The organism is Flavobacterium ranwuense, from assembly GCF_004349315.1.
GTDB lineage: Bacteria > Bacteroidota > Bacteroidia > Flavobacteriales > Flavobacteriaceae > Flavobacterium > Flavobacterium ranwuense.
The window spans coordinates 1-194,392 of record NZ_SMLH01000006.1 but is presented as its reverse complement, the minus strand read 5'-3'; the positions used below and the strand labels follow the sequence as shown (position 1 = coordinate 194,392).

Here is a 194,392-nt window from a genome sequence, read left to right as displayed (position 1 = left end):
GACTTAAAAATAGTCAACTTATATTAAATAATTATAAACCTTGGGAGTTTCACTTTCGAGGTTTACATCTATTCAGGTTGCAATACAGCAATAGTTTTAAAAGCAGCTAAAACATTTTGTCCGTTTTTGATACAGCTATATGTTACTAAACGAATGACAGCATAGAATTGCGCCTCGTTTTCGGTTTTGAATTGTTCGGATACTTTTGTTTCACTTTCACATTTCGAATTACTCTTTCAGAAGCAGTGTTGTCTGGGGAACTTGGTCATGGAATAAAAAAGTGAAAACATATTCCTTGTATTTATCTATCCGCTTATGGAACGTACAAAGATCCTTCCTGTTTTTTGGAACAGAAGTTAGCAGCAAAACGGACAATCGTTCAATGATTTTGTCTCTTTGTAGTATTGGATTGAGATATTGAATTGGGGTCAAATTCCGTTTAAGTTCTATTGCTTCGTATAGTAATTCCTTGAAGTTTATTGCCCATTGAGATTCATAACGATCTTCGAAAAAAACAAGTTCCCAAAGTAAATGAAGAATGCATATTTGATGAGTTTTGTATTTTATTTGAAAATAACTCCGCCAACAATCTTGAACGAGTAAGGAGTTTACAAAGCCGTTTTGGAAATTCCCATCTATATTAGCAGTCCTCTATTGTTTGAAAATGTAATATAAGTAGCAACTTGGCTTTGAAAAGTCCAGAACCATTCCTTTTTTCCATTGAGTTTAACGCCTGTTTCATCACCTCCAACCATTTTTTTATGTTCTACCTTTTGAGCAATCAACTCGTAGGCTAGTTGGGCTTTTTGGGCAAAATATTTCAGTAAGGTACAAAGAGAGCCTCGTGAGATATTTAAATTACAAACATCACTGAAAAACTCGCTCATTCTCTCAAAAGGCAAGTATTGTCTAGTATACATATAAGCAATTATAGCTTGAATATTAGCTCCGTAACTGATAGACGAATTAACTCCGGTGGGGAATAAAGCTTTGGTGTGATGACCACAAGCGTAAATTTTTTGAAATATACGGTGCTCAGTAAATTCAAAAATAATAGGCTGTATATCAACAGCTTGTCTGCGCAGAATAAATGTTGTTGGTTCATCAGACAAATCATGACCACAATGGTTGCAAAATTCTGGTTTATGTTCAATGATGATATCTGGGTTTGCAATCATTTCCAAGGTACTGCCTTCGTGTCCTGGTTGCCCACCTACTTTATTACCTTGATTGGCACTAAGACTTTTGGTTTTTAAAGGCCTATTTTCGTCTTCTGATGAAAAAAATGAACTATTTCGGCTGTTTTTGCGATGCGTTAAGCCATCGATTTTATCAAGTAATTTTTCAATTAATCATTCTAATCGGATAACTTTGGTCTCTAATTCAGCAACACGTTCTTTGTCGGAGTTCAATTTCTATTTATTTGACACCAAGGAACAAGTGTTTACAATAAAGCTATTTTTCTAAAAACAGAAAGCCAAAATTGTTCATAACTATGTTTTTTTAGAACAGGCTGAATAGTTACAATTAATTTTATAATTATTTGTAGTTAAATAATAAATAAAATTGGATGGTACTACTAAGGACTTTGCATAAAACACATACTCTTCTTGACCTATTAAATAAAATAGTGGCGAAGCAAGCTGAAAATAAAGTAACAGTGAAGGTGTGTTAGCTTTCATTTAGCAATTTCATAAAATCATCCTCGGAAATTATCGAAATGTTGAGTTTATTGGCTTTATCTAATTTAGCGGGCCCCATATTGTCTCCTGCAACAACATAATCTGTCTTTGCTGAAATTGAACTTCCCACTTTTCCACCATTATCTTCAATTGCTTTTTTCAAATCGTCTCTGGAAAATTGCTCAAATACTCCTGAAACTACAAAAATTTTCCCAGCAAGTTTATCTGTAGCATTTGGATTTATTTTTTCAATAATTTCAAATTGTAGTCCATACTTTTTAAGTCTTTCGATGCTAACTTTATTTTCCTCGTTTGCAAAAAAATCAAGTACACTTTGTGCTATTCTATCACCAATTTCGTCTACTAAAATCAAATCTACCAAAGTCGCCTGACTCAAGGCATCGATACTTTTATAATGTTTAGCCAACTTCTTAGCCACTGTTTCTCCTACAAAGCGGATTCCAAGTGCAAACAAAACACGCTCGAAAGGAATATTTTTTGAATTAGCTACGCCATTTACCAAATTCTCCGCTGATTTTTGTGCCATTCGTTCCAAGGGTAAAATCTGCGTTACAGTCAATTCATATAAATCGGCATAATTATGAACTAATCCATTATTGAAAAGTAAAGCTACTGTTTCTCCGCCAAGACCTTCAATATCCATGGCTTTTCTGGAAATAAAATGCTGAATTCTTCCAATAATCTGAGGTGGACAACCGTAAAAATTAGGACAATAATGATTGGCTTCGCCTTCGCTTCTCACTAATTCTGTATTACACTCAGGGCAATGGGTAATGTATTTTGTGGGCTCCGAGTTATCTGGTCGTTTCGTCAAATCAACCGCAATTATTTTGGGAATAATCTCACCCCCTTTTTCAACAAAAACAGTATCTCCCACACGAATATCCAGCTTTTCTATTTGATCCGCATTGTGCAAAGAAGCCCTTTTCACTATGGTTCCTGCTAATTGCACTGGCTCTAAATTAGCCACTGGTGTTATAGAACCTGTTCGTCCTACCTGATACGAAATAGAGTTTAATTGTGTTGCAGCTTGTTCTGATTTGAATTTGTAAGCGATAGCCCAACGAGGTGATTTAGCGGTAAAGCCCAATTCATCTTGATAATGAAAAGAATTTACTTTAACCACTACACCGTCCGTTTCATAAGGAAGGTTGTGTCTGTGACTATCCCAATAATCAATAAATTCGAAAACCTCAGTTAAATTACTGGCTAATTTTGCTTCTTTAGGAACTTTAAAACCCCAGTTTCTCGCAGATTCTAATCCTTCAAACTGCGATTTGAAAGGAAGATTATTTCCAATTAAAAAATACAACAAACAATCCAAAGGACGTTTTGCTACTTCAGCACTATCTTGCAATTTTAGACTTCCTGAAGCGGTATTTCTAGGGTTAGAATAGGGCGTTTCTCCAATTTCAATTAATTCCTGATTCATTTTCTCGAATCCCGTAAAAGGCAAAATAATCTCACCGCGAACATCAAATGTAGCAGGAAAATCACCTTTCAGTTTTAAGGGAATCGATCTTATCGTTTTGATATTATTAGTCACATCATCTCCCTGAAAACCATCACCTCGGGTTACGGCTCGTTTCAGTTCTCCATTTTCATAGGTAATACTAATTGATGCCCCGTCATATTTCAACTCACAAGTATACTCTAATGGAACATCCCCTAAAACTTTCTGAACGCGTTTTTCCCAATCGATTAATTCTTCTTTGGAATAGGAATTATCCAAAGAGTACATTCTATATTCATGAGGAACGGTTTGGAAGTTTTTCGTTATTGTTCCTCCTACGCGTTGCGAAGGAGAATTCTCGTCAAAGTATTCCGGATGCTGACTTTCAAGATCTTGCAGTTTTTTTAATTTCAAATCAAATTCATAATCAGAAACTATAGGTTTATCTAACACATAATAATTGTAATTGTGCTGATTTAATTCCTCCCTTAATTTTTGAATCGCATTTTGAATGTCCATAGAAAATAAAAATTGGCTATTTTAGTTTTGAAAAAGTGTACTAAAATAACCAATTAAAAATAAATAGCAATACAATTACGACGCTATAATAGTATTTATTTGCTGGTATAAAAGACCATCACTCAAAAACGAACCTTGTTGTATTAATTCAAAAATCGAAGTATTACGTTCTTCTGTAAACTCTTTTTTCCCTACTTTCATTTCAATAGTATCCGTAAACATGTTGTCACTAAGCCATTGCAATCCTTGTTTGGTCAAGAAATCAGTTTCTGGAACTAAAGATTTCAAGACTATTGACTGTACATGAGTATCAAAACAATGAAAAAGGAAAATATGATTTTTAGAAAAATGTTCTAAGTAGGTTGCTTTTGAAAGTACTCCTTCCCAAACCAAATCAGAAAACACATCTAATTCCTGTTCTGCAACTTCTGGTTTTTCTGCTTTTATTTTATCCCACTCGGCTTTATCGATAGTCTGGGTTGCTAAAAAAGTACTGAATTCCTGATTCAATTCCTCAAATTGTTCTTTTGTTAATCTTGAGTATTTCATTATTGCGTTTTAATATTTAACTATTGCTTTTAACTATTTTTTGAATTTTAAAACAAAAAAAAGCCCTCTCAAACGAGAGGGCAAATTTAATATATATTTTTTATCTTTTTTTAGAAAATATATCTAATTCCAAACTGCGCCTGCCATCTTGATAATAAACTTGCATCATAGTTGAAGGTTTTGGTTTGAGTACCGTTAAAAGTATAGGTTGGTATTTTTGTAGTTTGATCAACAGATACTCCAATTGGCTGTACACTTGTTGGCACTTGAACCAATCCCCAATCAGAATTAATCAAATTACCTAAGTTCAATACATCTATACTAAATTGAATTGTATTCGTTTTATTAGAAGCTGATGAAATTTTAAAGTTATAATCTTGCATTATTTTAAAATCCCATTTTCCTCTCCATGGAGATAACGCTCCATAACGCGCTGCGTACTGACCTCTTCTATCACTTAAATAGTTATCTTGCTTGATAAAGGCATCAAATGCTACACCTTGACTAACCCCACCAGTAAATACCATCGTGCTAATTTCGGCTGTAGTTGGTATATAAATTAAATCATTCCCAGTTGCCCCATCATTGTTAATATCACCACCATAAGTATAATTAAAACGACCTCCTTGTGCGTACTCAAAGAAAGTAGACACTGTAGTAGCCCATTTGTCATTACCGTATTTCCATTTTTTTGAAGCTACGCCTATAAAACGGTGCGTATCGCCATACTTAGAATCAGATAAAACTGCATCATTCACATTCCCCAAAGCCGGATTAAAAGCAAAAGCATCACCCGTAATTTCTGCTTCTATAGAATTAACATCCTGTGACTTTAAATAGTTGTAGGCTAAACTTGCGAACAATCCATTGTCAAAAGTCTTTTGCACTTTGATAGAAGAGTTGAATGCACTTCCTTTATTTGTGTTAGTTAATACATACCCATTAGTCCTTGCTGGAAAACCATAGTCTGTCCAAGTACCATAATCAGAACTACCGTATATGGCTCTGTTATCAGCACCTGCCAACTGACTTGTTGGCCTTTTCAATCCCCAATTTTGGATATGAACCCCATTTAAATCTTTATTATAAGACATGTCTATGGTTACAATATAATCATTTTCAAATTTGTGATCAAATCCTAAACTCGTTCTCCAAACCTGTGGAAATTTAAAATCCTCGTCTACTACTTGATAGAAAAATGGATCTATACCGCCTACTTGATTTCCAATCCATACAAAAGGAAGTTTACCGGTAAAAATTCCAGTACCTCCACGCAATTGTTGTTTTTTATCTCCATTAATATCCCAATTGAAGCCAACTCTTGGCGACCAAAGTAAATTGTTATTGGGTAATTTAGTTGAATCAAAATTCTTTACACTTCCATCAGCTGGGTTATAATAGTCAATATTTGGCAAATACCCTTCTGAATTATCTGTGTCAATAAATTTTTGAGCTAATTCAGATGTATTGAAATACAATGGCTTATCAGCTCTTAATCCATAAATTAATTTAAAATCATCACTAATATTCCATTCATCCTGAACATAGAAAGCTAATTGTCCTACTGTCGTTTCAGCTAAGTTCCAACCTCCATCAACACCATCTTTCAATGCATTTTTTGTATCAAAAATTGTTTGTGCATTTTTTATTGCAGTACTGTAATAACCATTTGCAATATTCGTATTAAAACCAGCCATATCTGTACTTCCAAAAACATCAAAACCATATCCTTTAAGGTTAAATGAATTTTTGAAAATAAACTTTTCAAAAGAGAAACCTACTGTATAAGTGTGATTTCCTCTGACAATATTCAAATTATCTGTAATTTGAATTACTTTTTGATCTAATTTATTATTAATAGAGAAAGGTTCATGACCGGCAATAATGTAAGGAGAACCATCTTTAGTAATTGTAATTACTGGCGCTGGAGTAGAAAAAGGATTTCTAAAATCATTAAAATGAGTATAACCCGCTTGTAATTTATTAGAAACAGTTTCACTAAATTTAGAATTTAATTCTACTAAGAAAGAACTAATTTGATTGTTGATTTGGTATCCTGAATTTTCAAATTGCAACGTATTTGCATCAATTCCTCTACGAATAATAGCTGTAGGATGCGCAGGCTTATCCTTCGAAGCATCTAAAAAATTATAAATAACAGCTAATTTATGATTGTCATTAATGTTCCAATCCAACTTTACAATTCCTTTACTTGAATTAGAATTGTGTGTAAATCCTTGATAAGCACCTGTATTATAGCCTAACTTTCCTAACTCAGTAGAAACATGCATTAAATCGGTTTCTAGTACTCTGGATTCATTCACTCCAGTTGTTCCATTTCCATCATTAGCAACAAAATTTGATCCTAAATCGCTTCTTTTATCAATTTCAAAATTGGTGAAGAAAAATAATTTATTTTTAACAATTGGACCACCAAGACTAAAACCGGTTTGTGTTTGCTCTAATGAAGGAACAAATATTTTTTCTCCTTTAATTTTACTACCTGTCATATCCTGATTTCTATAGAAACTATAAGCAGTACCATGAAATTCGTTTGACCCTGATTTTGTAACTGCATTTACAGAAGCTCCAGTAAAACCTGATAATGTTACATCATAAGGAGCAGTTGCAACTTGAATTTGCTCGATTGCATCCAATGAAATAGGCTGAGAGCCAGTTTGTCCACCTGGAGTTGCAGCATCTAATCCAAATGGATTGTTAAAAACTGCACCATTAAGTGAATAACTATTGTATTGATCGTTTCTACCTCCAAACGACCCTCCACTTGCTGTCGGCTCTAAACGGGTAAAATCATCAGCTGATCTTGAAATAGATGGCAACGCTGATAATTCTCTTCGACCAATAGTGGTTTCTGCGCCCGTTCTTCCACTTTGAAAAACTCTGTTTTTAGAACCAACTACTTTTACTTCCTCTAGTTTCTGACTTTCATCTTTTAAGACAACATCTAAACTGAATACTTTACCTAAATCAAGATAAACATCATTGTACTCTTCACTTCTATATCCTACATAGGTTACGACAATTTTGTAAGGACCTCCAATTCTCATATTCAACATACTGATTCTTCCATCCGCATTCGATAACGCTGAATACTTAGACCCTGTTGGAATATGTATTGCCTGAACCGTTGCTCCAGGAAGTGTCTCATTGTCAGAACCTCGCACAATCCCTTTTATACTTGAAGTGGTAGTTTGCCCAATGACAGCACTAAAACTACATACAATTAATAATAAAGTAATAATTTTTTTCATTTGTATAAATGTTTTATTTTGGTTGCAAAAATAACCAAAAAAAAAATCACTCCTAAGAGTGATTTTAATAATTTGTTAACAATATGTTAACTAATTTATGCTTTTTCAGCAACAATTTCATAATCCAATTCAACAATTACATCTCTGTGTAAACGAACGTTGGCATTATATTTACCCGTACGTTTAACAATTCCGCTTGTGATGAATTTTCTATCAATTTGTTGTCCACCTTTAGCTAAAGCTTCAGCGATATCAATATTCGTGATTGAACCGAATAATTTTTCACCACCTGCTTTTGCAAAGATTTTAATTTCGATAGCTTTCAAAGCTTCAGCCAATGTTTTTGCATCATTAACTACTTTAGCTTCTTTGTGTGCTCTTTGTTTTAGGTTTTCAGCTAATACTTTCTTTGCAGAAGAAGTTGCTAAATGTGCTTGACCAGTTGGGATCAAAAAGTTACGACCGTAACCATTTTTCACTGTAACTACATCATCTTTAAATCCTAAATTTTGAACGTCTTGTCTTAAAATAAGTTCCATGTTGTTGTCCTTTTTTATAGAAGTTAGGTTTCATGTTTCAGAAAACCAACAACTGTTAATTTTTATTATTTTAGTAAATCAGCCACATAAGGCATTAAAGCTAAGTGACGTGCTCTTTTCACAGCTACAGACACTTTTCTTTGGTATTTTAATGAAGTTCCAGTTAAACGACGAGGAAGAATTTTTCCTTGCTCATTAACGAATTTCAATAAGAAATCAGCATCTTTATAATCAATATATTTGATTCCTGATTTTTTGAAACGACAATACTTTTTAGTTTTGTTAGTTTCTATATTCAAAGGCGTAAGATATCTGATATCTCCGTCTTTTTTTCCTGAAGCCGATTGTTGTAATGTTGCCATGATAATTAAGCTTTTGTAGATTTTAATTTAGTTCTTCTTCTTTCAGCCCAAGAAATAGCATGTTTATCAAGACTTACAGTCAAGAAACGCATTACTCTTTCGTCACGTCTAAATTCAGTTTCAAAAGCAATAAGAACTTCTCCAGCTACTTTGAATTCGAATAAATGGTAAAAACCACTTTTTTTGTTTTGAATTTCGTAAGCCATTTTTTTAAGGCCCCAGTCTTCTTTCGACACCATTTCTGCTCCTCTACTAGTAAGAAAATCTTCAAATTTGCTTACTGTTTCCTTTACCTGAACTTCAGATAAAACGGGATTTAAAATGAAAACAGTTTCATAATGATTCATAAATATATATTTATTTGTTATTTTGGGTGCAAAAGTAATCAATAAATCTGATTAAACAAGTCATATTTCATTTTATTCGACGTATGGTAAAAAAATCGGCTCAATTAGTTTTTTTTAAAATAAAAAAGTAATATATTTACTCTGCCAAATCTAAAATACTAAATTATGAAACTAAACTGTGTCGTAGTAGATGATAGTTCTATTCAAAGAATGATTATCGCAAAGTTAGTTAATAATCATCAAAATTTACACTTAATAGGTGATTTTTCTAATGCAATCGAAGCTAGAAGTTGTATGTCTATACACAATGTAGATCTTATCTTTTTAGATATTGAAATGCCGGTAATTAGTGGCTTTGATTTTTTGGATGGTTTAAAAGTAAAACCTCAAATTATTTTCATAACCTCAAAAGCTGAGTATGCTATGAAAGCGTTTGATTATGATGCTACGGACTACCTTCAAAAACCAATTGCAATCGACAGATTCAACTCTTCGGTTAAAAGAGCCATTGACTTACATCTGCTTAAAAAAGAAAACAAAGAAGAAGAAGGGGAACATATTTTCATTAAAAGCAATTTGAAAAAATTGAAAATTTTCACTTCTAAAATAAAATGGATTGAAGCTTTTGGTGATTACGTTAGAGTAGTTACTGAAGAAGATAGCAATCTGGTGCTTTCTACCATGAAATCTTTTGAAAATGACCTGTCAAAAGAAAAATTTGTACGTGTACACAAATCCTATATTATCAACATTGATAAAGTAGAACGTTTCAATAGTAAATTTGCTGAAATTGGAGTTACAAAAATTCCTTTGAGCAGACACAAAAAAGAAGATTTAGTAAGAGCACTTGCCTTTTCATAGCCTACTAATTTTAATAAAAATCAACGTTTGACGTAACTTTTATAGCTCTGTATTGGGCTACAGCTTCAAAACTATTCAATATTTTCTGGATAGTTTTTTTTGTGCTTACAATTGATACATTCTGAGGGATTTTAATTATAATCGTACGAATGTATTCGTTTCTAATTCTGCTTATTGCAGGCTCTTCAGGTCCAAGTACCGGCATATTAAGGTTCTGACCCATCACTTGATACAACCACATCGAGCCTTCTTTTAATTTATCAAAATCACGCTGTTTCAAAGTAAGCTTTATAATCCTGAAATACGGCGGGTATTTATATATTTGGCGGTCATACAACTGTTCCTTGTACATGCCCAAATAATCATTATTAGTGACTTGCTGTATTGTATTATGATTGGGATTATACGTCTGTATAACCACTTTTCCTTGTTTTTCTGACCGTCCTGCCCTTCCTGCAACTTGAGTCATCATTTGAAAACTTCTCTCGAAAGCCCTAAAATCAGGATGATACAACATATTATCCGCATTCATGATTCCCACCAAACTCACGTTATCAAAATCCAATCCCTTGGCCAGCATTTGCGTTCCAACTAAAATATCCATTTCTCTATTCTTGAAGCTATCGATAATTTTTTCGAATCCAAATTTCCCTCTGGTGGTATCCTGATCCATTCTTCCAATTTTTGAATTTGGAAAAATAGACACTAACTCTTGTTCGATTTGTTCGGTTCCAAAGCCTTTTGTAGTCAAATCAACGCTGGAACAGGAATGACAATGTGTAGGTTTTGCCATTGTATATCCACAATAATGGCAACGCAACTGGTTTTTATGCTTATGATAGGTTAAACTCACATCACACTGCTGACATTGTGGTACATGACCGCAAGTCATACATTCTATTACAGGAGAATATCCGCGTCTGTTTTGAAACAAAATGACTTGTTCGCCCAATGACAAAGCAATATTGATTTCCTCAATTAAAACATCACTAAAATGTCCTGTCATTTTTTTACGAAAGTATTTATCTTTCAAGTCCACCAATTCAATATTCGGCATCATGACATTTCCATATCGCTCCGAAATTTCGACCAGACCAAATTTATCCGATTTGGCATTAAAATACGTTTCAATACTTGGCGTAGCCGAACCCAAAAGCACTTTTGCTTTATGCGAATGAGCCAAAACTATAGCCGCATCGCGAGCATGATAACGCGGCGCTGGATCTACTTGCTTAAAAGTCTGTTCGTGTTCTTCGTCTACAATTATGAATCCCAGATTATAGAATGGCAAAAACAAGGACGACCTCGCTCCTATCACCACTTGTGCTTTCTCAGAATTTACCAAAACTTGATTCCAAACTTCGATGCGTTCGTTATTATTATATTTCGAATGAAAAACAGCTACTTTATTACCAAAATAAGTTCGCAGCCTGCCAACCAATTGTGTCGTCAAAGCAATCTCCGGTAATAAATACAAGATTTGTTTTCCGGTTTCCAAATATTCTTCGATGAGCTTAATGTAGATTTCTGTTTTCCCGCTCGAAGTGACACCATGCAACAAACACACTTCTTTTTGAGTGAAACTTTCTTTGATTTCCTCAAAGGCTTTTTGCTGAGCCAAACTCAACTGCAATTGATCTTCGCGTATTTTTCCTGTGAAATTTACTCGGTCTTCCTGAAGAAAATAATCTTCAAATATTTTTTTTTCCATTAATGCCTTAACAATTGCCGAAGAAGAATTGGCCGCTTCAACCAGTTTTTTTACGGTAATCGGCTTCTTCTCTACAGCGCTCAATTGAAAATAGTTTAATACAATTTCCTTTTGCTTATTGGCACTTTTAAGTGTTTCGAGTAATTCGCTCAACCCATCGTTTGATTCATATTTAGGATGCAAACGAACATAACGCACCAACTTAGGTTTGTAGGTTTCCTGTATTTCTTCCTGAAGTACTAATATGTTTTTGTCTATCAATTTTTGAATAACAGGAAAGATATTCTTCTTGTTTAAAATAGATATAATGTCCTGCACTTTCAGAGAACTCTGCTGTTGCAGAGCTTCGTAAACCAAAAATTCATCATCCGAAAGCAGGCTTGCATCTATATCCAAATCTGTTTTTTGAGAAATTACAGTTTCACTTTCCAGCAAAAGTGCACTCGGCATGGCACCACGATACACATCACCAATGGCGCACATATAATAGGAAGCAATCCATTGCCAGTGTGCAATTTGGATTTCGGTTACAATGGGTTTCTCATCCAGAATTTGATGAATTTCCTTGGCTTCGTATAAACTGGGTTTGTTTTGATGAATTTCAATTACTAATGCCGTATAAATTTTACTTTTACCAAAAGGAACCGCCAGCCGCATTCCAATTTTTATATAATGGAACTCTGCTTCAGAGATGCTATAAGTAAAGGTTTTGGCTAAAGAAAGTGGTAAAATTACTTCGACGAAATGCATTTTTATTTAATTATGAGTTATGAATTTTGAGTTATGCTGGTTCTTTTTTTGAACTCATAACTCACAATTTATAATTATTTCACTCTGTTCCAGGTTTGTGTTCTTCCAAATAATGCTACGCCGACATATCCACGCACTTTTAATTTGTCATTTCCTTCGAGAGCCAAAAAGCATTTGTATAATTTCCCTGATGTTGGATCAAGAATTTTTCCTGCATTGTATTCATTACCATCTTTTGTAAGCCCTTTAATAATTACAAGACCTAAAACCGGTTTGTTTTTTTCGTCACCAGGACAATTTACGCACAAGTTTTTTTTCTTTTCAACATCAAATATGTCGATGATTTTTCCATAAATTTTTCCAGAACGCTCGTAGATTTCCACGATTGATTTGGCTTTTCCTGTTTGATCATCAATCGTCTTCCATTTTCCGATAACACCTTGACCTTGCACACATAAAGTCGTCATAAAAAATAACATCAGACCTAACACATTACTTTTATTTATCATTTTCATTATATTAAATTATATTCTCTAAATAATATCTCCTACCAAATTTTCACTCAAACAAATGAATGACAATAATTAATCTTTTACTCTATACCAGTATTGGGTTCGTCCAAACAATGAAATTCCGACAAAACCGCGAACTTTCAGTTTGCCATTACCATCTAGTGTAATAAAACATTGGTAGAGTTTTCCGTTTTTGGGATCGAGGATTTTACCTTTTTTATATTCCTTTCCTACTTTTGAAAGTCCTTTTATGACAACCATGCCTAGAATCGGTTTGTTTTTATCCTCTCCCGAACAATTTTCGCAAATCCTATTTTTATTTTCTTCCTCCAGAATCTCAACTACTTTACCATAGATTTTTCCGGATTTTTCATAGACTTCCACGATTGATTTGGCTTGTCCAGTTTCATCATCAATAGTCTTCCATTTCCCGACAACAGTATGTTTTTGACTATAGAATGTCATCGAAATAAATAATGCGAGTATTGTTATGCTTTTTTTCATTGTTGCACTTTTTTAGCCCTGATAGAAGTGGAAATCCTGTCATTGCGAGGAACGAAGCAATCAAATCGTAAGATTGCTTCGTTCCTCGCAAATGACAGATTGGAACGAATAGCAGGAAATAGCTCCTAATTTTGAAACTATTTTAATTTAATACTTTACTCTTTTTTTGCTTTTAATTTATTTACTGTGGCATTCAATTCGAAACCTAACAGCAATATCATACAGTTAATCCAAATGTAAAACATCAAGATCAATAATGTTCCTATCGATCCATATAATTCATTGTATTTAGAAAACTTTATTACCCATATACCAAAAACATACGAATCCAAAAGAATCAATATGGTAGTAAACACGGAACCTATCGATATAAATGCTCTGTTTTTATCGTGTTTTGTACCGAACTTGAAAAGTATAGACGTTATGCCTAAAATCATTAAAATTACAAATGCATATCTTCCTAAAACAATTAACGCAACTTGATCACTCAGTATTGTTTTTTGAATAAAAACTTCAAAAACCACTATTGTTGCCACAGTCACAATCAACAAAAAGGATAACAATAAGGACATTCCCAAAGCAACTACATATTGCCTTATAAACCCTCTTTTTATGAGAACATGGCGGGAAGATTCAAATCCGCCAAGGATTCCATTTAAACCGTTTGCCATCAACAAAATAGATAATAAAAATCCATAAGACACTAATCCTGAGTGACTGTTATTAAGAATATCATTGATGATTTTATAAATAGCATCGTACGTATTGGGCGGCACTCCATCCCTAACAAATTGAAGAAAATCATCCTGAAAACCTTCAATAGGAATGTATGGAATAAGATTTAAGATGAACAGCGCAAAAGGAAATAATGCCATAAAAAAACTAAATGCAATCGCACTGGCATGATATGTTAGCGCGCTTTCGACAATTCCTAACCCGTAAAGTTCCAATAAATCATACAACGACAATCCTTGCAGCCAAGGAAGCTCTATCTTTTTTAGCACATTAACCAGATTCCGTACTATTGGAATTCTTTGTAATTTAACTTCTATTTCTTTACTCATATCGCTTTTAAGCTCAAATCCATGTTATAAATAGAATGAGTCAAGGCTCCAGACGAAATATAATTTACGCCACATTCTGCATAATACCGAATGGTGTTTTCGTTAATATTTCCCGAGGATTCTGTTTGACATTTATCCCCAATCAAAGCTACTGCTTTTTTAGTATCATCATAATTGAAATTATCAATTAAAATTCTAAAAACGCCTTCACTCTCCAATATCTCTTTGATCTCATCCAGATTTCTGGCTTCAACAATGATTTTTAAATCTAGATTATTTTCTTTTAAAAAAGCTTTGGTTTTGGCTATAGCCAAAGTAATTCCACCGGCAAAATCGTTGTGATTGTCTTTGAGCATAATCATATCATACAAAGCAAAACGATGGTTTTCGCCTCCGCCAATTTTCACCGCCCATTTCTCACAAGCTCTGAATCCCGGTGTCGTTTTACGCGTATCGAGAATTTTAGTTTTGGTTCCTTCTAATAAACGAACGTATTCTTTGGTTTTAGTAGCAATGGCTGACATTCTTTGCATTGAATTCAAAACTACACGTTCCGATTTCAAAATAGATTGCGAACTTCCCGAAACATGAAAAACAACATCTCCTTTTTTTACCGGAGTTCCATCCTTGATAAAAGTTTCTATTTGCAAATTAGGGTCTACATACTCAAAAATCATTTTGGCGAAAGCCACACCCGCAATAATTCCGTCTTCTTTTACAAGCAACTTCGCTTTTCCTGTTGCTGTAGCTGGAATACAAGCCAAAGAACTATAGTCGCCCGGGCCAATATCTTCCCGAATGGCATTTTGTATCAGTATGTCTAACTCGCTTTTAAACTGTATGTCGCTAATCATTTTATAGGAAATTTATGGAATGCTAAAGTAAGATTTATTTTGTGGATTTGAAAATATGTACGCTGGGTTCTTTAAAAAAAAGAGGTAAATGAATGTGTTTTAACAAAGATCACACCCTTAATTAAGATAAAAATATCATTGTCATTAATTTAGCAACCATCATGTAATCTGTCATTTTCATCTAATAAAATCAATTATTTTATATAGTACTGTATTATTTAAAATCTTATATTTGAACTAGTAACTAAAACACTGATTATGAAATCTTTTTTAAGCCTTCTTTTTGTATCCTCAATACTATTGACTTCTTGCAAAAAAGAAATTGAACCACAAAATAACGCAACTCCAACAAATGTAGTTCCCTTTACTGAAGTGGGCAAACAAATGAAGAGCGGAGCGGCAACAACAACTCAGATTCAACAAACTACACCCACAAATACAGTAAATCCAAATAATACTGTGGCAACTTCCAGTCCTGTAGCAGCCGGAATGAATCCAGCACACGGTCAGCCATCGCATCGTTGTGATATTCCCGTAGGCGCTCCATTGAATTCTCCACCCGCTGCAAGTACAAATAAACCAGCAGTTCAGCAACAGAATCAACCTGTTCCTGCTACCACTACTCAAACGCCAGTTGCTACGACACCTACACCAGAAGGAATGAACCCGCCACACGGTCAAACCAATCACCGATGTGATATTGCAGTAGGAGCACCATTACCTAAATCATAATATGAACCACTCAAATATCCATTAAAAACTGGCATGAATTCGTTTGAAAATCACTATTATGACTACAGAAACAAAATATTATGCAAAAGCTGAAATGCTAATTAGAAAACCCATCGAAGACGTTTTTCAGGCATTTATAAATCCAGAAATCACAACTAAATTTTGGTTTACGAAAAGCTCCGGAAAACTTGAAGAAGGAAAAGAAACAGAATGGACTTGGGAAATGTACAATCACTCTACTTTGGTTAGACCTAAAACGATTGAACTGAATAAAAAAATCACAATCGAATGGGGTAATTCTGATGAAATTACAACTGTGGAATGGACGTTTAAAAATTTAGGTAAAGTCGGAACTTTTGTAAGCATCGTTAATAGTGTATTTCATGACGAAACCGAAAAACTTATCTCACAAATAAGGGATTCAACAGAAGGATTTACATTAGTTTTAGCGGGTTTGAAAGCCTACTTGGAACACAACATTGAGCTTAATTTAGTTTCAGACAGATTTCCAAAGGAACTTAATGAGTAAATAATAAACTCTACAAAGGACTATTACTGCTGATAAATTTTAGCAAAATACCTACAAAACGCCTCAACCATTTTAAAAAAAACGGCTTTTGTGTCTACTTGTGAACGCAAAAATCAGGAAGAATCCATAAACAAGAATTTCACTAATTAATCTGAAGTATTTCCTAACGCATTTTTCCGTTTGCAAATACTGAACTCTATTTTCTTATGCGGCAAAAAAAGTACCTTAATTCTGTTTGCTTCTATTAAAAAAAAATTAGGCCTGCCCTATTTTTTGATCTCATTCTCTCAGTTTTAAACTTTAAAGCTAATACTTTTTTCTATTTCTAAAATCTACACAAACTGGTAGGCAATGTCCTGTTATCCAAGAAAAATATTCTAATTTCGATTTTTCATATTTTGTCTTAAATCATAACAAAACTAAATTCAGTAGTATCAAACTGAAAATAAAAAACTATACCTTGACAAAACATAAAAACTCTAAATTAACCATTTTACAAATGAAATTACTTTTTCACAATGCTCTTTTGATTTTAACCTTTCAACTGCTTTCAATACAAACCCACGCAACCGAACAGAAAGGTTTTCCCGATGATACGAATGCCATAAAAACCATAGAATCAAAAACTATTAAAGTCACACTGGATTCATCGTTCCCAAGAATAATTCAATACAACTGGATTGCAAACGGAACTATTCTTTACGGGCAAGAAGATCAATTATCACAAGTGCTAATTAACGGGAAATTATATAGCCCGAAAACCACATTTTCAATAGCAAAAAACACAGCAAACTACGTATTAGACATTCCTGAAATCAAAGTTTCGGTAAAAATTCAAATCAAAGTGGTTGCCAATATTGTTGAATTCAATGTAACTCAAATTACTGAAAACGGCACTTTCAAGGTAAGTACCTTTGAAATACCCAACCATAATTTAGTTTCCGTAAGAAGCTCACAAACTGAAGCTTCTTTTGCTGGTGCAAAAATGTTTACTGCAGTAAAAGGAACCGGAGACGAATTCCTGCCGCTTAAAGCAACAATGGCAAAAGACAGCATCTTAAAAAATTATTTGTATGGTATTGTCAATACAGCGCAATTAGCGGCAAGCATATGGAGTAATTCCGTTACGGAAAAAAATGACGATAGCAGAGTTCAAAAACAGACAGTTGTGACAAAAAATTATGCTCGCACAGGAATATGGAGTGGTTCATGGATTTACCGAGCCAAAGGAATGAAAGCAACTGATCCGCTTCCTGTAGCCAAAATTGTCATTACCAATGATGCAAACGGAGATAATAAAGTGGACTGGCAGGATGGTGCAATAGCTTTTAGAAGTATCATGAACAACCCGATGGGCAGTGATAAAATCAAAGATTTAGTGGTACAACGTATCCCAATGAATTTTGCCAGTCAGGCAACAAATCCGTTTACAAAAACGCTGGACGAAACCAAAAGAATTTTCCTTAATACAGATGGTTTGGGCCAATATGTAATCCTAAAAGGCTACGGATCTGAGGGTCATGATTCTAAACATCCCGACTACGGAGATATAGGAAAAAGACAAGGCGGGGCCAAAGACATGGAAATGCTTTGCAAGCAAGCGATTAAATACAATGCTTTTATGGGTGTACATATCAATGGAACAGAATCTTATCCTGAAGCCACGGCTTTTGACGATTCATTAGTTGACAAAACCAAAAAAGGCTGGGATTGGCTTGACCCTTCTTACTATATCAATAAGCGTTATGATGCCAGTAGTAACAACAGAATGTTTCGCCTTAAATCACTAAAGGATCAAGTCCCTTCATTGGCTTTTATCTATTGTGATGTTTGGTATGCCAAAGGAAGTTGGGACAGCCGAAAATTAGGTAGCGAAATTCATTCTTTGGGATTAACATTGACAACTGAATTCCCTAATGACCATGAATATGATGCAATTTGGAATCACTGGGCTGTTGATTACAATTATGGAGGAAAAGACATCAAAGGATTCAACAGTCAAATTGTTAGATTCATTCGCAACCACCAAAAAGACACTTGGATTGCCAGACATCCTCTATTAGGCGGAACTGAAATGGATGACTTTGAAGGTTGGCAAGGGAGAAACAATATCGATAAAACCATCGAAATGACTTTCGGGACTGGATTATCAACAAAATATTTGCAACATTTCCCAATTCTTAAATGGGAGGAAAACGTTATTTCTCTAGAAAAAAATGTAACTGTAAGTTTAGTTTCCGGCAAAAGAACCATTACCAAAGACGGCAAAATAGTATTAAATGGAGATAGCTACTTATTACCTTGGAATCCTTATACGGAAGAAAAATTATATCATTGGAATCAAACCGGAGGAACTACTACTTGGGAATTGCCAAAAAGTTGGGGGAATTTGAAAACAGTTCAACAGTATAAATTAACCGATCAAGGAAGAGAATTTGTGCAACAAATTGAAATAAAAAATGGCCAGCTTACCATACTAGCTGATTCGAAAACGCCTTATGTTTTAGACAAAAATAAAAATGTTTCCAATACTTTGTCCAGTTTTGGAGAAGGAACTTTTATAAAAGATCCTGGTTTCAACAGCGGAAACTTAAAGAACTGGAAAGTGGATGGCAACGGAGTTGCTGTAGTTCGTAATAAAATTGGACAATATGAACTTGAAGTTAGCGGAACAACTCCGGTAACAGTAAGTCAAACCATTACCGGATTAACTTCTGGAACGTATTACGCTTCCGTTTATGTAGCAACAAGTTCCGATAGAAGAGCCTATCTAGGCGTCAATAACTACGGAGGACAAGAAGTAAGCTCCTATGCTAACAACTCATTGTGGAAAAACTATATTTCTGCTGATTCGAAACACGATAGCAACATGCAACGTATGTATGTGTTTTTTAAAGTTTCAGAAGGGCAAACCACGGCAAATTTATTCCTTCGCACAGAAGCAGGTACTTCACAAGTTTTGTTTGATGATCTGCGTGTGGCAGCAATAAAACAAACGGCAAAACCTGCGAATATATTTTTTGCAGAAAACTTTGAATATATTCCTGACGGACTGTATCCTTTCATTAAAGGACCTTCTGGAGGAGTAAATGACCCTAGAACGCATTTGGCTGAATTGCATGCTCCTTATACTCAAAAAGGATGGAATGAAAAACCAATAGATGATGTAATCAATGGAAACTGGTCACTAAAAGCCCATGGTGAAGAACCGGGACTATTGCTTCAAACAATCCCACAAACCGTTCGATTCAAAGCGGGTAAAACCTATACTGTAACCTTTAATTACGAAGCATCTGGAGCTGATTATGCTTTAGTAATGGGGGATGGAACCAGTACCAAAATAGCTATTGCTATCAATCCAGCTAACACTCCAACCCAAACTTCCTTTACCTTCTTGGGATCTGAGAGTGGAAATTCATGGTTCGGAATCGAAAAACTGAATGGTAAAGATTCTGATTTAATAGTTGATGATTTAGTTATCATAGAGAATTAATCAACAGTATAAAAATAACGGTCTGTTTCAAATAGAACATAATCTTATTAGAAAATATCTATAAGTTATTCGAAATGAAACAGGCCGTTTTATTGAATAAAAACAAGGTTAAAAATACTAATTTTCTATATTTGCATTTTTGAAACACTTGAAAAATGAACATCAAACTGATTGCTATTGGTAAAACCGATAACAAAGCCTTACAAACATTAATAGATGATTACACCAAACGCTTGTCATTTTATATCAAGTTTGATTTGGATATTATTCCTGATATCAAAAACGTAAAAAACTTATCCGAAAGTCAGCAAAAAGAAAAAGAAGGCGAACTGATTTTATCTAAAATCGCACCAACAGACCAACTTATTTTATTGGACGAAAACGGGAAAAACTTTTCGAGCGTCGGTTTTTCAGAGGAATTACAGAAAAAAATGAACTCTGGAGTAAAAACTTTGGTTTTCGTAATTGGTGGTCCTTATGGTTTTTCGGATACCGTTTATGCCAAAGCACAAGGAAAAATATCGTTGTCTTTAATGACTTTCTCCCATCAAATGGTACGCTTGTTTTTTATTGAACAATTGTATCGCGGATTTACGATTTTAAGAAACGAACCGTATCATCATCAGTAAAAAGTGTTCAGTTTTCAGTCGCAGAATTTCGCTCAATAAATAAATTCCAAATTATTTTTCAACATTCAAAAAATCAGTTTTAATTTGTGAAAATTGAATCTGATTATCTATATCAAAAGCACTAAAATTCAAGAAAAGAATTAAACGCAAAAACTTCTTTTACTGTCGTCAAAAGTAATATCATACCAAATTCTAAATTTTCATCATTTTTTTTACGATGTGCATAAAAAAAAACTAACTTTACCTATCACTATATCAGCATATTAACCGAAAAACATTGTGTAATTCAACACGGTATAATATACAAATAACAAAACTTTCTAACAGTAATAATAGTCAATCCTTTTTAACTTTTAAAAATTTTTATTATGAAACACTTATTTAGATTTTTAGCAATTCCATTTTTTTTATTGGGTATCGCATCTTGCGATAATAACAATGACAATCCGGGTCCAAGCTTAACAACTTTTAATGCTACATTAAATGGTACAAGTGAAGTGCCTTCCAATGCTTCAACGGCAACAGGAACGGCAACACTTACATTCAATAATACTACAAAAACATTTACAATTACAGTAACCTACTCTGGTGTAACAGCTACGGGTGGTCATATACACAAGGGTGCTGTAGGAGTGAGCGGAGATATTGTGTTTCCGTTTACTAGTTTAACCTCACCTATAACTTACACAAGCGTTGCATTAACTGCAGCTCAAGAAGCTGACCTTAAAGCCAATCTTCATTATGTAAACATACACAGTGCCGCATATCCAGGAGGAGAAATAAGGGGACAACTTATTAAAGGGACTACCTCTGGAGGTGGTGGTGGCGGTTATTAAACTGCAATTTTTTACCTATAAGACTAAAGGCTTTCTTTTTACAAAAGAAAGCCTTTGTCATTTTTAAATATTGCATTATCAAGGAAAGCGCAAGGTAAAATCTCACTTTCTCTCATGACCTTTTCGCATCAAATGGTACGGTTGTTTTTTATCGAGCAATTGTATCGTGGATTTACGATTTTGAGAAACGAACCGTATCATCATCAATAGAAATGCTTAAGAGGTTAGTCATTTAATCGATGTATTCTTCAGGAACTTCTTTATTAAAAGTATCCAATTCTCTTGTCAAAATCTTAATTTGTAAATATTCTTCAAAACTCATATTTTTATCAAAAACCAATTCTATTCTAGGATTAATAGCAAAATTAAAACTATACACATAATTTAAAACTTCACTTTTTTTTATTTGAATATTGTTAATTAAAACTAGATCCGAATCCTTTTTGAAATAAAATATAAAGCCTCCACTTAAAGGCTTATCGATTCTGTAATACACATTTGTAAAAGGAATAAAAGCTACGTTTTTACCAATCGTATCAGCATAAGAATAATAATTTTCGGCCTTTTCATTCTTGTGTGCCTTTTCCTCGCGCTTTCTTTGTTGCAACTTCATGATTTCCGGAATGGCAAGTCGTAACGGCAAACGTTTGTCTACATTTAGAATCCAATTAGTCGAAATAATACTGTTTTTCCTATTTACTTCTACCAGCGTATCATTGCCTTTTGTTCTAAAAAAAATATAGATTGGAGAAAGATCATCTACATTTTTGACAATTGTAATATTGGCTTTTGGCAACAAAATATCTTCTTTGTTTCCACAAGAGAACAAAGTAAAAAGAGCAATCAGAGTAAAATATCTCATCTTTATTAGTTGATTTTATTGAATAATGTAACGCTTTCCATAGCTTCTTTTACATCGTGAACACGAAGGATCTTAGCACCTTTGGTCAACGCCAAAGTATTCAAAACCGTAGTTCCGTTTAACGCATTTTCTACTGTAGTGCCTAGCGTTTTGTAAATCATTGATTTTCTGGAAATTCCAACAAAAAGTGGCAGTTCCAACATATTAAACAATTCCATTTTTTGAAAAACCTCGTAATTTTGATCTATTGTTTTGGCAAAGCCAAAGCCTGGATCGATAATTAAATCATTGATTCCAAAACTTCTGGCCATAGCCACTTTCTCGGAAAAATAGAACAACATTTCTTTTACAATATCATCGTAATCCGTGAGTGTTTGCATGGTTTGCGGATTGCCCCGCATGTGCATCATAATATAAGGAACATTGTATTTTGCAATTATCTCAAACATTTTATCATCCAGATTTCCTGCTGCAATATCGTTGATGATAGCCGCACCGCTTTCAATAGAAGCTTTTGCCACCTCACTCCTAAAAGTATCAATAGAGATTATCGTTTCTGGAAAATGTTTTAGAATCAAATCTACAACAGGTACAATTCTAGAAATTTCTTCTTGTTCCGAGACAAATTCTGCATTTGGTTTACTGGAATATGCGCCAATATCTATAAAAGTCGCGCCATCCATTAGCATTTTTTCGACTTGAGAAAGGATTTCGGTTTCATTTTTATACTTTCCACCATCAAAAAATGAGTTGGTCGTCACATTCAAAATCCCCATTACTTTGGGAGTTGATAAGTCAACAAGTATTCCTTTACAGTTAATAGTCATTCGTTTACAGTTTTAAAGACTTCAAAATTCTACATTCAAAAAAATTATCTTATTTTTGAAAAAATTTGAATACAAATATACACCAATAATGAAGAATACTTCAAAGGAATATGATACTGTAATTGCGACTTGTCGCGCGCTGTTTATCAACAAAATGAAAGATTACGGATGTGCTTGGCGAATTTTAAGATTGCCTTCATTGACGGACCAAATCTACATTAAAGCACAAAGAATTAGAAGTCTACAAGAAAACGAAGTTCGCAAAATTGATGAAGATGAAACAGGCGAATTCATCGGGATTATTAATTATTCAATTATGGCCTTGATTCAATTGGAATTAGGCGTTGTAGATCAACCCGATTTAGGCGTTGCTAAAGCAACCGAATTATACGATGCCAAAGTCAAACTGACCAAGGAATTAATGGAAGATAAAAATCATGATTATGGTGAAGCTTGGCGTGATATGCGTGTGAGTTCACTGACAGATTTGATTTTGCAAAAACTACTTCGTGTCAAACAAATTGAAGATAACAAAGGAAAAACATTAGTTTCTGAAGGAATCGACGCTAATTATCAGGACATGATCAATTATTCAATTTTTGCCTTGATTTTAATGGGTTTTGGAAATAAATAATAAAAAGCAATAACTGAACATGAAATCGTCAGGATTCCAAAATCACAAACTGGAATCAAGAATGGCGATACCATATTCCATTAAAAAAACAAATATTATCTTCATATGAAAAATATAATTACTCAATTTTCTAGAATTTTCGTTGGAATCCTATTTATTATCTCCGGATTAATCAAACTGAATGACCCTATTGGGTTTTCATACAAACTGGCTGAATATTTCAGTGAACCTGTTTTCAACATACCCTTTTTTGTTCCATTTGCATTGGGAATCGCTTTGTTCTTAGTAATTCTTGAAGTAGTTCTGGGTATTATGTTGCTCATTGGTTACAAAACCAAATTCACAATTTGGAGTTTACTAATCCTGATTGTACTGTTTACTTTCTTGACTTTTTATTCTGCTTATTTTAATGTGGTAAAAGATTGTGGTTGTTTTGGAGACGCCTTAAAACTAACACCTTGGCAATCGTTTACTAAGGATATCGTTTTACTTTTCTTTATTCTAATATTATTTTTTAATAAAAAACTAGTTAAACCATTGTTTAGCAACAATATACAAAACATAGTTATCTACGCCAGTATCGTTTTATCTTCACTTATGGGAGTTTGGGTTTTAAACCATTTACCATTAATCGATTTCAGACCTTATAAAGTAGGGAACAATATTCAAAAAGGAATGAGAATTCCTGACGGAGCAGAAAAATCAGTGGTAGAAATGGTCTTTATTTACAAAGTTGGTGGTGTCGATAAAGAATTTACCGAAAAGGATTTGATGTCAATTCCTGAAGGCGCCGTATTTGTAGATAGAAAAGACAAAGTCATTACAGAAGGTTACGTTCCTCCTATACATGATTTCACCATGGAAAAAGACGGTTCAGATTACAAAGACGAGTTTTTAGAAGAACCAAAATTGATGTTGATTACAGCATACGATTTGGTTAAAGCGGATCACAGTGGAATGGCAAAAATGGAAAAACTGAATCAGGAAGCTAAAGCAAAAGGCTATAAAGTAGTTGCTATGACGGCTTCTTTACCGGAAGAAATAGCTGCTGCAAAAAAACAATTCGGATTGACATTTGACTTCTATTTTTGTGATGCTATTACTGTAAAAACTATCGAAAGAGCCAATCCAAGTATTGTATTACTTGAAAAAGGAACGATAAAACAAAAGGTACATCATAATGATATTTCAGATTTACAATTCTAAATAACTTCTACCGTTTAAAGTCGTAAAGTCCGAATAGAAAACTTTACGACTTTAGACATAAAAAGAATGACAACTGCTTTCTAAATAAACCAGTGAATCAAAATCATTCGATTATTTATAAACTATAACGATATTGCTTTGTCATTTTCGAATAATGCTTTCAAAATTTCTTATTCTGTATAACGCATTCAAATTGTTTGTTTAACTTTGTTAAAAAACATTACTATAATGAAAAGAATAATAGCATTACTAATTGCGTTAGCAACATTCTCTTGCACATCAAATGCGCAAAAAACTAAATTCTCCAAAGAAGCTTTATCCGAAACCCTTTTAGCCACTGATGGAAGTCAAGTTGCTTTTAAGGATATTCTAAAAAAACACAAAGGAAAAACCTTGGTAATTGAAGTGTGGGCTTCCTGGTGTGGCGATTGTGTTAAAGCAATGCCTAAATTTAAAGAACTACAAGCTAACAATCCTGATGTTGGGTACTTATTTATTTCGATGGATAAAACTGCCGATAAATGGAAACTAGGAATCGAAAAGCACGAATTGAAAGGGGACCATTTCATGGCAAATGACCAAATGAAAGGGGTATTTGCTAAAGCTGTTGATGTCGATTGGATCCCAAGATACATTGTTATAGACAAAAATGGAAAGATCGTTTTATACCGTGCTATAGAAACTGATTTTGATAAAATCAATGAGACTCTCAAAAATTTAAAATAACACTTTGTAATAATCAATTACAATATTGGAAAACTAAAACCAAAAACTAAATATAATACAACTAAAATGAGAAAGAAGATTGTTGCCGGAAACTGGAAAATGCATAAAAATGCAGAGCAAACTGAAGATTTATTGAATGAATTAATAGCAAAAATACCTACAGATACAAAAGCACAAGTAATTGTAGCTCCAACGTTTGTAAACTTGGCTTCAACTGTAGATCATTTAGAGTTCACTAATATTGATGTTGCTGCACAAAACGTACATCAAGCAGAAAGCGGTGCATTTACAGGTGAAATTTCAGCTGATATGTTAAAAAGTGTTGGTGTAGATATTGTAATTCTGGGACACTCAGAACGCAGAGCTATTTTTCATGAAACGGATGCTTTGATTGCTAATAAAGTAAATACGGCTTTGGAACATGATATGATGGTTATTTTTTGCTTCGGCGAAGAATTAAAAGACCGTCAATCAAAAAATCATTTTAATGTGGTAGAAAACCAATTGCGTGATGGTTTATTCCATATTGAATCCAAAGACTGGGAAAGTATTGTTTTGGCCTATGAGCCAGTTTGGGCAATAGGAACTGGAGAAACAGCTTCTCCGGAACAAGCGCAAGAAATGCATGAATTCATCAGAGAAACAGTTCGTAAAGCTTTTGGAAGTGAAATCGCTGAAAACGTATCCATCCTTTATGGTGGAAGTGTAAAACCTGAAAATGCTAAAGAAATATTCTCAAAACCAGATGTAGACGGTGGTCTTATTGGTGGTGCTGCCCTAAAAGCAGATGATTTTGTAGCAATTGTAAATGCTATATAAATTTCATTTTTTAACAATATAAAAAGCGGTGAAATTAATCATCGCTTTTTTTATAGTTTAAATTATTCATGAGAATAAAGAGAAATAGTACCTTTGCAAAAAAAAGAAGCATGTCAAACATTTATATCGGGTATCATTTTACTATTGAACCTAAAGAATTAGGGTCTGAAATATTAATTGCAGAATTAGGAGAAAAAGCATTCGAGAGTTTTACGGAAACTGAAAGCGGTATTTCAGCTTTTGTACAAAAGGATTTGTGGGATGAAACCATTTTAGAAGATATTCATATTTTACAATCGGAGGAATTTACAATCGATTATACATTTGAAGAAATCGAACAAGTAAACTGGAATGAAGAATGGGAAAAGAATTTTGAAGCGATTGATGTCGATGGAAATTGTCATGTACGTGCGCCTTTTCACCCAAAAACGGATGCCGAATTTGATATTATAATCGAACCAAAGATGAGTTTTGGAACAGGTCACCATGAGACTACACACATGATGATTCAGCATTTATTAGAAATAGATGTTACTGGAATGAAAACGCTGGATATGGGATGTGGAACTGCCATTTTAGCAATACTTGCCGAGATGAAAGGAGCGCAACCAATTGACGCCATTGATATTGATAATTGGTGTTACTTGAATTCTATAGAAAATGCACAACGCAATAATTGTAAGCACATTACAGTTTATGAAGGTGAGGCCGCTTTATTAGAAGGTAAAAAATACGATTTGATTATTGCTAACATCAACAGGAATATTTTGTTGAACGATATGCAAAGTTATGTAGACAGTTTAAATCCTAATGGGACACTACTTTTAAGTGGTTTCTATCACGAAGATATACCATTTATAGATGCTTCTTGTACTGAAAAAGGGCTAACATATGTTAAAAAATTTGAAAGAAACAATTGGGTATCTTTAAAATATGTAAATTAGTGGTACTATTTTTTTATTAATTACGAAAGTACAAAAACCTACAAAATGAGTACTAAAGAAAAAGTAAGAGAAAGAGTTAGTGTTAAGGAAGCTATAAGTCTGGACAATGAAATAGTCGTTTACAACGATGATGTAAATACTTTTGACCATGTTATTGAAACTTTGATTCGCGTTTGTGATCACACTCCGGAACAAGCAGAACAATGTTCATTAATTGTACATTATAATGGGAAGTGTACCGTAAAAACGGGTCCTTACGAAAAATTAAAACCACAATGCACCCAATTATTAGAAGCAGGATTAAATGCAGAGATAATTTAAGACTAATAAAACTTCCCTTTAAGAAATAAATTACTGTGAATAATTCAAAAAACATTCTCTTTTATTCTATATTTGAATGAAAATAATGCTTTTTTATGGAACAATATGGTAAAATTTTAGTTTTTGTAATGCCCGTTTTTTTGATATTAATTATCATCGAAAAAATATACGGGCATTATAAAGGGGAAGATACGGCACCAAACATGGATTCTGTTTCGAGCGTAAGTTCTGGAATGATTAACTCTCTAAAAGATGTTTTGGGACTCAGCATAACGCTGGTTTCCTACGATTGGATTGTCTCCAAAATAGCTTTATTCGATCTTGAAGCAACCGTTTTAACTTATCTCATTGGATTTATCGCTATTGATTTTTATGGCTATTGGAGTCATCGTTTGTCTCATCAAATTAATTTTTTATGGAACAAACATGCGATTCATCACAGTAGTGAAGAATTCAATCTGGCATGTGCCTTGCGTCAACCCGTTTCCAGTTTTGTGAATCTTTTCACTTTTTTATTGATTCCAGCCGCTCTTTTGGGAGTTCCCTCCAAAGTGATTGCGATAACCTTACCGATTCATTTATTCCTGCAATTCTGGTATCACACCAAGCACATTAAGAAAATTGGTTTTCTGGAAAACATACTGGTTTCGCCATCGCACCATAGGGTTCATCATGCCATCAACCCTGAATACATGGACAAGAATCATTCACAAATATTTATTATTTGGGATAAGTTATTTGGTACTTTTCAAGCAGAATTAGAAACCGTCCCACCCGTTTTTGGAATCACAAGACCAGCGAGAACCTGGAATCCTATTCGGATTAATTTTCAGCATTTATGGTTATTAATTACGGATGCTTGGCGTGCCGAAAACTGGAAAGACAAGTTTACCATTTGGTTTAAACCAACGGGCTGGCGTCCAGAAAATTTTGAAGAAAAATATCCCGTAACCAAAATCACCAATGTCTATGATTTTGAAAAATATGGAGTCCAACATTCTAAAAAACTGATGTACTGGTCCTTATTTCAAGCTATTATTACATTGTTACTTATTAGTTATATGTATAATTCCATAGCAATAATAGGTTTGCCAAATGTATTTATTTACGGTGCCTTTATTTTCCTGACCGTTTACAGTTATACTGAATTAATGGATACCCGGAAAATTTCTGTATTCTGGGAAAGTATTCGTTTTGCATTCGGAATTGGGCTAATTTTCTACTTTGGCGATTGGTTTGGAATGGATCAACTCTTTCCTTTTGCGAGTTATGTTGTTGCAGGCTATCTTATCTTGTCATTGATAGTGACCATTTATTTTGTCAGCAGTAACTTTGAAAAAGAAACAATGATTATAGCTCAATCTTAAAAATAACGTATGAAAAGCAACATAATATTAAATAGTTTTATTGGGTTTAGTCTTGTTTATCTTTCATTTCTATTTTTTGGAAATGAAGATACGGCTTGGTATTTCAAACCATTTTTATTGCCGTTTCTAATTCTGGCAGTTTTTTTACATGAAAGGTTCACTACCAAAAAAATTCTTTTAACAGCTTTGACTTTGTCATGGATAGGTGATATTATTTTGATGTTTGCTGACAAAGGAAAATTATATTTTATAGCAGGATTGATTGCCTTTCTTCTTTCGCATATTTCCTATATTATATTGTTCAGCAAACAATTAAAGATTTATTTAAAGAAAAGTAAAATCATTTTCTGGGTAGGAGTTACAGCAATTGCCTTTTATTTAATAGTAATGATGTTGATTTTATTACCCAGTCTAGGTGACTTAAAAATTCCTGTTTTTGTTTATGCCCTGACAATTTCCATTATGCTTTTATTTGCGCTCAAAGGCTTTTTAAACTGGCAAAAACCCGCCAGTATCTATATATTAATCGGTGCTGTTATTTTTGTTGCTTCAGATACTATTCTGGCATTTGATAAGTTTTATGCGCCACTGCAATACAGCTCATTTCTGATTATGGCAACCTACTTAATTGCACAATACTTAATTGTTGCCGGTATTTTGAAATTAAACAAAAAAAAGTAGCATTTTCATACGAGAATGCTACTTTAATATCAGATGTGTTTCGATTAATGAGGTAATTTATTTTTCAATAATCCATATAAATAGGTGCCTAGTAAAGCGCCAAAAAGCACTATCAGAACAGTCCAAAAACCGGCTCCCAATAAGATAAATATAGGACCTGGACAAGAACCTACCAATGCCCAACCCAATCCGAAAAACAATCCTCCAATCCAATATCGTGCGGAGCCTTTTTCTTTATCCGGAATTCCTATGGATTCTCCTTTGATGTCTTTTATATTGTTTCTTTTTATGATTTGAATGCCAATCACTCCCGTCAAAATAGCTACAGCAATAATTCCGTACATGTGAAACGACTGAAATTGGAACATTTCGTAAATACGATACCAAGAAACGGCTTCGGATTTAGTCAATACAATTCCAAAAACAAACCCAACTAATAAATATTTTACTGTATTTTTCATGCTTTTTATTTTAATATTAAGGTCATTATGATTGCTTAGTAATTCTTATTTTAAAATTAATGGCAATAAAAAATGTGCCATTATTAATCCACCAATGAAAAACCCAATAACAGCTTTCAAAGAAGGAAGTTGTAAATTGCTTAAGCCTGAAATGGCATGTCCAGAAGTACAACCACCAGCATAACGAGAGCCAAAACCAATCAAAACGCCACCGATAATCAGTATGAAAATACTTTTTGGAGATTCTAAAATAGCGGTTCCAAAAAGAGCATCCGGCATTAATTTCCCGTTTGGAGCTTCAATACCCAGTTGTGCTAATTGCGCAATTGTTTTAGGATTAATATCCACATTTGAAGCATCACCCATAAAATGCACGGCAACAAAACCACCTAACATAGCTCCAAGAACGACTACTAAATTCCAGCGTTGTGCTTTCCAATCAAAATCAAAAAAGGCTACTCGTTTTCCTAAACCAGCCATTGAACACAGCGAACGCAAATTAGAAGACATTCCGAAAGACTTTCCGAAATAAATCAAAGAAAGCATAATCATACCAATCAAAAACCCAGAAATGTACCAGGACCATGTTTGAAAAATAACATTCATATTGTTTTTTTTGTGTAAAGATAAGAAGCATTTTCCGAGATTTTGAAAGAAATGCTACATTCGATTAAGAAGTGTATCCCCAAATTATTACGGGAACTCGTACGAAGGTCTAAAGTTCTGTTTATATTTGTATAGTTTAAATTACGTGGTATTGTAATTGCTATTTAAATTTTACCTGATAAATTTACCCTAAACATGAAAAAATCAATCCTTTTTATTGCTTTCCTAATTGGCATGGCTTCTTGCTCAAGTACACAATCTACTTTGAAAAACACAGATGATAATGCGCCCAATCTTACCCTTTCAAAAGACAATACTTTTGTGATTATTGAATATAGTAAAGATAAAAAATATGGCTATGATAAAGATTATCCAATCAATATTTTCTTTAATAACACTAAAAACGAAACAATCAATCAAGATCGGTTTTTGAATGCTTTAGCGGGACCCAATGGCGAAAAAATTATGTTTACCAAACTAGAAAACTGTTGCCCGTTCCCAACAAAAAGAAGTGAATTAGGTGCCGGATTTTTGGATGTTTATGAATTAAAATGGAAAGGACAGAAAAAACCTATTACGCTTTACCTGAATATCTATGAAAAAGGAATATTGATGGTTCCAGTGGGACTTTCATTGAAAAAATAATAGACTTCGAATTCCAAAACATCCTTATATACCAAACTCCTAGCCCTGATGGCAGTGGAAATCCTCCAGTTTTTTCGGGAGATTGCAACGTACAGCAGGAAAAAGCTCCTAATAAAAAGTTAATCCAAGAAATTATTTGCAAATCATAAATTGTAAATCGTAAATCATAACTACCTTTGCACTTTCTAAATAATTCATATTATGAACCTACAACATATTCCACAAATCAAATATACTGACAGTGGTAATTTCTTTCTACTAGCCGGTCCTTGTGCCATTGAAGGGGAAGAAATGGCAATGCGAATTGCTGAAAAATTAGTTGGTATTACTGATAATTTACAAATCCCTTTTGTTTTTAAGGGTTCTTTCAGGAAAGCAAACCGTTCCAGAATTGACAGTTTTTCAGGAATTGGTGATGAAAAAGCATTAAAAATCCTTAGAAAAGTTTCGGAAACATTTGGAGTTCCTACTGTTACTGACATTCACACGAATGAAGATGCAGATATGGCAGCTCAATATGTTGATGTATTGCAAATTCCAGCTTTTTTAGTGCGTCAAACCGATTTAGTAGTGGCTGCTGCCAATACCGGAAAAGTGGTCAACTTGAAAAAAGGGCAATTCATGAGCCCCGAAAGTATGAAACATGCGGTTCAAAAAGTATTGGATTGTGACAATGAAAACGTGATGGTTACGGATAGAGGGACCATGTTTGGCTACCAAGACATGATTGTTGATTTTAGAGGAATTCCTACTATGCAACAATACGCCACTACTGTTCTTGATGTTACACACTCACTGCAACAACCCAACCAAACGGCTGGTGTAACTGGCGGAAGACCAGATATGATTGAAACCATTGCTAAAGCAGGTATTGCTGTAGGTGTGGATGGAATTTTTATTGAAACCCATTTTGATCCTGCCAATGCAAAAAGTGACGGTGCCAATATGTTGCATTTGGATTATTTCGAATCCTTAATGACCAAATTAGTAGCTATCAGAAAAACAATAAATACATTTTAAATTTAGGCCCCAAATTCATTGAAACATTTTTTTTTTTATTCCGCATTCCTAATTATACTATTCACTAATACTACAATTGCACAGGAAAAAACAATAATACAAGATCGATATACCACTCATAACAAAGGGAAATTTTTTGTCTCATGGGGCGGAAACAGAGACAGTTATTCTAAATCTGATATAACTTTTCGTGGTAAAGATTACAACTTTACTTTAGAAAATGTACAAGCACATGACAAACCAAAAGGATGGCATGTAGACTATATAAATCCATCCAGAATGACCATTCCTCAAACTAATTTTAAATTAGGGTATTTTATAAATGATCATTACAGCGTTGCTATAGGTGTCGATCATATGAAATATGTGATGACGCAAGATAAAGCCGTAAATATTGATGGCTATTATCCTAATCCAGGATCGTATGACGAGTTATTGCCCAACAATCAGGTGCTTTTGACTGAAGAGTTTCTAATGTATGAACACACCGACGGTTTAAATTATGTTAACACCGAATTTTCAAGACATGATGATATTTCCTCTATTTTTAAAATTGAAAATACAGACAAAATTCAAGTTAATTTAACTGAAGGAGTTGGTTTTGGTCTATTGTATCCAAAAACTAATACAACATTATTGGGAAAGGAACGCCATGATGATTTTCATGTTTCTGGTTACGGAACTTCTTTAAAAGCGGGATTAAACATTACTTTTTTCAAGCATTTTTACATACAAGGAGAACTTAAAGGAGGTTACATCAATATGCAAAATATTAGAACTACACAAAGCACTGAAGATAGTGCCTCACAAGATTTTTTCTTTTTTCAGAGAATCATTGCGGTGGGAGGAATATTCAAAATATAAATAGTGTGTAAATAATAAAAAAAACGAGGCTGTCTGTATAATGACAGCCTCGTTTTTTTTAACTATTCCTTATATTTTAATGAAGGTGATACGTTAATTTAAATAACAAATTTGTTTATACCATTGCTTTATTATAAGTAATTATTAGCTAAATTTGAAATTATGTTATTCATCTAAAATAATAAAATTAAACAATTCATAAAATTTGTATTTGTCCAAAATCCGAATAAAAAATAACTTTTAAACTCAATGACTGTAAAAAAAAGTAATCCTGATTCAGAAGGGATCTATCACTTTGATAATTTTTTTAATATCTCAGCTGATTTTATTTGTATTGCAGGATTTGATGGGTATTTTAAGAGAATAAATCCCGCTGTTTCAAAATTATTGGAGTTTTCTGATGAGGAATTATATGCTAGACCTATCAGTAGTTTTGTGTACGCACCAGACCTTAAACTTACTATCGAAACTAGAGAACAAGTATATAAGAACAAGCCCCTTTTAAATTTTGAAAACCGGTATTTAACTAAAAGCGGAGCCATTGTTTGGCTATCATGGACATCAATGCCTATCGAGTCCGAAAAATTAGTTTATGCTATTGCCAAGAACATCACTCACAAGAAAAAAGTAGAAGAAGAACGAAATTTACTCCTTACAAATCTTACACAAATCAATAAGGAACTTACCGTTTTATCTCACAAAACATCCCATGATTTAAAGTCTCCTATTAATAACATGCTTTCTGTTTTTAGTCTTATTGATGTTTCTAAAATCAATGATCCGGAAACATTGGAATTGATTAACATCCTTAAATTAACCAGCGAAAATTTAAAACAAACTTTAAACGATTCGATTGACGAATTAGTTGAAAATGAGAACATAAATACTCAAATTGAAGAAATAAATTTAAATGAATCACTTGCTGAAGTCCTTGTATCCATCAATTCCTTGGTACGCGATTCAAAAGCAATTATTCATGTTGATTTTTCAGCATTTGAAAATGTTGCTTTTAACAAGGCATACATTAAAAGTATTTTTCTGAATTTATTAACTAATTCGATTAAGTACTCAAAACCCCATATTTCGCCTGTTATTAACATTAAATCACAGAAAATAAATGGAATCAACCAATTAATTTTTTCTGATAATGGACTTGGTTTTGATATGGATAAAGTGAAAGATAAGATTTTTGGTTTATATGAAAAATTTCACAATAACATTGACAGTAACGGTATAGGATTGTATCTAGTCTACAATCACATCACTAGTTTAGGGGGTCGAATTGTGGTTGAAAGTAAAATAAATGAAGGTGCTACATTCACTATTTCTTTTAGATATTGAATGTAGTATCTTTACTTATACCCAAAGGCAATTATAAAAACATCATTAACTAAATTTGTAAAGGCTATGAAAAACTTTGATTGGACAACATTTACCAGACAAATTGCGGTAAAATCAACTCTTCCTGAAATGTATGCTGCTTGGACAAAAGCTGCGGAAATAGAAAAGTGGTTTTTAAGCAATGCTAAGTATTTCGATGCAAACAAAAACCTTGTTGATAAAAACACACCTATTGAAAAAGGTTTTACCTATGAATGGCATTGGTATTTATATGATGGAGTTGAAAAAGGAAAAATAACGAACACAAATGGCGAAGATTTTATTCAATTTTCATTTGCTGGAGACTGTTTAGTCGACATTAAATTTTCAACTCAAGACGATTATATAATAGTTGAATTAACTCAGAAAAATATTCCGACAGATGACAGCTCAAAGGAAAACATCCGGCTTGGATGTGATTCAGGTTGGTCATTTTTTCTACTAAACCTAAAATCTGTTTATGAAGGAGGATTGGATCTAAGAAATAAAAATCCTAATCTGAAAGGAATGATTAATAGTTAGGATAAAATAAAGTGTGCATGTCATCGCATAACTCCACCCAATGAACATAAAAAAACTACAAGCTTATAACTTGTAGTTTTTTTGCCTTTATTAAAAGATTGATAATACAAATATTGAAAAATTTATTGAGCTTTAACAGTATTTACAATACCATTCTGATCTATCAGATACAGCAATGAAGCCATTGTTGCCGCCCCTAATTCTAATTCTCTTTTATTGATGGCATCAAAAGTATCATTTGCAGCATGATGATAATCAAAATAGCGTTGTGAATCTGGTTTTAATCCTGCTTTCACAATGGTTTTAGACGTTAATGGACCAATATCTGAACCACTGTGCCCTTTAGTAAAACTATGAATTAAATAAGGTTCAAATAGGTTTTTCCAACTTTGAATTTTATTAAAATTAGCATCGTCTGCTTCAAGAGAAAATCCTCTTGGACTGAATCCACCTGAATCACTTTCTAAAGCAAAAATGTGGTTTTCTTTGTTGGCTTGAGCTAATTCTTCATATTTCAATCCTCCTCTTAGTCCATTTTCTTCATTCATAAAAAGTACCACACGCAGGGTATTTTTTGGTTTATAGCCTAAATTTTTAAAGATATTCACCACCTCCATACTTTGCACCACGCCTGCTCCATCATCATGGGAACCATCGGCTAAATCCCAAGAATCAAGATGCCCGCCCACGACCATAATATTTTCAGGATGTTCGCTTCCTTTTATTTCGCCAATGACATTATAGGATAAAACATCGTCAAATTGCTTACAGGATTGCTTGAAATAGAATTTTAAATTCGGGTTGCTTTTTAAAGTTTTGCTCAACAATTCTGCTCCATTGGTACTAATAGCTGCCGCAGGAATGTATTGTGATTTTGGTATATCTCCATAACTTTGTGCTCCGGTATGCGGAAGATCATCCAAACGCAAATTCAAAGAACGTACTATTGTTCCCACGGCACCAAATTTTGATGCTTCTTTAGCGCCAGCATATCTTTGATCACCAGCTCCGCCATAAGCATTAAAAGATTCGATCTGCGCATCCTCCATCGGTCGGTTGAAGAAAACTATTTTTCCTTTTATTTTTGCTACTCCTAAATCTGTTAATTCTTTGATGCTGCGTACTTCAATTACTTCGGCAGTAAGTCCATTTTTTGAAGTTGCTACAGAGCCTCCCAAAGCGCAAATAGGAACGTTTATTTTAGTTCTATTATCTACTATATAAGCGGTTTCTTTTTCGCCTCTAACCCATTTTGGCACCATCACTTCCTGAAGATAGACTCTGTCTAATCCTAGTGTTTCTAATTGCGCTTTGGTATAAAGCACCGCCTTTTCTGCCCCGATTGAACCCGATAATCGAGAGCCAATTTTATTGGATAAATGGTCCAGCCAGGGATAACATTTGGCATTGGTCAAGGATGATTTGTAAATTTCCTTCAAGGTTTGTTCCTCATTGGTTTGTGCAAAAAGAATAATTCCGTTAAGGAATAGTGCAACACATAAAATTGATTTTCTCATAATTTAATACGGTGATGGTTTGAATTTTTTGGTTTCAATAGGAACGGCAATTTCGTGATTCTTAATGAATATTTAACGCCACATTCAAAAAAAATTATGCTTGTTGTTTTTCAATCTATAAAAGTAAATAAAAGCCGTTGATCATCGTGTCGCTTTTAGAAAATACGCTTTTTATAAAAAAACCCTCCGATATAAATACCGAAGGGCTGATCATAAATAAACTAACCAAAATCTACTTAATCAACGCAAAATCAACTTTATTGTCAGTGCTGGAATCCGTACCTACAAAAGCTTGAAAAGCGCCCGGTTCAGCAATAAATTGTAAATCAGAATTATAGAATTTTAGTTCTTCAACAGAAATTTCGAAAGTTACCGTTTGTTTTTCTCCTTTTTTAATGGCTACTTTTTGGAATCCTTTCAATTCTTTTAAAGGTCTTGTAACTGAACCAACTAAATCCCTTATATACAATTGAACTACTTCTTTACCATCAAAATTTCCAGTATTTGTAACGTCAACAGTAACCATTAATTTTTCGTTGAAATTCATTTTATCTGATGAAATTTTCAAATTTGAATATCCAAAAGTGGTATAGCTCAATCCAAAACCAAAAGGATATAAAGGCTCATTTCTTTCGTCAATATAATTAGACCTGAATTTTTCAAACTTTCCTTCTTTGTTAGCAAGTGGTCTTCCTGTATTTTTTTGATTGTAATAAATAGGCACCTGCCCTACACTTCTAGGAAAAGTAGCCGTTAATTTACCGGAAGGATTTTCATTTCCAAACAAAACGTCAGCAATAGCACTTCCTGCTTCGCTTCCTGCAAACCATGTATTTAATATTGCTGGAACAGTTTCATTTTCCTGAACTAAAACCAATGGACGACCCGTAAATAAAACCAACACAACCGGTTTTCCCGTTTTCAATAATGCTTGTAATAAGTCTTTTTGCGCTTGAGGAATCTCTAAATTAGTTCGGCTGCTGCTTTCTCCTGACATTTCGGCTGATTCACCTAAAGCCGCAACAATTACATCCGATTGATTGGCGATTTTCAAGGCTTCTGCCAATAATTCTGCTGAAGTTCTATTATCACGGTGCAGTGTTTTTCCAAACATGGTTGCTTTTTCTTCGAAAGCTGTATCATAATCTAAATTACTCCCTTTGGCGTAAAGCACATTTGTAGCATCACCGGCAACTTCTTTGATCCCTGCTATTAATGAAATGGATTTATCCATATTGGTAGCCACGCTCCAAGTACCCGCCATATTTTCTTTGGCATCAGCCAATGGTCCAATAACGGCAACTGTTCCAGATTTTTTCAAAGGAAGCAACTGATTTTTATTCTTTAGCAAAACCAAAGACTGTGCAGCAATAGCTCTTGCTTCAGCTCTGTGGCTTTTTGTGAAAATTTCCGTTTTAGCTCTTTTTTCATCACAATATTTATATGGGTCATGGAACAATCCCAAATCATATTTGGCATTCAAAATAAGACGAGCTGCATTATCAATTTGCTCGATGCTTACCTTTTTCTCATCCAATGATTTCTTTAAAGTGCTAAGGAAGCCTTCGCCCACCATATCCATTTCGACTCCGGCATTTAGAGCCAAAGCAGATACCGTTTGCAAATCACCCATTCCGTGTGCTATCATTTCAGGAATTCCTGTAAAATCAGTAACCACAAAACCTTTAAAGCCCCATTGCTTTCTCAATACATCAGTCATTAACCATTTATTTCCGGTTGCAGGAATTCCATCAATTTCATTGAAAGATGCCATAACCGAACCAACACCAGCATCAACAGCCGCTTTGTATGGAGGAAAATAATCATTGTACATTCTTATTCGGCTCATATCAACAGTATTGTAATCGCGTCCCGCTTCCGGTGCACCATACAAGGCAAAATGTTTCACACAGGATAAAATGGTGTTATTCTTTGACAAATCATCTTGCTGGTATCCATGTACCATTGCTTTTGCAATTTGGCTTCCCAAAAATGGATCTTCACCGGAACCTTCAGAAACTCTGCCCCAACGCGGATCACGCGAAATATCAACCATTGGGGAAAAAGTCCAGTTAATCCCATCGGCACTGGCTTCCTGAGCTGCAATTTGAGCACTGCGTTCAATCAATTTCATGTCCCAAGTACAAGATAATCCAAGCGGAATAGGGAATGTTGTTTCATACCCGTGAATGACGTCCATTCCAAAAAGCAACGGAATTTTCAACCGGCTTTTTTCGACAGCTATCTTCTGTACTTCTTTTATTTTCTGAACTGATTTGATGTTGAATAAACCACCAACTTTACCTTCTTCGATATTTTTAGCTACATTAGAGCTACTGGCAGCACCAGTTGTAATATCACCCGAAGTGGGCAAGTTTAATTGACCTATTTTCTCTTCCAAAGTCATTTTCGAAAGTAACTCTGCTACGAATTCCGTTTTAGGTTTAATTGTAACTGTCTTTTTAGTTGTCTTTTTTTGGCTGTAGCCAAAAAGTGAAAAGCCAATAAGGAGTATAATAAGTTTAATTTTCATTTTATCTGTTTTTTGTTTGTTTAAACATCCAATCATAAATTTCTTGGTTGTCATATACTCTTGTCCAACTATCGTGATTTGCATCATCAAAAATCGTTAGCGTAACATTAGTATTACAGGTTTTTAATTTTTTATACATCACAATCGAATACTCTACATCTACCACATCATCCAGTAAACCGTGAAAAATTCGAGTTGGAATGGCTGCGATTTTACAGTTTTCTATCATCGGAACTCTATCCACAAATCCTGCAATAGGTACTAAAGTCGCAAAGGTTTCAGGATGTGCAAAAGCTAAATTCCAAGCGCCCCATGCTCCCATACTAAGACCTGTGAGATAAATTCTACTGCTATCAATGTTGTTCTCTTTTTGAATTTTTAAAATCAAACGATACAATACTTCTTCATCCCAATATTCATTCTCCGGACATTGTGGCGCAAGAACATACGCATCTAATTCATGACTTTTCAAATACTTGAATGGTCCATGCACTTTTACTTTTTCGATATCAGTTCCTTTTTCACCAGAACCGTGTAGAAAAATAATCAGAGGCTTTTTTTCTTTAGTATTCTTTGGAATGTGTAAAGCAAAAGCTAATTCGCGTTTTTGTACGATTTCGGTTTTTATTGTACCAATTACATCTCTTTGTGCAAGAGAAGCTATGGAAAACAATAACATTACTATTGTTAATTTGCCTTTCATCAAAGAATTCATTTTAAAATCCATATTGAGTGGACGAAAAACCTAATGTTTTTAGCCCCACTTTTACCTCTGGTGCTTGCATAAATAATTTCCAAATCAATCCGGTACGATGATTTTCAATCATGGGAACAATTGTTCCTTGGTCAATAGCTAAATATCGTGGTGTTACCCAATTATAATGCGGAGAAAAAGCATCATAAGGTCCCGCAATTCCAACTAAAGTACTCTTTTTTTCATCGTATAGATAATGTAAAAACTTCATGCTTTCTACAGGTGTAAATGGGAAAGAAGACAAAGCCGCTGTAGGCGTAATTACTCCTGTATCATTCAGCGGTTGATGAGCTGTATATCCAGTAGTACCATCAGGATTCCTGGTATAACTTGCTGTAAGTCCCCAACATTTATCGGAATAACCTGTCCATTGTTTTGGATTGGCTATGCAATATTGGTTAATGATTTTAGAATGATTTTGTGCCACTGTCCAATAATTTGCATACGCATCCGTTAATCCTCTTGGATCTATTCCCAAATACGAATATTGTGCCCAAAATAAAGGCCCTACGTTTCCTGTTGCACCGTTATAATTGAAAACAACCGGTATACCATATTGAGAACTTCCATTTTTAATTGCACCATTACGAGCCCAAGCTTGATGATATGCTGTTGCAGGAATTGGATGTGTTGGAGAAGCTGCACCCATAATATAGGTAATCAAACATTCGTTATAACCTTCCAGTTTAAAATTCATTTCCCAACCATAGTTAGGAGACCAGTGCCAATACATGGCATTTTCTCCTTTTGTGTACCAATCCCACTCTACGCCTTTCCATAAATTATCTGCTTTGGCAGCCAATGCTTTTTCTGCCGTGTTTCCGTTTTTAAAATATTCTCTAACGGTTAACAATCCTTGGCATAAAAAAGAAGTTTCAACAATATCTCCACCATTATCTTTTGTCCCAAAAGGAATTACTTTTCCTGTTGTTCCATTTATCCAATGAGGCCATGCACCATGAAAACGTTCTGCATTTTCCAAAAAAGTCATTGCCGTTGTAAGACGAGAAACGGCTTCGACTCTTGGTACAAAACCTCGTTCCACACCTACAATAAGTGTCATTAAACCAAATCCGGAACCTCCAGTTGTAATAATACTAGCTTCAAAACTAGGATCTTCAGTAAGGTAACGTTCCCGTGCCAATTTCGAATTGGTTTCGGCATATTCCCAAAAATATTTGATAGCATCTTTTTGGACTTGATCCATCGCTTCGGTATCCGTTAAAGGAACTGTTGGCACTGTCGGACTCGTTGGTAAGGGAGTACCTCCACCTTTTCCTTCAGGAGATGAAGATGAACAAGAAATAAAAAGATTCAAAAAAATTAGTCCGTATAAGTACTTTTTCATTTTTATAAAATAAAAGTATTAATAATTGAAAAAACACCTAGTTTTTTTTCAGAAAACTAGGTGTATAAAAAGCTGTTATCTGTTGTCTTTTTCTAATTTATATAAAGCGACAACTTCATTATCAGAAAGTGCAGCATTATATATTCTGAACTCATCCATCATACCTGTATAATTCAACATCCAACCATCAGGAGCGCCCCATGGAGCACCTAAATGCTGTTGAAATCCTCCAATAATGAATTTTGAAACATTCGAATTGGCAAGATCACCATAACCAACACCTCCAGCAAGAGGGTCACTTGCATATCTCTTAGCAATTGAAGCAGGTAAATCAAGTTTTTTTCCATCAATGTACATGCTGTATGTAGAACTAGCTCCACTATAGGTCCATACAACATGTGTCCATTTTCCAAACATATTCGTTAAAACGTTAGTACCAGCATGCTCAATAAACTGACCAGACCATGCAATACTCGGCATTACATCTTTTTGAACGTGATTTTTTACTAACATCGTTGTTGCTGGACCTGTACCTTCAACCAATGAGAAAATATTCCCCCAAAAATCTGTTGTTTTTGGCAACATAAATAATGATTGTGCTCCTCCTGTGTGTGGATTTGTATTGATCCACATAGAAACGGTAATGCTTTTTACATCGACCAAAGAACTTGCTACTGCACTGTAAGCAATAAAAGAACTTGACGACCCTTTATAAGCCATTCCTTTGATTCCCTTTCCATAAGTTACATTTGTCCCTACTCCACCAGTTATTCCACTTTTTGAATCTGCAATACTGTTTTCAAAACTAAATTTAGTAACTAAATTAGCGGCAGCAATATCCTCTGAACTTTCATACCCGCCAATTGCTTCATAAGCAATTGGGGCATTAACTTTATCTATACTATCCTCGTTACAGCTCACAAAAAATTGTGAAGCCAAAACAGAAGCAAATAAGAAAATATATTTATTTTTTTTCATTTTACTATTTTTTTTAATTATAAAGAGGATTTTGAATTGACAATCCGCCTGCTTGTGTAATGAAAGCTTGTGGCAATGGAAACAATTCATGTTTACCAGCAACAAATGTTTTTCCATGAATAGCAAATGCAGCTACTGCTTGTCCTGTACGCACTAAATCAAAAAATCTATCGTGCTCGAATGCCATTTCTACTCTTCTTTCTTTCCAAATTGCAATTCTCACATCTGCTTGAGAAACAGCAGTTGTGTTGCCTAATCCGGCTCTTGTTCTGATTTGATTCAACAAAGGAATCGCCGCTGGAGTTTGATTCAATTCGTTTAGTGCTTCGGCTTTCATTAATAACACCTCAGCATATCTCAAATATTTGATATTCACATCGGTTTCCCAACCATCTGTAAAAGCAGAAGAATACGCTTTATAATTGTATCTCGGATTTTCAACAGTTAATGGTACAACTCTGCCGTCATACAATGTAGTTCCTGCAAAAATGATAGTGGCATTTTTTCTGACATCACCTGTTTCATAAGCATTTACTAAACTTTGAGATGGTGTATTGAAACCCCAACCCCAACCACCGGCACCTCGAGCACCTTGTGTATTAGAATATCCAGAAATTCCTTTGGCTGGCACAGAACCTGTACCTTGGATTTCAAAAATAGATTCAGCATCATTCTCTCCTGCTAATTTATACATAGAAGCATAATCTGAAACAATAGTATATCCTGTAACCAAATTACAGTTGTCTACAACTTTCTGCCAGTTTTTTTGGTATAAATTTATTTTTGCCAATAAAGCGTAAGCAGCTCCTTTTGAAGCTCGTCCTTTTTCAGCAGCAGCATATTCTGATTTGCTTGGCAATGCCGCAATAGCATCATTCAAATCACTTTCGATATAAGCATATACTTCTGCGCTTGATTTACGCGTTAATTGCATAATTCTGTCTTCTTCGGATGAAGGATTTGGTAAATGATCAATAATTGGAACACCACCATAGGTTTTTACCAAAGTGAAATACATGAAAGCTCTCAAAAACTTAGCTTCTCCCAATAATCTTGCTCGTAAAGCAGGATCTGCTTTGTCTAATTGTGGGATAATACTTAATGCTTGATTGCATCTGTTAATTCCTTCGTAATTAGCGGCAAAAATCTCACTAGTTGACGGCGTTGAAGCATTATACGTTAAGGCGTCCATTAAATCTTTATCTGAACCTGTATCTCCTGGAGACGATCCTTTGTCAGCATCATCAGAAGCAATACTTGACAACCCAATCCAAGAAAATGAAGTCATGTTCCAATCTAAAAACTTACTGTAGATTGCTGTTACAAAAGTGGCTGCTCCTGCATCATTATTGAATAATTCAATGTCTTTTGTAGAAATAGATTCTGTTTGATCTACATCTAAATAGTCATTTGAACATCCAGAGAAAAAGTATGCGGATAGCGCAAAAATTGATATATATATCTTTTTCATTGTATTAAAATTTTAAATTAGCACCAATAACAACTGATCTTAATGTTGGGTATGCATCCAACTCAATACCTTGTGTTCCATAAGGATCTCCGTTACCATTTAATTCTGGAGAGAAACCTGAGAATTTTTGAGTAATAAATGGATTTATTGCATTCACATATATTCTGCAAGAATTTAAAAATTCTCCTTTTAAAGGAATTTTGTATCCTAAAGTAATATTGTTGATTCTAAAGAAATCACCCGATTCTAAATAATAAGTAGACGCTACCGGAACTTGATTAAAAGGACCAGGATTTGAAGCAGTTGTATTATTTACTGTCCAGAAATCTGTTGCCAGTGAATCTTCGATATTTTCTCCGCTAAAGCGTTGTGCTTTTTTACCATTGTATACTTTTGCTCCAGAAGTACCGTATCCGTCCACTGAGAAATCAAAGTTTTTATAGTTCATCCCTAAAGTAACACCATACGTAGAATTAGGTAAAATAGACCCTACATATTTTTTATCAGCATTAGCATCTAAAGCATCTTGAGTCACTTGGGTACCTGTTGCGGTATTATATAACATTTTACCATTTGTAGCATCAAAACCTGCATATTCATACATATAAAAACTACCTAATGGTTTCCCTACAGAAGTATTATCTAAGAGTTTTGTCCATTGTCCATTTCCTAAATCTCCACCTGTAATTGGCGCAAGCGTAGCATCTTTTAAACCTGTCAATTCATTTTTGTTGTTAGAAAAATTTCCTCCAACCCAGTAACTCAAATTATCCGTTAGTTTATCGTCCCAACGCAAAGCAATCTCATATCCTTTATTAGACACTTCTCCAACATGTGCCGGTGAAGAATTACTAATACCTGATGTCATGTACGGTCTTGTGTTTAAAATAACATTTGTTGTTGTTTTATCATATACATCAAATGATCCTTTCAATCTGTTATTTAATAATTCAAAATCTAAACCTGCAGAAGTTTCTTCGGTAATTTCCCATGATAAACTTGGATCTACTTGAGAATTGATTGTAGTTCCTTCATTCAATATAGAACCTCCTAAATAAGAACTAAGTCCTGAAGTATAAGCTTGATTATTAAGCGGAACATTTTGGTTTCCTAATTTACCCCAACCTCCTCTTAATTTCAATAAGTCAATTCCTTTTACATTAGCCATAAATTTCTCTTTAGTAACAACCCAACCTAAACCAAAGGCAGGAAAAGTTCCCCAACGATACTCTTTACCAAAATTTGATGAACCATCACGTCTAATTGTACCTGTAAATAAGTATCTGTCCATTAATTTGTATTGGAAACGACCAAAATAAGAGGCTATTTTATTTTCGTTGAAAACTTCGTCTTTATAATTAACAACTGTCCCTACATAATCAACACCTGCCAATGACCAGTAATTAGAATTTGCATTTACATTTTTTCTGGCAACAGTCAATTGTTCTCTTGCACCTCTAACTGAAGTCTCGATACCCGCTGTTAGTTCGATATCATGAATCTCTGCAAAAACTTTATTGTATGTCAGATAATTAGATAGATTCCAATTGAAATATTGATTTCTACCTTTAGTCAATAAATTAATATTTTTATCAGCTGGATAAATAATACTGCTTAACTGACCTGGATTATTGTTGGATTGCCAAATTGTTTTTGTGTCTTCAAAATTGTAATTTTTCCAGGAGTAATATTCACCGTTAAATTGTGACGTGAATTTTAATGATTTCAAAATATCATAATCTAATTTTAAACCACCTTGTAATGTTATGCTTCTTTGCTCTTCATCAAAATAATCCAATTGTGCTACAGGATTTCCAACATTGTTAAAAGAAGAACCAGCTGTACCTGCAAAACCGTCAGCACCAACATAAGAAACGCCATATTGTCCATTTGAAAAACGAACCGGAACAATTGGAGATTGTTTGTAAGCGTTAGTAAAAGCGCTTAATGGTTTTGGAGTTGAATTTGCTGAACCAAAACTGAAATTTTGATTTAAAGTCAGTTTTTTAGAAATTTTAAATTCGTTATTGTTTCTAAAAGTGGTACGACTGTAATCCAGTCCGTTAAGAATTGCTTTCTCTTGATAATTTCCTAAACTGAAAAAGTATTTAATATTCTCCGTTGCACCAGAAACCGAAACGTTATTTTGAACATATGATCCAGTTCTCGTAATGGCATCAAACCAATCTGTATTAACGGGTTGATCCTGTGAAAAAGTTGTGGTTTGCAAGGCCGAATTCGAATAATGGGAGTACTTATTACTTCCTGCCATTTTTACTTTTTTCAAAGGCTCTCTAAAACCGGCAAAACTCTCTACTTCAACAGTCACTCTATCGCCTTTACCTTTTTTGGTTGTAATAATGATTACACCATTTGCAGCTCTGGTTCCATAAATAGCTAATGCAGAAGCGTCTTTTAAAATTTCGTACGAAGTAATATCATTCGTATTAATGTTATTGATATTCTCCGTAGGCATCCCATCTACAATGTATAAAGGAGTTCGTCCACCTAAAGCAGTACCCAAACCTCTAATAATTACCGAAGGAGTACTTCCCGGCAAGTCTGAAGAAATTACTTGAACACCTGCTGCTTTACCTTGTATGGCTTGCGAAGCGTTCAAAACTTTGGTTCTAGATATTTCCTCTGCTTTTAATGAAGTAATTGCCGTAGTGTTATCAATCTTTTTTCTGGTTCCGTAACCAATGATGACCACTTCTTTTAATTCCGTGTCTTTGGATTCTTGTAATTTTATGTTCATCGGTGCTGCTGTTGCAGAAACTGATAAAGCATCAAAACCTACCATACTAATTTTTAATACCTCACCTACTTTGGCATTGATATTAAAATTACCGTCAAAATCGGCATCCGTTGAAGTTTTAGAATCAGCGGCAACTATCATGGCCCCCGGAATTCCAATTCCATCCTTATCTAATACTTTTCCCTTAATTACTTGTCCAGACATGTATGCCGGTAGTAAAATGAGTGCTAAAAAGCTAAAAATAATATTTCTCATATATTAATAATTTGTTAAAGTTAGTGGAGCCAAAGTAAATAATTACAACGTTATAGTAATCAAAACAGAGATACTACACGAATACATCAAAATAGTAAAAAATGGTCATAAACCAACGTATTACTGCTGATAAGAGTGGTTATGAGATATTACACTACATCTACATGATGTAGTAATGATGTGTTGTAATTCCGTAATAAATAGACTGGAATAATATATTATCTATAAAAAATAAATACTATTTATACAGTTAATAAAAATTTAGACAGATTTTCGTCCTGAACAAGGTTTAATTTCTTTCTCAAACGATAGCGATGCAGTTCTACGCCTCTAAAAGAAATATTCATCATGGGTGCAATTTCTTTGGACGAAAGATTCATTTTTAAGTAAATACAAAGCTTAATGTCCTTTGACGTTAGGTTGGGATATTTTTTAGTTAGGTTAATTATAAATTCATTGTGAATTTGATTTAGATTTGTTTCAAAGGTTTCCCATTCATGCTTGTTAACTGCATTTATTTTTATGGCCTTTTTAATTTCACTTTTTAATTTATTGAAGTCAGTTTCTGTATCTAGAATTCCTTGAATATTTTCAATCATTTCACTTTGCTTCGCAATAGAAAGAGATTTACCTGCAACTTCCGAAGATTTAGATTGTAATTCCAATTCAAGGATGTGTTTTTCATATTCTTGAATATTCAATTCATTCTCCGCTTTTAATTCCATCTCCAGAATTTTCTTTTGATGTTTCAATTCTTCTTCTCTCAATTCCAGTTTCTGTATGTATCGCATTTTATTCCATTTGTAATACAGATATAATATAACTCCTATTACAATTAGATATAATAAAATCATCCAAAAAGAAAAATACCATGGCTTAGCCACAATAAATTGAAAGTTGGAAATTGTATCATAATTTAGTCCATCGTGAAGATAAATAGTAATCTCATTGGAACCGCTATTCAAATTATTCAAAACAATCAACCCTTCATTTACAGGAATAAATTCTTTGGTCCCATTTATTTTATAAAATAAATTAGGTCTTGTTGCTCCAAAAACACCTGATATTACATATATGCGAAGCTCAGAATTGTATGGAATCTTTGATTTATTTTCAACCAAACCATCATTAACAAAGGCTTCAACACTTATATTCGATTCTTTCTTGTTTAAATATTTTAATTGTAATGAAATAAAACCATCATCCAAATTTAACAGATAATTGTCTTTGTTTTTGAACACTTTTAAATTGTCATTAATGATTTTTCCCTTGTAATATTTCTCTTGAATAATAGTGCGGATAAATTTATTATCATGCGCATAAATATGGTACAAAAGTCCTTCTTGCAGTATCAGAAAGTGATTTTCATCAATGGATACAATGTTTGATACATTTTTAAAATTAGTATTAAACAATTCATTTGCTTCTAATTGATTAGTGATTGAATTGTAAGTATACCAAGATTTATTGATCAAAAAAAGGATTTCATTTCTGAACTCAAATATTTTCACGCCAAAATCATTACCTATTTTACTATGTTGGGTGACATTTTTGATGTCAGTTGTTTCGTATGCATCATTATACAAAATTCGATACAAGCCTCTATTATTATCAGCAGCCCATATTTCATTTTTTCTGTTTTGCGCAACATATTTAATAGGTTTCAATATTCCTTTTATAACTATTTTTTGATTCAAATCATTATTGTCATTATAAATTATTACACCGCTGTATGTTGCTTGCAAATAGGAATTATTAATGCTGCTTCTGGCTAAATTCCAGCCTCCATTTATAGTACTTAATTTATAGAACAATCCATTCTCATATACAAAAGTGCCTTCGTTATGACCTATGAGGTATTTGTTATTTATCTTACTGATATTCCAAGCCTGACCTTGAGTATTGGGAATTAACGAAAGCAACTTGTCCTCATATTTAAAAACACCATGATTCGAAGCCATCAAATAGCCTTTTGCAGTACTCGCCACTGAATAAACGGAACCTAAAATTCCTGAGTTATCATAAAAAATAGAAATAGGGGAATTAACCTCAATATGAGCAATTCCGTTGTCTAAACCCAACCATAAATCATTCTCTTTGTCTTGACCAATACTCAAAATTGAATTGTTCATCAATACGTTATCTCGATTGATGTTTTTATACGAACCAGAATTCAAATCAAAAATATAAACACCTTTATTAGCTGTTCCTATGATTAATTTCTTGTTTCTAATGAATTTGGCAACATTGATATTAGCCGCTTTCAAAATGGCATTTAACGGGCTGTTCCAAGCGCTCAGATTACCATTTTCTTCAACATAAACCCCGTTTTTTTTAGTAAAAAAATACGTTTTATTTTGGTATTTCTCAATAGCATGAATGACGTTATTCTCTAAAACGGACCATTCCTCTATCTTTTCAAACTTGGAATTCTTCATTTTATAGATTCCTTTTTCTACCGAAGCAACAAACAACTCATTGTCAACCGGAAAGCAATAGGAAACTAGAAAATCAAACTTGTTTTCTTTAATTACTTTCCCATCATATAGAAAAAGCCCATTAAAAGACTGAAAGTAGATTTTACTATTGAATTTAAATATTTTCCAGATTTCTTCGTTGTTATTTTCATCAAAAACCTTCTTGTTTTTGGAAATCGAAACATAATGCATCTTTCCTTGTTTTCGGAACCAATAGCCAAATTCTTTATAAGAACCTGTATAAATACGGTCACCGTCAACCATTACAGAACGAATAATAGTTTTGTTTGGCAAGCTGTATTTCTCCCATTTTACGCCATCATAGCGTAAAAAATAATAATTATTAGCAAAATACATGGCATTATCATTTCCTTGTGCAACACTCCAAATCTGATTATCCCCTTGATAATTTGATTTGCTGTAATTCTCTACAAAAGGAAGTAATTCTTGCGAATAAAGTTGGAATGAAAAAAAATATAATAGGATTATTAATATGCTTCTTGCTTTCAAAATGTGGCGTTTTATCTCCAAATATAAACAGATTTATTAAATAAAAAGCATAAAAAAAGCTTCTCTGCAGAGAAGCTTTTTTAGAAAATGACATTTTCTAATTGGTAAGTAATTCAAATACCTGATTGGCAATTTCGATTTCTTCATTAGTTGGAATAACCAATATTTTAGTTTTAGAATTGGGTGTATTAATTTCTCGAATTTCTTTCGAACGAATTTCATTTTTGGATGCATCCAATTCTATCCCGAAATAATCCATATCTGTACATACTAATTTTCGAATGTAGGAAGAATTTTCTCCAATACCTGCTGTAAAAATAATAGCATCAAGTCCGTTTAAAACCGATGTATACGAACCAATATATTTTTTAATCCGATAGGCATTCATAGCTAAAGCCAACTGACAATCCGCATTTCCATTCTCCGCATTCGCTTCAATATCTCTCAAATCGCTGTAACCGGTAAGTCCCAGCATTCCACTTTGCTTTTGCAACATTGTGTTTACCGCTTCAAGCGAATATCCTAAAGAATTTACCAGATAAAAAATTACGGATTGATCCACATCGCCGCTTCGGGTTCCCATAATCAATCCGTTCATTGGGCCAAAACCCAACGTATGATCGATACTTTTTCCGTCTTTTATAGCAGTCATACTACAACCGTTTCCCAAATGTATTGTAATAATTTTAGAGCCCTTATCCATAGAATTTTGCTTCAAATAATGAATCGCATTTTCCGAAACATATTTGTGACTCGTTCCGTGAAAACCGTAAACGCGTATTTTATTTTCCGTCAAAAGGTAATTTGGCACCGCATATTTATGTGCCACAACAGGAATCGTTTGATGAAAAGCAGTATCAAAAACAGCCACTTGTTTAGCTGAATTAAAAATTTCTTCGGCAACATTTATTCCTTCCAAGTTAGCAGGATTATGCAAAGGCGCTAAATCAAAAAGTTGTCTGATTTTATCTTTTACTTCAATGGTAATGATTACCGTATTCGAAAAAGCGCTTCCGCCATGCACCACACGATGCCCGACAGCTTCAATCTCATCCGTACTTTTGATTACCCCCACTTTTTCATCCATCAGTAATTTGGCAATTTTTTCCAAACCAATTTTATGGTTCGCAATAGGCAACGTCTCTTCTAATTTAGTAGTATTGGTTACATAAGTTAGATTTGAAGTTTCCAATCCTATTCTGTCAATCATACCCGAACAAATAACTTCATTAGCCGGCATGTAGATTAATTGGTATTTTATCGATGAACTACCCGAGTTTATAATTACTATTTTCATTTTTTTTTAAGTTGCTAAGGCACTAATTATCTGATTTACTGAGTCTTTTCACTAAAGGCTCAAAGAATCAAAACTCATAATTAATAATTCACAATTCATAATTGATTTATAATCCTTGTGCTTGAATCGCTGTAATCACGACTGTATTTATAATATCATCTACCGTGCAACCACGGCTTAAATCATTTACAGGTTTGTTCAACCCTTGTAACATAGGTCCAATTGCTAATGCACCTGTTTCCCTTTGAACCGCTTTATAAGTATTATTTCCTGTATTTAAATCTGGAAAAATTAGAACACTCGCTTGTCCTGCCACTTCTGAATTTGGCATCTTACTTTTCCCGACAGCCATATCAACTGCAGCATCGTATTGTATCGGTCCTTCAATTTTTAAATCGGGACGTTTTCTTCTCACTATTTCAGTTGCAGCTCTTACTTTATCTACTTCATCTCCTTTTCCTGATGAACCAGATGAATACGAAAGCATGGCGATTTTTGGTTCAATACCAAAAGCCAAACTGGAATCGGCAGAGGAAATTGCAATTTCTGCCAATTGTTCCGCAGTAGGATTTGGATTAATGGCACAATCTCCAAAAACAGATACTCTGTCCTCTAAACACATGAAAAATATCGAGGAAACCACGGAGGAATTGGGTTTCGTTTTAATGAATTGCAAAGCCGGCAAAATGGTATGTTGCGTGGTATGTGCCGCTCCGGAAACCATTCCGTCTGCATGACCTTTATAGACCATCATTGTTCCAAAATATGAAACATCTTCCATTAAATCCTTAGCCATTCCTATGGTTACATTTTTTGCTTTTCGCAACTCATAATAGGTGTTTACATAATCATCATAATGCTCGGATTCTATCGGATTAATGATTTTTATTATAGAAAAATCGAAAGGAAGCCCCAACTCAGCAACTTTACTTTCAATTTGTTTTTTGTTGCCAATAATCGAAATATCAACCACATCCATCGTCAATAATTGTGAGGCTGCAATAATGATTCTTTCATCATTTCCTTCTGGTAAAACAATGTGTTTCCTGTGTTGTCTGGCTCTTTTTACTAAATTATATTGGAACATTTTTGGAGTCATTCCCTCCGCTTCAAAAGTGATTAGCTTTTCAGCCAAGTTGTCTAAGTCAACATGTTTTTCGAAAGTATTGATAGAAATTTCAATCTTTTGCTTGTTGTTCGCGTAAATTTTAGATTTAATGGAACCTATTTTATTGGTAATGTAATACGTTCCTTCTTCCACCGCAATAATTGGAACAATGGTCGAAAGTCCTTCTATCAATTTCAAAATACTAATCTCAGGCAAGATATTACCTGTAAGTACAATTCCGGAAATGGTAGGGTAATTTACGGACTCATTGGCCTGCAATGCGCCCAAAATAATATCGGCTCTATCTCCGGGCGTAATCACCAGACTATTTTCTTTCAAATGCAACAAATAATTACACAATTGCATTGCTCCCACACTAAAATTTCCAGTTTGATTGTTCAAATGTGCCGCACCAAATAAAACTTTAGCATCTAACTCATTTACAATTTCCTGTACCGTTGGATTATTCAATTTATGAATCAAAGGAATTGAATTGACCAATATACCTTCCGGTAAGCTTTTCTTTAGACCGTTGGTTACTAATTCAATATTCTCCCGTTGGACTTTATTGGCGATTACAGCCAAAACCTCGACATCTTTGACTTTAAATGAATCGTATGCCAAGTAAAGACTATCTATCAATTCCTCTAATGTTTTACCCACTCCCGAGCCCACAATAATAGTTGGAATACCAAGATTTTTGGCAATCAGAACATTCATATCTAATTCGATAACAGTTCCTTCTCCTGTAAAACTGGTTCCTTCAACCAAAACAAAATCGAAACGCTCTTCTAATTTCTTGTATTTTTCAATAATCAAATCGAGAACCTCGCCTATTTTCCCCTTGTTCTTCTTTTTGATTAATTTACTTTTTGTAATGGCATACGCATCTTCAAATTCAATATCCATCCCAAAATGTCCAATCACGGTTTCAATATGATTATCAAATCCCCCTTCTTCAAAATCTTCAACAATAGGTCTAAAATAACCTACTTTAGCCATTTTACCAATAAGCATGCTCATCAATCCCAACGTAATAATCGACTTCCCACTATTTTGTTCGCTTGTTGCAATGTATATGGCCTTGTTCATTTTTTTATTTTTAAATTTAATTCCAGATTAATTGGATGCATTCCTTTTTAATTTCTAAAACCAACGGCGTTTTTTAAAATAAATAATCATTCCTATAACTATAAAAAACATGGCACCCATAACGGTATGATACCCATAATGGTATTTTAGTTCCGGTAAATTTTCAAAATTCATTCCGTAAACCCCCACAATAAAAGTAAGTGGGATAAATATCGCAGATACGATGGTCAGGGTTTTCATTATCTCATTCATCTTATGCGTCTGTGCCGAGAAAAAGAAATTAGACGCACTTTCCAAAGATCCCATATCGGATTCTATTTGTTCTAAAAGTTCTAAACTCTTTTGATGCAATCGCGCAAAAAAGCTAAAACTATCTGCTTCCATCGCATTAAATATGTTATCGTCTTTTATACTTTTTATATCATACAAAGAATCACGTAGCGGAATAATGGAACGTTTTAGAAAATTCAGATTATCCCTGTGTTTCTCTATTTTTTCTAAAATTATTGGATCAACACTTTCCTTGGTAAGATTGATTAATTCCTCTATTTTGTCCTCCTCGTTTTCTAAAGTGATGTAGAAATTTCCCATGATAGCATCCAGAAGAATGTACAACAAATAATCGGCTTTCTTGGTTCTGACAATTCCTGAATGCGTTCGAATCCGTTCTCGGATGTGGGTAAAAAAGTCACTTCGCTTTTCCTGAAAAGAAATTAGAATTCCATCTTTTAACAAAAAACTGATTTGTTCTACACTTATATTATCTGAATGTTCCGCAGGCAAAAGTGATTTTATGTTGAAAAATAGAAAATCATGAGACTCTTCCAGTTTTGTTCTTCGGGTGGTATTTAAAATATCGGCCAACATAAAATTATCGATTTCAAAATAATCTCCAATCGATTTTAACCACTCCACATTATTCAAACCGTGTATATTAATCCAGTTTGTTTTTTGTTCATCAATATATTTATCTAAATCCGAAACCTTAAAATCCTCATATTCGGTAAGATTCAAATCATCATAAACAAACAATTGCATCTCCGATTCCTTACTTTTATGAATGCCCGTATATTCTAAATTATAAGGTTGCATTTTCCTTCCTTTCTTGTACTTGATTTTTCTCATGCCAACTTGTTTATGTAGTAATATTACGAAAAACTTTTACAAAAATATCGTTTCTCGGTACTTTTGACATTCCTAAAAATGAAAAAAACGGGTTTAATTTGGTATTTTAAAAACAAAGGTAACTCGAAATAATAATTCCTTTCCTGAGAAAAATCATATTATACCATCGGAAAAGTGATTCATCAACGATTCTTAAATAGTGTTAATTATTAAAAATTGCATTTCGAAATAGCATTTTCTTAAAAATATATCAATAAATTTGACAATAATCAGTAACAAAATACAAAAAACGCTACTTATTAACCAAAACCAATTATAAACTTTATCAAATACATTGACTAAATGGTGAACAAAAAACTAACCTTAATTATTACCTGTCTGCTATTTTGTTTTGCGCAAGGCACATTTGCACAAAGCAAGAAAAAGAAAAGAGCAGACAAAAATGCCTCAGCCAAAGTTGAAGCTAAAGCACCTGAATCCAAAGACGGTAAGAAAGAACCAAAACCGTACAAAAAAGTTATTGACTCAACCGCAGTAACACAAAAAGGATTAATTGACATTCATAAAATAAATGACAAATATCTTTTTGAGATTCCAGACTCCCTTTTAGGAAGTGAAATAATGACTATAACCCGATATTCTAAAACTCCTGCAGGAGGAGGAATTTTTGGAGGAGAAGAAATCAACAGGCAAGTTGTTCGTTGGGAAAAAGGGCTGAACAACAACATTCTCCTTAGGTCTGTTACCTATGTTATTATGTCTCCAGATGAAGACAAACCAATGGCTCAGGCTGTTAAGAATTCAACTTCAGATCCAATTATCGGAAACTATGATATCTTAGCATTCAAAAAAGATTCAACCGGAAAAAATAATGCTGGATATGTGATCGACTTGACGAGCACTTTCGATGCTGACGTACAAACTTTTTCGTTAGATCCAATAAAGAAACAATTGTTAAACATACAAACGTTTCAAAAGGATAAATCATTCATCTCAAAAATAAGCAGTTATCCAATAAATACTGAGATTAGAAGTGTAAAAACATTTACTACTACTCCTCCGCGTATTTCAACTACTCCAACACCACAAATTGGAGTTAATTTACCATCCGGTTTAGATGCAGGAGTAATCACGGTTGAGATGAATACCTCTATGATTTTATTGCCAAAAACGCCAATGCGCAAAAGAGAATTTGATGCACGTGTTGGGTATTTTGCAAACCAATATGATGTTTTTGAAGAAGAATCTCAAAAATCAGATACCAAAGTATTTGCAGTGAGATGGCGTTTAGAGCCAAAATCTGAAGAAGATGCTCAAAAACAAAAAAGAGGTGAATTAATTGAACCTAAAAAACCTATTGTATATTACATTGATCCTGCAACTCCTGAAAAATGGAAAAAATTCATTAAACAAGGTATCGATGACTGGCAGATTGCCTTTGAAAGTGCGGGATGGAAAAATGCTATTCGTGGGGAATATTGGCCCGAAAATGATCCAACAATGAGCTTGGAAGATGCCCGTTTTTCAGTATTACGATATTTTGCTGCTGAGATTCAAAATGCATACGGACCTAATGTTCATGATCCTAGAAGTGGTGAAATTTTGGAAAGCCACATTGGTTGGTATCACAACATCATGAGTCTTTTAAGAGACTGGTACTTAATTCAAACTGCTGCTGTAGATCCTGCTGCAAGATCAAAAAAGTTTGATGATAAATTAATGGGTGAATTAATCCGTTTTGTTTCTTCTCATGAAGTAGGACATACTTTAGGATTACGTCACAACATGGGAGCCAGTTCTGCCACTCCGGTTGAAAAACTAAGAGATAAAGAGTACCAAGAGAAAAACGGACATACCTCTTCTATCATGGATTATGCGCGTTTTAATTATGTGGCACAACCAGAAGATGGTGTTACAGCCTTATTTCCTAGAATTGGGGATTATGACAAATGGGCGATTAAATGGGGTTATTCTTATTTTGACGAAGCTAAAACTGAAACTGAAGAAAAGGCGAAGTTGAATGAAATGACTAAGGAAGCCTATAAAAATAACCGTTTATGGTTTGGTACAGAAACCAGTCCTTATGATCCTAGATATCAAACTGAGGATATTGGGGATAATGCGATGAGAGCTTCTGAATATGGAATCAAAAACTTAAAAAGAATTTTACCTAATTTATTAGAGTGGACTAAAGAAAACGGAGAAAGCTATGCTGAACTAGACAATCTTTATGGCGCACTTACAGGGCAATTCAGAAGATATATGGGGCATGTTACTAAAAACGTTGGTGGAATCTATGATTCTCCAAAAACGTATGACATGACTGGAAATCAATTTGAAGTAGTTCCAAAAAGTATCCAAAAAGATGCGGTATCATTCTTGAATGCTCAATTATTCAACACTCCAAAATGGTTATTGGATCAAAATATTCTTTCGAAAATAAACCCGGAAAGCGGTGTTGAAGCGATCAAAGGAATGCAAGATGCTACCTTATCAAGTTTATTGGCTGGAGATAGAATTGTTCGCCTTATAGAAACTTCTTCTGTGAATAAAAACAACTATTCAGCTGATGAATTAATAAGTGACTTAAAAAATGGAATCTTTTCTGAATTGAAAGGAAGTGGTTCAATTGATGTGTATCGTAGAAACATCCAGAAATTGTATGTTGACAAAATGATCGAATTACTAAAACCAGGTACAGCAATGGTTAGAGCGGTTCCTGTAGGTGTTACTTACGGTTTCACAACAAGAAGAGTAAATTTAGCTCAAACTGACTTACCTTCTATTTCCAGAGGACAACTTAATAGTTTAAAAAACGAAATGAAATTAGCCTCGTCAAAAATGGCTGATCGAATGAGTAGATATCACTTACAAGATTTAATTTCTAGAATAGGAGAAGCTTTAAATCCTAAATAATAAATTAAAAAGGGAAAATGTTCAACAACATTTTCCCTTTTTTTTATGATGTATTTGATGTGATTTCAACGTAGAGACGCATATTATATAGAAATACACATTATTGTAGAAACGCACATTGTAAAGATGCACATTGTAAAGATGCACATTGTAAAGATGCACATTGTAAAGATGCACATTGTAAAGATGCACATTGTAAAGATGCACATTGTAAAGATGCACATTGTAGAGACGCACTGCAGTGCGTCTCTACATAATTATAATAATAATAATAATAATAATAATAATAACAAAACCCGACCCGTTTCTAAAACAGGTCGGGTTTTTATTTGATCCCACAAAAAAAACCGTTCACCAAAGGCGAACGGTTTTTTAAATCAACAATAAAGGCAGACAGCAGTCCGTCTCTACGGGAAATTATTATTTTACTTCTTCGAATTCAACGTCTTCAACATTGTCTCCTTGAGCAGCATCCCCTTGAGGTTGTGCTTCACCTTGACCTTGTTCTCCTTGAGCATACATCGCTTCAGTTGCTTTTTTCCAAGCAGCGTTGATGTTGTCAAGAGCCGTTTGAATTGCAGGAATGTCTTGAGATTGGTGTGCCATTCTCAATTCAGTTAATGCATATTCTACAGCAACTTTGTTTTCATCAGATAATTTAGAACCTAATTCTTTCAATTGAGTTTCAGTTTGGAAGATCATTCCGTCTGCTTCATTCAATTTTTCTGCTCTTTCTCTTAAAATTTTGTCAGAATCAGCATTAGCTTCTGCATCTTTTTTCATTCTTTCGATTTCTTCAGCTGTTAATCCAGAAGAAGCTTCGATACGAATATCGTGAGATTTTCCAGTTCCTTTGTCAGTTGCAGAAACTTTGATGATACCATTAGCATCAATATCAAAAGTTACTTCAATTTGTGGAACACCTCTTGGAGCTGGTGGAATACCATCTAAATGGAAACGACCGATAGTTTTGTTGTCAACTGCCATAGCTCTGTCTCCTTGTAAAACGTGGATTTCAACTGTTGGTTGAGAATCTGCAGCAGTAGAGAAAACTTGAGATTTTTTAGTTGGAATAGTTGTGTTAGACTCAATTAATTTAGTCAAAACACCACCCATAGTTTCGATACCTAAAGATAAAGGTGTAACGTCAAGTAACAATACATCTTTTACATCTCCAGAAAGAACTCCACCTTGAATAGCTGCTCCAATAGCAACAACCTCATCAGGGTTAACTCCTTTAGACGCTTTTTTACCAAAGAATTTTTCAACTTCTTCAGCAATTCTTGGCATACGAGTAGAACCTCCTACAAGAATAACTTCGTCAATATCAGAAACAGATAAACCTGCATCTTTCAACGCTTTAGCAACTGGTGCCATAGAACGTTTTACTAAAGAGTCCGTTAATTTTTCAAATTGAGCTCTAGTTAATTTTTTAACTAAGTGTTTTGGTCCTGAAGCCGTAGCAGTAACATATGGCAAGTTGATTTCAGTTTCAGCAGAAGAAGACAATTCAATTTTTGCTTTCTCAGCAGCTTCTTTCAAACGTTGCAATGACATTGGATCAAGACGTAAGTCAATACCTTCTTCAGTTAAGAATTCAGCAGCTAACCAGTCAATAATTTCGTGGTCAAAATCATCTCCACCTAAGTGAGTGTCTCCATTTGTAGACAATACTTCAAAAACTCCGTCTCCTAATTCAAGAACAGAAATATCAAATGTACCTCCACCTAAATCGTAAACAGCAATTTTTTGATCAACACCTTTTTTATCTAAACCGTAAGCAAGTGCAGCAGCTGTAGGTTCGTTGATAATACGCATTACTTTAAGACCTGCAATTTCACCCGCTTCTTTCGTAGCTTGACGTTGTGCATCATTAAAGTAAGCTGGAACAGTAATAACTGCTTCAGTAACAGTTTGACCTAAATAGTCTTCAGCTGTTTTTTTCATTTTTTGAAGTGTCATAGCTGACAATTCTTGAGCAGTGTATAAACGACCATCAATATCCACACGTGGTGTATTGTTGTCCCCTTTTACTACTTTGTAAGAAACTCTTTTTGCTTCAGCAGAAACCTCTGAAAAAGAGTGACCCATAAAACGTTTGATAGAAGCAATAGTCTTAGTTGGATTAGTTACCGCTTGTCTTTTAGCAGGATCTCCTACTTTAATTTCCCCACCTTCAACAAAAGCGATGATAGATGGTGTTGTTCTTTTTCCTTCTGCGTTAGGAATAACAACTGCTTCATTACCTTCCATTACAGAAACACAAGAGTTGGTCGTACCTAAATCAATTCCGATTATTTTACCCATTTTTAATATATTTAATTTTATTGTATACTTGTTTTAATGACTCGAAGTCGATAAGTCAATCTTTGTGCCAATACAAAACCGACTATTAAATTGTCAGTTTATGTTAAAATTGGCGTAAAAAAATCTGACAAGATGACATTTCAGTGGGTTTGTCATTCTGGCGGAAGTCGTAATTAGGAGCTGATTTCTAAATTCTATTTGTTTTTTATTTTGATTACTTTATAAATTTCAATGCGAATAATCCGTAATAAATGAACTACATTAGCGGAACAATAAAATGCTATTTCTAGCGCAAAGCAACCCATTTCGGTTGTATATACGCTAGTTTGTAGCTAGTATATATAAGTTATGCGAAACATTTAAAGACGTTTCTATAAAATACATCTTATGAAAAAGTACTTTTCAATATTATTCATTTTTATTTTCTGCCGAACCTGGTCACAAGAAAATAAATCACCAGAATATCAACAAAAGATGTTTGAAAAAGCGAACGAATATTTAAAAAACTCTGAATATTCTAGTGCGGCTGGTCTCTTTCGGTATGTAAATGAGTTAAACCCAAATAATGATTTGGGAAAAATTTCGCTTACAAAGTCTGACTCTTTAAGACCAATATCAAGGCAACGATTAAAAGAAAGTCTAGTCGGAAAATGGAAATTATCCCGAACGGGTTCTAATTGGGGAATGGAAAACACAAAAGACACAATTATTGTTAAAATATTAATTATCGATGAAAATAAATTTTGTTTCTATGAACAAGATTTAAAAAGCAGTAAAATGAAATTGATTAATTGCGAGAATATTCAATTTTCAAAAAGTGCAAACGAAAGATTTTATTCGTATGACTTTGCTTTTTCAGATAATCAGATTTGGTCATTTAGTGTAAATTCTAAAAATGGAGAATTAAGACAGATGTACATTGGAGATCAAAATGAGAATGGAATTCGTGAAATGGTTTGTGGAAATCCTGAATTGATTTATACCAAGTTACCTAAATAAAATAAATGCATCGCATAACAGCGGTTTTGCGCTATAGCTGGTTTTATTTTTCTTAGCCGGAAATTACCCAGCTCCGCAAAGTGTTCTTGCAAATAAATTAATTTCTCGTAAAGGCTACGCAAATGTCTCTGACTTTGCGCTATTTCCAAAACTTGTTATTAAAACAAAAATCTTATAAACAATCTGATTTTCAATGTTTTAAATTTTAAAAAAAATCGCTAAAGCAGTTTTTCAAACTGTGCCCACAATAGTAATCGAACCGATAGCGCTGATTTGCAATCCGTGCCCATAACAATAAGGCACAAAGAACAAAAACTATTATTTAATTCGTTCAAAACAACATCAATCACTAAAACCAGCAATCATCATGAAACAACGTTCCAAGCATTTTGTACCAAAAACAATCCTAATTGGTCTATTCATCCAGCTCATTACAGTAACGATTTCCTTTGGGCAAACCAAAACAGAGCAAATTGATAAGTTGATGAATCTATATTCAGAATACGGGCAATTCAACGGTTCCATTCTTGTCGCTGACGCAGGTAAAGTTATTTATAAAAAGGGATTTGGAATGGCAAACATGGAATGGAATATTCCGAACCAACCGGATACCAAACACAGATTAGGTTCTGTTACCAAACAATTTACCGCCATGCTAATAATTCAATTAGTTGAGCAGGGAAAATTAAAGTTGGATGCTCCTATAACAACCTATCTTCCTGATTATCCTAAAACATCGGGTGATAAAATAACCATTCATCACTTACTTACGCATACATCTGGAATTCCAAATTACACTTCGTTTCCTAATTTCTTCAAAACAACAAGTCTTAATCCTTATAGCCCGGAAGCATTTGTAAAAATATTCGCTGACTTACCGCTCGAATTTACACCAGGCGAAAAATTTGCGTACAGCAATTCCGGTTATTTTTTATTGGGTTACATCATAGAAAAAGTCTCTGGTAAAACCTATGAGCAGTGTTTACAAGACAATATTCTTACGTCACTCAAAATGAAAAATACAGGATTCGACCATCATGAAACGATTCTGAAAAACAGAGCTTCCGGTTATGAGAAAAACGGTAAAAACTACAGCAATGCCAGTTATCTTGATTTGTCTATTCCCTACGCTGCCGGTTCTTTGTATTCTACCGTAGACGATTTGTATCTATGGGACCAAGCACTTTACACAGACCAGTTACTTTCGACAAAATACAACCATTTATTATTTAATTCTTACATTCCTGCAGGACCGGGACATTATGGCTACGGATGGTTTATCAATAAGGCTTCCAATGGAGAAACGAATGACAGTTTAACGGTTATTGAACATGGTGGAGGAATAAATGGATTTAACACCTTGCTTTCCCGCATTCCGGCTGACAAAAATCTAGTGGTATTGTTAAATAATACGGGCGGTACAAAATTAAACGAGATGAATATAGCAATTCGAAATATCCTTTACAATAAACCATACAATTTGCCTAAAAAATCACTAGCCAATGCTTTAGTAGAGGTTATTCTGGAAAAGGGAATCGCATCTGGACTAGCGTACTTTAAGGAGAATAAAAATTCAAATATCTATGCTATCAACGAAAATGAAATGAATAGCGCAGGATACCAATTATTACAAACCGGAAAAGAAAAAGAAGCAATAGAGGTTTTCAAGCTAAATATTGAAGCGTTTCCTCAATCAGGGAATGCATATGACAGTTTGGGAGAAGCCTATTTGAAAAATGGAGATAAAAAGCTTGCTATTTTGAATTATAAAAAATCAGTAGAACTTGATCCAAATAATGAAAGTGGAAAAAAAGTATTGGAAGAGATTTCAAAATCGTAAATTCGTCTTTCTTTCGTATTAAATTAAACCGAAAGGACAGCGACATTAACTAAAACAAAACAACAATGACTTCATTTATAAAAGAATTATCTTTCCGTTGGTCTGATCTTGACCCTAATTTTCATGTACGACACAGCGCTTATTATGACTTTGGAGCACAGCACCGTATCGAAATTTTGGAAAGTCTTGGTTTGACGATGAAGGTGATGCAAGCACAGCATTTTGGACCTATTCTTTTTAGGGAAGAATGTGTTTTTAGAAGAGAAATAAAGCTTTCTGACAAAATTTTTATACATACCAAAACCTCAAAAATGAAACCCGATGCTTCCCGCTGGTCTATTGTGCATGAGTTTTTGAATGAAGACAACAAACTTTGTGCAACCATAACTGTTGATGGTGCTTGGATGGATACCAAACTTCGCAAACTAGCTTCTCCTACTCCGAAAATCGCCAGTGAAGCCTTGAATATTTTTCCTAAAAGTGAAAATTTTGAAGGACTTTAAAATGAAAACATTGGGACTTATTGGTGGGATTAGCTGGGTTTCCACAGCTGACTATTACAAATTTATTAATGAAGGAATTAACGAAAGACTAGGTGGCGTAAACTTTGCAAAATGCATTATTCACTCTTTTAATTATGCTGATATTGTAAAGAACAACAACAATAATGATTGGGAAACAACATTTAATATGCTTTCTGGAGCCTGTGAAAACTTACAACAAAGCGGTGCGGAAGCTATTGTTTTATGTGCCAACACCATGCACCTTTTAGCAGACAGGATTGAGCAAAAAGTAAATATTCCGGTAATTCACATTGCAACTGAAACGGCAAAAGAAATAAAAAAGAGCAATCTATCCAAAGTGGGACTTTTAGGCACAAAATTCACAATGGAATTGGGTTTCTTTACCTCTAAACTCAGTAATCAAAATATTGAAACCATTATCCCAGAACTAGAAGACAGGGATTTTATTCACGAAACAATATACCATGAACTTGGAAAAGGAATCATTGATATCAATACAAAAAAACGCTACATCAATATCATAGAAAAACTAATAGAAAATGGCGCTGAAGGGATTATTCTGGGGTGTACTGAAATTCCCCTTTTGATTCAACAAGAAGACATTGCTGTCCCTATATTCGATACGGCATTAATTCATTCGGCAGCAGCAGTTGAGTTTGCATTAAGCTAAAAAAATCCTATATATCCTCCCGATCACACTGAATTATGAAGCCCTGCAATCCTTCTTAATCCTTGTATCTCTTTTCCATTCAGAAGAGAATTACTGTCTGTTTTTTTTATTAGAATCATACAATTCATACTTACAATTAGTTAATTAACAGTCATTTAGTTAGTAATTTAACTAACTTTACAATGTATAAATATTAAAGCCGGGGTATATGAATTTTAAAATTACAACAAAAATAAAATTGTCAATTTATAATTAGACACAATTTATACCTCTCGAAAAATAATATTTAAAAAACAACTGTCATGGGAACTACAGATAGAAAACAAGAAGCTAAAGGATTTGCAGAAGCAAAATCAGAAGCAGCATATAATTTAAGAGACTTATTTGAAGTTGGGTTGAAAGATATTTACTCAGCAGAAAAAGCATTGATGAATACCTTACCGAATATGATGGAAAATGCTTCATCACCCGAATTGGCCAACACCTTAAAAAATCATTTGACTGAAACGAAAGCGCATGTTTCCCGCTTGGAGGAAATATTCGAATCTAAGGGTATTAAAGTCGTTGCGGAAAAAAGTCAAGCTATAGAAGGATTAATAAACGAAAGTAAAGACATAATAGCAAAAACCGAAATAGGTGCTGTGCGTGATGCTGGAATTATTGCCACTGGACAAAAGTTAAAACAATATGAAATTGCTACTTATGATGCTTTACAGTCCTTTGCAGAAAATCTCGGCGAAAACAAAGCCGCAAGTTTGCTCGCTATGACATTAAATGAACAAAAAAAAGCGAATGCTTCTTTGAAAGAAATAGCTCAATCTAACATTAATTTTAATGCTTCAGGAGCTGATGCAATTGAAAATATTCAATAATAATTTTTATTGAAGACTAGCAATTATTTACTGTTTTTCTGTTTGATATAAAGCCTGCCAAGCGCAGGCTTTTTTTGGTTATGCTTACTTGGCAAAACAAAAATCTATTATTTAGATGTTCATAATCAAGAAGAATATGGAAGAGGCCATATCAAAGAATCAATCATCCTATTTGTTGATGCTTTAGAATCAATCATCCAAATCCTTAACGCTAGTGTCTATTTTTAAATCCAGTTGTTTGAGGCCTTTTCCGTGATCCCCAAAATATTGGGAAGGGAACGGTTTATCTCCATAAATAGTAGACCATACATATTTACTGAACATCAAGGCGTCCTTATCTATCCGATCTGGTTTTGAGAAGTCTAATTTTTCCGTTTTGGGAGCCAATCGTGCTTGTGTTTTAGATTTCATGTCTTTCATGGCAGGATTCATCTCATTTAATGCAATGTTGGATTCCAAATAGGTGTAATTTGTAAAATTGGGAATATCTTGAAAACATTCGGTCATTAGCGGAGACATGGCCACCGTTTGGTTCATAGGTTGCACCCCAAAAATCTGGCAAATGGTATGCAGTACCGAAGACTGGTTATAAAAAGTGCTCACTAAGGCATCACGTTTTACATAGGGTCCAGCCACTAAGCAATAGGAACGATGACCATCAACATGGTCGGTACCGGTTTGCGGGTCATCTTCATTGATAAACACCACCATGTCTTTCCAAAACGAACTCTTTGAAAGCGCATCAACCACGCGTCCCGTGGCTAAATCATTATCGGCCACATAGGCTCTAGGAGTTGGATTGGCTGTACTGTACCCATTAGTATGATCGTTAGGCATATAGATTACAATAAATTCCGGTAAATTTCCTTGCTTTTCATATTCCGATAAGGCGGTGATAAAAGCGTCTGCCCTTATTTGATCCGGTATATTCATCTGCCAGCCCGGGAAACGCAAATCGCTGTATTTGCGAAGCATATCAGAGTTGTAAACACATTGAAATTCTGCAGTATTGGTTTTATTGGCCCATGAACTATAAAAATCAGTCCAAGTTTTTCCTTTAACCAAAACCGGATAATCGAGTTCCCCAAAATTCCTAAAAGAAATTCCTTTGCGCAAAAGGTGATCCCAAATAAACCCACTTGCTGCATAACAAAGGGGATCCGTGCCAAAATCATAGGCACAGTGCACACTTGCATAATCCTTTTCGCGATAAGGAGTCGTTATGCCTTGTACTGCCCATTGATGACCATCATTGGACTGGATACCATTGCAATAATAATTATCCAATAATACAAATTGACTGGCCAGTGCATGCATGTTTGGAGTCACCATTTTTGGAAATTCAACTAAGTTGGGATCGCAATTTCCTTTTCCAAAATCTCCGAATACCTGATCAAATTTTTTATTCTCCTTGATAATATAAACTACGTGTTTAATCACCGAAGGTTCCCCCACGCGGGCAGGAACCGGTTTTGGCTCAACTCCCGATTCGGCCACGGCTTGTGCTCTGATGATATCGATTAGATGAAAGCCTTTTTCGGCTTCTTGGGTATATTTTTCGAGTTCGGCTTTGTTGGATGGTAATGCTACTTTTTGCAAACCTCCCTTTAGCGGGACAACATTACCGATAAATAAATCGTCATTTTTTATACAAAGGGCTCCCGGAAAACCACCCGCAGCGATAAACCCATAAGGTCCTTCTTTCGGTTTTTTAGGATTGATTAAAGCAATAGCGTTGTTTCCTGCATTGGCGGCAAACAATATTTTTCCGTTCGAACTAAATTCCAATGCGGTGGTTAAACTCCCATAAGGCAAGTTGGGATTGGGTTTGGTATCAATAGTCTCAATAACTTTTCGTTTTTCTATATCAATCACACTAATTCCGTCTCCGCTGGCATCGGTAACATACAAGAGTTTGCCATCGGGAGATAAAACCATCGATTCGGGATGAACTCGGGTATTGATTTCGGCAATTACCTTTTTGGTTTTTATATCAATTACCGAAACGGAACCCCTAAAAGCAATCGAATAGCTATCTACTGCCACATCCGAGCCGGCAGATTTTTCGGTTTTATCGTATTTTCCGGGAATAGGCCCACCAAAATTGCTGATAAAAGCAGTCGATTCATCATGGTTTATGACAACAGCATACGGGCAAACCCCTACGGGAATGTTGCGAAGTACTTTTTCGGTTTTTAAATCCACTACCGCCACCTGATTGGCAATAGCCAGAGCCACCAAGGCCAAGTTGGATTTGTTACAGAGACCAATTCCCAGTGGATTAGTGAACTTTTTATCAATCGACAAATCAATTGTTTTTGTTTGTTCGAAAGTTCCGTTTTTACTCAGGGTTCCTATATACATGTTTTTTTGCTGTCCCGTATAATAAATCGTGGCGTCATCTTTATCTAAAGCAAGTCCATACATGGAACCTCCGTCATTTTTATCGGGAAAAGGATTCTGGCTTATTACTTTGAAATTATCAGCGTCAACAACTGACAGATGTGCATCTGATTTCACCACCAGAAACTTCTTGTCTTGTGCCAAAACCAAATTCAATATGCGTTCCTTTTTCCCCAATTCAATTGAAACGCCCTCTGGTTTTACAAGGTAACCAAACGAAGAAAGCGTGTTGCCCACCAGCATTTTTTTCCATGTTGAATCGATTTGGGTTGGCTCTAAGACAGCACTCCCCTTTTGCAGTGAAGCATCCTTAACGGGAGCTTTATTGTCTTTATGACGGTTAGCCGAATTAAACCATTGATTGTTTTTATCTTCTTGGGAAAAAGCTTCTGTCTTTACACCAATAGATAGCAAAAAAATAACAAGGATACTAAAAACACTAATTGACCTCATTGTCTGTTTATTAATTATTCATTACGAAAGTAACTATTTCTGATTTATAGTAATAACCTTAATGATTTTTTTATCTAATATAAAGTAAAGGCAACTCTTCCAAATTTGATGTTCGGGTATTTTATTCTTATCTTTAGTCCTATTTTTAACTATGGAAACTCTCAATACTATATTAAAACTTTCCGCTGGTGTAGGGCTGTTTCTTTTCGCCATGCATCTTGTGGAGGAATCCTTAAAAAATCTTTCAGGGAGAAATTTCAAACTGTTTCTTCAGCGTATCACAAAAAACAACATTGGTGCAGTAGCCGGCGGAACAATAGTAACCGGTATTCTTCAGAGTAGTTCTATGGTTTCTTTGATGGTTTTGGCATTTGTTGGCGCAGGAGTTTTCACCATGAAAAATGCTATGGCCATTATTTTGGGAGCAAATCTGGGTACAACACTTGCCAGTTGGCTCGTGGCAACACTTGGTTTTAAAACCAATATAGAAGTAATTGCATATCCGGCGGTTTGTTTGGGAGGTTTTTTGCTAATCCTCCTTGGAAACCGGAAAACCATAAAATATGTTTCCTATTTTCTTCTGGGATTTGGTTTAATGTTTATCGGTCTTTCTTTCATGAAAACGGCTATGGAAGCGCAGGTTCAACATTTTGATTTTTCGCAATATGCTTCTAAACCACTACTAATTTTTCTGATTATTGGTTTTTTGATTACGCTGGTTGTTCAATCAAGTTCCGTAACTATGGCACTTACATTGAGTGCTCTCAACGCTGGAGCAATTGGATTTCCTATGGCGGCGGCAATCGTTCTGGGTGGTGAAACAGGTACCATCATTAAAATAGTATTGAGTGCTATTGGCGGAAATGCTTCCAAAAAAAGAGTGGCACTAGGCAATTTATTGTTTAATATTTTTATTACTGCCATTGCTTTTGTATTGCTTAGACCCATTCTTTTGCTGATAACTGATATCCTAAAAATTAAAGATCCACTCATTGGGTTGGTTACTTTTTCGAGTTTAATAAATCTGTTGGCCATTGTATTATTTCTTCCAGTTTTGGATTTATTTACAACATTTTTGGAACGTTTTTTCAAAAACACAGATGGTTCGACCGCTGCATTTATAGGTCACGCGTCAATCGCAGAACCCGAAACAGCGTTGGATTTATTCCGAAGAGAGACTCGATATTTCATTCATAACTCGATGCTTTTCAATTTGGAATTATTCAAAATCCAAACTCTCAAACTTGACCAACAAATTAATTATAAGGAAATCAATGATAAAAGAAATTTTGATTCAAAAACCACTGAAGAAAAATATGAATTCCTAAAACAGTTGCAAGGTGAATTACAAGCTTTTCATTTGAAATTAAGAGTAAAATTGAATAGTGAACAAAATTCCGAACTGAACCAATTGATTTCTGCCGTGCGAAGTTCCATGCATGCTGTAAAAAGTATAAAAGATATTGGAAGCAACATTACTAACCTCAGCAGTTCGTCAAAAGAAATTAAATATCAATTTTTTCTTCATCACAAAAAAGAAACTGAAGAACTTTACATGAAATTAAATGCGTTTCTGAACACCGAAAAAAAGTCAAGTTTTGAAGAACTGACAACTCAATTTGATACCATTCAAAAAAATTACACAACAGCGCTCAATACATTTTACACTGAGGCGCAACTTGCACCCATAGAAGACATTGACATTACAACCGTAATAAACTTCAACAGAGAACTTTTTACTTCAAATAAAGCAATATTAATGGCGGTAAAAGATATTCTATTAGATGAAAAACAAGCTCAAAATTTTAATGAAATTCCCATATATAAAACATAAAATACAATTTATTTGCTTATAATTCGTTCCAGTAATTTTGCAACATTATTTTTGAATTTTGTAAAGTATTTCGTTTTCCATTTTTAATCTTTGTAAGTAATCCCATTTGTATACAAGATTGCAATTCTGATTTAAATTGGTTAAATTTAACCAAAAAATACACCTCATTTGAAAACATATGTAAAGAAAAGTTTAAAAATTTTCCTTTGGATAATAGGAACCATAATCCTGTTGTTCTTAATTCTGTTTGTGACGATTCAAATTCCCTCCGTTCAGAATTATGCCAAAGGAAAAGCGGTTGCTTATCTGGAAGGAAAAATTAAAACCAAAGTGAGGGTCGATAGTCTGGCGATTGAATTTCCCAAAAAAGTAATTCTCGTAGGCGTTTATTTTGAAGATCAAAAAAAAGACACTCTTTTTGCGGGAGAAAAGTTAGCTGCCGATATCAGTCTGTTTCAATTGGTAAACAATAAAATCGAAATCAACTCCTTAGAATTAGTAGGAATTTCGGCCTATTTAAATAGAGATTCCAAAGCTGTTTTTAATTTTGATTATATCATAAAAGCGTTTGCTTCGCCAGAGAAACAAAAGAGTGATTCACCACCCATGCAGTTTTCTGTAGCAGAAATTAAGCTCGACCGTATTAAGTTTAACTATACCGATGCCGTCACAAAAAATGATATTTATGCCAATCTAAAGCATTTTGAGACGAAAATTAAAACCTTCGATTTAGATGAAATGAACTTTGAAATTCCAAAAGCTAAAATCAATGGATTAAAATTCCAATTAAAGCAAGGTTTGGTTCAAATATCCAATGCGACCAAAGTAGCAGCGATAAAAAACGAACCGGAATCCATCTTAAAATTAAAATTGGGTGAAATTGATTTCGCAAAAATTGATTTCGATTATGAAAGCGAGGAAACCAAGCTATCCACTAATTTTTATTTGAAAAAACTAAACGCTAAAATTGATAAAATTGACCTTAACAATCAATTCGCAATTATTGAAAGTCTTGATTTAACTGGTGTGGAAGGTGCTTTGACTATTGATAAATTAGATAAAATCAGACCTAAAAAAGAAACTGTAAATGACGACTCTAACAACTGGGAAATCAAAATAAAGAAAACGGAATTCAAACGAGTAAATTTCCGATACGATAATAATAATGTAGCTGCAGTTCAAAATGGGATTGATTACAACCATTTGAATTTTAACAATTTAAACCTGCAAGTAGATGTACTGAATTACAATCCCGAAAATATTTCCGGCGTTGCCAATTCATTAACCGTTAAAGACAAAAGCGGTTTGAACATTCAATCCTTTAATGCGGAATTTTTCTATGGCAAAAAGAATGCTTTTCTTAAAAAATTATATTTAAAAACGCCTCAAACGGAACTGAAAGATGAAATTAGAATTGGATATCCTTCCATTGAATCTTTAGCCAAAAATCCGGGAGAATTAGGACTTATTGCCCATTTGAAAAAAAGCAAATTGGGGATTAAAGATATTTTGCTTTTTGCTCCAACTTTGAATAATACGAATCCGTTTATGAGTAATCCCAATGCGATATTGCTGATTAATGGAACTGTAAAAGGAAAATTAAAAAACATTGAATTTCCATCTATTGAGATCAGCGGTATTGGAACTACGAAGGTAGCGGCAAGTGGCAGAATCATAGGTTTGCCAGATGTAAACAAAGCCTATTTTGATTTGAATATTAAAGATTTACAATCCGGTTCGAAAGATTTTGTTGGTTTTTTACCCAAAGGAACCATTCCAAATTCGATTCAGTTGCCGTCAAAATTCAGCGCCAAAGGAATTTTTAAAGGTACCATTGCTAATTTCAATACCAATATGAATATCATAAGTAGTTTTGGAAATGCAAAAATCAAAGCTACATTCGACCAAAGCAGAAAAAACTACGAGAAATATGATGCCCAAACGGAACTTAATAATTTTGATTTAGGGAAATTTATCAAAAACGACTCCATTGGAAAAGTAACTTTAAAAGCCAATATAAAAGGGACTGGATTTGATCCAAAAACAGCAACTGCATCTTTAAACGGAAATATTCTAAAAGCATATTATAATAAATACACGTACCAAAATGTAGCCGTAAAAGGGACTATTCGCAACGGAAATTTCAATGCAACTGCTTTCGCAAAAGATCCTAATCTAACTTTTGATTTGGTGAGCAGCGGAAGTTTTAAAGACAAATATCCTACCGGAAAATTAAAATTGAATGTGGATATCGCTGATTTAGAAAAACTAAATCTGCACGCTGGCCCATTAAAAATAAGAGGCGTTGTAGATGCAGATATTCAGTCAGTAAATCTTGATTACCTCAACGGAACGGTATATGCACGCAACATTACCATAGTAAATGCAAAAGAAGAATTTGTAATTGATTCTATTAGCGCAGTGGCAACTTCCACCGCTGAAAAGAATACATTAGTAATAAAATCTCCGTTTTTGGATGTGGACGCCAATGGAAAATACAAGTTGTCAAAAATAACGACTGCATTATCAAATTCTATTGCAAAGTATTATGACAGTAAACCAAACTCAAGAAAAACAGCAGTTGAGAAACAAGAATTTGTTTTTAAAATTGGCGTAAAAGACAGTCCAATTCTATTAAAACTTATTCCTGAGTTGAAAAGTCTTGAACCTATTAATATACAAGGACGATACAACTCTGTTAACGATTCTATTGTTATGAATGGCACAATTCCAAAATTAATTTATGGAGAAAACACCATTACAAACGCTGTCCTTAAAGTGGATACCAAAGACAATTCACTTGTTTACAGTTTTATTGTTGATGACATTCAAAACAAACAAATTCAATTGCCTCACACCAATATTTCGGGGAAAGTGCAAAATAATATTGTGGATTATACCTTGCAATTAAAAGATATAAAAGACAAAGAAAGATACTTAATTACAGGAACATTAAAAGCTACCAACGGAAACAACGAAATAAATCTTGATCCAAATAATTTGTTACTGAACTATGAATCTTGGAAGATAACACAAGACAATTTGATTCGCTTTGGTAAAAAAGGGATTTATGCTGATAATTTCGAATTGAGTAAAGACGGAAGTAAAATCCTTATACAATCACAATCTCAGGAAGCAAATGCACCAATCGCAATTGATTTCAAAGATTTTGATATAAAAACCATTACCAGTATCGTTGAGAAAGATGATTTACAAATGAGTGGTAAAATCAATGGAAATGCATTGGTAAAAAATATAAGTACCTCACCTCTTTTTACTTCGGATTTGAATATTGAGAATTTTACTTTCAAAAAAGATACGATCGGAAACATCAGTATCAAAGTAAACAATGCGATTGCCAACCAATATGATGCCGTAATCGTAATTACTGGTCAGGGAAATCAAGTCAATTTAGAAGGAAATTACAAGGCTACTGACAGCAGTTTTGATATGAATCTCGATATTGATAAATTGAACTTAAAAAGTATTCAGGGCTTTACATTGGATAACATTACAGAAAGCACTGGATTTTTGACAGGGGATTTTAAAATAACCGGAAATACCACTCAGCCCAAAGTAATTGGAGAATTACAGTTCAATGAAATTGGTTTCAAAGTGAAGCAGCTCAATGCTAAATTCAAGTCACTAAACGATAAAATTGTATTTACACCTAATGCTATTCTTTTTGATAATTTCATTATAAAGGATGAGAAAGACAATGATTTAACCATCAACGGAAAGATTGATAGCGCCAATTTCAGTAATTTTGGGTTTGATTTAGCCATCGATGCTGATAATTTCAAAGCCGTCAATTCTAAAGCAAAAGACAATGATTTGTATTATGGCGAATTATACTTGGACAATCACTTAAAAGTAACAGGTAATTTTGATAATCCTATTGTAGAAGGAAACATCAAAATTAATAAAGACACTAAATTCACTATTGTTTTACCACAATCAGATCCGTCAATTGCGGATAGAGAAGGCATTGTAGAATTCATTGACCAAGACAATCCAAAATTAGTCGAGACCATTGTCATGGATGAATTGAATAGTGAAATGGAAATAAAAGGAATCAATGCTTCGGTAAATATTGAGATTGATAAAGATGCCGAAATATCGATTGTCATTGATAAAGCCAACGGAGATTTTCTAAAATTAAAAGGGGAAGCGCAATTGAACGGCGGTATTGATCCGTCAGGAAAAACAACGCTGACTGGTAGATATGAATTATCTGAAGGGAGTTATGAAATGAATTTTAATGCTATCAAAAGAAAATTCGACATCAAAAAAGGAAGTTATATCCTGTGGACTGGTGAGCCTACAACTGCTGATATCAATATCACCGCAGTTTATAAAACTGAAGCTGCCCCAATTGATTTGATAAATGATCAATTAGGAGATGTCACTGCCGAAGTGAGAAATACTTACAAACAAAAAATTCCTTTTGAAACCGAATTGAAAATGAATGGTGAATTAATGAAACCAAACATTTCTTTTGATATCATTTTGCCTGAGGGAAATAATAGTGTTTCAACAGAAATTATCAATGCTACACAAGCTAAATTGACGCAACTGCGTCAGCAACCGGATGAATTAAACAAACAGGTTTTTGCCTTACTGCTACTGAATCGTTTTATTGGAGAAAACCCATTTGCCAGTGAAACCGGAGGAACAAGCGTTTCGTCACTAGCAAGAGAAAGTGCCAGTAAAATTTTGTCACAACAACTTAATAATTTGGCTGGTGATTTAATTGAAGGTGTAGAACTCAATTTCGATTTGAATACCTCTGATGATTATACAACTGGTCAACGAGAAAACAAAACGGATTTGAGCGTAGGAATTTCAAAGAAATTACTAAATGACCGATTGAAAGTAACTGTAGGAAGCAGTTTTGGAATTGAAGGACCGCAGCAAGTCAATCAAAACGCCAATAATATTGCCGGTGATGTTTCGATAGATTATCAACTATCAAAAGATGGAAGGTATAAAATAAGGGCATATCGCATAAATAAATATCAAGTAGCACTTCAAGGAGAAGTTGTGGAGACCGGAATTGCTTTTATTATCACTATGGATTACAATAAATTCAGTGAATTATTTCGCAAAAGTGAAGCGAAAAAAGCAAAACGAAAACAGAAAAAGAATTAAAATAAAGTAAGTTTAAAATGTGCCTTTAGGTACTAAATATTGGTAGGTATAATATAAATTTCAAACTAAAATGTCCCGTAGGGACTATACCATTATGGCAAATACTTATACACAAATACATATTCATTTTGTTTTTGCAGTAAAATTTAGAGATGGTATCATAAGTTCTCAATGGAAAGACACTCTTTATAAATATATAACAGGAACTATTCATAACAACAATCATAAGTTATTGGCTATTAATGGGGCCTCGGATTATATTCATATTTTGATTGGACTTAGGCCCATCACAATCCATTTCAGATTTAATGAAAGATGTAAAACAAAGTTCTTCAAAGTGGATTAATGAAAATAAATTAGTTAAAGGGCATTTTGAATGGCAAGAAGGCTATAGCGCTTTTTCGCATAGTAAATCACAAATAAACAAAGTAATAAATTATATTGATAATCAAGAATCTCATCATAAAAAGTTAACTTTTAAAGAAGAATATTTAAATTTTCTTAAAAAATTTGAAGTTGATTATGATGAGAAATTTATTTTTAAAGAATTGATTTAGAATTAGTATAGACCCTACGGGACATAGGAATAATTGATACACTTTACTACCAATATTTAGTTCCTAACGGAACAATAATAACAACTAATAATATATGAACAAGAGCCATTTACTATATTTTCTTTTTTTAGGATTGTTCGTTTCCTCATGCAGCAATACCAGATTTTTGCCTGAAGGTGAACTGCTGTATATTGGTGCTAAAGTAACCGTGGAAGGAAAAGAAACCTCTAAAAAAGAAAAAAAAGCATTAAAAACGGCATTAAAAGATGTACTTAGACCAAAGCCTAATTCCTCGATTTTGGGATTAAGACCTAAACTATATATCTACAATTTGGCTGGGACGCCAAAGAAAGAAAAAGGATGGCGCAACTGGTTGAGAACTAAAGTAGGCGAAGCACCCGTTTTATACAGCCAAGTGGACTTAGAATACAACAAAAGTGTTTTGCAAAACTTTGCCGAAAACAGTGGCTATTTCAATACAAAAACTGCAGCAGATTCAACCCGACATGGTAAGAAAGCAACCGCAGAATATATCGTAAAACCCGGAAAACAATATAAAATTAAAGAAGTAAAATTCCCCACGGATTCATCTATAATTTCGACTGCTGTTCGCAATACCAGACGAAGAAGTCTGTTGAAAAAAGAAGAAGGCTACAGTCTTGATGCCATCAAAGAAGAAAGAGTTCGCATCGACGCCAGATTAAAAGAAAAAGGATTCTTTTATTTCAATCCCGATTATCTTAAAGTACAAGTAGATACAACTGTTGCAGATCATCAGGTAGATCTTATTGTGAAAGTAAAAGATGAAGCTCCAAAACTGGCAGAGACACCATACAAAATCAATAAAATTATCGTTTATCCAAACTATTCGATCGGTTCTGACAGTGTAAAAACCAATATGGATTCCATCAAAAAATACAATGATCTAACCATTATTGATCCGGAGAATTTATTCAAACCCCGTATTTTTGACAGAGCATTATATTTCAAAAAAAACGATTTATACAACCGTACCGATCATAATTTATCCTTGAATAGATTAGTAAATCTTGGAACTTTCAAATTTGTAAAAAATCAATTCAGGGTTTCTGATACGACTGGAAATTATCTGGATGCGTATTATTATCTGACACCATTACCCAAAAAATCAATACGACTGGAAGTATTAGCCAAAACGAATTCCGCTAATTATACAGGAACCGAACTCAATTTAAACTGGAGCAATCGAAATACTTTTAGAGGCGCTGAATTGCTTACTATCTCTGCTTTTGGAGGTGTTGAAATACAAGTTTCCGGACAAAATAATGGGTTTAATGTTTATAGAGTCGGTACCGAAGCCAATTTAGTTTGGCCTAGATTTGTTGCTCCTTTTGAACTAAATCCTTCCAGTGGTTTTGTACCAAAAACAAAAGCTACATTAGGATATGAATTCCAAAACAGAACCAATTTATATTCCCTGCAAACTTTCAAAGGTTCATTTGGTTATTTATGGAAAGAAAATGAACGAAAAGAACATTTATTGAATGTTACTGAGATTACGTATGCCAGTCCGCAAAATGTTACTGCTTTGTACCAAGAACAAATTCTTGCAAATGAATCCTTGGGAAAAGTAATTGAAAAGCAATTGATTTTTGGACCAACCTATTCCTATACCTACACGAACACACTACAAAAAAGAAAGAAAAATACTTTTTATTACAAAGGATCTATCGACTTAGCCGGAAACGTGGCAGGATTAGTTTCAGGTGCGAATGTTCAAAAAGGGGATACCATTAAATTATTTGATGTTCCGTTCAGTCAATTTGTCAAAATAGAAAATGATTTTAGACATTATTATAAGTTCAGTCCCGATGCACAATTGGCAAGCCGAATTATTGTAGGCGCTGGATTTGCTTACGGAAATTCAGCTGAAATGCCATTTATAAAGCAGTTTTTCATTGGTGGAACCAATAGTTTACGAGCCTTTAGAGCACGTTCTATAGGTCCGGGAAGTTTTGATGGTGCATCAACGAATACCACTGCTTTTTTACCCGATCAATCCGGTGATATAAAATTTGAATTTAATACCGAATACCGAGCTAAAATCTACGGATTGGTGAAAGGTGCTTTGTTTATAGATGCCGGAAACATCTGGTTATTGAATGAGAATCCTGACAAACCCGGAGCCAAATTTTCAAAAAAATTCCTGAATGAAATAGCCGTTGGAGCCGGAGCCGGTTTGCGTTTCGATTTCTCGTTTCTGATTCTTAGAACGGATTTCGCCTTCCCTATTCGGAAACCGTATTTACCCGATGGCGATCGTTGGGTTTTAGATCAAATTAATTTTGGAAGTGGCACTTGGCGAAAAGAAAATTTGATTTTCAACTTGGCTATTGGTTACCCTTTTTAAAAACTATACAGTCTGCATAAAAAAAGAGCACGAAAATCATCGTGCTCTTTGTTTATAAAAGGTATTCTTAATTTCTTATTTAGTCCACCAAGAATAATGCATTGCTGAACAATAGATTTCCGTTTTCCCAGAAACCTCTAAACAACGGATTGTCAATCATGTAGATTACTTCTCCATTTTCTTTTTTGTCCACCGCAAAACTTACCGTATTATTCAATTTCTTTTTGATTTCATTACCAACAAAACCATAACTCTTATAATCTTTAGGCACGTAAACAACATTTGTCGCTTTTTTCAATAACGAATAATGTCTGTCATCCGTTTTTAGACTGAAATATTTATCTCCTAAACCAAAAGACATCGGATGCGTTTTATTTAAAAGGTTCTCAATGATAGCACCAGGAATCGATTTGGAAATAGACCTGCGCTCCGTTTCCTGAAAATCTAAAAAACGCTCTTTTAATTCATTTTCTGAAGCCTCTTTTTCGGAACTAAGTTTATCCTCATCCGTAGCAAAAGGACTCAAAGCATATCCTTCTTTTCCTTCAAATAAACTAAGGGCGCTATTCATGGCAATTACTTTTCCTCCATTTTTAACCCATTCTCCAATTTGTTTTTGTTGATCTTCAGAGAAATTGTAATACCCATCAGGCAATATCAATGTATTGTAATTGTATAATTTTATTCTTTTAAAATTATCAGCATCCACAACACTTACCGGATATCCCACCGTTTCTTCAAGATAATACCAAACAGAACCAAATTCAGTAGAACCAACTCCTTTGCCTGAGAGTAAAACAATTTTAGGTGCTTTCAATAAATTAAAATTTTCACCGCCAACATCTTTAGAATTTGAAGAAAAACCGGTTAAGATATAATTAAAATCTGTTTTTATTTTCACGAGCTCAGTAATCGTTTTTTCAAAGTCAACTACTTTAGGATTATCTGTTTTGGTAACTAGCAAACCACCTGGCTCAACAGTTGTATCACCAAAAACGGCTTTTTTCATAGCCGATCGCACTTTGATATTATTTTGGTGCAACAAAGACAAAACCTGAGCTGAAATTCTGTTATTCCACGGAATATGAAACGCATATACATTTTGAGGAATCGTTTTTTCCTTCGTCTCAATTGACGCTTTTGTTTTGATGGACAAACTGTTTTTCAACGCATATCCTTCAACTCCATACGCCAAGGGCAAAGCCCAAGAGGTAATATCGTACGATAAACTGTCATTCAGTTTTTGGTTTGGTTCAAAAAGCACTTGCGCAAAAACGGCTTTTTGTTGGTCTACTTTTACAATTAAATCATTGGGTTCAATCGTAAAACCTTTCTCTGACTTGGTGTTGTAATTGAATCCAGACGCTTTTTGACTGGCATCGGCATAACTGAATGCTACATTATTTTTTTTCAACAAATCCGCCATTTGAACTAACTTCGGATTGTTTTTCATCACATACATTTTATAATTTCCTTTAACTGTTTTTCGGGAATTATTCATAAAACCTCTAAATCCTTTCAACAAAACATCCGCTTGAGATGCCGCCGATTCCACAACCGTTAAAACTGCTGTTGCGTGATGCGTTAATCGGTCTTTTATAGTCAAATTAATACCGTTACTCATCACAACTTCTCTTCCTGCTCCTATTCCGCCTTGTTCCAATGTCATTCCTACAGCTCCGTTGTAAGTAGGATACGTATCGCCATAACTTGGATAAAACAAATCAAAACGTTCACCGGTATTGTACATCCAATTTTGAGCATCGAATTTTTTAGAAATATTTTTACCCAAAGTGTAATGAAAGTCTTTCTGGTATTTCTCAATATATTCGTGCAACGGCTCTGCTGATGGAGGAAAGAAGTACGGAGAATCGTATCCCATTTCGTGTACATCCGTATGTACTTGTGGCATCCATTGGTTGTACAATGCAATACGCTGTTGGGTTTCCGGTTGCGTTTGCCAAGCCCAATCCCTATTTAAATCAAACATATAATGGTTATATCTGCCACCCGGCCAAACTTCCATGTGCTCTCTGTCTGATAATTCCGGATGCGTTTTTTTACCTGAAATTTCTCTTAACCAATTCCCGTATCTGGAATATCCATCCGGATTAATGCATGGATCAAGGATTACAATTGTATTCTCTAACCACTTTTTAGTTTCAGCATTCGAAGGATTTACTAATTCGTAAGCCACTGTCATAGCACTTTCGGTTCCGGCAAATTCATTTCCGTGAACATTAAAACTCAACCATACAATTAGCTTATCGCCAATCATTTGGGATTTATTCTCAGATAAACCAATAGCTGCTAAATTGTTGTTTCGAATTTGTTCCAAATTAGCCAAATTCTCCGGACTGGAAATAAAATACACATTCAAATCCCTTAGTTCCGGAGTAACTCCGTATTTCTGGTGTTTGATAAAAGTGGACTTTTCCGTAAGATGCTTGAAATAATTTTCAGCCTGATGATAATAGCTTATTTGTTTTCCGTAATTGGGTAAAAATTGAGAAGGACTTTGCACTTGCGAATGAACACTCAGCACCAAAGTTAGCATTAGATAAAAAGAAAAAACGGTCTTTCTCATATTGTTTTGGGTTAGTTATGCTTCAAAAATAGCCATTTACGAAGTATTGTACAAGCTAAATTTTGGATTAATGAAATATTGATTTTACCATACCCTTAGTTTTTATTAATTCATTATTTGTTGAAGAATAATAGCAATATTCAGTATTAAAAAAACAATATTATTCTGTTTTGGATTAGTATCATTGCTACATTCTATTATATTTGCAGACAACAAAATTTACACTACAGATGGAAGAATGTATCTCAGTTTTTGACATGCTAAAAATTGGTGTTGGACCTTCGAGTTCGCACACACTTGGACCTTGGAGAGCTGCCGAACGCTTTCTTGGCGAATTGAGAAACGAAAATTTAATTCATGCTGTAAACAGGGTAAAAATAGATTTATACGGTTCCCTTTCCTTGACTGGAAAAGGACATGCCACGGATTTAGCCGTAATGCTGGGGTTAAGCGGACAAGATCCGGAGTACATTCCCGTAGAAAATATTGATGTAATTATCAAATCCATTGAATCCAAAAACGAAATTAATTTAGGAAACGAAAAACCAATTCCTTTTTATTTCCTCAAAGACATCGTTTTCAATAAAAACTTCCTTCCTTTTCATGCCAATGGAATGACTTTTACGGCCTATATGACTGATGACAGCCAATACGTCTCCACCTTTTATTCTATTGGTGGCGGATTTGTAGTCAAAGAAGAACACATCAATGCCAAAAAGAAAATCCAGATAAAATGTGCTTTTCCTTATCCAATTGAGAAAGCGGCAGAACTATTGGATTATTGTAAAAAAGAGAACAAATCCATATCGGAAATCGTTTATGAAAACGAAAAATCGATGCGTACCGAAGCAGTTATCGATCATGAATTGATGCGCATTTGGAAAACGATGCTCGAATGCATGTACATTGGCTGTCATTCTGAAGGGATTCTTCCCGGAGGATTAAACGTGCGCCGTCGTGCTTTTGATATGCACCAAAAATTAATCGGTTTATCCAATTATAATTCACCACAAACTTGGTTGGAACAGATTAGATTAACCGAAGTGAAATTTCGCCAAATCCTGAAATGGGTTTCTTGTTTTGCCCTTGCGGTAAATGAAGTAAACGCTGCTTTAGGTCGTGTAGTTACGGCTCCAACAAATGGAAGCGCGGGCGTTATCCCTGCTGTTTTGATGTATTATTTAGTGATTGAAAACCACAATGCCGGAGAAAAGGAAATCAAACAATTCCTGATGGTTGCCGGAGAAATAGGCAGTATTTTCAAGAAAGGTTCTACAATATCTGCAGCAATGGGTGGTTGTCAGGCCGAAATAGGCGTTTCTTCCTCGATGGCCGCTGCCGCTTTATGCGAATTGATGGGAGGAACTCCCGAACAGGTTTTAATGGCCGCCGAAATTGCGATGGAACATCATTTGGGATTGACTTGTGATCCTATTGGCGGTTTGGTTCAGATTCCCTGTATTGAACGAAATACAATGGGGGCCATAAAAGCCATTAATGCCGCTGAATTAGCATTAGAAACCGACCCAAAAAACGCAAAAGTACCTTTAGACAAAGTAGTAGACACGATGTGGCAAACGGCCAAAGACATGAACAACAAATACAAAGAAACTTCCGAAGGTGGATTAGCCATTGCCGTGAATATGGCGGATTGTTAAGCGGGTTGTTGTTTTGTTTTAAGTGAGTTTTTTATTTTCACAACCTAAAATTAAAACACTGATAATCTATACTTTGCATATTTACACTATATTTAACCAATACCTTTTAATTTAAATAAAAAGCAATGGAAATCAATTGGATAATAGTTGGCATAGTAATCTTTTTTGTGGTGATTTTGATCGCATTTCTTATTAGAAAAAATCAAAAGGAGAAAAAAAAGTACACCCATTTTTTAAACAATGATTACAAAAAAGCAAACGAAGAAGAGTCAGACTTGAATGACGAAACCTATTAACTTGTATTCTTGAAATCTTGTAAAAACCAGTAGAAATTATTTCACTTCTCATGAAAAATGAACCCAAAACTATTTTCTTCGGGTATCAATAAGATGTATGATTTTCCACGTGTTATCTTTTTTGAACAATGTAAAAGCATTCACTCCTTTGTGACTTAATTTTCCATTTACATAAAACTCATAAGGTGTCCAAGCATGTGCCATGCTTCCATCTACTTGAATAGAATAACTCAGGATTTTTTCCTGAAACTTTAATTCGGCAGGAATAGAAGCTATCGATTTAAAAAATGCTTCCGGTTTTTCATTAGATAATTTGGTGCCTTTCGCATTTTCTGCAATAGATTGTAAAATCATCGTATCCTCACAAAAAGCCTGTAATTTCAGAGTATCTTTGGCATGAAAAGCCTCGAAAAAAGTTTCTACCACTTTTTGAATTTCTTGATTTTGGGCATGGGAATTAGCAGAGATAAACAATATAACAATCAATAAAAATTTCTTCATCGTTTTTTAGTTTAATTAATTGGTCCTACAAATAACATTACTGTTACATTTTTGAGTTAAAAATATACATTTTATTACCTTTACAATCTTAAAACAACAAATATGTCTGTCGCAAAAAAAGATTATAAAAGGATTACTACAAAATCATTGATTGAGATGAAAGCCAATGGAGAGAAAATTTCGATGCTTACCGCATACGATTACACCATGGCAAAAATCGTTGATACAGCCGGAATTGATGTAATCTTAGTAGGTGACTCCGCTTCAAATGTAATGGCTGGTCATGAAACGACTTTGCCAATTACTTTGGACCAAATGATTTATCATGCGTCATCTGTTGTGAGAGCAATCGAAAGAGCATTGGTTGTCGTTGATTTACCTTTTGGAAGTTACCAATCAGATCCAAAAGAAGCCTTGCGCTCTGCCATCCGAATTATGAAAGAAAGCGGTGGTCATGCTGTAAAACTGGAAGGTGGTAAAGAAATTAAAGATTCTATCAAGAAAATATTAAATGCAGGAATTCCAGTTATGGGACATTTGGGTTTAACTCCACAATCCATTTATAAATTTGGAACCTACACGGTTCGTGCCAAAGAAGAAGAAGAAGCTGACAAACTAATTGAAGATGCAAAATTGCTGGAAAGATTAGGTTGTTTCGGATTAGTATTAGAAAAAATTCCTGCTCATTTAGCAGAAAAAGTTGCCCAAAGTATTTCGATTCCAGTAATTGGGATTGGTGCAGGTGGCGGTGTTGACGGACAAGTTTTGGTGATTCACGACATGTTAGGAATGAACAATGAATTTAGTCCGCGCTTCTTGAGAAGATACATGAATTTATACGAAGGAATGACAACTGCCATTGGTCAATATGTTGCTGATGTGAAATCAAGTGATTTTCCTAATTCCAGCGAACAATATTAAATTAGACTTCTTAGATTATTAGACTTTTAGATTCAATGTCTAAAAGTCTAAGAAATCCAACCATCTAAAAATCCAAATGAAAATAGTTTCGAATAAAAATAACCTTCAAATTCTTCACGAAGACAATCACCTTATTGTGGTAAACAAGCGTGTAGGCGATATTGTGCAAGGCGATAAAACCGGTGATAAACCATTATCGGATGTAGTAAAAGAATACATCAAAGACAAGTACAACAAACCTGGGGAAGTATTTCTAGGTGTGGTGCATCGTTTGGACCGACCGACAACCGGAATAGTCGTTTTTGCCAGGACCAGTAAAGCGTTAACGAGAATGAATGAATTGTTCAGCAACCGTGAAACTCAAAAAACGTATTGGTGTATTGTTAAAAATAGACTGTCAAAGCCCGAGGATAAACTCGTTCATTTCCTAAAACGAAACGAAAAAAACAATACTTCAAAAGCGCATTTAAAAGAAGTTCCTGACAGCAAATTAGCCAGTTTAGATTATAAAACCATCAAGGAACTCAACAATTATTTCGCTCTGGAAATCAATCTTCATACGGGTAGACATCATCAAATCAGGGCACAACTTTCGGCTATTGGCTCACCGATAAAAGGCGATTTAAAATATGGTTTTGACCGAAGCAATCCTGATGGAGGAATCCATTTGCATGCCCGAAAACTAGTTTTTATACATCCTGTTACCAAAGAAAATATAGAAATCATCGCACCAACACCTGATGATGTGATTTGGAATGCAGTCTAATCTTATTACTATGTTTCAATTAAAAATGCAACAAAAACAATACTTTACAGACTTATACATTATAAAACAGGAATAATTATTCCTGTTTTTTTTATTTTTTTTATTTTAGAATATAGAGTTGGATTAAAATAATAATTATGTAATTTTAAATTAAAATCATCCAATGAAGTATCATACAGAAATTGCTTTCCGAAAAGAGTCTCTTAAAAAATTATTGCACAACATTATAGAAAATGAAGAAGCAATCATTAAGGCTTTGTACGATGATTTTAAAAAACCTGCTTTTGAAGCCGTTTTAACAGAAACAAATTATGTGATTAGTGACTTAAAAGAAACCATAAAAAACATCGATTCTTGGGCAAAGCCAAAGAAAGTTTTTGCTTCTCTTTTAAATTTTCCTTCATCAGATTATATTTATAGTGAACCTTACGGTAATGTATTGATTCTTTCTCCATGGAATTATCCTTTTCAATTGGCTTTATGCCCGCTTGTGGCGGCTGTTGCTGCCGGAAACAAAGTAACCTTAAAACCATCTGAACTTACACCGAATACTTCGAATATTATTTCAAAAATTATAAGCGAAACTTTTGCGATAAAAGATGTTGTTGTGGTAACTGGAGATGCAACAATCGCTCAAGAATTATTAAATCAACGTTGGGACTATATTTTTTTCACCGGAAGTGTTGCCGTTGGGAAAATAGTGGCGAAAGCTGCTGCCGAAAATCTAACACCTGTTACGCTCGAATTAGGCGGAAAAAGTCCTTGTATTGTTGATGAGACTGCTAATTTAGAATTAAGCGCCCGACGCATTGTGTGGGGGAAAATCATAAATGCCGGACAAACCTGTGTTGCACCTGATTATATTTTGGTACACCATAAAATGAAAGATACTTTCGTAAAATTACTGATTCAAGAAATTGAAAAAGCATTAGGAACAAATCCGGTAGAATCTCAAGATTATGCCAGAATTATCAATTTGAAAAACTGGCAGCGTCAATTAAGTTTATTGGAAAATCAGAAAATACTTTTTGGTGGGCAATCTAATAAAGAGACATTATACCTTGCTCCTACTTTACTTGACGAACCAAACATGGATAGTTTAGTGATGAAAGAAGAAATTTTTGGTCCTATACTTCCTATACTTTCTTATCAATCGAAATCAGATATTGAAAAAATAATTTCAAGCTTTGAAAAACCATTATCATTCTATTTATTTTCCCAAAACAAATCTTTTATCGATGAAGTGTTGCATAAATATTCTTTTGGTGGCGGTTGCATTAATGATACGGTAATTCATTTGGCTAATAATCGTTTGCCTTTTGGCGGTGTTGGAAATTCCGGAATGGGAGCTTATCATGGAAAACTAAGTTTTGATATTTTTTCTCATAAAAAAGCTATTGTAAAAAAAGGAACTTGGCTGGATTTACCCATGCGTTATGCGCCTTATAAAGACAAATTAAAAACCATTCAAAAAGTATTAAAATGGTTGTAACTAATGAAAAAACCAGTAAGCGCAGGACTCGTTGCGCATAATTTTATGATAAGCATGGCAGCTATAAATTATGATACGTGTCCAATGGAAAATTTTGATTCACTGAGAATTAAAAAAATATTACATTTACCGGCATCTTCAGAAATAAACATGATTTTAGGCTGCGGAATAAAAGATGAGCAAGGAGTATACGGGGAACGATTCAGAATCTATTTTAAAAAATAAAAAACTAACAAACCAAATAATACCAAAACCAAATGATTAGAACTACACAAGACCGAATTGAGGAAATAAAAAAGAATGGTTACACCTTAGATTTTGGAAATGTTTTCAACCATGCATTCGAAAATTATAAAAAAATTGCATTGTATGGCGGTTTAGTATTTTTTGTTTTTATGATACTGATGAGTATTTTTGCTATTGTTGTACTCTTCTCCATTTTTGATGCCGAAACTGTTTTAGAAAAATTAAAACCAGAAAATTTAAAACCAGAAAATTTAAGTTTAAACTCCATGTTAATATTCTCAGGAGTCTCTCTTTTAATAACGTGTTTGCTTAGTCCCTTTTCTGCAGGATTAATAAAAATGGCATATTGTGCCGAAAGAGATGAAGAATTTCATGTATCGACCATGTTTGAATATTACAAAGCTCCTTATTTTAAAGAACTATTTATTGCAACATTTTTGGTTACTATCGTTAGCTCCATACTATCAGCTGTAATTAATTATGCACAAATACCAGTTCTTGAATTTGTTGTTTCAATAACGATAGGCTTATTTACCATTTTAATGATTCCGCTTATTATTTTTGGAAAGCTCAAAGCTGTTGAAGCTATTCAAGCCAGTATTCTAATTGTTTCTAAACAGCCTATAGTTATATTAGGTTTATTTGTTGTTGGAATTATAGCTGTTTTGGTTGGATTAATTGGATGTTGCATCGGAATCGTTTTTACTATTCCATTTATGTATTCGTTGTATTATGCAATTTATAGTGAAATTATAGGATTTGAAAGTGAACCGGAATTTGAATAAAAAATCTAAAATAAAATATACTTTTTGAATAAAAAACCAAGAAAGAAATACTAATCTGTTTTGGTTTTTAATAAATTTTTTTTCCTATATTGACCCTCAAAAAGATAGGACCCCAAGTCTACGCTTTAAAAAACCTCCTAAAAAAAACCTATGGTGTTATACTATAGCCTATTAACAGTACCATTCCGAAATTTTACTTTTTCTTGGATACTAAGTCTTTTGAATTTAAATCAATTTCTGTTAATTAGCCCTTTCCAATTTGACAGTATTTCTTTACTTTGGATTTTATTACCCCTTTTGATCGGTTTTGGTTTTGCATTAGTTTATAATTTTTTCAAAATTAAAACTATTATGAACAAAGATATTACGGCAAATTACAATGAATTGGATGCCATACAAAAAGAATATCAACTGTATATATTATTCTTGGGAATTTTAGTGCCTTTTCTTGAAATCAGTTTTGAAATTTTCAAAATCAGATCAAAAAGCCTATTGATATTGAATTGTAGTATTGGTTTTTCAATCTTGTGTTTGTATTTTCTAAGTACAAAAATAAAATTTATCTATCGAAATATTCAAAATATATTTATTTTAATATTCATACTCTATTTTAGCTTAATATCTCGAAATATCATTTTATTCCCTCTTGATATTATACCTCTAGTAGCTTTTTTAGTCTACTTTTTCTTTTCATACAATATTATTAAACCAATAAAATTATACTGGATTTTTGTCTTATTCATTTTTATTTTTTTAAGTATTCTTTTTATTTTTGAGTTATTGCCATTCAAATCTAATATTATTTTATTCAATTATTCTCTAATAGCATTGATTATAAACCACATAAGACACATATCTTTATTAAATATTAAAGATAAAATTAGATTTGCTAATGAAATTGTAAATAAAGGAAACTCGTTGATTATTGCAACAAACCGAAAAGGCGGAATTGTCTTTTGCAGTGAAAATGTAAAATCAATTTTAGGATATACTGTTGATCAAGTCATGGGATTAGGCTATTGGAAAGTCACCGAAGATACTGAGTTTTTTAGTGACGATTATCAAACTGAATTTAAAGATGACAGGGTTTTTATCCGTAAACTTAAATGTAAAAATGGAGAATATAAACACATTCAATGGAGCGATAAAAAATTTTCTGAGGATTTAATTATAGGTATTGGTCAGGATGTAACCAATGAAATCCATTTACAAAATCAATATAAAAATTTAATTCAGAATGCTATTGATCTTATTTTTGAGGTAGATGAAAACGGTAATTTCATATTTATTAACGAATTTACTATCAAAACTTTAGGGTATAAAGAAAAAGAAATACTAACCAGACATTATTTAGAATTCATACGCAAGGATTACTGCAATAGCATCATGGATTTTTACCAGAGCTTGTTAGAAAATGAGCAAAACTTTCCAACGATTGAATTTCCTTTATTAAAAAAGAATGGAGAAGAATTGTGGGTTTCACAAAAAGTAATCATTAATCGAAATGAGACAGGAAAAATAGTAGGATATTCTGGTATTGCTAGAGATATAACTAAATTCAAGGATATTGAATTTGAAAATAAAATTCGTCAGAAAAAATTAGAAGAATATAACAAAACGATTAAAAAACTATCGACTACAAACTTTAGTAATTACAAGAATCTAGACAGTAGTATAATGCAAATCATTGAATCTGCTTCAAAAGTTTCTAAAAGCAATCGAGTAAGTTATTGGAAATATACAGAAGATACAATCACCTGTGAAAATTTATATAACTTAGATAATAATTCATATTCTAAAGGCTATGTCTTAGAAAAGAAAAATTATCCTATCTATTTTGAGTCGATAAAAAACAAAACGCAAATCTGTGCTCCTGATGTTTTTAATAAGTGGGAAGTGTCCGAATTTACGGAAAGTTATTTTTTAAAAAATGACATCAAATCATTACTTGATATTCCAATTTTTATTAATGGTGAATTATCAGGAACAATCAGCTTTGAAACTGCAAAAACGCAAAGAAATTGGGACAATGATGACATTATTTTCGCCAGAACTATTTCGGATATTATATCGTTGACTATGATTTCTCACAGTCGATATGAAACTGAAAAAAAATTAGAATATAAGAGTGAACTTTTATCTGCAATGACACTTTGTACCGAGAAATTTTTGAACAGCAATGACATTAACGACATTTTCTCAGATGTGCTTATTATAATGGGCAAAGCAACTAAATCTCATAGAGCATATTACTATGAAAATAATGAAAACACAGGATTAATAAGTCAAAAATACAGATGGTTAATCAATAGTATCAGATTAACGGAAAACAATACTAAGCTTCAAAATCTGCCATATGTATTTTTTGAAGAACTATTAACTCCACTTTTAAACAACAAAATTTACAAAGCAATAATCCCAAAAATAAAAAATCCTTCTCTTAGAAAGAAATTGGAAAATGTAGATTCTGTTTCAATTATCCTTTTTCCAATTTTCGTAAAAAACAAGTTCCATGGCTTTTTAGGATTTGATGATACTCAAAATGAAAGATACTGGTCAGAAGATGAAGAAAATATTTTACAAACATTAGCCAGTAACATCGCATCTTCGATTGAGCGTATTTCTAACGAGACCGCTATTAATGAAAGCGAAGAGAAATTTAGATTATTAGCGAATAATATTCCTGGGACGGTTTATTTATCTAAATATGATGAGAAAAACACTAAAATTTACATTAATGATGAAATTGAAAAACTAACAGGGTACCCAAAATCAAATTTTCTTACCGATAAATTATCGTTCATTGACTTAATTCATCCAGAGGATAAAATAAATACAATTGCAGCACAAAAAAAGGCAATAGAAAATAAAAGAGCCATTCACTTAACTTATCGAATTATACATAAAGACAACCGTATTGTTTGGGTAGAAGAATTTGGAGATGCCATTTACAAAGAGGGGAAAATTGCATTTATAGAAGGTATTTTTATTGATATTACAGAGAGAAAACATACTGAGACCGTAGTACAAGAAAAGGAATTAGCCGAAGCAGCCAACAAAGCAAAATCCGAATTTCTAGCTAACATGAGCCATGAAATTAGAACGCCTTTGAATGGAATTATTGGTTTTACAGATTTATTAATAAAAACTCATCTTGGAAAAACCCAAGAGAAATACATGATTACCATAAATCAATCGGCTCATTCTTTATTATATATCATAAATGACATTCTTGATTTCTCAAAAATAGAAGCCGGAAAACTAGATTTATACATTGAAAAATATGACATTAAGGAACTATTGAATCAAATTATGGATTTAATAGTATATCAATCCAATCAAAAAAAATTAAGTTTAGAACTGAATATAGCACCGGATGTTCCTAAATATTTTTGGACAGACGGTGTTCGTTTAAAACAAGTATTAATTAATCTTTTATCTAATGCAGTAAAATTCACAGAAAAAGGCTCTATAAAATTAAATGTTTCCATTATTGAAAAAATAGATGATTCCAGAGCCAATTTTCTTTTTACAGTTATTGATACGGGTATTGGAATACAAGAAGAAAACAAAAAGAAAATATTCAATGCTTTTTCTCAAGAAGACAGCTCAACAACCAGAAAATTTGGTGGTACCGGTTTAGGCCTCACCATTTCAAACCAGTTATTAGGCTTAATGAATTCGCATTTGCAATTAGTAAGCACGGTTAATTTTGGCAGCGCCTTTTATTTTTATTTAGATTTAGAAATTAGTAATGGTATATCAGAAGATGTAAAGCAAATTACAATTCCTGTTATTACTAATGAGATTGTAGGCAAACCGAATATAAGCTCAAAAAAAATAAAAATAATGATTGTTGAGGACAATAAAATCAATATGCTATTGCTTAAAACAATCATTAAAAACTTAACTGTAAACTCCACTATTTTTGAAGTTATAAATGGCAAAGATGCGGTAGAGCAATTTGAAGCGATAAATCCTGATATTATTTTTATGGATATCCAAATGCCAATCATGAATGGGTATGAAGCTACACAATTAATTAGAACTTTAAAATCAGGGCAAAATGTACCTATCATTGCAATAACTGCAGGTACCGAAAAAGAAGAAAAAGAAAAATGTCTTAAAGCAGGAATGAATGATTATATTCCAAAACCAATTATAAAAGGAATCATTGAAGAAGCAATTTCTAAATGGACCAGTTAACATCTTCGAAAAAAGAATATTTATTGTTTTAAATTATGTAATTTTATATTTGTAAATTCATTGCTAACTAAAAATCAACTGAATATGAAATGGATAGGCAGACGTTCAAGTGAAAATTTTGAAGACCGAAGAGGAATGTCCTCAGGAGGGAAAACAATTATAGGAGGTGGAATTATCGGAATTATTATCTTGCTATTGAATATTTTTGGTGGAGAAAATGCCCAAATGCTTACTCCAATATTGGAACAAATGAATCAAGGACAAAGTGCTCCCACTGAACAAAGAGCCTTAACCGCAGCAGAAATTGAAGAAGGCAAATTTATAGAAGCTATATTAGTAGATACAGAAGATGTTTGGGGAAAAATATTTCAGGAAAATAACATGCAATATGAAAGACCCAATTTACTATTGTTTACTGATGCAGTAGAAACTGCCTGTGGTAATGCTACATCTGCTTCGGGTCCTTTTTATTGTCCCGGTGATAAAAAAGTGTATATGGACTTGGCTTTCTTTGAAGAGCTGAAAACTAGATTTGGTGCTCAAGGAGGTGATTTTGCTACTGCCTATGTAATTGCACACGAAATAGGACATCATGTACAAACCTTACTGGGAACTTCTAACAAAATGAGGCAAATGCAAGAAGGTAAAAGTGAAGCCGAAGCCAATAAATTATCTGTAGCTTTAGAATTACAAGCTGATTTTTACGCAGGAGTTTGGACGCATTACAATCAAAAAATGAACAATTTCTTGGAGGAAGGCGATATTGATGAAGCTTTAAGTGCAGCACATGCTGTGGGTGATGATGCAATTCAATCTAAAATACAAGGACATATTGTTCCGGAATCCTTTACTCACGGGACATCCGCACAACGAAAAGCTTGGTTCATGAAAGGGTATAAATCGGGAGACATCACGCAAGGAAATACATTTGCAGAAATAGACTAAAAAAGTGATCAATGGTCGGTGGTCAGTCAAATCTGAATACTAAATACTAACTAATGTTTGTTACGGTTTAAAACGAAGTACGATACTTTATTGAAACAAAGTTTACTAATCAAAACCACATCGGAAAATTAGCAGTACCTTTGCGCCCAATTAAAAAAGTAACCTAAATAATAGTGTTTACTTTATAAACGCTATTTATGTCATTCAACTCATTAGGCTTATCTGATGCTTTACTAAAAGCCATCAGCAAAAAAGGATATTCAACACCTTCTCCAATACAACAGAAAGCAATTCCACCCATTTTAGAAGGTAAAGATGTATTAGCATCTGCGCAAACAGGAACAGGAAAAACAGCCGGTTTTACATTGCCTATTTTACAAATATTATCACAAGGTCAACAATTGCGACAAAGACCTATTCGTGCCTTAATATTGACACCAACCAGAGAATTAGCAGCACAAATACTTGCTAATATAAAAGAATACAGTGAATTTTTAGATTTACGCAGCACGGTTATTTTTGGAGGTGTAAACCAAAATCCACAAGTGACTCAATTGCGTCAAGGAGTTGATATTTTAGTTGCCACTCCAGGTCGATTAATCGATTTGCAAAATCAAGGTTTAATATCGCTTGCAAAAGTTGAAATCCTAGTTTTAGATGAGGCTGATCGTATGCTAGACATGGGTTTCGTACGAGACATTGAGCGCATTATAAAAGTATTACCTTCAAAAAGGCAAAACTTGATGTTTTCGGCAACCTTTTCAACAGACATCAAAAAATTGGCAATGGGCATTTTGCACCATCCAGTTCATGTTGAAGCGACCCCAGAAAACACAACAGTGGATGCAATCATTCAGAAAGTATATCCTGTTGCCAAAGAGAAAAAAACAGAGTTAATCATTAAATTGATTACGGAAGGAAACTGGAAGCAAATTTTGGTGTTTACCCGTACCAAACAAGGCGCCAATAAACTGACGGAAAGCATGATTAGCGCCGGAATCAAAGCAGCTGCCATTCACGGAAATAAAGGGCAGGGCGCACGAACCAAAGCATTAGCAGGTTTCAAAGACGGAAGCTTAACGGCTTTGGTCGCCACTGATATTGCCGCTCGAGGATTAGACATTCCGTTGTTACCGCATGTGGTTAATTTTGAATTGCCTAATATTCCTGAAGATTACGTCCACCGTATTGGTAGAACTGGTAGAGCCGGAGCAAGTGGAGAAGCTATTTCCTTATTTAGTCCGGACGAAACTGTCTTTTTACGTGATATAGAAAAATTAGTAGGCTTGAAATTGCCAATAGAAAACATCAAAGGTTTTGAGCCAGACCCTAACGCTTCAAAAGAACCAATCAAACAAGGGCAAGGAAGACAACAGCGTAATTCGACTCCTAAGAAACCAAAAACCGATACTACAAACCGTAGCAGCAACAATAGTTTTGGTCCAAGACGTCCAAGTCAAAATAATGATCGACGTTCTAATAGATAACAACTAAGAAAATACATTTTCTTTTTTTAGGAGCAGAATGATTTCGTTTTTTTAGAAAATATTTCCGCTATCCCACTATAATCTTGTGGCGGCATAAATGCCAGCCGCCACAAGGATTTTCGTTTCTATCGGGGCTATAATTCACTATTTTTATTTCTAAAAACCTTTGTATTCAAATCTTTGAAAAATAAAGTCGCTCTCGTTTGTGGGCACAGTTTGCAAAACTGCGCTATCCAACTCGATATGTTTAGTGCAAATCAGGGTGAATATCTAAATGTTCCTCCTAATAATGTTCAAGCTTAAAAATATACTATTATAAAAACTAAAGCCTCATAATTGAGGCTTTTTTATTTTACTTATATTTGTCTATAAAAGAAATTCAATGGAAATCTTAATAGGTATAGCAGGTTTATTTATAGCGTGGTTAACATATCATAAAACTTTCAATTCTACTCCTAATACTACCGAAGAAAGGAATAATTTATTAGCGGTTTTTATAACTACTCAAAAGCTACATTTAGAAGTACAATCCATAATTCAAAAGTATATCGATGATAATAATGGAGCAGAACATTTACTATATCCTAATATAACTTTTCAACAATATCTGAATGTTGCTAAAGTAGAATATGAAAAAGGATTATCTGATAAAATTTATCAAGACTTAAAAAATAATAAAGAATATACTAAAAGTAATATTGCCACTTTTCAAAATATGATTGATACGCAGCACAATGCTTTATTTCAATTCAAAAATCAATTATTATTTCTAGACAAATAAAAGATTCACAATCGCCCCGCTACGCAAAGTCTCCGACTTTGAGTATGTATTTTTCAGTCTCCGACTGACCTTAAACTTCAAATATTTAAAACTAAATCGGTTAAAAACCGAAAGTCACTTCCTCAAAGTCGGAGACTTTGTGGAACGTTGTGATAAACATCTGAAATTAAAAATCGTTGATCAAAAACCTGAAATCTGCTCATCTTTATACTGAAAACTGTTGTTTCCAAATACAACAATAATTTAAAGCATTACTTTACAAATAAGTATTCTATTCATAGGTATTCAAATCTAGCTTAAGAAGAGTACCTACTCTGCTAAACTCTTCATTAATCTTTGCATTCAAGATAAGTTGTTCATTTGTTATTGGATGATTAAAAATTAACTGATGTGCATGAAGCATCATTCCTTTCAGGTCAAAATTCTCCAACCATAATTTATTTTGTTTGTTACAACCATGTGGACGACTTCCTAAAATGGGATGAAAAATATGTTTGAAATGTTTTCGTAATTGATGCATACGTCCAGTTTCAGGAATCGCTTCTACCAAACAATATCGTGACGTTGGTTGATTGTTAAATTCTAACTCAATTTCGGTACTTTGCAATCGATGAAAGTATGTTATTGCATTTTGTATAATGCCATCATCATTGGTTAAATCATAATCTATCGTAAGTTCTTCGGGTGACCAACCACGTAAAATTGCTAAATATTTTTTTTCGACTTCGCGTGTGGCAAAACGATCATTCATAATTTTTAAAACGGCTGCATCCAATGCAAATAATAAGACACCAGATGTTTTGCGATCTAACCGATGAATAGGATAGACGTGTTGCCCTCCTATTTGATTTCTCAATTCTTGAATAGCAAAAACTTTTGCATCGCGCGCATAAAATGATTTGTGAACCAATAAGCCACTTGGTTTATTAATGGCAATAATATATTCGTCTTGGTAAAGAATTTCTAACATTTGGCAAAAATAAAAGAGATTTCTATCGAAATCTCTTTTTTGACTTATTTATTTCTATACTTTTCTTTTTTCATTTTAGTTCGAAAAACAAAATAGAAGATTACGATTGCTAAAACTGTTATTAAAATTGTATCCAATACTCTTTTATACTGTTGATTATAGTATCCGTATTCTTGAAATTATAGTTAAAATTAATGAAAAAAAGCTACGCAATCTGCTACGCAAAGTTTAAATATCTGCAATCAAAAATCGTTAATCAAAAATCTGAAATCTAATTTAGCCCAACCAACCATCACGATCCAAACTTCTGTATTGAATCGCTTCCGCAATATGGCTGGAAACCACTATTGGGGCCGCGTCAAGATCAGCGATGGTTCTGGCTACTTTCAAAATACGATCGTAAGCCCGAGCCGAAAGATTCAATCGTTCCATAGCTGTTTTTAACAATTGTTTTGAAACATCGTCCAAGGCGCAATATTCCCGAATGTGTTTGGTATTCATTTGCGCATTGTAATGGATGTTTTCCATTTGCTCAAAGCGCTCGGTTTGAATTTCTCGCGCCGCAGTAACCCTTTTCCGAATGTCAACACTACTTTCTGCTTTTTGGTCTTCTGATAATTTTTCGAAAGGAACCGGTGTCACTTCAATATGAATATCGATTCTATCTAACAATGGTCCCGAAATCTTACTCAAATACCGTTGCATTTCGTGAGGCGAAGAAGTTTGTGGAGAATCGGGATCGTTGAAGAAACCACTCGGACTTGGGTTCATACTCGCCACCAGCATAAACGAGGACGGATAAGTAACCGTAAACTTGGCTCTCGAAATCGTTACTTCCCGATCTTCTAATGGTTGACGCATCACTTCCAAAACATCTCGTTTAAATTCTGGTAATTCATCCAGAAATAAAACGCCGTTATGCGCCATAGAAATTTCACCGGGTTGCGGATAACTTCCTCCGCCAACAAGTGCGACATTTGAAATGGTATGATGCGGACTGCGAAAAGGGCGTTGATTCATCAAACCTACTTCCTTCAGTTTTCCAGCTACACTATGAATTTTGGTTGTTTCTAAGGCTTCCCGCAACGTCATGGGCGGGAGAATACTGGGTAATCGTTTCGCTAACATTGTTTTTCCTGCCCCCGGCGGGCCAATTAGGATAATATTATGTCCTCCGGCAGCGGCAATTTCCATGCAACGCTTGATGCTTTCTTGTCCTTTCACATCCGAAAAATCGAATTCAGGAAAGTCTAATGTTTTATAAAATTCGGCTCTGGTGTCAATTGTTGTTGGTTCCAGCGTTCCTTTTCCTTCTAGGAAATCAATCACTTCCTGTACATTTTCGATTCCATATACATCCAATCCGGCCACAATAGCTGCTTCTTTTACATTTTGCTTTGGAAGAAAAAAGCCTTTAAAACCTTCTTCTTTAGCTTTGATTGCAATGGGTAAAGCACCACGTATCGGTTGAAGACTGCCATCTAGGGAAAGTTCTCCCATGATGATGTATTTGTCAACTTCATCGGCTTTTATTTGCCCAGAAGCTACCAAAATTCCTATAGTTAAAGTCAAGTCATAGGCAGAACCTTCTTTACGCAAATCAGCAGGAGCCATATTGATGGTTATTTTTTTTCCAGGCATGGCATATCCGTTATTTTTGAGTGCAGCCGCAATCCGGTAACTACTTTCTTTGATGGCGTTATCAGGCAAGCCAACTAAATGATAACCAATCCCTTTATCAATATTTACCTCTACGGTAATTGTTGTGGCTTCCACTCCAAAAACAGCGCTTCCAAAAACTTTAACTAGCATGTTTACTTATTTGATTCTAAAATTAGAGAAAACATTTTTAATTACTGTAATTAATCCTACAAAATTTAAAAACGATAGAGAATAGTACTGATTTATGTCAAAATAATTAGAATAACATGAATAGATTCCCTCTATTTTTTAAATTGTGCAAAAAACAAATGTTAAAATCAAAAAAAATACTACTTAACATATTCCTTTTTTTACTTTTAGAGAATAATTAGAAACTATACTATGAAAAAAATCTTACTTCTACTCTATTTCAGTGTTTTATTACCAAAAACCTATGCTCAAGAATACTTTCCCAATAATGAAAGTGTTCAAAACAAAAACACCAATTTTACCGCTTTTACCAATGCCAAAATTTATGTTACGCCAACACAAATTATTGAAAAAGGTACTTTATTAATTCAAAACGGAAAAGTTATTGGCGCAGGAAACAATATCGCTATTCCTAAAAATTGCATGACAATAAACCTGGATGGAAAATCAATTTATCCTTCATTTATTGATATGTACACCAGTTTTGGAATCGAAAAACCAAAAGGAATTACCACTACTGAAAGGATTCCTTTATATGACACCAAAAAATCAGGGCTTTACTGGAATGAAAGTATTCGTTCAGAAGTAAATGGATATGAAAGCTTTAAATACGACCAAACTAAAGCCGAAGAATTATTAAAAGCAGGATTTGGAATCGTGGGAACTCATGTCCAAGACGGAATTGCTCGCGGATCAGGAACGTTGATTGCTTTAAATAATTTTGATAAAAGCAATCAATTATTATCTGATAAAATAACCAATCATTTTGCATTTACTAAAAGTGTAACTACAAATCAAGCCTATCCAAGTTCATTGATGGGAATGATGGCATTACTTCGTCAAATGTATTTAGATTTAGATTGGTACAAAAAAGGAAATGCCACAACCAAAGATTTATCCTTGGAAGCATTATCTAATAATGAAAAATTAGTTCAAATATTTGCTTCTGAAGACAAATTGAATAGTTTAAGAGCAGCCAAAATAGCGAAAGAATTTGGTTTAAATTATGTATTGAAAGGAAACGGAAATGAATTTGAGCGAATTGAAGAAATCAAAAAAACAAATTCGAAATTTATTATTCCAATCAATTTTCCGGAAGCTTATGATGTTTCTGACCCCAACCAAGCCAATCAAATGGAATTGAAAGATTTACGTTTTTGGAATCAAGCACCAACCAATCTTAAAGTTTTATCCGATAATGGAATTGTTTTCGCTTTGACGACTGATAAGTTAAAAAAACTCGAAGATTTTAGACCTAATCTATTAAGAGCCATTAAATACGGATTTGATAAAACGAAAGCATTAGAAGCTTTGACAACTATTCCCGCTGCTATTTTAGGAAAAAGCAACGAAATAGGAAGTTTGAGAACAGGAAGTTTAGCCAATTTTGTTATTACATCCGGTGCCATTTTTGAAGAGAAAACAATTCTTTACGAGAACTGGGTTCAGGGCAACAAATTTGTTATAACTGATATAACAATTAAAGACATTCGCGGTGATTACGATTTAAGTGTAGCTAATCAACAATACAAATGGAAAATTAGTGGCGATATAACTGCTCCAAAATCGATAATTACGACAATTGATTCCAAAAAAGTTAGTTCAAAACTTACGGTTTCAAATAATTGGATTTCAACTGTAATGAAATCTATGGATTCAACAAAAACGACTTTCTCCAGGTTAATTGGTTATATCGATGACATCCAATTGCTTTCAGGAAAAGCAATTTTATTCAATGGAAATGAGGTAAAATGGTCTGCAGTAAGAACGGCTCCTTTTATAAAACCAATTGACTCCTTGAAATTGGAAAAGAACAATGTAATTATGCCTACAACATTTCCAAATGTTGCTTATGGTAATTTGAAAAAACTAACTACACAAACATTATTGTTTAAAAATGCTACTGTTTGGACAAACGAAAAAGACGGTATTTTAGTCGAAACTGACGTGTTGGTTAAAAACGGAAAAATTGCATCTATTGGAAAAAACATTTCTGACGCTTCAGCAACAATTGTTGATGCCAAAGGTAAACATTTAACCAGCGGAATTATTGATGAGCATTCTCACATTGCAATTTCTAATGGTGTAAATGAAGGCGGACACAATTCCAGCGCCGAAGTTACCATTCAGGATGTAGTGAATTCAGAAGACATTAATATATACAGGGACTTAGCCGGTGGAGTTACCACTTCTCAATTACTACATGGATCTGCAAATCCAATTGGTGGTCGTTCAGCGATTGTAAAATGGAAATGGGGCGCTTCAGCAGATGAAATGCTTTACAAAGACCAACCTGGATTTATCAAATTTGCCTTGGGAGAAAATGTAAAACAAGCAAACTGGGGAATCACTAATCCTACTCGTTTTCCTCAAACCAGAATGGGTGTCGAGCAAGTTTTTACGGATTATTTCCAACGTGCTAAAGAATATGATGCCGCTTGGAAAAATTACAACGCAACTGGTAAAAAAGGAAAAGGGAAAGCACCAAGAGTGGATTTAGAACTACAAACATTAGCTGAAATATTAAATAAAGAACGTTTCATTTCTTGTCACTCTTATGTGCAATCTGAAATTTTGATGTTGATGAATGTAGCAGAAAAATTTGATTTTAGAGTCAATACCTATACCCATATTCTTGAAGGATACAAAGTTGCCGATAAAATGAAAGAACACGGTGTTGGAGCATCAACTTTCTCAGATTGGTGGGCATATAAATTTGAAGTAAATGATGCAATCCCTTTCAATGGACCAATAATGCATAATGCCGGAATTGTAGTAGCCTACAACTCTGATGATGCTGAAATGTCAAGAAGATTGAATCAAGAAGCAGCAAAAGCAGTGAAATACGGTAATATTTCAGAAGAAGAAGCTTGGAAATTTGTCACTTTAAATCCTGCTAAACTATTACGTATCGATGACAAAGTAGGAAGTATAAAAGTGGGGAAAGATGCCGATATTGTATTGTGGAACGCCAATCCGTTATCTATTTATGCCAAAGCTGAAAAAACGTTAATTGAAGGTGTAGTCTATTACGATGTTCAAAAGGATGAAGAACAAAGAGTAGCTATTGCTAAAGAACGAAATGAGTTAATCGGTCAATTATTACAAGAAAAGAATAAAGGAATGATTACTCAAGAGCCTAAAAAAGCAGAGAAAAAAGAATACCACTGTGATACTTTAGAACATTAAAAATAAAATCTAAAATTCACTGCGAGCGCTTTTGCAAAAAGGCAAAGCAATTCCAAATAAAAAAATATAAATATAATGAGTAAAAAAACATATATATTGCTATTGGTATTTAGTTTATCAATACTTACAAAAGCACAACAAACACCTACTCCTAAGCAATCAAAATCAGTTCTAATTCTTAATGCTACGGCACATTTAGGAAATGGTGAAGTAATCGAGAACAGTGCTATAGGATTCGTTGACGGAAAAATTACTTTGGTAGCAGATGCCAGAGTGATTCGACTTGGAGAAGGGGCGTATGACATTACTATTGACGCCGTAGGAAAACATGTTTATCCGGGATTTATTGCTCCTAATTCAACACTGGGTTTAGTTGAAATTGATGCTGTGAAATCTTCTGATGATGAGGATGAGATTGGAAACATGAACCCACATGTAAGAAGTATTATAGCATACACTGCTGATTCAAAAGTAATAGAAACAGTAAGACCGAACGGAATTTTAATGGCTCAAATCACACCGCGTGGTGGAAGAATTTCAGGAACTTCCTCAATTGTTCAGCTAGATGCCTGGAACTGGAAAGATGCTCTAATTAAAGAAAATGATGGAATTCATTTAGATTTTCCTTCTAGTTTTAGAAGAAGTGGTTCTTGGTTTGAACCAGGAAGCATTGAAGCCAATAAGGATTATGCAAAACAAGTTTTAGAGTTATCTTCTTTTTTATCCAATGCCAAAGCGTATTTAGGGGATAGTTCAAAAGAGAGAAATTTGACTTTGGAATCTACAAAAGGATTATTCGATGGAAATCAAACCTTATTTATTCATGCCAATGAAGAAAAACAAATTATCGATGCAGTACAATTTGCAAAAGAAAATGGAGTTAAAAAAATGGTGATTGTTGGTGGATACGAAGCCTATAAAACAGCTGAATTATTACAAAAAAACAATATTGGAGTATTATTAAAACGTGTTCATGATATGCCGGAAAACGAGGATCATGATATTGATTTACCTTACAAATCAGCCAAATTATTAACAGACAAAGGTGTTCTGGTAGGTTTAGAAAATAGCGGCGCACATGAAAGAATGAATACCCGAAATTTACCGTTTTTAGCAGGAACATGTGCTGCTTATGGACTGGATAAAGAGCAAGCTTTGCAATTAATAACATCAAATACTGCTAAAATATTAGGAATTGACGCTCAATGTGGTACCTTAGAGCAAGGAAAAGATGCTACACTATTCATTTCTGAAGGCGATGCTTTGGATATGAGAACAAACAAGTTGACCAATGCGTTTATTCAAGGCAGGATGATTAGTCTGGATACCCACCAAACCAAGCTGAACGACAGATATAAAACAAAATACAATCAAAAATAAATTAATATAATGGGACTATTTAACGCCATCTTAGGTAATGCATCTGAAGTTAACATTGAAAATGTTTCGAACGAATTTGAGCCAATCTTAATAGAAGAGGAAATAATTGAGAAAGCGTACAAACTCATCCGTGACATGTTTATTTTTACCAATAAAAGACTGATTTTAGTTGAAAAACAATTGGTTGGAACCAAAGTCGATTATATGTCAATTCCCTATTCGAGCATCAAAAAATTCTCTAAAGAAAGTGCCGGAATATTGGATATGGATGCTGAATTAAAAATTTGGCTGAATCACGACAATAATCCAATTGTGAAGCAATTTGGAAAAGGAGGCAACAACATCAATGAAGTATATAAAATTTTGAGTCAGCATACTTTGAAATAAATCATCGATTCCTTAAATTTAGATAATTGCACCTATTGTATTAATTTCAATAGGTGCATTTTTTTTAACGGTATTCTACTTTTAGTTCAAAATGTAGAACCGTTAGGATATGGGTCTATTAGTTCTTAGAATAATTACCATAAAATCTCCTAAAACGATAATTTCTCTTAACCTTACTTTAACAAATTGTAAATTTTAACTTTAAATTATAACATACCCATAAAAAAATAGGGGTCATATTATAAAAATGATAAAAATATAATATTAAACTATTTTTTCAAAGGGGCATACTGATGATTATTATATTTTTATCAAAATTTAAAACTAAAAAACAATGCGAAAAATTATTTTAAGTGTGCTATTAATCACGATTTTGATATTAACCCTTTTTTCAAATTATTTCATAATTGACAGCCCTGCTCCAACAGAAGCTGTAAAATTTGATACTGGCGATACCGCTTGGATGATCGTTGCAACTGCACTTGTATTAATAATGACTCCTGGGCTGGGTTTCTTCTACGGAGGAATGGTAGGAAAGAAGAATGTTATCAGTACTATGCTTCAAAGTTTTATGGCTATGATAATTGTTACCGTTTTATGGGTAGTTATCGCCTTTGGTTTATCATTTGGTCCTTCAATAGGAGGAATAATTGGTAATCCGTTACCTAATTTATTTTTTCAAGGTGTTGGTACCAATACAGCTTGGAGTCTTGCTCCAACAATACCTTTTATGTTATTTGCTTTATTTCAAGCAAAATTTGCAATCATTACTCCTGCCTTAATAACTGGAGCTTTTGCAGAAAGAATTCGTTTCTGGGCTTACCTATTATTTATGGTATTATTCATATTACTTGTTTACACGCCCTTAGCACACATGACTTGGCATCCAGATGGTGTTTTCTTTAAAATGGGAGTATTAGATTTCGCTGGAGGAACAGTAGTTCACATGAGCGCGGGATGGGCTGCACTAGCTGGAGCCATTTTCTTAGGAAAAAGAAAAACACAAAAAGTTAATCCTGCACGTATTACTTATGTACTGTTAGGCACTGGTTTATTATGGTTTGGATGGTTTGGTTTCAACGCAGGTTCTGCATTAGGGTCTAATGGTCTAGCTGTACAAGCATTAGGAACGACAACTGTAGCTGCTGCAGCTGCCGGAATGGCTTGGGTATTTCTTGACAAAATTCTTGGGCACAAACTTTCTGCAATGGGAGCTTGTATAGGTACCGTTGTAGGTTTAGTAGCTATTACACCTGCAGCAGGTTTCGTAACTATTCCACACGCCATGTTCATCGGTATATTTGCCAGTATTGTTAGCAATCTAGTGGTTAGCAAATTCCCTAAAGGTAAAATTGATGATGCTTTAGACGTATTCGCATGTCACGGTGTTGGTGGTATGGTTGGTATGCTATTAACTGGTGTTTTTGCTTCTAAATCTGTTAATTCAGTAGTAGGAGATAATCAAGGACTTATTTTTGGCGATGCTACATTATTTTTAAACCAATTAACCGCTTTAGTAATCGTTTCAGTATTCGCCTTTTCAGCATCTTATTTCCTTTTCTTTATTGTAAACAAAATAACTCCACTAAGAGTAAGTGACGAAAAAGAAGAATTAGGTTTAGATATTTCTCAACACGGTGAGTTTCTATAAACCGACTTTCATACAATAAATTAAAAACACTCTGAGATTAAATTTCAGAGTGTTTTTTTTTGTGCTTAAAATCCAAGAAACATTGTAAATTTTTTCAGAAAAACTAAAATGGCAAAAAAAACAATTCGTAGCCCAGTGGAGTGCTGCTCGCTTCATTGATTGGGCCAGTGGTGTTGATGAATCCGTTGGAGAAAATATCCTGCAAATAATCAAATGCAGAAACCATCCTGAACAGGCTTATAAAAGTTGTTTAGGAATACTAAACTTCGAAAAAAAGGTAGAGAAAGATCGATTAATAAATACCTGTAAACGGGCACTGGATTTTAAAATCTACAATTTTAAGACGATACAAAATATTTTAGAAAACAACTTAGATCATATTTAATTTGAACAAGAATCCGAGCAAAAACTCCCTATTCACGGTAATATCAGAGGAAAACACTATTATAATTAAATTAAAACACAGTAATCATGAATGACCCGAGCATAAGCGAACGGGCGAAGCAATCTACAGCAACAAAAATGAAACAAATGAAGCTTTATGGCATGCATAATACTTTTAAAACTGCCATTGAAATCTGAAAAACAGACCATTACACACTCGATCAGTTTGTATCGATGCTTATTGATGCCGAATGGGATGAAAGGCACAATCGGCGTATTGCCCGCAGTATCACCAATTCCCGATTCCTTTACAAATCAAATATTTAAAGTATCAATTTGACCAAACCCGTAATCTGAATTGAAACACCAAACTGCGTCTGGCAGAATGTGAATTTGTAGAAAAAAAATGAATGCATTTTAATAACTGGAAGTACCGGTGTAGGCAGAAGTTATTTAGGTACAGTATTAGGTTATCAAGCCTGCATACAGGTTTTAAAATAAGTTATTTTAATACTTCTAAGCTGTTTGCTAAATTAAAAATGGCCAAAGCAGATGGTTCTTACCTATGAGAATTGGCCAAAATAAAAAGGAAAAATGCCATTATATTGGACGATTTTGGACTGCAAACGTTAGATAACAGTAACCGAATTACTCTTTTAGAGCTCACTGAAGACAGGCATAATAACGGTTCTATAATGGTAATATCACAAATCCCAGTCCAAGGTTGGTACAATATCATTAAAAAAAACCATAGCTGATGCCATTTTGGAAAGACTCATACATCAATCCCATCGACTCTAATTACATGAAGAATCTATGAGAAAAAAAAGAGGGATAAACAAAGTCCAATATTTAAGTATATCTGAATACTAATTAACAGATGAAAAAAAGTAGTTTTTAATGAAAAATGGAGTGGTCATTTTGCTCCGGAATTAGGTGCTCATTTTGAATTGGAATCAGGTGCACTTTAAATTGGAATTGGGTGGTCAATATCACTGCAATTTGCATAATAAGCTCCAAAATGAGTTCGTTTCAATCGGGGAATTCTGTCAATAACATGAGCCTAAAAATTGAAGAGGTCGAACCTTTGATAATTGGTTAAAAATTATTTTTTTGAGAATCAAATTTTGAACTGTTACCAGTTAAAAAATAACATTATCAAAAAAAATGCCCTTGCAATATAAAATTGAAGGGCATTCTGCTTTAATAATTAGTTCAAATATGTGATTTACATTTTTATTTTATTTCCATTTTTTGGCAGCACCAAATCTGACGCATTATTTTCTTTAAAATAATTAGCTCCCCACATTTCGTATCGTTTTTTCTGAGTTTCAATTTTAGTTTGAAAGGCTGACCAGTTTTTCTTTTCCTTTGGTGACCATAATACTTCACTAAGTGCACTCAAACGAGGAAATATCATATATTCTACTTTAGCTGGATTTTGCATATATTCTGTCCAAACATTTCCTTGGGCACCCATTACATATTTAGCCTGTTGCTCATTCAATTCTTTAGGAATTGGCTCATAGCTGTAAATTTTTTCTAAATTAGTAAACCCACCAATCGTTACTTCTTTTTCATTTTTAGTCTGGGTATGATCTAAATAAACGTGACTCCCCGGAGTCATAATTACCTGATGGTTTTCTTTAGCTGCAGCTATTCCGCCGGCTTCGCCTCTCCAACTCATCACTATGGCATTTGGCGCAAGACCACCTTCAAGAATTTCATCCCATCCTATTAATGTTCTTCCGTTTTTATTAATGTATTTTTCCATACGTTGAATAAAATAACTTTGAAGTTCATGCTCATCTTTCAAGCCTTTTTCTTTTATTAACTGCTGACAAAATTCACTTCTTTTCCAAGCATCTTTAGGAGATTCATCACCACCAACATGAATATACTTTGATGGAAATAAAGCCATGACCTCATCTAGAACATCTTCAAGAAATTTGAAAGTATATTCCGTTGGAGCGTATACATCGGTAAAAACACCCCATGTTTCCTGAACCAGTTTTACTCTGCCATTTGCTAATTCCTGCTTGCTTTTTTCAGAAATCATATTCGCAGGTATATCTGTTTTTTCATTCGGAAAACAACTCAACATCGGATAAGCTGCAATGGCGGCACTACTATGACCCGGCATTTCAATTTCTGGAATTACCGTAATAAAACGGTCCGAAGCATATTTAACAATATCTTTTACTTCTTCCTGGGTATAAAACCCTTCTTCAGGTGTATTGTCGCTTCCTTTACCCGGGTACCTGCCTACGATAGATCCGTTTCTTTTAGAACCTATTTCAGTAAGTCTAGGATATTTTTTTATTTCGATTCTCCAACCCTGATCTTCGGTTAGATGCCAATGGAAATAATTCATTTTATGCAAGGCTAGATAATCAATATACTTTTTAACGAATGAAACCGGGAAAAAATGACGGCTTACATCCAACATCGAGCCTCTATAGGCAAAACGCGGTCCGTCTTTTACCGTTACTGAAGCAATCTTTAGACTGTTGCTTTTCTGTACAGGAAGCAATTGAATTAGTGTTTGCATACCGTAAAAAGTTCCTTGATTTGAATTTCCTTCAATCAATACGCCATCGTTGTCCGATTTTAAACTATAACCTTCTCCTTTAAGTCCATCAATATTTTGAAGACTTTTCAATACAATGCTGTTTTTAGAGACTTTTTGAACTACTTCTAATTCAAATCCATAATACTCCAATAAATATTTATTGAAGAAAGTTGCCGTAGCTTTATCTCCTTTGTTGGCAACCACCAATTTTGTTTTAGGACTAATAACAAAACTACCCGTGTTTGCAATAACTTCAGCTGGCTGAGGAATGATTTTTACTTCCTGAGCAAATGAGAATGTGCTACATAAAAGAAGTGAAAAGAAAAATGACTTTATCATATTTACATTTTTATTAATTATTTGTTTATATATTCATTTTTATATTTAATTCAACAAGTCTATTGTCTAATTCTAGTCCATTTTTTTTCTAAAAAAAACAATAAAATCTTCATTAATGATTCGCCGATTTAATACTAAATCGCTTGAATTAAATTGATGAAAAATGTCATCCCAGAAAATGAAGATGGCATTTCCATATTCTTTATTAATTTGTTAAGAAGCCACCGTTACCTCTGTATAATTTGATTGGTGCGTCTAATGTTACTTTGATACAAGTCACATATTTATCGATAGCATTTTCCGGCAAATCAATGTAAACCAATCCAGGAACAGCACTCCAAGAGATTTTACCCACTACTTTATGAGTCAACTTCTCCTTTGAACCCAAAACAGTAATACCCTGAATTTTGTTATCTAGTCCTTTTAACATTACTTGTCCAGAAGTTTTTCCGTGAACAAATAAGTAAAGTGTTTTTGAATCTTTCGACAGTGTCGTTGGTCCGTAGAAATGCCCTTGTGGAATTCCAGGGATAGTTCCGAAAATCCCTTCTCCGTTTCTTCTGTTCCAATCGCCTAATTCTTTCAAGGTAGAAACAACCGTTTCTGGATAGGTTCCGTCTGGTTTTGGTCCAATGTCTAATAATAAATTTCCTCCGTTTGAAACCGCATCCACAAATATAGTTATTATTTCATAAGGTGTCTTCCAGTTGGTGTCACTCACACGGTAACCCCAGTTTTCATTCATGGTCATACACAATTCCCACCATTTGGATGCAGGACGCACCACAGGAAAATTTTGTTCTGGAGTATCGTAATCGCCATACCCCTGCAAACGACCGTTGATAATGGTATTTGGGTTTCTGTCTAACATCATTTTACGTGTTTTTTCGGCCTGCCATTCATCAGCACTGTGCTCCCAATCACCATCAAACCACCACAAATCAGGATTGTACCAGTCAGAGATTTCTTTGACTTGTCCCTGAAAGAATTTCTGGAAACGTTCCCAACGAGCTGGTTCTTTTTTGATATCATAACGCTTTTTATTCTTCAAAAAATCAGGATAATCATTGTGTGTCCAGTCAATTAATGAAAAATAGGCTCCGCATTTCACATCTCTTTTACGCAATTCTTCAAATAAAGGTTTTATCATGTCTTTTTTGGCAGGACATGTTTTTACCGAACTCAATTTTCCCAATTTGGTGTCGTACATCGCTACACCGTCGTGGTGTTTGGTTGTGATTACCGCATACCTGGCCCCGCTTTCTTTGATCATTTCTGCCCAAGCAACTGGATCGTAATTGCTTAAAGTGAAACTTTTTTGCTGTTTCATATAATCTTCAACCGAAATGTTTCCGTTATGAAAACTCCAAGATTCCGAAACATCGGCCACCGAATAAATTCCGGCATGGATGAAGATTCCTAGCTTAGCATCTTCAAACCATTGCATTTTATCCTTAATGGTTGTAGGATCAATTTTGGGTTGAGCATTCCCGCAAAAAACTGCTCCGCTAAAGAGAGCCAACAACATTACTTTTTTTATCATTTTAACAAAATAAAATATTAATGAAAACCATTACAATTTACTAAAAAAGATGATTTAATTCCCTACTTAAATACAGTAGCCATCCTCTAAGTCTTTTTACTAAATTTATGTCTTTTTAGAAATCGAAAGATATAATGATTACAACCTTTATATTAATGCGATATTATCCTTGTTTAATCATTAATTACCATTCCTAAAATAGATACTAAAAAAACGAGCGATTTTGTCATTTAATAACTTCAGAACATTCTGGTAAAACTTTACAAACTGAGAAAATTATTCTCCCCCATTTTAAAATCTGTTGAGGAAGCATTATTTTGTGTTAATAGGTCAGTCCTGAGATAATACATTACCAACAATAAAAAATAAAGATAAAGGTGCAATTATTTTTATGATTTTTTATTATTTAAAAAGAATGCGGAAAATATTGATTGTCAACAGAACCATCATCAAACAAATCAACAATAGCATAGCCTGGAGGCGTTTGTTTATAATACGTTTTCCCTGCCGAGTCTTTGTCTCCATCTTCCCACCAAAAACCACTTAAGGCACCATTACAATAATAATGTACATTATTGTAAACGGCGTTGTCCAATAAATGAATATGCCCGCTAAAGCAGTTAATTTTTTTGTCCTTATGTTTATAAAAAAGATCGCTGATATATTTTGAATCGGTATGATTTCCTCCATCAACATGGGTACATGCGGCAAGAATAGGATAATGGCTCATGCAAATAACTGGTGTACCGGCTGGAATAGCTTGTAAATCCTTTTCCAACCATAGACGTTGTTCATCATCCAATGAACCTCCGCCGTTATTACTGTCCAATATTACAAAATGCCAGCCTTTTTTATCAAAACTGTAATACCGATTGGGAATTCCCAATTGTTTCACTACATACTCTTTTCCATACATTGGATCCTGTTTATCAGGTGCAGCCCACCACATATCATGATTACCGAGGCAACTATGAATCTCAAAGCCGCTTATCCCTCTGGTAGTTTCGTTCCACACCTTCCATAATTCATTTACTCTCTCACGGGTTATATCACCATAGTCTGCTGCAAATATTGTATCTCCTCCATTCAGGAAGAAATCGACTTTATGTTTTTTTATCTCTTCCAAACATTTTACAAACCGGTTGGGGGCATTTTCTTCCGGTCGGATATGCACATCGGTGATATGCGCAATGCGCAATACTCTTTTACGTTTATCCCTTTGTTCCGCCGCAGAAACAATTGATGTTGTTCCGCTCAATGCGGCGGCACCAACAGTCAATCCAATATATTTTAATAAATCTCTTCTTTTCATTTGTAGATAATATTTGTTTTTTATCGAAATATGGAATTGATGACATTCTATATTGCTTTTTTGGGAGTCATCGAACGTTCTTTTGCATCAATTGATTAAATTCCCGTTCAAAAATAGATTCCGAAAATAGAATATATTTTTCAAATCACATAACAGTGCCTACCAGTTTGTAAAGTATTATGCTAAACTTATAGTAACATAGCAAACAGGTTAAAAAAATACTTTAGCTTATTTCTAATATTAAAATAAAATTATTTAAAAAAGCGTTTGGTATTATTCATCATATTAGTTGTTAATTAGAGACTTTAATTACCCACACATAGTCTGTTACCGATTTAAGAGAAGCCGGAACATTTACCTCGACGGTATCTCCTTTTTGTTTCCATGAAAGGTTTGATTTACTCCCCAATAGCTGCAACTTTGTGTTTTTAGAAAACGGGATTTTCGTTAACAGCTGTTTTTCTTTTGGAAAATCGAACAGGAAAATATATTTGGTATCCCCATTTTTAGTTTGTGTATAACGAATCTTTTCGCCTTCCCCAAAAACGGTAAACATTCGGCTGCCGTAAATGGCCTCACCATTTGTTTTTATCCAAGTTCCAATTTCTTTCAAACGCTGGTAAGCCACCTGATCCAGCTCGCCATCTGGCCCCGGACCAATATTCAACAAATAGTTTCCTCCTTTACTTACCACGTCAACTAATTTCTCGATGATTTCGTTTGCAGGTTTGTAAACATCATTAGGTACATAACTCCAACTATTCCCCATAGTCATGCAAGTTTCCCATGGATAAGGCAAACCGGTATCCGGTATATGCTGTTCAGGGGTAAGATAATTTTGTTGTTCTCCTGGGACAGCTCTGTCCACAACGATCAACTTGGGTTGTTTTGCCCTAACCTCTTTCACCAAACGTGGCATATCGATATCCTGGCTTTGAGGATTACGAGCCCAACGACTGCCTTCGGAAACTTCCGATAATGCATCTTTTATTTCCAGATCTGTTTTCTTACGCACCCAACCGCCATCAAGCCAAAGAATATCAAGCTTGCCATAATTGCTCGCCAATTCATTAATTTGATTATGGGTAAAGTCAACGAATTTTTTCCATTGTTCAGGATACTTCTGAATCGAATAGTTAGCATTGCGGTCGCTTGGCGGAAATTGTTTCCACCAATAATAATCACTATGCCAGTCGGGCTTGGAAAAATAAGCCCCGATCCAAAAATTCTCCTTCCTAAAAGCCGAAAAAATTTCTTTGGTCACATCACTCCTCGGATTGGTTGAAAACGGAGAACCTTTATCGGTAATCTTATAGTCGGTATATTTACTGTCGAACATGCAAAATCCGTCGTGATGTTTGGTGGTAAACACCATGTATTTCATTCCGGCATCCTTGGCAGCTGCCGCCCATTTTTCGGGATTAAATTTCACCGGATTAAAAGTCGTTTTAAGATTCTCGTAGGCATTTACATAATCGTTATAATTGTCGGCCACGCCTGGTTTCTGTCCGCCCGTAGCCCAACTAAGATCTTCCGGGCAAATGCTCCAACTTTCCACAATACCCCACTGGCTGTAGGTTCCCCAATGCATCAGCAGACCAAATTTCAAATCTTTCCATTCCTCCAATCTTTGCTGAATAACAGGATTCGGATCTGGATAATATTCTTTTTCTTGAGCGGAAAGATTGATTGTTATAAAAGAAAACAACAAAAAAATTACTGTCTTTCTAAGAATTTGATGTATGGATTTCATCGCTATTGGTTTATTGGATAATTAAATTCATTTTCGGTATTTCTCTATAACGCCCTATCCAAATGGGTATACCCACCATCCACATGAATCAACTGTCCCGTTGTATGGCTGGATCTTTCGGATAAAAGAAAAGCAACCATATTAGCTATTTCTTCTGCAGTGGTCATTCTTTTTTCAAACGGAATTTTATCCGTGATTTCTTTTAATTTCTCCTCGGGATTATCAAATGTTTTAATCCATGTTTCATACAAAGGCGTAAAACACTCAGCTACAATTACCGCATTTACGCGGATGCCGTATGGCAACAATTCCACCGCCCATTCCCGGGTCAAGGCATTTCTCCCTCCATTGGAAGCCGCATAGGCCGAGGTGTTTCCTTGACCTGTTTCGGCAGTTTTAGAACCTATATTTACAATCGCTCCCTTTGATTTTTTCAATTCAGGCAAAGCATGATGCCCCATTAGATAATAATGCACCAAATTTTTATGTAGTGAAGCCATGAAAGATTCGTAATTGCCGTTTTCCAATCCAACACCATCGTTTACCCCCGCATTATTAATCAATCCGTCGATGCGGCCACATTCGGCCACAACTTGTTTTACGGCTCTTTCACAGTCTTGGGGGTTTGTCAATTCGGCAACAACGGCCTTTGCTTTTCCTCCCGCAGCCTCAATTTCTTTCACGGCAGTCTTATTATCTTCTTCGCTTCTTCCGATGATAAAAGGGATTGCTCCCTCTGAAGCCAACACTTTGCAGATTCCAAAACCTATTCCTTTGGCTCCTCCGGTTACGATAATTATTTTGTTATTTAAATCTAAGTTCATTTCCGTTTTTTTATAAATGATAAAATTCTATTGCATTTCCACCCCAGAGTTTATCTTGTTCCTCATTCGAAAATTTCGAAAAATAATCCTCTACAATATCACATAATTCCTCATAGGATGCTGCCAACAAACTCACCGGCCAATCACTGCCAAACATCAAACGATTGACGCCAAATGCATCAGTAATCACATCAAGACAATAGATAAAGTCAGTTGCTCTCCAATTGTTCCAATCCGCTTCGGTTACCAAACCCGAAACCTTACACATCACATTTGGGCAAGCCGCTATTACTCTAATCTCTTTTTTCCATACGGCAAAATCGATTTGCTTGAAATCAGGTTTTGCCAAATGATCTATTACAAAAGATTGCTGAGGAAAGCGTTTTACCAATGCTGTGGCATAAGGCAAATGTTTTGGTAAAATCAAAAGATCATAGGTAAAATTATACTTTGCCAATTTTGATATTCCCATGCAAAAATCCTCTTGCAAAAGGAAATCTTCATCTGGTTCTGCCTGAACAATATGTCGGAATCCTTTCAGTTTTTTATACTGTGAGAAATACTCCAACCTTGCTTCCAGATTCTCTGCTCTTAAATCTATCCAACCAACAACTCCTTTGACAAACTCATTTTCTTTTGCCAATTGCAATAAAAAATGAGTTTCTTCTTCACTTTGGTCAGCCTGAACGGAGACGCAACCATCAATATATTTTGCTTCGAGCAAAGGCAGTAAATCAGCGGGCAAAAAGTCCCGCTGAATCACTTTCATCTCATCACTAATCCAAGCGTCTTTTACCGGATGGTATTTCCAAAAATGTTGATGGCTGTCTATCCTCATTTCAATTCAAATATTTTTTCCATCAGCATCCATTTTTCTCCTGACTTTGCAAATGGTAGCGCCTGTTGAAACTTCCACATCAATTCTTCCCATTCCTGCACTTTCAGATTATTGGCATCCATTTCTGATTTTTTTTCAAAAGAAAAATCTTCATTGCCTTCGATAATCATGAACATACGATTCCCGACACAATAAATATCAAGCACCTCAATCCCAGAACCCTTGATACTTTCTATAATTTCAGGCCAAACGGCTTGATGATACGCTTTGTACTCCGCCATCAATTGTTGATCATCTTTTAAGTCTAAAGCCAAACAATATTTTTGTGCTGCCATAAAACTATTATTTATAAGCTACTGCTACTTGTTTACTTGAACCCAATCCTTCCATACCTAACTCAATAACATCACCTGCCTTAATGTAAATTGGTTCTGGTTTAATACCTAAACCTACTCCCGGAGGTGTTCCCGTACTGATTATATCGCCTGGAAGCAAAGTCATAAACTGGCTTAGGTAATGAACTAAAAATGGTATTTTGAATACCAAATTAGAAGTATTGCTGTTTTGGAATTTTTTTCCGTTAACTGTTAACCACATTGGTATATTATTCACGTCTGCTATTTCATCCTGAGTTGCCAAAAAGGGTCCAAGTGGTGCAAATGTATCACATCCTTTTCCTTTTGCCCATTGTCCTCCACGCTCTATTTGAAAAGCTCTTTCGCTGTAATCATTAAGCAAAGCATAACCCGCTACATAATCTAAAGCGTCGGTTTCTTCTACGTAACTTGCTTTTTTACCAACTACAAAAGCCAACTCAATTTCCCAATCTGTTTTTTCACTTCCTTTTGGTATGATAAGGTTATCATTTGGCCCACACAATGCTGTAGTTGATTTAAAAAAGATAATTGGCTCAGCCGGAATTGGAGCATTTGTTTCAAGACAATGATCTACATAATTCAAACCAATGCAAATAATTTTAGAAGGTCTTGCCACTGGCGAACCTAGACGTACAGAAGCATCTACTTCCGGTAATGATGGATTGCCTGCTAATGCTGCTTTTAATTTTTCTAAACCATTTTCTTCAAAAAATGCTTCATTGTAATCTGTAACAATTGAAGAAACATCAAATCTTTTTTCTCCAATTAAAATTCCTGGTTTTTCTTTACCAGCTTCTCCAAAACGTATTAGTTTCATAATCTAAATTTATTGTAATTGTAATTCTATAATTGTGTCAATAGGATCTACTTGTACTCCATCCAAATGTACAAACACTCCTCCTGATTGCTGTTTGAATTTTAATGCTTTTTTACTGTTTAATAAATTGCAACTCTTTATTTTATTTTTCATTTCCGGAATAAAAATAGAAGTGCAATCTTTTGGCGTTTTGATAATATGGGCATACCAGATTTTGTCTTTGGCAGTAACTACACCCCATTCTTGCTTTTTCGTAACACCACCTCTAGTCCCATAAATACTTTGGCCGTTTATTTTCATCCAATCTCCCATTTCTTTTAGCGTTTCAACAAATTCAGGCTGAATGGTTCCGTCAGGCATTGGCCCAACATTCAGCAGAAAATTAGCATTAAGACTGGCCGCATTAACCATATAATGGATTAAATCCTTGGTCGATTTGTATTTTTTATCCGTAATATTAAAGCCCCAAGAATCATTCATGGTTTCACAGGTTTCTAATGGTAATTGCGAAATAGATTGTCCTCCAAAACCAGTAGAATTCCCTCCAGGTAAATCTTTTTCAAACGCCTGAAAATCTTCCCCGGGAATTGGCAACAAATGATGATTATTTGAAATTAAACATTGCGGCTGCAAAGAATGAATCAGTTTATAGATTTCATCATAATGCCAGTTTACTTTCGACTGTAAAGTTTTGTCATGGTCATTATCCAATTGATCCCAATGTCCGTCAAACCAAATTCCGTCAATTTTCCCGTAATTGGTCAACAACTCCGTCAATTGTGCTTTCATAAAACGGATGTAACTTTCCCAATCACTCTTTTGAGTCCTGCCAGTTCCTTGTCCAGTTTTTCCTGTTTCATACTGATAATCGCTACGGTACCAATCCAACAAAGAATAATAACAGAATAATTTAATTCCTTCTTTATGACATTCATCAGCCAATTGTTTCAAGGCATCTTTCCCGTAAGGTGTATTGGTTATTTTCCAGTCAGATTGTTTAGTGTCCCAGTTACTGAAACTGTCGTGATGACGGGTGATAAAAGTAATGTATTTCATCCCACCGGCCTTTGCGGTAGCTACCCATTTCTTGGCATCAAAGTTTTGCGGATTAAATATATTGATCAAGCGACCGTATTCTTTTACACCGATTTTCTTGTTATTCATTACCCATTCCCCATCCCCCAAGACGCTCGATGCCCCCCAATGGATGAACATTCCTAATTTCATATCCTGGAATTCTTTTCTTGCCGCCAAATTTTCAGCAGAGGGTGTGTAAATTTGCGCCTGTAAAGCCATTGTAGTTACGCAGCTAAACAACAAACTCGATAATAATTTTCTCATATTGGTTATAGTTTTTGAAGGTTATAATTTTTTGAAACTTTAATTAGGCGTGTAATTTACTCCTCTTCCTTTATCGCTTGAATCTGAGTTTCCGATAAAATCTGATTGAATACTTTCAAATCTTTAATTTTCCCAATAAAAGAATTGCTGCTGTCACCAATTGTATTTAAAGGAAAGAATAATGTTTTCATAACCCAAATGGAGTCGTTTTTATAGCCTGTTGGGATTTTTTCCCTCGTGAGCTTTTTAACCAATTTGCCATTCATAAACAATGTTGTTGAATTATTATCCCCCGTAATAGCAATCGTACTCCACACATTTTGAGGAATCGCAACACCAAAATCATAATCCTTTCCTTCGTGAGAAAAACCAAGGTTAGACGTATTTCCTTGTTTTAGTTTTACAGTTGCATGATTCGATTGAAAAAGGACAGCATTGGCATCATTATTTTCAGAAGGATTTATTTTAAAGCTAACCGTATAATCATATCCAATTTCGTTGTACGGTAGTTTCACATAACTGTCATTGTTCTTAAAACTTAATACTTTTCTGTTTCCATCAGTTATATAGCTTGCATGATTTAGTTTTCGTATTTCATCATTCCCTTTCATCGGAAGATTTACAACTAGAGAATCTTTAGCGTACATTTTTCCTCTCAAATTCAGCCCCGGGCCTTCATTTGTACCTTTGGCTTTGTTGGAAAACTCATCAAAACTTACCGTCGTATCTGTACCGGTCCACATTTTTTCACTCAACACTTGAATTGCAGGAAACACTCTGTCTGTAACATCCTGAGCGGTAATTCCATTTTTGGCAACATCATTCCATACGGCAAACATTCCTCCTCTTATAAAAGGATCTCCCATCTTGAAAACCACATTACCAATGACAACCGGTTCCCATTTTTCATATAAATGCTTCAGGTTTAGATAATCATAGTAATATCCCGCAGCAGGCACAATATAAAGCAAACCGTCGGGCGTGCTAATAAGTGGATAACCCAATTCCTTCATTTTCAAAGGGTCCGCATAGCCATTGTACCAGGCATTCATGCTAACACCTTTTGAAGTAACGGGAGTAGTACCATCGGCATGCGTTAAAGCACCCCAAACCCGTACCTCTTTCCCAAAACCTTGCACGTATTTTATAAAATGATCGGTGAACTTTCTAAAAGGCTCTGCCTCTTTTTTAGCATATTCATCGGTTCCGATATGCACTTCTTTAAAACGAAACACCGGATTTTTTCCTTCCAAGTATTCTTTAAATATGTTTTCTACGATGGTATAGGTTTCTGGATTTTTTATATCCAAATGGTCTTTTCCAAATTCTTTACTCGCAATTTGCGGGAATACTTTTGAGATGGCCAAGGAATGGGCAGGCACATCGATCTCAGGAATAATATTTATTCCATAACTTTCGGCAAGCAATTGCAAGTCAATAAATTCTTTTTTGGTATAGAATTCTCCATTCGTAGCTAATTGCGGATAGGTTTCACTCTCTAGTCTAAAACCACTATAAGTGCTATCCCAGTCATTGTTGAAATGTTTCACAAATGCATTATCACTTAGATGTATTTGAAAATCACCCATTTTATAATAGGACATCAACTTTACATAATCCCGTAAAAAATCAATTTTGAAATATTTTCTTCCAACGTCCAACAGAAAACCTCTTACTTCATATTTAGGATAATCTCTTGAAATTCCCTTAGCCAAAGAACGGTGTAGTGCATCTTTTTCTAATATTTGTAAAATGGTACGTGTTCCCCAAAAAGCGCCCTTATATTCGGCCGCTTGAATGGAAACATAATCTTTAATCGAAAGAGAATACCCTTCCGTTCCCAATTCTTCTTTTTTTCCGTTCAATGAAATAAAAATATCACCGGCTTTGGGAGTACCCACAAGAACTGTCGGCTTTATTTTGCATAGTTCAAGCAAATCATTTTGAAAAACTTTTGCCGCCTGCATAAGGACCGATGCATACTTTACATCCATCACAATTCTTGATTTAGTTGTCAATACAAAATTACCTTTAGCTCCATACCACTCTCTCAATGAAGGAATCACAAAGGGTTTTGCATTCTCTCCTTGATTATTGTAAGTTCCTTCTACTTTTACTGAATAAGGAATCTCCATAGAAGAGCCATCATTTTTTTTAATTGCTTTAAACAACAAATTAACCGTCATGTTATTTAACGGAGTGAAAATAGTTCCCGATTTACTTATTACCGAAAGATTATCTGATCCTATTAGTTGTACGCTATATCCTTCAGGAATAACTGGCATTTTATAAGTTGAAGTCCCTTTTGAAATAAAGGGTTGCATCACCACTTTTTCCGCCAAGTAAATCGAGTCAGACTTAGTCATTTTGGACTGTGCTGATGCCTGTAGGGTCCCCAAAATAAAACCCATCAACACCAAATGTTGTTTAAAATTCATAATCATTATTTTTTCTCTTCTTTGTTAAAATACAATCCCATCTCCGCCAATGTTGGCTGTAATCTGGCTGATACAATACGTAACCTTACTTTAGATGCGGTTACAGATGGAAACTCCAATAAACGTTTGAATCCAATTGTGGTTCCTTCAGTTGCTTTTTTCCATTGGTTATTATCCCAATATTCAAGTACAAATTTTTCTACTCTTTGCCCGATTCTTATATTTTCCTGAAGCGACAGTACATTAAATGTTTTTTCTCCCTTCAAATTCATTTCAATTGCATTATCATTTCCTTTCATAGAAAATGAAAGATGTGTAGCGTCATTCCCGTCAAGCAACGTTTTTATTTTTTTAACCGATCCAACACTTTTGGCGTCTTTCAGAAGATTTACTTTGAATATAGCATCCAATTTCCCTTTCCAGTTTTTCAAGGCAGCTACGTCAAAATCAGTAATTAATCCTCTTTTATCTGGTGGGATATTCAATAACAACACTCCATTTCTTCCTACCGAATGAAAATAAATCTCTTTCAAATATTCAGGAGTTTTCACTTTTTTATCTTCCGATTCATGATAAAACCATCCCGGACGGATCGATACATCTGTTTCAGCAGGATACCATTTTAAAGCATCTCCATCCCTTAATTGGCTGCGACTTCCCAGAACATTGCCCATCATATCTCCAGCTGGCGGTGCATCTGCTTTGGTTTGCGAACCTTCGTTAAATTTATTCTTTTTCCCAACTGGCACCACACTCCATTCTTCCTCACGGCCATGCCCGCTTTCTGTTCCTACCCAACGCACATCAGGACCAGAAACCGCAATAACCGCTTGTGGTTGTAATTTTCGGATATGGGCATACCATCTTTCAAAATCATACACTTGTTTCTTGCCGTTAGGTCCCTCTCCATTCGCACCATCAAACCAAACCTCATCCACTTTCCCATATTGAGTAAGCAATTCCGTTAACTGATCGATAAAAAAATCGTTGTAAGCCTCCGTCCCATAAGATGCATTATTCATGTCCCAAGGAGACAGGTATACTCCAAAACCTACTCCCAATTCCTTACAGGCATCGGCTACTTCTTTTACAACATCCCCTTTTCCATTTTTCCAAGGGCTATTTTTAACCGAATGTTCAGTAGTTTTAGTTGGCCACAAACAAAACCCATCGTGATGCTTTGCAGTAAGAATAACCTGTTTAATTCCCGCATCTTTACAAGCTTTTACCCACTGCTTTGCATTCAATGCTGTTGGGTTAAACAATTTAGGATCTTCCTTCCCATCTCCCCATTCTCTGCCCGTAAAAGTGTTGATTCCAAAATGGATAAAACCCGTTAACTCTAAACGTTGCCAACGCAATTGCTGTGGCGTAGGCGTAATAGTAGCCGCTATCTTCACTAATTCATCTTCTGACATTGACGCATTGACAGGTACAAAATTCTTTGTTTGCGCAAAACCTACCGTTGTAAGCATTGTCATTAAAAACACTAACTCTATTCTGCTTTTCATTTTATATTTTTTTTAAATTATTTAAAAGTTAAAATTTTATTCAATAACATAAATAGTCGCACTTCTTGCTCCATGTGCCCCAATCACCAAAGACTGTTCAATATCGGCGGTTTTTGATGGTCCGGCAATGAATGCACCGAAACCTTCTCGTGCCACATCAACACTATCGTAAGCATGATGCATCGTTGGCACAATAGCTGGCTTATCAATTACTATTATCAAATGCTGGCAAATAAAAGGCAACAGTCTGTTTACCATTTGACTTTCATAAATCCATACCGCGCCATTTTCGGCCACACCAACGGTTCCTCTAATATAGGCTCTCTCTACTTTTTCTAATTCTGATGCCGTAAAAGAAACTACTTGATTGTCTACTTCACCAATGGCGGCTATGGCATTAACAACAAAATTGCCACTTGCTTTATCAGCAATTAGTTTATTTTTTAATTCCGTTATCTTCTGAATCAATTCCACTTTACCGCCAATACTTTCCAGCACCTTTTTAAACTGCGCATAAACATCCTCATAACGAATTAGTACATTCCTATCCATCACAGGAAGTGCTGTCAATTCCGGTTGGTTGATTGCTATGGCATTTAATATTTTTTCTCTTGCACTCATGCTTAACTGTAGCTTATTTTTTGTTCGTTTTCCCGTTTTTTAAATACCAATCCCTGAAGGATTCCTTCGGTGGTTCTGGCATTTCTCTTTGTTTGTACCAAACATTTAATTTATTGTTTGCCACAAAAGGAACTATTCGCATCATCCATCTTCCCATTTTCCCTGCGAAACGATACACTTTTGGTTTTGACAATAAAAAGCCCATTCCTTTCATTCCTATTTTTTTGCTTGTGGCAACATAGCCTTCGGCAACAATAACTTGCCTCCATTTCCATAACTGCTCATGGATATTGATTTTCACGGGACATACATTGGTGCAACTGCCACATAAGGTTGATGCAAATGGTAAATCAGCGTTGGCTTTCATATCCAAATTTGGATTCAAAATAGAACCAATAGGTCCTGCCACAGCGGTATGATAACTATGCCCTCCGCTACGACGGTATACCGGACAAGTATTGAAACAAGCGGCACAACGGATACATTTTAACGAATTCCTGAAATCTTCCCGACCCAATTGTCGGCTGCGACCATTATCAACAATTACAATATGCATTTCCTGATTGGGTCTTGGTTTCTGGAAATGGCTCGAATAAGTGGTTATCGGTTGTCCGGTAGCACTTCTTGCCAACAAACGCAGGAATACCGAAAGATGTTCTGCCTTTGGAATAATTTTTTCAAAACCCATGCAGGCAATATGTACGGGAGCTGTATGTGCGCCCATATCGGCATTTCCTTCATTGGTGCAAACCACAAAACCGCCCGTTTCGGCAACGGCAAAGTTGACACCGGTAATCGCCAATTGTGACTGAACAAACTTATCTCGTAAGTGTTGTCTTGCGGCTTCGGTTAAATATTGTGGATCGTTATTTCCTTTTTCTGTGTGTAAATACTCATGAAAAGTGGCGCTTACATCTTCTTTTTTTAAGTGAATAGCAGGTAATACAATATGACTTGGCGGTTCTTTTCTGAATTGAACAATGCGTTCTCCCAGATCCGTATCGACTACCTCAATACCATGCTCCTGTAAATATTCATTCAAATGACATTCTTCGGTGAGCATGCTTTTGCTCTTCACAATTTTTTGAATATTGTGTTTGCGGATAATCTCGTGAATGATTTTATTGTGCTCGTCTCCATCAGCAGCCCAATGTACTTTTATTCCATTGGCGGTAGCCTTTTCTTCAAATTCTTTTAAATAATCAGAGAGATTGGAGAGCGTGTGGTTTTTTATCTGTGAACCCCATTCCCTTAGTTGCTCCCATTCCGGCAAACCATGCGCGGCCTTATCCCGCTTCTCACGAACAAACCACAGGGTCTCGTCGTGCCAGTCGGTTCTTGGCTCGTCAGCTATAAATTTTTCCGCTAATGTTGCATGAGTTGCTTTCATAATATTTTCCTCTCCCCGGCCCTCTCCGAAGGAGAGGGAGACTGGACGGAGTTTTATTCGTTTAGTTTTTCTGTATTCTCTTTTCTTTATTCTCTAATTTCCAACTTCATTATAATCCGCTATTCAATATCTCAGCAATATGAATGGTTTTTACCTTGCTTCCCTGTCTTTTCAGAATTCCTTCCAAATGCATCAGGCAACTGGTATCGCCACCTGTGATGTACTCAACTTCGTTTGCATCATGCTCTTTTATTCTATCCTTACCCATTTTTACACTTACCGCTTCTTCGGAAACACAAAAAGTCCCACCAAAACCACAGCATTCATCGTTGCGTTTTGGCTTACTTAATTGAATACCTTTCACCATACTGAGCAATTGTTCTGGTTTAGAAAATTCTGGCAACATTCTTTCGGTCATCGAAGAAAGTTGTAATCCTCTTTGACCATGACAACTGTTGTGCAAACCTACTTTGTAAGGAAAACTGGCATTGATGTTTTCTACTTTCAAAATATCGGTTAAAAACTCGGTGAGCTCATAAATTCCGATACGTATTTTTTGAGCCACTTCAGGACGCTTCTCATCCCGTAAATGTTCTTTTACATGCAAAACACAACTTCCCGAAGGAGCCACAATATAATCAAACCCTGAAAAATTTTCAACAAAATTGACATCGCAGCCTTTACTTAAACTGGCAAAACCACTGTTGGCCATAGGCTGACCACAGCAGGTTTGCTGCAAAGGAAATGAAACATTACATCCAAGTTTTTCTAATAATTGTAATGTAGCAATTCCTACCTGTGGATAAAACTGGTCGATATAACAGGGTATGAATAAGGCTACTTTCATATGTTGATATTTATTGTTTTTTTATCGGTAATATGTAATTCACATATCATCATTAGTGTTTGCGACCAATTATCGGTTATGATCATTTCATTAATTATTTAATTTTATAAAACCACCATCAATAGGATAATCAGAACCTGTAATAAAACCTGATTCATCACTGCAAAGGAACAATGCCAATGCAGCAATTTCTTCTGGTTTTCCCATACGTCCGATAGGTTGTGATTTAGATAATTTATCAAACATTTCGGCTTGATTATCCGGATAATTTTTAGAAATAAATCCATCCACAAACGGCGTATGTACTCGAGCCGGAGAAATAGAATTACAACGGATATTTTCGTTAATATAGTCCTTGGCAACAGACAAAGTCATCGCCATTACAGCACCTTTTGCGGTAGAATAAGCAAAACGGTCCGGAATCCCAACCCAAGCCGCGATAGAAGCCATATTCAAAATAACCCCTCCGCCTGAATTTCTAAAGTGTGAAATGGCAGCATGCAAACAATTGTAAACCCCTTTTACATTCACATTCATAATACGGTCAAAATCAGCTTCAGGGGTAGTATCTACTTTGCCAACATGAGCAATTCCTGCATTGTTTACCAGAATATTAAAATTCCCTATTTTTTCGAATGTAGCTAATACTTCTTGCTGATTGGCCACATTACAGGCATGTGAAAACACTTTTCCACCATTTGCCTTTATTTCGTCAACAGCCGTTTTAGCGCTTTCTTCGGTTAATTCTACAATATGCACTTCGGCACCTTGTTTTGCAAATAAAGCAGCAATTGCTTTTCCTATTCCGCTACCACCTCCGGTAACTACCGCTTTTTTATCTTGTAATGAAAACATATTATTAGATTTTTAGATCTTTAGATTATTACACTTTTTACTTTTACCTATTGCTTTTTTTACAAAGACACTCCGCGTTTCCAAGGAATAAAATCATCCTGATTTAGTAATACCGCTTTCGGGATAATTTCGCCACTGGCCGCTTTAATGCAATATTCCAAAATATCTTCTCCCATTTTTTCAATGGTCTTTTCACCACTAATGACCGGACCACAATCAATATCAATAATATCGCTCATTTTTTTAGCCAAAACTGAATTAGTGGCCACCTTAATCACCGGACAAACAGGATTACCCGTTGGCGTCCCCAATCCCGTGGTAAACAAAATCAATGTTGCACCAGATGCCGCTTTACCAGTTGTTGCCTCCACATCGTTTCCGGGTGTACATACCAAATTTAATCCCGGTTTAGAAACTATTTCTGTATAATCCAATACATCTACCACTGGTGCTGTTCCGCCTTTTTTGGCAGCACCCGCACTTTTGATGGCATCAGTAATCAATCCGTCTTTTATATTTCCTGGTGAAGGGTTCATGTGAAAACCAGAACCCACTTTATGTGCCAAAGCATCGTAAGATTGCATAAGATCGATGAACTTTTTCGCAGCCTCTTCCGTAACACAACGGTCAATTAAATTTTGTTCCACTCCACACAACTCCGGGAATTCTGCCAATAATACTTTACCGCCTAAAGCTACCAGTAAATCAGCAGTGTAACCCACGGCAGGATTTGCTGAAACTCCGCTGAAACCGTCGCTACCGCCACATTTAACCCCTAAACACAATTCGCTTAAAGGAGCTGCTGTTCTTTCTTGTTTGTTTATTTCAATTAATCCTTTAAATGTTTTTTTGATCGCATCGGCAATCAATTGCTCTTCGCTGTCCGATTGCTGTTGTTCAAAAACAAGTAATGGTTTATCGAAAGATGGATTTTGTTTTTTAAGGTCATTCATAAAATCCTGTACCTGCAAATGTTGGCATCCTAAACTCAATAGTGTAATACCTCCTACATTTGGATGGTTAGCATAAGAAGCTAACAACGAACTTAAAGTAGCGGAATCCTGACGCGTACCACCACAACCTCCTTGATGATTCAGGAATTTGATTCCATCAACATTTTTAAACACGCGATTCGTGCTGGTTGTTGGCGTAAGCAGCATGTTAACCGAATCAACGTCCTCTCCGTTTTGATAAGCCTGCAATAATTGGTGGGTATACTGCGTGTATTTATCGCTCACTGAATAACCCAATTCATTATGCAGGGCTTCCTTTATTACATCAAGGTTTCGGTTTTCACAAAATACCGTTGGTACAAACAACCAATAATTGGCAGTTCCTACACGACCGTCTTTTCTTTTATATCCTTTAAAAATTCTGTCTTTGTATTTCGAAACATCAGGTGCCTGCCATGCAAAATCAACATGACGGTATCCATAAGGTTCAGCAGCATGCTTCAGATTTGCCGTAGTCATCAGGCTGCCTTTGGTAACATCATTCTGCACTTTACCTACTAATACCCCATACATAATTACTTCATCCCCAAAACTTAAATTAGTCATGTAAAATTTATGCTTTGCCTTAATGGCTTCCTGAAGAACATAAGTTTCTTCTTCAAAAACCACCTTCTCCTCTTTTGCTAAATCAGTTAAAGCCACCAGTACATTATCCTCTGGGTGCATTTTTACCACCAATCTTTTTGCTTCGTTTTTTAACATCTTATTATAAATAGAATTTATGCTTTATTTGTTTTATGCGCATTGAATGCAAACAATAGTATTACTGCAAAACAAGTTAAGGGCACCGTATAACCATATTGAATATTACCTGTCATATCTGAAATTAGTCCTAATACAGGAGGCAATAATGCGCCTCCTACAATCGACATCACAATCAATGATGACCCAATCTTAGTATTATGTCCCAATCCGTCAATTCCCATAGAAAAAATGGTTGGAAACATAATGCTCATAAAAAATGCGATGGCAATTAAAGTATAAACCACTACCATTCCTGTTCCCATTATAGCCAATATCGATAAGATAATATTGATGGTCGCGTACGCTATCAGTAACTTTCTTGGTTGAATGTATTGCATCAAAAAAGTTCCTGCAAAACGCCCTAACATAAATGCCAATCCGAAAAAACCTAAATATTTTGCTGCAGTATCCTCTTCAAGACCGGCTGTAGTAGTGGCCATTTTTATAAAAAAGCTTCCTACGCAAACTTGCGCTCCCACATAAAAGAATTGGGCCAAAATCCCCCATCTTAATTTCATTGATTTTAAGGCTCCTCCAAAGCTGGCTCCATCGGTTCCTTCTTTATCATCGTCTTTAACGTCTGGCATATTGGTAAAATAAAATATTACCGCCACAGCCAGAATAATCAAGCCCAAAATAAGATACGGCATTTTTACGCTTGCCGCTTCTGAAGCTAAATAAGTGCTTAATTCCGTTGACGACATACTTGCCATCTCTGCTTCGGTCAAATTTTTACCAGATAAAATCATTGGTCCAATAAACGTTGGAGCTATGAAAGCCGCCAATCCGTTGAAAGACTGTGAAAAATTCAATCTTTTGGTTGCCGTTTCTGCAGGTCCTAATATGGTTACATACGGATTGGCAGCGGTTTCCAGAAATGTCAATCCACAGGCAATGACAAACAAAGCCCCCAGAAAGTAAATATATTGCAATGAATTGGCCGCAGGCACAAATAATATGGATCCGATACCAAACAAGACCAATCCAATCATGATTCCTGATTTATAACCATACTTCCGCATGATATAACCCGCAGGCAAAGCCATAACAAAATAAGCGATAAAAACAGAAGAGTCTATCAGGGAAGATTGTAAATCAGAGAGATTGAATGCTTTTCTTAAATGAGGAATCAGAATAGGATCCAGATTGTGAACAAATCCCCAGAAAAAAAACAGACTGGTAACCAATATAAATGGGAACATCCAGCTTTTTTTTTCATTAGAAAATGCTTTATTTTGCAAAACCGACTCAGATGTTAATGCCATAGGTATTATATTAAATTTATATTGTTTTGGAATTCGAAAGATATAATGACTAAAGTATATTTATTAATTCATTATTATCTTTGTTTAATTATTAATTATCTTTAGATATAAATGAAAATTGAAAAAACAAAAATAACCTCCTACTTAAACAGTTCTATTTCTGTTATTTCTCGTGAAGAATCATTTTTTCAATCCCCATTCCATTCCCATCCCGAACTCGAATTGGTCTATATAAAAGAAAGTCACGGCAAAAGAATTGTCGGAAATTCTGTGGAACCTTTTGAGTCTGGCGATATGGTTTTTTTGGGTTCAGATATCCCTCATGTATGGCTTAATGACGAAATCTATTATCAAGGGATTAATAAACTAAAAGCAAAAGCCATAGTAGTTTATTTTAATAAAGACTTATTTGGCCCTGCTTTTTATGAATTGAAAGAAACCCAAAAAATAAATACTCTTTTCAACCAAGGCGTTAGAGGTTTGTCTATTTCCGGAAAAACAAATGAACTTATTGCAAAAAAACTAGAGAAACTAGTTAAAAAAAAGGACTTCGAAATTATCATTGGTCTTTTCGAGATATTGTCTATTCTTTCAGAAAGTAGCGATCTCTCTTTTGTAAACAGTGAGGCTTATACTACCGTAAATGATCAAACCAAAAATGATCGTCTTTCAGACGTTTTTGAATATGTAAAAGAAAACTATAAGGAAGACATTTCACTTATTGCAATTGCAAAAATTGCCAATCTTACTCCAACTTCGTTTTGCAGAATGTTTAAATTAAAAACCAAAAAACATTTTGTGGAATACCTCAACGAAATTCGAGTTTCCAATGCCTGCAAATTTCTTATTGAAACCGATATGGGCATGTCTGAAATCGCTTATGAATGTGGTTACAAAACCGCTTCCAATTTCAATAAACTTTTCAAAAAATTAACAGGAACCACTCCAAAAGAATACAAGAAAAATTCAGAAAACTAAGTATTTTAAGGCTTCTTAGTAAGTGCCTTAAATCTTGTCCGAAATGATTTGCGAATTTCCTGTAAGGGTCACATTAGAGAACAAGTTAAGCTGCTAGATTTTACTGGTTTTTTAAATCGACCTTTAAAATATTTAAATCATTTAATTTTTATTCCTACTTTTACATTTGTGAAATGGATTACAACTATAGCATCAATTTACCTGATAGCACTTTCTTGTTTGCCTTGCGCAGATATGGAAGTAAATAGTCCTGCACATGCTTTGACAGAACTTACGTCAAATAATGAGGAACATTCCCACGATAAAGAGAAAGATTCTTGTTCGCCCTTTTGTTTTTGTAATTGTTGTGGCGCACAGGTATTAAGTTATCAGCCAAGTATTTCTTTTGCTTTTTCAGTAGTTTCGGCTGTTATAACCATTCAGCTACCTTCTTACAAATCCGTTTTTGCTTCCAGTTTCTTCGGAAGCATTTGGCAACCGCCACAAATAGTATAATGATGCCCGTCCCGACACTTCGGGATTCGGGTCAGAAAGTTGTGGTTTTTCCACAGTATTTAAAGGGCAATTAGTTGTCCCTTTTTCTCATTCATTATAATATAAAAATGTTAGACAAAATCATACAATTTAGTATAAAGAACAAGTTCATTATACTTTTACTTACCCTTGTACTTATAGCTTGGGGCAGTTATTCCCTTAAAAATTTACCGTTAGATGCCTTACCCGATGTGACTAATAATCAGGTACAAATCATTACTACCGCCCCTACATTAGCCAGTCAGGAAGTAGAACAGTTGATCACGTATCCACTGGAACAAGCCGTGAAAACAATACCAAAAGTCATAGAGCTTCGTAGTATTTCTCGTTTTGGACTTTCGGTAGTTACAGTTGTTTTTAAAGATGATGTGGATATTTATTGGGCAAGAGAACAAATTTTTCAACGGCTAAAGCAAGCCGAAGAAAACATCCCAAAATATGCAGGTTCACCAGAATTAGCACCTATTACAACCGGACTTGGAGAAATATATCAATACGATGTATATGCCAAAAAAGGCTATGAAGATAAATATGATGCAGTCCAATTAAGAACCATTCAGGACTGGATTATTATACCTCAATTACAAGGAATTGAAGGCATTGCAGAAGTCAGTACATGGGGTGGAAAACTAAAACAATATGAAATTTCGGTAAATCCCAATACTTTAAATAGTCTGGGCGTAACCATAACTGAAATTTTTGATGCCTTAGAAAAAAACAATCAAAATACCGGAGGCGCCTACATAGAAAAAGACCAATATGCCTATTTTATTCGAGGTGTTGGTATGGCTACCGGCATTAGAGACTTAGAAAATGTGGTAGTCAAAAACCGAAATGGTTCGCCAGTACTAGTGAGAGATGTAGCCACCGTAAATGAAGGGATATCATTAAGATACGGAGCTGCCACAAAAGACGGAAAAGGTGAAATTGTTTGTGGTTTAGCTTTAATGCTAAAAGGTGAAAACTCTAGTGCTGTAGTCAATCGGATTAATGAAAAAATGATCCAGATTAACAAAACATTACCCGAAGGGGTGGTTGCCGAAGCTTTTATCGATAGAGGAAAATTAGTGAATAGCGCCATTGGAACAGTCACTAAAAATTTACTCGAAGGAGCCTTAATAGTGATTTTTGTATTGATCTTATTTCTTGGAAATCTTCGTGCCGGATTAATTGTTGCTTCTGTAATTCCGTTAGCAATGCTTTTTGCTGTGATACTGATGAATTATTTTGGCGTAAGCGGAAACCTGATGAGTTTAGGTGCCATCGATTTTGGGATCATAGTCGACGGCGCGGTAATCATTGTCGAAGCAACGATGCATCATTTGTATAAGAAAAAAAATAATGGGCAATTAGAAATTAGCAATGGACAATTGGCAATTGGCAATGAAGGAAAATTACCAATTGCTTCTGAAAGAACTTTGCCTATTGCCAGCGAAGCTGATTTGCTTATTGTCAATTCAAAATATTCTCAGGAGCAAATGGATACCGAAGTTTATAAATCTGCATCAAAAATCCGGAACAGTGCCGCTTTTGGAGAAATTATAATTTTGATTGTTTACCTGCCCATTTTAGCATTAGTGGGTACCGAAGGGAAAATGTTCAAACCTATGGCAATGACCGTAGGCTTTGCAGTCATTGGAGCATTTATTTTGTCATTGACTTATGTTCCTATGATGAGCGCGATGTTTTTATCAAAAAACACGGAACACAAACCCAATTTCAGTGATAAAATGATGGCTTGGTTTGAAAAAATATACGCTCCATTTTTAGATAAAGCGTTACAATTTAAGAAAGCCGTTTTAGCGATTGCTTTAGGGCTGTTCGTATTGGCTATTGTTATCTTTCAAAATATGGGAGGCGAATTTATCCCAACCATCGAAGAAGGTGATTTAGCCATTAATGCCACTATTATGACTGGAAGCTCGCTTTCGCAAATGGTTAAAACCACTACAGAATACGAGAAAATCCTAAAAGCAAAATTCCCTGAAATAAAAACAATCGTAACAAAAATTGGTAGTGGGGAAATCCCAACCGATCCAATGCCTATTGAAAGTGGCGATTTAATTATTGTGCTCAAAGACAAAAGCGAATGGACTTCTGCCGACAATTGGGAAGATTTAGCCAATTTGATGAAGTCAGCAATGGAAGCCATTCCTGGTGCAACAATAGAAATTTCGCAACCCATTCAAATGCGTTTCAATGAATTAATGACAGGAAGCCGGAGTGATATTGCCATTAAGATTTTTGGAGATGACTTAGAAGTTTTAGATACAAAAGCGACAGAACTTATTTCGAAAATTAACAATATAGAAGGGATTGGCGATTTGAAAGCGGATAAAGTAACGGGTTTACCTCAAATAACGGTAAAATACGATTACAGCAAAATCGCTTTATATGGTCTAAATATTTCGGATATAAACCAAATTATTCGTTCTTCTTTTGCAGGGGAAACTGCCGGAAAAATTTATGAAGAAAGCAAACGATTTGATATAGTCGTTCGCATGGACGCAGCCAACAGAACGGACATTACCGATGTTAGCAATTTATTTATTCCGTTACCAAACGGGCAACAAGTGCCGCTCTCGCAAGTAGCCACAATCGATTATGAACAAGGTCCGGTGCAAGTGAGCCGTGAAGATGGTAAACGAAGAATTACAATTGGATTAAATGTTCGCGGTCGTGATATTAAAAGTGTAGTCGAAGAAATTCAACAAAAACTAGATACAGATTTTAAACTTCCGGCAGGTTATTATGTCACTTATGGTGGTCAGTTCGAAAACTTGATTGAAGCAACAAAAAGACTCTCAGTAGCCTTACCTATTGCTTTGGGATTAATTTTAGTATTGTTATTTTTTACCTTCAATAGTTTCAAACAAGCAGGATTGATTTTTACAGCCATTCCATTATCAGCCATTGGTGGCGTATTTGCATTGTGGTTGCGTGGCATGCCGTTTAGTATTTCGGCAGGAATAGGTTTTATTGCTTTGTTTGGAATCGCAGTATTAAACGGAATTGTATTGATTTCTTATTTCAACCAACTTAAAGCGGAAGGAATAACCGACCCCTTGCAACGTGTTTTAATAGGAACAAAAACAAGATTACGCCCCGTTTTAATGACTGCCGCGGTTGCATCGTTAGGTTTCTTACCTATGGCATTATCGACCAGTGGCGGTGCCGAAGTCCAAAAACCATTAGCCACTGTTGTTATTGGCGGATTATTTTCGGCAACATTATTAACGCTAATCGTTTTACCGATTTTGTATTTATTATTTGAAAAATTTAGCAATAAGCAATTTGAAACAAACAATTAAGAATAAATAATTAGCAATAAGCAATTTGAAATAAGCAATAAGCAATTGGGAACAAATAATTAGTTTTTTGCTGATGGTGATTCCAAGGATTATTATAATTTAAAAAAACAATAAAAAAATGAGTGTATATAGTTTTAAAGAGACAACAGTTTTTAAAAAATCGTTTTTGTTAGCAATGCAAATTTTTGAAATAAGTAAATCATTTCCAAAAGAAGAAAAATATTCTTTAACTGACCAAGTACGTCGAAGTTCAAGAATTGTATCTGCAAACCTTGCTGAAGCTTACCGCAAAAAAAGATATCCGGCACATTTCATATCAAAACTAACCGATTGCGATGCTGAAAATTCTGAAACAGGAATTTGGATTGAGTTTGCATTTGCGTGTGAATATATAAATGTTGAAATAAAACAAAATCTTATTTCTCAGAATGAAGAAGTTGGAAAATTATTATTTCATATGATAAATAATCCTGAAAAATATTAAGCAATGAAAAAATATAAAAAAACTGGCAATATGCAATATGCAATGTGCAAAATTGCCAATTACCTACGAAGAAGATTTGCTAATTACCCATTGCCTATTTCTTGCAAAGTAAATTTGCTTATTGCTAATTCCTTGCGAAGCAAATTTGCTTTTTGCCTATTATTTTTAACTTGCAATTTTGCTTATTGCCAATTGCCTATTTCTTTAGAAAAAACTATCGAAATGGCTAAATCAAACAATATCGATTTAAAAATTGCCGATGCAGCAATTGAAAAACAGACCGTACTCAAAAAAACTGCTTTTCAAGTTGATCCTTTACAGATTCAGTATCAAGGCGGACAGTTTAACAGCAAGGACTACGACCATAATATTTCGATACAACAATATTTCCCTATCGGAAAAATTACCAAAGCCAATCGACAACTACAGGAAGAATTGGTCAAATTGGCCGAAAGGCGTAAAGCATTGTCAGAATATGAAATAGAGAAAGCCGTAACATTATCCTATTATCAATATCTATTTGGTATTTCTATTCAAAAATTAAACAATGAATTGAACACTATTTATACCAAATTCCTTAAAAATGCAACCCTTCGTTTCAATACTGGCGAAAGTGGAAATATCGAAGTCATTAGTGCAAAAGCAAAGGTTAAAGAAATTGAAACCCAAAAAGCACAATTAGCGTATGACTTGGCTATTTATCAAAAACAATTGCAGTTTTTTGTTCAAACGGAACTAAATATTGTTCCGGACAGTGCGACTCCATTACAGTTTTCATCCCTAACGGATACAAATAAATCAAAAGTTGAAAGTTTAGTGACCGAGTATTATCAACAACAAATTTCGGTGTACCAAAAAGAAGCAAATACATTTAAAGCACAAAGAACACCAAAATTAGGATTGGGTTATTTTGCACAAACAATTGATACGAAATCCTATTTTCAAGGATTTACGGCAGGTTTACAAATTCCTTTATTTGGTGGTGTGAATACCGCTAAAGCCAAAGCATCAGCAATTAGTATTTCGCAATCGCAATTAGAATTAGATAAAAACAAACTTTCGCTGCGATTACAAATGCAGGAATTACGAAACGAGTTTGAAAAGCAACAAAAAGGGTTAGAATATTACCAGAATGAAGGTCTGCAATATGCCGAACAAATTATTACAACGGCTCAAAAAAGTTATGCCAACGGCGATATGACGTATTGGACTTACATTAGTTTTCTAAACCAGGCAATTGATATTAAAAAGCAACATGCTGAAACGCTAAATTCATTCAATCAAAGTGCTATTCAGCTGCAATTTCCATCCATTTCTAACAATTAATAATCTAAAAAATGAAAAATATATTTGAAAACAAAATAATAAGCAATAAGCAATTTACAATAGGTAATTTTCAGCAAAACAGATTTACTTATTTTTTATTGCCCATTGTCTATTGCATATTTTTTCTGGTCTCATGTAACGATAAAAAAACAGAAGAAGTGAAAGAAGAAGAAAAATCCGAAAATGAGGTCGCTTTAACTGCAACACAATTCAAAACAGTCGGCATTGAATTTGGTATTGTGGAAAATCGTAATTTAAATACAGTCATAAAAGCCAACGGTTACACCACAGTTCCGCCACAGAATGCGGCGAATATTTCAACCTTAATTAGTGGTGTTGTAAAGGATATTTATATACTGGAAGGCACTTTTGTAAATAAAGGAAAAGTACTCGCAACCATACAAAATCTTGATATTATTGAAATGCAGGAAGATTATAAATCGGCAACAGCCACTATAGAATATTTGCAATTAGAGTTCAATCGTCAAAAAACTTTAAGCGATGAAAACGTAAATCCCCGAAAAATATTTCAAGAAGTAAAATCAAAACTAGCTGTCGAGAAAGCCAGAGCACAAGCCGCTAAAACCAAATTAGCCGCCTTGAATGTAAGCCCAAACAGCAGCAGTTCTTTAGTGCCAATTGTATCGCCAATTAGCGGTTACGTTGGAAAAATAAACATCTCAAAAGGGGCATTTGCTGATACTGGAATTACACTTTTTGAAGTAGTCGACAACAGCCAAATGCACTTGGATTTGAATGTATATGAAAAAGATTTAGGTACTATTTCAGTAGGTCAGGAAATAGATTTTGTTTTAACCAACCAATCGAATAAATCGATCAAAGGAAAAATATTCGGCATCAATAAATCGTTTTCTAATGAGAGTAAAACCGTAGCGGTGCATGCTAAAATTAATCCGGGCGATGCCAAAGGTTTAATTTCCGGAATGTATGTTTCGGCTAATATCAACATTCACAATACAACGGTTCCCTCCTTGCCAAAAGAGGCAATTGTAAAAAATGGGGATAAATATTTTATCTTTATTCAGGAAGAAGATCATGAAGTGCCAGTCAGCAATAAGCAAAAGGCAATAGGCAAAGAGGAAATACATAAAGAAGTCGACTTTAAAGCCATTGAAGTAATTCCGGGGACAACAGATTTAGGCTACACCGAAGTTAAATTTGTAGCAGAAATTCCTGCCGATGCAAAAATTGTGGTAAAAGGAGCATTCTATCTCTTGTCAGCTATGAAAGGTGGCGGTAGTCATGACCATTAAAAATTAATTTATAAATCTTAAAAATACTAAAAATGAGAAAATTATTAAAAACAACAATCCTGTTAATCGCCGTATTCTTTATTTCAAATACGGCTGTAGCCCAAAAAAATAATCAAAAAGTTGTTATCAAAACAACATTAAACTGCGATCATTGCAAGGAATGTGAAACGTGTGGCTTAAAATTTAAAACAGAAATGTTAAAAATTAATGGGGTAAAAATGTACACTCTTGATGATAAGGCAATGGCATTTACAGTATATTTTAATCCTAAAAAGACAGATTTAGAAACTATAAAAGTGGCTATTTCAAAACTGGGTTATGATGCCGATGAAGTAAAAGCAGATCCTGCAGGCTACGAAAGACTAGATAATTGTTGTAAAGGATTGGAATAATGGAACAGAAATATGATGCAAAAAGCAAAATCGACAAGCAAACGGGATGTTGTACCGTTGACGTTGACTATAAATCAGAACATTCTAATGATGATGGACACGACCATTCTAGTGGAAATGACAGTTTGATTAAAATGTTCTTACCCGCAATTATTTCATTCGTTTTGCTTCTTGTTGCCATTGGTTTTGATAATTATTTACCGCAAACTTGGTTTACAGGTTGGGCAAGGATAATTTGGTATGTAGTTGCCTATTTTCCGGTAGGCTTCCCTGTTTTGAAAGAAGCATTGGAAAGCATTCGCAAAGGAGAAGTGTTTTCGGAATTTTTATTGATGAGTATTGCTACAATTGGTGCATTTGCTATTGGCGAATATCCCGAAGGTGTTGCGGTTATGCTTTTTTATGCCGTTGGAGAAGTGTTTCAAACCTTGGCAGTTCAAAGAGCCAAAACAAACATCAAATTATTGTTAGACCAAAGACCTGATGAAGCAACAGTAATGAATGGAGAAAATGCGACTATAAAAAAAGCATCTGAAATCACCATTGGAGAAATTATTCAACTAAAACCAGGTGAAAAACTAGCATTAGACGGAAAACTACTTTCTGATACGGCCTCGTTCAACACCGCAGCGCTAACAGGAGAAAGTAAACCGGATACCAAACAAAAAGACGAAACCGTTCTTGCCGGAATGATTAATCTGAATACGGTTGTTCTGGTCGAAGTGACAACTGCCTACACCGATAGTAAATTATCAAAAATTTTAGAAATGGTGCAGGAAGCAACAGCCAAAAAAGCACCAACCGAATTATTCATTAGAAAATTTACTAAAATATATACGCCAATTGTAGTGCTACTTGCAATTGCCATTTGCCTATTGCCCATTTTATTTTTAGATGATTATGCATTCAATGATTGGTTGTACAGAGCCTTAATTTTTCTGGTTATCTCCTGCCCTTGTGCCTTGGTTATTTCTATTCCATTAGGATATTTTGGCGGAATTGGCGCAGCGAGTAAAAATGGGATTCTATTTAAAGGATCTAATTTTCTGGATCTAATGGCATCCATTCAAGTGGTGGTTATGGACAAAACGGGAACGTTGACCAAAGGGGTTTTCAAAGTACAAAAAGTCGTTGCTGTGGAAATTCCGGAAGCCGAATTAGTAAAATATACAGCCGCGCTCGAAACCAAATCGACACATCCCGTTGGGACTGCTATTATCGAATATGCAAAAGGGGCAGAAAAAAATGCAACCGTTACTGCTGTAGAAGAAATTGCAGGTCATGGCCTTAAAGGAAAAGTGGACGGGAATGAAATCTTGGCAGGAAACGTCAAATTGATGAAAAAATTCAATATCAGTTATGATGTCGAAATCGATAATACCCCTTTCACGATTATCGTTATTGCAATCAATCAAAAATATGCAGGCTATTTTCTAATTGCCGATGAAATCAAGGAAGACGCCAAAGAAGCGATTCAGAGTTTGCATAAAATAAACGTAAAAACCGTAATGCTTTCGGGTGATAAACAAGCCGTTGTAGATGCAGTTGCAAAAGAATTAAACATTGACCAAGCTTATGGTGATTTATTGCCAGAAAACAAGGTCGAGAAAGTCGAGGAATTGAAATTACAAAACCTAAAAATTGCATTTGTTGGCGATGGTGTAAATGACGCACCCGTAGTTGCCCTTGCCGATGCCGGAATTGCAATGGGCGGTTTAGGAAGTGACGCAACTATTGAAACTGCAGACATTGTCATTCAAAACGACCAGCCTGTAAAGATTTTTACAGCCATAAGCATTGGAAAACAAACTAAGAAAATAGTGTGGCAAAACATTACAATGGCATTTGTGGTTAAAGGCATTGTTTTAATTCTTGGTGCAGGAGGATTAGCCACCATGTGGGAAGCCGTCTTTGCCGATGTTGGTGTAGCTTTATTGGCGATTTTGAATGCGGTGAGAATACAGCGAATGAAGTTTTAAGTCTGAGACATTTATCGGGAGTACTTGAAAATTATTCGGAAGATTATCGTTTAAACCGAACGAAAAATAGGTTGTTGGATGGTTCCAAAATTAGCTTCATGCATTTTTTTTTCATTTACAGAAAATCCACTTGTTGGTCTTATAAATAAACAACAATAGTAACCATCTTAATAACAACAAAATGTAGAACATTATCAAAGCTTATGTAAAACTTGTTCTACAGCTACAAAGAAAAACCCGCTCTGGTAGGAGCGGGTTTACTTAAAAAAATAATTATTTTTTCTTATTTAGAAAACTCTAAACCTTTTAATTTGTCCCAACCTCCACGAGTGAAATCAGGTATTTCAACAGGAGTCGAATTATTATCGAGAGAAATTTCCGTTAATGGAACAAGACAAGACCATTCCGCCAAGTCATAAACGTCCATATCCAATGGAAGCCCTTTTTGAAGGCAATAGATCAAACGATAATCCATTATGAAGTCCATACCTCCGTGACCGCCAACTTTTTTAGCTTGTTCTTCGATTCCCTTAACAATTGGATGCTTGTATTTTTCCATTAATGCTTTTTTTACCTCTGCAGGTACAAACTTGTGTGCACTTAAGTTTTCATGATTTGGAGCAATATCAGACCCAATTGCTTTTGAATCCAATGCATAACCCTCAACTGGATATTTGTTTGCAAAACCTTTTGTTCCGCTAACTTGATACATACGGCTATAAGGACGAGGAGAAGTAACATCATGTTGGATTTGGATTGTTTTTCCTTTTTCCGTACGAATCATGGTCATTGTATGATCCCCGTTTCTAAAGTCTTTTACTTCTATTCCAGATTTTTCTTTAATATACGCCGGATTACCAACTGCTTTAGTATCCATAGAAACCAAATAGTTCATTTTATCACCACGGTGGATATTTAGCGCCTGGCAAGCAGGTCCCATCCCGTGTGTTGGATAAATATCTCCACGGTGTTTTTTGTTATAATCCATACGCCAGTTGTTCCAATATTCACCCCAGAAAGGTTGCAAACCATGAATGTATGCCCCTTCGGCATGAAGAATTTCGCCGAACAATCCTTGTTGAGCCATATTTAATGTGGTCAATTCAAAGAAATCATACACACAATTCTCCAATTGCATGCAATGTTTACGTGTTTTTTCGGAGGTATTAATCAAGTCCCAAATTTCTTCCATTGTCATTGCTCCAGGAACTTCAATAGCTACATTTTTACCATCTTTCATGGCTTGAACGCCAATTTTCGCATGGTTTTTCCAATCTGTTGCTACATATACAAGATCTACATTAGGAAGAGCAGTTACTTTTCTCCAAGCATTTTCATCCCCAAAAAATTCTTTTGCTTTAGGAAGTCCTGCTTTAGTAAGAATTTCATTTGCCGATTTAGTGTTGGTTTCCAACATATCACACAACGCAACAATCTCAACTCCCGGAATATGAGTCATACGCTCCACTGCACCTGGACCGCGCATACCTAAACCGATAAATGCAATACGAACATTGGGAATGGGAGCTGTAGCAAGACGTAATACATCCGTTTGTCCTTTATCACGTTTTGGAGCAGGAGTCTTTATCATTTGGGCAGACGAACCAACCCATCCTAAAAGGCAACACATAATTAATAGTGATTTAAAAATAGTAGATTTCATTTTAATGGTAAATTAAATAGTTAAAAAAAATAGGGAAGACAGTCTCTTATCGACTATCAACTTTATGCTGTTCTGTTTTGAATCAAATCATTTTATTTACAGCTTGGTTTAAAAAACCGATGCAATAATAGTTTTAATTTAAAGGCAAATTTTTTAAATTAATATCAAGCTTTTTATCGCTTAATGGTCTTGTAAAAACACTTTGAGTTTTAGTGAAATTATTAAAAAAACCTCCGTTTTTCAAATAGAATGAATCATTATTTAACAAACCTCCTGAATAATCCATACGGTAGCCAATAGTACCAGTATTGTCTGTTGTGAATTTTGCGGAGTTTGCCTCTGTCCAATTTCCGGTATCATCACAATACCATTGATTCTTGAATAATACTTCGCGAGACATATTCCCTTGTTCCGGAGAAAAGTTTTCTAAAAATGAATGAAATCGTTTTAAAAAAGTACTAGTTTCCGGACGGTTAAAGCTGGCGATTAATTGCCATTTGTTTAATTCAGGTGCAAAAAAGTAAGCGGTATAAGTGGTTGAATTATCGTTTTGAGGAGTTCCACGAAGTAAAAACTTATACGTGTTCCCAGCGATCCAATTGTATTTCAAATAACTTTGACCTCCAGAACCTTCATTACCGAATTCGCCTGTTTTTACGTCTGAACCTTTTTTAAGGAGTTTAATTTTTTTAGATTCCGGAATGCTTTTCGGATCATCTGTTACAAATGGGCTCCAAACGGAGAACAATATTCTACGCTCTTTACCAGAGTTAACTTGCATACCAAAATATCCTTCTGCAAAGCCATTTGCCATATAATAAGAACCTATAATATCTTGTCCTTTTGGAACCGTAACTTCGTTGTAATACCATTCGATGTTTTTATCTACAGGCACTTGATAACTTAAGTGCACAGATGGTCCTCTTCTTCCCCAATGATAAAAACTTCCTTCGTTATTTTGAACAAATGCAATTTTATCTTTAGCTATCGAACTGTTAATTGTTAATTTTGAAATAGCAGGAAAATTACTTTTATTCTTGCTGATCCCTTTTATTTTTAAAGCAACATAACCTGCTTCTTTAATTTCCCAACGTCCTATTTGATAAGAATCTTTTTTGGTATCGTTGAATTCAACTCTTTTGGATTCGTTATTTATGGTGAATTCTAAAGTTGATTTTCCAAGAACTACCAATGATTCTTTATCTATTGAGAATTGGAATACTCCTGGTTCAGAAATTCGAAAATAAGCGGTAAAATATTCCTCGGAATTGGTCCATTTTTCAATTCCATTTTTTGTAATGGTTTCAACTTCTCCAAGAGGGATAGAACTAAAAGCATTTCCACCTAGAGGCAAAGAAAATTCAATTATCATTTTGGAATTATCCTCATTAATAGCACTACTTCTGTCACTCCAAGAAGTAAGTGAAATCAATAATGTGATTGCTACTAGTTTTGCGAAAATTTTGTTTTTCATCTTAATTTTTTATACTTATTTCTATTCAGGGATTTACCTTTTCTGATACTTTTTACTCTTAAACAAATGACTTTTTTTAAAAACATCATTCTTGTCTAATTTTCAAAAGCATCAAATTTTGAACCAAAAAAAGAAGTATTATTTTTTTATTTATGACGAAATTATAGATTATATTTTTATAAAACAAGCAAAACAGCAAGAAATGTGCTCGAACACACAATATTTGTATTATTGAGCAATGAAAAAATATTTTATATGTTTTTTTATATTTAAAATGATGCTGTATTCATAAAATGATAATTGACGGTAGCACTCGTCTAATCAGTTTTTTTTTAACACTATTTGCAATGATTGGGAGAGGAAAACAGCTTGTAAGAAGAATCATTCAAGTTAATAATAAAGGAATTAAATATTCTTTTTGAGGTAGAAATAGATTTGATGAATGTGTTTTAAACTCGTAATTTATTTCATTTTGAGCTTTAGTTGATTATTGAAAAAATGTGCTGAATTTTATTTTGAATTACCTAATAATACCAATTCAATATCAAGTATTAAAAGTGCAAATAATAAATGGCTGCGGTACCTTTCAAAGCAATCAATTAGTATTTTTTTTAATCGAATTTGTTCCATAACATGTTTAAGATACATATAAAAAGCTCGAACAGTACTGTTCGAGCTTTTTAATAAATTGGTATTTCTGCAAGAAGCAAAAGTCCGATATTAGATATATTAAATTACATCCACACAACTAAAAAGAGACTACATTTTTCAATATAGCTTGATTAATACATTCCTATTTCGGCTAGGGAAGCAAATTGCAAACCATCCCAGGCAGTGCTACCTACGATTTTAAAATAGCGAAACGTTTTTGGCGCAGTGAAATCAAAATACTGTGGACCATTTGAGTTGGCAAACGTATAAGGTCCGGCAGAGGTGAAGTTGATTCCATCAGTGCTGGTAAAAAGTTCCGCATTTTTTATGGCACGTTGTAAACCAGATCTTTGTGTAATACTTAATCCATTGGCTGTTTTAGAACTCCCCATATCAATTACAAATTGATGCGGATAAATTGCTCCAGTACCTGTCCATTGCGAATGCCAATAAGTAGCTGCATTCCCGTCAATTAAATTCGCAGCCAGTCCATTTGGAGTTGCTTCGCCAGAGGTTTCTTGAGAACTGAAAGAAACAACGCTCCATCCTGTCTTAGCTATTTCGTTACGAGTGGTAAAGTTCAGTACCGGTTTACCGGACAAAAAGGTATAGGAATAGATTGTCTCCGTTACACTACCATTTTGATGTACCAATTTCACTTTTAACTCATAAGCAATATTATCTGCTTTGAATTCCAGATCAGCTATAGGTATTTCTACAGCAAATCCATCAGTACTAACAGACTTAGAAGTCCATGTAATGGCATTATAATCTCTGTTGACACCCGTACCTTCGTTATTTACATTTGGGTCATTGAAATACAATATATCTTTAACCAGAGAAGTACTGCTGTATTTTCCTGTAACTATAATTGCTGCTTTAGTGGCATCATAGCTCGCTTGTATTTCCTTGATAGAGGCAGTAACAGCATCATAATTATTATTGTTGCCGGTATTAAAAATTTGGTTTGTATTCAGCACCGCGCAATCAGCAGCGGTTAAAAACGTTTTTGAAATACCCCAAGTACTGTTACCGGCCCACATTAATGCCATCCCCAATGAACTATCCGACGAATATTTCTGACGGTTGTGCGGCAGATTCAATCCGTGTCCCAGTTCGTGCACCATACCGCCAATCCATTTGGTAGCTCTTATACCCAAAGTTCCTCCAGCTCCTAAATATTTGATGTCCTGATCGGCATAATCCAGTGCATAGCAATACTTACCCGTTCCATAAAAAGGAACTCCGCCCGGTTCTCCATTGGCATCATAAGTTGTTGCAGCTGTAATAACTAAATAATGATCACCTGTAAATTCTGTTGAATGTGAGGCTTTGTAATTTTCGATATCCAGTTTAATTGCACTAGCTCCCCCGTCATATGGGTAAGCAGATTTTCCTTTGCTTCCTGTTATTACAATCAATTTAATTCTTTTTTTGACTTCATCTTTTAATAAACCAAAAGTTTTATATCCATATCCATTACGCTCCATTTCTTTTCCATAAAAATCTTGCACATTTAAGAGAATCTCGCTTAAACGGCGATGGTAATCTGCTGGTGCCGTTACGTCATTAGGAATAAAATAAACAACGTTCAGGCTATGCGTTTTGTCGCTCGTATAATTAAACTCTGATACCGGTGTTGGTGCTAGATCAGGGCCATCATTGGAGCAGGACTGAAATGTGATTATGGAAATCAGCGAGAGGAATAGGATGAATTGTTTTTTCATAGTTTTTGGTTTATTTATAGTTAGTAATAGCGATTCAATCATTTTTTGTTAAAAAACTGCTGATCTATAAATTCTCAATCATTTGCATGCGATAATTTATGTTCTTTTCATTTGCAATTTTCAATTGAATGTGATTTAATGATTGATTTAGTTATATATGTTTTTTGGGTTTCGTAATATGGATTTCAAAAAGGAGACGTAATCCTTGCAGTAAATGAATTAAGCCTATTATACAGGTTAATTATTATATTTTCCATTTTGAACTAGTAAACTTGCTTGGTTTATCAGCTAATTTTAAGGTATGACAAACACACTACTTCAAACCTAATCAATAACTCATATTAAAAAAGGCACCATCATAAATAAATGTGATGACACCTTTTCAACTAACAAAAAAAAATATTATTTTAGAATAAGACTATTTCTTAATTGTATAAGGATTTCTCATCGTAAGTTCATACGTACCGGAATCATTAATTTTAATAGCCCATCTGATATAACCTCTGACAACGATATTTCCATTGGCATCCTTAAAAGGTGCATAAAATGAATCTGGTTTCACACCTTTTTCCGCTTCAAAAGCAGCTCTATCAAAAGTATAGGCATCATTTGTAGTTAAATAATACATTAGAAATCTATTAAGATCGTTTGGATCTCTATACGTCCTGGAATATTGTGGAAACGGTGGAGCCGGAAGCGCAAATGTGGTTCCGTTTGCACTTATTTCAGGCGTAATCGTATTGTCGTGGAAATTAGCTAAAGTAGCACCTCCGTTGACAAAAAAGATAACTTTGGAAGGAGCTATGGGAGTATTTTTACTATCTGCAACAATCATTTTTACTTTTATCCCTAATTTTGGCTCATCACTTACCTTCTTAACGGAAAAATATTTGTCCGTTCCATTCAGAACATTTGGAATTTTGGGATCAAATTGATTTACAACTTGATAATCTAAGGCACCAGTTAAAGCTCCGGTAGTTTGATTTACAAATTGTGTCTGAACACGGGTAGCATTAGGGAATTCAACCGCATTAAATGGCCCCAGTTTTACGTGTGTGAATTTATCTAGTTGACGTTCTCCACGGACGTTTTTAGCACTAATATTGATATTAAAATTATTTTTTACAACAAATTTAGTTGCTTGAGTAAATATAAACTCCCCACTCACGGGATTCATCAAAATGGAGGCTCTTTTCGAAAGCTCCAATTTTTTCATAGCCAATTCCAGCGTAGTATCCGTAGTAGGATCAAAAGACTTTTTCCAAATTAAAATCTCGTGTTCCTCTTGCAATTCAGTGGATGGTTTCCCATCTTTATCCGTAATACCGGTGATCTTCCATTCTATCGGATAGGTAGATCCTTCGACAGCAGGAGGCACTGAAGACATAAACACGCCACGCGGAACGGTTATCGTATCTTGCAACGCATGTATATTATCACTGATGTAGCCCACTTCGGGCTGCTCACATGATGATATAAATGCAGTAATCATTAAAAAACAGATTATCTTTTTCATATGTAATTTTTTTATATTTTTTAAAGATTATATGAAATAAACCATGAGAAAATAATTTCAATCCGGTCTATTTCATATTCTTTATCGGTTATTAGATTAACTTACAATTTCAATTTATGGAGTTGGTATATAATTTGAAAAAATATGGTTCCCTTGAAGCACGTGAATGACCCCATTGGTAGAAAGTAAATTGGAGGTTCTAACCACTGTTTTCTTGTCAGCCTCTTTCACGTCATTAGAAATTGCATCAGTAGGATCCCAAGTCGCACCCACTTTAAAAGTGTAATACACATATTCCGGAAAATTATCCAGTTGTCCGGTATACTGCTCAACAGGTTCCAGTGAAAGCAATCTTTCCTCCCCACTATGGGTAGTATACACTTTTCCTACTTTTACCAGTTTACTACGATCTAAAGTTTGGTCGAAAATATAATTTCCCAACATAACTTTTAATTCCGCTACCGGAATATCATTTACCGTAAAGGTTGCCGTTGGGTCTAATTTTAGTTTTTTGGCCAAAATTGCTTTGACATAATTTTTGATCGAAAGATTATTCGGGGCAAAAAAAGTTGTTGATTTGGTATTCACCACATCAATCATATTTGCCCTTTGAATCAATAGCGCCAAAGTGTCTAGTTGTTTATTAGACTTTAAAAAGTCATACGTACTCATTTTTACATTTTGATCGGCTACACCCCCATCAACAAGGTAATCGTCGTTGGAGCATGAATAAAAGCCAAATAGAATGATTATTAGTATTACTATATTTTTCATGTTTTATCCTTATTAGGTTATTAAATAATTTACAATCTTCCTTTCCAGTAATCGGTCTGGATAATTGCTGAATTAATGGAGATAATTGAAGGATCAACAGGCCAAAAATAGCCTTCCTTGGCGGTTCTGGCCGGATTCGTCCAATTTACTCCTGTATAATAATTCATTCTGATCCTGTCAAATCCTGATTGCGCTTCTCCTACCAACTCAATGGCACGTTCGTCAAAAATAGTTTTAGTAAGCGACGCTTTATCTGTAGCTCCGGTATAATTAGGAACATTAGCTTTGCTTCTGATTATATTGATATCAGCAACAGCCGCTGAAGGATTATTCAATTTCATATTGGCTTCGGCTCTAAGAAGATAAATATCAGCCAATCTGAAAATCAAAATATTGGATTCCGAAAAATTAGCATAGGTATCCGTCGCACTTGGATCTTTTGATCGATGCGAATATTTTGTAAGATAGGATTCATCTGATCTATTATAATCAGAGAAAAATAAATCTTTACGCACATCATTGTCTCTGTCAGAGTCACTATCCATCATCTTAGACCCATAAAATTCAGGATCGATATAGGGCGATTTGTCATAGTTTGCTTCTTTAAAAACAGGATAATTTAATGTTAATCCCGTATGCGTGTTATCATCACTAGATACTCTGAAAGATTCATTCATCTCAGAACTGATATTGATTTCAAAAAGACTCGTTTTCGATTGTCCGATACACATTTCATCAAAATCTTTATTTGTAGCAGTACCTGTGATAGGGTCTACAACAAGATTAGTAGTATAATCAATAAGTGATGCGTTACTATTGTTGATTACCGAAGTGGCAGCAGCAACGGCCTGAGCAATCATTTGTGGATTATTATTATCTCTGCTGGCATACCATAAGGAGATGTGCGCTTTCAAGGCCTCAGCACTTCCTCTATTGGCTGTAATGGCCCATTTAGGATTTCCAGGTGAGGAATATTGCAATAGACTGATGGCTTTGTTGGCCGCTGCCAGAGAATAATCTAAAACTTTCTTCTCCTCTTCTCTCGCTTTTGTAACGATATAACCATCACCTCCTATTAACTGATCTGAAGACTCAATAACCTCATCAATAATAGGCACATCACCCCAAATACGTGCCATATAGAAATACGACAGCGATCTGATGAATGCAGCCTCACCAATAATCCTATTTTTTTCGGCTACCGATTTAAATTTACTGTCTGGCATTTTGCTTACATGTTTTTCAATAGCAAGAGCCCAGTTAGCAGCTCTGTAAAAACCTTTCCAGTTGCGGGTATTGTCTCTATAGGCCAATACATAATTTCCACTTCCTTCAATATAATTCGAAATCCAGTTGTTACTATTCATAAAGGTCATGCCGGTAAACTCTCCCCAATAAAGAAAGGCGGAATTATCCATTAGCGTATTTTTCAACAATCCGTAACAGCCGGCAACGGCCGATTCCGCATTGGGTTGAGAAACCCAAAAGTTATCCGGAGTTGTAATACTTAAAGGTTCTTGGTCTAATATGTCCGAACAGCCTATCATGCTGAACAAACACAAAACCAGGACGCTTACTTTAATTTTTATATTTTTTTTCATTTTCAATTCATTTAAAATTTAACATCCAATCCAAAAGAAATCGTTTTTGCTTGCGGATACCCATTACCATACGTATATCCGTGTTCATCTACCTGAGAAGCATCTGTAACCGTTTTAGATCGTTGCCATTGGTACGGATTTAATACAGAGCCGTAAATACGAACACGTGATAAATTTAATTTTTCTAAAATAGGACCTTTATCAAACGTGTATCCTAAGGAAGCATTGGAAATTTTCCAAAAATCACCGCTCTCCATCCATAAAGATTGACCATCTCTAAATCTATAATAAGGCGGTAAACCATTGACCGAAGGATACAGTGCCGGGAAACGTACTCCAGCAGCACCATCACCCGGTTGTTGCCAGAAAGTCAGGTTGCTTAAATCAGCTAAACCTTTTTGAGCCCATTCTGTATCTCCTCTATCATATCGATCCATATAACCCTGTAGAACCGTATTCATAATATCAGATCCAAATGAGAATTGACTATAGGCTTGCAAATACCATCCTTTGTATTTTAAGTTCACATTAAACGAACCTATAATATCCGGCGTAGGTTTAAATTTAGTGTCTAATATATTATCTTTTAGTCCGTCCTCATCTGATAGAAGATAATCTCCGTTATAATCTTTCCAGATAGGAAAACCTGGGGCTATTGCTGCCCAAGCGCCTTTACCATGAAGCGGTTGTCCTGTATAAGGGTTCACCGGCAATTGACTCATGTTATCCAATATATATTCGTTTCTGAATAACACTGGAAGGTTAAGCGGTAAGCCAACAACATATCCAAAACCTCTGCCATTGACATCTACTCCATAGAAATCTCTGTTTCCGTTAGGAAGTTTGGTCACAAAATTTTTGTTTTGGCTAAAACCAGCTGTTAACTCCAGATTCCAATCATTCGCTCTTGGAAAAACCTGCCATTTAATCATGGTTTCCCATCCGTAGTTCATTACCCCGGCAACATTCGCTTTAGCTTTATTATAACCTGAATAAGCAGGGAAGAGTACATCAAAGAATAATTTATCTGTTTTTTTGTTATACGCATCAAAAGTTACGTTTACTCTATTGTCAAACAAATCCAAATCTACCCCTATGTTCCATTGTTTTGAATTTTCCCAAGACAGTTTTGAATTTCCAATGGCATTATAATTAGGTACAACCCCTGTCACTCCTCCATAAGTAGAAACATTCATTGTGTTTGACCATAATGGATTTCCTCCGTATCCTAGGTCATAAGACCCATATCTTAAAAAGTTGGCGTCAAATTGTTTCCCGTTTACACCATAACTGGCTCTTAGCTTACCATAACTTAAAATATTTGAAGTATTGCGTTTGATGAAAGGCTCATCAGAAAATATCCAACCCACAGATACGGATGGGAATTTTGCCCAACGTACATCTTTACCAAAACGGGAAGATCCATCAATACTATAACTACCATCAATCATATAACGCTCTTTGAATCGGTAACCGAAGCGTCCAAAATAAGACAGCAATGCGTTGGATTCTATACTCGTATAACCATACATCTCTCCTTTAGTATATCGATCATTGATTACTTGGATAGCATCACTACCAAAACCTTGAGCCCAAAGACCCATGTCTTCGTATTTGTTATAATCTGTTTTAGTACCCAAAATACCGGTAAAAGTGTGATCCTTAACCGTTTTATAATAACTTAAATAAATATCCGACGATAAATTTTTACGAGTATATAAAGCATAACTGGCTAAACCATCTCCTTCCTCACGAAGCGTTGAAGGTTCGTAATAGTTTTTCTTTTCGGTACTGTACACAAAATTAAATTGGGTATTGAATGTAAGTCCATCATAGAGATTAAACCTGGAAAAGTTCGAAATCGTAGTTAGAATAGCTTCATCAGTATTCAATTTCTCGTTCAATTCTCCCCTGAATGATTGCTTTTTTTCATCCGAAATATAAAACAAAGAGGAGTTTAAGCTCGCTGGATCAGTTGGTAAAGTAGTGTTAAATTGAAAATTACCTTGATCTGGATTCCCTTGCCCTGTTTGATTGTCCGTAAAAGTTAAACTTATTCGAAGTTGGTTTTCAAAACTTTTTCCAACTTTTGAATTTAAATTCGTGGCCAAAGTATAGCGCTTAAATCCAGAGTTTTGAATTACTCCTTCTGCGTTATCATATCCTAATGACACTCTGTAATTTGAAGTTTCAGATCCACCTCTCACACTTAAATTGTATTTTTGAGTAAGTCCTGTTCTATAAAACATCCCTTGATAATCCACATTGTTATTGAATGCAGGATTCAAACTGTCAGATAGCACCATCGGTACTTGAGTACCTTGTGCATATTGTGTTTTCCACCATTTGTCAATCATACCCATTTTAGCATTTCTTTCTGCTGAGCCTACTAACATAGGAACCAATTGAGGAATTGGCGAAATACCCGTATTCATCGAAAAATTAAATTCTGGCTTGTCTAAAGCAGTACCTTTTTTGGTCGTAATAATAATTACCCCATTAGCACCACGAGATCCATAAATGGCAGCAGCAGAGGCGTCTTTGAGTAAATCGATACTTTCAATGTCATTTGGATTCAGTGAAGCCAAAAAGTCTGTATTAGAGGTGTTGTATCCTGCTAAATCTTCCAAGGAAGTTTGCACTCCATCAATCACATATAGCGGATTGCTATATCCTGTACCATCAACACTTCCTGACATATTCGAGTTACCACGAATAACAACAGAACCTCTTCCTCCGGGAGCTCCACTTTGACTAGGAGTCTGGACCCCTGTGGATAAGCTGGCTATCAAAGCAGATACACTTAATACGGGTATCGATTCTAATTGTTTACTACTTATTGTGGTAACTGCAGCATTCACATTTTTTTTATGCGCCTTTTGATATCCAATAACCACAATGTCACTTAATTCGTTTTGTTCTGGTTTAAGTCTAATTTTGATTTCTTTTTGGTTGTCTACCGTAATTTCTTTAGTAACATATCCAATAAAGGAAACGACCAAAACATCCGTATCTTTAGCTACGATGGAAAAGCTTCCATCTTGTCCTGTAGACACCGCCTTTGTTGATCCTTTTATTTTAACAGAAGCTCCAGCAAGGTTTTCCCCTAATTCTCCCGTTACTTTTCCGGTAATGGTGATGTCTTGTACTACTTTTATGCTCTCAAAACCTCTTTTTATGATGTCTTTTCCGTGGTTAAGAGAAAAATCTTCATTGTTTGCGAAGGCAGTGAGGTTAAAAAATATAAGACATACAAATGCCGCTTTTTTTGTTGTCCAAGGAATTATTTTTTTTTGCCTTGTAAACTTCTCGGACTCTTCCGAGTGTAACTTTCTTTTCATAAATTTGGTTTGGTTAATGGTTAATAAAAGTTGTTATCTAATGTTTGGTTCTTTTATGATTAATCTAAATCCATACTACTGTTGCTCATTTTCAAAAGACATGAATTCATGAGTTCTTTTACTCGTTATATTTTACATGCTTTAACATTCTCTTTTTTCTAAAATCCAACTAAAGCAAAATTTAATTAGTTGCTGTTTTTTTTTCGAAAAATAATTAGATAGTATTATAAAAAAAGGTCAATCACTTTTCTATTTCACTTCCTTTTTTAGGACTATTTGTCTTTATAAAATAATCCATTCTTTTTCAGAATTTTTCTAATTAAAATAATCAAAAAGCAATATTTTTAAGATTGAAATCTATTGATTAAACTCTTAATTATGCCGAAAGTATATTTTTTTTTATTACAAAACAATAAAATGCATGAAAAATGTGCTCGAACACATAATAATTTTGTTCTCGAGCACAAAAAAAGCATAAAAAACATTTTTTTTTATAATTTTTTGCCCTTTCCGTAATAATAACACTTAGCACAACGCCTGTTTAATTAATGTCTTTAATTAAGGGATGCTCAAAGAAGTAAAATATAAACAGCATCTTTTACATTGATACTGAATTAGTTTAGTTTTATTTTAAAATAAAACCGGGTCGCATAAATCTTATTTTTATTTCATTCTAATTCGCTGTAATTTCTTGAGAAATGAATTAAGCATTGCTATTATTTAAGGCGACAAATCCCTTTTTTTAAAAGCTATTTTAAGATTCTTAAAACTTTGCACTTCTCAATAGTTTTTAATTATATTTGGCTAAAATTTCAGGCAGTTTTTACATATTGAATCAAGACCTATTGTACTGTATAAATAGCTGTGAGCTTTAAATAAATTTCATTCGAAAAGAGGATGTAATATTGATATTTGAGTACTAAAAAAAATTAATACTAAAGTGATATGAAACAAGAAGTGAATACCTATGAGGTAAATTTAATAGATAAAAATCAGCTGAATATTTCCGGAAATGGAGATGATAAATTATGGGATAATGCTATTATTTTAGATGATTTTATTTCTCCGTGGAGTACTGAAGATGGATCAGAAATTATATTTAAAGCACTTTGGGATCGAGAAAAATTATTTTTTAATTTTACTGTTTTTGATACCGAAATTCATATAGAAAAGCAGGATGATAGTATTGAAAGTATTAATAATTCTGATAGAGTTGAGCTTTTTTTTAGATCTGATGCTTCGCTAAATCCGTATTATTGTTTGGAGATTGATCCTTCACCAAGGGTTATGGATTTTATGGCGCATCCCAATAAGGACTTTGATTTTAATTGGAATTGGCCCAAGAATGATTTAATAGTTAAATCATCCATAAATGCTAATTCTTTTACAGTTGAAGGATCCATTAGTATCGAATCTTTAAGAAGTTTTAATCTAATCAAAAACAATACAATAGAAGCCGGTGTTTTTCGAGCAAAGTATATAAAGGCACAAAATGAATGTTTAGAACCAAACTGGATCACTTGGGTAAACCCAAATACTGAAACCCCAAATTTCCACATCGCTTCTTCCTTCGGAGTCTTTGTTTTAAAAGAATAGAATGGTGTTATTCAATATAATACTCCGCATTTTCAGAATTTACAATGTCAATAGGTAAAAGAATCATTTCTGGAATTTCTTTATGAAAGAGAAAATGTTCCACTAAAGATGTTATTCCCAGATATGGATGTGCTAACTAAGCGTGGAGTTCCAGTTAAGAACAAAACCTTAACTTTAGACCATGAAAGAAAATCGTAAAACTTACGACCGCATTTTCAAAGAGAAAGCAGTCCAATTAAGTTATGAAAGAGACAATATCTCACAACTAGCAAAAGAACTTGGAGTATCATCTGCATTGCTATATAAATGAAGACAAGATTATCAAGAATTTGGAACAGGAAGTTTTCCTGGAAAAGGCAATTTAAAATTAAGTCCTGAACAAGAAAAAATTCATGAACTCGAAAAAAAAATTAAAAGAAGCAGAATTAGAACGTGATATCTTAAAAAAGGCAATAAGCATCTTTTCCAAGGGAGGTCGATGATTTATCTTTTCATAAAAGACCATGAAAAAATATATTCGATTGAAAAGATGTGCAAAGTTTTAGCAGTAAGCAATAGCAGTTACTATAAATGGAAAAAACAGGTTGTTTCAGAAAGACAAAAACGAGTGGTTTTAATAAAAGAGGCAATAACTTGTATATATTTTAATGCTAAACAGCGGTATGGAAGCCCCAGAATTACTTTAGAGCTGCAAAATATAGGATATCAAATATCCAGAATAACAGTAGCTAAATACATGAAACAATTGGGGTTGTACAGTAAATTGAGTAGTAAATTTAAAGTAACAACCAATTCAAAACATAATCATTTTATTGTTCCAAATATTTTAAAAAGAGAGTTTACAGTGAAAAGCCTTCTAAGGCTTGGGTTTCAGATATCACTTATATTCAAACAAAGGATGGATTTTTATATCTGACAATTATTTTGGATTTGTTCGACAGAAAAATAATTGGCTGGAGTCTAAGCAATGGATTGAGTACTAAACAAACTACATTATCAGCTTGGAAAATGGCGGTTAAAAATCGAAAAATCACAGATGAATTGATATTCCATTCCGACAGTGGCATACAATACGCCAATAAAAACTTTACTAATATGCTCGACTCTTATAAAACTGTCACAAGAAGTATGAGCCCTAAAGGAGACTGCGGGGATAATGCTGTTGCTGAAAGTTTTTTCAAATCATTAAAAACAGAATTAATTTATGGAAATAAACTAATTTCTAAAGAGCAGATGGAACTTGAAATTTTTGAATACATCGAAATTTGGTATAATAAAAAAAGAAGGCACTCCGCTTTGAACTATAAAACTATTGAAGAATTTAATAAATTAACTAATTACAAAAATGTAGCTTAACTTTTTCTCTACTTTTTGTTTGCATATCCAACGGCATCAGCAATGTTATGTGATTTTTTACTTGATGACTTCCAAAGAATCCTCTTAAATTACTATTTAAGAGGAATTCTAAAGAGAGTCTTTGGGGATTATTAGCTAACGCGTTATTATTGGTTCTGAGTTAAAGTTCCCGGGTATGCATTTATTTCTGATTGAGGAATGTATTGTACCACACGAGGGCTTGTTGCAGGAACATCTTCCATCGCAGGATGTGGTCCAGGATAACGACGGCTCATTGTTTGTCCGTTTCTATATACATCATACCCTCTATGCGCTTCAAAAGCTAATTCTAATTGACGCTCTTCATCTATAAGTTGGATCGCATTGGCACTAGTTAATGAAGTATATCCAGCACTAGGAATTGATCTTTCTCTTACTATATTCAGATTGATGCGAGCATTTGTGTAATCTCCTTTTTTAGCATACGCTTCTGCCATATTCAAATACATTTCTGCTAATCTTGAAATGGTAGGAGAATGCAGATGAGAATCATTATCCTGTAAAGAGCATTTAGTGACATAGTACATTGGATATACGCGGTTTAACAACATCATATAATCTTTTTCACCTATATACGTTTTCCCTTTATAGACAATTGAATAACTATTCTCAGCAGCATTAACTTCTGTCAGATTGTATTTAACATTTGCAATATCTATGTAAAATGTACCGTCAGTATTGCGTTTAAGCGGTTGCTGCAAGTAGTTATACCCCGTTTGTGTTCCGCCAGTATTGAACGAATCATGGATAAAACGGAATGCTTCTGTTTTATTTTTGGCTGCATCAGTCACATATTGAGGCTCAATAAATGCCCAACGAGCATCATTTTTCTTACCTGCCTTGCGCAGTAAATCTAAATATTTGGCACTGGCATACATTTCGCCCCAACCTTGTCCTTGAATATTGGCATACATACCACCAATCCCGTAATAATGATCAAAACCAGAGAACTCTGAAGCCACACGTTTTACTGCAAAGATGGTTTCGGTTTGTCCGGCTGCATCAGGAGCAAAGGTGTTGTATTTCATAAAATCAGCTCTGCTTAGCAAATTGTAATTACCGCTCGCAATTACTTTATTAGCATAATCTATAGAAAGAGTAGCATATTCTTGATTTGGACTTTGGTACGTTCCGCTCATATACAAATAAACCCTTGATAGCATCGCTTGCGCTGCCTCTCTGGTTGCGTAAGTTGCACTACGTTTTACTGTCATTAGCGTTTCTGCTTTTTTCAAATCATTTATAGCTTGTTGGTAACTATCTTTAATTGTGGATCTGTCTGGAAGATGTAAATTATCTATATCAGCAGGCATTCCATTTACAATTGGCACTCCCAAATTAGATTCAGGTGATTGTGCATAGGGTCTACCGTACGTACGAGATAAATAAAAATAAATCATTCCTCTTAAATAATAGGCTTCTCCCAATTGCTGGTCAATTTGCGCATTTTCTCCTTCCGAAATAATTTTTATTAAGTCACTTGATTGTGAAATAATTTTATAACTGTTGTTCCAAAAAACAGATAATCTTCCGTTATCCGGTATGTGTTGGTACGAAATAAAGGAATAGAACGCATCCGTAGAAGTTCCTCGTATCATAATATTATCCCCGGGATATTCCCCTACTCTGTGCATAACATCTGACCAACCTTTAAGTTGTGCATAACACCCATTCAAAAGCACTTCGACAGCTGCTTCCTTATCTGCAAGGATTTTGTCCTCGGTGTAAGCATTAAACGGTTCTCTCTCTAGCTCACAAGAGGATAAGAAACTCATTGTAATAAATAATATAAATATCTTTTTCATGATTTTTTTTTTTAAAGAGTAAGATTAAGTCCTAATACAAATTTGCGTGTCTGTGGATATACTGATGTTGCAACTCCTGTGATTTGACCATTACTAGGTGGTATCTCAGGATCAACTCCAGAGAAATGAGAAATGGTAAATACGTTTTCTGCGGCTACAAATAGTCTAAGATTAGAAATGTTCAACCGCTCAACATTTAGGTTGTATCCTAAAGAAAGGCTTCTCATTTTTAGATACGTTCCAGTTTCTAAGAAACGAGACGATACTTTGTTTGAGTTACTTTTATTGTTATAACTCGCTTGAGGATGCGTAGCAATATCTCCCGGTTTTTCCCAACGACTCCATCCGCTGTGCAGATTCATTTGGTTACGATCCGTATATGCTCCATCTGAATCAAATTCTGCTCTGGCATAATTATAAATTTCACCTCCTACTGAATAAGAGAACATGGCAGCAAGATCAAAATTCTTATAGTTCAAATTCGTTGAAAACCCACCAAAGAAAGAAGGAGTATATGCTCCCATAGCAATCGGTGTTTTTGAAGCAGCACTATAACTGAAGGTTTTAACGCGTTCTCCTGCTGCATTGGTTTCAAACCACTGTGGTTTTCCGGTCTCTGGATCTACACCAGCCCATTCCGTAAGGTACCACGTATCTACATCTTTTCCTGGAGTCAATAGTTTAGAGGCTGAACCGGCAATACCAGACCCATCTCCAACAATGATTTGTTTTCTTTCACCATAAAGACTCGTAACTTTGTTTCTATTCACGCCAATATTAGCATCAACAGACCATTGCCAATCTTCATTTTTAATAATTTCAACATTAAGTGCCGCTTCGAAACCTTTGTTTCTTACAGCTCCTACGTTTTTCCAAATACTGGTAACTCCAATTACTCCAGGTAAAGGAACTTGGTACAATAAACCTGAGGTATCCTTATCATAATAGTCTAAAGTAAGGTTGAATCTTCTTAAAAACGAAATATCTAAACCAACTCCGGTTGTATACGTTTTTTCCCAACTTAAATCAGGATTCGCGATTTGAGAGATAATAGCCCCTGGATTTTCATTGTACCCTGTCGTTAAAGAATACAATGCATAATGTGGATAAAGGCTGTTTGGTCTATTTCCAACAGATCCGTAACTCGCTCTAAGTTTTAAATTTGTAATATAATCTGCTTTAAAAAAGTCCTCTTTATGAATATTCCATCCACCACTTACAGAGAAGAAATTTCCATATTGTGAATTAACTCCAAAATTTGAAGCCCCATCACGTCTTAAAGAAACTTGTGCTAAGTACTTATTATCATACGTATAATTAACATTCGACAATAATGATTGTACGGCCCATTGTGCTCTGCTTCCTTTCACTTTTTCAGGAATTGAAGCTACATCACCCACTATAAATCCTGGCGCAAATCCTGTAGCAATTCCTTCTGTGTTTTTAGAGTTGAATTCATTCCATTCATAACCTGCGATAGCATTAAAATCATGCTTTCCGTATGACTTATTGAATTTGAACAGTTGGTTGGTATACGCTCTATTATAAGAACTCATGTAGTCTTCAATTCTACCTTTTACGGCTAATCCGCTGGAAGAACGTGGGTCTGAATAGTACATAGAATTAGAATGTGAAAAGATATAGTTATTTACAGAAGCAAATGTTAACCAATCCGTAAGTTTTATATCAAAGTCAAAATTACTTCTAACATCGTAAGATTGCGATTCGCCGTAATTCCATTGTAAATCATACAAATAGTTAGATCCAGTTGTGTTTACCCAAGTTGGATTTGGTTGATTTCCTACCAAAGTACCATCTGCTAAATACGGATTGTCCCAAGGCATATTGCCATACATTGCCCCTACAGAATGTTGCTTATTTAACACATCTCTCCGTGAAGCATTGATTTGAGGTTTTATTGTCAACCAATTATTTACTTTATAGCTGAATTTTAAGAGTAGATTGTATCGGTTAAAATCATATCCTTTTATAGCAGCAGTTTCATCATACACCCCCAAAGAAACGTAGCTTTTAAAATTTTCAGTACCTCCACTTATTGCTAGGTTATGATCTGTTGCTAAACCTGTTGTTGTGGCATTGTCCCACCAGTCAAAGTTTTTGTTTCTTAATTCCGGATTCCACCACCAAGCAGTTGAAAAATCTTGTTTATTCGAAAATGAATCGTATAAATCATACAATTCAGCACCGTTCATAATATCAAAATTACCTGTATTCAAAGTCGTAGCAGCCATTTTTGTAGAAAAACTAATAGTTGTTTTTCCAGATTTCCCGCTTTTTGTTGTAACAACGATAACACCGTTTGCTCCTTGCGAACCATACACAGCAGTAGAAGCTGCATCTTTAAGCACCGTCAGACTTTCAATATCGGTAGGATTAATATTTCCGGCGCTGCTTCCTATAATAACTCCGTCAACTACCCATAAAGGATCGGTACTCCCGTTTACAGTAGTTTTTCCTCGAATGATTATTTTTCCTGAAGATCCTGGCTGACCAGATCCTGAAGTTACTTGAACCCCCGTAGCTTTACCTGCCAATAAATTTTCGACAGAAGGAGTTGTTGCATCTGTAAGCTTCTTATTAGTAACCGTTTGCAATGAGCCCGTAAGACTTTCTTTTTTAATCGTACTATACCCTACAATAACTACTTCATTTAATTTTTGACCTGTTTCTTTTAAAATAATTTTTAACGGTCCAACGCCAATGACAACCTCTTGTTCTTCCATTCCAATGAACGAAACAACTAAAGTGTTGCTATTTCCCAATACTTCAATAGAAAAATTACCATCAGCATCTGTCTGAACTCCTACTGTAGTCCCTTTGATAAGTACATTAGCTCCAGGCAGAGGTGCACCACTCTCATCAGTCACTTTACCTTTTACAATTTTCTGAACTAGTGATACATTAGTATCGTATAATGTAACCGTTTTTATAGTCGAAGCAGTGGAAACTTGAAAAGTTAAAGCTAACAAAGAAAGAATTGTTAGTTTTATTTCTTTGTGGGACAGATTGTTTATCCCTAAATCCCTTGGTTTTTTTTGGGTTAATAATTTCATACTCTTAAATGATTTTGGTTAATAATTAATTGTTTGATGTTTGTTTTGTATGTATCCTTTTGGGTTGAGAAAAATTGATTCTGAAAAAACTGATTTGTAATTTCTTAATCGATCTGTTTTTTATTCAAATCATCCCCTGATTTTTCAATTCACATTTCTGGATTTATACTTTTTTTATCCTCTTATTTAATCTTTAAAGCATTAAATTTTGATCTAATAAAAGAGGTGTTATTTTTTAATATGTGACGAAACTATAGATTATATTTTTATTAAACAAGGAAAAACATAAAAAATGTGTTCGAACACACGATATTTATGTTCTCGAACACATAAATATTATACAAAACGTTTTTTTAGTACTAAAATTTTAGTTTTTCAATAATAGAAACCTCCTAAATTTTGCTTTATTTATTTAGCCAAGGGATAGTATTGATTAAAAAATATAGAATTCGAAATTTTTAAGTCTTTTTTTTACAAATTCAACAGTTCTGTGTCTTATTCGAAACACATTAAAGCCATTTTTTTTTATCTATTTAGACTAGAATTTAACGCTAAATGGATACTTTTAAGAGTTTCAATTAAACTAGAAAAAGAGAAGAATTTCTCATTGAAATTTCTTTTAACAATATTTCGAAAAATTTGCTCAAATACAGTTTTATACAACTATTAAATACGACATAAAATGGCTCCAGAAATAAAAGAATACGAAGTGAATTTAATCGAGAAAAAACAATTGAATATCTCTTGAAATGAAGATGATAAATTATGGGATACTGCTATGATTTTGACTGATTTTTATTCCCCTTGGAGTACTGAAAAAGGATCAGAAATTACATTTAAAGCACTTTGGTATCGAGAAAAGTTGTTTTTTAATTTTACTGTTTTGGACACCGAAATCCACATAGAAAAACAGAATGACAGTATTGAAAGTATTGGAAACTCCGATAGAGTCGAACTCTTTTTTAGACCTGATAATTCGCTGAATCCGTATTATTATTTAGAGATAGATACTTCTGGTCGAATAATGGATTTTATGGCGCATCCCAATAAGAACTTTGATTTTAATTGGATTAGCCCAAGAATGATTTAGTAGTTAAATCAACTGTAAATACTAATTCATTCACAGTTGAAGGATCTATTAGCGTTGAATCTTTAAAAAGTTTTAATCTAATTCAAAACAATACAAATAGAAACCGGTGTTTTTAGAGCAAAATATACAAAGAGACAAAATAGATGTTTTGAACCTAACTGGATAACTTAGGTAAACCCGAATACTGAAATACCTAATTTTCATATTGCTTCTTCCTTCGGGGTTTTTGTTTTAAAAGAATAGAATGGCGCTATTCAATATAATACTCCGCATTTTCAGCATTTACAATGTCAATAGGTAAAAGAATCATTTCCGGAATTTCTTTATGAAAAAGGAAATATTCCACTAAAGAGGTTATTCCCAGATACGCTTGTCTTTTCTGATTTTGATGAATCATAAAATCTATGACTCCTTGATTCAAATAAGAAACATTTTCATCAACCAAATCATATCCAACAACTCTAATTTTTTTATGTTTAAACGCACTAATTATTTTAGCAATTTGATACGCTTTAGAGGTAGTAATAAATATTCCTGACACATCTGGATTTTCATTCAGAAAATTATTGAAACTAATTTCAACATTTGGATTTTTTAATTTTAAAGTTGTGATAGTATATTCTGAATTTTCTTTTTCTTCAAAATAATTTCTAAAACCTCTCTCCTTTTCCTGCATGTGAATTGCATTTTTGTAGGTTTCATCTATATGAACAATAGCAATTTGACCTTTATCAGTAATCGAATCCAATAATTTTGCTGCAATTCGACCGCTTCTAAACAAATCCTGACCTACAAAACATTGTACAAAACTGGATTCAACTTGGTTATTGAAAGTATTCACAATGATGTTTAATGAATGGTATTCTTCGATAACATCTACAGTCTCCTTATGAAATAAAGGCGCTAATAAAACGGCATCAGGAGATAATCCTAGTACGGTTTCATTGGTTTTTAAAAAAGATTTCTTTTTTTCCGGATTAAAATAAAAAGTCTCTATAACTAAATTATAGGCTTTAAACTCTTGTCTGGCATCATCAATACCATTTAGACACGGTAACCAGTATGGATCAATTTTAGGATCGGGAAGCACAATACAAATACGATAAATTTTATTGTTTTTTAAATTTCTGGCAATAAGATTTGGTTCGTAGTCTATTACTTTTAAAACTTCGTTTACTTTTTCCAGAGCTAATGGTGACACTTTTCCTCTTTTATGCAAGACTCTGTCAACAGTACCTTTTGAAACGCCAGCTAATTTAGCAATATCTTTTATTGTATATTTTTTATCCATAATGGGCAAATATATAAAAACTTTGGTTTATTTCATTTTGTAAGACTTAATTAACAAAATAGAATTGAGTTGATGAATGACATCCTTTTATTTTGAACCACTATTCTATTTTTAATAATGCCTTTTATATTTAATTTAAAAATGTGCTCGATAATATTTTTAATATGTGTTCGAGCACATTTTTTATTTTTTACTTGGTTTATTAAAATTTAATCTATAGTTTCGTAAAGTCAAAACTAAGAAAACCGTTAGAAGTACAAACAAAAAATATAATAACCATCAGTATTACAATGCTTTAACACCTATAGGAAGTGAAAGAAATTACATCATTAGCACCGGGACGAACGTGTCTCTTTGGAGATCATCAAGATTATTTAGGTTTACCGGTAATTGCATGTGCGATTAATAGAAACATAAAATTAACTGCAGTGCAAAATGACACTGAAGTTTTTAGATTAAATATGGAAGATATTAATGAAGTCAGGGTCATTGATATCCACGCCACATTTTCGGAATTAGCACCTCGTGATTATTTTGCGTCTTCCTTAAGAGTTTTGAGAAGACATGGATGCATTCCAAATGTAGGATACGATATTACCATAAAAGGAGATATTCCTATCAATTCAGGAACCTCAAGTTCATCGGCTTTACTATTGGCTTGGATTAATTTTTTGATTACCGCTTTTGGAGTCGATGAGGAAGTTACACCTGAATTCATAGCAAAAATGGGATATGCTTCCGAAGTTTTAGAGCATGGAGAGCCAGGCGGAATGATGGATCATTACAGTATAGGAGTGGGTAATATTGTTCACATCAATACCAAAGATCCATTTTCATATACCATTATTGGTACCGAATTAAAAGGGCTAATTACCGGCGTTTCCGGAGTACCCAAAGAAACAATTGGTTTGATTGGAGAATTAAAAGGAAATGCCTTGATAGCAATTGATATGATAAAACAAAATTTTAAAGATTTTGATTTAAATACGTCAGAAATAGAAGATTTAGATACATATCATAATTATTTACCGGACCGATTGATTCCTTATTTTGAAGCCGCCATCAAAAATTACCATTATACGAAAAAGGCTTTAAAAGAATTTGAAAAACCAACTCCAGATTTAAAAAAGATTGGTGCTTTAATGAATCAACATCACGCTGTTTTAAGAGATTTATTAAAAATAACGGTACCTAAAATTGATGCTATGATTAATGCCGCATTAAAAGCTGGTGCCTATGGTGCTAAAATAGTTGGTTCAGGCGGCGGCGGCAGCATTGTAGTAATGGCTGAACCGGGAAATGAAGCTCCTGTAGTAGCAGCAATACTGGCAGCAGGTGCAGTAGAAGCGTATACTGTAACCGTTGATCCTGGAGTGAGAATATTAGAAAACATTAAAATTTTAAAGAATTAATTATGCATGACAATCTAATTATTTTAGCTGGTGGTGCTTCTTCCAGAATGAAAAAACAAGTTTCATTAGATAATTTAAGCGAAGAAGAAATTGCGCAAGCCAATGAAAGAAGTAAAGGATTAATTGGTGTTGGTCCAAACGGAAGGCCTTTATTAGATTACCTTTTATTAAATGCTAAAAAAGCAGGGTATAAAAACATATACATCATTATTGGGGAACAGGGAGATTTATTTAAAGAATTTTACGGAAGCGATGATAAGAACAATGATTTTCATGGTTTAAATATTTCTTTTGCAGTTCAATATATTCCAGAAGGAAGAGTTAAGCCATTTGGTACTGCCGATGCATTATTTCAGGCTGTGGAGCAATATCCAGAATTGAATACGCTGTATTATTCCGTTTGCAATAGTGATAATTTATATTCAGCAAAGGCTTTATATGCGCTTAGAGAAACAGCAAGTCCAAATGCTTTTATAAGCTATAATCGGGATGCATTAGAGTTTCCTTTAGAGCGAATTTCTCGTTTTGCTATTGCTAAATTGGACGAAAACAATTGTCTTTTGGATATTCTTGAAAAGCCAACGGCTGATGTTTTAGACAGCTATAAAGATGCTGAAGGAATATTAAGAGTAAGTATGAATGCTTTTAAATTTGATGGCGCAATTTTATATCCTTACCTTAAAAATTGTCCTGTTAATCCAGAAAGAGATGAAAAAGAGTTGCCTACGGTACTTTTAAACTCGTTAAAAAAGAATGGAAATACTGCTTTGGGAATTCCTTTTTCAGAACATGTTCCTGACTTAACGGCAAAAGAAGATATTGCAGAAGTTAAAGAATATTTGAAAAAACACTATCCACAATTGGATTGGAATGCATAATAATCTAAAATCAATCTTAAAAAATAAAATGTAAAAATCAGTAAAAGTACTTCTCAACTTTTTTTCTAGTAATTAAACCAAACTAGATTGTAGAAGTACTCACACTAAATAAAGTTGCAAGCAAAATTTAACTATTACTAAAAAACAAATAACATGTCAAAAATCGAAAGTACCATAAATAAGAATCAAGGAAGCGCCTTAATTCCAATGGTTATTTTAACCGCATTATTTTTTATTTTCGGATTTGTAACTTGGCTAAATGGGCCGTTAATTCCATTTTTTAAAACTGCCTGTGAATTAACAGAGTCTCAATCTTATTTTGTGGCTTTTGCTTTTTATATTGCTTATTTTGTAATGGCAATACCATCTTCTTGGTTAATAGAAAAGGTTGGGTACAAAAATGGTTTATCACTAGGATTAGTGGTAATCGCAATTGGAGCCTTTACGTTTTATCCAGCTGCCGAAGCACGTACATTTATGTTATTTTTAATCGCATTATTTGTGATGGGTACAGGCTTAGCTATATTGCAAACAGCTGCAAATCCATATGTAGTTGTGATTGGCCCCCGAGAAAGCGCAGCTGCAAGAATTAGTGTATTGGGTTTAGCAAATAAATTCGCTGGATTTATTGCCCCTATTGCCTTAACTGCTTTGGTACTTTCAAATATGAAAGACTATACTGCTGAAAAAATTGCACTTCTTGATGCTGGTGCAAAAGAAAAAGCACTTGATGCACTTGCTTTACAATTGCAAACTCCTTACGTCTATATTGGAATCATTATCTTGATTTTGGCAGTATTGATAAAATTCTCCCCATTACCGGAAATCGATTTAGACGAAGACGGACAAGTGGAACATTTAAGTGTTTTTCAACAAATTAAAAATGCGTTCCAATATCCGCAACTGGTTTTTGGTTTCATTACACTAATGCTATATGTAGCTGGCGAAGTAATTGCAGGCGACTCTATAGGTGGTTTTGGAAAAAAACTAGGCGTTTATGGAGATAACGGAGATTTTTATCTAAAACTTACTTCGTTTACAATGGTAGCTATGGTAATTGGTTACATTTTGGGAATTACCTTAATCCCTAAGTATGTTTCACAAGTTACTGCTTTGAAAGCTTCAGGCTTTTTAGGGATTATTTTAGTGTTATTGATTGTTACGATTTCTCCAGCCATTATGATTCAATTACCCGGAGGAATTCCTAATTTACCCCTTGTAATTATTTTGGTGGCTCTAATAGGACTTGCTAATGCCCTTTGCTGGCCGGCAATATGGCCAATGGCGCTTCAAGACCTTGGTGGCTATACAAAAATAGCGGGTGCCATATTAATTATGGGGATTATAGGAGGTGCTATTTTTCCATTAATGTATGGTTCTTGGGCAGATACAATTAATATAGCCAACGAAGCCGAAGGTATAGCTGAGACTGCTAAAAGTGGGAATCAAATTGCATATTTGATATTATTACCTACTTACTTTATGATCCTGTTTTATGCATTTAAAGGGCATAAATACAGAAGTTGGTCACAAAAATAATGTTGATACGATAATAAATTAAAAAAAAACTGAAAATGTTAAAAAGTAGTATTGATAAAACAACAGGTTTCGGAAAAAGATTCGAAGACATTAACACAGTAGTTTTTTAAAATTCAACTAGCGCCTCTAAAGCTCTTGCACAACAAGTCGCAACACTTATCAAATCAAAACAAGAAAACAACGAATCCTGTATATTGGGTTTAGCAACAGGTTCTTCGCTAAAAGAATTGTATGCTGAATTAGTTCGTTTGCACAAAGAAGAAGGACTAAGTTTTAAAAATGCAATTACATTCAACTTAGACGAATATTATCCAATGGAACCGGATTCCATAAATAGCTACGTGCGGTTTATAAAAGAATTGCTGTTGGATCAAGTAAATATTTTACCAGCCAATTATCATATTCCAGATGGAACTTTATCTAAAGAAGAAATTGCCGATTATTGTGCTAATTATGAAACTAAAATAGAAGCTTTAGGTGGAATTGATTTGCAGATTCTTGGAATTGGAGCAAACGGTCATATCAGGTTTAAGGAGTCCAGTTCTTTGCAGAATTCCAAAACAAGATTGGTAGCATTAGATCATATTACCAGAGTTTCGGCAAGCAAATATTTTTCAGGATTAAGCAATACGCCAAGAACAGCAATCACGCTGGGAGTTTAAAAAATAATGGAAGCCAAACAAGTTATTTTGATGGCTTGGGGTGAAGGAAAATCGAATATTATTAAAAAGTCTGTCGAAGGCGAAGTAACAATCTAATTCCTGCTTCATTTTTGCAAGAGCACAACAATGCGGTTTTTGTTTTAGACAAAGAAGCGTCTTCAAAACGGACAAGAATCAACAGCCCTTGGGTTAGTTGAGAAAATTGTTTGAACAGACAGATTAACCAGAAAAGCAGTATTGGGATTGGCACTGGATTTGAAGAAACCTATTTTAAGGCTTACCGATGCTGATTCTATTGAGAACGGAATGAGCGATTTGTTAGCTGATTCAGGTCCTGCCTACGATATCAATATCAAAATATTTAATAAATTACAGAATACAATCACAGCATGGCCTGAAGGAAAACCGAATGCTGATGACGTAAATAGACCCGAAAGAGCGGAGCCCGCAAGAAAAAGAGTGTTGATTTTTAGTCCACGTCCGGATGATGATATCGTCAGTACGGGTGGTACTTTTATGAGATTGCAACAACAAGGACATGAGGTGCATGTGGCTTACCAAACTTCGGGAAATATTGCGGTTGCTGATGATGTGGCGTTACGATTTGCCAGATTTGTAATTGATTACAACGAGAAATTTGGAATAAAAAGCTTAGAAGCTGAAAATATTTATAAAAAATCGATAGAATTTCTTAAAAACAAAAAGAATAACGAAATAGATATTCCGGAAGTTAGATATACTAAAGGATTAATCCGAAAAGGGGAAGCGCGTGCCACGAGTCATTTCGTTGGTTTGCCAGATGAGCAAATTCATTTTATGGAACTTCATTTCTACGAAACGGGTGCTATCGAGAAAAACCCTTTGGGTGCAGAAGATATTCAGTTGACAATGGATCTTATTGAAAAAATAAAACCACACCAAATATATGGTGCGGGAGATTTAGCAGATCCACACGGAACACACAAAGTATGTTTGGATGCTATTTTTGAAGCGGTGAAACGATTGAAACCACAAGATTCCATGAAGGATTGCTGGGTTTGGTTATATAGAGGCGCTTGGCAGGAATGGAGTATTGATGAAGTAGAAATGGCTGTACCAATGAGTCCTGATCAGGTATTAGCCAAAATACATGGAATCTTTAAATACCAATCCAGAAAGACGGTATGGTATTCCAAGGATCTGATACTAGAGAATTCTGGCAGAGAGCTGAAAATAGAAATACAGAAACACCAGAACTATATGTACAATTAGGATTGTCTAATTATGCCGCAATGGAGGTTTTTGTCAGATGGGAATATTAGTAGCCGTCCGGCTGTAATCCTTTTTACTTCACAATTATAGGAATCCATTTTACAATTAGTAAAATGGATTTTTTTTATGATTATTTCGAATGTCATAATTAATTTATAATAATTATTCCATGCTTATCGACATTCTATAATTACATTAAAAAGTAAATTCTATAATTATCGGATTATAATGATTCTATCTCAGTAAGTTGGGCTAAAAACTAAAAATCAATATCATTTACAATTGGTAGATTAAAGGATCTGGCATCTTTTTAAATTATAAATTTTGTAGTTTTGCAACCCATATCCGAATCTCCATATGAAACATAAACTAATCGACATTCCCCCCTTACCCGCCGTACTTTTAGCAATAATAAGCGTACAATCTGGAGCAGCTATAGCGAAAGGTCTTTTTCCTGCTATTGGTGCTGCCGGAACTGCATCTCTGAGAATTGGTATCTCAGCATTGATATTATTGGCAGTTTACAGGCCAAACCTAAAAAAGATAACTGCAGACCAATGGAAATTGGTAATTCCTTACGGTTTGTCCTTGGGTGCAATGAATTTGATTTTTTATCTTTCAATTGAGAGAATCCCAATTGGACTTGCTGTCACGCTGGAATTCATAGGTCCGTTATTAGTAGCTGTTTTTGGTTCAAACCGCAGGATTGATTTTTTCTGGGTACTTCTTGCAGCAGCTGGGATTGTTTTGATTGCTCCATGGTCAAATAATGGATTAGATATTCTGGGGGTACTTTTTGCTCTTTTGGCTGGTGCCCTTTGGGCGGCTTATATTGTATTAGGAGGAAAAATTTCAAAAATAATGAAAGGTGGAGATGCTGTTACCATAGGAATGCTCTTTGCTTCTATACTAATTGTCCCTTTTGGAATTCTAGGAAATGGGTTAAGTAACCTTACACCTCAACTTTTAGGCTTAGGTGTAGCGCTCGCTCTATTATCCAGCGCGATTCCTTTCACATTAGAAATGAAAGCCTTAGGACAACTTCCTGCACGTACATTCAGTATTTTAATGAGTTTAGAACCTGCTGCTGCATCAATTTGTGCTTTTATATTTTTACATGAATACCTTACTTTTAATGAAATTTTGGCTGTTGTTTTTGTGGTAATAGCTTCTGCAGGATCAACAATTACTTCAAAAAAATAACAGCATTAATATTTTCATATTGTTCATTACATACTGAAATCAATTTGTCTAAATTAGTTTTAGCATAAATAGGATTCTATTTATAGTATTGGCCCCACTCTCTTTACAAAAAATACCCTGTTAAAATGTACGCAATCAATATAAATGTGAGTTGTTTTTTACTAATCCAAGTGGTAAAATTTCATTATCAAATAATTCAGCAGTAAATACAACAATGTACCCACCACAACAAGTGTGACGATACAGCTAATCAAATTGAGCACAATATTAGGAATAAACTTCAATCGAGGATGTGTGATAAAGGGTTCCCGATGCAGCCTTTCGTGAATGTTTTCCTTTGCTATTTTGATTTTCTTTTTGATGATTCAATTATTTTTAAAGCCAATAGTGATAAATTGTTCCTGCTGACTTTTGGTTTCGTATTTTTAGTACTCTAAAATTACGTAATATTTTTAAGATAAAGAAGTTCTAGAATTGAAAAAAGCAACAAATGGCGCATAGTCCTTGTCAGCAGTATGCAATGGCTAATCTGTTTACATCTTGAGCTTTTCTGTAACAGCCCCGTTTTTCCACAGCATTTTCAAATGGGTATAAGTACCTGTAGCATCTTTTTCAAACTGCACCTGAACATTTTCATCGAGCACAAATAAATTGCTATCAATGTATCTAAGCTCAAATAATACATTTCCTCTTTCGGCATTCATGCAGAATAATTGATTGTCTTTTATATGAAAATCTAAGCCACCTTCATACACGCCTGTATAGGAATTTAAAACTACAGAATCTGGCATTTTTGTCGTTTCAGATCTTATATTGTTCAAATTCCATTGAAACATATTTTTTTCTCTTTCGTCTTTTGCTCTCGATAAGAGTTCTGTGGAGATCAAAATCCTTGCTTTTGTAAAAGCCTGTTCTGAAGGTATAGAAACATCGGGCAACACACCTATTCCCTCCCAATCTGCTTCAACAGGAGCGCGGGCAATAGGAATATTTGCTACAAAACCCTGACCCATATCATAGGAACCGGTTGGATGCGCTCCTCCGCCGGTAGTTTCGCCTACAATGGTAGCACGTTTGGCATGTTTCAAACCATAAGTGAAATCTTCAGCTCCTGAAAAAGTAAGTCGGCTGGTTAAAATATAAACAGGCATATTTAGCTTGAAATCCGTTTTTGCAGGATCAGTATACCTCTTGAGTGTATCGTTTGAACGGTTAATAATATCATTCATATGTGTTTTTTGATTGAAAAAATAATTTTGGGTTCGAAGCACCATTTCCGGTGATCCCCCTCCGTTATAACGCATATCAATGATCAATGCTTTGCAGTTGCTCACGAATTGAAATGCGGCATTTAAAGTGGGCTGAGCCTCTTCTACACACCCCACGAATTCATCCCATCTTATGTATCCTATGTTGCCAAACAATAGCTCTGTTTTTTTAAAGGCAAAATTACTTTCACGTGCAGCGTTTAAATCCTGTACACGTTGCTGTAGTTTCTCATCATCGGACATCGGCTTACTAAGGTAGGCCGCCAGTTGGGGATTGTATCTGAGTCCAAGATGCCCGTCTCTGTGAGCTTGCTGAAGATCATTGTGCAATTGAAAACCAACTTCCTGTCGCGAACCTATTTTATTATAATCACCGTTCTTTAATTTCTGTTTTATACTCTTTGACATTAGAATCGCTTTATCAGGATAAATATATAACCTGTCCAAAGCATTGCTCAGGCTGTCGATGAGTAGTTTGATTTCTTTTGAGTTCAATTTTTGCTCGGGATTTTGTTCTGTGCCTGCTTGTTTTCTATTTTTTTGTGCCTGACAGGATATAAAGAAACCTGTCAGCATAACTAATACTGTTAAACGGTTGCTGTTTTTCATAGAATTCTTTTTATCTAAAGGAATGCCTCCGGTCATTACTGCTAATGTCCCGATGCTATTCGAGGTTTACGACTAAATTACTATTTATTTTTTAGTTATCATTAAACTTCCAAATACAAGACCAATATTTCATTAAAATAATTCTCAAATCTTTAATAACCGCCTTAAGTTTACATTTCATAAATTTATACCTAAATCAGAAACAACAAAAAACAGGAATACGATTCTCTCGAATTTATGAACTCAATACTGGCTAGATAATATCCAGATAAACTGATACTTATCTAATTAAACATTTTTAGTAAATTTAGCACATACCTATGCACAGCAACTACTATAGTTTTTATCTATTAAAAATTAATTTTAACAGGGATAGTTTTTGGTAAATTCGCTTTTAAGTAAATAAAAAATCAATTATACTATGGAAAATAACACAAACCCAACATCCTACAACGTCAACGAAGAAAGCAAATGCCCTTTTTCCGGTGGAGTTGCTCCAAAGCAAAGCGCGGGTGTCGGGACTAGTAACCGCGACTGGTGGCCAAATCAATTAAAATTGACCATTCTGCGCCAAAACTCCTCTCTTTCCGATCCGATGGGAGAAACTTTTAACTACGCTGAAGAATTCAAGTCTCTAGACTTTGAAGCCTTGAAAAAAGACGTCATGGATGTCATTACCACATCTCAAGACTGGTGGCCTGCTGATTACGGTAGCTACGCAGGGTTCTTCATTCGTATGGCTTGGCACAGTGCAGGTACGTATCGTATTGCAGATGGTCGTGGTGGTGCAGGTTTCGGAACGCAGCGTTTTGCGCCACTGAACAGCTGGCCAGATAATGCGAATCTGGACAAGGCTCGTTTGTTATTATGGCCTATCAAACAAAAATATGGTAAGAAAATTTCTTGGGCCGATTTAATGATTCTAACGGGTAACTGCGCCCTCGAGTCGGCAGGTTTTGAAACCTTTGGTTTCGCTGGTGGACGTGCCGATGTTTGGGAACCACAAGAAGATATTTATTGGGGCTCTGAAAAAGAATGGTTAGCCCTTAGTAACACTCCAAATAGCCGCTACTCAGGTGATCGTGATTTAGAAAATCCTTTAGCTGCAGTACAAATGGGGCTTATTTATGTAAACCCCGAAGGTCCTGACGGTAATCCTGATCCGCTATTAGCAGCCCGTGATATTCGTGAAACCTTTGCCCGTATGGCGATGAATGACGAAGAAACTGTTGCGCTTATTGCTGGTGGACATACATTAGGGAAAACCCATGGTGCTGCTGATCCAAATAAATACGTCGGTTCAGAACCAGCAGGAGCATCTATTGAAGAGCAAGGCATAGGTTGGAAAAACACCTATGGTACTGGAAATGCAGGTGATACAATTACCAGCGGTCTTGAAGGTGCTTGGACCACAACGCCAACAAAATGGAGCAATAATTTCTTTGAAAACCTATTCGGGTTTGAATGGGAATTGACCAAAAGCCCGGCTGGAGCACATCAATGGAAACCGAAAGGTGATGCAGGTGCCGGTACTGTGCCAGATGCACACGACCCTTCAAAAAGCCACCAACCTTTTATGCTGACTACTGACTTGTCATTAAGAGTCGACCCAATATACGAGAAAATTTCAAGACACTTTTTTGAAAATCCAGCAGAATTCAATGATGCCTTTGCTAGAGCATGGTTCAAGCTTACACACAGAGATATGGGGCCAAAAGCGCGCTATTTAGGACCAGAAGTTCCTGCTGAAGAACTAATTTGGCAAGACCCAGTTCCTGCTGTTACGCATCCATTAATTGATGACCAAGATATTGCTACACTTAAAGCAAAGATTCTTGCTTCAGGATTGTCTGTTCCAGAATTAGTATCTACAGCTTGGGCATCAGCATCTACTTTCCGTGGCTCTGACAAACGTGGTGGTGCAAACGGTGGTCGAATTCGTCTTGCACCACAGAAGGATTGGAAAGTGAATAATCCGTCTCAACTTGAGAAAGTACTTAACAAACTTGAGAATATCAAAAATGAATTCAACAGTGCTCAGTCTGGTGGTAAACAAGTTTCAATTGCTGACTTGATCGTTTTAGGTGGTAGTGCAGGTATTGAAAAAGCAGCTACAACTGCAGGACATTATGTATCAGTACCTTTCACGCCGGGACGTATGGATGCTTCACAAGAGCAAACAGATGTAGAATCATTCGCAGTTCTTGAGCCTCAAGCAGATGGATTCCGTAATTATGTTAAGACAAAATATACTATTTCAGCAGAAGAAATGTTGGTTGACAAAGCACAATTATTAACTTTGTCAACGCCGGAAATGACAGTTCTTGTCGGTGGTATGCGTGTATTGAACACCAACTTTGATCAGTCGCAAAACGGTGTTTTTACAAAACGTACAGAGGCGCTTACCAATGATTTCTTTGTGAATCTACTTGATTTAGGTACAACATGGAAAGCAGTTTCAGAATCTGATGATGCCTTTGTAGGAAGTGATCGTATGGCAGGCGGATTGAAGTGGATTGGAACTCGTGTCGATCTTATTTTTGGTTCGAACTCAGAGTTAAGAGCCCTTGCCGAAGTTTATGGTTGTGCAGACGCTCAGGAAAAGTTTGTAAAAGACTTTATTGCAGCTTGGACTAAAGTGATGAACCTGGACCGCTTCGACTTGGTTTAATTTAGATTTTATAATTTGTTTAAAAAGGTGGTCTGGCAACGGATCATCTTTTTTGGTTTATAGTTTGATTTGCAGATTAATCAAACTTTATAAGTTGCTAGGTTTTTCTAGTTACTACGATTACTTTTCTTGATGATTCCGCACTTTTTGGGAAACCGTTATTTTTATAGTTATTTTCTATAAATTAATACTCCCAAAACAATATAAAGAAGAAATTCCCTCGCAGACTGAACTATTTGTAAGTGCCCCGACCTTGTTGCTTCATGATAATTATCTAATTGTATTGCATATTTTTCTACTAAAATATCAAATAGATAATACGATATTACTAATTGAAAAAATTGAATTACTACTAAAGAGATAATAGATGTTTTTAAAATCTGTCTTGCCGTTGCGTTATCAATATTACTATTTTTAATCCAGTTGAAAATTTTCCAAGTTACTAAAGCAAATAAAATCAAATAGAGTATCTCATTTATCCAAAAAATCACCAATGAATCAACAGAAACTATGATTAATATATATTTTGAAATTATAAAAAGAAATGTATGCAAAAAACTTATAATTGCCAGCCAAAGAAACATTCCTGCTCCAACGCTAAAATGAATAATATTAGATTCACTTTTAATTTTCTTCATAATTGTGTTACGTTAAAATTGATGTTAATTTTTACACTAGTTTTTCTCTTCATGCTCATCTTTTTTGTATAACTTAATATACCAGCCATAAAGTGGCACTAATCCCTCCAATTTGAATGGCTTCGTGCCATTAAATGACTTCTGCTAATGTATAGATAATCAACCATAATTAATCTATATCAACAAATCTAAATGGTTTCATTTTCATTGCTTTACGGTTTCCCGTAAAGCAATGAAAATTTTATAATATTTAAAAAGACTAGACACATTACATAATTTTTTGAGAATAAAAATCTCATCACCAAACTAAACCCTATAAAAAAAGCCGTCTCATTTTCGAGACGGCTTTTTTTATAGGGTTAAAAGGTATAAATTAATCCGTTATCTTATAAAAGAACATTTGTGGAGCGCCTTCAACACCGGCATCCATCATCAGTTTTTTCTTTGCTTCGGAGGTGATGTTTTCTTTTGCTTTTTTCATATCCGTAATGGCAAATACCAGCGTCACCATATTTGGATCGTCTATACTTCTGGCCATTCCTCTGTCTATAAATCCTTCTTCCATTCTTTTGGCAGTTCCTTCGGCATCGTATACTTTGAGCCAGGCATCAAAATCTTTTACACGATGCGTCACCATCAATCGGTCTTTCTGATTAATCGGTGTGTCGTCATTTCGTATTACCTCATAATACGTAAATTCAGGTTTACCGGTAACCCCGGCTTTTTTCATCGTCTCTTTCAGATCGGAAAGTACACTAAATTCTTTTGCTTTTTGGACATCATTAATTTTATCTATTATCATAATCATATTCGCATCGTCAATTCCTCTTCCTACCATATAATGTGAGATTCCATACACCATTCGCATAGAATCATGCGCATCATATTCCTTTCTCCATTTTTCATAATCCGCTATTTTGTGCTTTATTCCAATTACTTTAAAAGGTTCAAATACAGCAACAGCGGTAGCAGTATCTATAGGCATAACTTCTTCAGGTTCTGTTTTCTCCGTTTTATTGTTTTTACAAGATAAAAAGGCAACGGTAAAAACTAATATCAAAACTGGTTTCAAAAAAAATTTAATGTTTTTCATATTATTATTTTTTAAGTTATTTTTATTACGTAAATATAATAATAAATACTGATAATCAGATTATTACAAACCAATTAATCTTTAAAAACAAATATCAGAATACGTGTTGACAGTCCTTTTATATTTTTAATTTCTCCATAAAATAGAGTTTATTCCATGCCATAATTCCATAAAAAAAGCCGACTCGCAAAAACGAGACGGCTTAAATTTTTCAATCAAAAAAGATTACAAAATAAAATCGGTATTAATAAAATTAGATTCTTTACTGCTCAATAATTTCTGCAAAATAGCATTGTTATAATCATTGTCTTTAGACGCTACAAAAGTTCTAATCGAGAACGAGCGCAAGGCATCGTGAATACTCAATGTTCCTACTGCTGAATCTTTTCGTCCTGTAAAAGGGAAAACATCCGGTCCTCTTTGGCAAGAACTATTCAAGTTTACTCTACACACTAAATTCACCAAAGCATCAATAAGCGGCGCAATGGTTTTGATGTCTTTTCCAAACAAACTCACTTGTTGCCCGTAATTTGATTCCGCCATATCGTTCAAAGGCTCTTGAATGTCTTTGAAAGAAATAATAGGCACAACCGGACCAAATTGTTCTTCGTGATACACACGCATTTCTTTGTTTATAGGAAATAAAACTGCGGGAAAAATATAATTAGACGAATGCTTCCCTCCTTTTTCATTGATTATCGCTGCACCTTTACTGGTAGCATCATCAATCAATTCCTGAATATAAGCCGGTTTTTCTTTTTCTGGTAAAGGCGTCAGTAACACGGAGGCATCCCACGGATTACCAAAAACCAATGCGTCAACTTTGGCAGCAAAACGTTTGTTGAACTCATCTGCAATAGACTCATGCACATACAAGACTTTCAAAGCCGTACAACGCTGTCCATTGAACGATAAAGAGCCCGCAATGCATTCTTGGATAGCCAAATCTAAATCGGCATCCGGAAGGATTATCGCAGGATTTTTTGCCTCCAAACCTAATATCAAACGCAATCTGTTTTTGTTAGGATGTTGGTCTTGTAAAGCAATCGCTGATTTACTGTTTCCTATCAAAGCCAAAATATCTACTTTTCCGGATTTCATTATTGGTGAAGCCACTTCACGTCCGCGACCGTACACAATATTGATAGCTCCTTTTGGAAAACTGTTTCTGAAAGCTTCCAATAAAGGTGAAATCAATAAAACACCATGTTTTGCCGGTTTAAAAATTACCGGATTCCCCATAATCAATGCAGGAATCAGCAACGAAAAAGTCTCATTCAACGGATAATTATAAGGCCCAAGACATAGAACAACGCCAAGCGGTCCTCTACGAACCATGGCATTTATCCCTTGTACTTTAGAAAAATGAGCACTACGACTGTTTAATTCTTTTAAGCTGTCGATAGTATCATAGATATATTCTACGGTTCTGTCAAATTCTTTTTCAGAATCACCCAATGATTTTCCAATTTCCCACATCAATAATTTAACAACTTCTTTACGGGTTGTTTTCATTTGAGTAACGAAATTTTCCATGCATTTTATGCGATCCGCCACTTTCATGGTTGGCCATAATCCTTGACCGTTATTATAGGCCGCGCTAGCCGCATTTACCGCTTCCAGCGCTTCGGCTTCTCCCATAAACGGGATTGAACCTAAAATAGTGGGACCGTATTCTTCAGTGGATGAAATCGTTGAAAAAACAGGCGTGGTCTGACCCGTCCATTTTTTTAACTCTCCGTCAACTAAATACGTATCTTGATTCAATAATGTTGTAATCTTAAATTCTTCTGGTATTACATTCATACTAAAGTATATTATGTTTTTAATTTAAATTTTAAATAAACAAAGAGGCATAAGCCTCTTTGTTTATTATGGTTCAACTACTTCTCCATCCCAATCCATAATGCCTCCAACTAAGTTATACGCATTTTCAAAACCCAGCTCATTCATTATTTCGCAGGCTTTTGCACTTCGCATTCCGGAACGGCAATACACATAATAGTTTTTTGTTTTGTCTAACGCTTCAATTTCAGTTATAAAACCTTGTCCCAAGTGAATGTCAATATTAATGGCATTGGCTATAATCCCTTCGTTAAATTCGGTTTCGGTTCTCACGTCTAAAATTACTGCGTTTTCGTCAGTTTCAAATTGAGAAACCCAATCTTCTTGTGTTAAATTCATAGTGATGTTTTTTGTAAAAATACAAAGATTTTAGCTAACAATAAACGCCTGAATTGTTAATTGGATAATATTCATAAGAAAACGTTTTCGCAAAACATTAACTATCAATAAACTATAAAATTAGTGCTTATTTTTATGAAATAAGTCTATTAAATCCATAGGAAATAAGTAAACAATATTCAATCAATCAAGTACTTGTATTTTTTTTTAGTCCAAAAATCATCCCCACTTTTTTGAGTTTTTTAGACTACTTTTACCATCCAAACTATAGAAAAAAGACTAAAATGCTCGATCCCATAAAGAAATTTTTTTATTCATTACCTAATAAATTAATTACAGAAATGGTGCTTCAAAAAAAATTAAAATGGAATATTTAGGTTATTTTGCTTCAATTATTATTGGACTTTCATTAGGATTAATTGGAGGCGGTGGATCGATTCTTACTATTCCTATTCTGGTTTATCTCTTTAAAATAGACCCAGAAAATGCTACCAGTTATTCTCTGTTTATAGTGGGAATTACGGCTTTATTTGGCTGTATCAGTCACTATAAAATGGGAAATCTTAAAATTAAATCAGCATTATACTTTGCCATTCCTTCGGTTTTTTCGATACTGATCATTCGGGAAGTCATTTTCCCAAAAATTGCGGCAACAATTTTCTCTATTGCTTCCTACCAAGTATCTAAAAATTTCCTGATAATGATTGTTTTTTCAGTACTCATGATAGCAGCCGCAATATCTATGATACGCAAAACAAAAACGGTAACGAATCCACCAAAAACAAATTATACACAGCTTGGACTAATTGGATTTTTAGTTGGAATTGTCACTGGGTTTTTAGGTGCCGGAGGAGGGTTTTTAATCATACCTGCATTATTATTTTTTGCTAATTTACCAATGAAACAAGCCGTTGGCACCTCATTATTGATTATCTTTATAAACTCTAGTATTGGTTTTGGTGGTGATTTATATATTGGTACACCTATAGACTATTCGTTTTTACTGATGATTTCGAGTATGGCTTTTATAGGGATGATTATTGGCATCAAGCTTTCAAAAAAAATAGATGGGGCTAAACTAAAACCAATCTTTGGTTGGTTTCTATTAGTAATGGGAATTTATATTATTATCAAAGAATTTTTCTTGAATTAAAAAATGGAATGTAACAATTGTCACTGTTTATCCTAAAAAAACAGAAGTACATTGGTACTATAAAATTAAAAAAATGCAATCATGCAAATAGAACAAATATATACGGGATGTCTAGCCCAAGGTGCTTACTATATAACTTCAAATGGCGAAGCGGCAATTATTGATCCGTTACGTGAAACCCAACCCTATTTAGACCGATTGGAGAGAGACGGCGTTACATTGAAATATATTTTTGAAACCCATTTTCATGCTGATTTTGTATCCGGTCACGTAGATTTGAGCAGAGAAACGGGCGCTCCTATCGTTTATGGTCCAAATGCAAGCTGTGAATTTGAATGTATTTCTGCTAAAGACGGACAGGAATTCACCATTGGAAACATCAAAATAAAAGTATTGCACACTCCGGGACATACCATGGAAAGCTCCACTTTTTTATTGATTGACGAAAACGGAAAAGACCATGCCATTTTCTCTGGAGACACTTTGTTTATTGGTGATGTGGGAAGACCGGATTTGGCCCAAAAAGCGGCAGACATGACACAAGAGGAATTAGCGGGTATCTTATTTCATTCTTTAAGAGATAAAGTGATGACTTTGGCAGATGATGTCATTGTTTATCCGGCTCACGGTGCAGGAAGTGCCTGTGGAAAAAATATGAGTAAGGAAACAGTATCAACCATTGGCTACCAAAAAGCTACGAATTATGCGTTGCGTGCGAATATGACTGAAGCCGAATTTATACAAGAAGTAACCGAAGGTTTATTACCACCACCCGCCTATTTTGGAATGAATGTGGCAATGAATAAAAAAGGATATGACAGCTTTGAAAACGTATTGCACTTAGGAATGCGCGCTTTATCTGTAGTCGAATTTGAAGCGGCGGCTGAAGAAGCCGGAGCCTTAATTTTGGATACCCGAAAAAACGGAGAATTTGCCAAAGGATTTATTCCCCAATCCATAAACATTGGAATAGATGGTGATTTTGCTCCTTGGGTAGGTGCTTTAATTGCCGATGTAAAACAACCCATCCTAATTGTTTGTGAACTGGGACAAGAGGAAGAAACCGTTACGCGTTTAAGCCGTGTGGGATTTGATAACTTGATTGGTCATCTTGATGGTGGTTTTGATGCTTGGGCAAAAGCTGGAAAAGAAATTGATACCGTACATAGAATCACTGCCGACCAATTTGCTGCAGCAGTAAAAATTGGCGAAAGCAAAGTAATCGATATTCGTAAAGAAAGTGAATATTGCGCTGAACATGTTGAAGAAGCGTACAGCAAGCCATTAGCGGTTATCAATGAATGGATCAAAGATATTAATCCAAAAGAACATTTTTATTTGCATTGTGCGGGTGGATACCGCAGTATGATTGCGGCTTCGATATTAGAAGCACGCGGTTTTAGAAATTTCACTGAAATTGAAGGTGGTTTTAATGCTATTTCAAAAACGGATGTTCCAAAAACGGATTTCGTTTGCCAAAGCAAAGTATTGAAATAAAAGCAATTTCAATGGCAATTTCAATAGTAATGGCAATTTCAAAAAAATCGAATTATGGAAGATATAAAATGTTGTGTAGTTTCCTGCGATAAACCGCTAGATGCAGCCTATTGGGAAGCCCAATACGAAGCCAAAACCACCGGTTGGGATTTAGGCAAAGTATCACCTCCCATACAAACGTATGTCGATACAATAATTAATAAAAATTGCAGTATTTTGATTCCCGGTTGTGGAAACAGTTATGAAGCCGAATATCTTTTGGAGGATGGATTTACAAATAGTACCGTTATAGATATTGCGCCAACACCAGTGGCCGTTTTAAAAGAAAAGTTTAAAAACAATTCTAATATTCAAATTATACTGGGTGATTTCTTTGAACATCAAGGGAAATATGATTTGATTATTGAGCAAACTTTTTTCTGTGCTTTGCCTCCAACAATGCGCCAAAAATACGTGTGGAAAATGCATCAACTTTTGGCTGATGAAGGAATTCTGGCGGGATTACTGTTCAATAGAACGTTTGAATCCGGTCCTCCTTTTGGCGGAAGCAAAGAAGAATATGAACTGCTTTTCAAAGGTGCTTTTGATTTTTTAAAAATGAATGTATCTGAAAATTCGATTGCACCAAGAGCGAATTCAGAGTTGTTTATAGAGTTGAAAAAGAACAATCAGGTTATTGTGAATTTATATGAATTCGAAGGCATTACGTGCAGTGGCTGTATGGAAACCATCACAAAAAAATTGGCCGAAATCGATGGAATATTAAATGTAAGCATGAGTAGCAATTTTGCTGAAGTATTGATTGTCAGTGAAAATGAAATTGCAATCAAAATATTACAACAGGTGATTTCTTATGATGCGAAGTATAAAATCAAAAAAATAAACACGTAAAATCAAATTCTTTTTTTCGAAAAAAAATGAAAGCATTATTATTTACAAACTGGCATCTAATGCGCTGGGTTCGTCTGGCGTTTGCCTTATTTTTATTTGCTCAAGCCTATATTTTAAAAGAGTGGATGTTCATTGGTTTTGGACTATTTTTCTTGATTCAGGTCGTTTTTAATTTAGGTTGTGGCTCTAATGGTTGTACTATTCCTAACAATAAATACAATAAAGATGAGTAATTTCGATACGATTATCAATTCAGGCAAACCGGTATTAATAGACTTTTTTGCCACATGGTGCGGACCATGTAAAATGCTTAGTCCCATTTTAAGAGAAGTAAAAGAGCGTTTGGGAGAAAACGTTTCCATTATCAAAATTGATGTGGACAAAAACCAGCAAATTTCAAGTCAGTATCAGGTTCGTGGGGTTCCAACTATGATTTTATTTCAAAACGGAAAACAGTTGTGGAGACAATCCGGTGTGTTATCCAAAGAGGAAATTATCAAAATTATTTTAGAGAAAAGCAATAAATAGCAAAAAGTACTGGTGTCATAGGTCTTAATTTTGGATATAATTACTGGCTTAAACCCCAACTGCTTTTGGTATTTTTTAAGTGGCATTTTAGTTTTGTTTTTATACAACCAGAATTTAACTATTATTTCTCCTAACTTAGTGTCACTATGGAAAAACCTCGCCAATATAGACTTTCAAGATCCGAATCTTTATTTGTTAGAGGACCTTTGACACGATTAAAAAACTTGTTTTTCACTTTCAAAGTTCAATACAACTTTATTAGAGCTTTTCAAAAAATGCATTTTATTGGTCCGTGTGTTACTGTTTTTGGCTCTGCCCGATTTGGTCCGGAAACTGCGCATTATAAAAATGCAGAGCGCATTGGTGCCGAAATAGCAAAATTAGGTTTTACAGTAATGACAGGTGGCGGTCCGGGAATTATGGAAGCGGCAAATAAAGGCGCTTATGAAGCGGGAGGTTATTCTGTTGGGTCTAATATTGTTCTTCCGGTGGAACAAAAACCAAACCCATATTTGCACAAATGGATTTACATTCCTTACTTTTTTGTGAGAAAAGTTATTTTAATAAAATATTCCTATGCATTCATTGTTATGCCGGGAGGAATAGGCACTCTCGACGAATTATTTGAGGCGCTGACCTTAATTCAAAATAAAATAATAAATAATTTTCCGATAGTAATTTTTGATACTGAATATCATAAAGAGCTGTATCATCATATTCAAGTCATGTCAAAAAATGAGAGCATCAGCCCCGAGGATATGAGCCTGTTATTTGTAACGGACTCCGTAGAGGAATTGATTGAGCATCTTAAAAAACATGCAATCAAAAAATTTGGTTTAAAAAAGTATGCGTATAAGCGTAAATCGTGGTTTGGAGAAAAAAGGAAACATTAATTATCAAATGAAACTAGCTAAAAAAAATTTCTTTGATTATTATTTCAACCACTTAAACAGCACTTTTTCTAAACTGGATCTTAAAATAGGTTTACAAACATAATCATCCATTCCTGACTCTAAACATTTTTCTTTTTCACCTAACATTATTCCGGCAGTCAATGCTATTATTGGAATATTATTGTATTTTTTTAGTTGTTTAATTTCAACAGTAGCTTCATATCCATTTTTATGAGGCATTTGGATATCCATTAAAATCAAGTCCAGATTCTCTTTTTTATACAATTTAATGGCTTTTTTACCATCGGAGGCTTCTAATACTGTACTGCCCGGAAGTATTGATTTAAGTAATGTTTTTACCAAAAGCATGTTTATTTTATTGTCTTCGACTACTAATATTTTCTTGTTCGAAAAATTTCCAATAGAAGAAATATTCTCTTCTTTTTCAACATTATTATCTAAATCTTTTGAATCATATTCATGATTTGATTTTTCTAGTTCAACCGTAAAGAAAAATTCACTTCCTTCTCCATAATGGCTGTTCAATTCTAACTTACTGTTCATTAAAGCTAAAAGTTGATTTGTAATAGTCAGTCCCAAACCAGTTCCTCCAAATTTGCGCGTAATTGAACTATCTTCCTGCATGAAAGAATGGAATATTTTTTCTTGATTTTCTTCTTTTATTCCAATGCCTGTATCTTTAACCGAAAATTTTAAATGACATTGATTTTCATTTTCTAAAGAAACAGTATTGCTAATATTTAACTTAACATATCCTTCTTTCGTAAATTTCAACGCATTCCCTATCAAATTCACTAAAATCTGTTTCAATCGAATAGAATCGACTAAAACATAATTGGGAACAGTTGCGTCAATATTTAGGATTAGAGCTATTTTATTTAAGTCTGCATGATATTTGAAAATATCGATTACATGATGAATAAGTTCAAAAAGATTAACTTCTTCGATATTCAATTCAAATTTACCGGATTCAATTTTTGAGAAATCTAAAATATTATTAATAATCTCAATTAATATTGTAGCTGATTCATGAACCGTATTCATATACTCCGTCTGATTTGTATCCAGATTTGTTTTCATTAACAAATCAGTAAAACCAACAATTCCGTTCAGAGGAGTCCTAATTTCATGACTCATATTAGTCAAAAAACTGGATTTTGCTCTGTTCGCCGCTTCGGCTTGTTCTTTAGCTTTAGTCAACTCAATTTCTAATTTTTTTAACGCTGTAATTTCAATAAAACTGATGACTACTTCAGCTATTTCCCCCGAATTATTAAATACAGGAAAACCATTTATCAGAAGCCATTTAGTAGAAGCATTCTTGTTTTTCTTGATTCCAATTATAAAATTTTTTATGGGTTTTTTATTATTTAGAATTTCGTTTACTGGATAACTCTCCGGAACCAAAGGTTTGTTATCCTCATTTATAAATTTCCACACTGGATTAAGAATCTGTTTTCCTTTCATCTGATCTTTGCTCAAACCAATCAGTTTAGATGCTTTAGGATTAGAAAAAAGTATAGAAGCATCCTTATCATACAAGATAATCCCAACATCAAGATTGTTTAATAATTCTCTATACCGCTCTTCACTTTCTCTAAGAGCAGATTCAGTTAATTTGAGTTGTGTAATATCTACCGTGGTGATTAGAGCTTCCTTTCGATTTTCAGAGAGAACTGCAGTAAGATAAACATTTATGGTAAAATTGTTCTCTAAAAGCAATTTAACTTCACAAGATCCTTTTAGATTCGTATTGAAAACAGTATCCAAGAATTCATTGAAGATTGGTTTTGTATCATCAGAGACAAAAAACCCAAATTGACTGTTTATTACTTTTGATCTTTCTTTTTGAAATAATTGAGAACCGGTAAGATTGAGTTGCGTTATTTTTCCAGAATTTGTTAGTGTAAAATAGCCTGAAGGAGCAAAATCATACAATTCAGCATATTTTTGCGTAGCCATTTCAGCTTGTTCTTTGGCTAAAATAAGTTCTTCTTTTTGCACCTCCAATTCTATCTGATGAACTTCTAATTCATGGATCAGTTTTAATGTTTCCACTTCTGAAAGCTTAGAATCAGCAATTGAATGTTTTTGCTGTTGGAATTCTTCCTCCTTATTTTCAATATTTTCCATAAGTATTATCTTTATAAAGACTACTGTTTTTATTTCCTGACAATTGAAAATCAAATACTTATTCTTTTACTTACGTAGTGGTATATCATTTGTAAAAAACTAAATATTTCTGTAATTATGACTAAAACCAAACTGACAAGCGCTGTATTCCTTTTTTGTAGTTCATTTTTCTATTTCCATGAAACTTAAATGAAAACATTGTGGTTTTATTTAGGTTCTTCTCACTTTTAATAAGTGTATCAGAAACCAAATTTATCTCAAGAAAATAGTTGAGTAGCGAAAATAGTTTAGTGGGGAGTTCTTTTGAGGAAGAAACAATAGCAGCTATAACAGCTTCAATTGTATTGCGGTGTATGCTCTTAAATTTTGCCAAAGCAGGGTCTTGGACAAGTACAAAACCATTTTTTTCTTTATTGGATCTCCTTCCAAAGAGAATGATTCCAATATTTTTTTCTATTCTATCCAATAGCTCAAGCTCGCCTGCTGATGCTCCAATACCAATTATTGGAAAACCATTATTATCGGCAATAGACAAGCTTGAATTTAGTTTCAAATCAAGAATTTCGCCTTCCCCTTGGCTAATTTGATTGCTTTTTATCATCTCAAAATTAGAATTTCTATATCTTATTATTAGTTGAGTCGGATTGTTGTTTCAATAATTGCCCTTTTTAACTTTGATTACTATATAATTGTCAATTCTATATGCTTTCATTAACTAAATTACTTTTTGCAAAAGCAAAATGACTTGTAGATCATTGCACTTCCTTAAAAAATCATTAGAATTTAACAATTGTTTATATTTTTAAAAAATAGATTAAAATTCAATATTAAGTCTAATTGCACATTCTTGTTAAATTTGTCATTATTTTAGTGTTAATTAAAATATTTAACTAAATATACCCTTAAATGACTATAAATTTAATAAAAAATATTTTTATTACAACTAAACACAAAACTAAATCGATAAACATTCTTTAAAAAAAATCAAGAGACAACATTTCCCCTTTACAATTTTAATCAAAATTTATAGTACACTTCAAAGTGTTAAACCAAAATAATATTCTCGGCTTAGTTTTTGCAAAACATTTATTCAAAATTAGGAGATCTCGTTTATGTTTTAAACTTTATTTGAACCTGAAACTATCGCAAACCAAATTCCTGAATTGCATATCATAATAAAAATTAACACAAAAATAACACACATTTGTATATACAAATAAAAAATGTGTTACATTTGTACCAACAAATTACATGTATACAAATATGAAAATTGAAGATGTATTAAAAAGTACTATTACCTATGATAATTCAAAAAAAATTATCCTGAATGTTTTGTACACTCAAAATGTAATTACAGACAATTTTAATGAAATATTGAAACCCTATGACTTATCAGGTGAGCAATATAATGTTTTACGAATATTAAGAGGCCAGAAAGGGAACCCAGCAAACATGTGCGTGATTCAAGAACGTATGTTAGCCAAGACGAGCAATACTACCCGATTAGTCGATAAATTATTATTAAAAAAATTTGTGACTCGAAATGTTTGCCCTGAAAATAGACGAAAAATAGAAGTTTTGATTACACAAAAAGGACTTGACGTTTTAAAAGAATTAGATCCAAAAGTAATTGCACACGAACAGTTTTTCTCAAAAAATTTGAGTTCGGAGGAAATCGTTCAATTAAATCAATTGTTAGAAAAATATAGAAATCAATAAATACTAAATATAAATGAGTACTTTTTTAGATAACCAAAATTGGAGATACGCTACAAAAAAATTTGATGCAGCAAAAAAAATCTCTGCCGAAGATTTAAATATATTAAAAGAAGCCATTCGTTTGAGTTCTTCTTCTTATGGATTACAACCTTATAAGGTTATTATTGTTGAAAATCGCGAATTAAGAGCAAATCTTCAACCTGCAGCATGGGGACAATCACAAATTGTTGAAGCTTCACATCTGATCGTCTTCGCGAATGAAACCAAAATAGATGATTCGGCTATAGATGATTATTTAAAAAACATGAGTGAAATCAGAAATACTCCAATAGAAGCTTTAGCAGGTTATGGGGCGTTTATGAAATCTAAAATTACTGCTCTGACAGCCGAAGAAAAAAACATTTGGACAGCAAAACAAACTTATTTAGCTTTGGGAAATCTTTTGAATGCAGCTGCTGAACTTAAAATTGACGTTACCCCAATGGAAGGATTTGTCCCAGCCCAAGTAAACGAAATTTTGGGATTGGATAAATTGAATCTAAACGCCTCTTTAATGGCTACCATTGGTTACAGACACGAAGAAGATGCAAGCCAGTTTTACAAAAAAGTCAGAAAATCACACGAAGAATTATTTATTACACTATAATTATTAATTAAAATCAAATTTAAACACATGAAAAATTTCAAATCAATTGCATTGGCATTAGTAGTAGTTTTATCTACTTTATCAGTAACAGCACAAACTAAAAAAGTAGATGCTTCAAAAAGTTCTATCAACTGGGTTGGGAAAAAAGTAACTGGACAACATGAAGGTACAATCAATCTTAAAGATGGTGCATTAGTATTCAAAGGGAAAAAATTAATTGGTGGTACATTCAATGTAGACATGAATTCAATTTTAGTTACTGACTTAAAAGCAGGTCAAGGTAAAGAAAAACTAGAAGGTCACTTGAAAGCTGATGACTTTTTTGGAACAGAAAAATTCGCAACAGCGACTTTGGTTTTCAAAAAAATAGTTACTAAAGCAACTAATGTATACACTGTAACCGGAGATTTAACAATTAAAGGTATCACTAACCCTGTTACTTTTGATTTAACAACAACTGCCACTACAGCTTCAACTAATGTAAAAATTGACAGAACAAAATACGATATTAAATATGGCTCTGGAAGCTTCTTTGATAACTTAGGGAACAAAGCAATCAATGATGACTTCGATTTGGCTGTCGCTTTGAAATTCTAATTTCAACTCAAAAATAATATCTTAAAACCCTAACAAGCAATTGTTGGGGTTTTGTCTTTTATATATGTCTCTTTAGCTTATTTAACAAAAAAATAAAAAAATCATTTATTTTTTTGTTTAATTCTATTTGGAAAACCAAATTACCTTCATATATTTGTTCCAAGAAATAAAACATGAAAACAATTTTAAACAATACTTGGTGGTGGAACAATTTACGTCAGTCGTCGTGAACTAAGCTCCTATAGTATTATTAAAACTATAAATATAAAAGGCTTGTCATCACGACAAGCCTTTTTTTTTGTGTAAAATTTCATCATCACATTACAGTTTAAACCTTAAAACACACACAAGTTGAAACCTTTTATACTAAAAACAAACTATAAGCAAATCCTTGCCGATACAATTACTCCAGTAAGTGTGTATCTCAAAATTCGCGACAAATTCCCTAATAGTTTATTGCTGGAAAGTAGCGATTATCATGGCAATGACAATAGCTTTTCCTATATCTGTTGTAACCCGATTGCGTCTATAAAAATTGAAAACGAAATCATTTACAAGAGTTTTCCTGACGGGAGTTTTGAAAAAATAATTATTGATGCCAACACCAATATTCCAGCAGTTATTCAAGAATTTTCAGGTCAATTCAAATCAGAGAAAAACAATTTTAAATTCATAAATAATGGGCTTTTTGGTTATATCTCTTATGATGCCGTTCGTTATTTTGAAAAAGTATCCATTGCCAAAAAAGAAAATAGTAACACCATTCCCGATGTGTACTATGCGGTTTACCAAAATATAATTGCCATCAATCATTTCAAGAATGAAGCGTACATTTTCTGTCATAGTTTAGATGGAAAAAATAACATTTCAGAAATAGAACAATTGTTACAATCCAGAAACATTGCCTCTTATAAGTTTACAAAAGTAGGAGAAGGATTTTCGAATCTAACTGACGAAGAATTTAAACATAATGTGGCTTTGGCCAAAAAGCATTGTTTCCGTGGTGATGTGTTCCAATTAGTTTTGTCTCGAAGGTTTACCCAAGGTTTCAAAGGTGATGAATTTAATGTGTACAGAGCGTTAAGAAGCATCAATCCTTCGCCCTATTTATTCTTTTTTGATTATGGGGATTTCAAAATATTTGGCTCTTCACCGGAAGCTCAAATCATTGTAAAAGACCGCAAAGCTGAGATTCATCCTATCGCAGGAACTTTCAAAAGAACGGGCGATGATGAAAAAGATGCCATTCTTGCCAAACAATTATCGGAAGACAAAAAAGAAAATAGTGAACACGTGATGTTAGTGGATTTAGCCAGAAATGATTTAAGTCGAAACGGGCATAATGTCAATGTAGAGAAATACAGAGAAGTGCAATTTTTCTCGCATGTTATCCATTTGGTTTCAAAAGTAACGGGACATTTACACCCAAAAGCCACAACGATGCAAGTGGTAGCCGATACTTTTCCGGCAGGAACATTAAGTGGCGCACCAAAACACCGAGCTATGCAACTGATTGAAGAATACGAAAAAACCAATCGGAATTTTTATGGCGGAGCCATCGGTTTCATGGATTTTGAAGGAAACTTTAACCACGCCATTATGATTCGGACTTTCTTGAGTAAAAATCATCAATTGCATTCCCAAGCGGGAGCTGGAATTGTAGCCAGTTCTGACGAAGAAAGCGAAATGCAGGAAGTGTATAATAAATTGAGGGCGTTGAATGCCGCTTTGGATTTAGCGGAAACGATATAAAATAATTTAAAGATTTAATAATTTAAGAATTTAAAGATTACTGAAACACTAGAATTTTTCAATCTTTAAATCTTTTAATTTTTCAATAATAAAAATGAAAAAAATACTAGTCATAGACAATTACGATAGTTTCACTTACAATTTAGTGCATTATCTCGAAGATTTGAATTGCGAAGTAACCGTTTATAGAAACGATGAATTTGATATAGATGAGATAGCTATTTTCGATAAAATTCTACTTTCTCCTGGGCCAGGAATTCCAGATGAAGCAGGATTATTGAAAGAAGTCATTAAAAAATACGGGCCAACTAAAAGCATTTTTGGAGTGTGTTTAGGACAACAAGCGATAGGCGAAGTTTATGGAGGAACGCTTTCTAATTTAGATAAAGTATATCACGGCGTGGCAACAATGGTAAAAACAGTAGTCGATGATGAACTTTTATTTGAAGGATTAGGAAAAGAATTTGAAGTGGGACGTTATCACTCTTGGGTAGTTGACAGCAATTTACCTGATGTTTTGGAAGCAACTTCATTGGACGAAAATGGACAAGTGATGTCGTTGCGCCACAAAACGTATGATGTACGCGGTGTACAATTTCATCCGGAAAGTGTTTTGACTCCCAATGGGAAAAAGATATTAGAGAATTGGGTGAACTCATAGTGTTCAGTGTTCAGTCGCAGTAATCAGTTAACATAATTTAAATAACAATATTCAGTAATAAACTTTTAGTCTTTGCGAGCAAATAAAAAAAAATCAAAAATGACAATTATAATTTCCGAAACAAAAGATATTAATATTGAAGATATAATAGCGCTTTATAAAGCAAACAAATGGAGTTCAGCTGACAAACCAGAACAATTGTTTAATGGTCTTATGAATTCCGATGCTTTAATAACGGCTTGGGAAAATAAAAAATTAGTTGGACTTGGAAATGCTATTTCTGATGGCTATTTAGTAGTCTATTACCCGCATCTACTAGTTCATCCAGATTATCAAGGAAAAGGAATTGGCAAAATGATTTTTGATAAAATGCAAGAGAAATATAGCAGCTTTCACATGCAAATGCTAACCGCAGATGGAAAAGCTATTGATTTTTATAAAAAAAATGGTTTTGAACGCGCTGGACAAACAGAACCGATGTGGATTTATAACGGAAATGAACATTAATAGTTGTGATTTCAAATGTCATACTGTCGAAAGACTTTAAGACCTTCGACTTTAGACTTTAAGATAAATAACAAAATGAAAAATATATTAAACAGACTCATTAATCACGAAATGCTTTCGAAAGAAGAAGCTAAGAATGTATTGGTAAATATCTCAAACGGGAGTTATAACACCAGTCAGATTGCTTCTTTTCTTACCGTTTATATGATGCGAAGTGTCAGTATTGATGAACTTTCCGGTTTTCGGGAAGCGTTGTTAGAACTGTGCATCCGTGTGGATTTATCTGCCTATGATACCATCGATTTATGTGGAACTGGTGGCGACGGAAAAGACACCTTTAACATTTCAACTTTGGCTTCTTTTGTGGCTGCCGGTGCAGGAATAAAAGTGGCAAAACACGGAAATTACGGTGTTTCATCCATTTCCGGATCTAGTAATGTGATGGAAAAAATGGGAATCAAGTTCAGTAATGACACTGATTTTCTGGAGAAATGCATGGATAAAGCCGGAATTTGTGTTTTACACGCGCCATTATTTCACCCCGCTATGAAAAATGTGGGTCCAATTCGAAAAGAATTAGCTGTAAAAACCTTCTTTAATATGTTGGGACCAATGGTAAACCCATCATTCCCCAAAAATCAATTAGTGGGCGTTTTTAATTTAGAACTGGCCAGAATGTATGCCTATTTATATCAAAATACCGATGTAAATTTTACAATCTTACATTCGCTTGACGGTTACGATGAAGTTTCATTAACAGGACCTACGAAAACAATTACCAGTTCGATGGAAGGAATGCTAAATCCAGAAGATTTTGGAGTTCAACTTTTGCTGCAAAGCGAAATCGAAGGTGGAAAAACCATTGAAGAATCAGCTCAAATTTTTACCAACATCATTTCAGGAAAAGGAACCGAAGCTCAAAACAATGTGGTTTGTGCCAATGCCGCAATGGCAATTGCAACCGTTACAAAATGTACGCCATTGGAAGGTTTTGAATTGGCAAAGGAAAGTTTGTTCTCCGGAAAAGGACTAAAAGCTTTGGAGAAATTGAAGGATTTAAGCATTTAAAGATTTAAAAATTATGACAAAATCGTTTGAAGAGTTTGATGTTTATAAAAAAGGGATTGTATTAGCAAAATTAATTTTTGAATTTTTAAATACTAAAACCTTTGAAAAAGAATTTGGTTTTAAAGATCAAATAAAAAGGGCAGTTATTTCAATAACCAATAATATTGCAGAAGGTTCTGAATATAATAATAACAAACAACTCATTAGATACTTGAAAATCTCAAAAGGAAGTTGTGCAGAAGTTAGAAGTATGCTAATATTATCTCGGGAACCTGGCTTTTGTTCTCAAACAGAAATTGAAGAAAGCTATAAAATAAGTATTGAAATATCTCAAAACTTATCCAATTTTATTAAATATTTAAGTACTAAAATCAAAGACTAATTTTTATTCAGATTGGAATTTTTCAATCTTTAAATTTTTCAATCTTTAAATTAAAACAAATGAACATACTCGATAAAATTATAGTTGACAAAAAAAGGGAAGTCATTCTCAAGAAATCCATAATTCCCGTTTCCCAATTGGAAGCTTCGGTTTTCTTTGAAAAAAAGACGATTTCTTTGAGCGATAATCTAAGAAACAGCACATCCGGAATTATCGCGGAGCACAAACGCCGTTCCCCTTCAAGAGCAGAAATAAATTATAGTTTTACTGTGGAAGAAGTAACAAAAGGATATGAAAATGCCGGTGCTTGTGGAATTTCCGTATTGACAGACGGGAAATATTTTGGCGGTTCTTTGGACGATTTACTTTTGGCAAGAGCCACTGTAAGTATTCCATTACTACGAAAAGAATTCATTGTAGATGAATACCAAATATTAGAAGCCAAAGCATATGGAGCCGATTTGATTTTGCTTATCGCAGCGGTTTTAACCAGAGACGAAATCAAATCATTATCCCAGTTTGCTAAAAGTTTAGGACTCGAAGTTTTACTGGAAGTACACAATCAGGAAGAATTGGAAAAATCGATTATGCCCACATTAGACATGATCGGTGTGAACAACCGAAACCTAAAAACATTCGAAGTAAGTTTGGATTTCAGCAAGCAATTAGCAGCACAAATTCCAAATGATTTTGTAAAAGTTTCCGAAAGTGGGATTTCATCCATTGAAGCGATTAATGAATTAAAGCCTTTTGGTTACAAAGGTTTCCTAATTGGGGAAAACTTCATGAAAACCAATAATGCCGGTAAAGCCGCAACGGATTTTATTGAAAAGCTTTAGGCTTTAGGCAATAAGCGTTGATTAACATAAAACAAAAATTCAATTTTACAGCATAAAGCATAGAGCTTATTGCATAAAGCTAATAGAAATGAAACTCAAAATCTGCGGCATGAAATATCCCGAAAATATTCTCGAAGTAGGTTCGCTCCTACCCGATTATATGGGATTTATATTCTGGGAGAAATCAGCTCGGTATTTTGATGGCGTGATTCCAGATTTACCAAAATCGATTAAAAAAGTGGGCGTTTTTGTAAATGCTTCCCAAGAAGAAATAATTGAAAAAATAACAAAATACGATTTGCAAGCCGTTCAATTACACGGACAGGAATCGGTTGAATTTTGTTTGGATTTAAAGGATAAAATAAATAATCCAATTGAAATCATCAAAGTATTCTCTGTTGATGATTCTTTTGATTTTGAGGTGCTGAAACCCTTTGAAACCGTTTGTGATTATTTTCTTTTTGATACCAAAGGAAAATTACCCGGCGGAAACGGAACCACATTCGATTGGAAAGTATTAGAAAAGTATCCTTCAGGCAAACCATTTTTCTTAAGTGGAGGAATCGGAATTAATGAAATGGACACCGTAAATGAAATTTCGAAAACCAATTTACCCCTTTATGCCATTGATGTAAACAGTAAATTTGAAATCGAACCCGGATTAAAAAACATACAATTATGTAGAGACGCACTGCAGTGCGTCTCTACAACGTGCGTCTCCACAGATAACAAAATAAAAAAATAAATTATGTCATACAACGTCAACGAAAAAGGCTATTACGGAGAATTTGGAGGAGCCTACATCCCTGAAATGTTATATCCAAATGTGGAAGAATTACGTCAAAATTATTTAAAAATAACGGCAGATCCATCGTTTCAAGCCGAGTTTGATGCGCTATTAAAAGATTATGTAGGTCGCCCTACGCCTCTTTATTTTGCAGAGCGTTTATCTAAGCAATACAATACCAAAATCTACCTAAAAAGAGAAGATTTATGTCACACCGGTGCCCACAAAGTCAACAACACGATTGGACAAATTTTATTAGCCAAACGTTTGGGTAAAAAACGAATCATTGCCGAAACCGGTGCCGGTCAACATGGCGTTGCAACAGCAACCGTTTGCGCCTTAATGGGATTGGAATGTATCGTGTATATGGGGGAAATTGATATCAAACGTCAAGCACCAAATGTAGCTCGAATGAAAATGTTGGGTGCCGAAGTTCGTCCGGCGCTTTCGGGTTCAAAAACCTTAAAAGATGCCACTAACGAAGCGATCCGCGACTGGATTAACAATCCTGTAGACACCTATTATATCATTGGATCTGTCGTAGGACCGCATCCTTATCCGGATATGGTGGCGCGTTTCCAAAGTGTCATTTCTAAGGAAATCAAAGAACAATTACTGGAAAAAGAAGGACGCGAAAACCCGGATTATGTAATTGCTTGTGTAGGTGGAGGCAGCAATGCAGCCGGTGCTTATTATCATTTTTTGGATAACGAAGACGTGAATATTATTGCCGTTGAAGCAGCTGGTTTAGGAGTCGATTCTGGAGAAAGTGCGGCAACTTCTGCGTTAGGAAAAGTAGGTGTTATTCACGGGAGCAAAACCTTGTTGATGCAAACCACTGATGGCCAAATCACTGAGCCGTATTCCATTTCGGCAGGACTGGATTATCCGGGTGTAGGTCCTATGCACGCTAATTTATTCGCTACCGGAAGAGCGCAATTCATCTCCATTACGGACGACCAAGCCATGCAATGGGGATTAAAATTATCCAAAATGGAAGGACTAATTCCTGCTATCGAAAGTGCGCATGCCTTTGCCGTTCTGGACGAAATGAAATTCAAACCGGAGGATATTGTAGTCATCAATCTTTCCGGTCGCGGCGATAAAGATTTGAACACTTATATCGATTATTTTAAATTATAGTTGGGTTTACCCTGAATTTTTCTGGGCGTTCCCTAGCTTTCACTAGCGTTTCAGCGAGGTCAGGCTTTCCGTTACAATCTTTTTTATCTCGTTAAAAAACGAGACAAAAAAGGATTTTCACTGCAATCCTTAACGCAAACCCAACAGCATAAAATGAAGTTCAATTCACATTTTCAAAATAGAAACTATGGAAAAATTATTCGCTTACGGCAGCTTACAAAATGAGGACATACAGAAAGATCTTTTTGGGCGTATTCTTGAGGGAACTCCCCAAACGTTAATTGGTTATGTAGTAAAAGAAATTCAAATCGAAGAAGAATTTGGATTAGTACATTATCCCATCATTGTGGAAACCCATAAACCCGAAGACACTATCAACGGCATTGTATATACCATTTCGCCCCAAGAACTTCGCCAAACGGATTTGTACGAAGGATTGCATTACAGACGCGTTGAAGTGCATTTAGAATCAAACCAAAAAGCTTGGGCTTACAGTGCCGCCATTTAAGCTTTCGAATTAATAAAATGGCAAGGTTTTTAGAGCCTTGCAAATCTGATAAAAAATACAAAATGAACCGAATAAATCAAAAATTACAAGAAACCAAAAAGATACTTTCCATCTATTTTTCGGCTGGATATCCTAACTTAAATGATACCGTTCAAATCATTCAGGATTTAGAAAAAAGTGGTATCGATATGATTGAAATAGGATTGCCGTTCAGCGATCCATTGGCTGATGGACCTACGATACAAGCCAGTTCCACCCAAGCGTTGCATAACGGAATGACCACTCAAGTGTTGTTTGACCAATTAAAGGACATTCGTAAAACGGTTGCTATTCCTTTAGTGATTATGGGGTATTTCAACCCGATGTTGCAATACGGAATCGAGAATTTCTGCCAGAAATGTGCGGAGATTGGAATCGATGGATTAATCATTCCTGATCTTCCCGTTGATGTGTATGCGGATGAATACAAAGCTACTTTCGAAAAATACGGCTTGAAAAATATATTCTTGATTACGCCACAAACCTCTGACGAGCGCATTCGTTTTATTGACAGCGTTTCCGATGGATTTATTTATATGGTAAGTTCGGCGAGTGTTACGGGTTCCCAAACTGGTTTTGGAAGCGTTCAAGAAGAGTATTTCAAACGCATTGCAGCAATGAATCTAAAAAACCCACAAGTAATTGGCTTTGGAATCAACAATGCGGAAACCTTTAATCAAGCCACTCAATTCGCCAAAGGTGCGATTATAGGAAGTGCTTTTATTACGCATTTAACCGAAAACGGAACTGGAAAAATTGAAGAATTCGTAAAAGCGATTCGATAAACAACTTCTTTTATATAAGATTAAACGGCGTTTAAATGAACTTTAAGCGCCGTTTTTTTATGTTCATACTTTATAAAATGCTAAAACTATTTGTAAGGTTATTTTTATATATTAGCAAAAGCAAAAAAGATGACGTTGATCAGACAAAGCCACCCAAATTTGGGGTGATAGGTCTGATTCTATCAGACTTATATACTAGTTAGTGGCTATATTACCGCAAAACCTGAAAAAATGGAAATTAACGAATTCATAAATAAGCACAAAATTCAAGAAAAAATATTGAATTCTTTTAGCCATTTAGTTAACTCTAATAAAATTAAAGACTTAAATATTGAAGACAAAGAAATATCAATTGATATAAAAAAAATTGACTATAAACAAACTGAACTTAATCAACATTCTTTTCAAACTTCAATCTTAAAAAACAAAAAAGAAATTGGTTATTATGCTGTAATTTTTACAAATGAAGGAAATGAAATTGATGATTTTTTTGTAATAAGCTAATGGATAAGATTGAACTTATAATTAATGAAATAGCTCAGAATAAAATTGAGTTCAATGAAGGTTGCAAAACTGTATTGAATGATAAGGATTTTAATTTCGAAACAATATTCAGTTGTTTACGAAATTATATTTTTAACTCAATTCCAGAAAAAACAAATTATAATACTCAAACCTATCAGAACGCAATTAAAACAATTCCATTGAAATCAACATTTACACCAATTGTGATTTTAAAATCGTTCGACACCAAAATTGCGTTTAATAAACTTGAGAAAATTATTGAAAACGAAAGAGAAAAAACTATAATTGCTTTATTGTGGATATTAAAGCAAACAGACACCGAAAGAAGAAATACAGAATGTAAAAATGGTTGTGGACACGAATGGCATAACATTGAATAAAAATACAGCCACTAACACACGCTACAAGCAATTTGGGGATTTGGCTTAATTTGAAATTGGTCTTGTATTTGGATGATTTGGCAAATCCGAAAGATAATGCTGATTTAATCCCAAACTGCTTGTAGCGCG

Annotated in this window: 146 protein-coding genes and 5 pseudogenes; 84 read left to right on the top strand and 67 right to left on the bottom strand. The window is 34.5% G+C overall.

Annotated elements, in window-relative coordinates; genetic code table 11:
- Window positions 1–635: 635 nt before the first annotated feature.
- The 7 genes from E0I61_RS11780 to rpsF form a co-directional block, all read right to left on the bottom strand.
- Entirely contained in the window at window positions 636–1,178 is a 543-nt protein-coding gene (locus E0I61_RS11780) for an IS66 family transposase (protein WP_132071623.1), read from the bottom strand.
- 493 nt (window positions 1,179–1,671) lie between these two features.
- Window positions 1,672–3,675 (bottom strand): NAD-dependent DNA ligase LigA, encoded by a 2,004-nt coding sequence (gene ligA / locus E0I61_RS11775; RefSeq protein ID WP_132071621.1) that lies wholly within the window; start codon window positions 3,673–3,675, stop codon window positions 1,672–1,674.
- A 75-nt stretch (window positions 3,676–3,750) separates the two neighbouring features.
- The gene (locus E0I61_RS11770; RefSeq protein ID WP_131997151.1) at window positions 3,751–4,224 is read right to left on the bottom strand and encodes a DUF6495 family protein; all 474 of its coding nucleotides are present in this window, start codon (window positions 4,222–4,224) and stop codon (window positions 3,751–3,753) included.
- Window positions 4,225–4,334: 110 nt separating this feature from the next.
- On the bottom strand, window positions 4,335–7,496 hold the full coding sequence (locus E0I61_RS11765) for a TonB-dependent receptor (RefSeq protein ID WP_132071619.1): 3,162 nt from the start codon (window positions 7,494–7,496) through the stop codon (window positions 4,335–4,337).
- Between the two features lie 95 nt (window positions 7,497–7,591).
- On the bottom strand, window positions 7,592–8,035 hold the full coding sequence (gene rplI, locus E0I61_RS11760) for a 50S ribosomal protein L9 (protein ID WP_131997145.1): 444 nt from the start codon (window positions 8,033–8,035) through the stop codon (window positions 7,592–7,594).
- A 65-nt stretch (window positions 8,036–8,100) separates the two neighbouring features.
- The gene (gene rpsR / locus E0I61_RS11755) at window positions 8,101–8,397 is read right to left on the bottom strand and encodes a 30S ribosomal protein S18 (protein WP_007138295.1); all 297 of its coding nucleotides are present in this window, start codon (window positions 8,395–8,397) and stop codon (window positions 8,101–8,103) included.
- A 5-nt stretch (window positions 8,398–8,402) separates the two neighbouring features.
- Window positions 8,403–8,744 (bottom strand): 30S ribosomal protein S6, encoded by a 342-nt coding sequence (rpsF, locus tag E0I61_RS11750; RefSeq protein ID WP_035671622.1) that lies wholly within the window; start codon window positions 8,742–8,744, stop codon window positions 8,403–8,405.
- Window positions 8,745–8,909: 165 nt separating this feature from the next.
- On the opposite strand from rpsF, the gene E0I61_RS11745 reads away from it, so the two are divergent.
- On the top strand, window positions 8,910–9,605 hold the full coding sequence (locus E0I61_RS11745; protein ID WP_131997142.1) for a LytR/AlgR family response regulator transcription factor: 696 nt from the start codon (window positions 8,910–8,912) through the stop codon (window positions 9,603–9,605).
- Window positions 9,606–9,615: 10 nt separating this feature from the next.
- Here E0I61_RS11745 and priA read toward each other — a convergent pair whose 3' ends face one another.
- The 5 genes from priA to nadC form a co-directional block, all read right to left on the bottom strand.
- Window positions 9,616–12,066: a replication restart helicase PriA gene (gene priA, locus E0I61_RS11740; protein WP_132071617.1), complete on the bottom strand. Its 2,451-nt coding sequence runs from the start codon at window positions 12,064–12,066 to the stop codon at window positions 9,616–9,618.
- A gap of 74 nt (window positions 12,067–12,140) precedes the next feature.
- The gene (locus tag E0I61_RS11735; RefSeq protein ID WP_131997136.1) at window positions 12,141–12,575 is read right to left on the bottom strand and encodes a DUF2147 domain-containing protein; all 435 of its coding nucleotides are present in this window, start codon (window positions 12,573–12,575) and stop codon (window positions 12,141–12,143) included.
- Window positions 12,576–12,650: 75 nt separating this feature from the next.
- Complete coding sequence (locus E0I61_RS11730; protein WP_132071615.1) at window positions 12,651–13,082, bottom strand: DUF2147 domain-containing protein; 432 nt, start codon at window positions 13,080–13,082, stop codon at window positions 12,651–12,653.
- A 155-nt stretch (window positions 13,083–13,237) separates the two neighbouring features.
- Window positions 13,238–14,146 (bottom strand): YihY/virulence factor BrkB family protein, encoded by a 909-nt coding sequence (locus tag E0I61_RS11725; protein WP_131997130.1) that lies wholly within the window; start codon window positions 14,144–14,146, stop codon window positions 13,238–13,240.
- Complete coding sequence (nadC, locus tag E0I61_RS11720; RefSeq protein WP_132071613.1) at window positions 14,143–15,000, bottom strand: carboxylating nicotinate-nucleotide diphosphorylase; 858 nt, start codon at window positions 14,998–15,000, stop codon at window positions 14,143–14,145. The genes E0I61_RS11725 and nadC overlap by 4 nt, the downstream gene beginning before the upstream one ends.
- Window positions 15,001–15,258: 258 nt before the next feature.
- On the opposite strand from nadC, the gene E0I61_RS11715 reads away from it, so the two are divergent.
- From E0I61_RS11715 to E0I61_RS11690, 6 genes and pseudogenes are all read left to right on the top strand, one after another.
- Window positions 15,259–15,732, top strand: coding sequence for a hypothetical protein (locus tag E0I61_RS11715; protein ID WP_132071611.1), 474 nt, complete (start codon window positions 15,259–15,261; stop codon window positions 15,730–15,732).
- A 58-nt stretch (window positions 15,733–15,790) separates the two neighbouring features.
- On the top strand, window positions 15,791–16,261 hold the full coding sequence (locus E0I61_RS11710; RefSeq protein ID WP_132071609.1) for an SRPBCC family protein: 471 nt from the start codon (window positions 15,791–15,793) through the stop codon (window positions 16,259–16,261).
- Between the two features lie 499 nt (window positions 16,262–16,760).
- The gene (locus tag E0I61_RS11705) at window positions 16,761–19,754 is read left to right on the top strand and encodes an endo-alpha-N-acetylgalactosaminidase family protein (RefSeq protein WP_132071608.1); all 2,994 of its coding nucleotides are present in this window, start codon (window positions 16,761–16,763) and stop codon (window positions 19,752–19,754) included.
- A gap of 155 nt (window positions 19,755–19,909) precedes the next feature.
- Window positions 19,910–20,383, top strand: a complete 474-nt coding sequence (rlmH, locus tag E0I61_RS11700; RefSeq protein ID WP_132071606.1) for a 23S rRNA (pseudouridine(1915)-N(3))-methyltransferase RlmH — start codon at window positions 19,910–19,912, stop codon at window positions 20,381–20,383.
- A 368-nt stretch (window positions 20,384–20,751) separates the two neighbouring features.
- Window positions 20,752–21,219: a CHRD domain-containing protein gene (locus tag E0I61_RS11695; protein ID WP_132071604.1), complete on the top strand. Its 468-nt coding sequence runs from the start codon at window positions 20,752–20,754 to the stop codon at window positions 21,217–21,219.
- An 81-nt stretch (window positions 21,220–21,300) separates the two neighbouring features.
- Window positions 21,301–21,429: pseudogene (locus E0I61_RS11690) on the top strand (23S rRNA (pseudouridine(1915)-N(3))-methyltransferase RlmH); the annotation flags it as partial.
- Between the two features lie 22 nt (window positions 21,430–21,451).
- Here the strand turns inward: E0I61_RS11690 and E0I61_RS11685 are convergent.
- Both E0I61_RS11685 and folP read right to left on the bottom strand, forming a co-directional pair.
- Window positions 21,452–22,081: a hypothetical protein gene (locus tag E0I61_RS11685; RefSeq protein ID WP_132071602.1), complete on the bottom strand. Its 630-nt coding sequence runs from the start codon at window positions 22,079–22,081 to the stop codon at window positions 21,452–21,454.
- A gap of 5 nt (window positions 22,082–22,086) precedes the next feature.
- On the bottom strand, window positions 22,087–22,908 hold the full coding sequence (gene folP, locus E0I61_RS11680) for a dihydropteroate synthase (RefSeq protein WP_132071600.1): 822 nt from the start codon (window positions 22,906–22,908) through the stop codon (window positions 22,087–22,089).
- 88 nt (window positions 22,909–22,996) lie between these two features.
- On the opposite strand from folP, the gene E0I61_RS11675 reads away from it, so the two are divergent.
- The 8 genes from E0I61_RS11675 (at window position 22,997) to E0I61_RS11640 (ending at window position 29,606) form a co-directional block, all read left to right on the top strand.
- On the top strand, window positions 22,997–23,542 hold the full coding sequence (locus E0I61_RS11675; RefSeq protein WP_131997103.1) for a DUF1599 domain-containing protein: 546 nt from the start codon (window positions 22,997–22,999) through the stop codon (window positions 23,540–23,542).
- 105 nt (window positions 23,543–23,647) lie between these two features.
- The gene (locus E0I61_RS11670) at window positions 23,648–24,748 is read left to right on the top strand and encodes a BT_3928 family protein (protein WP_132071598.1); all 1,101 of its coding nucleotides are present in this window, start codon (window positions 23,648–23,650) and stop codon (window positions 24,746–24,748) included.
- A 228-nt stretch (window positions 24,749–24,976) separates the two neighbouring features.
- A complete protein-coding gene (locus tag E0I61_RS11665; protein ID WP_132071596.1) occupies window positions 24,977–25,474 on the top strand; it encodes a TlpA family protein disulfide reductase in 498 nt (165 codons plus the stop codon).
- Between the two features lie 66 nt (window positions 25,475–25,540).
- The gene (gene tpiA / locus E0I61_RS11660; RefSeq protein WP_131997094.1) at window positions 25,541–26,293 is read left to right on the top strand and encodes a triose-phosphate isomerase; all 753 of its coding nucleotides are present in this window, start codon (window positions 25,541–25,543) and stop codon (window positions 26,291–26,293) included.
- Between the two features lie 110 nt (window positions 26,294–26,403).
- A complete protein-coding gene (gene prmA, locus E0I61_RS11655; RefSeq protein WP_131997091.1) occupies window positions 26,404–27,237 on the top strand; it encodes a 50S ribosomal protein L11 methyltransferase in 834 nt (277 codons plus the stop codon).
- Window positions 27,238–27,282: 45 nt separating this feature from the next.
- Window positions 27,283–27,558, top strand: coding sequence for an ATP-dependent Clp protease adaptor ClpS (locus tag E0I61_RS11650; protein ID WP_091170920.1), 276 nt, complete (start codon window positions 27,283–27,285; stop codon window positions 27,556–27,558).
- A 95-nt stretch (window positions 27,559–27,653) separates the two neighbouring features.
- Window positions 27,654–28,925 (top strand): sterol desaturase family protein, encoded by a 1,272-nt coding sequence (locus E0I61_RS11645; protein WP_132071594.1) that lies wholly within the window; start codon window positions 27,654–27,656, stop codon window positions 28,923–28,925.
- A gap of 9 nt (window positions 28,926–28,934) precedes the next feature.
- The gene (locus tag E0I61_RS11640) at window positions 28,935–29,606 is read left to right on the top strand and encodes a lysoplasmalogenase (protein ID WP_131997085.1); all 672 of its coding nucleotides are present in this window, start codon (window positions 28,935–28,937) and stop codon (window positions 29,604–29,606) included.
- Window positions 29,607–29,650: 44 nt separating this feature from the next.
- Here E0I61_RS11640 and E0I61_RS11635 read toward each other — a convergent pair whose 3' ends face one another.
- A complete protein-coding gene (locus E0I61_RS11635; protein WP_132071592.1) occupies window positions 29,651–30,067 on the bottom strand; it encodes a DUF6691 family protein in 417 nt (138 codons plus the stop codon).
- Window positions 30,068–30,112: 45 nt separating this feature from the next.
- Window positions 30,113–30,673: a YeeE/YedE family protein gene (locus E0I61_RS11630; protein WP_131997079.1), complete on the bottom strand. Its 561-nt coding sequence runs from the start codon at window positions 30,671–30,673 to the stop codon at window positions 30,113–30,115.
- Window positions 30,674–30,868: 195 nt separating this feature from the next.
- On the opposite strand from E0I61_RS11630, the gene E0I61_RS11625 reads away from it, so the two are divergent.
- The 5 genes from E0I61_RS11625 to E0I61_RS11605 all read left to right on the top strand — a co-directional run bounded on the left by E0I61_RS11625 (window position 30,869) and on the right by E0I61_RS11605 (window position 35,104).
- The gene (locus E0I61_RS11625; protein ID WP_131997076.1) at window positions 30,869–31,318 is read left to right on the top strand and encodes a 2-dehydro-3-deoxyphosphooctonate aldolase; all 450 of its coding nucleotides are present in this window, start codon (window positions 30,869–30,871) and stop codon (window positions 31,316–31,318) included.
- A gap of 201 nt (window positions 31,319–31,519) precedes the next feature.
- Complete coding sequence (gene kdsA, locus E0I61_RS11620; protein WP_132071590.1) at window positions 31,520–32,338, top strand: 3-deoxy-8-phosphooctulonate synthase; 819 nt, start codon at window positions 31,520–31,522, stop codon at window positions 32,336–32,338.
- Between the two features lie 18 nt (window positions 32,339–32,356).
- Complete coding sequence (locus tag E0I61_RS11615; RefSeq protein ID WP_131997070.1) at window positions 32,357–33,202, top strand: hypothetical protein; 846 nt, start codon at window positions 32,357–32,359, stop codon at window positions 33,200–33,202.
- A 249-nt stretch (window positions 33,203–33,451) separates the two neighbouring features.
- A complete protein-coding gene (locus E0I61_RS11610; protein ID WP_132071588.1) occupies window positions 33,452–34,543 on the top strand; it encodes a PAS domain-containing sensor histidine kinase in 1,092 nt (363 codons plus the stop codon).
- Between the two features lie 66 nt (window positions 34,544–34,609).
- Window positions 34,610–35,104, top strand: coding sequence for an SRPBCC family protein (locus E0I61_RS11605; RefSeq protein ID WP_132071586.1), 495 nt, complete (start codon window positions 34,610–34,612; stop codon window positions 35,102–35,104).
- A gap of 122 nt (window positions 35,105–35,226) precedes the next feature.
- On the opposite strand, the gene E0I61_RS11600 is transcribed toward E0I61_RS11605, so the two are convergent.
- From E0I61_RS11600 to corA, 11 genes are all read right to left on the bottom strand, one after another.
- Entirely contained in the window at window positions 35,227–36,621 is a 1,395-nt protein-coding gene (locus tag E0I61_RS11600; RefSeq protein WP_132071584.1) for a M28 family peptidase, read from the bottom strand.
- A 232-nt stretch (window positions 36,622–36,853) separates the two neighbouring features.
- On the bottom strand, window positions 36,854–39,154 hold the full coding sequence (bglX, locus tag E0I61_RS11595; protein ID WP_132071582.1) for a beta-glucosidase BglX: 2,301 nt from the start codon (window positions 39,152–39,154) through the stop codon (window positions 36,854–36,856).
- Between the two features lies 1 nt (window position 39,155).
- Window positions 39,156–39,857: a carboxylesterase family protein gene (locus E0I61_RS11590; RefSeq protein WP_132071580.1), complete on the bottom strand. Its 702-nt coding sequence runs from the start codon at window positions 39,855–39,857 to the stop codon at window positions 39,156–39,158.
- Between the two features lie 13 nt (window positions 39,858–39,870).
- Window positions 39,871–41,256 carry a glucoamylase family protein gene (locus tag E0I61_RS11585; protein ID WP_132071578.1) on the bottom strand — a complete coding sequence of 462 codons (1,386 nt, stop codon included), beginning with the start codon at window positions 41,254–41,256 and terminating at the stop codon, window positions 39,871–39,873.
- 75 nt (window positions 41,257–41,331) lie between these two features.
- Window positions 41,332–42,234 (bottom strand): LamG domain-containing protein, encoded by a 903-nt coding sequence (locus E0I61_RS11580; RefSeq protein ID WP_235832120.1) that lies wholly within the window; start codon window positions 42,232–42,234, stop codon window positions 41,332–41,334.
- Between the two features lie 13 nt (window positions 42,235–42,247).
- Window positions 42,248–43,705: a RagB/SusD family nutrient uptake outer membrane protein gene (locus E0I61_RS11575; RefSeq protein ID WP_132071574.1), complete on the bottom strand. Its 1,458-nt coding sequence runs from the start codon at window positions 43,703–43,705 to the stop codon at window positions 42,248–42,250.
- A 4-nt stretch (window positions 43,706–43,709) separates the two neighbouring features.
- Window positions 43,710–46,718, bottom strand: coding sequence for a SusC/RagA family TonB-linked outer membrane protein (locus E0I61_RS11570; RefSeq protein ID WP_132071572.1), 3,009 nt, complete (start codon window positions 46,716–46,718; stop codon window positions 43,710–43,712).
- A 242-nt stretch (window positions 46,719–46,960) separates the two neighbouring features.
- Entirely contained in the window at window positions 46,961–49,705 is a 2,745-nt protein-coding gene (locus E0I61_RS11565; RefSeq protein WP_235832119.1) for a helix-turn-helix and ligand-binding sensor domain-containing protein, read from the bottom strand.
- Window positions 49,706–49,802: 97 nt separating this feature from the next.
- Window positions 49,803–51,002 (bottom strand): acetate/propionate family kinase, encoded by a 1,200-nt coding sequence (locus tag E0I61_RS11560; RefSeq protein WP_132071568.1) that lies wholly within the window; start codon window positions 51,000–51,002, stop codon window positions 49,803–49,805.
- Window positions 51,003–51,108: 106 nt separating this feature from the next.
- Window positions 51,109–53,202 (bottom strand): phosphate acetyltransferase, encoded by a 2,094-nt coding sequence (gene pta / locus E0I61_RS11555; RefSeq protein ID WP_132071566.1) that lies wholly within the window; start codon window positions 53,200–53,202, stop codon window positions 51,109–51,111.
- A 54-nt stretch (window positions 53,203–53,256) separates the two neighbouring features.
- A complete protein-coding gene (corA, locus tag E0I61_RS11550; RefSeq protein WP_131997031.1) occupies window positions 53,257–54,327 on the bottom strand; it encodes a magnesium/cobalt transporter CorA in 1,071 nt (356 codons plus the stop codon).
- Between the two features lie 342 nt (window positions 54,328–54,669).
- On the opposite strand from corA, the gene E0I61_RS11545 reads away from it, so the two are divergent.
- Window positions 54,670–57,243 (top strand): zinc-dependent metalloprotease, encoded by a 2,574-nt coding sequence (locus E0I61_RS11545; protein WP_132071564.1) that lies wholly within the window; start codon window positions 54,670–54,672, stop codon window positions 57,241–57,243.
- A 420-nt stretch (window positions 57,244–57,663) separates the two neighbouring features.
- Here E0I61_RS11545 and dnaK read toward each other — a convergent pair whose 3' ends face one another.
- Window positions 57,664–59,550 carry a molecular chaperone DnaK gene (dnaK, locus tag E0I61_RS11535; protein ID WP_131997025.1) on the bottom strand — a complete coding sequence of 629 codons (1,887 nt, stop codon included), beginning with the start codon at window positions 59,548–59,550 and terminating at the stop codon, window positions 57,664–57,666.
- 387 nt (window positions 59,551–59,937) lie between these two features.
- Between dnaK and E0I61_RS11530 the strand changes: the two genes are divergently transcribed.
- The 5 genes from E0I61_RS11530 (at window position 59,938) to E0I61_RS11510 (ending at window position 64,455) form a co-directional block, all read left to right on the top strand.
- On the top strand, window positions 59,938–60,549 hold the full coding sequence (locus E0I61_RS11530) for a hypothetical protein (RefSeq protein WP_132071560.1): 612 nt from the start codon (window positions 59,938–59,940) through the stop codon (window positions 60,547–60,549).
- Between the two features lie 367 nt (window positions 60,550–60,916).
- Window positions 60,917–62,389: a serine hydrolase gene (locus tag E0I61_RS11525; protein ID WP_132071558.1), complete on the top strand. Its 1,473-nt coding sequence runs from the start codon at window positions 60,917–60,919 to the stop codon at window positions 62,387–62,389.
- Window positions 62,390–62,454: 65 nt separating this feature from the next.
- The gene (locus E0I61_RS11520; protein ID WP_131997017.1) at window positions 62,455–62,892 is read left to right on the top strand and encodes an acyl-CoA thioesterase; all 438 of its coding nucleotides are present in this window, start codon (window positions 62,455–62,457) and stop codon (window positions 62,890–62,892) included.
- A gap of 1 nt (window position 62,893) precedes the next feature.
- A complete protein-coding gene (locus E0I61_RS11515; RefSeq protein ID WP_132071556.1) occupies window positions 62,894–63,583 on the top strand; it encodes an aspartate/glutamate racemase family protein in 690 nt (229 codons plus the stop codon).
- Between the two features lie 302 nt (window positions 63,584–63,885).
- Window positions 63,886–64,455: a YciE/YciF ferroxidase family protein gene (locus E0I61_RS11510; protein WP_132071554.1), complete on the top strand. Its 570-nt coding sequence runs from the start codon at window positions 63,886–63,888 to the stop codon at window positions 64,453–64,455.
- A gap of 189 nt (window positions 64,456–64,644) precedes the next feature.
- Here the strand turns inward: E0I61_RS11510 and E0I61_RS11505 are convergent, their stop codons facing one another.
- A complete protein-coding gene (locus E0I61_RS11505; RefSeq protein ID WP_132071552.1) occupies window positions 64,645–67,311 on the bottom strand; it encodes a bifunctional YncE family protein/alkaline phosphatase family protein in 2,667 nt (888 codons plus the stop codon).
- A gap of 151 nt (window positions 67,312–67,462) precedes the next feature.
- On the opposite strand from E0I61_RS11505, the gene E0I61_RS11500 reads away from it, so the two are divergent.
- From E0I61_RS11500 to tamL, 4 genes and pseudogenes are all read left to right on the top strand, one after another.
- Complete coding sequence (locus tag E0I61_RS11500; protein WP_131997008.1) at window positions 67,463–69,145, top strand: Na/Pi cotransporter family protein; 1,683 nt, start codon at window positions 67,463–67,465, stop codon at window positions 69,143–69,145.
- A 168-nt stretch (window positions 69,146–69,313) separates the two neighbouring features.
- A complete protein-coding gene (locus E0I61_RS11495) occupies window positions 69,314–74,296 on the top strand; it encodes a translocation/assembly module TamB domain-containing protein (protein ID WP_132071550.1) in 4,983 nt (1,660 codons plus the stop codon).
- Between the two features lie 94 nt (window positions 74,297–74,390).
- Window positions 74,391–74,853 (top strand): annotated as a pseudogene (tnpA, locus tag E0I61_RS16620) (IS200/IS605 family transposase).
- A gap of 94 nt (window positions 74,854–74,947) precedes the next feature.
- On the top strand, window positions 74,948–77,242 hold the full coding sequence (tamL, locus tag E0I61_RS11485) for a translocation and assembly module lipoprotein TamL (RefSeq protein WP_132071548.1): 2,295 nt from the start codon (window positions 74,948–74,950) through the stop codon (window positions 77,240–77,242).
- Window positions 77,243–77,321: 79 nt separating this feature from the next.
- On the opposite strand, the gene E0I61_RS11480 is transcribed toward tamL, so the two are convergent.
- On the bottom strand, window positions 77,322–79,829 hold the full coding sequence (locus E0I61_RS11480) for a M14 family zinc carboxypeptidase (protein ID WP_132071546.1): 2,508 nt from the start codon (window positions 79,827–79,829) through the stop codon (window positions 77,322–77,324).
- A 230-nt stretch (window positions 79,830–80,059) separates the two neighbouring features.
- On the opposite strand from E0I61_RS11480, the gene E0I61_RS11475 reads away from it, so the two are divergent.
- Entirely contained in the window at window positions 80,060–81,487 is a 1,428-nt protein-coding gene (locus tag E0I61_RS11475) for an L-serine ammonia-lyase (protein WP_132071544.1), read from the top strand.
- 125 nt (window positions 81,488–81,612) lie between these two features.
- The gene (locus E0I61_RS16325; protein WP_165930218.1) at window positions 81,613–81,783 is read left to right on the top strand and encodes a FeoB-associated Cys-rich membrane protein; all 171 of its coding nucleotides are present in this window, start codon (window positions 81,613–81,615) and stop codon (window positions 81,781–81,783) included.
- A 69-nt stretch (window positions 81,784–81,852) separates the two neighbouring features.
- Here E0I61_RS16325 and E0I61_RS11470 read toward each other — a convergent pair whose 3' ends face one another.
- The gene (locus E0I61_RS11470) at window positions 81,853–82,284 is read right to left on the bottom strand and encodes a Cif family virulence factor (protein ID WP_132071542.1); all 432 of its coding nucleotides are present in this window, start codon (window positions 82,282–82,284) and stop codon (window positions 81,853–81,855) included.
- Window positions 82,285–82,386: 102 nt separating this feature from the next.
- On the opposite strand from E0I61_RS11470, the gene panB reads away from it, so the two are divergent.
- The 9 genes from panB (at window position 82,387) to E0I61_RS11425 (ending at window position 93,913) form a co-directional block, all read left to right on the top strand.
- Window positions 82,387–83,205, top strand: coding sequence for a 3-methyl-2-oxobutanoate hydroxymethyltransferase (gene panB, locus E0I61_RS11465; RefSeq protein ID WP_099715002.1), 819 nt, complete (start codon window positions 82,387–82,389; stop codon window positions 83,203–83,205).
- 76 nt (window positions 83,206–83,281) lie between these two features.
- A complete protein-coding gene (locus tag E0I61_RS11460; protein WP_165930217.1) occupies window positions 83,282–83,971 on the top strand; it encodes an RluA family pseudouridine synthase in 690 nt (229 codons plus the stop codon).
- 163 nt (window positions 83,972–84,134) lie between these two features.
- Window positions 84,135–85,463: an aldehyde dehydrogenase gene (locus E0I61_RS11455; protein ID WP_132071538.1), complete on the top strand. Its 1,329-nt coding sequence runs from the start codon at window positions 84,135–84,137 to the stop codon at window positions 85,461–85,463.
- Between the two features lie 3 nt (window positions 85,464–85,466).
- Window positions 85,467–85,688 (top strand): nitroreductase family protein, encoded by a 222-nt coding sequence (locus E0I61_RS11450; RefSeq protein WP_235832118.1) that lies wholly within the window; start codon window positions 85,467–85,469, stop codon window positions 85,686–85,688.
- A gap of 32 nt (window positions 85,689–85,720) precedes the next feature.
- On the top strand, window positions 85,721–86,494 hold the full coding sequence (locus tag E0I61_RS11445) for a hypothetical protein (protein ID WP_235832117.1): 774 nt from the start codon (window positions 85,721–85,723) through the stop codon (window positions 86,492–86,494).
- A gap of 150 nt (window positions 86,495–86,644) precedes the next feature.
- On the top strand, window positions 86,645–90,700 hold the full coding sequence (locus tag E0I61_RS11440; RefSeq protein WP_132071536.1) for a PAS domain S-box protein: 4,056 nt from the start codon (window positions 86,645–86,647) through the stop codon (window positions 90,698–90,700).
- A gap of 84 nt (window positions 90,701–90,784) precedes the next feature.
- Window positions 90,785–91,645, top strand: a complete 861-nt coding sequence (gene ypfJ, locus E0I61_RS11435; RefSeq protein ID WP_132071534.1) for a KPN_02809 family neutral zinc metallopeptidase — start codon at window positions 90,785–90,787, stop codon at window positions 91,643–91,645.
- A 197-nt stretch (window positions 91,646–91,842) separates the two neighbouring features.
- Entirely contained in the window at window positions 91,843–93,132 is a 1,290-nt protein-coding gene (locus tag E0I61_RS11430) for a DEAD/DEAH box helicase (protein ID WP_132071532.1), read from the top strand.
- A gap of 382 nt (window positions 93,133–93,514) precedes the next feature.
- Entirely contained in the window at window positions 93,515–93,913 is a 399-nt protein-coding gene (locus E0I61_RS11425; protein ID WP_132071530.1) for a hypothetical protein, read from the top strand.
- Between the two features lie 271 nt (window positions 93,914–94,184).
- Here E0I61_RS11425 and E0I61_RS11420 read toward each other — a convergent pair whose 3' ends face one another.
- Window positions 94,185–94,883 carry a pseudouridine synthase gene (locus E0I61_RS11420; RefSeq protein WP_132071528.1) on the bottom strand — a complete coding sequence of 233 codons (699 nt, stop codon included), beginning with the start codon at window positions 94,881–94,883 and terminating at the stop codon, window positions 94,185–94,187.
- A gap of 276 nt (window positions 94,884–95,159) precedes the next feature.
- Complete coding sequence (locus tag E0I61_RS11415; protein WP_132071526.1) at window positions 95,160–96,695, bottom strand: YifB family Mg chelatase-like AAA ATPase; 1,536 nt, start codon at window positions 96,693–96,695, stop codon at window positions 95,160–95,162.
- Between the two features lie 231 nt (window positions 96,696–96,926).
- Between E0I61_RS11415 and E0I61_RS11410 the strand changes: the two genes are divergently transcribed.
- From E0I61_RS11410 to E0I61_RS16490, 5 genes are all read left to right on the top strand, one after another.
- The gene (locus E0I61_RS11410; RefSeq protein WP_132071524.1) at window positions 96,927–99,923 is read left to right on the top strand and encodes an amidohydrolase family protein; all 2,997 of its coding nucleotides are present in this window, start codon (window positions 96,927–96,929) and stop codon (window positions 99,921–99,923) included.
- A 75-nt stretch (window positions 99,924–99,998) separates the two neighbouring features.
- Window positions 99,999–101,303: an amidohydrolase family protein gene (locus tag E0I61_RS11405; RefSeq protein WP_132071522.1), complete on the top strand. Its 1,305-nt coding sequence runs from the start codon at window positions 99,999–100,001 to the stop codon at window positions 101,301–101,303.
- Between the two features lie 9 nt (window positions 101,304–101,312).
- A complete protein-coding gene (locus tag E0I61_RS11400) occupies window positions 101,313–101,690 on the top strand; it encodes a PH domain-containing protein (RefSeq protein WP_132071520.1) in 378 nt (125 codons plus the stop codon).
- A gap of 334 nt (window positions 101,691–102,024) precedes the next feature.
- Complete coding sequence (locus tag E0I61_RS11395) at window positions 102,025–103,341, top strand: ammonium transporter (RefSeq protein ID WP_132071518.1); 1,317 nt, start codon at window positions 102,025–102,027, stop codon at window positions 103,339–103,341.
- 956 nt (window positions 103,342–104,297) lie between these two features.
- Entirely contained in the window at window positions 104,298–104,483 is a 186-nt protein-coding gene (locus E0I61_RS16490) for an ATP-binding protein (protein WP_317126173.1), read from the top strand.
- Between the two features lie 470 nt (window positions 104,484–104,953).
- On the opposite strand, the gene E0I61_RS11385 is transcribed toward E0I61_RS16490, so the two are convergent.
- The 17 genes from E0I61_RS11385 to fucP all read right to left on the bottom strand — a co-directional run bounded on the left by E0I61_RS11385 (window position 104,954) and on the right by fucP (window position 126,125).
- Window positions 104,954–106,636, bottom strand: a complete 1,683-nt coding sequence (locus tag E0I61_RS11385; RefSeq protein WP_131996944.1) for a beta-N-acetylhexosaminidase — start codon at window positions 106,634–106,636, stop codon at window positions 104,954–104,956.
- 205 nt (window positions 106,637–106,841) lie between these two features.
- On the bottom strand, window positions 106,842–108,179 hold the full coding sequence (locus tag E0I61_RS11380; protein WP_132071516.1) for an alpha-L-fucosidase: 1,338 nt from the start codon (window positions 108,177–108,179) through the stop codon (window positions 106,842–106,844).
- 406 nt (window positions 108,180–108,585) lie between these two features.
- Complete coding sequence (locus tag E0I61_RS11375; RefSeq protein ID WP_132071514.1) at window positions 108,586–109,491, bottom strand: metallophosphoesterase family protein; 906 nt, start codon at window positions 109,489–109,491, stop codon at window positions 108,586–108,588.
- 292 nt (window positions 109,492–109,783) lie between these two features.
- Entirely contained in the window at window positions 109,784–111,244 is a 1,461-nt protein-coding gene (locus tag E0I61_RS11370) for an alpha-L-fucosidase (protein ID WP_132071512.1), read from the bottom strand.
- 44 nt (window positions 111,245–111,288) lie between these two features.
- Complete coding sequence (locus E0I61_RS11365; protein WP_132071510.1) at window positions 111,289–112,068, bottom strand: SDR family oxidoreductase; 780 nt, start codon at window positions 112,066–112,068, stop codon at window positions 111,289–111,291.
- A 10-nt stretch (window positions 112,069–112,078) separates the two neighbouring features.
- Entirely contained in the window at window positions 112,079–112,906 is an 828-nt protein-coding gene (locus E0I61_RS11360) for an amidohydrolase family protein (RefSeq protein ID WP_132071508.1), read from the bottom strand.
- Window positions 112,903–113,241, bottom strand: coding sequence for an L-rhamnose mutarotase (locus E0I61_RS11355; RefSeq protein WP_132071506.1), 339 nt, complete (start codon window positions 113,239–113,241; stop codon window positions 112,903–112,905). The genes E0I61_RS11360 and E0I61_RS11355 overlap by 4 nt, the downstream gene beginning before the upstream one ends.
- A gap of 7 nt (window positions 113,242–113,248) precedes the next feature.
- Window positions 113,249–114,100, bottom strand: coding sequence for a fumarylacetoacetate hydrolase family protein (locus tag E0I61_RS11350; RefSeq protein ID WP_132071504.1), 852 nt, complete (start codon window positions 114,098–114,100; stop codon window positions 113,249–113,251).
- A 9-nt stretch (window positions 114,101–114,109) separates the two neighbouring features.
- The gene (locus tag E0I61_RS11345; RefSeq protein WP_132071502.1) at window positions 114,110–115,441 is read right to left on the bottom strand and encodes an alpha-L-fucosidase; all 1,332 of its coding nucleotides are present in this window, start codon (window positions 115,439–115,441) and stop codon (window positions 114,110–114,112) included.
- 56 nt (window positions 115,442–115,497) lie between these two features.
- The gene (locus tag E0I61_RS11340; RefSeq protein ID WP_205728756.1) at window positions 115,498–117,879 is read right to left on the bottom strand and encodes a family 20 glycosylhydrolase; all 2,382 of its coding nucleotides are present in this window, start codon (window positions 117,877–117,879) and stop codon (window positions 115,498–115,500) included.
- A gap of 5 nt (window positions 117,880–117,884) precedes the next feature.
- Window positions 117,885–119,390 (bottom strand): alpha-L-fucosidase, encoded by a 1,506-nt coding sequence (locus tag E0I61_RS11335; protein WP_132071500.1) that lies wholly within the window; start codon window positions 119,388–119,390, stop codon window positions 117,885–117,887.
- Between the two features lie 36 nt (window positions 119,391–119,426).
- Entirely contained in the window at window positions 119,427–120,011 is a 585-nt protein-coding gene (locus tag E0I61_RS11330) for a LutC/YkgG family protein (RefSeq protein ID WP_132071498.1), read from the bottom strand.
- A gap of 13 nt (window positions 120,012–120,024) precedes the next feature.
- The gene (locus E0I61_RS11325; protein ID WP_131996908.1) at window positions 120,025–121,401 is read right to left on the bottom strand and encodes a lactate utilization protein B; all 1,377 of its coding nucleotides are present in this window, start codon (window positions 121,399–121,401) and stop codon (window positions 120,025–120,027) included.
- A 109-nt stretch (window positions 121,402–121,510) separates the two neighbouring features.
- Window positions 121,511–122,248 carry a (Fe-S)-binding protein gene (locus E0I61_RS11320; RefSeq protein WP_131996906.1) on the bottom strand — a complete coding sequence of 246 codons (738 nt, stop codon included), beginning with the start codon at window positions 122,246–122,248 and terminating at the stop codon, window positions 121,511–121,513.
- Between the two features lie 90 nt (window positions 122,249–122,338).
- Complete coding sequence (locus E0I61_RS11315; RefSeq protein WP_132071496.1) at window positions 122,339–123,103, bottom strand: SDR family NAD(P)-dependent oxidoreductase; 765 nt, start codon at window positions 123,101–123,103, stop codon at window positions 122,339–122,341.
- A 59-nt stretch (window positions 123,104–123,162) separates the two neighbouring features.
- Window positions 123,163–124,818, bottom strand: coding sequence for a UxaA family hydrolase (locus E0I61_RS11310; protein WP_132071494.1), 1,656 nt, complete (start codon window positions 124,816–124,818; stop codon window positions 123,163–123,165).
- Between the two features lie 17 nt (window positions 124,819–124,835).
- Window positions 124,836–126,125, bottom strand: coding sequence for an L-fucose:H+ symporter permease (gene fucP / locus E0I61_RS11305; protein WP_131996897.1), 1,290 nt, complete (start codon window positions 126,123–126,125; stop codon window positions 124,836–124,838).
- A gap of 111 nt (window positions 126,126–126,236) precedes the next feature.
- On the opposite strand from fucP, the gene E0I61_RS11300 reads away from it, so the two are divergent.
- The 8 genes from E0I61_RS11300 (at window position 126,237) to E0I61_RS11265 (ending at window position 136,403) form a co-directional block, all read left to right on the top strand.
- A complete protein-coding gene (locus tag E0I61_RS11300; RefSeq protein WP_132071493.1) occupies window positions 126,237–127,103 on the top strand; it encodes an AraC family transcriptional regulator in 867 nt (288 codons plus the stop codon).
- A gap of 168 nt (window positions 127,104–127,271) precedes the next feature.
- A complete protein-coding gene (locus E0I61_RS11295; protein WP_235832116.1) occupies window positions 127,272–127,598 on the top strand; it encodes a DUF6660 family protein in 327 nt (108 codons plus the stop codon).
- A 107-nt stretch (window positions 127,599–127,705) separates the two neighbouring features.
- On the top strand, window positions 127,706–130,948 hold the full coding sequence (locus E0I61_RS11290; protein ID WP_132071492.1) for an efflux RND transporter permease subunit: 3,243 nt from the start codon (window positions 127,706–127,708) through the stop codon (window positions 130,946–130,948).
- 118 nt (window positions 130,949–131,066) lie between these two features.
- Window positions 131,067–131,432 carry a four helix bundle protein gene (locus tag E0I61_RS11285; protein WP_132071490.1) on the top strand — a complete coding sequence of 122 codons (366 nt, stop codon included), beginning with the start codon at window positions 131,067–131,069 and terminating at the stop codon, window positions 131,430–131,432.
- A gap of 3 nt (window positions 131,433–131,435) precedes the next feature.
- A complete protein-coding gene (locus E0I61_RS11280) occupies window positions 131,436–132,758 on the top strand; it encodes a TolC family protein (RefSeq protein WP_235832115.1) in 1,323 nt (440 codons plus the stop codon).
- Between the two features lie 11 nt (window positions 132,759–132,769).
- Complete coding sequence (locus tag E0I61_RS11275; RefSeq protein WP_132071488.1) at window positions 132,770–134,032, top strand: efflux RND transporter periplasmic adaptor subunit; 1,263 nt, start codon at window positions 132,770–132,772, stop codon at window positions 134,030–134,032.
- A 32-nt stretch (window positions 134,033–134,064) separates the two neighbouring features.
- Complete coding sequence (locus tag E0I61_RS11270; RefSeq protein ID WP_132071486.1) at window positions 134,065–134,424, top strand: heavy-metal-associated domain-containing protein; 360 nt, start codon at window positions 134,065–134,067, stop codon at window positions 134,422–134,424.
- Window positions 134,424–136,403 (top strand): heavy metal translocating P-type ATPase, encoded by a 1,980-nt coding sequence (locus E0I61_RS11265; RefSeq protein WP_132071484.1) that lies wholly within the window; start codon window positions 134,424–134,426, stop codon window positions 136,401–136,403. Before E0I61_RS11270 ends, E0I61_RS11265 begins: the two co-directional genes overlap by 1 nt.
- Window positions 136,404–136,686: 283 nt before the next feature.
- Here the strand turns inward: E0I61_RS11265 and E0I61_RS11260 are convergent, their stop codons facing one another.
- The 7 genes from E0I61_RS11260 to E0I61_RS11230 form a co-directional block, all read right to left on the bottom strand.
- On the bottom strand, window positions 136,687–138,033 hold the full coding sequence (locus E0I61_RS11260; protein WP_394346064.1) for a Gfo/Idh/MocA family protein: 1,347 nt from the start codon (window positions 138,031–138,033) through the stop codon (window positions 136,687–136,689).
- A gap of 166 nt (window positions 138,034–138,199) precedes the next feature.
- Window positions 138,200–139,540, bottom strand: a complete 1,341-nt coding sequence (locus E0I61_RS11255) for a DUF3472 domain-containing protein (RefSeq protein WP_132071482.1) — start codon at window positions 139,538–139,540, stop codon at window positions 138,200–138,202.
- A gap of 782 nt (window positions 139,541–140,322) precedes the next feature.
- On the bottom strand, window positions 140,323–141,918 hold the full coding sequence (locus E0I61_RS11250) for a discoidin domain-containing protein (RefSeq protein WP_165930215.1): 1,596 nt from the start codon (window positions 141,916–141,918) through the stop codon (window positions 140,323–140,325).
- 418 nt (window positions 141,919–142,336) lie between these two features.
- The gene (locus E0I61_RS11245) at window positions 142,337–143,434 is read right to left on the bottom strand and encodes a DUF5007 domain-containing protein (protein WP_132071478.1); all 1,098 of its coding nucleotides are present in this window, start codon (window positions 143,432–143,434) and stop codon (window positions 142,337–142,339) included.
- 114 nt (window positions 143,435–143,548) lie between these two features.
- Window positions 143,549–144,208, bottom strand: coding sequence for a fasciclin domain-containing protein (locus E0I61_RS11240; protein WP_131996861.1), 660 nt, complete (start codon window positions 144,206–144,208; stop codon window positions 143,549–143,551).
- Between the two features lie 29 nt (window positions 144,209–144,237).
- Entirely contained in the window at window positions 144,238–145,809 is a 1,572-nt protein-coding gene (locus tag E0I61_RS11235; protein ID WP_132071476.1) for a RagB/SusD family nutrient uptake outer membrane protein, read from the bottom strand.
- Between the two features lie 11 nt (window positions 145,810–145,820).
- Window positions 145,821–149,150: a SusC/RagA family TonB-linked outer membrane protein gene (locus E0I61_RS11230; protein ID WP_132071474.1), complete on the bottom strand. Its 3,330-nt coding sequence runs from the start codon at window positions 149,148–149,150 to the stop codon at window positions 145,821–145,823.
- 945 nt (window positions 149,151–150,095) lie between these two features.
- Between E0I61_RS11230 and E0I61_RS11225 the strand changes: the two genes are divergently transcribed.
- Together E0I61_RS11225 and E0I61_RS11215 are read left to right on the top strand one after the other, a co-directional pair.
- On the top strand, window positions 150,096–150,746 hold the full coding sequence (locus tag E0I61_RS11225; protein WP_131996852.1) for a sugar-binding protein: 651 nt from the start codon (window positions 150,096–150,098) through the stop codon (window positions 150,744–150,746).
- Window positions 150,747–150,927: 181 nt separating this feature from the next.
- Window positions 150,928–152,102, top strand: a pseudogene (locus E0I61_RS11215) (IS3 family transposase).
- 146 nt (window positions 152,103–152,248) lie between these two features.
- Here E0I61_RS11215 and E0I61_RS11210 read toward each other — a convergent pair.
- Both E0I61_RS11210 and E0I61_RS11205 read right to left on the bottom strand, forming a co-directional pair.
- Window positions 152,249–153,946 (bottom strand): RagB/SusD family nutrient uptake outer membrane protein, encoded by a 1,698-nt coding sequence (locus E0I61_RS11210; protein WP_132071472.1) that lies wholly within the window; start codon window positions 153,944–153,946, stop codon window positions 152,249–152,251.
- A gap of 11 nt (window positions 153,947–153,957) precedes the next feature.
- Window positions 153,958–157,020, bottom strand: a complete 3,063-nt coding sequence (locus E0I61_RS11205) for a SusC/RagA family TonB-linked outer membrane protein (protein ID WP_132071470.1) — start codon at window positions 157,018–157,020, stop codon at window positions 153,958–153,960.
- A 769-nt stretch (window positions 157,021–157,789) separates the two neighbouring features.
- On the opposite strand from E0I61_RS11205, the pseudogene E0I61_RS16485 reads away from it, so the two are divergent.
- A pseudogene (locus E0I61_RS16485) lies at window positions 157,790–158,110 on the top strand (sugar-binding protein); the annotation flags it as partial.
- A 250-nt stretch (window positions 158,111–158,360) separates the two neighbouring features.
- Here the strand turns inward: E0I61_RS16485 and E0I61_RS11195 are convergent.
- Window positions 158,361–159,401 carry a LacI family DNA-binding transcriptional regulator gene (locus tag E0I61_RS11195; protein WP_131996843.1) on the bottom strand — a complete coding sequence of 347 codons (1,041 nt, stop codon included), beginning with the start codon at window positions 159,399–159,401 and terminating at the stop codon, window positions 158,361–158,363.
- A 311-nt stretch (window positions 159,402–159,712) separates the two neighbouring features.
- Here E0I61_RS11195 and E0I61_RS11190 point away from each other — a divergent pair, with 311 nt between their 5' ends.
- From E0I61_RS11190 to E0I61_RS11170, 5 genes and pseudogenes are all read left to right on the top strand, one after another.
- Window positions 159,713–160,813, top strand: coding sequence for a mevalonate kinase family protein (locus E0I61_RS11190; protein ID WP_131996840.1), 1,101 nt, complete (start codon window positions 159,713–159,715; stop codon window positions 160,811–160,813).
- Between the two features lie 2 nt (window positions 160,814–160,815).
- Window positions 160,816–161,691: a sugar phosphate nucleotidyltransferase gene (locus E0I61_RS11185; protein WP_132071468.1), complete on the top strand. Its 876-nt coding sequence runs from the start codon at window positions 160,816–160,818 to the stop codon at window positions 161,689–161,691.
- 153 nt (window positions 161,692–161,844) lie between these two features.
- Window positions 161,845–163,230: a sugar MFS transporter gene (locus E0I61_RS11180; protein WP_235832113.1), complete on the top strand. Its 1,386-nt coding sequence runs from the start codon at window positions 161,845–161,847 to the stop codon at window positions 163,228–163,230.
- A gap of 35 nt (window positions 163,231–163,265) precedes the next feature.
- Window positions 163,266–165,193 (top strand): annotated as a pseudogene (locus E0I61_RS11175) (glucosamine-6-phosphate deaminase).
- A 307-nt stretch (window positions 165,194–165,500) separates the two neighbouring features.
- Window positions 165,501–166,346, top strand: a complete 846-nt coding sequence (locus E0I61_RS11170) for an EamA family transporter (RefSeq protein WP_131996834.1) — start codon at window positions 165,501–165,503, stop codon at window positions 166,344–166,346.
- A 533-nt stretch (window positions 166,347–166,879) separates the two neighbouring features.
- Here the strand turns inward: E0I61_RS11170 and E0I61_RS11165 are convergent.
- Complete coding sequence (locus E0I61_RS11165; RefSeq protein ID WP_165930214.1) at window positions 166,880–168,223, bottom strand: S41 family peptidase; 1,344 nt, start codon at window positions 168,221–168,223, stop codon at window positions 166,880–166,882.
- A 421-nt stretch (window positions 168,224–168,644) separates the two neighbouring features.
- Here E0I61_RS11165 and katG point away from each other — a divergent pair, with 421 nt between their 5' ends.
- The gene (katG, locus tag E0I61_RS11160; RefSeq protein WP_132071464.1) at window positions 168,645–170,894 is read left to right on the top strand and encodes a catalase/peroxidase HPI; all 2,250 of its coding nucleotides are present in this window, start codon (window positions 168,645–168,647) and stop codon (window positions 170,892–170,894) included.
- Window positions 170,895–171,064: 170 nt separating this feature from the next.
- Here katG and E0I61_RS11155 read toward each other — a convergent pair whose 3' ends face one another.
- The 4 genes from E0I61_RS11155 to E0I61_RS11140 all read right to left on the bottom strand — a co-directional run bounded on the left by E0I61_RS11155 (window position 171,065) and on the right by E0I61_RS11140 (window position 174,809).
- The gene (locus tag E0I61_RS11155) at window positions 171,065–171,532 is read right to left on the bottom strand and encodes a hypothetical protein (RefSeq protein ID WP_132071462.1); all 468 of its coding nucleotides are present in this window, start codon (window positions 171,530–171,532) and stop codon (window positions 171,065–171,067) included.
- Between the two features lie 373 nt (window positions 171,533–171,905).
- Window positions 171,906–172,625: a hypothetical protein gene (locus E0I61_RS11150; protein ID WP_132071460.1), complete on the bottom strand. Its 720-nt coding sequence runs from the start codon at window positions 172,623–172,625 to the stop codon at window positions 171,906–171,908.
- Between the two features lie 225 nt (window positions 172,626–172,850).
- Complete coding sequence (locus E0I61_RS11145; protein WP_132071458.1) at window positions 172,851–174,431, bottom strand: NADP-dependent glyceraldehyde-3-phosphate dehydrogenase; 1,581 nt, start codon at window positions 174,429–174,431, stop codon at window positions 172,851–172,853.
- Window positions 174,432–174,497: 66 nt separating this feature from the next.
- Complete coding sequence (locus tag E0I61_RS11140) at window positions 174,498–174,809, bottom strand: rhodanese-like domain-containing protein (protein ID WP_132071456.1); 312 nt, start codon at window positions 174,807–174,809, stop codon at window positions 174,498–174,500.
- A 364-nt stretch (window positions 174,810–175,173) separates the two neighbouring features.
- Here E0I61_RS11140 and E0I61_RS11135 point away from each other — a divergent pair, with 364 nt between their 5' ends.
- The 6 genes from E0I61_RS11135 to E0I61_RS11110 all read left to right on the top strand — a co-directional run bounded on the left by E0I61_RS11135 (window position 175,174) and on the right by E0I61_RS11110 (window position 179,771).
- Complete coding sequence (locus E0I61_RS11135) at window positions 175,174–175,962, top strand: sulfite exporter TauE/SafE family protein (RefSeq protein WP_132071454.1); 789 nt, start codon at window positions 175,174–175,176, stop codon at window positions 175,960–175,962.
- An 81-nt stretch (window positions 175,963–176,043) separates the two neighbouring features.
- Window positions 176,044–177,459, top strand: coding sequence for an MBL fold metallo-hydrolase (locus E0I61_RS11130; protein WP_132071452.1), 1,416 nt, complete (start codon window positions 176,044–176,046; stop codon window positions 177,457–177,459).
- Between the two features lie 54 nt (window positions 177,460–177,513).
- Window positions 177,514–178,350 carry a methyltransferase domain-containing protein gene (locus tag E0I61_RS11125; protein ID WP_132071450.1) on the top strand — a complete coding sequence of 279 codons (837 nt, stop codon included), beginning with the start codon at window positions 177,514–177,516 and terminating at the stop codon, window positions 178,348–178,350.
- Between the two features lie 26 nt (window positions 178,351–178,376).
- Window positions 178,377–178,583, top strand: coding sequence for a hypothetical protein (locus E0I61_RS11120; RefSeq protein ID WP_131996807.1), 207 nt, complete (start codon window positions 178,377–178,379; stop codon window positions 178,581–178,583).
- Complete coding sequence (gene trxA, locus E0I61_RS11115; RefSeq protein WP_132071448.1) at window positions 178,576–178,878, top strand: thioredoxin; 303 nt, start codon at window positions 178,576–178,578, stop codon at window positions 178,876–178,878. Before E0I61_RS11120 ends, trxA begins: the two co-directional genes overlap by 8 nt.
- 146 nt (window positions 178,879–179,024) lie before the next feature.
- Entirely contained in the window at window positions 179,025–179,771 is a 747-nt protein-coding gene (locus E0I61_RS11110; protein WP_131996804.1) for an LOG family protein, read from the top strand.
- 39 nt (window positions 179,772–179,810) lie between these two features.
- On the opposite strand, the gene E0I61_RS11105 is transcribed toward E0I61_RS11110, so the two are convergent.
- A complete protein-coding gene (locus E0I61_RS11105; RefSeq protein ID WP_132071446.1) occupies window positions 179,811–181,925 on the bottom strand; it encodes an ATP-binding protein in 2,115 nt (704 codons plus the stop codon).
- Between the two features lie 121 nt (window positions 181,926–182,046).
- Window positions 182,047–182,526, bottom strand: a complete 480-nt coding sequence (locus E0I61_RS11100; protein ID WP_131996799.1) for a hypothetical protein — start codon at window positions 182,524–182,526, stop codon at window positions 182,047–182,049.
- 662 nt (window positions 182,527–183,188) lie between these two features.
- Between E0I61_RS11100 and E0I61_RS11095 the strand changes: the two genes are divergently transcribed.
- From E0I61_RS11095 to E0I61_RS11025, 15 genes are all read left to right on the top strand, one after another.
- A complete protein-coding gene (locus E0I61_RS11095) occupies window positions 183,189–183,644 on the top strand; it encodes a MarR family winged helix-turn-helix transcriptional regulator (RefSeq protein ID WP_132071444.1) in 456 nt (151 codons plus the stop codon).
- Window positions 183,645–183,657: 13 nt separating this feature from the next.
- Window positions 183,658–184,290 (top strand): NAD(P)H-dependent oxidoreductase, encoded by a 633-nt coding sequence (locus E0I61_RS11090; protein WP_132071442.1) that lies wholly within the window; start codon window positions 183,658–183,660, stop codon window positions 184,288–184,290.
- A gap of 27 nt (window positions 184,291–184,317) precedes the next feature.
- On the top strand, window positions 184,318–184,887 hold the full coding sequence (locus E0I61_RS11085; protein ID WP_131996790.1) for a YceI family protein: 570 nt from the start codon (window positions 184,318–184,320) through the stop codon (window positions 184,885–184,887).
- Between the two features lie 351 nt (window positions 184,888–185,238).
- On the top strand, window positions 185,239–186,639 hold the full coding sequence (locus E0I61_RS11080; RefSeq protein WP_132071440.1) for an anthranilate synthase component I family protein: 1,401 nt from the start codon (window positions 185,239–185,241) through the stop codon (window positions 186,637–186,639).
- A gap of 94 nt (window positions 186,640–186,733) precedes the next feature.
- Entirely contained in the window at window positions 186,734–187,300 is a 567-nt protein-coding gene (locus E0I61_RS11075) for an anthranilate synthase component II (RefSeq protein WP_132071438.1), read from the top strand.
- Window positions 187,301–187,399: 99 nt separating this feature from the next.
- Window positions 187,400–187,807, top strand: coding sequence for a GNAT family N-acetyltransferase (locus E0I61_RS11070; protein WP_132071436.1), 408 nt, complete (start codon window positions 187,400–187,402; stop codon window positions 187,805–187,807).
- Window positions 187,808–187,882: 75 nt separating this feature from the next.
- The gene (gene trpD, locus E0I61_RS11065) at window positions 187,883–188,875 is read left to right on the top strand and encodes an anthranilate phosphoribosyltransferase (RefSeq protein ID WP_132071434.1); all 993 of its coding nucleotides are present in this window, start codon (window positions 187,883–187,885) and stop codon (window positions 188,873–188,875) included.
- Window positions 188,876–188,888: 13 nt separating this feature from the next.
- Window positions 188,889–189,257 carry a four helix bundle protein gene (locus tag E0I61_RS11060; RefSeq protein ID WP_132071432.1) on the top strand — a complete coding sequence of 123 codons (369 nt, stop codon included), beginning with the start codon at window positions 188,889–188,891 and terminating at the stop codon, window positions 189,255–189,257.
- A 59-nt stretch (window positions 189,258–189,316) separates the two neighbouring features.
- Window positions 189,317–190,096, top strand: coding sequence for an indole-3-glycerol phosphate synthase TrpC (gene trpC, locus E0I61_RS11055; RefSeq protein WP_132071430.1), 780 nt, complete (start codon window positions 189,317–189,319; stop codon window positions 190,094–190,096).
- A gap of 88 nt (window positions 190,097–190,184) precedes the next feature.
- The gene (locus tag E0I61_RS11050) at window positions 190,185–190,841 is read left to right on the top strand and encodes a phosphoribosylanthranilate isomerase (RefSeq protein ID WP_132071428.1); all 657 of its coding nucleotides are present in this window, start codon (window positions 190,185–190,187) and stop codon (window positions 190,839–190,841) included.
- Window positions 190,842–190,844: 3 nt separating this feature from the next.
- Window positions 190,845–192,026, top strand: a complete 1,182-nt coding sequence (gene trpB / locus E0I61_RS11045) for a tryptophan synthase subunit beta (RefSeq protein WP_132071426.1) — start codon at window positions 190,845–190,847, stop codon at window positions 192,024–192,026.
- A gap of 187 nt (window positions 192,027–192,213) precedes the next feature.
- Complete coding sequence (locus E0I61_RS11040; protein WP_131996763.1) at window positions 192,214–192,534, top strand: gamma-glutamylcyclotransferase family protein; 321 nt, start codon at window positions 192,214–192,216, stop codon at window positions 192,532–192,534.
- 62 nt (window positions 192,535–192,596) lie between these two features.
- Window positions 192,597–193,358: a tryptophan synthase subunit alpha gene (gene trpA, locus E0I61_RS11035; RefSeq protein WP_132071424.1), complete on the top strand. Its 762-nt coding sequence runs from the start codon at window positions 192,597–192,599 to the stop codon at window positions 193,356–193,358.
- Window positions 193,359–193,589: 231 nt separating this feature from the next.
- The gene (locus E0I61_RS11030) at window positions 193,590–193,862 is read left to right on the top strand and encodes a hypothetical protein (RefSeq protein WP_132071422.1); all 273 of its coding nucleotides are present in this window, start codon (window positions 193,590–193,592) and stop codon (window positions 193,860–193,862) included.
- A complete protein-coding gene (locus E0I61_RS11025; protein ID WP_132071420.1) occupies window positions 193,862–194,263 on the top strand; it encodes a DUF5958 family protein in 402 nt (133 codons plus the stop codon). The genes E0I61_RS11030 and E0I61_RS11025 overlap by 1 nt, the downstream gene beginning before the upstream one ends.
- Window positions 194,264–194,392 lie beyond the last annotated feature (129 nt).

Bases quoted from the DNA above. Each gene is read 5' to 3' on its own strand.
- E0I61_RS11780 (WP_132071623.1), bottom strand. From the start codon at position 1,178: ATGATTGCAAACCCAGATATCATCATTGAACATAAACCAGAATTTTGC.
- ligA (WP_132071621.1), bottom strand. From the start codon at position 3,675: ATGGACATTCAAAATGCGATTCAAAAATTAAGGGAGGAATTAAATCAG.
- E0I61_RS11770 (WP_131997151.1), bottom strand. From the start codon at position 4,224: ATGAAATACTCAAGATTAACAAAAGAACAATTTGAGGAATTGAATCAG.
- E0I61_RS11765 (WP_132071619.1), bottom strand. From the start codon at position 7,496: ATGAAAAAAATTATTACTTTATTATTAATTGTATGTAGTTTTAGTGCT.
- rplI (WP_131997145.1), bottom strand. From the start codon at position 8,035: ATGGAACTTATTTTAAGACAAGACGTTCAAAATTTAGGATTTAAAGAT.
- rpsR (WP_007138295.1), bottom strand. From the start codon at position 8,397: ATGGCAACATTACAACAATCGGCTTCAGGAAAAAAAGACGGAGATATC.
- rpsF (WP_035671622.1), bottom strand. From the start codon at position 8,744: ATGAATCATTATGAAACTGTTTTCATTTTAAATCCCGTTTTATCTGAA.
- E0I61_RS11745 (WP_131997142.1), top strand. From the start codon at position 8,910: ATGAAACTAAACTGTGTCGTAGTAGATGATAGTTCTATTCAAAGAATG.
- priA (WP_132071617.1), bottom strand. From the start codon at position 12,066: ATGCATTTCGTCGAAGTAATTTTACCACTTTCTTTAGCCAAAACCTTT.
- E0I61_RS11735 (WP_131997136.1), bottom strand. From the start codon at position 12,575: ATGATAAATAAAAGTAATGTGTTAGGTCTGATGTTATTTTTTATGACG.
- E0I61_RS11730 (WP_132071615.1), bottom strand. From the start codon at position 13,082: ATGAAAAAAAGCATAACAATACTCGCATTATTTATTTCGATGACATTC.
- E0I61_RS11725 (WP_131997130.1), bottom strand. From the start codon at position 14,146: ATGAGTAAAGAAATAGAAGTTAAATTACAAAGAATTCCAATAGTACGG.
- nadC (WP_132071613.1), bottom strand. From the start codon at position 15,000: ATGATTAGCGACATACAGTTTAAAAGCGAGTTAGACATACTGATACAA.
- E0I61_RS11715 (WP_132071611.1), top strand. From the start codon at position 15,259: ATGAAATCTTTTTTAAGCCTTCTTTTTGTATCCTCAATACTATTGACT.
- E0I61_RS11710 (WP_132071609.1), top strand. From the start codon at position 15,791: ATGACTACAGAAACAAAATATTATGCAAAAGCTGAAATGCTAATTAGA.
- E0I61_RS11705 (WP_132071608.1), top strand. From the start codon at position 16,761: ATGAAATTACTTTTTCACAATGCTCTTTTGATTTTAACCTTTCAACTG.
- rlmH (WP_132071606.1), top strand. From the start codon at position 19,910: ATGAACATCAAACTGATTGCTATTGGTAAAACCGATAACAAAGCCTTA.
- E0I61_RS11695 (WP_132071604.1), top strand. From the start codon at position 20,752: ATGAAACACTTATTTAGATTTTTAGCAATTCCATTTTTTTTATTGGGT.
- E0I61_RS11685 (WP_132071602.1), bottom strand. From the start codon at position 22,081: ATGAGATATTTTACTCTGATTGCTCTTTTTACTTTGTTCTCTTGTGGA.
- folP (WP_132071600.1), bottom strand. From the start codon at position 22,908: ATGACTATTAACTGTAAAGGAATACTTGTTGACTTATCAACTCCCAAA.
- E0I61_RS11675 (WP_131997103.1), top strand. From the start codon at position 22,997: ATGAAGAATACTTCAAAGGAATATGATACTGTAATTGCGACTTGTCGC.
- E0I61_RS11670 (WP_132071598.1), top strand. From the start codon at position 23,648: ATGAAAAATATAATTACTCAATTTTCTAGAATTTTCGTTGGAATCCTA.
- E0I61_RS11665 (WP_132071596.1), top strand. From the start codon at position 24,977: ATGAAAAGAATAATAGCATTACTAATTGCGTTAGCAACATTCTCTTGC.
- tpiA (WP_131997094.1), top strand. From the start codon at position 25,541: ATGAGAAAGAAGATTGTTGCCGGAAACTGGAAAATGCATAAAAATGCA.
- prmA (WP_131997091.1), top strand. From the start codon at position 26,404: ATGTCAAACATTTATATCGGGTATCATTTTACTATTGAACCTAAAGAA.
- E0I61_RS11650 (WP_091170920.1), top strand. From the start codon at position 27,283: ATGAGTACTAAAGAAAAAGTAAGAGAAAGAGTTAGTGTTAAGGAAGCT.
- E0I61_RS11645 (WP_132071594.1), top strand. From the start codon at position 27,654: ATGGAACAATATGGTAAAATTTTAGTTTTTGTAATGCCCGTTTTTTTG.
- E0I61_RS11640 (WP_131997085.1), top strand. From the start codon at position 28,935: ATGAAAAGCAACATAATATTAAATAGTTTTATTGGGTTTAGTCTTGTT.
- E0I61_RS11635 (WP_132071592.1), bottom strand. From the start codon at position 30,067: ATGAAAAATACAGTAAAATATTTATTAGTTGGGTTTGTTTTTGGAATT.
- E0I61_RS11630 (WP_131997079.1), bottom strand. From the start codon at position 30,673: ATGAATGTTATTTTTCAAACATGGTCCTGGTACATTTCTGGGTTTTTG.
- E0I61_RS11625 (WP_131997076.1), top strand. From the start codon at position 30,869: ATGAAAAAATCAATCCTTTTTATTGCTTTCCTAATTGGCATGGCTTCT.
- kdsA (WP_132071590.1), top strand. From the start codon at position 31,520: ATGAACCTACAACATATTCCACAAATCAAATATACTGACAGTGGTAAT.
- E0I61_RS11610 (WP_132071588.1), top strand. From the start codon at position 33,452: ATGACTGTAAAAAAAAGTAATCCTGATTCAGAAGGGATCTATCACTTT.
- E0I61_RS11605 (WP_132071586.1), top strand. From the start codon at position 34,610: ATGAAAAACTTTGATTGGACAACATTTACCAGACAAATTGCGGTAAAA.
- E0I61_RS11600 (WP_132071584.1), bottom strand. From the start codon at position 36,621: ATGAGAAAATCAATTTTATGTGTTGCACTATTCCTTAACGGAATTATT.
- bglX (WP_132071582.1), bottom strand. From the start codon at position 39,154: ATGAAAATTAAACTTATTATACTCCTTATTGGCTTTTCACTTTTTGGC.
- E0I61_RS11590 (WP_132071580.1), bottom strand. From the start codon at position 39,857: ATGAAAGGCAAATTAACAATAGTAATGTTATTGTTTTCCATAGCTTCT.
- E0I61_RS11585 (WP_132071578.1), bottom strand. From the start codon at position 41,256: ATGAAAAAGTACTTATACGGACTAATTTTTTTGAATCTTTTTATTTCT.
- E0I61_RS11580 (WP_235832120.1), bottom strand. From the start codon at position 42,234: ATGAAAAAAAATAAATATATTTTCTTATTTGCTTCTGTTTTGGCTTCA.
- E0I61_RS11575 (WP_132071574.1), bottom strand. From the start codon at position 43,705: ATGAAAAAGATATATATATCAATTTTTGCGCTATCCGCATACTTTTTC.
- E0I61_RS11570 (WP_132071572.1), bottom strand. From the start codon at position 46,718: ATGAGAAATATTATTTTTAGCTTTTTAGCACTCATTTTACTACCGGCA.
- E0I61_RS11560 (WP_132071568.1), bottom strand. From the start codon at position 51,002: ATGAAAATAGTAATTATAAACTCGGGTAGTTCATCGATAAAATACCAA.
- pta (WP_132071566.1), bottom strand. From the start codon at position 53,202: ATGAACAAGGCCATATACATTGCAACAAGCGAACAAAATAGTGGGAAG.
- corA (WP_131997031.1), bottom strand. From the start codon at position 54,327: ATGAGAAAAATCAAGTACAAGAAAGGAAGGAAAATGCAACCTTATAAT.
- E0I61_RS11545 (WP_132071564.1), top strand. From the start codon at position 54,670: ATGGTGAACAAAAAACTAACCTTAATTATTACCTGTCTGCTATTTTGT.
- dnaK (WP_131997025.1), bottom strand. From the start codon at position 59,550: ATGGGTAAAATAATCGGAATTGATTTAGGTACGACCAACTCTTGTGTT.
- E0I61_RS11530 (WP_132071560.1), top strand. From the start codon at position 59,938: ATGAAAAAGTACTTTTCAATATTATTCATTTTTATTTTCTGCCGAACC.
- E0I61_RS11525 (WP_132071558.1), top strand. From the start codon at position 60,917: ATGAAACAACGTTCCAAGCATTTTGTACCAAAAACAATCCTAATTGGT.
- E0I61_RS11520 (WP_131997017.1), top strand. From the start codon at position 62,455: ATGACTTCATTTATAAAAGAATTATCTTTCCGTTGGTCTGATCTTGAC.
- E0I61_RS11515 (WP_132071556.1), top strand. From the start codon at position 62,894: ATGAAAACATTGGGACTTATTGGTGGGATTAGCTGGGTTTCCACAGCT.
- E0I61_RS11510 (WP_132071554.1), top strand. From the start codon at position 63,886: ATGGGAACTACAGATAGAAAACAAGAAGCTAAAGGATTTGCAGAAGCA.
- E0I61_RS11505 (WP_132071552.1), bottom strand. From the start codon at position 67,311: ATGAGGTCAATTAGTGTTTTTAGTATCCTTGTTATTTTTTTGCTATCT.
- E0I61_RS11500 (WP_131997008.1), top strand. From the start codon at position 67,463: ATGGAAACTCTCAATACTATATTAAAACTTTCCGCTGGTGTAGGGCTG.
- tamL (WP_132071548.1), top strand. From the start codon at position 74,948: ATGAACAAGAGCCATTTACTATATTTTCTTTTTTTAGGATTGTTCGTT.
- E0I61_RS11480 (WP_132071546.1), bottom strand. From the start codon at position 79,829: ATGAGAAAGACCGTTTTTTCTTTTTATCTAATGCTAACTTTGGTGCTG.
- E0I61_RS11475 (WP_132071544.1), top strand. From the start codon at position 80,060: ATGGAAGAATGTATCTCAGTTTTTGACATGCTAAAAATTGGTGTTGGA.
- E0I61_RS16325 (WP_165930218.1), top strand. From the start codon at position 81,613: ATGGAAATCAATTGGATAATAGTTGGCATAGTAATCTTTTTTGTGGTG.
- E0I61_RS11470 (WP_132071542.1), bottom strand. From the start codon at position 82,284: ATGAAGAAATTTTTATTGATTGTTATATTGTTTATCTCTGCTAATTCC.
- panB (WP_099715002.1), top strand. From the start codon at position 82,387: ATGTCTGTCGCAAAAAAAGATTATAAAAGGATTACTACAAAATCATTG.
- E0I61_RS11460 (WP_165930217.1), top strand. From the start codon at position 83,282: ATGAAAATAGTTTCGAATAAAAATAACCTTCAAATTCTTCACGAAGAC.
- E0I61_RS11455 (WP_132071538.1), top strand. From the start codon at position 84,135: ATGAAGTATCATACAGAAATTGCTTTCCGAAAAGAGTCTCTTAAAAAA.
- E0I61_RS11450 (WP_235832118.1), top strand. From the start codon at position 85,467: ATGAAAAAACCAGTAAGCGCAGGACTCGTTGCGCATAATTTTATGATA.
- E0I61_RS11445 (WP_235832117.1), top strand. From the start codon at position 85,721: ATGATTAGAACTACACAAGACCGAATTGAGGAAATAAAAAAGAATGGT.
- E0I61_RS11440 (WP_132071536.1), top strand. From the start codon at position 86,645: ATGGTGTTATACTATAGCCTATTAACAGTACCATTCCGAAATTTTACT.
- ypfJ (WP_132071534.1), top strand. From the start codon at position 90,785: ATGAAATGGATAGGCAGACGTTCAAGTGAAAATTTTGAAGACCGAAGA.
- E0I61_RS11430 (WP_132071532.1), top strand. From the start codon at position 91,843: ATGTCATTCAACTCATTAGGCTTATCTGATGCTTTACTAAAAGCCATC.
- E0I61_RS11425 (WP_132071530.1), top strand. From the start codon at position 93,515: ATGGAAATCTTAATAGGTATAGCAGGTTTATTTATAGCGTGGTTAACA.
- E0I61_RS11420 (WP_132071528.1), bottom strand. From the start codon at position 94,883: ATGTTAGAAATTCTTTACCAAGACGAATATATTATTGCCATTAATAAA.
- E0I61_RS11415 (WP_132071526.1), bottom strand. From the start codon at position 96,695: ATGCTAGTTAAAGTTTTTGGAAGCGCTGTTTTTGGAGTGGAAGCCACA.
- E0I61_RS11410 (WP_132071524.1), top strand. From the start codon at position 96,927: ATGAAAAAAATCTTACTTCTACTCTATTTCAGTGTTTTATTACCAAAA.
- E0I61_RS11405 (WP_132071522.1), top strand. From the start codon at position 99,999: ATGAGTAAAAAAACATATATATTGCTATTGGTATTTAGTTTATCAATA.
- E0I61_RS11400 (WP_132071520.1), top strand. From the start codon at position 101,313: ATGGGACTATTTAACGCCATCTTAGGTAATGCATCTGAAGTTAACATT.
- E0I61_RS11395 (WP_132071518.1), top strand. From the start codon at position 102,025: ATGCGAAAAATTATTTTAAGTGTGCTATTAATCACGATTTTGATATTA.
- E0I61_RS11385 (WP_131996944.1), bottom strand. From the start codon at position 106,636: ATGATAAAGTCATTTTTCTTTTCACTTCTTTTATGTAGCACATTCTCA.
- E0I61_RS11380 (WP_132071516.1), bottom strand. From the start codon at position 108,179: ATGATAAAAAAAGTAATGTTGTTGGCTCTCTTTAGCGGAGCAGTTTTT.
- E0I61_RS11375 (WP_132071514.1), bottom strand. From the start codon at position 109,491: ATGAAAAGAAGAGATTTATTAAAATATATTGGATTGACTGTTGGTGCC.
- E0I61_RS11370 (WP_132071512.1), bottom strand. From the start codon at position 111,244: ATGAAATCCATACATCAAATTCTTAGAAAGACAGTAATTTTTTTGTTG.
- E0I61_RS11365 (WP_132071510.1), bottom strand. From the start codon at position 112,068: ATGAACTTAGATTTAAATAACAAAATAATTATCGTAACCGGAGGAGCC.
- E0I61_RS11360 (WP_132071508.1), bottom strand. From the start codon at position 112,906: ATGAGGATAGACAGCCATCAACATTTTTGGAAATACCATCCGGTAAAA.
- E0I61_RS11355 (WP_132071506.1), bottom strand. From the start codon at position 113,241: ATGGCAGCACAAAAATATTGTTTGGCTTTAGACTTAAAAGATGATCAA.
- E0I61_RS11350 (WP_132071504.1), bottom strand. From the start codon at position 114,100: ATGAAACTAATACGTTTTGGAGAAGCTGGTAAAGAAAAACCAGGAATT.
- E0I61_RS11345 (WP_132071502.1), bottom strand. From the start codon at position 115,441: ATGAGAAAATTATTATCGAGTTTGTTGTTTAGCTGCGTAACTACAATG.
- E0I61_RS11340 (WP_205728756.1), bottom strand. From the start codon at position 117,879: ATGAATTTTAAACAACATTTGGTGTTGATGGGTTTTATTTTGGGGACC.
- E0I61_RS11335 (WP_132071500.1), bottom strand. From the start codon at position 119,390: ATGAAAAGCAGAATAGAGTTAGTGTTTTTAATGACAATGCTTACAACG.
- E0I61_RS11330 (WP_132071498.1), bottom strand. From the start codon at position 120,011: ATGAGTGCAAGAGAAAAAATATTAAATGCCATAGCAATCAACCAACCG.
- E0I61_RS11325 (WP_131996908.1), bottom strand. From the start codon at position 121,401: ATGAAAGCAACTCATGCAACATTAGCGGAAAAATTTATAGCTGACGAG.
- E0I61_RS11320 (WP_131996906.1), bottom strand. From the start codon at position 122,248: ATGAAAGTAGCCTTATTCATACCCTGTTATATCGACCAGTTTTATCCA.
- E0I61_RS11315 (WP_132071496.1), bottom strand. From the start codon at position 123,103: ATGTTTTCATTACAAGATAAAAAAGCGGTAGTTACCGGAGGTGGTAGC.
- E0I61_RS11310 (WP_132071494.1), bottom strand. From the start codon at position 124,818: ATGTTAAAAAACGAAGCAAAAAGATTGGTGGTAAAAATGCACCCAGAG.
- fucP (WP_131996897.1), bottom strand. From the start codon at position 126,125: ATGGCATTAACATCTGAGTCGGTTTTGCAAAATAAAGCATTTTCTAAT.
- E0I61_RS11300 (WP_132071493.1), top strand. From the start codon at position 126,237: ATGAAAATTGAAAAAACAAAAATAACCTCCTACTTAAACAGTTCTATT.
- E0I61_RS11290 (WP_132071492.1), top strand. From the start codon at position 127,706: ATGTTAGACAAAATCATACAATTTAGTATAAAGAACAAGTTCATTATA.
- E0I61_RS11285 (WP_132071490.1), top strand. From the start codon at position 131,067: ATGAGTGTATATAGTTTTAAAGAGACAACAGTTTTTAAAAAATCGTTT.
- E0I61_RS11280 (WP_235832115.1), top strand. From the start codon at position 131,436: ATGAAAAAATATAAAAAAACTGGCAATATGCAATATGCAATGTGCAAA.
- E0I61_RS11275 (WP_132071488.1), top strand. From the start codon at position 132,770: ATGAAAAATATATTTGAAAACAAAATAATAAGCAATAAGCAATTTACA.
- E0I61_RS11270 (WP_132071486.1), top strand. From the start codon at position 134,065: ATGAGAAAATTATTAAAAACAACAATCCTGTTAATCGCCGTATTCTTT.
- E0I61_RS11265 (WP_132071484.1), top strand. From the start codon at position 134,424: ATGGAACAGAAATATGATGCAAAAAGCAAAATCGACAAGCAAACGGGA.
- E0I61_RS11260 (WP_394346064.1), bottom strand. From the start codon at position 138,033: ATGTGTTGCCTTTTAGGATGGGTTGGTTCGTCTGCCCAAATGATAAAG.
- E0I61_RS11255 (WP_132071482.1), bottom strand. From the start codon at position 139,540: ATGAAAAACAAAATTTTCGCAAAACTAGTAGCAATCACATTATTGATT.
- E0I61_RS11250 (WP_165930215.1), bottom strand. From the start codon at position 141,918: ATGAAAAAACAATTCATCCTATTCCTCTCGCTGATTTCCATAATCACA.
- E0I61_RS11245 (WP_132071478.1), bottom strand. From the start codon at position 143,434: ATGAAAAAGATAATCTGTTTTTTAATGATTACTGCATTTATATCATCA.
- E0I61_RS11240 (WP_131996861.1), bottom strand. From the start codon at position 144,208: ATGAAAAATATAGTAATACTAATAATCATTCTATTTGGCTTTTATTCA.
- E0I61_RS11235 (WP_132071476.1), bottom strand. From the start codon at position 145,809: ATGAAAAAAAATATAAAAATTAAAGTAAGCGTCCTGGTTTTGTGTTTG.
- E0I61_RS11230 (WP_132071474.1), bottom strand. From the start codon at position 149,150: ATGAAAAGAAAGTTACACTCGGAAGAGTCCGAGAAGTTTACAAGGCAA.
- E0I61_RS11225 (WP_131996852.1), top strand. From the start codon at position 150,096: ATGAAACAAGAAGTGAATACCTATGAGGTAAATTTAATAGATAAAAAT.
- E0I61_RS11210 (WP_132071472.1), bottom strand. From the start codon at position 153,946: ATGAAAAAGATATTTATATTATTTATTACAATGAGTTTCTTATCCTCT.
- E0I61_RS11205 (WP_132071470.1), bottom strand. From the start codon at position 157,020: ATGAAATTATTAACCCAAAAAAAACCAAGGGATTTAGGGATAAACAAT.
- E0I61_RS11195 (WP_131996843.1), bottom strand. From the start codon at position 159,401: ATGGATAAAAAATATACAATAAAAGATATTGCTAAATTAGCTGGCGTT.
- E0I61_RS11185 (WP_132071468.1), top strand. From the start codon at position 160,816: ATGCATGACAATCTAATTATTTTAGCTGGTGGTGCTTCTTCCAGAATG.
- E0I61_RS11180 (WP_235832113.1), top strand. From the start codon at position 161,845: ATGTCAAAAATCGAAAGTACCATAAATAAGAATCAAGGAAGCGCCTTA.
- E0I61_RS11170 (WP_131996834.1), top strand. From the start codon at position 165,501: ATGAAACATAAACTAATCGACATTCCCCCCTTACCCGCCGTACTTTTA.
- E0I61_RS11165 (WP_165930214.1), bottom strand. From the start codon at position 168,223: ATGAAAAACAGCAACCGTTTAACAGTATTAGTTATGCTGACAGGTTTC.
- katG (WP_132071464.1), top strand. From the start codon at position 168,645: ATGGAAAATAACACAAACCCAACATCCTACAACGTCAACGAAGAAAGC.
- E0I61_RS11155 (WP_132071462.1), bottom strand. From the start codon at position 171,532: ATGAAGAAAATTAAAAGTGAATCTAATATTATTCATTTTAGCGTTGGA.
- E0I61_RS11150 (WP_132071460.1), bottom strand. From the start codon at position 172,625: ATGAAAAACATTAAATTTTTTTTGAAACCAGTTTTGATATTAGTTTTT.
- E0I61_RS11145 (WP_132071458.1), bottom strand. From the start codon at position 174,431: ATGAATGTAATACCAGAAGAATTTAAGATTACAACATTATTGAATCAA.
- E0I61_RS11140 (WP_132071456.1), bottom strand. From the start codon at position 174,809: ATGAATTTAACACAAGAAGATTGGGTTTCTCAATTTGAAACTGACGAA.
- E0I61_RS11135 (WP_132071454.1), top strand. From the start codon at position 175,174: ATGGAATATTTAGGTTATTTTGCTTCAATTATTATTGGACTTTCATTA.
- E0I61_RS11130 (WP_132071452.1), top strand. From the start codon at position 176,044: ATGCAAATAGAACAAATATATACGGGATGTCTAGCCCAAGGTGCTTAC.
- E0I61_RS11125 (WP_132071450.1), top strand. From the start codon at position 177,514: ATGGAAGATATAAAATGTTGTGTAGTTTCCTGCGATAAACCGCTAGAT.
- E0I61_RS11120 (WP_131996807.1), top strand. From the start codon at position 178,377: ATGAAAGCATTATTATTTACAAACTGGCATCTAATGCGCTGGGTTCGT.
- trxA (WP_132071448.1), top strand. From the start codon at position 178,576: ATGAGTAATTTCGATACGATTATCAATTCAGGCAAACCGGTATTAATA.
- E0I61_RS11110 (WP_131996804.1), top strand. From the start codon at position 179,025: ATGGAAAAACCTCGCCAATATAGACTTTCAAGATCCGAATCTTTATTT.
- E0I61_RS11105 (WP_132071446.1), bottom strand. From the start codon at position 181,925: ATGGAAAATATTGAAAATAAGGAGGAAGAATTCCAACAGCAAAAACAT.
- E0I61_RS11100 (WP_131996799.1), bottom strand. From the start codon at position 182,526: ATGATAAAAAGCAATCAAATTAGCCAAGGGGAAGGCGAAATTCTTGAT.
- E0I61_RS11095 (WP_132071444.1), top strand. From the start codon at position 183,189: ATGAAAATTGAAGATGTATTAAAAAGTACTATTACCTATGATAATTCA.
- E0I61_RS11090 (WP_132071442.1), top strand. From the start codon at position 183,658: ATGAGTACTTTTTTAGATAACCAAAATTGGAGATACGCTACAAAAAAA.
- E0I61_RS11085 (WP_131996790.1), top strand. From the start codon at position 184,318: ATGAAAAATTTCAAATCAATTGCATTGGCATTAGTAGTAGTTTTATCT.
- E0I61_RS11075 (WP_132071438.1), top strand. From the start codon at position 186,734: ATGAAAAAAATACTAGTCATAGACAATTACGATAGTTTCACTTACAAT.
- E0I61_RS11070 (WP_132071436.1), top strand. From the start codon at position 187,400: ATGACAATTATAATTTCCGAAACAAAAGATATTAATATTGAAGATATA.
- trpD (WP_132071434.1), top strand. From the start codon at position 187,883: ATGAAAAATATATTAAACAGACTCATTAATCACGAAATGCTTTCGAAA.
- E0I61_RS11060 (WP_132071432.1), top strand. From the start codon at position 188,889: ATGACAAAATCGTTTGAAGAGTTTGATGTTTATAAAAAAGGGATTGTA.
- trpC (WP_132071430.1), top strand. From the start codon at position 189,317: ATGAACATACTCGATAAAATTATAGTTGACAAAAAAAGGGAAGTCATT.
- E0I61_RS11050 (WP_132071428.1), top strand. From the start codon at position 190,185: ATGAAACTCAAAATCTGCGGCATGAAATATCCCGAAAATATTCTCGAA.
- trpB (WP_132071426.1), top strand. From the start codon at position 190,845: ATGTCATACAACGTCAACGAAAAAGGCTATTACGGAGAATTTGGAGGA.
- E0I61_RS11040 (WP_131996763.1), top strand. From the start codon at position 192,214: ATGGAAAAATTATTCGCTTACGGCAGCTTACAAAATGAGGACATACAG.
- trpA (WP_132071424.1), top strand. From the start codon at position 192,597: ATGAACCGAATAAATCAAAAATTACAAGAAACCAAAAAGATACTTTCC.
- E0I61_RS11030 (WP_132071422.1), top strand. From the start codon at position 193,590: ATGGAAATTAACGAATTCATAAATAAGCACAAAATTCAAGAAAAAATA.
- E0I61_RS11025 (WP_132071420.1), top strand. From the start codon at position 193,862: ATGGATAAGATTGAACTTATAATTAATGAAATAGCTCAGAATAAAATT.